The following is a 230,686-nucleotide window of genomic DNA, read 5'->3' on the forward strand; positions in this document are numbered from 1 at the left end:
CAACAAGTGACCGGCCTTGGGACGAGACAGGTACTCGACCCCGACCAACTCGTAGCCCAGCACTTCGACCGCCCCACGGACCAGTTCCGTCAGATGCGCTGGCGCCTTGTGCATAGTCCCCACTCGAGCAATGGCCCGAAAACAAAAAATGGGCCTGCGGCCCATTCCTGAATCTGTCGCGCCGGGCACCTCGGTGCCTGATGCTGTACGATAAAAAAACCCCAAATTACGGGGTTTTTCAGGACGCGGCCCCTGTTCGAACCGCCGCTGCCAAGTCGCAATCGAGCTTCTGGGCAGCGCGCGAAGTTTAACAGAACCCTATTTCCCGTCAAATATTAGAGGTCGGTCGGCCAAGCGGCCCACCCGGTCAGTGATGGGTCCGCGCGTCGCCCCCAGGGGCGGACTCCGCCGACTTGGCGAGTTCGACCAGACGCCGCGCCTGTCGAAACTCGTCCTCCGACATCCCGGCCGCCACGAAGCGGCGCAGAATTTCGGCATCGGCATCACCCTGTTCGACTGCCCGGGTCAGCCAGTAATAGGCCTGCACCGGGTCCGGCTCGACACCACGCCCTTCCGCATAGATCAGTCCGGCAGCGTACTGGGCGTCCACGTCGCCGCGTTCGGCCTCGGCAATCAATCGCGCCGCAACGACCGGATCGTTGCGCAACAGATTGAGTCCGCTCAGATTTGCCATCGCCTTCGTGGATCCTTCAGGGAACGCCGCCGGCACTGCCGGTCCGCTCAATCGAACGTGAGCATCTTCTGCATCTGTGGCGCGAGTTCGTCGGCCATCACCGCGACGTCGCCACCGTACATCTTGCCCATCAGCGCAAGGTTCATCATCGCGACGTAGGTCTTGCCGTCGGACTTCTGGTACACCGCGATGGTGCACGGCATCATCGCGGTCAACATCTTGTACTCATCCTTCTGCAGCAGCTTGACCGCGGCGAACGGCTCGCACATCTTCAGCACACGGTTCGGACCGATATCCACATCGGTGACGTTCATCAGGTTTTTCTGGAAATCGACCCCCCACTTCTTGGGTACCTTCCACAGCAGATCCTTGGCATTCGCCTCGAGCCGCTCGAGCGTCTCTTCGAAACCCAGCGGGCTCGGCACCTCGATCAGCATATGCGGCATCGCCGTGTCAGACGCCGACTGGTCGGCGCCGGCGCTGCCGACCATGCTGATGGCGGCCAGTACGCATACTGCAATCGCGGTTCGAAGTTGCTTCATGGGGCACCTCTCTGTTGAATCGTTGTGGACCGGCCGTGCAACGCGGCCATGAGACTGCCGGCGTGCACATTGCCGTAGAATCCGGCGCTACGCTTATACCACAACCAGGCCACCGCGCACCTTGACGGGCTCCACCGCCAATTCGGCATCGCCTCGCACGGCAGATGACGGCTGTTTCCACTGCGGTCTGCCGCTACCCGCACGGGGCACGCAGACTGCGGACGTGCTGGGTCGACAGCGCAGCTTCTGTTGTCCCGGCTGCCTGGCGGTCGCACGCAGCATCGTGGACGCCGGGCTTGGGGACTACTACCGCCACCGCCGCGAACCGGCTGTCACGGCCGATGTGGTGCCGGACATCGTCAGCAGGCTGCACTTCTACGACCACCCCGATGTGCAGAAATCGTTCGTGCACGACCGCACGGCGTATCGCGAGGCCTCGCTGCTGCTGGAAAACATCCGTTGCGCAGCGTGCCTGTGGCTGAACGAACGGGTACTGCGCGGCCTGGAGGGCGTGCTCGAGGTGGAGATCGATCACGCCAGCCACCATGCGCGCGTGCGTTGGGATCCGGCGCGCATCCGGCTCAGCGAGATCCTCAAGAGCATCCTCGACATCGGCTATATCGCACACCCCTACGACGCCGCGCGCCGCGAGGCATTGCAGGAGCAACAGCACCGCCGCAGTACGGAACGCCTGATCTTCGCCGGCGTCATCGGCATGATGGTGATGAACTTCGCCATCGCCGGCTACGTGATGGGCCTCGGCGACGAAACCGGCGAGCTGTCGATCTGGACGATCATTGGTCGCTGGACCAGCCTGTTCGGCGTGACCACGCTGCTCGCCTACCCGGGCCAGGAATTTTTCATCGGTGCCTGGCGCGATCTGCGCAACCGGCGTCTCGGCATGGATGTACCGATCGTACTGGGACTCGGATTCGCCTATCTGGCCAGTCTGCACGCCACCTGGTCGCAATCCGGCGAGGTCTACTACGACTCGATCGCGATGTTCGTCTTCCTGGTGTTGTTCGCCCGGCGCATCGAGTTGCGCGGTCAGACGCGTGCGGCGGACGCCCTCGACCGGGTCGCCCGGATACTGCCGCGCGTCGCCCGTCGGATCGATCCGGACGGCGAGCACGAGGTATTGATCACCGAACTGGTGCCCGGCGACCGGGTCCGGGTCCGCCCGGGCGAGGTGGTGCCCACCGACAGCCATGTTCGCGAAGGCCGCAGCAGCTTCGACGAGTCGCTGTTGACGGGAGAGTCCCTGCCGGTCATCCGCGAGCCAGGCGACCCCGTCGCCGCCGGCGTCTGCAACGTCGACCAGCCGGTGGTGCTCGAGATCGCGCGCCCCAGCCGTGAATCGACGGTCGCCGAGATTCACCGGCTGCTCGCGCACGGCCTGCGCGACGCACCGCGTTACGCGGTGCTAGCACAGCGCGCGGCGGCCTGGTTCGTCGCCGGCGTGCTGATCATCGCGACCTTGACCGCGACGGCATGGCTGCTGATCGATCCTGCCGCGGCGATGCCCAACACCATTGCCGTGCTGATCGTCACCTGTCCGTGCGCATTGGCCCTGGCCACCCCGGTCGCCGCCGCGATCGGTGTCGGCCGCCTCGCCGACCGCGGTGTCCTGACGGTACGCAGCGATGCACTGGAACACTTCGCCCGTTGCGAGACCGTGGCGTTCGACAAGACCGGGACCCTGACCCTCGGGCGACTCGAAGTCACTCGTGTCGAGCCGTTTGGAGACACCGACGAAACGACCGCCCGACAGATCGCCCAGGCGCTCGAAGCCGATTCCGAACACCCGGTCGGCAGGGCGCTACGCGCCTTGCACGACGGCACGCCGGACAAGAGGGTCGGGGGACTGCGCGTCGTCGTTGGCGAGGGCGTGGAGGGACGGGTCGACGACCAGTTCTGGCGCATCGGTAAACCGCAATTCGCACTGAACGACGACCGCCACCGCGCCGTTGCCGAGGTCATCGAAGAGAAACGTCGCGGCGGTCAGATGGTCGTTGCACTGGCGAACGCAGCAGGCAGCGGTGCGCTGTTCACCCTGGTCGACCGCCCCCGCCCCGGCATCGGGCAGCTCGTCGCGGATCTGCGCGCCCAGGGGGTGCGGCACATCGCGTTGCTGAGCGGAGACAGCCAGGCCAGCACGACCCGGTTCGCCGAACAGTTCTCCTTTGACGAAATCCTCGGTGACTGCACGCCCCTCGACAAGCTCGCATGGATTCACGCGCATCAGGCAGACGGCACACGGGTCGCGATGGTCGGCGACGGCATCAACGATGCCCCGACCCTGGCAGCCGCCGACGTATCGCTTTCATTCGCGCACGCGACAGACCTCGCCCAGGTGCACAGCGGACTGCTGTTGCTGGGCGACGACCCGCGCGCGATCGGCGAGGTACGCCGCTCTGCAACCAGCACCCGCAGCGTCATACGCCAGAACCTCGTTTGGGCCGCGTCCTACAACACGCTCGCGGTACCGGCGGCCGCGCTGGGCCTGATCCCTCCGTGGGGTGCCGCTATCGGCATGTCGTTGAGCTCCCTGGTCGTCGTGTTGAACGCGTTGCGTCTAAGACACTGATCGAGGTGGCACCGTGGCGTCGATCTTTTCGTCGCGAACACCCGCCGCCATACCCGCCGCGCCTCCCTAACCTGCATCAATGTTTATTTATAGCCAATAACTTATACACCATTTCCCACTAGGCAAACGGTGTCTGTGAAGATATCTTTTGTCACGCTCGGCGGGACAATGACAAAAACAAGCGTAAACCGCCTTGATCCGTTAACTCGACCCCTAGCGTGCCGGCCCGGCGACCGGGCGCCTGTTATCCACTCATTTGGAGGCTTACCCATGTCAGAGATGTCGGAAGACGAACAGCGACGCATCCTCGAGTCCCCGCCGCGCGGGACCTGGGCGGTGATCCTGGCGATCGGCATCGCCATGTTGCTCGGCTGGCTGTATTTCTTTTTCGGCCTGTTCATGTCTCACGGGCCGGTAGCCTGACGGAGGGAACTGCAAGATGCATATCGATCCGCTGGAAAAGAAATGGATGTACGTCATCGGGTTCATCACCGTGGTCATGATCGGATCCATGACCTATGCGGCGGTGATGCTGAACCTGCACCCGCCGAGCAATGTCGAGACCATCGATCCGAAGACATTGCATCTTTCGGGTGAGTTCGCTGAAGACAACCTGGGAGTCACCAGGAATGACGACGGCTCGATAACAGTACGGATGATCGCGGCGCGTTACTCCTTTTATCCGCAGATGATCGAGGTACCGGTCAACACCCCGGTCACCTTCCGCATCACCACGCCGGATGTGCTGCACGGGGTCCATGTCCCGTTCACCAACATGAGCACCATGGTCGTACCCGGGTACGTATCCGAACTCACCACCCAGTTTCGGCGCGAGGGTGAGGCACAGTTCCTGTGCAACGAATACTGCGGACTCGGCCACGACTACATGTGGTCGAAACTCAAGGTGGTGGCCAAGGGCTGATCGCGTCTGACTACTCGGGTTGGAGACAAACAAACATGTACGACAAATCCAAATCGGTGGCGCTCGCGAATCTCTGGGTCGCTTTCGCCGCGTTCTTCGTCGCCTGCGTCTTGGGCCTTTACCAGGTCGCCAATCGAAGCGGCCTCTTTCCGGAGATCGAATCTCACGAGTTGTATTTTGCGTCGGTCTCGACGCATGGCGTGTTGATGGGGTTCGTGTTGACCACGTTTTTCATCATGGGCTTCGGTTACTACACCGCGACCAGTACGCTGAAGCGTCCTCTGTGGAACAAGGGACTTGCGTGGCTCGCCTTCCTCGTGTCGCTGGGTGGCACAGTGCTCGCAGCGATCCCGCTGCTGACCGGCAAGGCATCGGTGCTGTACACCTTCTACCCACCACTCAAAGCCGATCCGATGTTCTACATCGGTGCGACGCTGTTGGTGGTCGGCTCCTGGGTCTGGTGCCTGGAGATGATCATGTCGGTCATCGGGTGGAAGCGCGACCATCCCGGCGAAGTCGTGCCACTGGCGATGTATGGAACGACGGCAAATGCGATCATGTGGCTGTGGACCAGTGCCGGCGTCGCCCTCGAGATGCTGTTCCAGCTGATCCCCTGGTCGCTCGGTCTGATGGATACGGTGGACCCCGGCCTGGCACGCACGCTGTTTTCGTGGACGCTGCACGCCATCGTGTATTTCTGGCTGTTTCCGGCCTACATCGCCATGTACACGATACTGCCGAAAATCGCCGGTGGACGTCTTTTCAGTGACGAGATGGGGCGTGTCGCATTCATCATGTTGATGGTGATCAGTGTCCCGATCGGATTCCATCACCTTTACATGGATCCTCAGCAGGCCGCCGGGTTCAAGTTCCTGCACATGCTCGGCACCTTTGCAGTTGCAGTCCCCACGCTGCTGACCGGATTCACGGTACTGGCGTCATTGGAGATCGCCGGCCGGCTGCGTGGCGGAAAAGGCTTGTTCAACTGGATCTTCGCGCTCGACTGGCGGGAGCCGATGGTAGTCGCCGGTATGCTCGCACTGGCGATGCTGATCGCCGGTGGCTGGGGCGGCATGATCAACGCGAGTTACCAGATGAACTCCCTGGTACACAACACCCAATGGGTTACCGGGCATTTCCATCTGATCTTCGCCGGCACCACGGTGATCATGTACCTCGCGGTGGCTTACCACCTGTGGCCGAAGCTGACGGGACGAAAACTCGCCATGCGGGGCCTTGCGGTGATTCAGCTTTGGCTGTGGGGCATCGGCATGATCGTGCTCACCACGCCGTGGCATGCCTTGGGCATCCTGGGCCAGCCACGCCGTATCTCGTCGACTCCCTATGACTCGCCGCTGGTCGCCCAATGGGGACCTCACGAGTTCGCGATGATCGTCGGTGGCGCTATCCTGGTGTTCTCATCCGTCCTGTTCATGATCAACCTGTTGATGTCGCACTTCAGCCGCAAGGTCGAGGACATCAGCGACGACGACTGGGCCGAGGCTGTGCACCCGCCATTGCATGTACCGCGATCGATGAACGGGTTTGCTCTGTGGAACGGCATCGTCGCCGTGTGGATGGTCATCGCCTACGGCTATCCGGTTCTGCAGTTCCTGATACTGGACACGCACGGTTCGCTGCCATGGGGGTACTGAACATGACCAAGAACCAAACTCTGCTGCTGCTCACGGCCTGCCTGATGCCGTTCGCCGGGGCGCAGGCGGCACCCTCTTCGAACGTGGCCTGGACCGTCGAGACACACAAATTGATGCGCAGCGGCGATCCGGCAGTAGGCGCCGAACTCGAAACCGTAGAGACCGAGGACGTCAATGCATGCACCGACTGCCATGGCAAGGGGGGGGCCGAACCGGACCGGGACAAGCACCCGACGCTGGCTGGCCAGGTCGCTGCGTACACCTTCAAACAATTGAAGGACTACAAGGACGGGACGCGCGAGAACCGGCGCATGAACGAGGCCGTCGAGCGCCTCAGCGACGAGCAGCTGGCCGGCCTGGCGGCCTGGTTCGCCGAGCAACCGCTGCCCCAGGTCGAGGTCGATGCGGACGAAACGGTCAGCGAGCAGACCGTGGAACTGGTGTTCCGAGGCGACAAAACCCGGCTTATCCAACCCTGCGCCGCATGCCATGGCCGTCGTGGACAGGGCGCGATTATTGATGTCCCGTCGATTGCAGGTCAGAATGTGAAATATTTCGTCGAGACAATGAAGGACTACGCGAAAGACAAACGCACCAACGATATCTACGGCCGGATGCGGATCATAGCGAAGTCCCTTACGCGAGAAGAAATCGACGAACTGGCGGTTTATTACGCTAGACTAGGCAACGAACAAGGCAGCGGTGGCCAACAACAGGCCAAAGCAGACTGACCAGAAAAACAACCCGGCCCGGCAGTAACCGGGCCGTTTTCCATACCCTTCCATCCAGAAGAGAACCAGGAGGAATTATGGGCTGTAAGAAAAAAGCGCTTGCCGCGCTGATCGGCTCTGTCTTTATGGGCGCCACCACGCTGGTGGTGGCCGACCCGAGCGCCATCATGATGGCGAACACCTGTGCCGGATGCCATGGCACCGAGGGCCAGAGCGTTGGCCCTGCCTCGCCCAACCTGGCGGGCATCTCCGAGAGCTACTTCATCGACTCGATGAAGGGCTTCAAAGAGGGCACCCGTGCTGCGACGATCATGGACCGCATCGCGAAGGGCTACAGCGATGCCCAGATCGAGTCGATGGCGGGTTATTTCGCCGGCCTGCCGGTCTACAAGGCCAAGACCATGTACGACGCCGCCAAGGCCAAGGCCGGTGCGGAAGTCTACGACAAGGGCTGCGCGAAGTGTCATGACGAAAATGGCGCGCTGCCGAGCGACGATGCGGGCATCCTGGCGGGCCAATGGCTGCCGTATCTCCAGTACTCGATGGCGGATTTCCAGGGCGATCACCGCGAAATGCCGAAAAAGATGAAGAAGCAGGTCGAGAAGCTCAGTGACGCTGAGATCGAAGCCGTGCTGAACTATTTCGCAAGCCAGCAGTAATCGGGGGGACGACAACAATGGCACATTTCACTCGTAGAAAGTTTCTCCAGGTTACCGGCGGCGCGGTCGCTGCCAGCTCCCTTGGCTTCCCGGCCATCGTCGGTGCGGCCAGCAAGAAGGTCGTCGTGGTCGGCGGCGGCGTCAGTGGCGCCACCGCTGCCAAGTACATCCGCATGGCCGACTCGTCGGTGGAAGTCACGCTGATCGAGCCGAACACCGAGTACTACACCTGCTTCCTGAGCAACGAGGTGTTGTCCGGCCATCGCAAGATGGAGTCGATCAAGGTCACCTATGACGGTCTGAAGGGTCACGGGATCACTGTCGTTCACGACACCGTCACCGACATCGATGCGGCCGGCAAAATGGTCAAGACCGCCGGCGGCAAGACCTTCGCGTACGACCGCTGCATCGTCGGCCCGGGCATCTCGTTCGGCAACAACATCGAGGGCTACGACGAGGCCGCGATGAAGACCATGCCGCATGCCTGGAAGGCCGGCGAACAGACGGTCATCCTGCGCAAGCAGCTCGAGGCGATGCCGGATGGCGGTGTCGTGGCGATTGCCGCGCCGCCGAACCCGTTCCGCTGTCCTCCGGGGCCGTACGAGCGCGCCTGCCAGATCGCGATGTACCTGCGTGCGCACAAACCCAAGTCCAAGCTGATGATCTTCGACGCCAAAGACAAGTTCTCGAAGATGGGGCTGTTCAAGCAGGCGTTCGAACGTCACCACAAGGGCATCATCGAGTGGGTCGGTGCATCCGAGGGCGGCGCCATTACGCGCGTGGATGCGGCGAGCAACACGATGTTCGCAGGCGACACCGCACACAAGGTGGCCGTGGCCAACGTGATCCCGGCACAGAAGGCCGGCGCGATTGCTATCAAGGCAGGCCTGACCAATGAAAGCGGCTGGTGCCCGATCGACGGTCGTACCTTCGAATCCACGATCCACAAGGGTATCCACGTGGTCGGTGACGCTTCGGTCGCCGCACCGCTGCCGAAGTCGGCCTACGCGGCGAACTCGGAGGCCAAGGTCTGTGCGGCGGCGGTCGTCGACATGCTGAACGGCCGCGAGCCGGGCGAACCGGCGTTGGTCAATACCTGCTACTCGGTGGTCGGTCCGAACGACGCGATCTCGGTCGCCAAGGTCTATGACCTGAAGGACGGCAAACTGAACGGGGTCGAAGGCTCCGGTGGCCTGACGTCGCAGGACAGCAGCCCGGAGATGCGCGCCCGCGAGGTCAACTACGCCTACAGCTGGTTCGAAAACATCAAGAACGACAGCTGGGGCTGAGCCACATCGGCGCAAGACCAGATAAAGGGCCCTTCGGGGCCCTTTTTGCTGACTGGCAGTTTGTGAACGCCCCCGGGGTAGAAGCGGTCCGGCGCCTCCCCCGATGGCGACACCGGGGTCAGCGAACCTTGACCTGCAACATCTCGTCGCCGTTTTCGTCGGTCAGATGCACCGCGCAGGCGATGCAGGGATCGAAGCTATGGATGGTCCGCAGGATCTCGACCGGCTGCTTGGGATCGTACAGTTCGTGGTTGTCCTGCAGCGCCGCTTCATACGCGCCCGCCTGGTTTTGCGCGTCGCGCGGGCCCGCATTCCAGGTTGAAGGCACGACCGCCTGGTAGTTGTCGATCTTCTCGTCCTTGATGACGATGTAATGCGCCAGACCGCCGCGCGGCGCCTCCATGAAGCCGACCCCTTTCGCCTCGCTGGGCCAACTGGAGGGCTCCCAAAGCTTTTCGTTGAAGGTACGGGTGTTGCCCGCCTTGATGTTCGCGATCAGGGTATCCATCCACCCCTGCATCTGATCGGCGATCAGTTTGGTCTCGAGCGTCCTGGCCGCCGTACGGCCAAGGGTCGAGAACAGGGCACGCTTGTCCGCACCCAGGGTGGCGAGTGTCGAGTCGACCAGTTCGCGGGTTGCATCGTGACCCTTCGCGTACAGCACCAACACGCGGGCCAGCGGGCCGACCTCCATGGGCTTGCCCTTCCAGCGCGGCGACTTGAGCCACGAGTAACCGTCTTCGACGTTCAACTGCTTGTATGGCGCTTCGGGTCCACCACGCCCCTGGTAATCGAATTTTGTCTCGCCTTTCCACGGGTGCAGGCCTGCATCCTTGCCGTCCTCGTATTCGTACCAGCTGTGCGAGACGAACTCCTGGATCTCCGCATCCGCGCGCATATCGACCTCGTGCACCTCGCTGAGGTTGCGATCCAGTATCGCACCCGGCGGGATCCACCAACTCATCGGGTCGCGCAGATTGGTGCCCGGCTCGGCGGATGGGAAATCGCCGAACACCAGGAAGTTACCCAATCCTTCACCGCGGAAAAACCAGTCCTTGTAGAACCCGGCGACGGCAATGGTGTCGGGCACATAGACCTGGTCCACAAAGGTGCGCATCCGGTCGATCACCGACTGCACCAGCGCGAGTTTCTCGGCATTGATCGCGGAATCCGACTCGAGGTCGATCGGGTTCGGCGTGCCACCGACGAGGAACATCGGGTGCGGATTCTTACCACCGAAGACGGCGTGCAATTTGACCACGTCGCGCTGCCATTCGAGTGCTTCGAGATAGTGGGCAACCGCCATCAGATTGGCCTCGGCGGGCAGTTTGTAGGCCGGGTGTCCCCAGTAGGCCTTCGCAAAGATCCCCAACTGACCGGCATCGACAAACGCCTTGAGCCGTTTCTGCATATCGGCGAAATAACCCGCGGAAGCCTTGGGCCAGTTCGACAGGCTCTGCGCGAGTTCGGCCGTGGCCTTCGGATCGGCACTCAACGCCGAGACGACATCGACCCAGTCCAGCGCGTGCAGATGATAGAAATGCATCACGTGATCGTGCACGTATTGCGCCGCGATCATCAGGTTGCGGATCAGTTGGGCATTCGCCGGAATCTCGTAGTTCAGCGCATCCTCGACCGCGCGGACTGAGGCAACCCCGTGCACCAGGGTGCACACGCCGCAGATACGCTGCGTGAAGGCCCAGGCATCGCGTGGATCACGCCCGCGCATGATGATTTCTATGCCGCGCACCATGGTGCCGGACGAATAAGCGGACTCGATCTGACCGCCATTCATCTGCGCTTCGATGCGCAGATGCCCTTCGATGCGGGTGATTGGATCGACGACAACGCGTTCAGTCATGTTCATTACCCTTGGTTAATCGGTCGGCAGTAAGATTGGTTTCGTCCAACAACGCCCCTTCGCTCACTGCGTCGGCAATGCTTCGGCGACCATCTCGACCAGCGACTCGATTCCCTTGTCCCAGCCGGAGCGCATCTTGCCGTTGAGGAAATTCAGCCGGCAGCTGCCACAGGCGGTCACGACCGAGTCGGCACCGGTCTTTTCGACCTGCCCTATCTTGATCTGAAAGGCTTTCTGGCGAAGATCGGCGGCACTGTTGATCAGGAACACGCCCGCACCCCCCCCGCAGCACCAATTCAGTTCCTTCCCGGATTCGACTTCCCGGAAATCGACGCCAAGAGCATCCAGCACCCAACGGGGTTCGTCGATCACGCCTGAGTGTCGACCGATCTTGCAGGGGTCGTGGTAGGTAACCTTGCGACTGCGGTCGAGCTTGTTCAGTTTCAACCGCCCGGATTTGATCTCGCGCCCGAGATACTCGGAGATCGACAGCACCTCGAACGGCAGTTTGCTGCCATGTTCATTGGCCGCCTCCCAACGCATCGACGGATAGGCGTGACCACACTCCGGAATCAGCACAGTCCGTGCGCCGCAGGCCTTGGCCGCCCTGATGATGCGTTCCGATGCCTCTTTCTGGACGCGCTCATAACCGGAAAGCAAGCCGAAGTTCGCCGCTTCGTAGCCGTCGGAACGCAAAGTCCACTTCACGCCCAGATGATTCATGATCTTTGTGGTGGCAATCAATCCGTCGGTGAACAGGATGATGTCGATCACGCTGGTCGTGACGAGCACATCCGCCTCGTCCTTGTCGAGTGGTATGTCCAGACCGGACTGCTGCAATTTGGCGATGGCATCGCGCATCTGCTGCGGACCGACGCCGAACAGCGATTCGTTGTTGCCCTGCTCCTGTTCCATGGCCATCAGTTCCGGCGGAATTATGCCGGCATTTGCCATGCCCTGGCGCATCACGTTGACCATCCCCGCGATATGGATCCCCATCGGGCAGACCATCGTGCAACGACCACATTCCGTACAGCTGTCGTATACGAGTTCCTGCCACTTGTGCAGGTCCGCGACCGTAATGTCATCGGTGTACAGCCGGTGCAACCAGCGCAACGGAGACAGTTCCCGACGATACACACGCTTGAGCAAATCGAGCTTGCGAATCGGTATGTATTTGGGATCCTCGGTCGACACAAAGTAGTGGCAGGCCGACGCACAATGCCCGCAATGGATGCAGGCCTCCAGATCGACCGCCATGCGACCATCCAGTTTGCGGATGAACGTCTCCTTGGCGACGCTTACCCGCTCCTGGTCGGTCATCTGGGGCGGCTGGGCGTTGTCACCGAGATGCGGCAGCATCTCGGCGAACTGCTTGAACACCTCCATATTGATGCTCATGCCTTGATCCCCCTGCGCTGCAGTGTTGCACCGACCTGGAAACGCGATGGCACCCACCAGATCGCGTGGAACAGCTTGCCGAACGGCAGCCAGACGAGCAGCAGTTCGACGGTCAGGATATGGATAGCCAGAACGGTCTGATAGGGACCCCCGACGTGCGCGTACGCCATCATCCCGGTAAGCACCGGCAACAGGGTGATCAACCAACTCAGGTAGTCATCGACATTGCTGAGTACCTTCAGCACGGGGTTGGTCATACGTCGCACCAGCTGTGCCACCAACGCCGCCATGGTCACCGCCCCGGCGAACATCACGAAGTCATTGGAGATACCGGGCCACGAGATCCCGAACAAGCTGTCGATGAACAGGATGTGCGGAGTGAACAGAAACACGACGATCGCAAGACCGATGTGCATCACGTAGCCCAGCACCACCGCGTACATGGTCGTGGAATGGAACTCCCGGCGCGGAAGCATGCGCGTGAAGACGGTACGCACGCCTCCCGCCACGGTCGCCTCGGAGCGCGGCGTCGACAGGTCCTTCTCGCGACGAAGCAACAATGCGCCCACCAGTCGCCACAGGCTACCGGCGGCGAAGATGATCAGGGCCCATTGAAGCCCCGGTCCACGTGCGAAATCGAGTAGGGTCATACCTCCTCCTTACGATCGGCCTTGGCCTGACGTGCCCGAGATCCCATCGCCGCCGCGATGCCGACGGCCGCACCGACGCCGGCCGCGAGTGCGATACCCTCGGCGGATCCGTATGTCCCCTTCGACAGGGCATCGTAGAAGCCTCCCCTGTCCCAGAACGCCGGTTCGGAACACCCTATGCAGCCATGTCCGGAGCCTATCGGGAAACTGGTTCCCTCGTTCCATTTCGCGGTCGCGCAGGCGTTGTAGGTCACCGGGCCCTTACAGCCCAGCTTGAACAGACACCAGCCCTTGCGAGCGCCTTCGTCGTCGAACGTCTCGGCAAATTCACCGCGCTCGTAGAACGGCCGTCGATAGCAGCGGTCGTGGATGGACTGACCGTAAAACACCTTCGGCCGATTCAGTGCGTCGAGCTCGGGCAGGCGCCCGAAGGTCAGGTAGTGCGCAAGTACGCCGGTGATCACCGTGGGCATCGGAGGACAACCGGGGACGTTCACGATCGGCTTGTCGCCGATGATCTCGGCGACCGATGCAGCCCCCGTCGGATTGGGGGCCGCCATCGGCAGGCCACCGAACGCGGCGCAGGTCCCGACCGAGACGATCGCCGCTGCACCGGCCGCGACCTCTTTGAGCATCGCCAGGTTGGTGATGCCGGCGATCGTCGAATAGATCCCGTCGTCTTTCAGCGGAATGGAACCGTCGACCACCAGCAGGTACTTACCCTGGTTTTCGTGCATCGCCGCCTCGCGGGCCTGTTCGGCGGCTTCACCGGCGGCGGCCTGCAGGGTGTGATGGTAATCCAGGGAGATGTGGTCGAAGATCAGCCCTTCGATCGTCGGCGCATGGCTGCGCGTCAGCGACTCGGTACAACCGGTACATTCCTGAAACGACAACCAGATCACCGAGGGCCGTCTGGCCTGCTCGAGGGCCGCCGCGATCCGCGGGATCATCATCGGTGGCAGGGCCATCATCGAGGCGGTGGCGGCACAGAATTTCATGAAGCCGCGCCGTGACACGCCGCGTTCGCGCAGGCGCTCGGCAAGCGTCGTTTGCTCACTCATTGGGCATCCTCTCTTGGGGCGTCTGAATCGTTCGGGTGGGCGCGGCGCAATGCGGCCAACGCGTCGCTCAGGTCGTCGCGCGGAGTCTGGAGTATCTCTGGAATCATCGCGATCTCGATGTGCAGGGTCAGGCGCCGCTGTTGCGCATCCTGGTGCTCGACCAGCCAGACACCCGAATACCCGGTTTCCTGGATCAGCGTGGGTCCTAATGCCTCCAACCGGGCGCTGACCTCCCCGGTACCCAATTGTTCGCGCAACTGGCGCTCATCCTGCTCGCTGAAAGGCATCGCGGCCAGATCGATGATCGTCGGTTCGCCGCGCTCGATCAGGTCGGAAAGCGCCTGCTCAACCTGCAGCAGCACGGGACGCAGATTGTCGGTCGCGTATCCGACGTCCGCACCGCCCTCGACCCTAACCGGGATCGAATCCAGACCACCCATGCCAGTCCGCTTTTTCCAATTTGGTCATTCCAATTTAAACGATGAACGCCATCCCGTTATGACCTGGGTCAAACCGTGCGACTTTATTGGGTGAATCTGTCGTCAGCGCCAGCGAAGTGCCAGCGCCAGCGCCATCTGCGCCGCCGGCGCCACCTGCGCGGCGACCACCGGACTCGGCGCGTCACCCCAACCGAGCGACTCGGGTTCGACGCCGATCAGTGCGCGGTGGCGCGGAAAGGTCTCGGTCAGACGGGCGATATCGAACAGGTCCATCAGCCCCACCTCGTGGACGCTGGCGCGGCTGCCGGTCAGGTAGCGATCCATCGCGTCACCCTCGAGGCGGCGAAGCGTGCCGGCCGGCTCGCCGAAACGCGCGGCGTCGACGACGACCAGGTTGTCGTGTTCGGCAATCGCCTCGGCAAGCGTGAAACTCAAGGTGCCGCCATCGAGGTAGGTCACGCCCTGTTCGCTCGCGTGGAACCGCGCTAGGTGCTGCACGACGTGGACACCGAAGCCCTCGTCGGTCAGGAGATTATTCCCGATCCCAAGAATCAGGGTGGTTCGCAATGTCCGCTCTCCGCCGCTTAACCAGACCGCTCAATGCGGTTAAAGTAGCCAATATGTGTCTTGGCATCCCAATGGAAATCATACAGGTCGACGGCTTCACCGCGCATTGCGCGGCCAAAGGTGTCGAACGCGACGTGAGTCTGTTCATGCTGCAGCACGAACCGCTGCAGTCTGGCGACTTCGTCATCGTGCACCTTGGCTACGCGATCCAGAAGGTGTCTGCCGAAGACGCTGCCGCGGCCTGGGAAGTCTACGACGAAATGCTCGCCCTGGACGGTACACCGCCCCGCTGAATCCAGGTCCCGGTAAGGTGCCCGTTCGGGTAGCCACCCTGTGCAAACGCAAAACCATAGCCCAAAGGCGAAAAATGAGCGACGAGCGCCAGTTCCTACCCCTCAACATTGCATTGATGACGGTCTCCGACACCCGCACGGCGGCTGACGACAAATCCGGCGGCATGTTGCACCGCCTGGTCGGCGAAGCGGGCCATAAGGTGCACGAGCAATGTATCGTCGCCGACGACGTGTACCAGATCCGCGCGGCGGTCTCGCGCTGGATCGCGGATGACGCGGTGCAGACGGTGATCACCACCGGCGGCACCGGAATCACCGGGCGCGACGGCACGCCGGAAGCGGTCGCCCCGCTGCTGGACAAGGTGATCGACGGATTCGGAGAGATGTTCCGGGTACTTTCGTACGAGACGATCGGAACCTCGACGTTGCAGTCGCGCGCGCTGGCCGGCGTCGCGAACGGTACATTCGTATTCTGTCTGCCCGGATCCACCGGGGCATGCAAGGACGGATGGACCAAGTTGATCGCACAACAGCTCGACTACCGGACCCGGCCCTGCAATCTGGTCGAACTGATGCCGCGCCTGCTGGAGCGCTGAATGCGTCAGCGACGATAGGCCTTGTCGATCGACTCACACGTCAGCACCCCGTAGATCCGATGGATACCGGGGGCGGTCATGCGCCGCACGAGGAGGACTTCGGCACCACTGTCTTCGAACTGCTTGCGTGCCTCGTGCAGGTTCGCATGCAGTTCGATCACCGCCGCCTGCAAACGGGTGCCCGGTATCTCGGCGAGATCGATCGGATCGGCTTCCGCTGCGGCAGCGCCCGCCGGATCCGCGGCGTCCAGGCGCCGCGCAAGGTCCGCCGCCGGCATCACCACCTGCTGCCCCGGTGCCTGGTCGACGACCAGGAATACCGGCCCGGCACGCAGCGCGTCGCGCGCCTCTTCGACCGACACGACGCCATCGACCCGCAGGAAGGCACGCTCCATCACACTCGCGACGCCAATCCTGCGCAGCGCCTGCGATAGCGGACTCGCCGAGTAGTCCAGACCGCCGGCGCGCAGCATCGTGAGAAACAGGGAGTCTTTGCCAAAGGCCTCGCTGGCAGTGATCCCCGCGACCACCACTGCAAGCATACCGGGCATGATGATCGCCGGGTTGTCGGTCAGTTCGAGCATCGCCGTGAGTGCGGCAAGCGGCGCCTGCAGACTGCCGGACATCATCGCGCCCATCCCCAACAGCGCAAAGAAACCGACCTTGCTCTCCATACCGAATGACCCCAACGCAGCCAGTTCCGCGACCAGCGCACCGAGCATCGCACCGATGAACAGGGTCGGTCCGATCACGCCACCGGGAACGCCCAGCCCGATACACAGCGAGGTGGCAAGGACCTTGCCCACGAGCAACGCGAACAACAGGCCCAGGGCGATCTCGCCATGCAGCGCCAGGTCGACCGAGTCATAGCCAATACCCATCACGCCGGGCAGGAAGAGCGCAACCCCGCCGACCATGCCACCCGCCAGCAGCATCCTCCACTCGATCGCCAAGGATCGGCCACGCGCGGCCACCGACTGCACCGCCTGGATGAATACCGCGGATACCGCACCGGCAGCGACGCCCAGAAACAGCACCAGCAACAACTCGGTCAGCGACTGCATCTGCATCACCGGCACAACGAACGACGCCCGGTCACCAAGCACCATATTGGACAGCGTGGTTGCGCTGACCGCGGCCAGGATCACCGGGATAAAGCTGGCCACGGTGTATTCCATCATCACCACCTCGAGCGCAAATATGACGCCAGCCAGAGGGGTATTGAACGAGGCGGCGATGCCGGCTGCAGTACCGCAGCCGACCAGTGCGCGGATCACATTGTTCGGTAGCTCCAGGCTCTGACCGAGCAGACTGCCCGACGATGCCCCGAGGAAGATGTGCGGCCCCTCGCGTCCCACCGAATGCCCGCCGATGATCGCGAGCGCAGCACCGAAAAACTGCAAGAGAAAGGCACGAACGGTACATCGCCCCTGGTGGTAGGCCATGCGTTCCATGACACGCGCGACACCAAGCACCTGGATGCCCGCTGCGAACCATCGAAACATTGCTGCCAGCAGCAGCGCCGCCACAACCGGAAAGACGATACGTGCCGCCAGCGGCAACGCTTCGTAGTTCTCCGGCCCATCGCCGGGCAACAGCGCGTCCTGAGTACCTTCGACAAACAAGCGGAACAATACGATCACCCCGCCGGCGATCAACCCGGTAAACAGACCCAGCCCTGCCAATGGCAGCAGCGCATCAGGCCGAGCAAGCCGGATGCGGGTCTCGTCCAGGCGTTCACTCCATGCCCTGCGAAATCTGTCTAGATGCGGTCCAATCATGGTCGCCTATTTCGTTGATGGGTCAGCGCAATTCGCCAATTTCCGCACGCGATGGGTGGAAAAGCTGCGAACGAGCGTGATCAGGTCTAGAATCCCACGATATTGCAGACCACCCAAGCCGTTCGTTCACGAACAGTTTGTCACAGGCTGGTCACCGGACATGAAGTCGTCGTAACCTCGTAAGCGGCGAAACGTGCCCTTTAGGACAAAACTGAACAACAACAAGATCACCCATCGATCTTCGGAAAGATCGGAACCCAGGAGGAAGCATTCATGCTCGCAAGACACACTCTCTTCGGTGCCGCACTGGTGGCAACACTCGGACTCGGTAGCACATCGGCTGCTATCGCCAATTCCTTTATCACGATTGGTACGGGCGGCGTGACCGGAGTCTATTACCCGACCGGTGGCGCCATCTGTCGCCTGGTGAACAAAGGGCGAAAGGAACATGGCATCCGTTGCTCCGTGGAATCGACCGGCGGCTCCGTATACAACCTCAACACGATTCGCGCCGGTGAGCTCGATATGGGCGTCGCGCAGTCCGACTGGCAATATCACGCTTACCACGGTACCGACAAGTTCGCCGAACAGGGCCCCAACAAGGACCTGCGTGCCGTGTTCTCGGTGCATGCCGAGCCGTTCACCGTGGTCGCACGCAAGGACTCCGGCATCAAGACGTTCGATGACCTGAAAGGCAAGCGGGTGAACATCGGAAATCCCGGTTCGGGCCAGCGTGGCACCATGGAAGTGGTCATGAACTCGAAGGGCTGGACCAACGATGACTTCACCCTCGTCTCAGAACTGAAGGCGGCAGAGCAATCGCAGGCGCTGTGCGACAACAAGATCGACGCCATGGTCTACGTCGTTGGACATCCGAACGGCTCGATCAAGGAAGCCACCACCTCGTGTGACACCGTGCTGGTACCGGTCGACGGCCCGGTGATCGACAAACTGGTCGCCGACAACCCCTATTACCGCAAAGCGGTGATCCCGGGTGGCATGTACAGCGGCACCGACCAGGACGTACCGACCTTCGGCGTCGGCGCGACCTTCGTCTCGTCCACCAACACCCCGGGCGACACCGTTTATCAAGTGGTCAAAGCGGTATTCGAGAACTTCGATGACTTCCGCAAGCTGCATCCGGCGTTCGCCAACCTCAAGAAGGAAGAGATGGTCAAGGACGGTCTCTCGGCTCCGCTGCACGATGGCGCGGCCAAGTACTACAAGGAAGCCGGCCTGATGTAGGCACCGGTGGCCACCGCCGGCCGGCCCCTGGCGGCCGGCGGTGGCCCTGATCCCCAAGTCCCGGCCGGCGTTTCCCATGGCCGGGGCGCGTTGTGCATACGCGCGTCCGGGTACGCGCCGGGAGGGAGCAGTGACCGAACAAAACAAGAATGCCGAGACCGTCAGCGCCGAGGATCTGGTTGCCCAGGTCGACACCGGTGCACGACACCCTCACGGCATACCCGGCAAAGTCCTGTTCGGTGTCCCGGTGGCGTGGTCGCTGTTCCAGCTGTGGTACGCGTCGCCACTACCGTTTCTGCTGGGCTTCGGGGTTTTCAACAACACCGAGGCACGTTCGATCCATCTGGCGTTCGCGATCTTTCTCGCATTCACCGCCTATCCGGCGTTCAAACGTTCGCCGCGCGACCATATACCGATTCAGGATTGGATTTTCGCGGCGCTCGGCGCATTCAGTGCCGCCTACATTTTTTTGTTCTACTCTGAGCTGGCCAGCCGTTCCGGGGCCCCGACGACCTACGACCTGGTAGTCGCGGTGATCGGCATGCTGCTGCTGCTCGAGGCCACGCGCCGTGCTCTCGGCCCGCCACTGATGATTGTCGCGATCGTCTTTCTCGCGTACACCTTCGGTGGCCCCTACATGCCGGATGTCATCGCGCACAAAGGACAGAGTCTGCACAAGGTGATGTCGCACCAGTGGCTGACCACCGAAGGCGTCTTCGGTATTGCGCTCGGGGTATCGACCAGCTTCGTGTTCCTCTTCGTCCTGTTCGGCGCGTTGCTCGAGCAGGCAGGTGCCGGCAACTACTTCATCAAGGTCGCCTTTGCGCTCCTCGGGCACATGAAGGGCGGTCCGGCGAAAGCCGCCATCGTCGCCTCGGCAACGACCGGCCTGATTTCGGGCTCGTCGATCGCCAACGTGGCAACCACCGGGACCTTCACGATTCCGCTGATGAAACGCGTTGGCTTTCCGGGCACCAAGGCAGGTGCCGTCGAAGTCGCCGGCTCCACCAACGGACAACTGACCCCGCCGGTCATGGGCGCCGCCGCGTTTCTGATGATCGAGTACGTCGGTATCTCGTATCTCGAGGTGATCAAACACGCAATCCTGCCTGCGGTGATCTCGTACATCGCACTGGTTTACATCGTCCATCTCGAGGCGTTGAAGGCCAACATGCAGGGGCTGCCAAAGCGCCACAACACCACGCTGGCGCAAAAGCTGATGACCTTCGCGATGGTCGTCGTCGGCATCTGCGTGATCGGTCTCGGGGTGTACTACGGAATCGGCTGGATCAAGGACGTCGCGGGCGGTGCGGCAATCTACATCGTCGCCGTGCTGATCGGGGTCGCCTACATCGGATTGCTCTGGTACGCGACCCGCTACCCTGAACTGGAGATGGACGATCCGAATGACCCGGTCATCGAGCTTCCGGAGACCGGCCCGACCGTGAAGGCCGGCCTGTATTTCCTGTTGCCGATCGTCGTGCTGATGTGGTGTCTGATCGTCGAGCGTTTCTCGCCTGGCCTGTCGGCATTCTGGGCGACCGTGCTGATGATCTTCATCGTGTTGACCCAGCGACCGTTGCTGGCATTCTTCCGCGGACTGGACAGCGCCGGGCAGTTGCGGCGCGGCTGGACCGAGTGCGTCGACGGCCTCGGCCACGGCGCACGCAACATGATCGGTATCGGTGTCGCTACCGCCGCAGCCGGGATCATCGTCGGCACCATCACGCTGACCGGTATCGGCCAGGTGATGATCGAATTCGTCGAGTTCATCTCCGGCGGCAACCTGATGGCCGCACTGATCTTCACCGCGGCCATCTGCATCGTGCTCGGCATGGGATTGCCGACGACCGCGAACTACATCGTGGTTTCGAGTCTGATGGCGCCGGTGGTCGTTTCACTGGCGGCCAGCAACGGGCTGATCGTGCCCCTGATCGCGGTGCACATGTTCGTGTTCTATTTCGGCATACTCGCGGACGATACCCCACCGGTCGGACTCGCGGCATTCGCGGCCGCGGCGATCGCCAAGAGCGACCCGATCAAGACCGGCATACAGGGTTTCATGTACGACATCCGCACTGCAATTCTGCCGTTCCTGTTCATTTTCAACACCGAACTGTTGCTGATCGGCATCGCGAACTGGTTCGAGTTGATCGTGGTGATTGTCGGGGCCACAGTGGCAATGCTGCTGTTTGCCGCCGCGACGCAGGGCTACTGGCTGGTGCGCAGCCGCCTGTGGGAGTCGCTGGCGCTGCTGCTGGTCGCGTTCACGCTGTTCCGCCCGGGATTCTGGTGGGACGAAATCTTCCCGCCGACCGAATCCGTCGCCGCCACCGAGATCGTGCAGCGTGCCGGCAAGGTCCCGGCAAACGGTAAGCTGGCGATGGAGGTCCAGGGCGAGACACTCGACGGCAAGTTCGTGCAGAAGCTCGTGCTGCTGCCACTCGGGGACGCCGGAGATGGCGAGGAGCGCCTGCGCGCTGCCGGTCTCGAGGTGCGCATCGAAGACGACAAGGTGTTTGCCGACAACATCGTATTCGGCAGCGAAGCCGAACAGGTCGGACTGGATTTCGACTGGCAGATCGTCAGGCTTCAGACGGAGGCCGACCGGCCGCCAAAGCACCTGATGTTCATCCCGGCGTTGGCACTGCTCGCCCTGGTCGCCTGGTTGCAGCGGCGGCGCAGGGAACCGCCCCTGACCGCCCCACAAACCGCCTGATCCGGAGGCAATCAATGTTCAAACAGATCCTCGTCCCGATCGACCTCGAAGAGACCGAATTGAGTGGGCGGGCGATCGCCGTTGCCGAAGACCTTGCCGCCCACTACGGCGCCCAGCTCACGGCGCTCACCGTTATCCCCGACTTCAGCAACGCGATGGTTGCGAGCTACTTTCCGGAAGACGCGATAAAAAAGGCGCACGATGAGATCTGCGGCGAACTGCGCAAATTCGTCGACCAAAGGTTCAAAAATCCAACCAAGGTGTACTGCGCGGTGGGTGAAGGCAGCCCGCGCAAGGTCATCGTTCGCCACGTGAAGGAACATAGCATCGACCTGGTCGTGATGCCGGCACGCAAGACCGACATCAGCAAGATGTTTCTCGGTTCGAACAGTTCGCACGTGGTCGACCACGCGCGTTGCTCGGTGCTCGTGGTGAAAAACTGAGTACCCACGGGGACCCGCCGGCAAGACCCGGACGCAGAGGGGCGCAAGCGGCCCAGGAATACCGCCGGCCGCTCAGCCTGCGTGGACGTCTCCGGATGCCGGCAGCAACTCACCGACACCGGCCACGACCAGCGACAGCACTGCGAAATCGAACACATTCCCCGCTTTGAACTCGCCGATGATCTGCTCGTGACGCTCGAGCATCGCGTGGTTTTCGTACGTCCAGTGTTCCAGGATGCCGCGCGGACTCCGTTCCCGCTTGCGCGAACGCAGCACTTCGGCGGTGAGGTCGCGGTGATGCCGGTTGAGCGCTGCCTGCAGCTTGGTTCGCGCCAGCAGGTGCCAGTGGGTCTGCACCGAAAGCGCGGTGATCTGCCTCGCAATCCACTCCAGTTCCAGGGTGTGGTTCAGCGCTGAATGTACCCAGGCAGCGGCGGCTATGTCCGTCTGGGTGGCATGTGCAACCGCGACAATGTCCAGCGCCGAGGCCATCGGCACCAGGTTAGAGACGCTCTGCGCCAGTTCCCGCGGCACACCGGCGCGCGTCAGGCGGCGAACCCGGCGTTCGAATTCCGCCTTGTCCTGCGCTGCCAGCGGCCTGGGCATGGCATCCCAGAGTTCCGTGGCACCGGCCCGAAACCGCTCGGTCAATGCCTGCATGTCGAGACAGGCCTTGAACGATCTGAGTACCGAGGTCAGCACCTGTTCCAGGAACTCGCCGATGTTCGCGAGCATTTCGATCTGCACCGCGGCCGATACCTGGTTGTCGAGTTCCTCAACCCGGCGCCACAGGCTGTCCGTGTCGAAGATTGCGCAGGCAATCAGGTAGGCGCGTACCACGCCGGCAATATCGGTACCGACCTCTTCTCGCACGCGGAATCCAATCCCGGGACCTACATGATCGACGAGGCTGCCGGCGACCGCGGTCGCGACGATCTCCCGCCGCAGACGATGTTCGGCAATCTCGCCGGCGAACTGCTCACCCAGCCGCTTCGGGAAATAGCCGATCAGGCGGTCTAGCACGAAAGGGTCGTCGGGAATGTCCGATTCGACCACCGCCTCGAAGTAATTCATCTTACTGTAGGCAAGCAACACCGCGATCTCGGGTTTGCTCAGACCCTGACCCAGCGCGAGCCGTTCGGTCAGCGCCTTTTTGTCCGGCAGTCCCTCTAGTTGACGATTGAAACCGCCTTTTTGCTCCAGCAGATCCATGAACCGCGCCTGCTCGTACATGCGCTGTACGCCACCGGCGTTCACGATGCTGATGATCTGCGTCTGTGCATAGTTGTCGGCGAGTACCAGGCCGGCGACCTCGTCGGTCATATCGACCAATAGCTGGTTGCGCTGTTTGCTGGTCAGGTCGCCGTCGGTGACGATCTTGTCGAGCAGGATCTTGATATTGACCTCGTGGTCGGAACAGTCGACGCCCCCGGAATTGTCGATCGCGTCGGTGTAGACCTGTCCGCCCTGCAATGCGAACTCGACCCGGGCGAGCTGCGTGAAGCCAAGATTGCCGCCCTCGCCGACCACCCGGCACCGCAGTTCTGGTGCGTCGACACGTACTGCGTCGTTGGCCTTGTCGCGCGCCTGTTCGTGGCTCTCGGTGGTGGCCTTCACATAGGTACCGATACCACCGTTCCACAGCAGATCGACCGGTGATCTGAGCATCGCCCGGATCAATTCGTTCGGTGGCAGTCGCGTGGCCTTCACGCCGAGCAGCCGCTGTACTTCGGATGTGATCGGCACCGATTTGGCGTCGCGCGCATACACGCCGCCGCCGGCCGAAATGAGGCTGCGATCGTAGTCCGACCATGCCGAGCGCGGAAGCCCGAACAGCCGACTGCGTTCTGCGAACGAAGTCGCCGGATCGGGATCGGGATCGAGAAAGATGTGGAGGTGATTGAACGCGCCGACCAGCCTGATGTGCGGGGAGAGCAGCATGCCGTTGCCGAATACGTCACCCGACATGTCGCCGATACCGATCACACTGAACGGCGTCGCCTGGGTATCGAGACCGAGTTCGCGGAAACTGCGTTTTACCGATTCCCAGGCGCCGCGCGCGGTGATCCCCATCGCCTTGTGGTCGTAACCGGCCGACCCTCCGGAGGCAAACGCGTCACCCAACCAGAATCCGTATTCGGCAGCGACCTGGTTGGCGATATCCGAGAATGTTGCCGTGCCTTTGTCGGCCGCCACCACCAGGTAGGGGTCGTCGCCGTCGCATCGCTTCACGTCCGGTGGCGGGACCAACTCCCGCCCGACCAGGTTGTCCGTCAGGTCGAGCATGCCGCGCAGCAGGGTACGATAGGCCGTGATCCCCTTCTGCATGCGTTGCTCCCGGTCATCCGAGGCGAGCGCGTTCTTGACCACGAAGCCGCCTTTCGAACCGACCGGCACGATCACGGCGTTCTTGACCATCTGGGCCTTCATCAGCCCGAGCACCTCGGTGCGATAGTCCTCCATCCGATCGGACCAGCGCAGACCACCGCGCGCCACCGGACCACCGCGCAAGTGGACCCCCTCCATGTGCGCCGCGAACACGAACACTTCGTACATCGGCATCGGTAGCGGCATGCCGTCGACATGCCGTGGATCGATCTTCAACGAAAGGTAGGGTCTGCCTGCCGCACCATCCCACTGCCGGTAGAAATTGGTGCGCAGGGTCGAGCGGATCAGATTCAGGAAGCTGCGCAGGATGCGGTCCTCGTCGAGGCTGCTCACCTGCTCCAGGAGCGACTCGAACTGTTTGACGGCGGCTTCCTCTTCGCTGGCGGTCGAACCGGCGCCGGGGGAGAAACGCAATTGGAACAACCGAAACAACAACTGCACCACCTGCGGATGCCGGTTCAGGACGGCGACCGAATAGGCCTGGGTGTATGGCACCTTGATCTGATGCTGATAGCGGCTGTATGCGCGAAACAACAGCGCCTCCCTCCAGGAAAGGCCGGCGCGCAACACCAGTCCGTTGAAACCGTCATTGTCGACATCGCCTTCCCACACGCGGTGGAATGTGTCCACGAACAACTTTCGGACATCGTCCGAGACCTCCTCGTTGCCGGTCGCGTTACGGGTGGCAAAATCGTGGATCCAAACCGCACCGGCCGGATGCCGAACGCGGTAGGGACGCTCACCGTAGACACTCAATCCCATGTGTTCGAGGATCGGGATCACCTGCGACAGCGAGAGCGGGTCTTCGAGCGCATAGATGCGCACGTGCAGTTGCTCGACGCTTTCTGTCGCCGGATGGTAGAGATGCAGCTCGATCCTGCCGGTGGCGCGTGCCTGTTCGATTCGTTGGATGTCGCTGACCGCTATGCGCGGATGAAAATCCTCGCGGTAGCCGCCCGGGAACGCCTGTGCGTAGTCGCGCAGATAGCGTGCCGCCAAGGTCTCGTCCACCTGCCCGAACAACGCCGTCCGCAGTCCGTCCTGCCAGGTCGTCGATACCTCAACCACCCGCGTTTCGAGCTCTTCGAGGTCGAACTCGGGCTCGCTGCCGGGCGGTATGCGCACGACAAAGTGGACACGTGCCAGAATCGACTCCGAGAACTGCGTCTCGAACACCACATCGGTCCCTCCGAGCGCCTCGACCAGGATCGACTGGATCGCGATCCGCACCTCGCGGCTGTAGCGCTCGCGCGGCAGATACACCAGGCAGGTATAAAATCGGCCGAACGGCTCGCGCACCATGAACAGACGGGTACGTTGACGTTCCTGCAGGCTGAGGACGCCGAGCGTCGTTTCCAGCAGATCGGATGCGCCTATCTGGAACAGCGTGTCGCGCGGAAAGTTATCCAGGATGTTCGCGATCACCCGACCCGAGTGGCTTTTGGGTGCGACCTGGGCGCCGCTGAACACCCTCTCGACCTTTTGACGCAGGATCGGTATCTGTCGCGGCGGCGTGTTGTAAGCAGCCGACGAGAACAGCCCGATCAGGCAGTGCAGACCGATCACCTCACCCTGAGCATCTCGCCGCTTGATCGCGACACAGTCCATGTACGCCGGACGGTGCACCGTCGAACGTGCGTTGGCCTTGGTGACGATCAACTCCTCGACGGACGCCGACAGGTCGACCGCGAGACCCGATATCCACTGGCCGGCAAGGTCGCGCGCTCCGTCCCCGACGCGCAGCACGCCCAAGCCGGACCCGTCGACGAGCGTCAGGTGCTGCGGCCCCTGGTCATCGGTCGCGTCGAAAGTACAGGCCGCGATGAACAGGAAGTGGTCGTTGATCATCCAGTTGAGGAATGCGCGCGCCTCGTCCAGCTCTTCCGGCGACACGGCGTCTCGTGGCGATTCGAGTTCGCACTGCAACTGCTCCGCAAGGCGACGCATCTTCAGCCAATCGGAGGTCGCCCGGGTGACGTCACCGATGACCTGCGAGACCAGCGTCTGCAGCTCGCCCAACATCTCCTGCGGCTGCCGGTCCAGATGCATCTGGATGACCGCCTCGGCAGTACTCATCTCGTCGGCGGCATTGACGTCGTACACCGCATTGAGATGTCCGCTGCTGTCGCGGCTGACGCCGAACACGGGATGGATGGTGAGATGAATCGTCAGATGCCGCCGGTTCAGCGCCGCCGAAACCGAATCGACCAGAAACGGCATGTCCGGTGCCACGATCTCGACGATCGTGTCGTCACTGCGCCAACCATTTTCTTCCTGGTCGGGGTTGTACACCCTGACGATCGCCTCGTCCGGCCGGCGACGCTGCATCAGGCGCCATTGCGAGATCAGCGCCCCGAGCAGATCCTGAGGGTCGTGCTCCGCGAGGTCACCCGGTGCAATATGGCGAAAGTAGATCTGCAGGAGACGCTCGATCTGTTCCGCCTCGAACGGCTGCGTACCCTCCGGAGGCTGGGTCGCCAGCAACTTGCCCAGTGTGCGTATCAGGCGCCTGCCATCCGCCTTCGCCATATATACCCCGAACCTGTGTAGAGACCTCACTTAAGCGTAGCCAAACCGCGGCTGTCCGACCCCGGGATCTGTGCGCACACACGGCCTCGGGACTCCCGCAATATGGCGCAGCGGGGTTAGGATGGCAGCCTTGACGACCGAGACCGCCATGCTCGAGACCCTCGACAGACTGTTGCCGTCCGACTTCCCGGCATTGCGCCGCGCGCGTCCCGCAGCCACGCTGCAGGTCAATATTGGGTACCGCTGCAATCAGCAGTGCCTGCACTGCCACGTCGCCGCCGGACCGCAGCGCAGCGAATGGATGAGCGAGGAAACCGCAGACCTGGTGGTCGAAAGCCTGCGCAGCGGGCGTTTCCAGATCCTCGATCTGACCGGCGGCGCACCCGAGCTGCACCCGGCATTCCGACGCCTGGTTCGCGAGGCCGCCGATCTCGGGGTGCCGGCGATCGATCGCTGTAATCTGACGATCCTCAGCGAACCCGGCCAAGAGGACCTGGCCGATTTCCTGGCGGCCTATGGGGTTGCGGTAGTCGCGTCGCTGCCCTGCTACCTCGAGCACAACGTCGACCGTCAGCGCGGCAAAGGTGTGTTCGAGCGCAGCATCGATGCCCTGCGGCGCCTCAACGCATTGGGTTACGGCGAACCCGGCGGACCATTGACCCTGGACCTGGTGTACAACCCCCAGGATGCGGTGCTGCCGCCGCCCCAGGCGGCGCTGGAAGACGACTATCGGCGAATCCTCGGGCAGACTTACGGCATAGGGTTCAATCGCCTGCTGGCCCTCGCGAATCTGCCGATCCGGCGTTTCGGCAGCACACTGCTGTCCAATGGCCAGTTCGACGACTACCTTCGACTGCTCAAAGACGCGCACAACGCCGACAACCTCGACCAGGTGATGTGTCGCGACCTGGTCTCGGTCGATTGGCGCGGCTACCTGTACGACTGTGACTTCAACCAGATGCTGGACATCGGCATGCTCGATGGCGGCGGTCGACCATTGCATCTGCGCGACCTGCCCGGTCTCGCACTCGATGGGCGCAGGATCCGGGTCGCCGACCACTGCTATGGCTGTACAGCCGGTCAGGGATCGAGCTGCGGAGGCGCATTGAGCAGTGAGGCATGAACAGGCAACGAGCGACCCCGCGGCTGTCGGTGATCATTCCGGCGCTCGATGAACGACAGACGATCGGTGACGTGTTGGACGATCTGGCCGGTTTGCGTGATGCCGGGCACGAGGTGATTCTGGTGGACGGCGGCAGCTCGGATGCGACCCCACGGATCGCCGCGCCGGGCGTCGACAAGGTTCTGCGTTCTGACCGCGGGCGCGCGCGGCAGATGAATGCCGGCGCACGTGCGGCGAGCGGGGACGTGCTGTGGTTTCTGCATGCCGACTGCCGGATCCCGGCGGGGGCGGCACAGCAGGTCATCGACGGCTGTGCGCGGGGGCCGATCTGGGGACGCTTCGACGTGCGGCTCTCGGGAGCAGCAACGCTGCTGCGCATCGTGGAGACGCTGATGAACCTGCGATCGCGCATCAGCGGCATCGCCACTGGCGACCAGGGGATCTTCGTCAGCCGCGCACTTTTCGACCAGGTCGGCGGCTTTCCGGACATCCCGCTGATGGAAGACATCGCGCTCAGCACCGCGCTGCGACGGGTTCGGCGCCCGGACTGCATCCGCCAGCCCCGCTTGCTTGCCTCCAGTCGTCGTTGGGAGACCCACGGCATCCTGCGCACGATCGTGCTGATGTGGCGCCTGCGGCTCGCCTTCGCCCTCGGCACGCCGGCGACGGCGTTGGCGAGACACTACCGATGACCGCCATGACAGGGCGCAGGCTGTTGATATTCGGTCGTGACCCGAAACCGGGCCGGGTCAAGACCCGGTTGATCCCGGCACTCGGCGCCGAAGGCGCGGCTGCGCTGTACTGGCGGCTGCTGTGCGGCACGCTGAACCATGCGCGGGCGACACGTGCGGATGGTTACGAGCTGTGGCTCGACGAGGCGGAACCACAGGACCGGCTGCGTACGCTGGCGCAGGCCCTCGACGTACAGCTGCGCGTGCAGCCGGCTGGCGATCTCGGCACCCGCATGCACATGGCGCTCTGCGACGCGTTGAGACACGCCGAGACGGTGGTGCTGATCGGTAGCGATTGCGCGGAATGGCCACCCGGCCATATTGAAGCCGCATTTGCTGCGCTGCTTCGCGACGATGTCGTCATAGGACCGGCGGCCGACGGCGGATACCTGCTGATCGGTCTGCGCCAGCCGCAACCGGCCTTGTTCGAGGGTATCCACTGGGGCGACGAGCAGGTACTTGCCGAGACTCGGCGGCGCCTGCGGGGCCAGCGGCTACGCTGGTCCGAACTCACTGTCCTACGGGATCTTGACCGCCCGTCCGATCTGGCACACTTCACCGACCTTGGGGATGAACCCGTTACCGAGCCCGCTGATCCTCCCCTGGCCATTCTCCGAGGCGACACGCTATGCAATGGATCGACCGACAACCGCTGATGCTGTTCGTGGTTGCCGCCCTCACCCTCGGGCTGGCACCGTTCGTACCGGAACCGCATGTCTGGCAGAAACTCACCATGCTCGCGGCAGGTGAGCTGACACGCCCGCTCGATATGTTCGACCTGCTGCTGCACGGCGCGCCCTGGGCACTGCTCGCGCTCAAGCTGTATCGACAATTTGCACAGCGCGGCGCCCCACAGTGACGGCACCGGTACAACTGTGGTTCGTCTACAACGCAGACACAGGCCTGTTCAACACGCTTGCCGATATCGGGCACAAGCTGTTCTCGCCACAGACCTACGAATGTGCCTTGTGTGCGCTGACCCACGGCCTGCTCAGCGAACGCCGCGCATGGCGCAGCTTCGTAGAACAATTGGCGTGTGACTGCCAGTTCCTGCATCGCGACCAGTTCCTGGCCCGCTTTCCCGATGATCGCACGCCCCTACCGGCGGTATTGACGATCGAACAGGGCCAGCCACGCTGTCACGTCAGCGCCGCTCAGATTCGCGCCTGTCGCGACCTCGCCGCGCTGGAACGCCTGATTGGCGATTGCTGCAATAGGCTGAGCAGCCACGGTCGGCCACAGAGTGGCGCCCGGAAGGCCGGGGAATAATCGAATAGTTCACAACAAAAAATAAATACAACATATTGTTTGTTAAATTATTTATTCTTCTGTCCCGACACAGGGGCCGAATGCATCCCGATTGGTATTGAATTGACCTCAAACATCATAAATAAGATACTGATAATAAAAGGATTATGATCTCCACGATGTGCTCATACCGACCGCTCCGCCATGTGGAAGGCGATGTTCCAGAGCGCGGTCGGCGCACGCCGCACGGCAGGCCCCACACCCCCCGCTGTGCGCGCATGCGTGGGCCGCTACACTGCGACACACGACGGCCGTCGCTCCTCACCCTCCGACAACTGAGCACTGCATGAAGGAACCCCGCCGGTGAACACGCCGCAACTCCCCAGCATCGAGCTGGTCCAGGATGCACCACAGCGGCCGGGACCCGGCGTACCCACGAGTCGACGTCGCTGGAAGGTGTTCTTCACCGTCCTGCTGCTCGGCGTCGCGGTCGGCCTGGCGATCGTCTACGGACGTGAACCGGTATATCGCGCCAGCGCCTCGGTACTGACGGTCAAACCCAAGGCCGTCGACTCGCGCAGCGCCGAGGCCGACGTCGAACACGTCGCGATCCAGGGGCGACTACTGCTCGGCGAAGACCTTCTGGGCCGGCTGTCCCGGCATCTGGAGGAGGAGGGCGACGCCGAGATCGCCGAGATCAATCAGCTGCGCAGCATGCTGGCGGTGGTCGCGGTGCCGAACACCAATCTACTCGAGCTGCGTGCCGACGGCAGGGTTCCGGAACAACTGCAGCGCGTCGTGAACCGCTGGGCCGAATCCTACGAAACGTTCCGCGCTGAAGAGATCGAGGCCGCGACCGGCCGCACGACCGCGGAGTTGGAAGACCAGCAGACACAGCTGACGCAGCGAATCGACACGGCACGCGCCGAACTCGCAACCTTCCGCGAGGCCAACGACATCGTCAGCCTCGAACGGGGCGAAAACCGCAGTCTCGCAGCCCTCAAGGGCCTGAACAACTCGCTTGCCAAGGCACGCGAACGCGTGGTCGATGCCCAGGCGCGCCGCGATGCAGTCGACACGGCCATCGCCAACGGCGAAACCGTGATCCCCAACGAGCAGAAGAACGAGATCGCGAAACTGCAGCTGGCGCTGCAGCGTTCGCGCACGCGTCTCAACAAGCTGCATGAACGCTATACCCAGGCGTACATCGACCGTGATCCCCGCCTGAAGGCGTTGCCGGATGAGATCCTCGAGATGGAAGGTGAACTGGCTCACGCGCTCGCGCTGGCCAAGACCACGGTGCGCGACGAGGCGGAACAGGCGGTCACCGCCGCCGAGACCTCCCTGGCGGCGCTGGAGCAGAAGCTCAACGACCAGCAGGCGAGCGTCCAGGACTTCACCGAGAAGTTCCGGGAGTTCAAGACGCTCGAAGAAAATCTGGCGCGCCTCGAAAAGCTGCTCGCGAACAACCGTGAGCGACTGGCGAAGATCCAGGTCGGCAACCTGAAAAAGTATCCCCCAATTCAGATCGTCGAATGGGCACGCATCCCTTCGCGCCCGATCTATCCGAACTACGAGCGTGATCTTGCGATTGCGCTCGGCAGTGCATTTGCGCTGGCCCTGTTCGTCACCTGGCTGGTCGAATATCTCAGCGAACGGCCGCCACCCGCGCAACCGGCACCCTATCTCGGGGTACGGATCTACGGAGGCGAACAGTCGCCGGCGCTGGCCGGGCATACCGTGGATCAGCGTATCGGGTTCGATGCACCCCCGCCTCCGGCCGCCGCCCCGTCCCCGCACCTGCCGGTCCTGCCGCGCGAGTTGGCCGGTGGTGAGGTGAAATCGCTGCTCGCTGTCAGCGACGCCGCCACCGCGGGATATGCCGCACTGCTGCTGTGCGGCGTTTCCCCGTACGAGTTGCCACTGCTGCATTCGGCAAGCTTCGAGCGAGAAGCCGGACAGCTGCACGTGACCGGCGCCAGTCAGCGCACGCTCCCGATCAGCGCCACTGTCTGGCGCTGGTTCGAACCCGTGCTGAGCGAGATGGACGGCACACAGATGATGTTGCCGGTCGCCGAACTCGACCAGCGCCTCGCCCAGGCCGCACGTGCCGCGCAACTCGCCGATCCGGGCAGCATCAACGCGTTGGCGCTGTGGCACAGTTACGTGGTCTATCTCGTGCGTCAGGGGATCGATGTGTCGGCGCTGACACAGCGTGTCGGCAACGTCCCACCGGGCGTGCTCGGTACGCTGCTGCATTACGCACCGCCGGGCGGCAACCGCCCCCTGGGCAATATCGATTTCACCCACCCGGCACTGGTGCTGTAACCGACCGGCGCGGCCGCAGATCGACGTCGCAACGAGCCTGACAGACATCGCCGGTCACGGCAGTACAAGGTACGCCATGCCGCAGACCCGCCCGTGCGCGACATCCGCCTCGCTGGGCCAACGAGTCTGCTATGGTTCAGGACGATATGCGCAGGCCGATCGGGTCCAGGTCCGCAAACGGGTGCCGTGCCGTTCAGGACCCCGGATAACGGCCCCACAGAAACCGCGGCAGCGACCATACCGCTGAAACGACGAATACCATGGCGAAGCCGAAAGCATCCCCTTCCAAGCGATTCGCCGGCCGAAACGGCCTACTGTTGAGCCTGCTGGGCCTGTTGATCGCTGTAGAGGCCTTTACTGTGGTTGTCGTGCTCACGTCACAACGGTATGCAACCGATCAGGCGCTGCGCGATTACACCCACGAACTGCTGCAGAACGTGGTCGACGAGACGCGCGAGAACGCGGTCGGTTATCTGCGCCAGGCCGAGGACAGCGTCTCGCTGGCGGTCGGCGTGTACGAATCCGGCCTGTTGTCGGCGAGTTCCCCGACCCGGCTTGAACGGTATTTCCTCGAGCAACTACGCGTGGTCCCACAGCTCGACGCGATCTACTATGGCGACATCGACGGCAACTTCGTGTTCAGCAAACGCACCGCGGCCGGCGCGTCTCCGGGATTTCTCAGCAAGCTGATCCGGTCCGACGAAACTGGTGATGCACGGGTCACCTTCATCACCCGGGCAGCCGATCTGACCGAGGTCGGGCGGCGCGCGGATCCATCGGACAGCTACGATCCGCGGGCCCGTCCCTGGTACGCCCTGGCCCGCGGTGCGCACACCGCCGTATGGACCGATCCGTACATCTTCTTCACCTCCCAAAGACCCGGACTGACCGTCGCCCGGGCGGTACGCAGTGCCGACGGTCAGTTACTCGGCGTGATGGGGGCCGACATCGAACTGTCCGCGCTTTCCGAGTTCCTCACCACACAGCGCGTCGGCCGCTCAGGCGCAGCGTTCATCGTGCACAGCAACGGCGGTGTCCTCGCCCATCCCAGTGCAACACCGCTGGTACAAAATGACACCGCCAGCAAGCTTCGCCTGAAACACCTCAGCGAACTCGATCCGGCGACGGCCAGCGCGGGCGGCCAGTTGCTGGAGCGTTTTCCGCAACTGGCGACGTTGAACCGCACGCATTTCGACGAGTTCGTGCTCGACGGCGAAAGCTACATGAGCATCTTCGTCCCGCTTCTTTCCCAGGGGGACGCAAACTGGGTGATGGGGGTCTACGCTCCGGAGGACGAGCTGGCCCACACGATCCGCGAGGGACAGCGGAAGAGTATCGTGCTCGGCGTCGCGATGAGCCTGTTGACGATCACCGCCGTCTTGCTGTTCGTACTGATCATCGCGCGTCCGATCAACCTGCTGCAGCAGCAGGCACGCGAGGACCCGTTGACCGGGTTGCTCAACCGGCGCAGCTTCGACGAGATCGCGGTCGAGAAATTCGGTGCCGCCTCGCGCGCCGAACAGCCGTTGTCGGCGATCATGATCGATATCGATTGCTTCAAGCCGATCAACGACCAGCACGGCCACGCGGTCGGTGACGAGGTCTTGCTGGTCGTCGCACGGCGTATCCGGCGCGGACTGTCCGACGAGGACCTGCTGGCGCGCTACGGCGGCGAGGAGTTCGCCGTGCTGTTACCCAGCACCGGTGTCGAGGAAGGCAGCCAGGTAGCCGAACGACTGCGCGAACTGGTCGGCAGCATGCCGATCAAGACCAGCGCCGGGGCGCTCGCGGTCACGATCAGCCTCGGGATCGCCGAACTGGGCGGTGACACGGCCAGCCTGGCGGAACTGCTCGACGCCGCCGACCGTGGGTTGTTGAAAGCCAAACGGCTCGGCCGAGACCGCATCGTCGCAGTCACCGCCTGACAGCGACGGATCGGTTCGGCGACTGCCACCGCCCTTCGCCGTATCAGGCGCGAAAAGCCGCTGTCCGGTTGCGGCCGCCGCGTTTGGCGTCGTACAGCGCGACATCGGACGCACGCAACAGATCGGCCGGCGAGGTGATCGACCGCTGGTCCGACGAGGCGACTCCGAAGCTCACCGTCACCCATTGGCTGACGGGTGAGGCATCGTGTTGCAGATTCAGATCGACGATCTTCTGGCGGATGTGCTCGGCAACGGCGATCGCTCCCTCCAGGCTGGTCTGCGGCAACAGGAAAGCGAACTCCTCACCGCCGATCCGTGCAACCACGTCGCCGGGCCGGGCGAGGCTCTGCGCCATCGCCTGCGCGACGACGGTCAGACAATGGTCGCCTGCCGGGTGTCCGTAGCGATCGTTGAACTGCTTGAAGTGATCGATATCCGCCGTGATCACCGACAGGGACTCGCGATCGCGGCGTGCCCTGCGCCACTCCTCGGCGAGTTTCTCCTCGAACAGCCGTCGGTTCGCAATACCCGTCAAGGTGTCGCGCCGCACCATGCGCTCGAGCGCATGACCCGCTTCGATGGTCGATGTAAGGCGCTGCCGGAGGTCCTCCGCGTCGCGAAACACGCGCCGCACCTGAAACGCCGAGGCAAACATCGCAGCACCGAAGATCACGACCATCAGGCCCATGATGAGGTGGACCCGATCGCCTTCGGCGAGCATCCGCACACCGATCGGTACCACGGCGGGCAGCGCAAAACAGGGGAAGGCCCCGGCAACCCCGGACAACAACGGGATGGCGCCGGCCACCATGCCACCAATCACGAATGCAAGGAACACCTGGTTGGGAAACGATTGCGGATCGAACAACAGGACTCCGGCGCTTCCCCACACGATGCCCATCGCGCATCCGCCCGCCACGAAGTAGCGGCGCCAGATGGGCGGGTCGAAACGTCGTGTGCCCGCCGCGGCACCGAACGCGCTTCGCGATCCGTATCTCAGCGCAACGACGATCACCAGAAGAAGCAACCAGGACAACAGGACCGATGTCGCGACGCCCCCCCACAACACGGCCACCAGGATCACCCCATTGGCCAGATTCACCGCGAGCGAGATCGGCAGCTGTCGGTAGCTCTGCTCCAGCTGCGCATTCAACAAACCACTGATGTTGCCGGGAAGATCAGCCACCGGCGTCAGCGGGTGCGTCCCGCCCCGACAGATTCAGATGCCCAGCCATTCCTATCCGCCCGTCTGTTACCAGTGAATCCGACGGCCAGCGATGCCAGTTCCTCGGCCTTGGCGTTTCGCCGGCGGCCGATGCATTGGCTGCAAGGTCCGCAACCTATCCGGCACAAAATGCACCAGGCAGCGTCCCCTGTCCATCTTCGTCACCCGAGCGACGCAACGATGCACGCCGCAGAACCGATCGACGACGCGGGCTGAACGCCGGAAACCCCGCCCGGCGTGAAAATCCCGATCGGTATCAGAATCTGAAGCGGGCTATGCGTCCCTGCAGGTCGTTCGAAAGCGCCGCCAGCTCATTGGCAGCCTGGGCGTTTTCTTCGGCGCCGTGGAAATTCCGCGTCGAGACCTCGCTGATGTTGTGCAGATTGCGGTTGATCTCCTCGGCGACCGCACTCTGTTCCTCGACCGCGCTGGCGATTTGCATGTTCATCTCGGTGATGCGATCGACCGCAGCGGTGATCGCATCCAGCGACTGTCCCGCGACGGCGGCCTGCTCCACCCCCGCCTTGGCCTGGGTACGCCCGACATCCATCGCCTTGACCGCATCATTGGCACCCGACTGCAGCCGGCTGATCATCTCGTCGATCTCTTGGGTCGACTGCTGGGTACGGCTGGCCAGGGTGCGTACCTCATCGGCGACCACCGCGAAACCGCGTCCCTGCTCGCCAGCGCGTGCCGCTTCGATCGCGGCATTCAGCGCCAGCAGATTGGTCTGTTCGGCGATATTGCGAATGACATCGAGCACGCTGCCGATCTGCTCGCTCTCCTGCTTCAACTTGCCGATCACACCATTCGCCTGTTCGACCTCGGACGCCAGACGGTCGATCGCCTGCACGGTGGTCTGCACGACATTGCGTCCCTCGTTTGCCGCCTCGTCGGCCGCACGTGCGGCATCGGCGGCGCTGCTGGCATTCTGCGCGACATCATGCACCGTGGCATTCATCTCGTTCATCGCCGTGGCGACCTGTTCGGTCTCCTGCTGCTGCGACTCGATGCCCTGTAGCGTCTGCCCTGAGACGCTGGACGATTGATTCGCCGCGACGGTTACGCGCGCGACCGCTTCACTGACGGTCGAGACCGTGACCTTGAAGCTTTCGGCGACCGCATTGAAACTGTCGGCCACGTGACGCAACTCGTCATGGCCGGTGTAGTTTGCGCGTGCACGCAGATCCCCGGCGGCAAGCTGGGTGGCGGCATTGTCCAGCTCGCGTACCGCCGAAGCGATGCCGGTGATCGTGATCCCGGACAGCAGCACGCCGACCACCAGTGCCACACCGAGTATCGTCGCAGCGGTTAACATCGAGCTGCTGTAGCGCGCCTCGGCGTGTTCAAAGGTCACCGCCGCCTCCGCCATCTGGCCGATCAACAGCTTGTCTACCGTACCATCCATGACCCCCATCGCCTGTTTCAGACCGCCCAGTACGACGGCATTGGCGCGCTGAAATTCGCCCACCGCAATCTCGGCGGCGATCGCCTTGACGCTGTTCTCCAGTTCGCCGAGGCCCGCCTCGAACTGTTTCGCCAGCACCTGTTCGTCGGGTTCCAGCTCACTGGTCGCAAATACCTGCCAGTTCTCGTGGATCTTCGCCAGATCCCGGTTGACGTTGTCCAGATGCGCCTGAGTCGGGTGGTCGTGCATCGCGGCGAACGCGGAGCCCGGATCGTGCTGCAGCGTCAGCACCAGCTCGGTATGCACCTCGTTCAACAGGCCGATGATCTTGCCGATGCGTTGTGTATGTGCCATGCCCTGCTTGTACAGGGTCTCGATGCTGTCGTTCGACTGGCTCAGGCTGTTGAGTACGAATCCCGCGCTCACGAACATCAGGATCAGGACGAGACCCACGAGGATGGATAGGCGCATTTTGATTGAAAGGTGACTGAGCAGGTTCATTTCGGTACTCCAACGCGACGACGAAAACCGCTAGCCTTCGGACGGTCGGCGAGACGCGACCATGGCCACGCGGGACGGACACCCGGATGTAACGGCTGGCTAGGGAAATTATTTAGCTTGGCATCTGGGCGCATCGGACGGCGACCGGGGCGACAACGCGGCGTGCCAGACCATGATCACCCGGTCGCGGGGGGCCGGTTCCCGGTCAGGACCTGTCGGCGAGGTCCAGATCGCGAAGAAAACCCAGTACCCGTTCCGTGGTCGCGCGGAAATACCGGCCGCCTTCTACACCGACGTTGAAAAAGCCGTGCCGGGCGCCCTCGTAGACCGCGAGATCGCACCGTCCGCCCTTTGCCTCGATGGCCGCACAGAACGCCCGGGCGCTCGCGACCGGAAGTTCCGGGTCGTCACTGCCGAGCATGACCAACGTCGGCGGCACCCGGTCGTCGATCTGCTGCATCGGCGACAGCTCCTGCCAGAAATCCACGACGAGGTGGTGGTCCGGGCGGCACGGCGCCAGGTCGACCATGGGATTGAACAGCAGGAGCGCGGCCGGACGTGAGGTCGGCTCGTCCACACCGGACTCCGGGGGCAGCGGCACCGGGATGCCCAGGGTCGCGGCCAGATGCCCCCCTGCAGAACCGCCACCGACGGCTATACGTTCCGGATCCACGCCCATCTGAGCCGCATGGCGCCGCAGGTAGGCGAATGCCGCGCGCGCATCCTGGACCGCGGCGCGCGGATCGGTGCCGTGTCGGGAGCTGACACGATACTCGGCGCTGATACAGGTGACGCCGGCGCGGGCCAGCTCTTGGCATTGAGGGAAAAACTGCCGGGGGTGTCCGTGTTGCCATGCACCGCCGTGGAACAGCAGCAGCGCCGGCGCCGGCCGATCCTCGCGCTGTGCCCGTGGATCGAATACGAACAGGTGTAACGCGTGTCCGTCCACCGTTCTGTACACCAAGGACCGGTCCGGATGCGGACCGAACGGGTCCATGCGTTTGACCACCAGTGCCGCGAACGTAAGCAGGACGCCAACCGCCAACCCGACGGCGAACACCAACAGATCACGCGTCATACCGACAGACCGCCGTCATCGGCATGGTGGAGCGACACACCGTCGCATCCGCCTTCACGAGGGCAACAGCCCGATGTCGTCCAGTTGGGGCAACGCCGCCTGCGACACGCCCTGCAATTCGCCGCAGATGCCGAGCATGTTGGTGGTGATGCGTTCGAGCTGTGCCTCGCGCTTCTTCCACAACCGCGCCATCGCGGCCTTCTCCTTCTCCAGATCGTCGCGCATCTGCTGGTAGGCATCGACGACCGCGCGGACCTTCTGCGCAAACTGGGCGCTGGTGACGTAGTTGTACAACGCCTCCATGGATTCCTCCCTGCCGACGGCGATCACCTTCTGGCGCTGAGACTCGATCAACACCGTACGCAACGCCTCTGCAAGCGCCCTGACGAAACCCGGGCGAACCAGCCAGACACCTTCGTACATCGCCATCGGTTCATCGATGCCGGCCGGAAATGCCGTGCTCACCAGCACCGCGAGCTCACCGCCCGCTGCCTGCTGGTCGTCCTTGAGTTTCGCAATCCAGGCATTCGACCAATGCTCGGCGCGTTTGGTCTCCCAGACAATGCGACCGCAGACGGTGCCCGATCTCAGACGCACCGTCTGGATCAGGTCGGCACCGCGCACCCCTTTACGTACCGGCTCAATGCCGTCGAATGGAAAGGTGCTGCCCAGCAGCTCCTCGAGTTCCAGCTCCAGCACCTCACCCTGCAGCTGTTGCGAGCCCTGCTCCAGCTTGCGCTTAAGATCCTCGTTGGCCTTCTGGGCGTCGTCGATTTTCTTGCGCCACTCCGCTTCACGGAGGCGGAACGCCTCGGCGTTGCTCTCCTCGATCCGCTGGCGGGCGGCATCGACCTGACGTTGCACCTCGAGATCCAGCTCCTTCTGGCGCTCTTCGAGCGCGGTCTTCTGCTTGCGCAACGTCAGCTCGACCTCCCGCAGCCGGGCCAGGTTCTCCTCCTTCGCCAGCAGTTCGGCACGCAGCGCCTCGGTCCGCTGTTCGCCTTCGCGCCGCGCATCGTCGACCGCGCGGCGAGCCGCTGCCTCGAGCTGCGCCTTGACTACCGCCTGTGCGGCATCGGCCTGCTTGAGCCGCTCCTGCAGGCCCGCCACCTGATCCTCGAACCGACGCGCCGCATTGCGGTCGGCATCCGCGGCAAGCGTCTCACGCAGTTGACGGCGTTCGGCATCGAGCTGTGTCGCATACTCGTTCTCGTAGCGCTCGATCAGCTGGTGTGCGATCGCATCCTGCAGCACGAACGCCTTCCCACAGTGCGGACAGGTGACGCTGTCGAATGCGTCGACGATGATCTTCTTGGTCATCCTTATTCCTCTGACACCGCCCCCAGGTACCACCCGTGACCAGTCGGTGTCCCTCAGGCACCACCGCTCAACAGCGATTCGCGCGCGCGTTTCCGGCGTTCATGGGCCTCGACGGTAAGCTTGTACGACACGTAGTACTTGTAGATGTTACGTACATAGGTAACGGGCTCCAGACCCAGTTTCTCGGCAGTGACGATCTCAACGTTGTTGAACCATACGTCGGGGTCCAGACCGCGCTCGGCCGCAAGCCGCCGCATCTTTCTCAGGTTCCCGGGTCCGGCGTTGTACGCGGCGAACGCAAACAACGTGCGGTTGTCACCGCTGAACGTGGCATCTTGGAAGTAGCGTGTCATCAGGCGGTGCATGTATTTCGCCCCGGCATGGATGTTGGCCTCGGCCTTCTTGATGTCGCCAACGTCCAGTTCCTTTGCGGTCGCCGGCATGATCTGCATGATGCCGATCGCACCCACCGGGCTACGCTTGGTCTGATCGATGCGCGACTCCTGATAACCCTGTGCCGCAAGCATCAGCGGATCGAAACCGTAGCGTCCGCCGTATTCCCGAAACAGCTCGATGGTTGCCTCGAAGCGCTTCCATTCGGCCTCTCCCGTCGGATCTGCAAGTCGGGCGACGCCGCGTTTCATCTTCTGTATGCGATAGGGCGTCACGCCCTTGCTGACCAGCTTCTTCTCGTGAAATTCGAGAATCTCCGCCTTCAATCGGGGACTGTCCTTGCGCATCGCCCAGCCGATCAGACCCGCATCACGTAGTACGAGCTGCTCGTGAATCTTGATGTCCGGCAGAATCTGCGCCCAGATCTTCGCTTTCCAGTCATCGACGACGATCGCCTGCAGCAGACCGGCATTGAGCATCTCCATCATGTCCTCATCCTCGAGCGCGTCAGGGACCGCCACGATATCGATCGCCGGTTTACCGGCAGCCTGCAGGCGCTCGCTCAACGCGATCAGGCTCGCGTGATAGCTCGAGGAGGGACGCGTATGCACCGTCTTTCCGGCCAGATCGTCGAGCGACTCGATCATGGGTGCGCCCGGGCCGGTCAACAACAGCTCCTTCACCTTGAGTCCGTTTTCCGGAGCCGCGAAGTCCACCATCGCGAGACGTTCCTCGGTCGCAGTCAGATTGCCGATCGCGATATCGCCGAGACCGGCCACCAGATTCGGCAGCAGTTTGTCGCGCGTGGTCGGAATCAACAGCAGGGTGACCGGGCGTCGTGCGAGGTCTTTGCGGTATTTGCGGTTGAGGTACCGTTCGAAGTCGCGTGCGGTCTCCGCGCTGAGCCCGCGTTCGTGGCCGCGTTCGTTGTAGTACAGGCTACGGCTGAATGGCGCCAATACGCGGATCAGGCGGCGCTGCAGCATGTCCTCGAATTGCCCGGTCCATGGCTTGAACGAGGTCGACAGTGCCCGGATATCCGCTTCCGGTTGCCCGGCAGCGCCGGACGTCCCATTGATCGCCCACAGCAATCCCGCAAGCAATATCCAGGTTCTCGCTGACATCGATTTCAAGCTCCCCTCCGGTACCGGCCGCAGCGATCAGCACAGCGCGAGTGCACCGGTTCGCTTCATTGACCGGCACATTCGGTGTCCACCGACGCGCGTGCCTCGCCGAGCAACCGCTGCATCTCCTCCCAGCTCACCCGGCGCGCACTGCCATCGGGCTCGATCACCAGTCGCCTGTTGGGCGGCTGATCCTGTAGCTGTGCCAGGCGTTCTTTGGCCTTTTCGCAGGCAGCGGCACGGCGCCGCTGCCGCTCGATCGCGGCCTTCTGCGTGGCTTTCCGCTCCTGGTGTCCGTCGGTCAGGGTCTCCAATTCACGGTTGGTCTTGCGGACCGCGCTGCGTGCCTTTTCGACCTCGGCGGGAGCGGGTGCGGGTTCGACAGACATGGACTCCGCCTGCCCGTCCGGCGGTGGCGTGTCCGAATAGATGACCCTGCCTTCCGCATTGGTCCACTTGTAGGCCTGCGCCCACACCTGGGCGTCCGGCAGCGAAGGTTCGCCAGCCGCCCGCAGGCCGGCACACGCCGCAATCAATATCGCCAGCAACGTAGCTCGCATCACCCGTTCCGATCTCCCCCGGTTCATTCGGCCGTCGCGGGGCACGACCGGTGCAGCGGAAGCCGGACGATCCCGTGAGGATCAGTTGCGGCTTGCATCGCTGGGAGGCACTTTCCAGGTACCGTCTGCCTGGCGGCAGAAATCGAACTCGCTGTTCGCGGACTGGCCGCCGACGGCATTCTGGATCCGCAGCCGCCGGCACACGCTGCCGTCGCGTTCACTGGTCGACAGGGGCGTCAAGAGCCCTCCGGCACCGCTCGTGGCATTCCCCCAACGCACCGCCTCGCCGTCGCCGGCGTCGTCCAGCGCCCGACGCGCCGCCGAGCGGAACGCCTCGAGGTCACCCTCGCCCATATTCGCAAGCGGCGAATCCTTCATGAAGAAAACATTGCCGGCCGATGCCGACGAAATCGTAGCGATCAACAGGGTGGTGCCGACCGCAACGGTCAGCGCACGAAGTACAGACATAGACGTCCCCCAATTAGGTGCTGCAGATGACCCGTCCATTCTCGTTCGACCACGGCGGTCACAGCGCCGGTTGCCGGACCGGACGGCACCTAGGGTAACAGACCGCCGCACGGATGCATCAGCGGCCGCATTCGGCCTCAAACTGCTGCGACACGGCGTAACGCCGTTGCGGTTTGCCCTTCAGTGCCTCCAACTCGCGAGCCAGCGCCGTACAGCGTTCACCGCGATCGGCCTCGCGTTCGGCCGGTAGCGTGGTCAGATCGCGGCGTTCCGCGTCCTGGGGCTCGAACATGATGGATCGTGCGGGTTCATCGGCCCAGGCCCCGCTTCCGGCGAACAACGACAGCAGACTCCAGCCGATGACCGCCGCGATCCGTGGCCCCCCAGCCACCGAGGACGGCCCGCGACGAGCAGGACCGGCCCCCTTGATCGTACCGCGCGCGACGCTCATCGCGCGGTGTACTTGAACTTCTGTCCACCGACGCTGGCCTCGTACATCAGCCCCCCTTTGGCGACGGTGAACACGGCCATTCCCTTCTTGTACTCACCCCTGGTCGTCGCATCGTGTTGACCGCCACTTGCGCCCGAAGAGCTGCCGGCGGTCGTTGCGGCGGCCTGGGCGCCCGCGGTGATGGCCACTGCGCCGACCTGGGCCCCGAACTCGAATTCACCGGACGTGAACTCGCTAAACGCGCGCTCGTCCTGGAAGAAGATGATCTGACGATAGGCCTGTCCGCCGAGCTGGAATCCCACGGTCAGCTGTGTCATCACGACATCGCCCACGTACTCACCGTGCGCATAGACCCTGCCTTCGCCGCGCGCGGCCCCGATGCCGACCGCGCCCTTGCCGACGTTCGGAAACACCGCATAACCGTAGGCATCGTCGAAGAACGTCTTGCTCTCCAGCGCACCGCGGAAAATCTCAACGGTATCGCCGTACTCATCCGCAAACGCCTGCATCACCGGCAGGACCGACAGCGCCAATACCAAACCGAAACCTCTGCCCAGATTCATGGCCATCCACCCCCTCTCGTGTTTTCGACTGAGCCGTAACCGTCGACTCGCCCGTGCAGCGCATACTACGCCTGTTTTCGGCAGACTACCGCGCCGCAGGGATCCGCCTCGCCGCGCTATCATCCGTACATCGATCTCGGAGGAGGATATGCAAGGTGCGGTCAGCCCGCTTTGCGTGGTGCAGCGACGAAACGGTCCCAGCGCCGGCCGCGTCTGCCGGCAACGCGATACCCGGGCTCCCCGACAGGGTCGATTCCCGGGGCCGTACGACGGACAGGCCCCGACCCTGCGCCTGTGTCGTGTTGCTGCACGGGCTGGCTCGCACCCGTCATTCGATGCATCGCATGCAGGCGGCACTGCGGGCGGCCGGCTTCCACACCGCAAACATCGGTTATCCGTCGCGTAGCCTGCCGATCGAACAGCTCGCGCGACCGGCCGTCGAACGCGGCATTGCGCAGTGTCGGCGCAGTGGTGCAGCGACGATCCATTTCGTGACGCATTCGATGGGTGGCATCGTGCTGCGATACTACCTTGCGCGCACCAAACCGGCCGGACTCGGCCGTGTGGTGATGTTGAGCCCTCCGAATCGCGGCAGCGAGGCAGCCGACGCATTGATGCATTCGCCTTTGCACCGCTGGTACAACGGCCCGGCGGGGCAGCAACTGGGTACCGACGCGCACAGTATCCCGCTGCGACTGCCGCCGGTCGACTATCCGCTGGGCGTGATCACCGGCAATCGCGTCGCGCTGTTCGACCGCTGGCTGGCGCGTGCCATCCCGGGCGTGAACGACGGCAAGGTCGCGGTGGAACGCGCCGGCGCACCGGGGATGAGCGACTTCCTGGTCGTGCCGTGTGCGCATACGTTCATCATGCGCGAACCGACCGTCATTGCACAGACGCTCCATTTTCTCGCCAACGGCGCCTTTGATCACGGCATCTCTGCAGACAGGCGCTGACCGTCTCGACGGTACGCGGCGATTGACAGTGAGGTCCAATGGCGCAGCGCCTGCGCTGTCCGCCCATGCGACGGACAAGTTACATGTCACCGGCAATCTACAGCTGCAACTACGCAACCGGCATTTGTTCAGAACGTTTTGTCGCGAACTTCCGCGGCCGACCAACCAGCCGGGGGATCCACGGTTGCACCTGGAACCCGGCCGCACGCCCGGCAACCGCCGCAACGGTTAGATCCCGATCCGCTACAACGATCACCCGCAACCGGCCGAGCCGCTTTCGCCAGCAACACACCAGTGCAACCAACCCTGCAAACACCGGTCACGGGAGGTCCGCGGTTCGTTCAACGGACACCTGGGATTTCATCGTGAGCCAGCCGGCCTTTTTTGCCGATAGCCATGAACCAGAGGTGTTGCTGCGCGAACGGCTGCTTTGTTTTGTTGATGCCCTCGCGACGAGCGGCTGACACGTCTTGACCTCGATTCCCTCTTCGGCCGTTCCGTGTCCTTGTGTTGTCTGCTTCAGCGCTGTCCGACAAACGCCGCCGAGTCACGTGCTTTTTCCACCCCGGGTTCACGCCGATTGTCACAGAAACCTGATTGGGCTTTCTGGCGAAGTGACAAACGGACGCTTCCCTGCAACGTCGTGCCGTCGCAGATCGTCGCAAGGAGGCAATTGATCGATAAGCCGATCGGCGTGAAGCACCACTACTGCGTCGCGTCGGCATCAGCCAAGGAGGCAAGCTCATGTCTATTCGCCCTGTCATCTTGATCGTCCCGCTGATCAGCCTAGGCCCCGCCCAAGCCGCGCCGCTGGCCACCTACAGCTGTCCGGCCGGTACTGCGGGGCCCCACGCTGCCGGCGTGGTGCTGCCCACCGGTATGAAGTCGGCTACCGGGAATCCTGCGCGCGACCTGCACCGCGTCGTTCTCAGCGACCCGGCCGCGATCTGCAACGATGGATCGCCGGGCGTGTACTACGTGCGTCCCGGGACCACGGACCCGGACAAGTGGCACATCCACCTCATGGGTGGCTTCTCGTGCACCGACGAAGCAAGCTGTGCGGAGCGCTGGTGCGGTGACGCGAGCGGCGGGGCTTCGCTTTCCGAGCTCATGAGCTCGGACTGGACGCCCGATGCGGCCTTCTTCAACGGATTCGCCGATGGTTCGCCACGCTGGGGCGCGGCGAACCCGCTGGACGGCTGGACGCAGGTCGTCGTGTACTACTGCGGTTCGGACATGCACCGCGGTCGCGCAGGGGCGACCACGCTGGGCGGCATGGATCTCGACTTCGCCGGCGGGCATATCCTGGAAGCGACGCTGCGGGACCTGCAGACCGGCACGGTCGCCGTGGACACCGATGGGGACGGTCTCGACGAGAGCGTTCCGGATCTCGATTACGCCACCCACGTCCTGCTCAGTGGTTCGTCGGCGGGTGGAGTCGGTGCGGCCCAGCAGGCGGACCGCATACGGGGGGCGCTGCGAGCCACGAATCCCGAAGTCCCGTTTCGGGTCGTCGTGGATGCGGCCATCATCCCCAAGCTGCAGAACTGGCTGACCCCTGCCGAGGCCGAGACCGTCTGGACCGGGTTCTACAACGATCAGTCCGTGTGGCTGGCCGACACCGACGATTCCTGCCTGGCGGCCAACGCGTCCGATCCCTGGCGCTGCGAAGACGCCGGCTTCGTCGTAAAGACAGCGCTTGCAACGCCGGTTTTCGTGCGCAGCGACCTGCTGGACTTTCTGCTCTTCGACGGTGTCGACGCGGTTGTCCAGGACGCGGGGTATGCCGCCATCACCGAAGCGGACTACGCCAGCTACATGGCCGATCGTCTCGACGAGATCGCGACGACGGTTGTCTCGTCGAACGGCGTCGCCGCTGGAGCTTATGGCCCCATGTGTCGCCGGCACGTCGGTATCACCCGCGAAGACGCCGCGCTGTTTCAGCTCATGGAGGATCCCGGCGTGCAGCTGACGTTCGTGGACGCCGTGTACGATTGGATGATCGGAACGGGCCTGAACTACAGTCAGCTGGTGGACGACTACGCTGTCGCAGAGGCCGACACGCTGTCGCCATCGTTCCTGTGGCTCGACAGCTGCCCCTATTGATCACGCATGGCACGATAGAACGCTCTGTCGACATGGACCGCCGATTCACGTTGTCGAGCCTGGCGCGCCTTTGCAAACGTTATGGCGTAGCCGGCCACGCGGTCATGTCATGCCGAACGATGTTGCGGGTGCCGGGACCAAGACCGCCGATACCCGGCCTCAAGCGCCTTGCGGGTACAGTGGTGGCAGGACATCCGTGTCGGGGGCGACACCGGCGTCGGGCAGGCCGTGCGCGAGCAGCGGCCCCATGACCTGCCAGGCTGCAGCGCCGTCCCAGGCCGAAGACGCATCCGCGTACAGCTGCGCATCGACCTGCGCACAGACCGCCTCGGCATCACCGCCGAGGCGCCGCGCGATCAGATCCAGGCGTCGCGGCGGGTCGTCCGGCCAACGCACAGCCGCCCAGTCGATCAGTGCACGACGCGCCGCGGCGACGTCATTGCCGCGGAAGGCCTGCTCGATGCGTGCCAGCGCCGCGCGCCGCTCGCCCCGCGATGGGGTCTTGGTGGTCTCCGGCGTCACTGTCTCGTCACGCGTGCCGGCGGGCGTGACGTGTTGTCGGGCGCGCCACCAGAGCGCGGCGGTCGCCAGCCAGGCGAGTGCCAACAGTGCCGCGACCCACGGCCAGTATCCGGGGGCCGAATCGGCAGAGCGCGCTGCACCGGCGGCATCGGGGATCGTTGCGGCGGCCCGGGCTTCGGGCACCGCCTGCGTGGACGGTGGCGGACGCTGTGCCGCCGCGCCGGCCGCCGCCGGTAACACCTCGATCGCGCGTGCCGGCAGTTCGGCGACGTGCTGTTCGCCTGCCCCGGTGTCCCACCAGGCGACGCGGACGGCGGGCAGGGTCAGCGCACCACTGTGCGACGGGACCAACGCCGCACGTATCACCTTCTGTGCGACCAGGGTGTTTCCATCGACCCGCGCCTGGGCCTGCGGTTTGTCGGGGTACACCTTGATACCACTGCCGGCGTCGAGCGCGAGGTCAGGCAACTGCGCGGCACTCAGCCCTTGCGCAGTGATCGCGACGGTGCGTGTGACCGGCTCGCCGACACGGAACACCGGCGGATTCTCCGACCAGGTCTCGTTCAGCGTCAGCGATTCCGCAGGCAGCCAAGGCGATGCCGATCCGGCCGGTTGCGCCAGTACGTCGATCTTCAGCTGACGTGCACGCAGCCGGATCGGTCGCGTCTGAGTGAAGGCGCCATTGAGGCTCGGCAGGCCACTGCGGCCAAACAGGCGGTCGAAATCCGCAAACGGGTCGCGCCCCCGGAACGTCTGTCCGGGCCCACCGCCGCGCGGGTTCTGTTCCGGCACCTCGGCGCTGAGTACCGGGCCGTCGATCTGCAAGGTACCGCTGCGCTGCGGAAACACGGCGTAACGACGCTCGCTGACCCGGTACTGCTGGCCGTCGCGCTGCGTGGTGTACTCGGTTTCGGGTCCAAGCGGCTCGACCAGCGCGTCGGTGGCCTGCGGATCCGAGATATGCGCCTGGCGCAACGGGACGCGCGACAACAGGCGGGCGGTGTAGATCACCTTCTGCTGCACATAGGGCTGCTGCGGCTCGACCTCGACCTCCATGAACACCGGCGCCGCCGGTCCCGCCTTCGCCGCGTCGGCAGCCGGCAGCACGTCCAGCGACAAAGGCCCAGTGCTCGCACTGTCGACCCGGATCGCCGGGATCGTCAGCTTGCCGGTGCGTTTCGGTGCAAGTACGTACTGCCAGCTGCGGCTGCTCGAACTGCGCCCGTTGATCATGCTCATATGCATGCTCTGGCTCTGGTTCAGGACATCGAAATCCTGCGTCACCGGCGACAGGTCGGGGGTCCCGTTGCTGCCACCCGGCACGCTGATGATCAGGGTGACCGTCTCGCCCTCGCCGATCCGCGTCCGGTCGAGACGGGCCTCCGGCCCGGCCGCCCAGACCTGCACGGTGGCCAGCAGCAGCCCGAACAGAACCAGATGCCGTATGTGGATCGCGTGTTTCATACTTACCTCAGGGTAGTCGACCACTGCGACGCAGGTGCTGCAGCAGGAAACGCTGACGCAGCAGGCCCGCCGGATCGTCGTCGACGCGGCGCAACATCTGTTCGATCGCCTGGCGGTCTTCCGGATCGACGTGCGGCACCTCCGCGCCCGGCATCCCCTGCGCGGCCAGCTGTTGCCGGTCACGGAGCAGGTCGGACAGGCCCGGCGCCTGTGGCGTGCGCGGCCCGCCCGTCGCCGCGGTATTCGCGCCCTGTGGCGTTGCTGCCGGGTTCGGCGCCTCTCCCTGGTCGTCCCGCTGCGGCGGCTCGTCGCGTTCGCCACCGCCAGCGCCGTTCTGCTGCGCCAGATCGCCCGTCCGTTCGGAGGGGTCGTCGCGCCCGGCGCCCGGCTCAGCCGTCTCTGTTGCCGGATCGGACGGCTCCTCGTCGGGGGTCGCCGCGTGCTGATCGCCCGAGGCGCCCGGTGTCTTCGGGTCCGGCGTCTGCCGCTCGCCGGCTGTCGACGCCTCAGCCTGCCGATCGCTGCGCGGTTCGACCTCCCCCTCGCCGCCAACGTCTTGCCGCGCGGCGTCCGCCGCCGATGCGGTGCTGTGCTGCCGCGCATCAGTCTGCTGATCCTGTTGCGCGGATTGCGCACGCTGCGGTCCGTTGCGCTGTCCGTCATCCGACGTATCGCCATCTGCCGATGCCGTTTCGGGGCCCTGGCCATCGTCCTGCGTGGCCCCCGCCTGGCCGCCGGTATCTGCGCCCGCATCGCCGGCCTGACGGTCATCGGCCTGGTCACCTGCGGCCGCACTCTGGTCGCGCTGGCCCGCGGGACTCGTCTGGTCCTGCTGCGAGGACGCATCGGCCTGCTGCGAACCCTGTTCGGCACCGGCCGTATCACCCTGGGTCGCGTCGTCCTCCCCGGTGGTTTCGCCGGGTTGGCCGGCGTCGGCCGACCGCGGGTTCTGTGCGGAATCGCGCTCGCGCTGTGCGCGACGCTGGTCGAGCAGGCGCTGCACCAGGTCTCGATTGTGGCGGGCATCGGCGTCGTCCGGTCGCGCCGTGAGTGCCGTGTCATAGGCGGCCAGCGCCTCGTCGAGGCGGTCCAGGCGCGCCAGCGCATTGCCCCGGTTGTACGCAACCTCCGGCCCATCGAGCCCCTCGAGCGCAGACAACGCTGCCGCGTAGTCGCCCGCCCTGTAGTGCGCCGCAGCCCGCCAGTCGGGGCGCTCGAACCGGCCTGCCGCCTGCTCGGGCCTGCCGTCTTCCAACAACGCTGCCGCACGTTGATCGGGGCGCTGCCACAGCCCGTCCCAGGTCGCCGCGCTGGCGTCCGGCGGCGGCAGCAACAGCAGGGTCAGCGACAGCGCGCCGAACCAGCCACGGCGAAACCCGAGCGCGGCAAGCGGCAGCAACAACAGCAACAGCCAAGGCCCCTCTTCACGCCAACGGTCGGCGCTCTGGCGTGCGTCGCCGGCCTCGCCGGGCAACACCGGTGCATCCGGCGCCAGCGCCAGGATGTCGCCGTCATCGGCCGTGATACCGATGTAACGGCCACCCCCGGCGCCGGCCAGTTCGCGCAGCGCATCGTCGTCGAGGCGCGCCATGCGGATCGCGCCCTTGTCGTCCTTGAGCAGCGCGCCGTCCGGACCGGCCACCGGCCCGCCCTTGGTGGTCCCTATGCCGAGCACCGAGACGCGATAGCCATCCCCGCGCAGGCGGCGCGCAGCGTCGATCGCCGCACCCGGGCTGTCCAGGCTGCCGGTCAACAACAGCACCTGCCCGTCCGGCGCCTCGGCCTGACGCAACAGGTCGCCGGCCTGGGCCAGCGCAAGATCCTCGCGTCGCGCACCACCGACCGGCAGCAGGCTGGTCTCGAGATGCGGTACCTGCGCCGCGATCGTCTCGGCATCGCCGGTCAGGGGTGCAACAACGAAGGGTTCGGCACCATAGGCGAGCAACGCGGTCTGGCCGTCGCGCGCTGCGCGCAGCAGGTCGAGGACCTTGTAGCGCGCACGCGCGAGGCGCGACGGCGCCAGGTCCGTCGCGTTCATCGACGCCGACAGGTCGAGCACGATGACGCGGTACTGGCGCGCCGCAAACAGGGGTTCCGGCAGGCGCTGCCAGGTCGGGCCGGCCAACGCGAGCACCGCGAGCACCCAACCGATCGCGAGTAGCAGCAGCGGCAGCCGGCGCGCATCACCGCCGAGATCGCTCAGCATGCGCGGCAACAGATGCGCATCGACCACCTTGCGCCATGCATCCGCCCCTCCGCTGCCGAGGCGCAACTGCCAGAGCACCCACGCGAGCGGCAGCAATGCCAGCAGCCACAGCGGGCGCAGGAAGTGGAAATCAGACAGCATCTTTGCCCACCCGCGCGGTGTCGGAGACCACGAGCCGCCGCGGCAGCGTTCCCAACGCGAGAACCACGCTGAGCAGGAGTGCGCCACCCGCGGGCCACATGTACAGGGCGTGCAGCGGTCTCAGGCTGAGACTGTCGCGGACACTGGGTTCGAGGCGATCGAGTTCGTCGTAGACGCGCTCCAGCTGGACGGTATCGGTGGCCTCGAAATAGCGGCCACCGGTCTCCGCGGCGATCGCCTTCAGGGTCGCCGGGTCGAGGTCGCGCCCCTGCTGGCTGAGCAGGCCGAACGGGGTACGCACGCCGACCGGGCCGCCACCGATACCGATCGTGTAGATGCGTACGCCGGCGCGTGCCGCGACCCTTGCCGCGTCGAGCGGCGCGATGTTACCGACCGTGTTCGCGCCGTCCGTCAGCAGGATCAACACGCGGTTGTCCTGCGCCTGTTCCTTCAGCCGCTTCACCGCAACCGCGATCGCATCGCCGATCGCCGTGTCGCGGCCGGCCAGGCCGATCACCGCCTCGTTCAACATGTTCCGAACCGTCTCACGGTCGTAGGTCAGCGGCGTCTGCAGGTAGGCCCGGGTTCCGAACAGAACCAGTCCCAGACGATCCCCGTCCCGGCGCTCTATGAAACGTCCGGCCACCGCCTTGACCACGTCGAGACGATTGACCGGGCGGTCGTTCAGCCGATAGTCGTCCTGCTCCATCGACCCGGAGACATCGACCGCGAGCATCAGATCGCGACCGGCGACCGGCAGGCGCAGCGGTTCGCCGAGCCACTGCGGCTGTGCTGCGGCGACCACCAGTAACAGCCATGCCAGCCAGGCAGCCGTGCGGCGCCGGCCGCTGTGCGGCGTGCCTGCATCGGTGCCTGCCGCGGGCAGGTCGCGCAGAAACGGCAGGCGCAGTGCCTCGCCGGTGTGCGCGGGTGCGGGCGGCAGCAGGCGCCTCACGAGCCACGGCAGCGGCAAGGCGAGGAATACCCAGGGCCACACGAAATGGATCATCGACAGCCTCCGCGATTGTGTCGGATCCAGTCCCTGACCAATGTCGCGAGCTCATCCGGCCGCCCATCGGCCGCCGCGCGATACGGGGCGTCCGCAAGCAGCCGGCCCGGGCCGTCGCGGAAACGGCCGGCACCGCCGTGCGCATCGAGAAACGTCAGCCAGGCGTCACCCGTCAACGCCGCGACCGGCTGGCCCGGGAACGCGACGCGTGCATAACGCCGCAGCAGCCGCGAAAGGCCGCGCAGGTACGCGATCCCATCGGCGCCGGGATCGGTACGCCGATGCAACCGCTCCAGTTCGCGCAATGCCGCGCGCGCCGCGGCGGTACAACGGCGACGACGCTGCCACCACCACAGTGTCGCCACGCACGCGATCAGCAGCACGCCGAGCAACACCCACCAACCCGGCGCGGGCGGCCACCAGGCGACCGGGTCCGGCAGATGGTAATCGCGCAGGCCCGCCAAAGGATCGCCGGACAGTGGTATCTGCTGCGCGGGGCCGTTCACCGGATCCCTCCGCTGCGCAGCAGACGCGGACGCAGGCCGTGGCGCAACGCGTCGCCCACCGGTTGATCCGTGCGCAGTGCGACACGGTGTGCCTGGTAATGCCGGCACAGGGTTTCGAGGTGGCCGACCTGCGCATCGAAACGCGCGGTCCAGGCGGCGCGCAACGCCGCGCTGCCGGTATCCAGTACCCTACCGGTATCGCCGTCGGTCACCGGATAGCGCGCCGCTGGCGGCGGTGCCTCGTCGAGCGGATCAAAGACGTGCACGAACACCAGCTCGCTGCCGGCCGCGAGCCTCGCGATCCACGCATCGTCACCGGCTCCGAACGCGGCAAAGTCACTGATCAGGAACACCAGACTGCCCGGCCGCACCAATTGCACCAGATGGGTCGCAGCAGCGGTGAGCGCGCCGTCCGGCGTGCCGGTGCCAAGTTCGCCGCCGGGCGCACCCTCGCCCCCCGCTTCGGAGAACTCGGTCAGCGCGTGCAGCAGCGGCAACAGCCCGCGGGTACGCGCGGCCGGCCGGTATTCGACATAGCGTCCGTCGTCGAACACCAGGCCACCGACCCGGTCACCCTTGTCGGCGGCGGCCCAGGCGAGCAGTGCCGCCGCATGCGCCGCGACGACCGATTTGAATGCGACCCGGCTGGCAAAACGCATTGCCGGGCGCTGGTCGACGAACAGCCAGACCGGTCGCTCTCGCTCCTCACGAAACAATTTGACATGTGCGGTGCTGGAACGCGCCGTGACCCGCCAGTCCATGTTGCGCGGGTCGTCGCCCGGCTGATAGACGCGTGACTCGTCGTACTCCATCCCACGCCCGCGGAACCGCGAGAGATGGCCGCCGCTGCGGGTCGCCAGCACCTTGCCGCGCGGCGCAATCTGCAACTGGCGCGCCTCCTGCCGCAATGCGATCAGCGTCTCGAGATCGATACGCGTGCCTGTCGGCCCGCCGCCTGATGCGTCTGTCGGGTTCAGCAACGACACGCCTCCGTCAGGGTACGGCCACCCTGCCCAGCAGCGTCTCGACGAACCCCTGGGCGGTGCGGCCCTCGGCCTCCGCCTGGTATGAGAGCAGTACCCGATGGCGCAGCACGTCCGGGGCGACCGCCTGGATATCCTCCGGCGATACATAGTCGCGTCCATCCAGCCAGGCACGTGCGCGTGCGCAGCGATCGAGCGCCAGGGTCGCGCGCGGACTTGCGCCATAACGCAGCCACCCGGCGAGGTCGCGACCATAGGGTGCCGGATCGCGGGTGGCGAGCACCAGGTGCACCAGGTAGTCCTCGACGTCCGGCGACATGAACAGTTCGAGGATCGCACGGCGCGCGGCAAACACACTGTGCTGGCTGACCTTGTGACTGCCCGGCGGCCGCTCGCTGGCCCGTGCCTCATCGCGGTTCAGGCTCAGGATCGCCTTTTCGGTCGCAAGGTCGGGATAGTCGACACGCACGTGCATCAGAAAGCGGTCGAGCTGTGCCTCGGGCAGCGGGTAGGTGCCTTCCTGCTCGATCGGGTTCTGAGTCGCCATGACCAGGAACAGCTCGGGCAGATGGAAGGTCTCACGTCCCACGGTGACCTGTCGCTCGCCCATTGCCTCGAGCAACGCGGACTGCACCTTCGCCGGTGCGCGGTTGACCTCATCGGCGAGCACGAAATTGTGGAACACCGGACCTTTGTCGAAATGGAAGCTGCCGTCCTGCGGCCGATAGATCTCGGTCCCGGTGAGATCCGCCGGCAGCAGGTCGGGCGTGAACTGGATACGGTGAAAATCGCCTTCGAGGCCCGACGCCAATGCCTTGACCGCCTTCGTCTTGGCCAGGCCGGGGGCCCCTTCGACCAGCAGGTGACCGTCCGCGAGCAATGCCATCAGCAACCGTTCCACGAGTTCGGACTGGCCGAGAATCTGCTGCTCCACGTGCGTTCGCAGCTGGTCGAACTCGCTGCGAAGCGCATCGACTTCGCCCTCGGTCTGCTCCTTCACCCGCACGTCAGTACTGCCCATCCTGCATCATCCTCGTCGCGATATCTGATCGTCTTGGTTGTCACGTCAGACCGCCATCATGCAGGGAACGTTCCGTCGAGGACACCGCTTTTTCGCGACAGTGTTTCGGCGGCAGTCGCCGATGGCTCAAGCCGGCCGGTGCCTCGCGCCAGGCACGGTAGCCTTGCTGGCCATCAGTCCACTGCACCGGTCTCGCCCGCGAGATAGGCCTGATCGAGTTGCGGCAACGGCCGTTTTTCGAACGCCGCCTCGAACGCGGCGAGGCGCTTGTAGATCGACTGCAACTCGACGATCGTGGTCCAGGAGTTGACCAGGTACTGGAACGACGACGACACCTGGCCGAATGCCGTGAGGATCTGCTGCAGGATGCCAAACGTGATCTTGCCAGCGGCGATCGTCGGCACCAGGATCAGATACACGAAGATATTGTCTGCCTGCAGATAGCTGTAGCGCACGATGTTGAAATAGAAATAATGGAAGTACAGCCGGAAGTAATTGCGCCGGACGTTGCCGAACAACTCGCGCAAGGTCGGCGGCTGGGCCCGGCCGGCATCATCCTCGCCATACACCAACTCCTTGCGGTAGGCCGCCTCGACCCGCTGGTTGCGAAAATAGAGTCCCGGCAACTTGATCCCTGCAACCGCCAACAGCAAAGTGCCGAACACCGACCAGATCAGTGCCGCGGTGAACAGCGGTGCGGCGATGTTGCCGACCACCGGCAGCTCGGAAACATAAGAGGACAAAGAGAACAACACCGGAAGAAACGCAAACAACGTCATCACCGCGTCGACAATCTTCACCCCCAGGGTCTCGACGATGTCGGCGAAACGCATGGTGTCTTCCTGGATGCGTTGCGATGCACCCTCGATGCGCCGCACCTCGGCCCAGCGCCCAACGTAGTAGTCGTTCATCGCGGTACGCCAACGAAACACGTAGTGACTGACAAAAAAGCTGGTCACGACGATCACGAATATCGCCACGAACGCGATCCCGGCGAAGTCCCCCAGCAGACCGTAGAGCTCACCGACCGAAACACTCGCATCGCCCGACAGCGCCTGCTGAACGGCATCGAAGAAAGGACGTCGCCACTCGTTGATCGCAACCGAGACCTGCACCGAGAAATAGGTCGAGAACAGGATCAGCGACGAGCCCAGCACCGACCACAATTGCCAGCGGTGGGGGTAGAGACGGAACCAGAACATCGCGAACAGCGCGGTCGCAGCGCCGTAGTAGATATAAAACCACATGAACTGCGACGTCAGAAAATACCCGACGCCGATGACGGGGGGAGCATCCGGTTCGGCCGGCGGAAAGCCGAGCAAGGCGCCCAGACTGTCGCCCGCGAGGTACCAGACCAGCGAGGCCAGCGCGCTCCACACGACCGCCATGGTGAAAAACAACCGCGGACGCGGAAAAAACGAAGCAAACACCGATGCTCTCCCAGGAAAAACAAGACACTGCGCATGGCGCGCGGCTGGAAACGGCCAACGCGGGCCGCCGCAACGGCCGCTGATCCGCTCGCAGGGCCCCTGCGCTTGCGGCGTCCAGCGTGCTCAGCCGGCGCATAGCCTACTCCCTTTCGGACAATAAGCCGACCGGTCGCGCTGGCCGGCCACACCCTGCGCGGTGCCTGCTGGCGCTATAATGTAGGGGCCGCAAGCCGCCGCCTCCCCAATGAAGACGTTTCACATCCTCGGCATCGTCGGGTTCCTGTGCATGATGTTCAGCCTATCGGTCATACCGCCGATCCTGGTTGCATTGTGGTTTGATGACGGCGAGGCAGTACATTTCGCGCTGTCGTTCGTGATGATCCACGCCATCGGACTCGCCCTGTGGCTGCCGACGCGCCGCTCACTCGGCGATTTCGGCCGGCGCGAAGGATTCATCATCGTCACACTGTTCTGGCTGGTCTTGAGCCTCTTGTCGGCGATCCCGTTTGTGATCGGACCCCATTTGAGCTTCGTCGATGCGTTCTTTGAAGCCGTATCGGGCTTCACGACCACCGGGGCCACCGTCGTGATCGGCCTCGACCAGATGCCGCCCTCCATTCTCTACTACCGCGGCCAGCTACAGTGGCTCGGTGGCATGGGGCTGGTGGTGCTCGCCGTCGCGGTCATGCCGATGCTCGGTATCGGCGGCATGCAGTTGTATCGGGCCGAGGCACCAGGGCCGATGAAGGAGGAAAAGCTCAAGCCGCGCCTGACGCAGGTGGCGCGCGCCTTGTGGCTGCTGTACGTCGGACTGACGGCGGCCTGTATTTTCTTTTACTGGATCGCCGGGATGAGCGTGTTCGATGCCGTCGTGCACGGCTTTGCAACTGTCTCCACAGGCGGTTTCTCCAGCCACGACGCCAGTCTCGGCTACTTCGACAGCCCGGCGATCGATGCCATCGCGATCGTCTTCATGCTCGCCGGCGGGATCAATTTCGCGCTGCACTACCGTGCGCTCGCGGATCGTTCGCCAAGCCCCTACTGGCGCGACGTCGAGGCACGCAGCTTCCTGATCCTGATCGTCGTCGCGCTGCTGGTGATCGCAGGCATGCTGTGGCACCTGCAGGCCTACGAGCACCCGATGGACGCGTTGCTCGACTCGATGTTCGAGGTGGTATCGGTGATTACCAGCACGGGCTTCGGTACCGCGGATTTCTCGGTCTGGCCGAGTTTCCTGCCGCTGCTGCTGATCTTCATGAGCTTCGTCGGCGGCTGTGGCGGTTCGACCGCCGGCGGCATCAAGGTTTCACGCGTGCTGTTGCTGCTGAAACAGGGCGGCCAGGAGATCCACTACCTGATCCATCCGCACGCCGTACGCCCCTTGCGCATAGGTACCCAGGTGTTGGCGCCGCGCGTAAGCCAGGCGATCTGGGGATTCTTTTCGGCCTACGTCGTGGTGTTCGCACTGCTGACGCTGATGATGATGGCGGCCGGGCTGGATCAGGTCAGCGCGTTCTCAGCGGTGGCGACCTGCATCAACAACCTCGGCCCTGGACTCGGCGAGGTGGCGACGACCTTTGCCGGCGTCAGCGACGCCGGCAAACTGATCGGTATTCTGGCGATGCTCTTCGGACGACTGGAGATTTTCACCGTACTGGTGATATTGACCCCGGCCTTCTGGCGCGACTGAGCATCGGCGCCGGGTTCAGAATTCCTCCCACTCCTCTTCGTCGTCCACCGGGGGCGCCTTGGCACGCTGCGGCTTTGGCGACGGAGCCGGCTTGCCCTTCGCTTTCGCTGGCGCAGGCGGCCTGGCGGCTGCGACCTTGGCTGTCTGCCGGGACGCCGGGGCCGACGACTTGTCCGCTGCCGACCGCGACGATGCGACGACGGTCTTGGCGGGTGCCAGCGGGGCGCGAGACATCGGGGGCGTGCCGGAGATCTTGAAGAATCCGACCAACTGTTCCATCTCCCTGGCTTTGTCGCTCATCGACGCCGATGCCGCGGACGTCTCCTCGGCCAGCGCCGCGTTCTGCTGGGTCACCTCGTCCATCGCAGTGACCGCCTGGTTGACCTGGTCGATACCGGAGGACTGTTCCGCAGACGCAGCAGCGATCTCCGCGATGATGTCACCCACCTTTTTCACCCCGGTGACGATCTCTCCGAGCATGGCACCGGACTGGTTCACCAGTTCGCTACCGGCTTTTACCTTGCCGACCGAGTCCTGGATCAGCTCCTTGATTTGTTTCGCTGCCGTCGCCGACCTGCCGGCGAGATTGCGGACCTCGGTTGCGACCACGGCAAAGCCACGCCCCTGTTCACCGGCACGCGCCGCCTCCACCGAGGCGTTCAGCGCGAGCAGGTTGGTCTGGAACGCGATCTCGTCGATCACCCCGATGATCTCGGCGATCTTGCCGCTCGCGGTGTCGATCTCACCCATCGCCGACACTGCATGACTCACCACCTCACCACCGCGCGTCGCCAACTGGCTCGCGCTGCCAGCCAGTTGGTTGGCCTGCTGCGCGTTATCGGCATTGTTGCGCACCGTCGAGGTGAGCTGCTCCATCGAAGCAGCCGTCTCCTCGAGCGCCGCCGCCTGCTGCTCGGTACGCGATGACAGATTGTTGTTGCCGGACGAGATCTCGCCCGCCCCGGTGTTGATCGCGTCTGTCGCCTCGCGCAATTCGTGCACGATCTTTTCGATGTTGCGCACGGTCGTGTTGACATCTTCCTTGACCTTGCCAAACGCACCCGAATAATCGCGCTCGATCGGCCGGGTCAGGTCGCCGTCGGCCATTGCACCCATCGTATCCGCGATGTCGCCGAACACATTCTCGATCACCTCGACCAGCTCGTTGATGCCGCTGGCGAGTTTGAGGAAAAAGCCCTGTTTGTCCTCCAGCGAGACGCGTGTCGCGAGATCACCGTCGCGCGCCGCGGCCACGATACCGTCGATCTCACGTTCGACCGCGACCTCGGCGGTGCGGTTGGCCCATTCGACCACGGTGCCGAGGCGATCGCCCTGCTCATCCAGCACAGGATTGGCGACCACGCGTAGGGTCAGACCCGCCACCTCCATCTCGCTGCTCACGGTCGACGTCATACCATCGAGCAGGCGACGCTGATGCGACGGGTCTTTGTGGAACTGGTCCATGTTGCTGCCCAGCAGCCGGGTGCTGTCGAACCCGGGCAACACCTCGCGCAGTTCCGTCTGGGCGTCGCCGAACATCTTTTGCAACGCCTTGTTCAGATAGATGATGTTGTAGTCCGCGTCCGCCACCATCACCGAACTGGTGACGTTGTCCAGGGCCGTGCGAATGCGCAGGTTTTCACTCGCATGCCGGCGCTCGACCTCGAGCCGTTTGGCCTCTTCATCGGCGGCGCGCATTTCGGCGGTCAGATCTGCCCACTCGACCGCGATGCCGAGACGTTGCCCCTTGGCGTCGACCACCGGATTGGCGATGATGCGGAAGGTACGTGGCCCGACGGTCACTTGCGATTCGTAGGTATCCGTCAGCTTGTCGAGCAAACGACGCTGATGCTGTGGCTTCACATGGAATACGTCGATGTTGCGCCCGATCAGATTGTTGGCGTCGAATCCAGGCAACATTTCATGTAGGTCGGCTTCCGCGTCGCGGAACATCGCCTGTACGGCATCGTTCGCGTAGATGATGTTGTAGTCGCCGTCGGCGACCATCACGTTCGTACTGACGCAGTCCAGCGCGGTCTTCAGACGCGTGGCCTCTTCCTTCTGACGGGACGTGTCGTCGATCAGATTGCCGAACTTCTCTATCGCGGTATTGAAATGGTTGGCCAGGGCACCGATCTCGTCGTTCGACTCGAGGCTCAGACGCTGTGACCAGTCGGCCCGGCCCTCGGCCACTGCGCGCATCGTGTTGACCAGCTGATTGAGGGGTTGTGAGACGATACGCGAGAACAAGGCGCCGATGATCAACAGGCCCAGCACCATCAGCGCGGAATTGATGCCGATGTTCATCAACAGGTCGCGGTTGACCGCGGCATCGAAGGCTTCCAGCGAATAGTCGACGCGCACCACGCCCAGGACCTCGCCCTCTGGTGCGACGTGGCAGCCGATACAATCCGTCCCGCGGAAGTCCTTGCTGGCCGGCAACGGCAGCAGCACCTTGAGAACCCGTCCGTTTTCGCCCGCTTCGATCAACTCGATACGTTCGCCAGCCAGCGCCCGGCGGTCTAGGTCGTCGCGGACCTGGGCGTTTTCGTCGCCCGGGCCGTACAGCTTGGTTACCGCGGGACCACGGATGATGCGCGCATCGAGCACGGCCTCGCGTGCCAGTACCTTCTTGCGCGGAATATCGCGATTGGCCATGCCGCCGGTGAGCATCAGCGTATTGATGTTGTCGAAGTAGGATTCGGCGAGATCGGTAGTCTGGTGTTCGACCAGCTGATTGACCAGGGTACGTTGGCTGTAGGCCAGGTAACCGGCGGTACACACCAACATCACGGCGAACAAGACGCCTAGCATCCGATAGATTTTTCCCCGGACGGTTGCAACACCGCCCAGACCCGGAATCTGCAATCTCATAAAGGTACCCTGCTGTAGCTGGCGCGACCACGACACGCGTCGCTGATATGCATCGGCAGATCCCGGCCAATTTTGAGGCGACAGATCCCATGCCGACGGCCGGTCCTGGAACATCCCCCCTGCGTGCTAGGGCGCACCCCGGGTCGACACCGGCGCCAGGTGCGGCGTCGCACGCGGCACGGCGGGGTTTGGATGCAGAGGCGGACGGGCTGTTGCACCCGGCGCGGGTGTGGATACAGCAGGGCGAACGGCAATCCCCTTTCCGGACCGGGACGCTGAGCCGCATGCGCTCGGCGAAGGCCGTCGTACCCGGAGGCCGGTGGAGATCTCGGGCGCGCCTAGTGTCGCGAGAGCGACGACAGATGCCGGAGCGATTCCCTGGCATCGTCGCGCAGGCGCGCGAGCAACACACCTTCGTCGGCCGACCAATCCTGCGATTGCGCTTCATCCAGCAGTGACAGCCATTGCTGCTCCGCTTCGAACACACGTGCGACAGGCAGCTCGACATCGCCCAGCCACCCGACCACGCGGTCCATGACAGCCTGCAGCTGATTGGCCTCCTGGTCTGCCGCGGTCGGTTGATCATCGCGCTGGCGCGTACAGTGCGCCAACCTGTCGAGCAGTGGTGCCCTGGCTTCGCAGATCACCGACAGGATGTCACTGAGCCGTGCATCCATGTCGGCGTCGATCAGGCTCCGGTATCTCAACAGCAGGCCCGACCCGCTGGCATGCAACTCGGCCAAAGTCGCCTGTTCGGTGTCTCGCAGAGTGACCATGTGTTTCCCTCGTCCGTTGCGTTTCGGCTGGCGGGGTTCAATCCGATGCCCGGGCAGGGACGATGACGCGCAGCACCCGGTGCTCGATCGTGAAGCGCGCCGGAACCTCGCCCGCCTGCTCGCCATCGGCGGTGATCCTGCGGGGCGCACAATCATCGACCTCGCAGTGCGGTCCGCGCATGCGCACCAGCGCATCATCGCTCGGAGTGGTGGCGAGCATCTGCGCCTTGATCCATACCCAGATCAGACGCCAGACCGGTTTGGGCCGGATCGCGATCACATCGATTGCGCCATCGTCCTGCGCCACATCGAATACCCGCTGGCCACCCCCGAACGACACACCGTTTGCGACAACGATCTCCAGCCAGCGTCCCCGGTGCGTTACGCCGCCGCAGCGGATGGTCGCCTTGAAGCCGCGGCGACGTTGCAGCTTGTCCAAGACCGCGCTCGGATAACTGAGTCGTCCCCAACCCCGTCTCTTGCGCGTCTCCGCCCGGCGTCCGACCTCCGACCCGAACCCCACATGCGCGACGTTCAAAAAATGGCGGTCGTTCACGGCGGCCAGATCCAGGGTCCGCGCCACGCCGCGTACGATCGTTTCACAGGCGGCATCTGGGTCGAGCGGAATATCGAGACCTCGCGCGAGATCGTTTCCAGTACCTGCGGGCAGTACGCCAAGGCGACAACCGCTGCGCGCGCAGTCTCGTGCCACCAGATTCACGGTCCCGTCGCCACCGGCGACGATCACCCGGTCGTCGGCCGACAGGCGAGCGATCTGCCCGAGATCATCCAACGGTCTCGGCGCCTCCGCGAGGCCCGCCGCGGCGAGCCGCTTCAGCCATTCCTGTCGACCGCGCGACGTGCCCGATCGATCATTGGTCAGCAGCCAGTCCATCGTGCATCACTTTGCGTCAGTAGCCGCTTAGAAGGGGTTCAGGCTCGCCTCGCGGGTGAAGTCCATATAGCCGACGTTGACACCCTGCCGCCATCCCGCCCCGAGGCGGATCGGCGCGATGACCGTATCCTCGACCTGCAGGTAGTTCATACCCACGCCACCGACGAAGAACAGGCTGCCCTCGATGCCCGGATACCGTTGGAACAGGGACTCCGGGCTTGCCAACCGGTAGATCAGGACGAACACCTTGGAAGCGTTCGCGCCGGCATCGAACCCGATCGACGGCCCCTGCCAGTACACCTTGCGAGAGTAGCCACCGGCCGTCTGCAGCTGCCCTTTGCCGTAACGCACACCGACACCCAATGCCGCTGATATCTCATCTCCGGCGATATAGGCATCCGGTTCACCATGGTCGGCAAACGCCTTTTCCACGACGTCCGCGAGTCCTTCCGCTCCTTCACCGAAGAAGTCTTCGACCTTTTGCAGTATCTCGTTCTTCGAATACGTCTGGTGTTCCGGCTTCTGCTCGGCCATCACCACGCCGGCGAACAAGATCAGCGCCAGGTACAGACCATACTTCACGGCTTTCATGGATTCGTCCTCGGTACAAAATGGATTGGAGCGGCAAACGCCCGGGGCGACTGCGCGTCTTCCAGCATCATAGGCGCGGGCGTCGGCCCATGACGAACAAAACAAGCGCGACGATCAGTCCGACAACAAACAGGATCCAGGCGATCTGTGTAGCGGTTCCGGCGACTCCACTGAAGCCCAGTGCCCCCGCGACAATGGCGACTATCAAGAATGTCAGTGCCCATCCAAGCATCGTTGATCTCCGTTGCGCCGGTGACCGTTACCGGCAAGGTATGCGGTGCAAGGTGCGGGCCAATGACAGCACCGCGAAGGTGTCCCGCGAAAACGTGCCGGTCGTCACACAGCGAAGCCGGTTTCCACCCGAACCGGTAACGGTGCGGCGGTTTTCGACAACCCACGTCGCCGAAATGCGCCTCCCCGGACCGCGCCCCGACCACTCCCTGTCGTAATGGCACGCGCACACACCAACGCTGGGCATGGGTCAGCTGTCGGGTTTGCCGGAAGCAAGGGCCGACGGAAGTCCGTACCGACGCGACGCCGATGCTATCGCCAGCAGCGTCACGCCATTGAGCAGCAGTTCGACCGCTAGAATGGTCCCGATGACCCACAAAGACGTCGTCGGCCAACCGTACAGGATCACCCCGGCCAGCAGCAGATCGATGACGCCGCCGGCCAGTGCCAGACGCCACCGCCAGCGAAACCGTCGGCATTGCCACGCGTAACCCAACCGTGCCGCCCCCAGGGCAATGAGAAACGCCGTCATCACGATCGTCAGGCTGAGCGTCCCGGCAATCGGGTCCCACACCAGCAGTGCACCTACGGCGAGGTATGCGATACCGACAAAGGCGTGCACCATCCCGCCGGCCCAGCGCCTCCCTCGGGTGGTCATGGCATGCCAGACCTGGACGCCACCGGCCAGTATCGCCAGTACGCCGAATGCCATGACGCTCACCAGTGTCAGTCGCACCGCATAGGTCACACCGACCAGGCCGGCGACGATCATGCCGACGCCCATTGCCGCCATCCACCGCCAATCGACCGGCAATTCGGAGAGTCCCAGCGGCGCGCTTCGGCGCGCTGCTACCTGCTCGCTTCCCGTATGCTGCAGTGTCGGTTGCGTGTCGATCATTCGATACCTCCTCGCCCGGTTACGATCGTTTCACAAGACATCGTCGGGCACAGGGTCGCGTGCCCTTCCGCCGATCCCTACCAGACAGCGCCGGCCCGGTTTTGGATCGGTGCATCTGTCGCACAGGACATGCCAGACAACGGGCAGCCCGGTGGTATGGCCCAAGACCGCGGCGACCCCGGGGCAGGATGCGTACGGCCGCGCGGCGACCAGCGCATATCCGCCGAATTCGGTGCATATCGACCACAAGAGCCACAGCGCTGCGCGGTCTTGTCCACGGCGCGTAGCCGGGCATCGGCGCATACCGCGTTCGGCAACCCTCGAGACGCCGGTTGGTACGCCCCTGAGCAGGCACAGAGGGGTGGCGCGCATATTGCTGACCCACCTTTCAGACGTCGTGCGGCGTGAGCCGGAACGATGTCGACGCGCATGAAAGTGCGATTTCTGGTCAAAGGATGCGGTACGTCCGATCACGGACTGCAGGCGGGTACCTGTGGCCGTCCTTTGCACCACTGCCAGCGCGCCGGGCCGCCGCACGGCCGTCGTCGAAACTCGAAAAGGCGTGAAACTGGGCGCTTCACGAAGGGTGAGCCATGAACGAAAACCGGACGTTCGACCTCTTTAAGACCTTCCGCACCATGGGGATCCTGGTCGCTACCACGCTGGCGTTGCTGCTGGCACTCGCTGTCGGACTCGCAATCGAAGGCGAAAGACGGCTGCGCCCGCTGCAGACCGACACCGAGGCGCTTTCCGAAGCCGAGTCCCAACTGCTCAGCCTGGTAAACGGCAATCAGGCGACGGGTGTGCCTCCGCCGATGCGCTCCACGGACGACGAACTGCTGGATGCGATCGAAACGCTGTCGCAGCGGATTCAGGTCAATCTGCAGGACCTGGAGACCGCACAGGACACCTTCCTCTCGCTGACCCATACCGCGGCGGGTGGGATCGCTTTGCTCGCGCTGCTGCTCGGCATCATGACGCTGCTGTTCCAGCGCCGTATCCTGCGCCCACTGCACGCACTGTCGGCCCTGCTGCGGCGACTCGCGGTACGCGACTACTCACCGCAGTCGCTGCTGGAGATCGACCGTATGCTGCATCCGGTATTCGACAGCTACAACACACTGGTCAATCGCCTGGCACGCCTGGAGCAGGCACACGAACAGCGACACGATGAGATGGAGCGACGCGTGGAGCTCGCGGTGGGCGCGCTGGTCGCGCAACGTGCCGAACTCGGGCGTGCCGAACGTTTCGCCGCGATCGGCGAAATGGCGGCGATGCTGGCACACGAGATTCGCAACCCGCTCGCATCGATCCGCGCCGCCTGCGGCTCGCTGTTGGAAGAGGCCGACGAGCCGGACACCCGCGAACGGCTCGACCTGGTGATCCAGGAGGTGGACCGGCTGATCGGCATCGTCGGCCAGCAGCTGGACCAGGCGCGCCACAAGCCGGAGCCCGTCGAGCATACCGACGTGGCCGGTTTGATCGAAGACACGGCAAAGCTGGTCGCGTACCAGTTGCCGGACAACGTCGCACTGGACGTCAAGGTAACGCGACCGCTGGAAACGATACTGCCGCCCCAGGGGCTGCGGCGAGCGTTGCTCAATCTGATCCTGAACGCCAAGCAGGCGATGGCGCCCGCGGGCGGGGCCATCCACGTCGAGGCACGCGAACGTCAGCATAACATCGTCGTCCGCGTAACCGACGATGGCCCGGGCTTTCCCGAGGCACTGCTCGAGCACGGCGTCCGTCACTTCTTTTCGACCCGCGGCGAAGGCACCGGTCTGGGGCTGTCGATGGTCAAGCGATTCGTCGAACAGCTCTCCGGTCGCCTGCACATCGAGAACCACGGCGGTGGCCAGGTGTCGCTCTACATTCCGATTCGCCAGGGCGCGTCAGCGAGCGAGGGCGGTTCGGCGTTGAGTCCCGGCGGATCTTCGATCACTCCGGTATGACGCCACGTCGCGCGCTCGGCAGCACACGTGGCGCGCAGCCGTATCGACGATCCGCCAACCGGCCACTGCCGCAGGACATATGGCCTGGACCGGCCCGCACCATCATCGCGCCACCGGACCCCGGTCGATCACGAAGCACGCAAGATCCTCTGCGACCGATACAGGGCCGGAGAACCTCTGTCCAATGATGTCCCGGCTCTGTTCCAGGTGCCGCAGGCTGCGTGCCATCAGGTGGGACAGCACCAGATGTCCGACCCGCGCCTCGGCCGCCATGCGGCCGATCGCCTGCGGTGTCAGGTGCAATGCGCGCGCGACCTCGCCGGCCGACGCCGGAATCGCATGATCGACGACCAGGAGGTTCGCACCCTTCGCCAGCTCGACGAACTGCGGGTTGTCATCGTTCTGATCACCGGTGAGCGCAATCGACCAGGCGCCAGCCTCGATCAAGACACCCAGCGCCGGGACCACACCATGCCGCACTCCGATCACCCGTACCTTGAGGTTGGGTTCGTCGATCACCGTCTGCGCGATGCGGCTCCTGTGGTCCACTTCGACCACCGGCGTCTCAAACAGCTGATCGCTGCCGTCGAGGAAACCTGCCAGGTAGCGAAACACTCCGGACCCGGGTGCAAAGAGTCCGTGCATGAACGCCCCAACGCCCGGCCAGCCCGGCGCGCCGTCCGGACCTATCACCGGTAGCGGTCGTGTGCGATCCGAGAAATAGCCCCCCTTCAGCAAGGCGGGCAGGTCGGTCGCGTGGTCGGTATGGAGATGGGTGAGCAGGATCGCCTCGAGGTCTTCGATGTTGGCACCGGATTCGCCGAACCTCAGGAAGGTTCCACCGCCGGCGTCGACCAGCAGGCGTGCATGGCCGTCGATCCACAACAGATAGCCACTCGACGCCCGGGCGTCGTCCGCGATCGGACCGCCTGAGCCGAGCACCTGCAACGCCAGGCGGCCCTCACACTGCGCGAACGCGGGGCCACACAGCACCAGCAAGGCACCACACAGCACAACACGCGCCGCATCGATCACCCGGCGGTTTGCAGGCCACGATCGCCTTACCCTGATCAAGCCGTTCGGTTCCATCAGCCTCCCCTCGTTTCCACGGTCATAGCGCCCCTGTCCGCCGCGTACCACGCTGGCCCGCACGTCTGGACCCTGCCGGTGATGCAGCCCGGGCCACTGCAGGACCCAGGGCGCCGCAAGCGGGGATCGGCGACGCCTGATTGCCATCCAAATGCCCACGACCCTGTGATCAGCGGTCGTGTTCCAATGCCCCGTCCTGCAGCCGCCCGGCACCCGCCTTCATGCGCAGGCCGACGTAACCGGCCAGCGCCGCGACCGCCGAGGCCAGCAGGATCGCAAGCTTGGCGGTTGCGAGGGATTCCCCCGCACCGCCAAGCGCGAGGTTGGCGATGAACGTCGACATCGTGAAACCGACCCCGGCAAGCAGACCAATCCCCAGCAGGCGCACATTGTCCAGGCCCGGTGGACGACGCGCACCGAGCAGACGCTCGCCCAACCATACACCGAGCAGGATGCCGGCCGGCTTGCCGATGACCAGGCCCAGTGTCACACCGACGGCCACCGGGTCCGTCAATGCCGCCCTCAAGGCGTCCGGGGAGAGTGCGATGCCGGCGTTGATGAACACGAACAACGGCAGCACGATCAGCGCGACCGGCAATTCCAGGCTGTCCTCCCAGCGCCTCAGCGGTGTAGTGCTGTCCTGTGCGAGCCGCTCCACCTTGGTGATCTGGCGGTGGGTGTGCGCCTCGCCCAGCACCTGTTCTGGTCCGGCGTCCGAGGGTACCTCGGAGACCGCACTGCGAACGCGTCGCTTGAGCGCCGTCGCACGCAGGCGCGGCCTTGCCGGCACGCTCATCGCAATCACGACGCCGGCGATACTCGCGTGCACCCCGGATTGAACGATCGCCCACCACACCAGGGTTCCGCCAAGCAGATAGGGCAAGGGGTGGCGCAGGCCCGCCCGATTGATGACCAACAGTACCGACAGTGCCAGCGCGGCAACGATCAACCAGCCAGGCAGTAGCTGTTGCGTGTAGAACAGCGCGATCACGGCTATCGCGCCGATGTCGTCGATGATCGCAAGACCGATCAGGAACGCCACGATGGGTTTCGGCACGCGTCCACCGAGTGCCGCCAACACCCCGATCGCAAGTGCGGTGTCGGTCGCCATCGGTATGCCCCACCCATGCATCTGGCCACCGTCGATCGTCGCATTGACAATCAGGTAGATCGCCGCCGGCATCACCATCCCGCCCAACGCCGCACCAAGCAGCAGACGAACCCGTTGTCCGTCCTTCAGTTCACCGGCCAACAGTTCGCGTTTCACCTCCAGGCCGATCAACAGGAAGAACAGCGCAATCAGGCCGTCGTTCACGAGATGCAAGAGCGACCAGACAACGGCGTCGTCATCCACGATCAGCCCGACACGCAGATGCCGGAAATGCGCATACTGATCAGCGGACAGGTTGGCCATCGACAACGCCGCAACGAGTGCGATCACCAATAGCCCGCTGGCCGTTGTCTGCGCGCTGACGAATGCGGCAAAGGGTTCGCGGAGCTTGTCGACCTGGCGTTCGAGTTCGGGGCGTATCTTCATCAAGGTGACCGTCGGCACAATCGCACTGCGCATCTCGGCTGCAAGGGCGATGCCAGTCCCGCCGTCGTCCGGCCGGGTCGGGTGCGATGTGCCGTTACCAGACCCGTTGCGCATCGGTCCATTTCCGCCAATGCGGCCGATATCGGCCACCTCACCGCGCGATCGGGCCGGATTTGTGCGCAACCAGGCGGGCCAGGGGCAAGGTACGGTCCTTGCTTCGTTACCTGCCGACGACCGCCATGTGGCGCGGGCCTCGAACGGGTATGGGCCCGGATGGTTTTCGGAGCGACCCCAGACGTATGGCTGACACACTGCTCATCATCGAAGACGAGAAGCTGCTCGGCAAAGAGATGCGGAGGCGTTTCGTCAAGCAGGGATGGGACGTCACCCTTGTGGAAGATCTCGCGGGCGCACGCCGCGAGCTGATCGACGAAGAACTCGAACCGCTGATCGTACTGGCCGACATGAATCTCCCTGATGGCAACAGCCTGGATCTCCTGAAGGAAACCCGTGCCGGCACGTCACAGATCGGTGAATGGATCCTGATGACCGCCTACGGCACCATCCCGGACTCGGTGCGCGCACTGCAGCTGGGTGCCCACGACTTCCTCGAGAAGCCGGTGGACGACGCACGCCTGGACATGGCCGTACGGCGCACGGCGCGCAGCGCGCGGGCGCACCGGCGCCTGTCTTCCGAGGCTGCCAGCCAGGTCGCGCGTCACGGCCCGGCGCGCTTCATCGGGCGCAGCGACCGCGCGGAAGAGACCCGGCACATGCTCGACCAGATAGCCCAGGCCGATTTCAGTGCGCTGGTGCTGCGTGGAGAGACCGGCACCGGCAAGGGCCTGGCTGCAAAGATCCTGCACTACAACGGTCCGCGTGCCGAGGGCCCGATCGTCGAGGTCAACTGCGCCGCCCTGCCCGGCGAATTGCTCGAGTCCGAACTGTTCGGCCACGAAGCCGGCGCGTTCACAGGGGCGAAGGGACGCCGCGCGGGGCTGTTCGAACAGGCGGACGGCGGCACCTTGTTTCTCGACGAGATCGGCGAGATGCCGATGAACCTGCAGGCGAAACTGCTCAAGGCGGTCGAGGACCGCACGGTCCGGCGTGTCGGTGGTAGCCGCGAGATCCGGATCGACGTGCGGATCATCGCGGCGACCAACCGTGACCTGGAGCAGGAGGTCGTCGAGAACCGCTTCCGCAGCGATCTCTTCCATCGCCTGAGCGTCTTTCAGGTCGTGCTCCCGAGCCTCGCCGAACGCCCGGAAGATATCGAAGACCTGGTACAGAGTTTCATCACCGAGTTCAACGATCGCACCAACCGGCGTATCCGCCAGGTTCCGGACGAGGTATGGCGCGAGCTGAAGGCGCACCAGTGGCCTGGCAATGTACGCGAGCTGCGCAACGTCATCGAACGCTGCGTATTGCTGTCGCGCGGTTCGACGTTGGAGCGACGCTGGTTGCAGCTCGGTTCGGCCACGAACGGCGGACCGCAGGTCGAAGGTGACCGGATCAGCTTTCCGCTCGACGGCAGCATCAGCCTGGATGAGATCGAACGGCGGATGATCGAGGCGGCGTTGCAACGCACGCGCGGCAACGTCACACGCGCTGCGGCGGTGCTGGGGATAAGCCGTCAGACCATGCGTTATCGAATCGAGAAACACGCCATCGACACCAGGGTATCCGGCTTGGCCTGACCCGCAGGGTACTGCGCGTTCTGCGACGAGCACAGGACAGACCCCGGGTCATCGTCCAGACAGGCCGACGGGACCAACGCTATGAACAGTCGATTCGCCTACCTTCGCGAGCGTTTGAGGACCAGCCTGTGGCCCATCCCCGCGGCCCTGTGCCTGGCCGGCGGCGTCACCGCGGTATTGATGTTGTGGCTGGACACGCGGTTTCAGATAACGGTCGACGACAGTCCCTGGTCGGCACTGGGAAACGACACCGTGCAACGTGTGATCGCCGTCATCGCCGGCTCGATCATCGGCGTCGGCGGCGTCGCTTTTTCGATCACCATGGTCGCGCTCACGCTGACGTCCGGCCAGTATGGGCCGAAGATACTGCGCAATTTTCTCGAAGACCGTACCAGCAAGGTGACCCTGGGGCTGTTCCTCGGCAGCTACGCCTATTCGCTCATCACTCTGAGCGGTTTCACCCTGGTCGAAACTCCGCGCTTTTCCCTGCTGGGCGCACTCGCGAGCGCGTTTGCCGCCCTGTTCGCATTCGTTCAGTTCATGCACCGCACGGCAACCGACCTGCAGGCCGACCAGATCGTGCAACGGATAGGCCGCCAGCTGCACCACACGCTGAGCGACATGGCCGACGTCAAGCACGGGCCGCGGCGCAGCGACGACACAGCGCATTGGCGGCGGGCCACGCGCGGCTGCAGGCGGTTCGAGTTGGCCGCCACACAGCATGGCTATGTCCAGGCCATCGATTACCAGGGGCTGAGCCGTCTGTGCGCCAAACATGACTGCACGCTGATGGTGCGCGCGCGCGCCGGCGACTTCCTGATCGGCGGCCTCGGCGCCTTCAGTGTCTATGCGGCGAACCAACGAGAAATCGAGGGCATCCTGCAAGAGACGAGGCGCCATGTCGTGGTCGGCCCCGTGCGTACGCCGGTACAGGACGCGGAACATGCGATCAGCCAACTCAGCCAGTTGGCGGCACGGGCCCTCTCCCCGGGGATCAATGACCCGGGCACCGCGATCACCTGTATCGACTGGTTCACCCGGGCCCTGGCGGAGATCGTGGACCGCGACCTGCCCGGATGTATCGTATCGGATGACGAAGGCAACCCGCGGTTGCTGATTCGAACCCCGCGCTTCGCCGGACTGGCAAAGGCCATCTACGCGCCGATGCGACAACTGGCGGATGCCAACATAGCCGTGTGCATACGCCTGCTCGAGTCACTGTGCAGCCTCGCTGAACTAACCCGTCGCCCCGAGCGCCTCGCTGTACTTCAGCAGCATGGCGACCTGATTCTGGATTCGCTGCAGGACGAGGTCAGGCAGTCGTTCGACGCCCGGGACATTCAGCAGCGTTATCGTCGGCTACGTGCACGCACCTCGTGCTGACCTGAGCACAACGCACCTGCATCCGGGCGGCCTTACAGCGACGCCTGTATTCTCTGCGCGACCGATACGCCGGCGTCTCAGTTCGCGATCTCGCCGAGCGGATCATTCGGCGATTCAGGGGCTTCGACGAGCCCGAACTCGCGCAGCCGGGAAAAGAACTCGTCGCATTCGATGTAGTGGCTGCCGTCGCAGGAAAAGTTCATACCGATCAGACCGTTTATGCGGTTGATGGACGCACTTCGGAGGTAGATCTGTTCATCCGATACGCGCAATCTTTTGAACTCCGAGAGGATCAGGTCCATGCGTTGCAGTTCGATGCGCGGTTGACGCGCCTCGTAGGACAGGGACGGAAGACTTTCGAGAAATCCTGGATTGAACACCTCTTCCTTCACGTACACCTTGTAGCTGAACGGATCGTCATAGAACCAGCAGGTCAGCTGGGACGAGGAATAGTGCGCCTTGACATGGAACGCACCCTTGCTGCCGAACAGAGTGCAGACGATCTGGTGCAGCTGGTCGATGCGTTCATCGAACAGGCTGACCTGGCGTGACTGTTGGAACAGAAACGCACGGACCGACGGGTCTCCCTTGATCTGCAACCAATGCTTGGGCATGTCACACACTCCATTCAACGATCGCCGTGCGGTTCATCCGTTGGCTCGTTGTCGTTGATGGCTATCTTAGTCTGCACATGCTGATCGCAACCGCGCTCACTGCAAGGTTACGGTGGTCGATCCATGGCGTCCGTCGCAGTGACAGTGCGACCCTCACCTGGCTGCAGTCTCCAGGTTGATTGTCCGGCCACCCGCACTCAGGGAACACAGCGGGCGCTCCGCGTTCTCGGCGTTGTCGCGCCACTCCCATGGCGGCAACGGCTGGTCCCCCGCCCACAGGCCCTGATGTTCGAGCCTGGCGACCGCTTGCGCAAAGGCATAACGACTCGGCCTCTCTCGCACCGTATCCCAGGCCCAGCCGAGCTGGACCATGTTCTGGTTCACCTCGCGTCCGTCCACGTAGAGCCGGACCAGACGATTTCCGCCAGCATCGACGCCTTCCCATTCGTAGGTCACGTCGCCGCGCAACATCTTTCGCAGAACACGGCGCGCGGCCTGGCCGCCCGGCTGGCAGAGTTCGGGGGCATCGATGTCGGCGAGCCGCGCCGGCTCGCCGTTCAGCAGCACCTGGTCGCCGTCGATCACCTGCAACGAGGCGGAATGGCCGGTGGCCGACACGAACAGCAGTGCAGAGAAAAGGGTCGCCCCGATCCGGGCGCGGGAGAGCCCGCTCGTGACGGAGAATGATGTCAGTATGCGCAGCATCGTCTGATCTCTCGTCGGTGTGCGGAGTCGGCCGCTTTGCCGATCCGCTTTTCAATAGAAGAGGCGGCCGAACAACGTAAGGGTTCAGTCGCGAATTCAGAACCCGGTCACACAACGCGCAGCGGACCACTGAATCGGCGAATCGGGTTCGGCAAACGGCGGATGAATAGGGCCGCGATTCGGATCGTCACCCACATCGGCGAACCCGCCGGCGGGTCCCACTGCGTCATCGCACCCCTGGCATCGAATCCTGTGTCGAGTGGTCAGCCACCAAGGGTGCTCAAGACCGCCTGCGTCGCTTTGCCGACCGGTGGCTTCGATACGTCCCTGCCGACCAGCATCTCGCCGACACGCGCCGAGGCCCCGTCGTAGAAGCCCACCTCGGAATCCGCACCGGGCGGCGGGTTGCTCAGGGTGCCGAACAGCGCGTCCCACAGTGGCAGATCCGAGTAGTTGAACCCATGGGTACCGCGCCCGTGGTGGATCCGATGGCTCTCCGGACGCTGGATCAGGAATCCGAGCCAGCGAGGTGTCGCGATGTCAGCGTGTTGAAATACCGCATTGAACGCGAGAAAAGCCGCCGCCGCACCGGCCGCCGACGGTGACAACCCCAGCAGCGCATACAGCACGAACACCGCAATCGAGGTGAACAGTGCAAGGTCCAGCGGATGACCGAAATAGGCGCCAAAGGCATCGATTCTCTCGGCGCTGTGGTGCATCTGGTGTCCGACGAAGCGCCACAGCCGATCCGAACGATGCACTGCACGGTGGTACCAGTAGTGCAGCAACTCATACACCAGTACCCCGATGACGGCGCCCTCGAAGGTTCCGAGCCCGCTGCCGTCGATCAAGCGCAATTCGCCGATCAGGGCGCTCGCCAGATCGCCGATCTGGCCGACGAACAGAAACATCGCGACACTCACGGTGCCGGCACGCCACCGCCAGCCGGCGATCTCGCGCTGAGCACTGCGCCGCAGCACCCTGTCGAGCACCAGAAACACAGGCAGCATCGACAAAGTGAACAGTTCAATTGCATCCATCATACGTTCAGGTCTCCGTGGTCTATCCAACAGGCTCGGTGCGTCGACGGTGTCGCCGCGGCTGTGGTCCTACGCGGTAGGGCGACGGGATGGTTCGACCAGCCCTCTTTGCGCAGTTACGCAACAGGCTGGAGAAGAGGATTCAACGACTCGCGCACGATGGGCGCGACGCGCGAGATCAGCGAAAGCCCTGTCCCCCACCGCACTCGGCGGCGGTACCGGACAGGGCCTGCGCACGATCGCAGGATGGTTGGACGCTTTGGCCCGGGGGCCGATTCGCGAACGACCCCGAATGCGTTTGAGCCAGGCAGGTTTCGCCCAACCCCCTCAACGGGACCTGCGCGTCGAAAACCACGCCAACGCGCGGTCAAAAACCTGAGACGTTCGCATGCAGGCGCGGCTATCTGCCGCCCGCCACCTCGAGGAAGCTGCCGGTGGTATACGAAGCGTCATCGGAAAGCAGCCAGAGGATCGCTGTCGCCACCTCCTCCGGAAATCCCCCACGCTGCATCGGCAATGACGTCTTGATGCGGTCGACACGTCGCGGTTCGCCGCCGCTGGCGTGCATGTCCGTGTAGATGAAGCCGGGCCGTACCGCGTTGACCCGGATACCCTCCGTTGCGACCTCGTTCGCCAACCCCCGGGTCAGGGTATCGACGGCACCCTTGGAGGCCGCATAGTCGACATACTCACCGGCCGATCCGAGACGTGCCGCCGCCGAAGAAACGTTTACGATGGCGCCACCATCGCCACCGTGGCGTGTGGACATCCGCCGCACCGCTTCGCGGGCGCACAGGAAGGCACCGGTCACATTGGTCGCGAAGATTCGCGCAATGCGCGCCGCATCGATGTCCTCGACGCGACTCTGCCGCGCCAACACCCCTGCGTTGTTGACCAACGCGGTGAGCGTCCCCAATCGATCATCGACAGTCTCGAACAGTGCCACCACGTCCGATTCGACGGAAACGTCGGCCCTGATTGCGACGGCCGTACCACCGCCGGACCGGATCTCGTCGACCACTGCCTCCGCGGCCTCGCGGTCCGCACGATAGTTGACCGCTACCGCATAGCGGCGTGTTGCAGCCAGTCGTGCGGTAGCGGCGCCTATGCCGCGGCTGGCACCGGTGATCAGGATGACGGGTTTCATGAGTGGTGCTTCCTCGGCGATGGGCAATGCTCGATTGTACGGCGCACCACCCTGCCCCGCCCTCGACGTGACGAGAGCCCTACCGGGCCAGCGTCGCAAGAACCCCCGGCGCTTCCGTGCGCCGCGGCGGCCGCGAGCCGCGACCGCACGTCTCAATAGCCGCCGACATACCGACCCGCGCCGCTCGCTGTCTGGACGCCTTCGCGTTGCTCTCCGGCGATGTGCCACACGCCGCCAATGCCGTCACCACTGCGGTCGCCCGGCTTGGAGTCTCCGGCAAAGTAGTAGAGCGGCCGGCCCCGGTAAGTCGCCTGGCGGATGCCGTCTTCACGACCGACGGCTGCCGATTCGCGATCACCGAGGGCACCGGCGATCACTGGCGGCCATTGTGCTGCACAAGGTCCGTAGCAGGCACTGACTCCGCTGTCCGGGCGATCCTTGTCGAAGATGTAGGTGGTCCTGCCATCGCGATCGGTGAGGCCGGCTGGTGACCCGCCGCGGGTGTACGACGACTGGCAGGCCGCCAGGGCGACGGACACGGCGGCAATTGTGACGGCGTGGCTGAAACGTATGCGGTCGAACATGACATGTTCCTCTCTGGTATTGAAATCCGGGTCCAGCGGTTGCAGATCGATGCCAACCGGGGACTGCACACCCCGGCACATCGCCCAACAGCTGGGTTCAATCCCAGTTACGCATTGCGAGGCCCACGGAGATTCAGTTTTTTGTGACAGGATGCCGGCCGGCGTAAACCCTCCCTTCTGCGGCGCCCGCACCCGAGCCGGATTGGGCACAAGCACCGGGGCATACAGCTTGTGGATACCGAGACTGCCTGCACGGCGACCTCGGCGGGAAGGTTTCGGACGGGGTCGCGCACCGCCGCGCCGGCACGCCCTTTGCGCAGACCTCGACTAGACTGTTTGACGAGAAGTCCGCCCCGGCTGCCGCATGACGCGTCTCGACCGACAGCAACAGAGCAACGACCTGGCAATGTTGATCGGGCGCTGCGCGCTGCGCGACCAGAACGCCTGCCTCGAGCTTTACGATGCCACCTCGGCGAAACTCTTCGGTGTGATCCTTCGTATATTGAAACGGGAACACTGGGCCGAGGAGGTCTTGCAGGATGTGTATCTCAAGGCATGGCATGCTGCGGACAGCTACAACGCGGCGCGGGGGCAGCCGATGACCTGGCTGATCAACATCGCGCGCAATCGCGCAATCGACTTTCTGCGTGGCGCCGAGCATGCGGCGGCACAGCGCAGCGATGATCTGGACGACGAGTTGCCTTCGGCGCTGGATCCGGTGCGCTCGGCCGAGACCGACGCCGAGCTGCGTCGACTGACGGATTGCCTGGGCCTGCTCAAGGAGCCGCAGCGTGAATGCATCCTGATGGTCTACCACCAGGGATACACTCCGACCGAGGTGTCGCACCGCAGAAGCCATCCGATCGGCACCGTCAAGACCTGGATCAGGCGCGGACTCGCACAGTTGCGGGACTGCATGCGCCGATGAGATACGACGACCCGACCCTGCGACGACAACTGGCGGGCGCCTACGCGCTGGGCACGCTGCGCGGTACGGCGCGCAGGCGTTGGGAACGCCTAATGCAGCAGGACCGCGAACTGCGCCGGCTGGTCGTCGAGTTTCAGGAAGACCTGGTGCCGCTGGCACTCGCGGCACCCGAGGTCCGGCCGCCCGCCCGGGTGCGCAGCCGGCTGGCGGCCGCCGTAGCCCCACCCACTCGTCAGTCCGCCGAACCCGGCTGGTGGCAACGCCTGGGGTTCTGGCGTGGCCTGGCTGGCGTCAACGCAGCGCTGGCCGTCGCGCTGATCGCGTTCATCGGGGTCGGCGTGTTGCGGCAGGCACCGCCTGTCGCATCCGAACTCGTCTATGTCGGGGTGCTGTCCGATGTGAGCGACCAACCCAAGGTCGCGGTCCTCGCCTACAACCGTCCGTTCCGGCTGGAGATCACGGCGAAGGATGCGCTCAGCGCACCGCCGGGCGCCGAGCTGCGTCTGTGGATACGCGAACGCGACACCGACCGCGCGGTGTTTCTGCGCGCGATACCCGCCGGAGAAAAGGTGTTCGCCCTCGACGACGAGCGGTGGAAACTGTTGCGCGATGCCAAGGCGTTGTTGATCACCCGCGGCACAATCGGCACGCCTACCGCGGTGCCGGGCGGCGAGATTCTCTATCAGGGCGTGTGTGTCAATCTGAAGAAATGGTCGAATGCGCGTGCCGGCGGCTGATGGCGTTGACGGCGCCTCGTATCACAGCTACGCTCGGGCGATGCTCACATCGAATTCGGCACAACACTGCTCCGTACCCGACGGTCGTCTCTGGCGCCTGCGTCGACGTACCTTTGTTTGTTGCTGCCGTATCCACCTGACCTAGCAGACCCCCGGCAGCCGCGAATCCCGCCGCGACTGCCCGCCTGATCATTGCTCGCTGCCGGAACCGTGGTTGCCATCGACCGAGGCGACCCATGCACGCGACCACACAACAACCGGATACTGCGATCAGCGGCGGACTGCTGGTCGTACTCGGTGCCGTCGGATTCTCCGTCAAGCCCGTGTTGATCAAACTGGCGTACGCCGACAGCACACCGGTCGACGCGATCACCCTGATGACGCTGCGCATGCTGATCGCGCTGCCGCTGTTCCTCGCGGCCGCCTTCTGGCGCGACAGGGCACCGACACAGCGCAATGGACCTGGTGACTGGATGGCCCTCACGCTGCTCGGGGTGATGGGTTATTACCTCGCGAGTCTGCTCGATTTCACCGGGCTGCAATACATTTCCGCGGGCCTCGAACGCCTGATACTGTTCCTGTATCCGACCTTCGTGGTGCTGTTCAGCGCCCTGCTGTACCGGCGTCCGATCGGCAGTGCGCAGCGCCTCGCGCTGCTCTTGAGTTACCTCGGCATCGTGCTGGTATACGGCAACGATCCACTCGCGGGTTCGCCGGACATAAACCTCGGCGCGGCCCTGGTCCTCACCAGCGGTATCGTATTCGCATTGTACCTGACCGGCAGCGGGCACCTGATACCACGCTTCGGTTCACGTCGGTTTACCGCCTATTCGATGTCGATCGCGGCTGTCGCGACGGTGCTGCATTTCGCGGCGTCCCACCCGCTGCAACAACTATGGGTGTCTGCCGACGTGTTCGGTCTGGCGTTGGCGCTGGCCGTGTTCTCGACCGTGCTGCCGGCGTTTCTCGTCAACGCGGGTATTCGCCGAATCGGGGCCGATCACGCGTCGATCATCACCTCGGTCGGACCGGTCATGACGCTCGCCCTGGCCTATCTCGTGCTCGACGAGTCGCTCGGTCCCGTGCAGGTCGCCGGGGCGCTGCTGGTGTTGCTCGGCGTGATGCGGGTCGGTCTGGGCAAGGCTGCACACCGCCCCGCTCCCAACCATCGGGAGGAGTCGCAATGACCACACGATTCGATGCCGTCATGCCGATCGCCAGGCGCCGCGAGACGGTATTCGTCTCCGGCCAGGGCTCCTGGCTCATCGACGAGCAAGGACGGCGCTACCTCGACTTCGTTCAGGGCTGGGCGGTCAACGCGTTGGGCCACGGTCATCCGGCGATTGTCGAAGCGCTGCAGACCCAGGCCTCGCTGCTGATCAATCCCAGTCCGGCGTTCTACAACCGGCCGATGCTGGAACTCGCGAACCGTCTCGCAGACAGCAGTGCGTTCGACCAGGTGTTCTTTGCCAACAGCGGCGCGGAGGCGAATGAAGGGGCGATCAAGCTCGCGCGCAAGTGGGGATCGCTACACCGCAACGGTGCATACGGAATCATCACATTCGAAAATGGCTTTCACGGCCGCACGCTGGCGACCATGGCGGCCTCCGGCAAACCGGGGTGGCAGGCGTTGTTCGAACCCAAGGTCCCCGGTTTCACCAAGGTTCCGTACAACGACCTCGACGCGGTCGCCGCTGCGGCCGACTCGCACACCGTCGCGGTGATGCTCGAACCGATCCAGGGCGAGGCCGGGGTCATCCCGGCGGATAGCACATTCGTCCAGGGGCTGCGTCAGCTGACCCGCGAACGCGAGATGCTGCTGATCTTCGACGAGATACAGACCGGCATGGGCCGTACTGGATCACTGTTCGCCTACCAGGCACTCGGTGTCGAACCCGACATCATGACCCTCGGCAAGGGCATCGGCGGCGGAGTGCCCCTGGCCGCTTTGCTGACCACCGACGCCGTCAGCTGTTTCGCGCCGGGAGACCAGGGCGGCACCTACAACGGCAATCCGTTGATGTGCGCGGTCGGTCTCGCGGTGCTGGACTGGCTGTTGCAGCCGGGTTTCCTCGATCGGGTCCGCGCGCGCGGTGACTATCTGGCACGGGGTCTGATCGATCTCGCACGGCGCCATTCCCTCGGTCCGGTGCGCGGCCGCGGGCTCCTGCTCGCCCTCGACACCGCCGAGCGGGACGCCCCGGCGATCGCCACGCGTGCCCATGATCTGGGGCTGCTGATCAACGCGCCGCGCCAAAATGCGTTGCGATTCATGCCGGCGCTGAACCTGTCCGAAGCCGAGATCGACGAGATGCTGTCGCGGCTCGACCGCGCTGTGGCGATGGAGGACTAGACGCGTGCATTGACGGTGTCGACCAAGCGGCGCCCACGCCATCGCCCAAAGTTGTTGCAGCCGACCCTGCACAATTAGGTTGCCTCGTCGCGATTGCTCAGCATACTTAACGACGATACCGACAGTTCCCGGACAGCCAACTGTCCTTCGCCGCCCAGGAGGCCGAATCGATGAACCTGAACGAAGCCCTGACCCGTCTGTTGCGCGCAACGCTCGGCTCGCTGGCCGTACTCGCCCTGTCCGGTGCCGCGCAGGCCCTGGAAGACAAGCTGGTCGTCGTGACGTCGTTCCCGGAGGACCTCACCAGCGTGTTTCAGGCGGCATTCGAACGCAGCAATCCGGGAACCCAGGTCGAGGTACTGAACAAGAAGACCTCGGCCGGCGTGAAATACATCCAGGAAACCTCTGCCAACCCGACTGCCGACCTGTTCTGGGTATCCGCGCCGGACGCATTCGGGGTGCTCAAGGGTCAGGGCCTGCTGCAGCAGTACCAGCCGAAGTCGGAGGGCATACCCGACATGATCGGTTCATTTCCGATCAACGACCCGGACGGCTATTTCTTCGGTTTTGCCGCATCCGGTTACGGCATCATGTACAACACGCGCTACCTGAAGGCGAAGAAACTGCCGGTCGCCAAGGAATGGGATGATCTCAAGCAGGCGGTCTACTTCGGACATGTTGGGATGTCCGCACCGTCGCGTTCCGGAACCACGCACCTGACGGTCGAAGCCATACTGCAAGGCGAGGGCTGGGACAAGGGATGGGCGACGCTCAAGGAACTGGCCGGTAATTTCAAGACCATCACCGAGCGCAGCTTCGGTGTCCCTGATGGCGTCAACAGCGGCGACTTCGGGATTGGCATCGTGATCGACTTCTTTGCCTATTCGTCCAAGGCATCGGGTTTCCCGGTGGACTTCGTCTACCCGACCATCACTGCGCTGGTGCCCGCCAATGTCGGCATGGTCAAAGGTGCGCCGCACCCGGAGGCGGCGGCTGCGTTCATCGATTTCCTGTTGTCCGATGAAGGCCAGGAGTTGCTGTTCGATGCCAAGATCCAGCGCCTGCCCGTCAAGCCCGCGATCTATTCCAAGGCGCCGGCCGGGCTGCCGAACCCGTTCGAAGACAAGTCGATCGGTGCCGCGGTCAAGTTCGACTCGGACCTGTCGGAAGGACGTTACAACGTCGTGAACTCGCTGTTCGACCAGTTGGTGACCTTCCGCCTCGAGGAGCTGCAGACCGCGGTGCGCGCGGTCCAGGAGGCCGAAAAAGCGCTCGCCGGCAGATCGAATCCCCAGGCCGGGGCGCTGATCGCCGAGGCACGATCCTTGATCGCTGCAGTACCGGTCACGGAGACCGAGGCCGGCGACCGGGCATTCGCGTCGATCTTCTCGAAGAAGCGCAAGAAGGCCACCGACGAGGTTCCACAACGCCAGGCCGAGGTCGAGCAGGAGTGGGACAGCTTTGCGCGCACCAACTACGCCAAGGCAACGGAACTGGCCGAACAGGCAGCGAAGATCGCGCGCTGATTCGATCTGTTGATGCCGGTCCGGCCCTCGCCGGGCCGGCGCCATTCCAGGTTTACAGCCGATAACATGTCATCCGCCAGTCGTCAGCGATGGGGTCCCACCGGCGTCGCCTTGGCGCTCGCGCTTTTTCTCGTCGCGTTTCTGATCGTACCCGTGCTCAAGGTGATCCTGGTCGCTTTCCAGGATCCGCACACGGGCAGTTTCACGCTGGTCAACTTCCAGGACTTTTTCAATACGTCGCTGTTCCGCGAATCGTTCTGGAACTCGCTGTATGTGGCCGGCATGTCGGTGATGCTCGCGAGCATGATCGCCATACCGCTGGCCTACTTCACGACCCGCTTCAACTTCGGCGGCGCATTGCTGATACAGACACTCGGGGTGATCCCGCTGATCATGCCGCCTTTTGTCGGCGCGGTGGCGATGCAACTGCTGTTCGGCAGCAATGGCAGCGTGAACCTGCTGCTCGACGAATACTTCGGTTTCACGATTCCGTTCATGGAGGGACTGAACGGCGTGATCCTGGTCGAGAGCATTCATTATTTTCCATTCATCCTCACCAACCTCGCAGCCAGCCTCGCCAACATCGATCGATCGCTGGAAGAATCGGCACAGAATCTCGGCAGCAGCGGCGTGCGGCTGTTCCGGAGGATCGTCTTTCCGCTGGCGATGCCCGGCTATGTCGCCGGCGCCTCGCTGGTCTTTCTGAAGGTGTTCGACGATCTCGGCACACCGCTGTTGTTGAACGTCAACAAGATGCTCGCACCGCAGGCCTACCTGCGGATCAGCTCGATCGGCATCACCGACCCGATGGGCTACGTGATCTCGGTGATTCTGGTGCTTTTCTCGGTGTTCTCCCTGTGGGCGTCGTTCCAGGCGTTCCGTGGGCGCGACTACGCCTCGGTGCAGAAAGGCGGTGGCGGCCTGCTCAGGCGCGACCTGCGCCGCTGGGAGAAGTTCGGTGCCTATGCAGTGATCCTGCTGATCCTGTCGTTGGTGTTGGCACCGCATATCGGCCTGTTGCTGCTTTCCTTCGGAACCGTATGGTCGTTTGCGGTATTGCCCGACGGATTCACCATCGAACACTACCTGCGGGTGTTCGAGACATCGTCGGAATACGTCACCAACACACTGTTGTACGCCGGCCTCGCGGCGACAATCGATGTCGTGTTGGGGACGGCGATCGCCTACATCGTATGGCGCACAGGCATCCCCGGCCGTCGCTGGCTGGACTATGCGGCGACTGCGGCACTGGCGGTGCCCGGCGTGGTGCTCGGCATCGGCTACCTGCGCACCTTCTACGGTTGGCAGGTACCCTTCGGCGATCAGCCGCTCGCATCCTGGTGGGTGATCCTGGTGATTGCGCTGTCCATCCGCCGCCTACCGTACGCGCTGCGCGCCTGCGTCGCGGCGCTGCAGCAGGTCAGTATCACGCTCGAGGAGGCCGCTGAAAACCTCGGCGCGACCACCTCGCGCACGGTGTGGCGCATCGTCGTGCCCTTGATGTCGGGAGGCATCCTGGCGGGCTTCGTCACCAGCTTCGCCACCGCGGCGGTAGAGCTGTCCGCGACCCTCATGCTGGTCGGACAACAGTCGGATGCGCCATTGTCTTACGGCATCTATGTGTTCATGCAGTCTGCTGCCGGGCGCGGCCCCGGTGCGGCACTCGGTATCATTGCGGTCGTGATCGTCGGTTTGGGCACCTACCTGTCGCATCGCATCATCGAACGTGGTCGGCGGCTACGCACCAGCGACCGCGTCATTGCCGAGACCGGGATCAATCTGGAGTGAACATCGACATGGCGGATGCGAAAAGCGTCACAGTAAGTTTCCACAACGTCGCCTTGGCGTTCGGTGACCATGTGGTGTTGCGCGACATAGACCTCGACATCGAGGCAGGAGAGTTTTTCGCGTTTCTCGGTCCCTCCGGTTCGGGCAAATCCACCCTGCTGCGCCTGCTCGCGGGGTTCGGTCCGACGCCGCAGGGGCAGGTGTTGATCGACGGCGAAGACGTCACTCGTCTGCCGCCATGGAAACGCCGGGTCGGCATGGTGTTTCAGAACTACGCGCTGTGGCCGCACATGACGGTGCGCCGCAATGTCGCATTCGGTCTGGAAGAGCGCAGGTTGCCATCCGCCGAAGTGCGCGAACGCGTCGACGCGGCGCTCGACGTGGTCGGCTTGCGCGAATATGCCGAGCGACGGCCGTCGCAGCTTTCCGGCGGGCAACAGCAGCGCGTTGCGCTCGCCCGCACTATCGTTGTCGAGCCGCGCGTGCTGCTACTGGATGAACCGCTGTCCAACCTGGACGCCAACCTGCGCATCCGCATGCGCGGTGAAATCCGGGAACTGCAGCAGCGGCTCGGCATCACGACGATCTTCGTCACCCATGACCAGGAAGAGGCAAATACGGTCGCCGATCGCATGGCGGTTCTCAACGACGGCATCCTGCAGCAGGTCGGCTCGCCGATGGCGCTGTACGACAATCCTGCTAACCGCTTCGTCGCCCGTTTCCTCGGCACCGCCAACCTGCTCGACGGCGACATCACCCGAGGAGCATCCGGTGCGGCACTGCGCATCGCTGCCGGGTTCGAGATCCCTATCGGACAGTTGGCAACCGATGCCGCGCGCGCCACCGCGATGTTTCGACCGCAGAATCTCGCGCCCCTCAGCGGCCCCCCGGTGGCGGATTCGAAACGGGTCCACTTCCCTGCCCGGGTGCGCCAACGTGAATTTCTCGGCAATCTGATCCGCTACGAGATCGAGGTCCACGGCCAGGCACTGGTCTTCGACGACATACACCAGCAGGGGACGCCGACCTATGAGGTCGACCAGATCATAGAGATGACGCTCGACCCTGCGCGGGTGCGCGTGCTGACCGGATAGCCCGTGTCGGACGGTGGTGGTCGGCGAGAGTCCCGGCCGTCTCGACCGTGTCAGGCGGCGGTGCGTTGCGCCAGACCGTCGATATCGAGGTGCAGGCCGAGGTCGAACAACGCGTCGATCTCGCGCGCCGGCGACGGTCGTGCAAAATAGTATCCCTGCATCAGGTCGCATCCCATGGCCCGCAATCGCCGACATTGTTCGCCGGTCTCGACGCCCTCTGCGATGACCGCAATACCGAGATCATCGGCAAGGCCAATCAGGGCATTGCACAGTTTCATGCCGGCGCCGTTCTCGCTGTCGTCCTGTACGAACTGCTTGTCGATCTTGTAGGCGTCGAAACGATAGTGCTGCAGATAGGTCAGGGAACTGTAGCCGGTGCCGAAGTCGTCCGCACTCAGGCGAAAGCCCAACTCCCCCAGGGCATGCAGATTCCGACGCACCTGGGCCTGTTCGCGGATCAGCGCGGTCTCGGTCACCTCCAGGCACAACTGCGATGCGGCAATCCCGGCACGCCGCACGATGGCAGTGATCTTTTCAACCACGTCATGGTCGACCAACTGGCGTGCCGACAGGTTGACCGACACGGACAAGGGGTTGCGTGCCGTGCCGAATTGGTTGTTCCATGCGCGGACCTGCGTGCACGCCTGCTCGATGACCCATTCGCCGATGGCCTGGATGACCCCGATCTCTTCGGCGACCGGGATGAACAGATCCGGGGGGATCGATCCCTTGAGTGGATGGTGCCACCTCAGTAGCGCCTCGAAGCTCGCGATGCGCTGCTCGCCGAGGTGCACCACCGGTTGATAGTGGACCTCGAACTCCCGGTTCTGCAGCGCCTGGCGCAACATCGATTCCAGCTCCGTCGCCTGACGCACATCCTCCTGCATGTCGGTATTGAACACCTCGATCCGCCGACCGCTGCCTCGTTTGGCACGGAACATGGCGATATCGGCATGGCGAATCATCGTCTCCGGCGCGTCATACGTTCCGTCGCTCAACGCGATCCCCACGCTCGCTCCGATCTGTACGGTGCGTTCCGCGACCATGAATGGGGCGTTCAGTTCTTCCAGGATGCGCTCGGCGATTGCCACCGCCTCGCCGGCGTCCGCGATCTGGTTGAGCAACACGATGTACTCGTCGCCGCCCAGTCGAGCCACCGTGTCCAGCGGACGAACCGCCCGCGAAAGCACACCGCCGACCTGGATCAACAGCTCGTCCCCGACCGCGTGCCCATAGGTGTCGTTGATCTGCTTGAAGCGATCGAGGTCGATGAAACACAGACCGAACAGGCGTTGCGGATCACGTTTCGAGATGCGGATTGCCTGGCGGATACGATCTTCGAACAGTGCACGCGTAGGCAGTGCGGTGAGGTCGTCGTACAGCGCAGCCTGCTCGAGCTGGCTGAGCAGTGTCACCCGTTCGCGGCGCTTGCGCACCGCCTGGATGGCGGCCAACCACAGGCCCAGGACACCTAGCATCCAGATCCCGAGATGCGTGGCCGACATCGCCCGGCTGCTCTGCTCGGCGGCGTGGAGATAAGGCGCAAGCGGCACCGAGACGCTGATCCCGCCACGCAGGTCGCCTGTCTTGTAGCCGAGCACGGCGTGGCACTTTTCGCATCCGGGCGTCATGTACATCGGCTTCATCAGCCGTAGATAGCGTTGTTCGCCAATCGAGGTCTCTTCGACAACCTCGTCGGTCTTGCCCTCGGAGAACGCCTCAAGTACGTCCTTTTCCCAGGTGTCCGGTGCATTGACCGGGTTGAGATACCGCAGCCCGGTGATCTTCCCCTTGATACCGTAGGTCTGCTCGAACTCTTCGGTCATCTGCCGCATCATGTAGGCGGGATTCAACAGCGTGAGCCGCTTGCCGTCGGTGGTCATAACGTCGCGGTCGGGAAGGTGCGCCAGATAGGGGCTCGGCGGCGTGGTGTCGGTGGGCGGCACGTAGACGCCGCCGTGTCGGGTCGCCCATTCGCGGAATGCCATGTCCTTGTTCCACAACGAACGCGCCTCACTGGTCGCGAGTGCGACCTTCTCGCGGTACAGGTAGCTCTGGTTCCAATGATTGGAATAGGCGACCAACGAGGTCCACCCCGCCAGCAACAGGACCAGCGTCAGCCCGAGGTGCCCCGAGAGGTAACTCTGCTTGCGTTCGTCAAACGATGTTTCGTCGGATCGTTGCGCCATGCCGCCGTTCCAGGTCCAGCGACGCATGCGTCGCCCACTGGTGCGTTAGCGACCCGACAGGCGCACAATTGAATACACGGATGGCCGTCCGAAACGGATCGGCAGCCAATTCGGAAGCGCGATCCCAGCGCACTCCGGCGCAGGATCCAGGTGGCGCGGGCATCGCCAGCGGAACAGGTGGTTCCGATAGGCGAGCAGGCATGATCCAGACGCGTGAACAGGGGATCGAGACCATGCTGGCGGAGATCGACGCCGAGGCGCGAATAACCCGCCGGATGACCGGCAGGCCGGGAATCGACGCGCGCATCATGGACGTGATGGCGAAGGTACCCCGCGATGCCTTCGTGCCCGAGGCGCTACGTGCCGCGGCGTTCGACAACGGGCCCCTGCCGATCGGACATGGCCAGACCATCTCGCAACCGTTCATCGTCGCACTGATGACCGACCTGTTGGCCCCGCGCCCGACCCACCGGGTACTCGAGATCGGCACCGGTACCGGCTATCAGACCGCGGTGTTGTCGCTGTTGTGCGACAGTGTCTACAGCGTCGATCGGATCGCCGCGCTCAGTGAGACCGCCGCGGCGCGGCTCGAGCGACTGGGTTTCCACAATGTGCACATCCGCACCGGCGACGGTCACGCCGGTTGGCCGGAGTTCGCGCCTTACGACCGGGTCATCGTCACCGCCGCCGCTACCCATATCCCGGCGGCGCTGGTCGACCAAATGCGCCCCGGCGGGCGGCTGGTGATCCCGGTGGGGCCGCCGCACGGTCCGCAGTCGCTGCTGTTGGTCAACAAGGATGCCGCGGGACAAAGCGAGGTGCGGGACGTCCTTGGCGTCGCATTCGTCCCGCTGGTTGCCGACGACGAGCGCCGCTGAGCGGGGTCAGGCCCCCACGGCCGCCTGCTCGACCAGCTCCCAGGTATTGCCGTCGGGATCGCGGCAGAACAACGCACGCCGCCCCGACCGGCTGAGGGTGTATCCCACCCCTGCCCGTTCCAGGCGCCGGATAAACTCGTCGAGGTCGCCGACCACGACCGCGGTGTGCCGATCACGGCCACCGTGCGCCGGACGGCCGTCGACCGGGTCGGGATTAGGCAGCTCGAGCAGGTGCAGCTGACGGTCGCCGAGCCGCAACCAGGCACCGGGAAACCCCAGGTCGGGCCTGCCCGGGTCGGGCTCGAGGCCCAGCACGCCGGTATAGAACCGTAGCGCGCGCCCGGTGTCCGCGACGATCAGACTGACGTGGTGCAACCCCAGTACCCTGCTCATGTCGACGGATCCTCCTGCCGTATCGCGATCAACGCCGCGCTGAGTATCAGACCGCCGCCCAGCCACTCGGCAAGCACCATGGTCTCGCCGGCGAGCCACCAGGAACTCGCGGCACTGACGACCAGCTCGAACAGCATGATCACCGCGGACCGCTGGACCGGCATGCTGGACACACCATAGACCACGAGCAGGGTCGACAACAGAAAGCCGCCGATACCGAGCGCGGCGCTGCCCCACCAGGCGCTCGCCGAAACCGCCGGCATGACCGGAGACTGCAGCCATATGTAACCCAGTGACACCACGACGACCCCCACCCAGGCCAGCTGGGTCTTTGCGCGCACGCCCAGCCCGGCCAGTCGCCGGGTCATCACGTTGTTCACCGCAAACGCCAGGCCGGCGCTTGCCGCCAGCAGATCGGCGCGATTCAACGGCACCTGCCCGACCGCCGGGTCCCACAACATCACCAGGGCACCGCCGATCCCAAGGGAGAGCATCAGCCAGGTCAACCCGGTCAGATGTTCGGCAAGCAACCAGCGGCCCAGCAACACGGTCCAGATCGGGGACAGGTAGAACAGCAGCACCACGCGCACCACCTCGCCCTCGAGAACCGCCAGCACGAACGCAAGGTTGGTCCAACCGGCGCCCAGCATCAGCCACAGCACGTCGCCCGACTGGCCGCGCGCCACGCGCCAGTCGATGCGGGCGAACGCCGCAAACAACAGCGCCGCCGAGCCGTAGCCGACCAGCGTCAGCCAGGCGCCGTGCATGCCGGCGTCCTCGAGGATCCGGGTCGGATACCAGACCACCCCCCAGAAGGTCGCCCCGTACAGCAGCCCCAAAGTCGGCCCGTAGCGGGCCAGCACAGCATTCATCAGACCGATCGCCTATAATCGGCCGCCCGGAAATACGCTGTCGCGCGCATGAACCCCGACCTGGCCAAACTCCAACCCTACCCGTTCGAGAAGCTCAAGGCGCTCATGGCGGGTGCCACGCCGCCCGACATGCCGCACATCGCGCTGTCGATCGGCGAGCCGAAGCATGCCACACCGCCATTGATCGCGGCAGCGCTGCAGCGGCACCTGCAGGACGGGCTGTCGACCTATCCGCTGACCAAGGGGATGCCGGCGCTGCGCCAGGCGATCGCCGGATGGCTGGAGCGGCGTTTCGCGCTCCCCGGGGGCTCACTCGACCCGGAAGACCAGGTATTGCCGGTCAGCGGTACGCGCGAGGCACTGTTCGCGTTCGCCCAGGCGGTCATCGATCGCGGCCGGCCGGCGCTGGTCGTCTGCCCGAACCCGTTCTACCAGATCTACGAGGGCGCCGCGTTGCTCGCCGGTGCGACACCGTATTTCGTCCCCTGCCAGCGCGACACCGGCTATCTGCCCGATTTCGACGCGGTCAGCAGCGAGACCTGGGACGCCTGTCAGCTGCTGTACCTCTGCTCCCCGGGCAATCCAACCGGCGCCGTGGCCCCGCAGGCAACGCTGCAGCACCTGATCACCTTGGCCGAGCGACACGATTTCATCATCGCGGCGGACGAATGCTACGCCGAGATCTATTTCGACGAGCGTGATCCCCCGGCCGGGTTGTTGCAGGCGGCCGCGGCGATGGGCCAAAACGACTTCCGACGCTGTGTCGTGTTTCACAGCCTGTCGAAACGTTCCAATGCGCCCGGCCTGCGGTCCGGGTTTGTCGCCGGCGACGCGCGCATCCTCGAAGACTTCCTGCGCTATCGTACCTACCACGGATGCGCGCTGCCGGCGCAGCACCAGTATGCGAGCATCGCGGCGTGGCAGGACGAACAGCACGTGCGCGACAACCGCCGCCTGTACCGCGAAAAATTCGCCGCGGTACTCGAGATACTCGACGGCTGCCTCGACGTGGACCCGCCACAGGCCGGTTTCTACCTGTGGCCACGCACGCCGATCGCCGACGACGCGTTCGCCCGCGGTCTGTACGAGCAGTTCAACGTCACGGTACTTCCGGGCCGCTATCTGTCGCGCGAGGTCGATGGCCTGAACCCGGGCGCCGGCCATGTACGCATGGCGCTGGTCGCCGGTCCGGAGGAAACCCTAGAGGCCGCGCACCGCATTCGCGAATTCGTCAACCGTCTGTAGATTGCAACATCCAGGAGCCAGTCATGAGCGAAATCCAGTCCATCATCGTCGACGCTTTCGAGAAGCGCGCCGAGATCACGCCGCGTAATGTCAGCACGCCGGTGCACGACGCAGTGATGGTGGCCATCGAACAATTGGACCGTGGCGAGATCCGGGTTGCCGAAAAACGCGACGGTCAGTGGCTCGTGAACGACTGGGTCAAGAAGGCCGTACTGTTGTCGTTCCGCATCAATGACAACGAGTTCATCAAAGGCGGCTTCACGAACTATTACGACAAGGTGCCGTCGAAGTATGCCGACTTCAACTCGCGCGAATTCCGCGACACCGGCGTACGCGTGGTACCCCCGGCGACCGCGCGCAAGGGCTCCTACATCGCGCCCAGCTGCGTACTGATGCCCTCGTATATCAACATCGGCGCCTACGTCGACTCCGGCACCATGGTCGACACCTGGGCGACCGTTGGATCGTGCGCCCAGATCGGCAAGAACGTGCACCTGTCGGGTGGCGTGGGCATCGGCGGCGTTTTGGAACCCCTGCAGGCGGCTCCGACCATCATCGAGGACAATTGTTTCATCGGCGCGCGCTCGGAAGTTGTCGAGGGCGTAATCGTCGAAGAGGGTTCGGTGATCTCGATGGGCGTGTACATCGGCCAGTCGACACGCATCTACGACCGTGAGAACGACGAGATCATCTACGGCCGGGTGCCGGCGGGCTCGGTCGTCGTATCCGGCAACCTGCCCTCCAAGGACGGAAAGTACAGCCTGTACTGCGCGGTAATCGTCAAACGTGTCGACGAAAAGACCCGCGCAAAAGTCGGCATCAACGAGCTGTTACGCGATATCTGAGTGCCGCCGCCATGTATACGCTGTACGGGATTCCGAACTGCGACACGATGAAAAAGGCGCGTGCCTGGCTCGCCGAGCACGACATCGACTACGAGTTCCACGACTACAAAAAGGTTGGAATCGACGAGCGGATGTTGCGCCGTTGGGTGAAGGAACTCGGCTGGCAGGCGCTGCTGAACACACGCGGCATGATGTGGCGCAAGGTGCCCCAGGCGGTCCGTGACAACATCGACGAGGCCTCGGCGATCAGCCTCATGCTGGAGACGCCGTCGATCATCAAGCGTCCGGTGCTCGACACCGGCAAGGTAAGGCATGTCGGTTTCAGGCCCGAGCAGTATGCCGAGATCTTTGATCAATAGGCAGCGAGGCCGCCAAGTACCATGTCTGACACACTGGACCTCGCGCTCGACCTGATCGGCCGTCCCTCGGTAACCCCCGAGGATGCCGGCTGCCAGCCGCTGATGATGCAACGCCTGGCTGCGGCGGGATTCCGCAACGAACCCCTGCGGTTCGCCGAGGTCGACAATCTCTGGGCGCGGCGCGGCGACCGGGCGCCACTGTTCTGCTTCGCCGGGCATACCGACGTGGTACCTACCGGACCACGCGAACGCTGGCAGTCCGACCCGTTCGATCCGACGATCCGCGAAGGTATCTTGTACGGACGCGGCTCCGCCGACATGAAGGGTTCGCTCGCCGCGATGCTCACTGCGACCGAACGTTTCGTTGCACGGCATCCGGATCACCGTGGCTCGATCGCGTTCCTGGTCACCAGCGATGAAGAAGGCCCGTCGGTCAACGGCACGGTCAAGGTGGTCGAGGTACTGGAACGTCGCGGCGAGAAGATCGACTGGTGCCTGGTCGGCGAACCCTCGTCGAATACCCGGCTCGGCGACACCGTGAAGAACGGGCGCCGCGGTTCGCTTGGCGGCGTACTCAGGGTACACGGCAAACAGGGACACGTTGCCTACCCTCATCTCGCCCGTAATCCGGTGCACGCTGCGGCACCGGCCTTGGCCGAATTGGCGGGCACCGAGTGGGACCGTGGCAACGCGTTCTTTCCGCAGACGACCTTCCAGATTTCCAACATCCATGCCGGCACCGGTGCCAGCAATGTAATCCCGGGCGAATGCGAGGTGATGTTCAACTTCCGCTATTCGACGGAAACCACTCACGAGGCACTGCGCGAACGCGTACAGGCCATCCTCGATCGTCACCGGCTCGATTACACCATCGAATGGACATTGTCCGGCCTGCCGTTCCTGACGCCGCGCGGCGAGCTGGTCGGTGCCGCACGGCAGGCGATCAACGAGATCACCGGACTCGACACCGAGCTGTCGACCGCCGGCGGTACCTCGGATGGCCGCTTCATTGCCCCGACCGGCGCCCAGGTACTGGAACTCGGCCCGCTGAACGCGACCATTCATCAGATCGACGAGTGCGTCGCCGTCGACGACCTCGATCGCCTGTCGTCGATCTACGAGCGAATCCTCGAACTGCTGTTGGCCTGAATGGCGATTGTGCTAGGCGCCGCGCGTCACGTCGACCGCGACGCGTGCGCTGTGTTCACCGCCGCCGAAGATCACGCCCTTGAGCGGCGTGACGTCCGCGTAGTCACGTCCCCACGCGGTAACGATGTGTTGGTCCATCGGGATCTGATTGTTGGTCGGGTCGAAGTCCAACCAGCCGACCTCGGGATCGAATACCGAGAACCAGGCGTGCGATGCATCGCTGCCGGTGAGCTTTTCCTGACCCGGCGGCGGGATGGTCTCGATGTAGCCCGATACATAGCGCGCCGGGAGATTCTTGGCGCGCAGGCAGGCAATCGCCAGATGCGCGAAATCCTGGCACACGCCGCTGCGCTGGGCGAACATCTCGTCGAGCGGCGTTGCCACCGACGTCGCGCCCGGTTCGTACTTGAAGTCTTCGTGGATCCGCTGCATGAGTTCCGAGACCGCTTCCACCAGGTTGCGTCCGGGGCTGAACGATTTTGCCGCGTACTTGCGTAGTTCCGGGAGCACACGAACCATCGGTGACTCCAGGACGTACTGGCGTGCGTCCAGCAGCGCGCCCTCGGATGCACCACGCAGACGTGCCACGACCCGCTGCCAGCTCAAGGTCGAGGCCCCGTGACCCATGCGCACCCCGGTATCGATCTCCAGATCGGTGGTCGCGGTCACTCGCAGCAGTGCGTGTGGTCTTTCCAAGGCGAAATAGGTGACGTGGTTACCGAAGAAATCGATGCGTTCGGCGACCACCGCGGGTTTCGGGTCGATCTCGAGACGGTATGCAAGGACCCGTTGACGCCCGATGTCGCGCGGCTGCAGATGTGTCTCGTTGTGTGCCAGCGACACCGGTTCCGCATACGCGTACTCGGTGGTGTGAGTGACACGATACTTCATGCGCGTGCATCCCATCCGCTGCCGATCATCTGCTGCGATCCTCCGACCTCGGCAAAGAAATCGCGTGCCAGGCTCACGCCGACCTCGCGCAGGAGTCGCTCGAAATCGCCGAGCAGCGCTTCCAGCGCCGTACGCCGGCCTTCACCCTGCTGGGCCAGCGCGGTCGCGTCGGCCAGCCGCAGTCGACCGAGCGAATCACTGATCGACCGCACCTGTCCGGCGAGTCGGTGCACCCCTTCTTCGTGCGGCAGCAATTCGACATGGCCCTGCAGGGTACGCAGCTGGTAGGCCAGCGAACGTGGATTGCTCTCATCGAGCAGCAGCAGCGCCAGGACGGGTTCGCAGCGCGCATCGTCGTGGTATCCACGACGGTAGGCCATGGCGCTTTCGGTGCTGGCAAGCACCGCCTCGAGCAGTACCGATTCCGGCGCCGGATCGAGCGGCTCGACCGCGACCGCGCGCAGCAGCGTGCCGAGCAGCAGACCGCGTTCCAGGCGGCGGCCAATGTCGAGGAACAGCCAGGCCTGGCTGCGCAGCATGCTCTCGTGCGCGAACCCCGCCAGGGCCACCAGGGAGGTGATCAGATCATCGAGTTCGTCATCGATGTCGCCGAGTACTTCGCGGCTGTGGTGGCGCAGCCGCTGCAGCCGGTTGCGGATATCGTTGATCACCCGCCAGGTGTCGGCCGAGATCCTGTCGCGTACCGCGTACGCAGCCGCCAGCAGCGCGCGTAGATTGAATGCCAGGCCACCGACCCTGTCAGCGTCGAGGATCAACGCGAGCAACTCGGGTACCGGTTGCGCACGCAGTTCTTCGGCCTGCTCCCCGACGAACCCCGGATAACTCACCGTCACCCGGGTCAGCGTCTGCAGCATCACCGTCAGACACTCTGCGTCGACCGGGTCACGGTATTCGACGGTGTTGCGGTACAGGTGCAGCACGGTGCGCAACAGCCGCGCACTCTGTTCGGCACGTTCGGCGTAACGCGCGAACCAGAACAGGTTGTCGGCGGTCCCGCCCGGCAGATCGCCATGCAGATTGGCCGCGGTCAGCCGCGGCACGACACGCGACAGCAGGCTCGCCTGTTTTTCCGGTTCGCTGGCCAGTATCCAGGTGTCTTTTGACAGGCCACCGGCCTGGTTCGAGACCACCACGCTGTCCTGTGCCGCGGAGACACGTGTCAGGCCACCGGGCATCACCGCATAGCCGTCCTCACGCGCGACGAGGAAAGTCCGCAACACCGCATGTCGCGCCTCCAGCCGGCCGTCGGACAAGGTCGGGACCAGCGAGAAATCGAGCTGCTCCTGCCCGACGTAGCGTGCCGGCCGTTCGCGGATGCGTGCCGCCAACCGCGCACGCGCCTTGCGCGTCAGGTCGCCCCCGAATACCGGCCTGGCGCCGGCCGCGCGATAGATCGGCTTGATCACCAGGTTCTCGAGATTGGCCAATACGTAATCGCGTTCACGCGGCTGCCCGCACCACCAGGACGCGGCGCTCGGCAGTTTCAGTTCCTGTCCCAGGAAGTGTTTCGCAATCGCCGGCAGAAAGGCGTTCAGCGCCGGGTTCTCCAGCAGGCTGGCACCGAGCGGATTGGCCACCGCGACATTGCCGCTGCGCACCGCCTGCACCAATCCCGGCAGACCGAGGCGAGAATCCGGGCGTAACTCGAGCGGATCGCAGAAATGGTCATCGACCCGCCGCAGGATGACGTCGACGCGCTCCAGGGTGCGCAGGGTACGCAGCCAGACCCGCCCGCCCTGCACCGTCAGGTCGTCGCCCTGGGCCAGCGTGTAACCCAGGTAACTCGCCAGGTAGGAGTGCTCGAAATAGGTCTCGTTGAGCGGCCCTGGTGTCAACACGACAATCCGCGGATCCTCGCCCGGGCGCGGACTCAGCGCCGCCAGTGCGTTGCGCAGATTCTGGAAGAACAGCGCCAGGCGGTGTACCTGCGAATCGCGGAACAGGCTCGGCAATACGCGCGACATGGTCAGCCGGTTGACCAGGGCATAGCCGGCCCCCGACGGCGCCTGGGTACGATCGCTGAGCGCCCACATGCGCCCATCCGGTCCACGCACCAGATCGACCGCATACAGCGTCAGCGGATGTTCGTTGTCGACCGGCAGTGGGTAACACGAACGCAGGAAGCCGCCATGCGCGTACACCAGCTCGGGCGGCAGAATCCCCCGCCGGATGAGATCCTGCGGCCCGTACAGATCCTTGAAGACCAGGTTCATCAACTCGGCGCGCTGCGTCAGGCCACGTTCGATGTCGGCCCACTCGGCACTCGACACCGGCATCGGCAGCGGATCCAGCATCCAGGTGCGCTCGCGCGCGCCGAGATCGCCATGCACCGTGTAGGTGACGCCGCTCTCGCTCAGTTGGCGATGTGCCTCGCTGCGCCGTTCCTGCAGCGCAGGGAGGCCGAGGCCGCCCAGTGCGTCCACGAGGTACTGCCAGTGCGGGCGGACGCCACCATCCGGGGCGAGCATCTCGTCGAAACTCTCCGGATGGGAGTGATAGCCGCTCAGCAGCCCGTTGCCAACGCTGTCCTGCACGCCGCTCAGTCCGGAAAGCTCAGATCAAGCAGGTAGGGCCGGCTGGCATCGGCCCTCGGTGTCGCAGGCTGTGCGGTCCGCCTGCCGCTGCCACCGGCCTCGAAACGACCGCGGCCACCCCACTCGGGCAGCACCACCGGTACCGGGACAGGTGCGGGCGCGGCATCCCCTGGCAGGTACGGATGGGCCAGACTCGGCACCCCCGGTACACCCCAGCCGGTCGGTGCCGACGGATAGTAGGTGAAACCGCCCACCACGGCCCCGGTCCAGGTGTCGATCAGATCGAACACCAACGCGGCGACCGCCGGTACCGTCGGGTGCAGCGTGGCCGGTGGGTTGGAACTCTTGAAACGGACGCCGGCGACGTACTGGCCAACGGTACCGGTCGTCTGCAGCGGTACCGCGTCGCCGTTGCATTCGAGCACGTAACGACCCGGCGTGAGCCCGGTCGCCGTCACCTGGACACGATCCGCCGCGTTGTCGATGAAGCGCGCCATGCCGGCTGCGCTCGCCTCTTCAGCGAGCAGGATCCAGGGTTCGTGCGCCTGGTGCAGTTCGAGTGCGAGATCGCCGAAACGCACCGTTCCAAGGTGAGGCAGACGCCGTTCGACCAACGGGGCGAACCATTCCGATTCCAGTACATGACCGACCTCTGCGAGATCGGCCAACACGCTCCGGAAGTCTTCCCAGAGTTGCTGCGGCAACAGAAAACGGTCGTGCAGTGCCTCGCCCCAGGGCGCCAGTGCGCCGCGCTCGGGATACCGCAGGAAACGCACGATCAGCGCCCGCAGCAGTACACCGAGCAGGGTCGTGAGTTCAGGCGCAGGCGGCATCTCAAAACCGCCCAGGGTCACGCGTCCGAGGCGTCGCGCCGGCCGTACCGGGTCGTACAGTTCGTCGACGCGGATCGCGGCACGGCGCATGTCACCGGCCGGATCGGTCAGCAGGTGACGCAGCACACGGTCGGCCAGCCAGGGCGCATCGGTGTCGCCGTCCGGCAGGCGTTCGAGCGCCAATGACAGTTCATACAAGGCCTCGTCGCGTCCATCGTCGACCCGCGGCGCGAGTCCCGACGGACCGATCGAACGCCCGGCGAACAGGTACGACAGACTCGGGTGCCGATGCCAATAGCTGATCAGTGAACGCAACAGCGGCGGCGAGTTGAGAAACGGGCTGTCGGCCGGCTGCAGACCGCCCAGCGTGACCGGCATACCGACCCCGAGTGCCTGTGGGCTGCCGTCCGGCGACAGGTGCTCGGCACGCAGTCCACAACCGTCCGCCACCAGGAAGGCCGCCTTCACCGACGTGGCCAGTTCGGCGGCATCGCTGCACGGCGGCAGCTGCACGCGCAGTGCGCCGCTGTCCGGCTCGACCAGGATGCGACGCAGCCGATGATCCTCGGGCGGTGGATAACCTTCGAGCACCAGGCCAATGTCCATGACTTCGGCTGCGGCCTCGACCGCGGCGACCAGTTCCAGAAAGTGTTCCAGGTGGCTCAGCGGGGGCAGGAAACAATGCAGCCGCCCGTTGCGGATCTCGACGCATACCGCGGTGCGCGGTCCGCCTGGCTCGTCGCCATCCGCCGCCGGCTGTGGCGCATCACCCTCGATCACCCGACTCAGACGCGCGTTGACCTCGCCGTACGTTTCCGCGAGCAACGGCCGATCGTCGAACTGGCAGCGATCGACGTCGCGCTGCGCCTGCACCGCGAGCGGAAGGCCTTCGAGTGGCAGACGGTAGCCGATTGGCGAATCACCCGGCAGCAGGTAGACCGCGCCGCGCCGCATCGGCCAGGCGCCGCTCGACCATCCGCCGTGCTTGTCGTCCCAGCGCAGCGGCAGCACGTAGCCGCGCAGTTCGCCGGTACCGCGGGACAACTGCTGGGCCAGGGCGCGGCGCCGCTGCGGGTCGCGCAGTTCCGCGTCATCCGGGACCTTGTCGACCACCGCCGGTGCCTGCCAGCGGCGATACAGGCCGTCTTCATACGCCGGGATCAGGCGCTCCGCCGGTACCCCGAGCGCGGTCGCGAGGTGCTGCGCGAAACGTTCGGCATGCACCGAGCCCAACTCGCCACTGCGACGCCCGCTACCGAATCGTGCCGGTTGACGGCAGATCGGGACACCGTCGCTGCGCGCCCAGCAACCGAGACGCCAGCGCGGAAAGCCTTCGCCGGCGAACCACTCGCCCTGCCCGATCTGCAGCAGACCGCCTGGTGCGAGGCGTTCGCGCAGGCGCAGCAGCAGTTCCTCGCCGACCCGGCGTTTGTCATCGCCAAACGCCGCGTTCCGCCACTCCGGCAATTCCGGAGCCCGCGCCGAGGTGAACGCGAGACTGCATTGCACGGCCAGACCCACCCCGTCATCCCGCAGCGCGCTGTCGACGTCCGCGGCCACCGCAAGCAGGTCGCGCCACTGGGTCGGGCTGAGCGGCCACACCTCCTGCTCGGCGGCCAGCACACGGACCTCGACCCGCTCGCTCACCTGTTCGTCGCAGGCCTCGTGGTAACCGACCACCGGCAGGGCGCGCAGCGGATCGGGGGCCGCGGCCAAGGGCAGGTAACCTTCGTCGGCGAACAGGCCGCCGGCGGGATCCAGGCCGATCCAACCGGCCCCCGGCAGAAACACCTCGCACCAGGCATGCAGACTCGCGCTCGGCGACTTACCCAGGAACATCCTGTAGCCGCTGACGAAGCGCGCCGCGACCCCCAGGGTACGAAACGCCAGTACCGCCAGCCACGCGACCTCCCAGGGAGAGCCCCCGCCGCGCTCGAGCACCGCCTCGGGGTCTACCGGTCCCGGCGACGCACTGTGGTTGGCGGGCAGGCTGGCGTGCAGCCGATGGTTGATCTGCGTAAGGAAGGTGACGATATAGCCCGGCTGCACATCCAGCCCCGCAACCCAGTCCGCGAAACGCGGGCCGCCGGGCGGCAGCGCGAGATAAGGCCCGAGTTCCTTGCGCAGCTGGGCGGCATAACTGAACGGAAAATCCGCGGCATACGGCTCGACCAGGAAATCGAACGGGTTCACCGGCTCGAGATCGGCGACCACTTCGAGATCCAGCGTGAGCCACGGCACCGGCTCGGGCAGGTCGAGCCGCGCAAGATGGTTCTCGAACGGATCGCGTACCCAGTTGATGAAGTGGGGCGCCCCTTCCACGCCCAGCGAATAGGCACTGAGCCGTTGATGGGTCAGCGGTGCCGGCCGCATCCGCAACCAGTGGGTTGACAGTCGCACCGGGCGCGTGAAGCGCCGCTCGATCCGATGGCGCAATGCGATACGCAGGCTCATATCGGTCTCCGGCGCAGGTCAAGGGTACAGGGATAGGCCGGATTCGGTCGCTCCTGCGACGGCTCACGTACGTCGCGCGCACCGCTGCTCAGCCGCCCGTCGTGCAGGCGACGAATCCACGCGGGCGGCACCGGATCACCGGGTGAATGACCCCATGCCCAGAAACGCGTGATACGCCGCGCCTCTGCCTCGTAGGCGTTGACCGGAAAGGTGTCGTAGGCCCGGCCGCCAGGATGCGCGACGTGATAGACGCAGCCACCAATCGTACGCCCGAGGTCCCGCTCCACCAGATCGAACACCAGGGGGGCATGCACCTCGACGGTCGGATGCATGCCGAATGCCGCATCCCACGCCTTGTAACGTACGCCCGCGACGAACTCGCCTGGCGTCCCGGTTGCCTGCAGCGGCACCCGTCGGCCGTTGCAGGTGACCAGGTGGCGCGCCGGATCGAGACCACGACAGACGATCTGCAGGCGCTCGACGGCTGAATCGACGACCCGCGCCTGGCGCTGCGTGGCCGTCTCTTCCTCAAGCACCTGCCAAGGTTCCAGGGCCATACGCAGTTCGATCTCGACGCCGTCGTACTCGACCCGCCCGTAGACCGGAAAGCGGAATTCCAGAAAAGCCGCGTACCAGGCGAGGTCGAACGCATAGCCGGCGTCGTTCAGGTCGTCGATCACCGCGGCGAAATCGCTCCACACGTAATGGGGCAGCATGAATCGATCGTCCAACGCGGTGCCCCAAGGCACCAGTGCGTGACGATAGGGCTGGCGCCAGAAACGCGCCACCAGGGCACGCAACAACAGCATCTGCGCCAGACTCATGCGCGCATGTGGCGGCATCTCGAACGCACGAAACTCGAGCAGACCCTGGCGGCCACTGGCCGAGTCGGCCGACGCCAGTTTGTCGATACAGAACTCCGCACGGTGGGTGTTGCCCGTAACATCGGCGAGAAAGCTGCGCAAGGCACGGTCGACGACGGCAGGTGTCGACCCACGTTCGATCTCACCGAGGCTGCGTTCGAACTCGCGCAGCGGTCGCGAGCCCCGCTCGTCGGCGCGCGGCGCCTGCGAGGTGAAACCGATGAACAGCCCGGAGAACAGGTACGACAGTGCCGGGTGATGCTGCCAATAGGTCAACAGCGACCGCAACAGGTCCGGACGACGCAGAAACGGGCTGTCGATCGCGGCCGCCGCGCCGAGGGTCACATGGTTGCCGCCACCGGTGCCGGTGTGCCGTCCGTCCAGCATGAACTTCTCGGTACCGAGCCGTGCCTGACGTGCCTCCTCGTACAGGGTCACGGTGTTGTGTTCGAGTTCATCCCAGGTTGCCGCCGGGTGGATGTTGACCTCGATCACCCCCGGGTCGGGGGTCACCTTGAGGAAGTTCAGGCGGGCATCGCGCGGCGGTTCGTAGCCCTCGATCACCACCGGCAGGTCCAGCTCGGCGGCGGTATCCTCGACCGCCACGAGCAATGTCGCATAGTGCTCCAGGTACTCGCATGGCGGCAGGAAGGCGTGCAGACGACCGTCGCGGGGTTGCAGACAGAGGGCGGTGTGCGGCACACCTCCCCACGACCGCCAGCGGCGACGCACCACTTCGGGTCGCGCGTCGGCCGCCATCGGAGGCGGGGTTTCGGCCGGGGCCGCACCGGGGCCGCCGGGGTACCAGGGCGACGGCGCTATGACCTCCTCGTGCTCGACCTCGCCGACCCACGGCAGTTCCGCGACCGGCAGCCGCAGCCCCATCGGCGAGCCGCCCGGCATCAGCTGCAGACGCCCGTTCGGAAACTCCCAGGCACCACTGCGCCAGCCGCTCTGCTGCCAGTCCCAGAGCAGCGGCAGCGCGAAACCGACCGGCCGCTCGAGGCCGTGTGCCAACGCGAGGCTCAGGTCGTCGCGGAACTGCGGTGCCCAGGGGATCGCAACACTGTCCAGCTCGACCGGCTGGCGGGCCTCACGCCACAGGTAGTAGATCCAGTTTTCGTAGCCGGCGACCAGGTGCGCGCTGCGCACTCCGAGCCGCGCCGTCAGCCGTTCGCCGAACTGTCGGGCCTTTTCTATGGTGACACCATAGTGCCGACGTTCATCGGCCAGCAGCCCGACGTCGCGCCACAGCGGCACGCCATCGGTGCGCCAGAAACAACCCAATGCCCAGCGTGGCAACGGTTCCCCCGGATACCACTTGCCCTGGCCATAGTGCAGCAGGCCGTCGCGGGCGAACGCATCGCCGAGCCGTCGGAGCAGCACGCCGGCGCGTTCACGCTTGTGCCGGCCCAGCGCCTCGGTATTCCACTCGGCACCCTGCATGTCGTCGATAGAGACGAAGGTCGGCTCACCACCCATCGTGAGGCGTACATCGAGGGCCCGCAGTTGCCCGTCGACCTCGCGACCCAGGCCGCGGATCGCCTGCCATTGCTCCTCGGTGTAGGGCTTGGTGACGCGCGGATCCTCATGGACGCGGGTGACCTGGTTCAGATAGTCGAAACTGACCTCGCATTTGTCGGTAAACCCGGTGATCGCCGCCGCACTGACCGGGTCGGGCGTGCACGCCAGCGGGATATGCCCTTCGCCGGCAAACAGTCCCGAGGTCGGATCGAGACCGAGCCAGCCGGCACCGGGGACGTAGACCTCGGCCCAGGCATGCAGGTCGGTGAAGTCCTGCTCCGGACCCGAAGGGCCATCGAGTGCCTTCACATCCGCGGTCAGCTGCACCAGATAGCCTGAGACGAAACGCGCCGCGAGACCCAGATGGCGCAGGATCTGGACCAGGAGCCAACCGGTGTCACGGCACGATCCCAGCGCCTTGTCCAACGTCTCCTCGCAGGTCTGGATGCCTGGGTCGAGGCGGATCGTGTAGTCGATCGCATGCTGCAGCTGCTGGTTGAGATTGACCAGAAAGTCCTGGATGCGACACGTGCTGCGATCGACGCCGGCCACCCAGCGCAGGAGGCGTGGACCGTTTTCGCTGAGCTCGAAATACGGCTCGAGCTCCTTGCGCAGCAAGGCGTCGTAGCGAAACGGATAGTCTTCGGCGTATTTCTCGACAAAGAAGTCGAACGGATTGATCACCGTCATGTCGGCGACCAATCGTACGTGTACGCCGAACAGTTCGGCCTTCTCCGGGAAAACCGCGCGTGCGACGAAGTTGCCGAAGGGGTCCTGCTGCCAGTACAGGCGATGCTCGGCCGGCTCGATCGTCAGTTGATAGTCGTGGATCGGCGTGCGCGCATGCGGAGCCGGACGCAGCCGGATCAGGTGAGGCGACAGGGAGACCGGCCGGTCGAAGTGATAAGTGGTTTTATGGTCAATGGCGACACGGATGGCCATGCAATTCCCCTGTAACTGCCAACGGCATCGGCGGGTGGCTCGATCATATCGCAGGATGGGGTCGACCGGCGTTACGCCTGGTGCGCGGTCTCGAGATTGAACCAGGTGGTGCTGATCTGGTCGTGAAGCACGTTCAGTTCAGCCTGGATCTGGTCGATCAGGGCGTGCATCGAGTCCAGATCGAGCATATCCAGGCGTACATCGTGCACCTGCTGCTGCAGGTCGGCGAGGAGATTCAGCGGGCCTTCGGCGCGCGGCAGTCGATGGAAAAAGCTCTCGACCCGTGCCAGCGTGAACCCGAGCGCGCGTGGGAAGTGGAGATCCTGCAGCAGATACCGCAGCACGTCGGTACCCACCACGCGACTGCGCACATGCTGACGATACATCTGGAACGCGGACAGGGATTTTAACACGTTCACCCACAACAGGCTGTCGTAGGGTGCCGGTGCCTCGATACGCGGCATCAACAAGGTCACTGCGCTGTCGACGATCCGCGTGGTCATGTCGCCCCGCTCGAGATTGCGCCCAAGCCGGACGAAATTGCAGGGCTGATCGTGGCTCATGGTGCCCGTCAGAAGCCCGGTGATCTGCTGGCACCGGATCACGACCTGCTTGAGAAAGGTGAACCTGTGCTTGCGCAGCACCCCGTTGGCGGCATGCTCGCGGCAGTACAGGTACAACTCGTTGGTGTGATCCCACGCCTCGGTAGGCAGGACGTCGCGCGTGGTGCGCACGTTCTCGCGTGCCGCGTTCAGCCCACTGATGATCGAACCGGGATTGAACTCGTCGGCGAGCAGAAACTTGACGGTGTTACGCTCGTCGTAGTTCTGGTAATGGCCTTCGAAGATCGCATTCGACCCGTTGATACCGACCAGTTGTTGCCATCCGGGATCGACACCCTTCGGCAGGTCGAGGATCTGGTTGGTGTAGGCGCTGACCAGGCGCGCGGTACTCTCGACGCGTTCGAGGTAGCGCCCCATCCAATACAGCCGTTCCGCGACGCGCGACAGCATCAGGTGCCCTCCGCCTGCAGTATCCAGGTATCCTTGCTGCCGCCGCCCTGCGAGGAATTGACCACGGTCGAACCCTTGCGCAGAGCGACCCGGGTGAGACCGCCGGGTGTCACGTAGACACCAGACGCCTGCAGTGTAAACGGCCGCAGATCGACGTGTCGCGGCTCAACGTGATCATCGACCAGCGTAGGTACCGTGGACAGTGGGATCAGCGGCTGGGCAATGTAGTTTCGCGGATCGTCACGAATCAGGCCGGCGAACTCGCGGCGTTCCTTCTTGGTCGCCTTCGGGCCGATCAACATCCCATAGCCACCCGACTCGTTGGCCGGTTTGACGACCAGCTTGTCGAGGTTGTCGAGGACGTAGGCGCGCTGTTCATCGTACAGGCAGACATAGGTCTCGACGTTGGGAATGATCGCATCCTGGTCGAGGTAGTAACGGATGATCTGCGGCACGAAGGCATACACCACCTTGTCGTCCGCCACGCCGGCGCCCGGTGCATTGGCGATGCCGACATTGCCCTTGCGCCAGGCGCGCATCAATCCCGGAACGCCGAGCGCGGAGTCGGGATTGAAGACCTCCGGGTCGAGAAACAGGTCGTCCACGCGTCGGTAGATCACATCCACCCGCTGCAGGCCGTCGATCGTGCGCATGTAGACGCAGTCGTCGTCGGCGACCACCAGGTCCGCGCCTTCCACCAGCTCCGCACCCATCTGCTGCGCCAGGAACGCGTGCTCGAAATACGCCGAGTTGTAGATCCCCGGTGTCAACACGACGACCTCGGGAAAGTCCAGCGGACGCGGCGAGATCGCGGCCAGCATATCGAACAGCTGCGCGGGGTAGTCAGCGACCGGCAGTATGCTCGCGTCCTCGAACAACTCGCCGAACACGCGCTTGGTCAGGACACGGTTTTCCAGCATGTACGAGACACCGGACGGTACACGCAGGTTGTCTTCGAGCACGTGGAAACGGCCTCGCTCGTCGCGGATCAGGTCCGAGCCGCAGATGTGTGCCCAGACACCGTGCGGTGGTTTCACACCCCGCACCTCGTGCCGGAAGTTCTTGGAATGCGCCAACAGCTCGGCCGGAAAGACCCCGTCTTTCACGATCTTCTGCTCACCGTACAGGTCGTCGATGAACAGATTGAGCGCGCGCACGCGCTGTTCGAGGCCGGCGGACACGCGCGCCCATTCCTTACCCGGGATGACGCGCGGAATGATGTCGAACGGCCAAGCACGGTCGATGTTGGTGCCTTCGCTGTAGACCGTGAAGGTGATCCCCATGTCGACGATCGCGGCGTCCGCCGACTGCTGGCGCGCCTTGACCTCTTCGGTGCTGAGTGATTTCAGAAAAGCGGCCAGGTGCCGGGCGACCGTGCGCGGATGTCCGGGCGTACTGATCATCTCGTCGAAAAAAACGCCCGCGTCGTATGTCTTCCAGTCGATCGTCATCGGCCCGGCTGCCGTCGGTTGTTCGTATACCTGATCAGCATGAGCAACCGGCGTGCCATAACGACTTGCACGGCCGCCGGGTGGGCCCGCCTGTCGGCTGCAACGCCACGCCGGTGCCGCCACACAACCATCTGGGCCGCGCCGAGATCGATGTATTTATTGAGAAATATGGTTGAAATACGCCGCCGGCCCGAACCCATGAACCTATCCCGCGTGGGCCTGCCGCTGAGCCCTGTACTACCGTGGGGACCTAGCGCGACGCACCAGCAAAACGCAGCGCCGAAGACGAAAGGATCATTTTGGTGCGTGCGTCAGCCGCCCGACGAACGCCGCAGCTGCAGGCCCAGCGACAACTGGTTGCGCAACGCGCGCACCAATCGCAGGGCGCCGGGTTCCAGACGCAGGCCATTGGCCTGCTCGTGCTCGGCGATGATGCAGCCGACCGGGCGCTCGTGCACCAACAGCGGCAGGAACAACAGGGCGCCACTGGGACTGATCGCGCTGTACCAAGCCGGGATCCCGTGCCCTGCACCACCGACCGCAAGATCGGCAATATGCACATCGGTCTTCTGCTTCAGCGCGACGTGGAACACATCCCGCTCGTAGGCCTCGCCGAAACGCAAGGCGTTCAGGTAGCCCTCGATATCACCACCGAAGCCCAGCCGACCGACATATTGCCGTCGCGAGACATCGCGCAGACAAAGCGCGACCCTGCGTAGGCCGAATGCCCGGTACAAGGTCTCGAGCATCACTTGCGCGACCTGATTCAGGCCAGCACCCTCGGACAGCATCGCGGTCGCCTCCTGCAAGCCCTCGACCAGGATAGGTTCCGGCTCAACCACGCGGTCCGCCTGGGTGGACTGATCTTCGGGCAGCGCGACGTCGGCGAAATCCTCGTCGACTGCGTCGGCCGCCTGTTCTGGCGGCTTCAGGCCGGCGAGCGCGCGGATCGCACCCGGCGCACGCTCCGGAGTCGCGAGGCTCTCGGCGAGCATCCGGTACTCACTGCGCGCCTCACTGACCGCGTCGTCGAAACTGGCCGCCTCGAGTTTGACGCACTTTTGATAGCGCGACAGTACGGCATCCATCAACGGATCGCCCGACCGGTCGCCAACCGCCAGTCGTTCCGTCACCTCGCTCGCGAACCCGGCCAGGCGACACAACAGCTCGTCGTCGTTTTTCGCCTTGCTGAGCTGGCCGGGCGGCATGCGCTTCATGCTGTTGGTGATCAGGTCGGGGAAGTTCCAGTGACGACCGACCGCCATGCCGAGCTGCTCGAAACTGACACCGAGCACCTCGTGCTGGGCGCGTAGCGGTGCGACCTCGCCGTCGGCCACCATCTCCTGAATCGCGGCATCCTCTTCGGCGAGATAGAAGGCCACCAGCAACTCACCGAGATTGTGAAACATCGCCGCCAGGAAGGCCTCTTCACCCTGCGGAAGGCCGACATCGCTCGCTGCCTCGCGGGCCAGGAGGGCGCCGAACATGCTCTTGCCGATCAATGCCTTGACTCGGTCCGCGTTGCTTGCCTCGGACAGGTGCTCGAACAACATAAGCGAGGCCGCCAAGGCCCGGATCGGTTCGATGCCGAGCACGACGATCGCGCGCGAGATGGTGCCGACCTTGCCGGCGAACCCGGCGTAGAAGGCCGAATTGACCACTTTCAGCACCTTGTTGGTCAGCGCATAGTCGCGCACGATCACGGACGCCAGCTGCTCGATGGATTTGTTGCTCGACGCCGACAAACCGTTCAGGGTACGGATGGTCTCCGACAGTGCGGGGAAATCCTGGTTGCGTTGCATGCGGCGCAACAGGAACTCGACCGCACCGCCGGCGCTTTCGCTCAGCGTGTGCTCGGCTTCAGGGGGCATGGCTCATGGGGCGTGGATCGCATGCCCGCTGTAGCGGCAGCACCACAAAAAACTTTTCCTTCCCGCACGCGCCGCCGCGCCGGGTGGAGGCCATCAGCCACGCAGCCGCGGCGACATGAGCGCGGCCCCTGCACCCACCGCCCAGAACCCCAGTTTGCCAAGCACCAGCAGCAGCAGGATCACCGCCACCCAGGCGACATAATGTGCCAGCCCCTCGCCACCACTCGGCAGGTAGAGTGCGATCTTGGTCGTCTCGAAGAAATACCGCGCGAAATACGCTATCCGGTCCGGCTCTCGCAGCAACGACCAGGCGAAATAGATCGCACCGCCGAGCGCCCACAGGCCGAAACCGATCAACACGATACCCAGGCCCGACGCCACTGCGGCAAGCACGCTGCGGACGGGGTTGACGGCGGAATCTCGCTCCGGATCCATACAATGAAGCTCCGTGTTTTACAGGCGGCCGAAGGTGCCGGTGTGCGGCACGGTGACGAACCGCTTATTCCTTGAGTTTGACCTTGAGCTGGCCTTCTTCGACGCGGATGTCTTCGACACCATCCGCAAACCCCTTCCAGAAGCCCTGTTCGTCGCCGAACTCCCGGATCAGGTCGATGTTCTTCAGACCGCCCAGCCAGGAATTGGGAATCGGAATGCCCATGATACTGACGCCCTTGAGGACCACCACGGGCTTGGCGTCCCGATAGGCCATCTCGACACCCGCCGCGAGGCGCAGCGTCTTGCCGCCCAGCAGCGGAAAATCGGGATCCACCGGGACCAGCAGGCGCGCACTCACCAGATCGTCCGCGAGATCGACCGCGAGGCGGCGCGCAAGGTCCGGATTGTTCGCGACCATCGCATTCAACTCGCGCTCGCTGAAACTCACTTCGTGCTTCGCGCCGACCTCGGAATACCGCTCTGGCCGCAACCATTCCTGGTCGGTCTCCTTATCCGCCGGGGCCTGCTGAGGCCCGGGGTCGTAGCCCAGCGCCCGCAGTTTGGATTGCAGCGTGCGCTGTTCCTTGACGCTCAGTTCAACCGGCTTAAAGTCCTTTGCATAGATGTAGGTACGTACCACCCAGTAGGTCACCGCACCCGTCACAAGGATCGTCAGCAGGACAATCCACAGCACATGACTAGCGCGCAGCCCACGTCGCCGCGGCGGGTCTTCGAGTTGCAGGTGCGTGTCCGCGCTCATAACGCCATCCAGGTAGTCGATTGGATTTCCGATGTGGCTTTGTACACCAGAAGCCGATCGGCGGTCGACCGCGCCGACCGCCTTCGGCCTTCGTTCGGCTCAGCGCAGATTGCGCCCGGCGACCGGACGGCGCGACCTGCCTTTCTGGTAACGGGTTGCATCCTTGATGCGCTGCTTGGCGCGTTCCATCGCCTGCTGTTGGGACCCGAGCTGCTCCGCTTCGGTACGCGGTTCGCGTCGAGTATAGACGCCGTCGGACCCCATCTCCCAACCGTTGCGGTAGTCGTTCAGCTGACTGTCGAGCATCCAGCGCAGTTCCGCACGCAACGCCTCGCCGGTCACCGGCGTCACCACCTCGACGCGTGACTCCAGGTTGCGTTTCATGCAATCCGCCGAGCCGATAAAGTACTCCTCGTCACCACCGTTCTGGAAGTAATAGATCCGGGTGTGTTCGAGGAACCGGCCGACGATGCTGATGACACGCGCATTCTCAGACAATCCACTGACGCCCGGACGGAATCGGCAGGTGTCGCGCACGATCAGGTCGACGTGAACGCCGTCACGGCTGGCCTCGTACAGGGCACGCGTGATATCGACGTCTTCCAGCGCATTCATCTTGAACTGGATACGACCTGGTTTTTCTGCCGAGTGCAGTCGGCGTTCGCGTGCGATGCGGGCCAGCAACGCTGCCTTCAACACCTTCGGGGCCGGCAACAGCTTGCGATAGTAACGCTCCGGGGTGTAACCGGTCGTGAGGTAATTGAACAGTTCGGTGGCGTCCCGTCCGAGGTCCTGGTCATTGGTGAGTATTCCCAGGTCGGAATACAGGCGCGCCGTGCCGGCGTGGTAGTTGCCGGTCCCTATATGCAGATAGCGCTTCAAGCCGTTGTAGTCGTTTCGCACGACCAGCACGATCTTTGAGTGCGTCTTCAGACCCACGACGCCATAGGTCACGTGGATGCCCGCCTCTTCCATGCGCGCCGCCCAGCGGATGTTCGCCGCCTCGTCAAAGCGCGCCTTCAGCTCCACCACCACCGCGACCTGCTTTCCATTGCGCGCCGCGCGCACCAGGTGATCAATCACCTTTGTATCGCTCGAGGTGCGATACAGGGTCATCTTGATCGCGCGCACCTTCGGGTCCAGCGCCGATTCCTTGAGGAATCGCTCGACCGAGGTGCCGAACGATTCGTACGGATGCTGCAGGAGAAACGGACCGTGCTCGCGAATCAGGTGAAAGATGTTGATGCCTTCGGTCAGCGACGGGTGGTCGATGGGCTGGAAAGGATCGTCGTGGAGTTCAGGGATACCGATGCCGACCAGTTGAAACAAGTCGCGCATGGCGAGCATGTCCCCCCCTGCATTGAAGACGTCCTCGTTCTCGTTCAGGCCGAGTTCCGCGGCCAGCATCCCGCGGCTGGTCTCGTCCATGTCGCCCTGGACCTGCAGGCGAACGATCGGCGCGAAACGCCGGTCACGCAACTCCGATTCGATCATCGACAACAGATCGTCGGCATGCTCCTCGTTCCGCTCGGTGTTCGCATTACGCGTGACCCGGAACATGTAGACGCTGACGATATCCATCTCCGGAAGCAGCATGTCCAGGTTCGCCCGCAGCACCTGCTCGACCGGAACATAGTGATTGCGGTCCGGCAGTTGCACGAAACGCGGCAGATTGTCACCGACCGGCACCTTGATGCGCGCCAGCGAGGTACGCCCCTCCTGGTTAGGGAAGCGGACCTGCACCAGCAGGTTCAGCGACAGGTTCGAGATGAACGGAAACGGGTGCGCCGGATCGATCGACTGCGGAGTAATCAGCGGAAAGATATTGTCGTGGAAGTGGGCGCGCAGAAAATCGGCGTCGTCGCGGTCGAGGGCTTCGTATCCGAGAATCTCTATGCCCCGCTCGCTCAGTTCGCCGCGCAGCTTCTGAAACACCTCGCGCTGCAGATTTTCCTGTTCGCGCACCGCCTCGTAACATTCGCTGATCTGTTCCTTCGGCGTGCGCCCGTCGACGGTCTTCTTGACCATGCCAGCGCCCAGCTGCTGCTTGAGGCCGCCGATGCGCTTCATGAAAAACTCGTCGAGGTTGGAGCCGACGATCGCGAGGAACTTGACGCGCTCCAGCAGGGGATTGCGCGCATCCTCCGCCTCGTGCAATACCCTTCGGTTGAAAGCCAGCCAGGTAAGCTCGCGGTTCAGATACAGCGACGGGTCATCGAGGTCGACCGGCTCCGCTTCGGGCGCCTGGGTCTTTTCGCCGGTTTCTTGAGACAACATCTGCTTTTCCATTTCCAGTTTGAAGGGCAACGAACCGCTGCGCAGCGCGCGCCAGCACGGTCGCTGGCGGCAGTGGACGGCGGCCCGCCCCTGCCATTGGCCGGGTGTCGACTCAGCGCGACGGCCAGCGGCGCTCAGCCGAATGCACTAGAAAGTATGGACGATTTACCGGACCGGTTGAATGACGATCGATGTGTCGCGCGGCGCGCGCGCATCATGCGTAGCCGTCAAATCCCAGCAGATCGTGCAGCGCGCTGCGCTCCCCGACCTCGGCCACCTGGGCGTACGAAGCCAGTGCGCGATTCGCACGCAGCGAGTAGTTGGGCTGTTGCTTGGCGACCAATTCGTGGCGAGCGGCCAGCCGCTCGCGCTCCTCGGGATCGAGCAGCGGCGCCGTCGGTGTCTGCCGGCGCGACGCATCCTCGGCGGCATCCGGCGCCGGTCGGGTCGCGCGCACGGGCGTCACGACCGCCCGTTCCTGCTGAACCGGCAGATCGTGAAGACGCGGCAATGCGGGCGTGATGTTCAACTTCTATCGTTCGGCACTTGCTGGTGCAACTCTCCAGTATAGACAGTTACCAGCCCTTTAGTTCCCGTCGGCACCCCGTCAATTCGACGACGACCGCGGATTTAGCTTTCTAAGTGCTTGATATTACACCACGGAATCTTGGCGCTCAACCGGGTGGCCAGTGCATCATGCGCCCGCCGAGAAGATGCAGGTGGATATGAAACACCGTCTGTCCGCCGGCCTCGTTGCAGTTCATCACCGTGCGATAGCCGGCCTCGGCATAGCCCTCGGCGGCAGCTATCTCGCGCGCCGCGCGGTACAGACGACCGACGGTCGCCTCATCGTCCGCACCGACATCGTTGAGGGTGGCGATGTGGCGCCGCGGAATCACCAGCACGTGGCTCGGTGCCTGGGGGTTGAGGTCGCGGAACGCGACCACGGCGTCGTCTTCGAACACCTTGTCGGCCGGAATGTCGCCGGCCGCGATCTTGCAGAAAATACAATCGTTCATGGACCGTCAGGACGCCTCGCTGGTGATCGGTTTCATTGTTCTGCCGGCAGTCGCCGGCGGCCTGCAAATGCATGCGCCAGCGTGCCACCGTCGACGTATTCGAGTTCACCGCCGAGCGGTACGCCGTGCGCGATCCGCGAGGTCGCCACACCACGCGCCGCCGCCAGCTCACTGATGTAATGCGCGGTCGCCTCGCCCTCGACGGTGGTGGTCGTCGCGAGGATCAACTCGGTCGGCTTCAGCGCATCGAGACGCTGTTTCAACTGCTCGATCCCGAGTTCCGCCGGGCCGATGCCGTCCAACGGTGACAGACGTCCACCGAGCACGAAGTACCGGCCACCGAAACCGGTCGCCTGTTCGAGCGCGATCACGTCCGCCGGGCTTTCGACCACGCACAGCACGCTGTCGTCACGCGTCGGGCTGCGACACAGGGCGCAGACCTCGTCTTCAGTCAGGGTGCGGCACAACCGGCACTGCCCGATCGACTGCACCGCTTCGGCCAGCAACGCGGCCAACCGTGCACCGCCGGCCCGGTCACGCTGCAACAGGTGCAGGGCCATCCGCTGCGCCGACTTGGGCCCTACGCCGGGCAGGCAGCGCAGCGCCTCGATCAGCTGGTTGAGCAGCGATTTGTCCGCCATTGTCCCGGATCGCGTTGTGTGCGACTCAGAAAGGAAGCTTCATGCCGGGCGGCAGGTTCAGTCCCGCGGTGACGCCGGCCATACGCTCTTTGGTGTGCGCATCGATACGGTGCGCGGCATCGTTGCACGCCGCGGCGACCAGGTCTTCGAGCATCTCCTTGTCATCACCCATCAGGCTGTCGTCTATCTCCACCCGACGCACCTCGTGGCGGCCGTTCATCGTCACTTTGACCATACCCCCACCGGACTCGCCGGTGACCTCGGCATTGGCCAGCTCCTGCTGTGCCTTCTGCAGGTCTTCCTGCATCTTCTGCGCCTGGCGCATCAGGTTTCCCATCGGACCCTTCATCGTCTGTGTCCTCTCCCGTGATTAATCAATGCGGCGGATCGAATCCGGAATGATCTCCGCGTCGAACTGGTCCTGCATCGCCAGCACCAGCGGGTCCTCCGCGATCTCCGCCTCGGTCTCGGCCTGGCGCTCGCAGCGCTCGCGCGCCTCACGCTGCGCCGGTGTCTCGCTCTCCGCAGTCGCGGCAATCAGCTTCAACGTGACCGGGGTGCCCAATGTGGCGCTGACCGCCTCCTGAAGACGGCGTTCGGCAAGGCTGCCGATCAGGCTGCTACAGGCCGGATCGAGACGCAGCGCGAGCTGGCGTCCGTCCCAGCCGTCGAATACGCAATTGTTCGCGAGTTGTGCCGCCATTCCATTGAGACCGAGGCGTTGGATGAAGCCGTGCCAGTCGCCCAGCTCTCCGATGGAGACCTCCGCAGCCTGACTCGGCGGCGCCCGCGGCGCCTCCCGTTCGGGCGACGAGGCGCCGCCCGCGGGGGGCGATGGCGGCGTGCGAGATGCGCGGGGCTGTGGCGCAGGCGATGCCTGCGACCGCTCGACGACCGGGTCGCCACTGTCCGGGCGGAACGCCAGCATACGCAGCAGCACCATCTCGAACCCGGCGCGGGCATCCGGTGCCAGTGGCAGGTCACGCTGACCCAGCAGAGCGATCTGATAGTACAGCTGGACATCTTCGGCCGGGATCTGCGCGGCAAGCTCCTGCAGCCGCTCGACCTCACCCCAGGCGGGTTGCGCCGCAGACGGCACCTGTTGCAACACCGCAATCCGATGCAACACGGTCAGCAAGGCACCCAGCAGTCCGGCGAAATCCGGCGCGTGTTCTGCCAGCGCCGCGACTTCGTGCATCACGGCGGCCGCGTCGCCGCGCTCGACCGCAGCAACGATCTCGGGCAGGCGTTCGCTGGCCACCACGCCCAACATTGCCTTGACCTCGTCGGTGTTGACCGCACCGCCACCGAATGCGATCGCCTGGTCGAGCAGGCTCAGACCATCGCGCATACTGCCATCGGCCGCGCGTGCCAGCACCGCCAGCGCCGCCGGCTCGTAGGCGATCTGTTCGGCGTCGAGGATATGCCGGAACTGCCCCTCTATCTGCTCTACCGGCAGGCGCTTCAGGTTGAACTGCAGACAGCGCGACAGCACCGTGACCGGTACCTTCTGCGGGTCGGTGGTGGCGAGCAGAAACTTTACGTGGGGCGGCGGCTCCTCGAGCGTCTTCAGCAGCGCGTTGAAGCTGTGGCCGGAGAACATGTGGACCTCGTCGATCAGGTACACCTTGTAGCGCCCGCGCACCGGTGCATACGGCACGTTCTCCAGGAGTTCACGGGTATCGTCGACGCCGGTCTTGGACGCGGCATCGACCTCCAGCAGGTCGACGAAGCGGCCCTCGTCGACCTCGCGGCAGATGCTGCATTCGCCGCAGGGCGTCGCGCTGACCCCGGCTTCACAGTTCAGCGATTTGGACAGGATACGCGCTAGCGTGGTCTTGCCCACCCCGCGCGTTCCGGTAAACAGGTACGCATGATGCAACTGCCCGCGCTGAAGCGCGTTGCTCAGTGCGCGCACGACGTGCTCCTGGCCGACCATCTCGGCGAAGTTGCGCGGGCGCCATTTACGGGCAAGTACCTGATAAGACATCGGGACAACGATATGCGGCGGAAGCGTCCGGCCAGTCTAGCGTATCGCCGCACGGCGCGTCAGGGAGTGGGCAAAGCGGGCGGCGATCGAGGGCGGCGGTCCCGCCAGCGATTCCCGGCGCACAAGTCAACTGCTGCGGCTGCTCCCTTCCGGGCCTGACCGGGTTCACAGTCTATTGTCGCGGGAGACCAACGGGACCACCACTGAGCGCGGAATTATGCCTGATTCACGCGACCCTTGTCAGCGGCAGCTACAACCCCGCGCAATGCGTGCGATCGAAACCCCGTCGGCGCTTAAAATCCACCGCGTTCCCCTGGTCCAGTCTCCGCTGAGAGTCGCCATGCGCCATATCAAGAAAGCCCTGTCCTACTCGATCGCCGGCGGCATCGGCGTCGGCGTGGTCGCCGCGCTGCAAGGCTGTAGCGAGCAGTCGCCCGCGACACCCGGCCTGGGCGGCTTCGACGCGCCACTGCCCGGCGGCATCGAACAGCCGTATTTCCTCGTCATCGAACAGACCGGCAGCCAACCGGAGACCTACCGGCTGGTCGAAAAGCACCCCACCAGCGGGCCGACCCGGGCGATCCTGCGCACCCCCGACGGCCAGGAGCGTTTCCTGTCCGAACAGGAACTGCAGCAGATCGCCGCCGAAGAGGCGGCGCGCGTCGAGGCCGGCACCTCACGGCTCACACAGCCCGCCGAGGTCTCGGCCGGCGGCCTGTCGCTCGGCGAGACCCTGGTCGCCGCCGCCGCGGGATCGCTGATCGGCGGCATGCTGGCAAACCGCCTGGCGGCCAACAGTCACTTCCAGCGTACCCAGCAGACCTACGGTGGCGGCCGCCCCACGGCGACCATCTCCCAACCTGCGCGCACCCAGACCGCCGCCCGTTCGCAGCCGCGCAGCGGCTTCTTCGGCAGCAGCAGCGGACGCTCGACGAGCGGCGGATTCGGCTCCTTCGGTGGCTGAACGATGATCACGACCCGAGCGATCCGACCGCTCGACACCACGCTGCTCGACGAGATCGGCATGACCTGGCACACCGACCGCGACGGCAGCCGCTATATCGACGAACAGCTGGTAGAGGTCAGCGAGCAGGAGGCCGAGGCCTACTATGAGGCCGCCAACACCCTGTACGCGATGTTCGTCGAAGCCGCGCAGCGGGTGATCGATGAGCAGCGTTACCTCGAACTCGGCATTCCTTCGAACCTGGTCGGCCTGATCGAGGAAAGCTGGGCGCGCGACGACCTGCATCTGTACGGGCGTTTCGATCTCGCCGGCGGTCTCGACGGCCTGCCGATCAAGCTGATCGAGTTCAATGCCGACACACCGACCAGCCTGTTCGAGACCTCTATCGTGCAATGGGCGCTGCTGAAGGCGAACGGCATGGACGAGACGCGCCAGTTCAACAACCTGCACGAAATGCTGCAGGAGCACTTCCGCCGCCTGGTGACGCTGGATCACCCCCCCGATACGTTTCCCGCGCGATATCGCGGCGAAAAACTGCTGCTGTCGAGTATCGGCGGTCAGGCAGAGGACGAGCGCACGGTGCGTTATCTGCAGCAGGTCGCCCACGAGGCAGGGTTCTACACCGATTTCTGCTACCTGCACGAGGCAGGCTTCAGCGCCGAGGACGGTGTGTTCAATCGCGACGGGCAACTGGCGGACTTCTGGTTCAAGCTGTATCCGTGGGAGGACATCGCCGCCGAGGAACTGGAACTCACCCGCCTGCTGGCGAAGGCCTCGACTCGAGGACGCACGCGGATCCTGAATCCGGCCTACGCACTGTTGTTCCAGAGCAAGGGCATGCTCCCGCTGCTCCACGAGATGTATCCGGAGTCTCCCTACCTGCTGCAGGCCCGATTCGAGCCGCTAGGCGCGGTCGAACAGGTGCGCAAGAAGCTGTTCGGCCGCGAGGGCGCGAACATGTCGATACTGACCGCCGACGGCATCATCGCCTGTGAGTCGCCGGGGCCCTACGCACACCACAAGGACATCTATCAGGCACGCGCGCAGTTCGCACAGGATGCCGCGGGGCACAACTACCAGGCCGGGGTGTTCCACGTGTCCGAGGCGTGCGGCCTCGGCTTTCGTCGCGGCGGTGACATACTCGACGACCTGAGCAAGTTCGTCGGTCACATGATCGTCTGAGCCCGCGATGTCGATGGCGCACCGGCTCAGCAGCGGTAGCGACAGACGTTCATGCTGAGGTAGGTCGCGTAGGCCTCGCCGCTGGCCAGCCAGTGCCCGACCCGATCGGCGACCGCCGCGGCCGGCGTCCCGGACGGCAGCTCGCAGTAGGCGCCATAGCGGTGCCGCGCATCACCGGACGTCTCGGCGAGCACCACCCCGTCATCGACAAACAGCGTACGCGGCGGCAATGAGCCCGGCCGCGCGGCGAATGCCTCGGCGCCGTACTCGGCGATCAGTGCTTCGACTTGGCGATTGAATCCGCGCTGGGTCAGCGGGCGGGTGCGGTAGAAGTCCGCAAGGAGTGGCCCGGCGTGCGCCCGTATCCAGTCGAACGGCGCGGCAACGGCCTCATCCGGCAGTTCGGCGACGACCAGGTCCGGTTCTCGGCCCGATCCCCATTCGAGACGCGCATCGTCGATCAACCGCAGCGGCCGCCACCCGACGGCCCGCCAGTCGGACGCCTCGAGCCGGTCGACCAGTGTTATGAAACCTGCGGCATCCATGATTCACGTCCTGCCGGGACAACGGCATGCAGCCTGTTGGTCCCGCGCAGACGTCGCTTGCGACACACGGCACCACAACCACAGTCTACCGCGCATTCGCGCCGATTGCGTGTTCGAAGTGACCGAGGTCCGAAGCCCGCGGGGCCCGCGCAACGGGTCTTCGACGGCGCATCGGCGACGGCCGGCCCGCGCTGCCCTTACAACTGGACGCGCGCCCCGATCGCCGCTAGTTTGGCACCCGTCTGTCGCATTGTCCCGGGCGGGGTGCGGCGCCCTCATTGCCGGAGAACGGTTTGACGAATCGCAGCATCGTTTTGTTGACGCTGGCCAGTGCGCTGCTCGCCAGTTGCGCCGTGTGGCAACGAAGTGAAATCGACCGTGTGTTCGGCCCCCCGGTGCCACGCGACCAGGCGACCGCGAAGCTCTCCGCCGCGGATCAGCGACGCTGGCGCAACGCAGCGCCGCTGATGGCGAACCGCTGCGTCGTCTGTCATGCCTGTTACGACGCCCCCTGCCAGGTGAACCTCAGCGCGCCGACGGGTGTCGCGCGCGGTGCCAGCAAGGAGATCGTTTACGATGGGGCGCGCCTGCTCGCGACCCAACCCACCCGCCTGCTCGATGATGCACGAACCACCGCCGGATGGCGGGAGAAGGGATTCTTCCCGATCCTCAATGAACGGCGGCCGACAGCGGGCGCCAATCTGCAGGCCGGCGTGATGGCCCGCATGCTGGCACTGAAGCATGCGAATACCCAACGCGACGCCTTGCCAGAACCCGACCTGGATGCAGCCTACCAATGCCCGACGATCGGGGCATTCGATGGTTTTGCCAAGGCATCGCCCGAGCGCGGCATGCCATTCGGCCTGCCGCCGCTACCCGAGGCCGAGTACGACACCCTGATGGATTGGCTGGCCGCTGGTGCCCCGATGGCGCCGCCGGCCGCAACGCCCGCGGAGGTGACACAGCATGTGCGCGACTGGGAGCATTTCCTGAACGGTGACAGCGACAAACAGCAACTTGTCAGCCGCTATCTCTATGAGCACCTGTTTCTCGCCAGCCTGTACTTCGACGAACAGGTCGATCCCGGCGAACGTCCGCGCCACTGGTTCCGCCTCGTCCGCTCCCGAACCCCGCCAGGTGCACGCATCGATCCGGTTGTGACCCTCCGCCCCTACGACGACCCGGGTGTGACGCGGGTCTTCTATCGCCTGCAGCCGGTAACGATGACGACGGTCGCCAAGACGCACATGCCCTATGCGCTGAACGCCGCCAGGATGACGAAGTGGCGCCAGTGGTTCATCGATGCGCCCTACACGCTCGCCCGATTGCCGGCCTATACGCCCGAGGTCGCCGCCAATCCGTTCGTCGCCTTTCAGGCGATCCCGGTCAAGTCGCGCTATCGATTCCTGCTCGACGAGGCGCAGTTCACGATCATGGGCTTCATCAAGGGGCCCGTGTGCCGCGGCCAGGTCGCGCTGAATGTCATCGATGACCGCTTCTGGGTGTTCTTCGTCGACCCGGACAGCCACCTGATCGAAGCCGAGGGGCAATTTCTCGCCAGCGAGACCATGAACCTGCGCCTGCCCGCAGAAGAGGAAAGCAACGCCGCGGGACTGATCAACTGGCTCAAATACGAAGCACTGCAGAAACGCTATCTGCAGTCCAAGGCGCAGTGGTTGGAGGACGAGTTGGACGGTGCGCGCCCGGTCGACACACGACTGGTCTGGGACGGCGATGGCACGAACCCGAATGCGGCGCTCACGATATTCCGTCACTTCGACAGCGCCACGGTGTTGCGCGGCCTGGTCGGCAGCGACCCTGACAGCGCATGGATCATTGGATACACGCTGCTCGAGCGCATCCACTACCTGCTGGTGGCCGGTTTCGATGTCTACGGCAACGTCGGTCACCAGCTCAACACCCGACTGTACATGGACTTTCTGCGCATGGAGGGCGAGGCGAATTTTCTCGGCCTGTTGCCGGAGGCCGTGCGCGTCCGCGAACGCAACCGCTGGTACCGCACGAAGAACAGCGGGGAACGCGACTACATCTTCGGCGAACACTTCAACCCACGGGTGTCCAGTACGATCGACTACCGCAGCGATAATCCGAAACAGGAGTTGTTCGCGCTGCTGCAACGTCGCCTGGCGACCGCACTGGCCGATGATGCACTGATCGCGTCCGATGACCCGCATGCATCTGGACTCGCGGCGCTGGGCGCGGTTCGCGGACTGCCGGCCTCGTTGATGCCCGAGGCCTCACTGCTCGGTATACGAGACGGCAATGACGTGCAGCTGTATTCGCTGCTGGTCAACCGCAGTTACAGCAGCGTATCCCACCTTCTGGCCGAGTCGTATTGGCGTATCCCCGAAGAGGACACGCTCACGGTCGCGCGCGGTGCGGCGCTGGCATATGTCAATGCGGTGTTCCTGGTCGATCGGGACGCAGTGGGCGACTTTGCCAGGGCCGTCGGTGAACTGCGTTCGGTGGACGACTACGCGACGTTGGTGGGCCGCTTCGGCGTGAGCCGCGACCACCCCGCCTTCTGGCAGACCAGCGATGCGATGCATGCCGCGTGGCGCGCTCTCGACCCGGTCGCATCTGCGCTGTTCGACTACAACAGACTGCAACGCCCCTGAGGCTAGCGGGTGCCAGCCCGCAGGTTTGTTGATGCAGACAGGCACGACGCGGTGCAGGCGGCGCGCGCGGTCCGGGCCACCCGGGTCAACTATCGAACGAATTGCCGCTGTCGACGGCCCGGCTATCTACTACGCTGTTAACGAGGTAATCCGCAACCCCACGCAGCATGCAAGATGTTCGTTTTCTTCCGCGGCAGGCATTCGATGTACTGCTCGAGGCACTCAGGCAAGCCGGGTACCGTGTGGTCGGACCGACGGTCGAAAATGGTGCAGTCCAGTACCGCGACCTCGCTGGCGCAGCGCAACTCCCGGCCGGCTGGACCGATGACCAGGCACCCGGTCACTATCGCCTGACGCGTGTCGAATCGGCGCGCTGCTTTGCATGGGCCACCGGTCCGCAGGCGCTGAAACCGTACCTCTTTGGTGCACGCGAGGTGCTCTGGGAAGTATCCCGCGATGCACAGGGAGCGCTGTCATTCGCGGCCCCTCCAGCCGAGCAGCAGCCACTCGCGGTGATCGGTGCGCGCGCCTGCGACATCGCCGCACTGAGCCTCCAGGATCGCCACTTTCTGGAAACCATCCACGACCCCTACTACGCCGCACGGCGGGAAGGCCTGTTCATCGTCGCGGTGCATTGCGCCTATCCCGCCGACACCTGCTTTTGTGCCTCGACCGGCGACGGGCCGCGCGCCGAACGGGGATTCGATCTCGCGCTGAGCGAACTCGACGATGGCTACCTGATCGAAACCGGCAGCGATCGCGGGCAGGCGATAGCCGCCAAGCTGCCGTTGCACGACGCGTCAGCCGACCAGCGGACGCTCGCCGAACACGAGACGGACGAGGCCGCACGCCGCCAGTTCCGCCGGCTGCCGGCCCGCAACCTGCGCGACGGTCTGCTCAAACGTCTCGATCATCCGCGTTGGGACGACGTTGCGGCGCGCTGCCTGGCGTGCGGCAACTGCACCAGCGTCTGCCCGACCTGTTTCTGTCATGCCGAACAGGACGCACCGGTGCTGGACGGCACGTCGAGCCACCACCTGCGCGAGTGGGACTCGTGCTTCAGCCTGGACCACAGCTACCTGCATGGATTCGTCGTGCGGTCGACGACGCAACACCGGTATCGGCAATGGCTGACCCACAAACTGGGTAGCTGGCATGACCAATACGGGCGCAGCGGCTGCGTCGGTTGCGGCCGCTGCATCACCTGGTGCCCGGTCGGTATCGACCTGACGGCGGAGATCGCCGCGATCTGCACGACGCCATCGGGAGACCTCGCGTGAACTGTTATCTTCCTCGTGAGGCCGAAGTGGTGGGGCGTACCGACGAGTCACCAAACACCTTCAGCCTGCAGTTGCGCCTGACCGACGGGCAGCCTTACAGCTCTGCGCCCGGTCAGTTCAACATGCTGTACCTGTATGGCGCCGGCGAGGTGCCGATCTCGATCGTCGGCGACGGCAATGGCGTGTTGACCCACACGATCCGTGCGCTGGGACGCGTCACCAGGGGGTTGCAGCACCTGAGGATCGGCGATCGCATCGGTCTGCGCGGACCCTACGGGCGCGGCTGGCCGATGCGAGAGGCGCAGGGGCGCGATGTGATCGTGGTGACCGGCGGCCTGGGCTGCGCGCCGTCGGTGTCGATCATCCAATACATCCTGGAGCGCCGTACGCAATACGGTCGCCTGAGCATCCTGCAGGGCGTCAAGCACACCGACGATCTGATCTGGCGGGGCCAATACGAGACCTGGTCGCAGCTCCCGAACGTGCGGGTGTTGCTCGCCGCCGACGTCGCCTCACCGGGTTGGAAGGGCCACGTAGGGTTGGTAACCGCCCTGTTCGACCAGGTCAACATCTCCGCCGAAACTTGCGCGATGCTGTGCGGCCCGGAGCCCATGATGCGGGCTGCGGCCAATGGACTGCATGCGCGCGGTGTCGCCGTCGATCACATCCACCTCAGCATGGAACGCAATATGCAGTGCGCTGTCGGCCATTGCGGCCACTGCCAATTCGGTGGCCAGTTCGTCTGCCGCGATGGTCCGGTTTTCGCGTGGCCTGCAGTCCGCGAACTACTCGGCACACGGGGATTCTGAAGATGTCCAAACCGAGCATTGCGGTCCACAAGTTCTCGTCGTGCGACGGCTGCCAGCTGGCGTTCCTGAATGCCGGCGAGGACCTTTTGCGACTCGCCGAACTGGTCGAGATCCGGCACTTCCTGGAGGCCGGCGTGGCCAACGAGTACGCGCAGGTCGATATCGCGTTCGTCGAGGGCAGCATCTCGACGTCCGAGGAGCTCACCCGCATTCAGCGGGTGCGCGCAGCCAGCAGTTATCTGGTGACCCTGGGTGCCTGCGCCACCGCCGGCGGCCTGCAGGCCCTGCGCAATCTCGATCAATCCAACGAGCCGTGGAAGCACGCGGTGTATGCGCAGCCCGCTTATATCCATACGCTCGACCAGGCCGAACCGGTCGGCGCGCACGTCAAGGTGGACCTCGAACTGTGGGGATGTCCGGTGAACGGCGCCCAGGTTCTCGGCGCCGTGCGCCAGCTGCTGTTTGGGATCGCGCCCCTCGAACAACGCGACAAGGTCTGCATGGAGTGCAAACGCCAGCAGACCGTATGCGTGATGGTCACCGAGGGCAGACCGTGCATGGGTCCGGTGACGCGAACCGGCTGTGGCGCATTGTGCCCGCGTTTCGGGCGCGATTGCTATGCCTGTTTCGGGCCCGCCGAGTCGCCCAACACCGAGGCGTTGAGTCGGCGCCTCGAAGGCCTGGGGCTGCCACCGGCGGACATCGCGCGTCGCTTTCTGTTCATCAACAGCCAGGCACCGGCATTCAACACCGCCGGGCTGCGGCACTATCGCCCCGGATTCGCCGATGACTGAACGCAAGGTCTCGATTCACGTCCCCGCCCTGACCCGCGTCGAGGGCGAAGGTTCGCTGCGCCTGCGGATCGAGCAGGGCCGGATCGAGGAGCTGGCGTTGGACATCTTCGAGCCACCGCGTTACTTCGAAAAGTTTCTCGAGGGCCGGCGCCATCACGAGGTGCTCGATATCGTCGCAAGGATCTGCGGGATCTGCCCGATCGCGTACCAGATGAGCGCCGTCCAGGCGCTCGAGGCGGCCTTCGACATCCGGCCGAGCGCCTGGGTGCGTGACATGCGCCGTCTGTTCTACTGCGGTGAATGGCTGCAGAGCCATTCGTTGCACATCCACCTACTGGCGGCACCTGATTTCCTCGGCTACGACAGCGTGGTCGGCATGGCAGGTGATCACGGCGATGTGGTCCGCCGCGGACTGAAGCTGCAGGGACTCGGCAACGACCTGATCCGCCTGCTCGGCGGTCGTTCGGTACACCCGGTAGGCGCCTGTGTCGGCGGCTTCTTCCGCGCGCCTGATCGCGCCGCGGTGGAGGGTCTGCTCGAGCGCCTGCATGCCGCGCGGCCACTGGCAGAGGCGCTGGTGATGTGGGCGGCCGAGTTGCCGGTCCCGGACGACCAACAGGCGTTCGTCAATGTAGCGCTGCGCCATCCCACAGACTACCCACTCACCGAGGGGCGCATCGTCTCCGACCAGGGACTCGACATCGCCGCCGACGAATACGCGCAACACTTCGCCGAGGAACACCGGCCACAGTCGACCGCGCTGTTTTCGCTGCTGCGCGGCGAGGCCTACCTGGTCGGTCCGCTGGCGCGCCTGAACCTCAATCTCGACCGCCTGCCGGACGACAGCCGGCGACTGCTGGGACTCAGCGGCATACAACTGCCGAGTGGCAACATGTTTCACAGCCTTTTCGCGCGCGCACTGGAGATCCACATCGCGCTCGGCGAAGCGACCCGCCTGCTGGAGCAGTATCGTGCCCCGGAATCGCCCCACCTGGATGTCGAACCGCGCGCGGGCGACGGATACGGCGCCACAGAGGCGCCGCGTGGCCTGCTGTGGCATCACTATTCACTCGACGAGCACGGCGTCGTTCGCAGCGCGCGCATCGTGCCACCGACCAGTCAGAATCAAGCACGCATTGAGGCCGACCTGCACCGCAGCCTACAGCATTTCGGCCTCGATCAGCCGAGCGACGCCTTGCGCCTGCGCGCCGAGACGGTGATCCGCAACTACGATCCCTGCATCTCCTGCGCCACTCACTTCCTGCGTCTCGATCTGCACCGCGCATGATCCGCGTGATCGGGATCGGCTCGCCGTTCGGTGACGATCGGGTCGGGTGGCAGGTCGTGGATGGGCTCGCCGGTCGGGTGCCCGCGACCGTCGACCTGGTGACCCTGGATCGCCCCGGCGCCGCACTGATCAACTGGATGGAACATGTCGACCATCTGCTGCTGATCGATGCAATCGTCTCGGAGGCCGTTCCGCCGGGACGGATCGTCCGCATCGACCGGTTCGACACCCTCTCACCCCCACCCGGCTTCACCAGTCACGTACTGGACCTCGCGCAGACGATCGAGCTGGCCGATGCACTCGGTGTCCGGCCGCGCAACGTCGAACTTTATGGCATCTCGATCGCGCAGCTGGGCACGACGCTCCCAATGCCCGATGCAGTCGACAAGGTAGCGCGGCAGCTGACCGAAGCACTTGCGGAACGACTGACGCGACAGAACCAGGCGGCCGCACCAGACTGAGCACCGAACTTGCCGTAGATTATGATTCTGCGCCGCGGCGCGAAGTAATATTGGCGCCGCGACGACCCGCGTTCGCACTCCCGGCGTAGTGTGGGAGTTTCGAAAAATAATGATGAGGAACCAGGATGCTTAAGAAAACCATGTTCGCCGCCACCCTGATGGCGGCGACCGCTCAGCCGTGGGCGGCCGATTTGGCCAATGGCCAGGAGATCAACAAGAGTTGTGCGCTGTGCCACGGTGCACACGGCCAGGGGGCCTCCGGCAAGCTCTCGCCGCGCATCGCCGGATTGCCGCGCGACTACATCATCAAGGCGATGAAAGACTATGTTGCCGGGAACCGCGTCTACCCGCTGATGGTGCGCACCGCACAGCTGGACAAGTTCACCGAACGCGATTTCGAAGACGTCGCGGCCTATCTGGCGTCTCTCGATCTCAGCTCCGATGCGACGTTCAACATCCGTTCAATGGTGGGTGACGCGGACGCCGGCGAAGAGATCTACAGCAGTGACTGCAAAAACTGCCACAACCGGGACGGCTACGGCAAACCGAGCAAGGAGGCGCCGCCACTCGCCGGGCAACATCCGGAGTACCTCTATACGTCGATGCGTGGCTTCAAGGAACGCCACCGCATTCACGCCAACGACAAGGAAGACGATACGTTCGAAGACTACGCCGACAACGACTTCATCAATCTGGCCGCCTACCTGTCGACCCTTGATGACACCAAGATCCTCGAAGGTTACACCTTCAACGCACCACAGTACCGCACCCGCCTGGCACGAACGCCGAGCGACCTGAGCGACAGCATCCAGATCACCGAGATTGCACAGACCGTGGTACGCATGGCACTCGATGACGGCGTCACCGTCGAGCAGGCAGAAGCGGCCATGCTCGCCAAGGCGGAAGAGATCGAACTGAAGAAGGTCGCCCAGCAGAAGGTTTCGCAATTCCTCGCCAAGCAGGACGTGCAGATGCCGCACCTGTCGATCTACCAGTTCTGCAACCCGCTGGATGCGCGATTGATGGTGATCGCCGACCCGGTGTTCTCCAGCTACATGCCGTGCCGCATCTCGATGGTCGAAGACGCCAACGGCAAGCTATGGCTGATGATGCTGAACCTCGACATGCTCATCAACAGCAGGCTGCTGCCACAGGAAGTCGTCGAGACCGCAATCAAGGTGAACCAGCAGATGCTGGACGTGATGACGGCCGGGGCTTCCGGAAAATCTTGATGACTGCGGGCTGCGCCGCCACGCGTTAAACAACCGGGACCCGCCGCTGCGGGTCCTCGGTTGCGGTGGTCAGCGCTCCAGTTCGCGCCCGTTCACCAGCCCCATCAGACGCTGAAATGCGCTGAGCTGGGGCCTTTTCGGCGGTTCGACCGGTGGTTCCGGCTCCGGGATTTCGGCCGCCATGCGTGCCAGTTCGGCCTCGCGCAGCCGTGCCTGTTCGAGTTCCTCGACGGTGTGCGCGATCTCGTCGCGCAGCGCCAGCGTGGCGCGGTCGTCGGCATCGACCCGCAAAGCACGTTCCACGTACAGATTCGCCTTGTCGAAATCCTGCTCGGCGAGTGCATCGCGGGCCAGGTTGCCATAGCGATCCACGATACGCTCCACCCCTTTGCGTGCCGCCGCATTGTCCGCATCGATATCCAACACCCGCTGGAAATAGGCGTGGGCACTGTGCTCGGGGGGCAACAAAAGCCGATTCTGCGCCAGCGCCCTTTTTCCGAGCGCGAGATAGCGATCGACCTCTTCAGTGGGGGACGGCAGCACCGGCTGCGCACCCGGTACCGGCGGACCTGCGACCTGCGAACCCCGGGGCGAAGCGTCAAGCATCGCGACCGGTAAACTCGCAACCTGCATGTCGTTCACTGCGTCGACCTCCACGTCGGCACCGTCGGCCGGCTGCTGTTCCGCAACCGACGCCTGTCCGTCAGACTCCACCACCCGCGCGGCCGCAACGTCCGGATTCGCAGATGACCGCTCGTCGCTCGGCGCCGGCATCGTCCTCACATAGCCCGCGAACGGTGGTCGCTGCTCGAACACCATCGCGATACGCGAAAACGCGTCGTCTTCAGCCGAAGCCGCGTCCGCGCGGGAGATGTCGCCCGGACCCGTGTCGGACGAGCGCGCAGCATCCGCCGTTCCAGCGCCACCGGTCATACCAGCCCCCTCCGGCCTGTCCGGCTGCAAGGTCTGGCCATCGGCAGCGATCGTTGCAGTGTGCCGCGCAAGTGTCCATAACGCGAGTGTCGTCCTGCTCTGTGAGACGCCACTGATGAGATCGTTGGCGACTGCAGGTGCCAGGCGATTCAACAGCGTATCGGTGACATGCCGATCGACTCCCACCGCCGCTGCATGTTCACCGGCGCCCACTGCATCGTCCGCGCGCAGATCACCATCCATTGCCTGCAGAAAACCCGTCGCCTCGCCGAGCACCAATCGACCGTCGGGCAACTCCCCCGCGTCGGAGAACACCGGTTCGGGTGGCGGGCTCTGAACCACGATCGGCTCACTCGGCGTGGCAACCGACGCATCGTCACCGAACCAGAGATACGCGGAAAACGCTGCGATAGCCAACGCCGCTAGTCCACCCAGCTGCGCGCGATGCATGCCGATCTGTGCCGCGGCCTTGTGCCAGGACGACCGCTCTTGTCCTTCATCCGCAAGCCACGAGCGCCCATCGGCGACCCAGGCACGCGAACCTCGCAACAGCCTGTGGTAAAGATGTCGGGCGGCGCGCATCGAATGCATGGCACCGGCGGCCACACCCCTCACCGCCTGTCGCACCGGGCCGCTCACACTGCGCAACAAGCGGCGCACCCGGCGCCAGGGCCGCCGACTCTGCCGGCCGCTGCGGAGGTAGAAGTAGTCACCGCCGCCGAACGCCGAGGTGCGGCGCACCATCTGTACCGAGGACGACGGTGGCACGCCCTGCCGGTGCGCAGACTCCGCTTGCATGCCCGGCTCTTCGAGGCTCAGTTCCTCGAATCCGCGCGGCTGCCCGCCGAATTCCGTACCCTCGGAATCCGCAGGTGGGACCAGCGCCAGTTCGTACACCGAATCGAAGGCACCGCTCGAACCGCTGCGCTCCATCGTCGCCGGCGACTCGTGCGGCGCCAGGGATTCCTCGCGCAGATCGCGCACCACCGCACGTACATCGCGATCGCTGAGCGCGTGCTTTTCCTCGCTGCTACCGTGCAGCAGCAATCGGCTGCAGATCTTGTTCACGTGCCGCGGCAGCCCTCTGCTCTCTTCGAAGATCGCCTTGACCGCCGGACCGTTGATCGACGGATCCCCACGCCAACGCGCGAGCGCCAGACGGTATTCCATATAGGCCTTGGTCTCTTCGAGATCCATCGGCGATAGCTGACACCTGGCAATCACCCGGTGCTGGAACTGTTCCATCCCGGGGGCGCTGAGCACGCCCTCGAGTTCGTCCTGGCCAAGCACCACCAGTTGCATCACCGCCCTCGAACGCGACTGCAGGTCGGTCAGCAGGCGCACGGCTTCCAGCGACTGGTGCGACAGCGTTTGTGCCTCGTCGATCACGACCAGCGCGCGGCGACTCGAATGCTCGAGTTCGATCAGGTAGCGCTCGATGCGAAACGCCAGCATCGCGCGATCCAGCCCTTCGGCGGCCAGGCCGAGCGAATAGGCGAGCTTGCGGAGCAGGTCGGTCGCGTTCAGATCGTTCGCGACCAGATGGGCGCTGACCGTCTTGGCAGGATTGATCTCGTTCAGCAGGCGCTCTGCCAAGGTGGTCTTGCCCGATCCCGGCGGACCCGTCACGACCACGATGCCCTCGCCGCGCTTGAGCGCGTAGCGCAGATAGGCCCAGGCCTTGGCGCAGCTGCGGTGGGGATAACAGACACTTGGATCAGGCAGCAATCGAAAAGGATCGCTGCTCAGCTTGTAATACGCCTCGTACATCGCTCCCCCGGCCACGCTACCCTGCGCTTCGCGGTATCGCCGGGAACTTACTTCGCAGAATGCAAAACACCCGGCTAATACCTGTTTGCTAATGAATTCTAGTCGAATTCATTCTCCCAAACCCGAGTGGAATCCCGCGTCTCTCCGCGGTCAATAGCGGATCGGCGAAGCGCGAACTGGTTCACGTTTCCCGGGGATGGGAAGGTGTCTTGTGATCAGCGGATTGGGGTGAAAGCGTGCGCGACGGAAGGCAGATTGCACCGGCGTGACGTTATTCCGACGCCACCTCGGCGACGAATCGGGCGGCCTCCTCCCGGGTGTAAAAGATGCCGTCACGCATGAAACCGGCGATGACACTCGTGGAGATACGGCACACGCACCCATCGGCACCGCGCTGCGTCACCCACTGCTCCGGCAGCCCTTCAAGCACGTGGACCGGGGCCGGTATACCGTTTGCGAACCTCGAGATGACCGTCTCACCCGTGGCTTCGTTTCGATAGGCGGGGGCAAAACCGGCTGCGCGGTTGTTCGCGCTGACCCCACCGGTCCCCTGATAGAGCGCGTTCTGGAGCTGCAGATCGCAGTCGCACAGCCCTCGCGCCGTACGCAGCGCGCGTGCGTCTTCCGAGATCCCGTGTGCCATCGCGCGGCCCGCTGACCAACCCTTCATGACAACCTCCCAAACACCTGCAAACCGGCGGTCGTTGCCTCTGCCCAACAGCAAAGCATTTCACATGCCAGCTTTGACCGTCGGGCTCGGCGGTAGTTGCGGGCGACCTGGAAAACCTTTCTTTGTCCAATGGCTTGGGGCACAGTCTTCGACCCGACTCGGTGTTCGCTTCCCATGCGACCCGGGTTGGATTACCGTGGCAGCGTAAAGTTTTCATGACAGCCGCCTGGGCAAATGACCCGCCCGTGGCGACATCCGGCCACATTGCCCGGCAAGGTGACACCTGTTGAAACCGCCTTCCCAACGCGGACGCGGGGCCGCCGACAACCCACGCAACCGCTACTTCGTGCAGTATTTGGCACCGTTCGACGATGGCTGGGCGCAGGAAGAGGCCGTGCCGCTGCGCACCGACGTCGCGATCGACAGGCCCCGCCGTGCGATCAGCTACAACGCCTCGCCGGACATTCCGTTCGACCGGTCCATCAATCCCTACCGGGGCTGCGAACATGGCTGCGTGTACTGCTACGCACGGCCGACCCACGCCTATCTGGACCTGTCGCCGGGGCTCGATTTCGAATCGCGCCTGTTCGCCCGGCCAGACATCGTCGCACTGCTGCGCGAAGAGCTGGCCGCCCCCGGGTACCGGCCCGCGCCGCTCGCGCTCGGCGCGGTGACCGACGCCTATCAACCGATCGAGCGCGCCCACCGGCTCACGCGCACGATTCTCGAGACCCTGCTCGAGACCCGTCATCCGGTCATCCTGGTGACCAAGTCGGCGATGATCGAACGCGACATCGATCTGCTGGTCGAACTCGCGGCCCGGCAACTGGTCGAGGTGGCCGTCTCACTTACCACGCTCGATCGATCTCTGGCGCGCATCCTCGAACCGCGTGCGGCCGCCCCGCAACGCCGCCTGCAGGTCGTCGAGACACTGAGCGCCGCGGGCATTCCGGTGCGTGCGATGCTCGCGCCCCTGATCCCCGTCCTCAACGAACCCGAGATCGAGGCGATACTGCGCGCGGCCCGGGAGGCCGGAGCGAACGCAGCCGACTACGTTCTGCTGCGTCTGCCGCGTGAGGTGGCCCCGCTGTTCCGCGACTGGCTGCACCGCCATCGACCGCAGGCCGCCGAGCGCGTGATGCGCCACGTGCAGGAAACCCGTGGCGGACGTGACAACGACGCCCGATTCGGTGACCGGATGCGAGGCCGCGGCGTGTACGCCGACCTGATCGCCCAACGCTTTCGCGTGGCCTCACGCCGACTCGATTTCGGTGCCGGTGCATCGCTGCGCTGCGACCTGTTTCGCGCACCGGCGAAAGACGGCCAGTTGGCGTTGTTCTGACGCGTCGCGCAGGCCGATTCATGCACCTGTCCGGGCTCCGTCCATGAGAGACCTGCTGGTCGCGCACCGCGGCGAACCGCTGCACTGGCCCGAGAACTCCCTGGAGGGTTACCGTGCCGTGCTGGGCGCCGGCGCGCTTTTCCTGGAGACCGACGTGCAGATCAGCGGCGATGGGATTCCGCTGCTCAGCCACGATGCCTCGGTGTTTGCCGCGACCGGCCGCGACCTGGTGGTCACCGAGACCCCGGCGGCCCGATTGCTCGAACTGCCCGCAGGCTACGCGGACCGTTTTGGACAACGCTTCAACGATCAGCGGATCACCCGACTCGCGGCGCTGGTCGAACTGCTCGCCGCGTGGCCCGCTGCACACGCCTTTGTCGAGATCAAACGAGACAGCGTGCTGGCATTCGGCATCGAGCGCGTCGCACGCATCGTGGTCGACGAGCTCGCGCCGATCAGCGGCCGCTGCACGGTGATTTCGTTCGACTACCCGCTGTTGGAGCACATCCAGGCCGTACACCGACTGTCGGTGGGATGGGTGTTGTCGGCATGGCACGCGACTGAACGCGGACAGGCCGAGGCGCTGGCACCGGGGTTCCTGTTCGTCGATCGCAGGCGCCTGCCGTCACCGCCCGAGTCCCTTTGGCCAGGCCCCTGGCGATGGGTGGCCTACACCGCGAATACCCACACCGAGATCGGTCGCCTGCGCGCACGCGGTTTTGACCTGATAGAGACCGATGACATCCGCGAGCTGCTGCGTTAGGCGGCCGTGCCCGCCATGGCGTCTTCACGACGGATCGATCCTGCCACTGACTTTGGGCGCCATGCATCCCCTGACCTTCATCGCGGGAGCTAGAAAACGCCGACCGAGACCCGCAGAGGGCCCCGAACTGCCGCAAAAAAGGCATGGTTTTCCTTTTATGAACAGTGTGTTGCAGCCGTGTGCGCTTTACCCTCGGTGGACTTGTCTGTTATGTTCAATCGCCTGTTTAGGCATTCACTCCGGCCGGCCGACGCCGGAATGGGGATCGGCGCCGCGAGCGCGTCGCCTCTGACTCGAATAAGAATTCTGGCTGCAGCCGTCCGGCTGCACCCGACCGACCCAGGAGGTTCGCGTGAACCCGACATCAGCATTGTGGCAAGCCGATATCGCCGTTGGCGAAGCGCCTGACGACGCCCGCCCTTTCAAGGTATACACCCAGCGCGACCTCGACAGGATCGCGCCGCTGGGCGCGCTGCCCGACCAGGTTCGCTTCGAGATGCGGGTGGTTTCCTCCGTGCTGCCGTTCAGGGTCAACAGCTATGTCATCGACGAACTCATCGACTGGTCGAACGTGCCGGATGACCCGATCTTCCAGCTGACCTTCCCGCAGCGCGGCATGCTCAAGCCCGAGGCGTTCGACCGCATGGCCACGGCACTGCGGGACGGCGTGCCGCGCGACCGCCAGCAGGCCCTGGCCCAGGAGCTGCGCGCAGAGCTCAATCCGCATCCGGCAGGCCAGCTGCAACTCAACGTGCCGCACGACGGTGCAGGCCAACGCATCGAGGGCCTGCAACACAAGTACCGACAGACGGTGCTGTTCTTCCCCAGCCAGGGACAGACCTGCCACAGCTACTGCACCTTCTGCTTCCGCTGGGCGCAGTTCATCGGTGACAAGGCCCTGCGCATGGCCACGACCGAGGCGACGCGCCTGCACAACTACCTGGAGACCCACCCCGAGGTCACCGATCTACTGATCACCGGCGGCGACCCGATGGTCATGAAGACCAAGCACCTGGCGGCCTATCTGGAGCCGCTGCTCGAGCCACGGTTCGAGCACGTGCAGACGGTCCGAATCGGGACCAAGGCGCTGACCTTCTGGCCACACCGCTTCGTCAGCGACAACGACGCCGACGACCTCGTAAGGATGCTCGGGCGCCTGGTCGACGCCGGGAAGCACGTCGCAATCATGGCGCACTACAACCATGCGCACGAGATGGATACCGCGATCGCCCGGGAGGCGATCCGTCGCCTGCGCGACACCGGTGCCGAGATTCGCAGCCAGGGGCCGTTGCTCGCGCACATCAACGACAGCGCGACCGACTGGGCAGCGACCTGGAACACCCAGGTGCGCCTCGGCATAGTGCCCTATTACATGTTCGTCGAGCGCGACACCGGCGCGCGCCACTATTTCGAGGTACCGCTGGCGAAGGCCTGGCGGATCTACCGCGACGCGTTGCAGCACGTCTCCGGACTCGGCCGTACCGCGCGGGGCCCCAGCATGAGTGCCGGCCCCGGCAAGGTCGAGATCCAGGGCATCACCGAAATCCACGGTGAAAAGGTGTTCGTGCTGCGCTTCCTGCAGGGTCGCAACCCCGACTGGGTACAGCGCCCGTTCTTCGCCCACTACGACGAACAGGCGACCTGGCTGGACCAGCTGCGGCCGGCGTTCGGCGAGCGCGAGTTCTTCTTCGAGGCGGAATACCGGGCGATGCAACAGACGGCGTCGAACTGACCGGCACAGGGTACGGCCGCGCGGAGTACCCGACAGCACCGCGTGGGATACTGAAAACGCCACCCGAGTCGTGGCGGGTGCCACCTCGCAACGCAGGTACGGTGCCCGACCCGCGACCGGTCCCGATGCCATTCAGTCGCAATCGCTGTCGGCATACTCCTCGCCATCTTCGGCGGTATGCCGGACACCGACAAACATCATGCTTTGGATGCGCCCGTATTGCTCGTCGAGCGCGCGATCCACTGCAGTCTCGTGCACCCCGTCGTAGATGTACACGCGGCCCCGCCGCTCCTGTTGCTGTTGCGCCTTCGACGGCTCGAACAGGAGCCTTTCCTGCCAATCCCTTGCCGCAGCCGGCTGGCCACTCAACGCGTTCACAGACAACATGGTCAGGCAGATCACATGATGGGTTGTCGATCGAATGTTCATGGGCGTTCTCCTCAATGACGTCCGGGACCCGTTGCCCGGCGCGGCCGCCGCGAGTGGCTGCAGTGAGTTTTCTAGCTACGCTGATAGAGAAAGTCCGGACCGAAGTGCGACCGGAAAACGAACAAAAGGCGACGAAGTTTTAATCTTTACAAACAAAGACTTATAAAATTTCGACGGACCTGCACCGGAGGTTTTGCAGGCCCCGAGGGACATTCGGAGCCGTACCCGATGACGATCCAAGACCCCACCCAGCTCCAGGTCGGCGACTGGCAGATCTCACCCGACGAGGGCGCGATCAGCCGCGGCACCGACCGTCGCCACCTGGAACCCCTGGCGATGCAGGTGCTGGTCTATCTCGCCTCAAAGCCCGGGCAGGTCGTATCGCGCGCGGAGCTCGAGGAGCAGGTCTGGCATGGCACCCTGGTCGGCTATGACGCGGTGACCAGTACCGTCATCAAGCTACGCAAGGCGCTCGACGACGATGCACGCGCTCCGGCCTACATCGCCACGGTACCGAAACGGGGCTACCAGCTGATCGCGCGGGTAGCACGCGTCGAACCGGACCAGCGAGTGGAAGCAACCCCTTCCCCGGCCTCGAAGCCGGTGCGTGACCGCGCCGACCGCACGAAGGTCGCATTGCTGGTCGCCGTGCTCGCGGCCGTGGCACTGCTCGTCTGGCTGATCCTCGCGCGGCTGGTGCCACCATCGGAGCACGCCGCGACCGCACCGGTCGTTTCGGACCCACCGTCGATCGTCGTGCTGCCATTCGAAAACCTCAGTGATGACCCCGCCCAGGAGCGTTTTGCCGACGGCATGACCGAAGACCTGATCACCGATCTTTCCGGCATTGCCGGTGTCAGGGTCATCGCAAGCAACACCTCGTTCTCCTACAAGGGTCAACGGGTCGCCCCTCAACAGGTCCGCGCGGATCTTCGAGTGGACTACATCCTCGACGGCAGCGTGCGACGGCGCGGCGACGAACTCCGCGTCAATGCCCACCTGGTCGACGCCGCGACGGCCTTCCAGGTCTGGGCGCGCCGCTACGATCGGCCGACCCAGGAGACCTTTCACGTCCAGGACGAACTCACCCGACATATCGTCGAGACCCTCGCGGTGCAGATCAGTCCACAGGAACAACAGCGGCTGGCCCGTCAGCCGACCAGCAACCTCGCCGCCTACGACCATTTCCAGGAGGGCCAGCGCCTGTCCAAGATCAACACGCCGGAAACAAATCTGGAGGCGTAGGCGGCCTACCGACGCGCGATCGAGACCGACCCGAGCTACGGGCGTGCCTACGGTGCCCTGGCCTACACGATGGCGTACAACTATCGGCGTGGGTGGAGCGACGCACCCGTACAGACGATCGACCGCGCGCTGGAACTGGCGCGCAAAGGGGTGCAGCTCGACAGTTCGATCCCGCAGACGTTCTGGTCGCTGAGCTATGTCCACCTGATGCGCAAGTCGTTCGAACAAGCCGAAAAGACCGTACAGAAGGCGCTCGAGATCGCGCCCAACTACGCCGACGGCTACGGTCTGCTCGCGCTGATCAAGAACGGCCTGGGTGACGCACCCGCGGCAATCGCCAACATTCGCAAGGGCATGCAGCTGAACCCTTACTACACCTGGGACTACCCGTATAACCTGGGTCGCGCCTATTACATCCTTGGCGACTATCCGAAGGCGATCGAATATCTCGAGGCGGCCAAGGCACGCAACCCCAACGTGATGCCTATCCGCCTGACCCTGGCAGCCGCGTATGTCGGCGCCGACCGCCTGGGCGACGCGGAATGGGAGGTCGAGGAGATGCAGTCGATCAGTCCCGGGGAAACGCTGTCGCAGATCGCGAAGACGCATCCGGCGAGCGATCAACACCAGCTACGGCGTCTGCTCGATGATCTGCGCGCGGCCGGACTGCCGGAATGACCGGAACCGATGCCGCGAAGCCGGCTGCCAGTGGACCTCAGGCAAGCGGCCGCTGCGCGACAAACTGGGCACGGTTGCGGAAGCCGCGGTGCGCATCGCCGAGTACGCCTTCATCGCGGTAGAACCGCACGATCAGACCGCGGAACAACGCCAGCAGCTCGTTCGTCGCGAGCCGGAAGCCCGGCGTACCGGGTCCGCTGTCGTCGACCCGTTCCAGCGACCAGGTCTGATAGAAAAGTACACCGCCGGGCTTGAGCGCGGCGGCGATCGAGGGACACAGGGCGCGCTCGAGAAAACTGCCGACGCAGATCACATCGAAACTTGCGGGCTCGGGCGGCCTCGCCATCACGTCGCGGACCTCGGCACGCAGCGGCAGCGCGCCGGCACGATCCCGTAGCCGCTCGATCGCGACCGGCGAGAGATCCCAGGCGTGCGTGCGCAGTCCCCGGCCGGCGAGCAGCAGCGCGTTCGCACCGAGGCCACAGGCCAGATCGAGCGCGTCGCCGCACGTCGGCAACAGATGCAGATTGTCGGCCAGCACCTCGCTGGCCTGGATATCACCGGTCAACGCCGCGGCGTAACGCCCGTCCCATTTGGCACGCAGCTCTTCGATCTCGCTCATGCCGCATAGCATAACCCGATGCACACCGGTCAGGCCGGCGACAAACTGGTGCGCGACGGACTTCAGCCGGCCAGGGCCCGGCGCTGCTCGTGCGTCGCGCCATCGTGCGCGAGGATCTCGTACACCTCGCGTAGCGCATCGTCATCGCCGACATTGCCGGGAAAGATCACCACCGGCAGGTCCGCAAACCGCGGATGTTCATGCGGACACATCACCACCGAACAACCGGCGCGTATCTGTCCGACCACGCGCGCGGTGCGCAACGCCAGGCCGCTGCTCAGGGTGTCGTTCGATGTAATCCCGCCCTTGCTGATCAGGAATCCGATCTCGCGCGGCAGATTGCGTACCAGGCGCATCAGGAAGCGCGAAACCACTTCCCCGAAGGCCAGGCGCTCGGCGACCGTGGCAAAGCGGCGCTCGCCGCGACTGGTGTACAACACGATTCCCTGTCCACCCTGATGCGCCTCGAACATCTGCTGGACCAGCTCGGCGAACAGGCCCTCTTCGTCGCGCACCAGCCAGTCGAGATCGACGTGCAACGCCGCGATCGTCGGGTCGTCGAGCAGGCGTTGCAGCTGCCGCGAGGACTTGTCGACATGCGAACCCACCAGGACCGCACCGGCCCGGCCGTTGCGCACCAGTCGGGCCATGTCGGTGGCCGCCACCGGCTGCGGTGGCAGGGCCGCCAACGCCGTCAACAGGCTCGCGGCACTGCGAAACAGAAAGCGTTTGCCATCCGCGGCCGCGTCCAGCACCTGGCGCGCAAAATGGTCGAGGTCGGTCTGCCGCTCGCCATCCACGACGCAGCAGGTATTGCCCGTGAGCGCACGCAGACGTCCGGCAATGTCGCCACGCACGTCATCCAGGCTGAAACGCTGCACCTTGTCGGCCGGGATTCGTCCGCCTGTCTTCTCGGCGACATAATCCGGCAGAAAGGCGGTGCTGAAACCAAACACCGAATCGCGTGCGAACTCTGTCTCATGCACCGGCACCGGTTCACCATCGACGACCAGGTAGTGCGTACCGTCGCGCGTGATCCGCCCCCCCTCGAAAAAAGCGGGGACCAGAAAGTGCGCGTCAAAAGGCCCCAGTTCCTCGGCGATCACATCGGTCTCGACCGGGTAGTGCCCACGCAGCGTCGAATCGGACCGGCTGACGATCACCGGCTGGATCCGGATGCCGTGGCGCGCCTGGTCGTCGAGCGCGACCCGCAGGTTGACGCAGATCTCGCGCGTGACCTTAGCGGCCTGGTCCGCCTGCATACCGCGGGTGTTGCTGAGTACGAAGAACAGCGGTGCCTCGTCGCGCAGTGCCTCGCCGAGCGTTTCGGGGTCCCACCGGGTGAGCAGCAGGCAACTGTGTACCGTCTGCGACCCGGTGGGGTCATCGTCGATCACGACGATCTTCGTCACCTGTTGCTTGGCCATCGTCGCCTCCTCAGCCGCTCGACGCATCGGTGCCGGCCAGTCGTTCGACACGCGCGGTGAGCCGCTCTGCGGTAATGCCGTTGTACGCCATGATCTCGGCCGGGCTCGCGGTGGTCTCACCACGTTGCCAACCGAGCAGATCGCGCGCAGATGCCCTGCTGCGCAGCATGACGGGCTCGAGGGAGATCGTGCCGCCACCGCTGACACCGATCAACACATCGGCGCCGAACAAGGCGTCGAATTCCGCATCACCCATGAACCGGTCATCGGCCTGAGCCGCGTGCTGCCAGGCAACGTCACCCGACCGGAACAGGCGACGTGGGTTCACGACACTGACGATGCGAACACGGTAACCCTCGGATTCGAGCCGATCCTTGGCCTCGAAGACCGGCAGCAGGATCATGTCGCCGGTCACCGCGAACACCACGCTGCCACGCTCTCCGCCCTGCGACTCATAGATCGAGACGGCCCCCCGCTCGATCGCCTGCTCGGCCTGCTGCGTGGTCGTGTACACCGGCAGCGCCGATTTCGATGCGACGATACTGATGGACTTGTTGAATTGCGCGTTCGCCCATGCATACGCCGCCTGGATCATGTTCGCATCTGCCGGATACAGCAGATACACGTTGCCGTTGCGCATCTGACCGCCGATGTAGTTTTCGATCTCGGGACGCTGGTGAGTCCAGCCGTTGCGCCCCTGTTCCAGGGCACCGGCGGTGAACATCGACACCACGGCCGGCGTCTTGCGGCGCAGTTCGGCCATCGCCTGGCCGACGGTCTGGACGATCGGCCAACCGTTGATCGCGAAGCTCTCGTAGGACAACCACAGCGAACGACCGCCGAACAGCGCCAGGCCGGCCGCAAAACCGGCACAGGCATCCTCGTTGAGCGGTTCGTAGACCTGTCCGCCGGGCGTCTGGTTGTACTGGGGATCGGACGTCGGATGCCTGATCTGCAGGGCCTCGTTGATCGGCTTCATGTTCGAAGCCTCGTTGCCGTCCGCATTGGTTACGACAAACATCGGGTCGCGCCGACCCAACGCCGCGACCATATGCGCCATCGCGGTCGCCGGCACCGCTTTCTCGCCGGGTTGGAACGCCTGGGTCGGCAGTTCACCGATGTCCGAAGGCGCACGTTCGAACTCGGTGACGACCGTGTGCCCGGCCGGCCCACCGCCGGCGCGCTGCATGTTCGCACGCACCAATGCCCAGGCCTCGGGGGCCAATGCGCCGCGACGCAGCGCGGCGGCAATGGGACCCTTCTCCGCGTGGTCGCCCGGGTACAGGTTGTGCGACTTGGCGCCGTGGGCATGCACACCGGCCCCTTTGAGCTGTTTGACTATCAGCACGCTCAAGGTGCCGTTCATCGCCGCATCGGCGGCCCGCTTGGCGCCCTCGAGCAGCGCACGGGTAAATGCGGCGCGTGCACCGCTGCTGAACAGCGTGCTGTCGACGTAGGCCCCTTCCTGCCCCGCGTCGTCGAAGTCCTTGGCATCCACCAGCACGACGTTTTCGAAGTCGTGCGCCTGCCAGTAGGCGATCATCTGCGCGTTGCTCATCAGCGAGACCATCGAGTGATGTTCCTGGCTGAAGCCGTTCCAGACCAGCACCGGCAGGAAGTTGGTGACCTGCGGGTAACTGGTGTGGAAGTGTTTCATCGCCGACAGGATGTAGGGCTCGCCGAGTCCACCGTCACCGATGGTGCACGGGAACAGCTTGTCGCGATGCAGATAGGCACCGGCCATCGCGAAGTGCTGACCCTGGCCCAGGGGCCCCGCCGGTGCGAGCAGGCCCGGGATGGCGCCCGACAGGTGGCCGAGCAGCCCGTCGCGCTCTCGGAAGCGCTGCTGCAGGTCGTTCATCGAGTGGATACCCATCGCCTCGAGCGATCCGTCGAGGAACATCGCGCTGTAGAAACCGGGCGCATGGTGACCGACCTCGGTCACGATGTTGGTATGGCCGAGCATCACCAGTGCCGCGTAGGCATCTGCACTGCTTGCGAAGCCCCCCGGGTGTCCGGATTCCTTGGAAGCGCACAGCTGCAGGGTTGCGTAACGCAACGCATCGGCGACCAGTTGCGTCTGGAACACCGCATCGGCGTCGACGGCGGTGATCGAAGACTGGCCTTCAGCGACTGCCGGCTGTTGACCGAGCCGCTCGAAATCCTTCGGCAGGTCATTGAAGTGCAGTATCCCGTCGCAGAATGCGGGGGTGGTTTCGAACATCTCGTGTGCCGCTGTGCTCATGGGTCGGGCTCCTGTTGCGTTTGATTCGGGCCGCAAGGCCCTGTGCCGTGGACACTAGTTCCGCCGTCAGTTTTTCACAATGATGTTGTGTTGCCGTATTGTGGAATTTTGTCCCTGAGACCGTCACCAATTCCGCAAATACTTGAGATTTATGGGAATATCGGGTAGATATAAAACAGAAAAAGATTTTCGCATTGTGAAAACACGTGCTAGAGTCACCCTAGACCCTGGTGTTGCCCGGGCAACACCGTATTGGGGCAACAATAGATTTCACGATTCGGGAACGTCGCTCATGAATAGAGCCAAAGAAGGACATTCGGCAATACAGGTGATCGATCGCGCGGCGACCCTGCTCGATGCCATCGCGCGTTACAGCGAACCGGTGAGTCTCAAGGTGCTCGGTGCCGAGACCGGACTGCATGCCTCGACTGCACACCGCATCCTGAGTTCGTTGATCGACAACCGGTTCGTCGAACGCGATGCGGCCGGCCGCTATCGGCTCGGCATGCGGCTGCTTCAGCTCGGCGTCCGCCTGCACAGCAACATCGATCTGCGCGCGGTCGCACTACCGGTCATGGAGGCACTGCGGGACAAGCTCGGCGAATCCGTCAACCTCACGCTGCGCGAGGGCGACACCGTCGTGTACATCGAGAAGGCCACGCCGAACCGGATGATGCATGTACAGCAGCTGGTCGGCAGCCGCGCGCCGCTGCACGTCACAGCCGTCGGCAAGCTGATGCTCGGCGCGGCGGGCGACGAGGCGATCCGTGGATATGCGCAGCGGACCAATCTGCCCGCCTACACCCGCAACACCATCACCACACTGCCGCGACTTGCCGAGGAGTGCCACGAGGCGGTCCGCCGCGGCTTCGCGCTGGACAACGAGGAAGCTGAGATAGATGTGGGGTGCATCGGCGTTCTGCTGTACGACAGCACCGGCAATGTCGCTGCCGGATTGTCGGTGTCGGCGCCGATCGAGCGCCGTCGCATGTCTTGGGTCGATGACGTCAGTGCGGCAGGCAAAGCGATCTCGGCGAAGCTCGGTTACCATGACTGAAGGGAGGCCGACGACCGGGACAGACCGATGAACGCACAGCGTATCTGGCTGCTGGGCGGGCTGTTGGGATTTGCGTCGATCCTGTTGCTGGTCCCGGACACGACGCTGCAGTCACCAGCCAGACAGGTCGCCGCGGTCGCCGTGTTGATGGCATTGTTGTGGATCGGCGAGGCAATCCCGATACCCGCAACCGCATTGCTGCCGATCGTGCTGTTCCCGCTCCTTGGCGTGCTGCCGGTCGAATCGGTCACTGCCAGCTATGCGAACCATCTGGTGTTCCTGTTCCTCGGGGGCTTTTGGCTGGCCGCCGCGGTCGAACGTTGCCAGTTGCACCGACGCATCGCGCTGCACGTATTGCAGGCGATGGGCACGCGGCCGGACCGGATCGTGCTCGGCTTCATGACGGCCACCGCCTTCCTGTCGATGTGGCTCAGCAACACCGCGACGACGATGATGATGCTGCCGATCGCCAGCGCGGTCGCAGCGCGCATTGGCGGTGATACACAATCGCAATTCGGCCGTTCCTTGATGCTCGGCGTCGCCTATTCGGCGTCGATCGGTGGTGTCGCCACTTTGATCGGTACGCCGCCGAACGCGGTGCTGGCGGGCGTTCTCGAGAGCACGCTCGGCATCAAGATCAGTTTCTGGCAGTGGATGCAGTTTGGGCTGCCGCTCGCGCTGGTGATGCTGATGTTGTGCTGGGCTTATCTGACACGCCTGAATGCACCGCTGCATAGGGCCGGCGGCACCGCGGGCGGTGCCGCGATCGTGGGCGAACTGGCCGCGCTCGGACCGATCGCCAGCGCGGAACGACGCGTGCTGACGGTGTTCGGCGGCGTCGCCTTTCTATGGATCTTCAAAGGCGCCTTGCCCGCGGCATGGCTGAATGAACTGAGCGACTCCGGCATCGCGCTGGCCGGGGCGATCGCGCTGTTCGTACTACCTGCCGGGCGCGGCCAGGGCGCCCTGCTCGACTGGTCGAGCGCTGCGCGCATCCCATGGGACGTGCTGATCCTGTTCGGCGGCGGTTTTGCGCTCGCGCAGGGATTTCAGACCTCCGGATTGAGCGCATGGATCGGCCTTCAGCTTGGCGCGATGCACGCCGTACCCTGGTATCTGATGGTCGCAGCCGTCGCGCTGGTCACCATCCTGCTTACCGAGGTGACCTCGAACACCGCGACCGCGGGCATGTTGCTGCCGATCGTCGCCGCGCTCGCAACGGCCGCGGGTCACAATCCGCTGTTGCCGATGACCGCGGCTGCACTGGCGGCATCGTTTGCATTCATGTTACCTGTCGCGACACCACCCAACGCCATCGTATACGCCAGCCGCCAGGTCAGCATTGCGCAGATGGCACGGGCCGGCATCTGGCTGAACCTGGCCGGGGTCGTCAGCATTACGCTGTTCGTCGCACTGCTGCTGCCCTGGATATGGGGGGTCACCCCCTGAACATCGGCATCCTCGCCGGCCACCTCCTACTTGCCGCGCCAATGGATGCTGTACAGATCGTGCCGACGATCGCGCAGGTTCTGCACCGTACCGCTGTTACGCGCCATGTGCAGGGTGTCGGGCCGCAGGTCGGCGAACGCCACCATCTCGACGTTCGGTGTCGTGTCGGCCGCGACACCATCGCGCGCGAACGGAAAATCGCACGGCGTGAGAATGCAGCTCTGTGCATACTGTATATCCATGTTGGCGACACCCGGCAGGTTCCCGACGTTCCCCGACATCACGACGTAGAACTGGTTCTCCACCGCCCGCGCCTGGCAACAATACCGCACCCGCAGGTACGACTGGCGCTCGTCGGTACAGAACGGCACGAACAGGATCTGTGCCCCCTGGTCGGCGAGATGACGCGCCAACTCGGGAAATTCCGAGTCATAGCAGATCAGCACACCGATGGGCCCGCAATCCGTGTCGATCGCGTTCAGTGAGCTGCCGCCCTCGATGTTCCACCAGTAGACCTCGTTCGGTGTCGGATGGATCTTCGGCTGCTCGTGGATCGCACCGTCGCGCAGAAACACATAGGCCACGTTTTCCACCCGACCGCTCGGCATCAGCGTCGGATGAGAACCACCGATGATGTTGATGTTGAAGCGGATCGCCATGTCCCGCAGCGCTTCCTTGAAGTGCGGCGTATGCCGGCTGAGCGCCTCGATGGAGGCCGCCGGACTGAGCTCCTGATCTTCGATCGACAACAGCTGCAGCGGGAACATCTCCGGAAAGACGACGAAATCACCCTTGTAATCCGCGACCACGTCGACGAAATACTCGATGAACGACAGGAATTCGTCGAACGATCTCACCCGGCGCTGCAGGTACTGCACCGTGCCGACCCGGATCGAATCCGGCAGGCGTCCGCCGTAGCGTTTCTCGCGGCCCTTCGCGGTTTCCTGGTCGACCTTGGGGTTGTGCCATACCAGGTGTACCGCGTAGCCAAGCGATTGTCGGTCCACGTCGAGATAGTGCGGTAGCAGGCCAATGAACTCGAAACCGTTGCGCAGTTGAAACGACAGGACCGGGTCACGTTGTTTTTTCTGTATCACCTCGTCCACGTACGCCTGCGCGCTGCCGAACTTCTTGATCCGTTTGTGCAGCGTCGGTAGGCGCCCGCCGAATACGATGCCCTTCAGGCCCAAGGACTGGCACAACGCCTTGCGTTGGTTGTACAACCGCTGGCCGATGCGGTAGCCACGATAGTCGGGATCGACACAGACCTCCATGCCATACAGCCAATCGCCGCGCGGATCGTGCCGCGACGCGTAACCGTTGCCGGTGATCTCGGTCCAGGTATGGGCCTTCAGCGCGAGCTGTTCGCCGACCCGAAACGTCGCGCAGTACCCAACCACCTTGTCGTCGACGACCGCGACGAATTGGCCGTCGGCGAAGTTGTTCAATTGACCGGTGAGCGCTCCTTCGGAATAACCGTACATCCCGGTGCCCGCATACACCCGCGTGGTGAGGTCCACGATCGCCGGTATGTCCCGAATGGATGCATTGCGCACGTGCAGACGGCTGCGCGGGTTTTCCAGCTCGGTTGGCAGATGGCCTTCGGTCATTGGCTCCTCCAGGGCAATGGAATGCGGGTTCGACAATAGCGTCAGGGACAGTCTACCCGTCCGCCGCGGTCACCTGCGACTGCTGCGTACCTGCGAGCGGCTCGAACGCCGCCCCTTGTCTTCGCAACGCTGCACGCCGGCGCCGACAACCGACGCGACGCAACTGTTGGTCTACTATCGCCTGTATGCCAGACAACACGGGGACTAGGGATCGCACCTCCGGCCGCCCGGGACATCCAGCCACGCAGATCGAGGGAGCGACAATGCCACCGCAAAGACCGCGGCGCTTCGGTGAATGGGTCCAGACCGCCGCGAACATCGGCTCCTTGGCCGTCGCGATCGTTGCGTTGGCCATCGCCTTCAATGCCGAAAAGCGCAACGCCGAGCGCTTCCACGCTCAATTGGAACAGAGCAGCCAGATCGCCAGGGCGAACATCCGGCCCCTGCTGAGCATCGCGTCGTCGGGATTCGTCGGGGTCAAACTTGTCGTCCTGAAGAACGATGGCCTGGGAACCGCTATGGTCAAACGCATACGATTCACCCGGGACAACGACAGCGTACTCAATCTGGCCGATCTTTTCCGGTTCGATCGGCCGGTCGTGTGGGACAATTTCTATGTTTTCGCCGATGGCGATTTCTTTCTGCCCGCCGGGGAACAGGTGACATTGGTCAATCTGACCAGCCAGGGACTGCGGCAACAGGGCTTCGAGCAGGCGGAGATCGCCGACCTGATGTCCGATTTCGACCGGCAGATGCGCGGCATTCATATCGTCATCGACTACGAGGACCTGCTCGGCAACCCGCAGCAGACATTGACGGCGGTCTGGTGATCCGGTCGGCACATCACGGAAGCGGCGACCGCGTCACGCTACTCGCGGGTCCTGGCGCCCAGCCCCCCGCCCTCAGCTTTACCGTCCTGTTGCCGACTGATAAGGCTCTAGTGCCCACAGCCCGATGACCCGAGTCTGCCCATGCCCACCTTTTTGCAGATCCTGCTACTTAGCGTACTCGCGTTCCTGCTGTTCCGTGTCTATCGCAAGTATCGGGTCGCCAGGCGTAGACGCCTGATCGACAGCTACCAGTTTCCCGCGCGCATCTCGACCAAGCTCAGCGACATGTATCCCCATCTGTCTGAGCCCCAGGTTGCCCTGGTGATCGATGGCCTGCGCGAGTACTTCCATATCTGCAACATCGCCGGTCGACGCATGGTCGCGATGCCTTCACAGGCCGTCGACGTCGCCTGGCACGAGTTCATCCTCTTCACCCGCCACTACAAGCAGTTCTGCGAAAAGGCCCTGGGTCGCTTCCTTCACCATACGCCGGCCGAGGCCATGTCATCGCCGACGATCGCCCAGCAGGGCATCAAGCGGGCGTGGCGCATCGCCTGTCGTCGCGAGCAGATCAAACCGGACGCACCCAACCGATTGCCGTTGCTGTTCGCGCTGGATGCCGACCTCGCGATCCCCGACGGATTCCGCTACGCCCTTGACTGCCGGAGATCCGGCGATGCCGCCTACTGTGCCGGCCATATCGGTTGCGGGGGCGGGTGCGGCAGCTGTGCGGGCGGCTGCGGCGGTGATGCCAGCGGCTGCGGAAGCGGCTGTGGTGGCGGCTGCGGCGGAGACTGACCCCAGTCGGGCAGCGCCTGCGTGAATAAGTCACACCCTGTTCGCGTACTCGGCAACATCGCTGATCCCGCGACTTCTCCATGATGGCATTCGACAGGACGGCGCGCGCCCCCTGTCGAATGAACCAATCAACACAAGGGAGAACGACTATGTTCATGAAACACACCTTCGCAGCTGCTTTCGCCGCCCTGGTCCTGACGGGTACCGCATTCGCGGAATCCAACGTGATCGGCAGCGTCGACACCGATGTGAGGGTAAACCGCGCTTCGCAGACCCAGTCCGGTCTGCTCAACAAGCAGGAAGCGACCTTCGGTTCGGTCAGCGACTCCAACGTGATCGGCGCCGTTGAGACCAATGCCCGTATCAACAACGCCTCGCAGCGGCAGTCCGGCCTGTTGAACAAGCAGGAGCTTCATGCCGGTTCGGTGAAGGACTCGAACGTGATCGGTTCGGTTGAGACCAACGCACGCGTCAACTCGATCAGCCAGAGCCAGAGTGGCCTGCTGAACAAACAGACCGCAAACGTTGGTGCAGTCAAAGACTCGAACGTGATCGGGGCCGTCACCACCAATGCATCCGTCAACCGTGCTTCGCAGAGCCAGTCCGGCCTGTTGAACAACCAGAAGATGAGCGCAGGCTCAGTCGACTGACCGATTGACGATGAAGGAGGAAAGGGGCCGCGGCCAGTGAAGGTCGCGGCCCCAGTGCGACTGAAGACAGGAACCCGGGATGGGAGCAGTCAACGATCCGGCTGCCCGACCGCCTGGACCAGATACCTGAGGTGCATGGTCATCATCTCACGCAGGTCGTGAAGTTCCCCGAGCCTGGCGAGCGATTCATCGTGACGCCCCTCTGAATAGGCACCCAACAGCTGTTCGGCCACCTGGTGCACGCGATTGTGCAACGTGCGAATCTCTTCGTACTCCGATCGTGCACCGTAGCGTTCTTCGCCCTCTCCGCGGAACCACTTGCCGAAGTGGCATTCATCGGCGCCGACCGGGAGCTCTGCTCTTCCATTGCCGGTAACCAGCTCATCGAATTCATTCACCCAGGCACGGTGCTCCACCAGGGCGAACACGAGCGGCAGATCGGCCGTCTGAATCGGATGCTGCCGCCGCCAACCGGGAGGCGGTTGCCAGCTGTCGACCCACTGCACGAAGTCATCGGCGGACATCGGCCGCCCAATGAAGAATCCTTGCGCAAGTTCGCAACCCAGTTGCAGCAGCAGTTCACCATGCTCGGCGGTTTCCACGCCCTCGGCTATCGCCTCGCGCCTGAATGCGGCCGCCAATCCCATGATGCCCTCGAGTATCGCCAGGTCGTCTCGATCGTCGAGCATGTCGCGGACGAAACTCCGGTCGATCTTCAGCTGTCCGGCGGGCAGGCTCTTCAAATAGCTCAGAGACGAGTAGCCCGTGCCGAAATCGTCCAGCGCAAACACGACGCCCAGCTGCTTTCCCTGCTGAATGATGCTGGAAACATGCGCGAGATCCATCAATGCCGTCGTTTCGAGTATCTCGATCGTCAGATCGGCCGGGTCCACGGCAGGATGTGTCTGCAGCATGCGGCGCAAACGGTCGATGAAGTCCGTCTGCTGCAGGTGGCATCCGCTGACGTTGACGCTGACTGGAACGTGCAGGCCCATTGCCTTCCAGGACTCCACCTGTGTCAAGGCCGTTTCCAGCACCCATTCGCCGAGCGTCGCGGCCAACAGGTGGTTCTCTACCAGCGGCAGGAAATCCGCCGGCTGGCGCATCCCACCCGATCCCTGCGGCCAGCGAATCAGCGCCTCTGCGCCAACCACCTCGCCTGTGCGCATGTTGACCTTCGGCTGGTAGTGCAGGACGAACTCTCGGGACTGCAGGGCCGCCCGGATCTGGCCGAGCCTTTCGACCTGCCCGCGGACGTTGCGGTCCTGTTCGGCATCGAACAGGTGGAAACGGTTCTTGCCGTCCAGCTTGGCCTGGTACATCGCCTGGTCCGCCTGACGCAGCAACTGGTCGGGATCCACAGGATCCGGCTGGGGATAAAAGGTGACCCCCAGGCTGGCGGATATCTCATGGACCTGGTCGTCCACGCGCAATGGCCGTGTCGCAGCCGCCAGAAGGCGCGGCAACAGATCGGCGCAGGCGCCCGGATCGGGCAGCCCTACCAACACCACGACGAACTCGTCGCCGCCCAATCGCGCAACCGTATCCTCCTCGCGCAGGGCATTCTGCAGGCGCCCCGCAATCTCGATCAGAAGACGATCGCCGACATCATGTCCAAAGCCGTCATTCACCTCCTTGAACCCGTCGAGGTCGAGGTAGACGACGGCGACCGTCGTCGCATGTCGTCGCGCCTGCGCGATCGCCTGATGCAGGCGGTCACTCAACAGCGCCCGATTCGGCAGGTTGGTGAGTGAATCGTGGTAGGCGATATGCTCCAGGCGCTCCTTGTAGGCCTTCTGTTCGGTGACATCGGTCAGCAGCGCGACGTAGTTCTGGATATCTCCGTTATCGCCTCGTACGGAGCTGATCGAAAGCAGCTCCGCAAACAGCGTGCCGTCCTTGTGCCGATTCCAGAGTTCGCCCAGCCAGAACCCCCGCTCGTGAAGGGATCGCCACATGGTCTCGTAGAAATCACGGCCCTGCCTTCCGGAACTGAGGAAACGCGGGTTCCTGCCGAGCGCCTCGTCCCTGGTATACCCGGTGATCCTCGTGAACGCGTCATTGACATCGATGATGTTGGCATGGCGGTCGGTGATGACGATGCCCTCCTGGGCCGAGGTGAATACCGTCGCCGCGAGACGCAGCTTCTCGTCGGAACGCTTGCGTTCGGTGACGTCGGTGCATCCACCCACCCATGCGAACGGTGGCCCAGCGTCGTCGACCAGCGGCGAGGAACGGTCCAGCCAGTGACGGTAGCTACCGTCGCCCGAGCGTATCCGGTATTCGTGCTCGAAGGTTTCCGACGAATGACGCCGCCGTTCCCAGGCGTGCCTCGCCCCCTCGTGGTCATCCGGGTGGATCATCGACATCCAGTCGGCGACGCCCACCGGGACCTCCGCGATCGGTCCACCGGGCGCCCGCGACCCCCGATCCAACCACTCGATCTGGTCACTCCCGGGATCCCATCGGTAGATGCGGTCGTAGACGATTTCGCCGGCCGCACGCAGACGCTCTTCGCTGGCCTGCAGCGCCCGTTCGGCCTGCTTGCGCGCCGTGCTGTCGTGAATGATCGACAACAACAGCGTACGCGGGCCATCCCGGACAGGCGTCGCGAACACCTCCACATCCCGCAGTTCACCGTCCGAACGGCGATGTTGGAACTCGAACGCATTCGCCTCTTTGCGGACTGCACGCATCCGGGCTGCCCTGGTGTGCGCCGGGTCCGCGGTATTTATGTCGCTGATGCGCAATCGGGAGAGCCGCTCCACCGGGTAACCGTAGAACCTGGCTGCTGCCGGGTTGGCCGCGATAATCTGCCCGGACTCGGGTTCGACGAGCAACATGACCAGGGTGTTGTCGTCGAAGAATCCCTGGAAAGGCGTTCCTTCCTCGCCCAGCATGACACGCATCTCCTGGTCGCTATCGCGTCATTGCACGACCGCGCCCGAAGCACCGACGACAAATCTTATGTCGCCACACAACGCGGACCGTCGGCCCCTCGTACCGTCATTGCCTCGGCATGCACGGCGATCAGGGACGAGCTGTACATAAAGACTGGTGCACATACGAGATCCTATTACGGCCGGGCGGCGGTTTTGTTTACGCGCCCGACTGATTCTCGAGTGATCCGGTCCGGGTGGTTCGGCCTGCCCGGCCGCCGGGAACCGGTCATTTCTCTACGCCGGATACCGGGGGTAAACTCCAGAAATGCAAAGCGGCGACCAACAGGCTGGGCTCGCCCGGCAGCTGCTCGCCGGGGTCTTTCACGGTGTGCTTTCAACGCATTCGGTTGAACATCCCGGCTATCCTTTCGGCTCGGTCGTTCCCTATGCACTCGGCCGCGACGGCTTACCACTGCTGTTGCTTAGCCACCTTTCACAGCACACGAAGAATGTCGACACCGATCGGCGGTGCAGCCTGACGATCCTGCAGACCGGCGACGGCGACGTGCAGGAACTGGCGCGTCTGAATGCGATCGGCGAAACGCTGCCGCTACCAGCGGTCGAGGATGGCGAACGTTACTTCGCCTACTACCCGCATGCACGTCCCTATCTGGACGATCTGGGATTCCGTTTCTATCGGTTTCAGCCGCTGCGCTTCCACTGGAACGGCGGCTTCGCGACCGCTCGCTGGTACGCGAACGAAAGGCTGGTACGTACAAACCCGCTGGATGCGAAGACCGAGGCCCGCATCGTCGCGCACATGAACAGCGACCATGTCGACGCATTGCGCGCGTACCTCGCGCACAGCGGTATCGATGACACCGGTGTCGTCGCGATGGTGGGCATCGATGCCGAGGGGATGGATCTGCGCGTCGCAGGGCAGTTGAAGCGCATCCCGCTGCTGCGGCCCATCGCCGATGCGGATGAGGCACGCAGGGTGCTGGTCGAGATGGCCGGTTGACTAGACGGCCGCCGGCGCTGAAACGTTGCGCACCGCACGCAACGGAATCGCCACGCTCACCGCGGTACCCTCGCCCGGCACGCTGTCGATACCGATCCTCCAGCCATGCACCTCGACAATCTCCTTGACCAGCGACATGCCCAGTCCTGAGCCCGCCCGCCCACGCGAACTGTCGGCCCGGTAGAACGGCTCGAACACCGCGGCAACCTCCTGTTGGGTCATGCCTATTCCCTGGTCCGCCACCGAAATCACCACGTCGTCACCGGCCACCTGCACCCGCGTCACGACCACGCCTTCGTCGGGCGAGAACTTGAAAGCGTTGTCCAGCAGGTTCGCGATCAGTTGCTTGAACTTCACGGCATCGACCGGTACCGAAGGCAGCGTCTCGGGCAGATGGACCTCCAGATGCTTGTGTCGTTCGCCCTGCAGGTAAGGCGCGAGGGCATCGCCGAGCAAGGGCAACAGGGGCTGCTGGCGGATGTCGAACGCCCTGCCGGCCTGCGTCTCAATCTGCGCCAGGCTGAGCAGGTCATCGAGCATGTCAGCAAGGTGCGCGGCTTCGCCGTGGATCAGCTGTAACGCCTCTCGCCGTTCTTTGTCGTCATCCGCCCGCCCGAGCATAGCTCCGGCGGCGACGAGGATTCGCCCCAGCGGGCTGCGAAGCTCGTTCGCAGCCGTGGTCAGGAACTCGTTCTTCACCGCATCCAGCTCGCGTTCGGTCGTGACGTCGCGAAAGTACATCACATGCGCCGTTCCATTGCCCTCGGCATCCTGCAACTTGCGCTCGCGGCACGACAATACCCGGGGTCGCGGCAGGCTCGTGCGAATCAGGCGAAATCCCTCGCTGTCATCGATATCGGTGATCTCACAGTGCACGCGCATCACGGGAAAAAAGCGGTGCCGGGGCGTTCCGGCCGCCTGCTCCGAAGTCATCCCGGTCATCTGAGTGAAGGCCTTGTTGACGAACGCGACCGCACCATCGGCATCGAAATACACGAAACCGTCCGGGCTGAGATCGAATACCGTGTCCAGCTGGCGACGGCGCTCGTGCACCTGTTGCTGAGCGACGACGCGCTCGGTGACGTCGCGATGGTCCCAGAGATGCGCATATTGAACACCGTCGGCAAGCAGCGGTAGATAGTCGGTCTCGATCAGGCGACCATCCACGAGTTCGAACACGCGATCGTGTACCGGCTTACCCGCATCGACGATGGCCTGCAGGGCCATACCGATCTGGCGGGGGTCGGCATATGCCGTTGCGATCTGCCGAAGCAGGTCTGCGTAGTCGCGCCCGACCAGTTCGCCGAACTGTTCAGGAACTTTGAACAATGCGCGGAACCGCTGGTTGACATGTACGACGACGCCTCGCATGTCGGTCATCAGAATGGCGCTGTGAAGATTGTCGAGCAGTGTCGTCAGCTGATTGGAGTTCACCTCGAGGTCGTTCCGCTGGCGCTCATTTTCGGCCATCAGGCCTGCCAGGCTGGAAGACATGCGGTTGAATGCCTGAACCGACTGGGCAATCTCATCGCGCCCCCGTGTCGGTATCTGAAACCCGAAGCGGCCTTCGCCGACCGCACGCGTGCCTGCGGTCAGCGAACGCAACTGCGAGGTGAGCAGCGAGCCCAACACCAGCGAAAACACCGCGGTCAACAACATCTCGGAGAACGCAATCCCGCTGAAGGTGCGCTTGGCACGGCTCAGTTCCCGCTGCAGGTGCTCGATCTCCAGGCCGATCTCGACGCTGCCATAGACCTCACCGCCGATCTCGATGGGTGCCGAGGTGTCGAAGACACCATCGTCCACGTCGGCGAATCGCAAATCGGCAGTGAACGCACGTTGCATTGCTGCCGCGTTACCCTGCTGCGCGAGCGTCTGCTGTCGGTCGCGCACCCGGGCATACACAAGACCCGGATTCTTCAGGACCTCGTTTACGAAACTCTCGAGCGAAGCCAGGTCCGATCCAAGGACCGCATCGGCTGCGGTGGTCGCGAACAGGGTCGCGGTGGTCTGGGCCCGCTGTCGCAACTGCTCCTCGCCCATGTGGCGCAGTTCGGACAGGCTGCTGAACACCAGTACCGCAAGCAGCACGGCCTCGATCAGTGCGATCCCCAGTACTGTCTTCAGTCGGAACGACATGGATGCGGTTAGCGCCTGTCTTCCGACAGTACGCCGATGCGCAGCGCACGCACATCGTCCCAATCCGCATCCGTGGCGGCCTGGAGCCCGTCGAATTTGATCGCAGCCAGCAGTGCCCTGCCTTCAGCGCTCTCGTTCATCTGTACCATCGCCGTTTGCACCTTCAGAAAGGTTTCTTCGTCGAGTGACGGGTGTGCAGCGATGGCGTGAGGCGTATAACCCTTGGTATGCCAAAGGATGCGCAGCTGCTCGCGCACCTCGGGAGCGACATTCTCGAAGGTGCGTTGGATGCCGCCGCCGGCCGGGAACAATCCCTTCGCGACACCACGGTAAACGGAGTCGTGCGAAGAGACATATCGTGCCGTGAACGGAACCCCCTGCTGGCGCAGTTCCGCCTGGGGCAACAACGTGGCGGCGAAAGCGGCCGGTGCCGGAAACGCCAGCTCGGTACCCGCAAGTCCGGCCAGGTCGCGAACCGTGTCGTCGCGACGCACCACGATGATCCCTTTTATTCGAGCTCCCGCCTGACGGGCCATCGCGCGATAACCGGGCGCCCGGTTGAAAACCGTGAAATGGTAGGGGTTCATGTACGCCAGGTCGTACTCGCCGGCGCGCACGCGGCGTTCGAACTCCGGGATATTCGGTGCCGTCTTGAAAACGAGCTCGAAACCCGTCTTGCCGCTCAGGTATCCGAGGACCGGTCCCCACAGCATCGCCAGCTTGCTCGCCGCCTGCTGCGGCACGATGCCAAATGTCAGCGTGCGCCCCGCCGCGTCTGCCCTGGCGCCACCGAGCGCCAGCAGCCATGCCGTTCCCAGCGCGATGATCCACCGCTTCATGTCGTCTCCCCTATCGGTTTTCCGGTAATCGGTTGCGACAGGCCACTCCTTTAATGCAACCGCCCGACAGGTTCAGACTGCAACAGAGCTGCCGCTAACTTCGGATGGGCCGCAGGCATGCGCAATTACCCACGCCGGCCCCGGATACGACCACGGCGAAGGCGGCAATGAAAGGCATTGTTTTCAGCGAATTTGTCGAGATGGTGGAGGAAAAATTCTCGGTTCAGGTCGCCGATGCGATGATCCTCGACACCGCCCCCGCATCGGGTGGGGCCTACACCGCGGTCGGCACCTACGACCACCGCGAACTGCTCGCGATGGTGGAACACCTCAGCCTGGCCACCGGCATCGCCACGAGCGAACTGGTCAGAACACTCGGTAGCCACCTCGCGCAGCGTTTCGATGTCCTGTACCCGCAGTTCTTCGCCAATATCGACGGCGTGTTCGAGTTTCTCGAGACCATCGAAGAACACGTGCACGTCGAGGTGCGGAAACTCTATCCGGAGGCGGAGCTGCCAACGTTCGAGACCCGACGCGACGGACAGGCTTCGATGTCCATGACCTACCGGTCGAGTCGCCCTTTCGCCGACCTCGCCGAGGGACTGATCGAAGGTTGTGCCACCCGGTTCGGCGAAAAGGTGGAGATCGCGCGTACCGATCACGACACCAATGGCCGTTACGTCACAACCTTCGAGTTGACACGCTGTCCAAGATGAACGACGGATTGGCGATTCTGCAGCGGCGCTTCGAGCGCGAACGCCGAGCCCGGAAACAGGCCGAGCAACTGCTCGAGGAAAAGAGTCTCGCCCTCTACCGGTCCAATGAACAGCTGCAGATCCTGACACGTGAACAGGCCGCCAGCCTGGAGGTGCTACGCAGCACCGCCAACGCGCTGCTCGCCAGCGTCGGCTTGCAGACTGCGGACTACGAGCACAACGACATGGCGGACCTCACGCGTGTGGTCAGCGAGATCGTGCAGGACCGCGAACGCCTGAGACGTGACATCGAACGGCAGATGTTCGCAATCAACCAGCATGCCATCGTGAGCATCGCGGACGCGGACGGAAGCATCGTGTACGCGAACGAACTGCTGTGCGAGATCAGCGGCTACGAGCGAGAGGAGCTGATCGGCCAGAACCATCGTCTCGTCAACTCGGGCGTCCAGGCACCCACCTTCTTCTCGGATCTGTGGCACACGATCAGCCACGGACAGGTGTGGCACGGAGAGATCTGCAACCGCGCCAAGCACGGCAGCCTGTACTGGGTCTCGGCAACGATAGTCCCATTCGTCGACGAAGCCGGCCATCCCGAGCAGTACGTATCGATCAGTACCGACATCACCTTGCAGAAACATATGCAAGAGGAGGTCCGCGACAGTCGATTGTTCCTGCAGAGCCTAACGGAATCTCTGGGCGAGGGCGTATACGCACTGGACCAGCACGGATACTGCAGCTTTCTCAACCGCGAAGCGGCGCACCTGCTCGGTTGGTCGTTGGTGGAACTGTCGATGACGCCATTTCACGAAGCCGTACAGCTGACCGACGCGGTCGGCAACGCCCTGTATGGCACCGACGATATCGTGGCGGAGCTGCTTCGCGACAAACGGGAGTACCGCTCCGAGTATGACACTTTCACCGCAAAGGATGGCCGCCTGTTCCCGGTCACGATCACGATAGTTCCGCTGATCCAGGACGACGAGGCGAACGGCGTCGTAGCGATCTTCAAGGACATCACCGACCGAAGGCAGACGGAAGACCGGCTGCGTGAAGCAACGCGCCGCGCGGAAGAGGCTAGCCGTGCGAAATCGGAATTCCTCGCCAACATGAGCCACGAGATACGTACGCCGATGAACGCGATCATCGGAATGTCACATCTGGCACTGCAGACCGAACTCACCGGGCGACAACGCAACTACATCGAGAAGGTACACCGCTCGGCGGACTCGCTACTCGGCCTGATCAACGACATCCTCGATCTTTCCAAGATCGAAGCGGGCAAACTGGACATCGAGTCAGTGCCGTTTCGCCTGCAGACGCTGTTCGACGATCTTGCCAATACGCTGGGATTCAAGGCCGAAGAGAAAGGTCTCCAACTGTTGTTCGACGTTGGTTACGACGTGCCCCAGACGATCGTTGGCGATCAACTACGCATCAATCAGGTATTGATGAATCTCTGCAACAACGCGATCAAGTTTACGCATGCCGGCGAGGTGGTGGTGGCTGTCAACGTCGGGCGTCGGAGTGCTGGCCAGGTCACGTTGGTCTTTGCTGTACGCGACACCGGAATCGGCATTACGGCGGAGCAACAGGAAAAGCTTTTTCAGTCGTTCTCTCAAGCCGATGCGACGACCACGCGTCGGTTCGGCGGAACCGGCCTCGGGCTTGCAATCAGCAAGCGCCTGGTCGAGATGATGGGTGGGGAGATTTCAGCCCAAAGCGTTACCGGCAAGGGAAGCACCTTCAGCGTCGAACTGACATTCGACACGGTTCCCGGGAATGCCGGCCCCGAGGTATACGATGTGCAAAGGATCAAGCTGCAGGACATGCGATGTCTTCTGATCGACGACAGCTCCAGCGCGCGAGTGATCTTCTCGTCGATGCTGGAGAACCTCGGCGTGCATGTCGATGCAGTGAAAGACGCCTTCGCGGCAAACGCCCGCCTGTCCACCGCAACACGAAGTGGCAGATACGACTTCCTGCTGGTCGATTGGAAGATACCCGGCGTCGACGGCATCGAGTTCCTACGCGGCCAGCAGTCGGTAATGGGCGCAGACATGCCCCCCGTGATCATGACCACGTCCTATGGCCGAGAGGAACTCGAGGAAGCACTCGCCACAGCCGGTCTGGATGTCGCCGCAGTGGCGCCAAAACCGGTCACGCCGGGCGACCTGAGGGAGGCGGTCTGCCGTGCCGTCGGGCGCAATCCCGCTGCCGAGCCCCCGGACCTCCCGCACACTCCGCGGAGCGGTCTGGACACCGCGACCGAACGCCTGCGCGGCGCACGGATCCTGCTGGTCGAAGACAACGAATTCAACCAGGAGCTCGCACAAACCCTGCTGACAAACGAACAGATCGAGGTCGTGGTCGCCGCGAACGGCCAGGAGGCGCTCGATATCCTCGAAGAGCAGGCCTTCGACGGCGTGCTGATGGACCTGCAGATGCCGATCATGGACGGATACACGGCGACCCGGGCGATTCGACAGCAGGCGCGTTTCTCCAAACTCCCGATCATCGCGATGACTGCAAACGTACTCAAACAAGACCTTACCGAAGCGACCGCAGCCGGAATGAATGACCACATTGCCAAACCGATCAACGTGCATGACATGTTCGTGATCATGGCGAAATGGATCCACCCGCAGACGCAATCCGGCTCGGCAAGCCGCGCTGCCGACGAAAACACCGGAGGCCACGGCGATGCACTGGATGGCCTGACCGGCCTGGATGTCCGATCCGGCCTGATACGTCTTGGCGGGAATCGTGAGATCTATCTGCGCCTGTTGCACAAATTCGTGGAGAACCAGTCTGGCGCGGTGCGCGATGCCGTCGCCGCAGTTGCGGCCGGCAACGATGGCGAGGCGTTACGCGTGTTGCACACGCTGAAGGGTGCCGCGGGGACCATCGGTGCCACCCGGTTGCAACAACTCGCGGCCGATGCCGAAGGTCGGATGCGCGCTGATCCACCGTATGCACCCGCCGAACACGACACCCTGCAGCACGAACTCGAACTGGTGGTCGAGCAACTTCGTGGCCTGCCCGTGTCCCTTGCCCAGAAAGTTCCCTCACCGGCCTACTCGGCTGTCGAGACAAAACAACTGATCGACCGGCTGCTACAGCAGCTCGCCGCATTCGACACCGCAGCCGAAGGGACTTTCGAGCGCCTGATGCAGATTGCCGGCGACCAGCTGTCGCACACCAAGCTGGTCCAGGTGCAGAACGCGATCCGCCGCTATGACTACGAAACGGCACACGCGTCGGCACGGGAACTGGCGGTGTCCGCATGAACCAGACGATGGACGCAAACACCGGTGAAGCACGGCGAAAGATACTGGCCATCGACGACTCGCCAGAAGTGCTGGACACGATACACGCGGCATTGCAGGGGGAGTTCCAGCTGCTGGCGACGATCAGCGCCCACCAGGGCGTCGAAATTGCCCGCCGCCAGCACCCGGACCTGATCCTGCTGGATGTGGTCATGGACCACGATGACGGTTTCGCCGTATGCCAACAGCTCAAGAACGATTCGGCGACGCGCGACATCCCCGTGATCTTTGTAACCAGCCTCGACAGCTCCGGCGACGAGCTGCGGGGATTTGCCGCCGGCGCGGTGGACTTCGTCTCCAAACCGATCGTACCGGTCACGCTGCGCGCCCGTGTTCGTTCGCATATCGAACTATCGGTGGCACGCAAAGCACTGCACACGGCAAACGACCAGATGGCCCAGGAACGCAAACTGATTGCCGAGATCGTGCTGAGCATGCTCAACGACGATCAGTTCCATGCCGAGAACATAACCTGGTCGAGCCACTCCTGCGACACCGCCGGCGGAGACCTGGTGCTGTCGGCACTCAGACCGAACGGTGACCAGCACATCCTGCTGGGTGATTTCACCGGGCACGGGTTGTCCGCGGCAGTCGGCACACCGCTGGTGGCACATCTGTTCTATTCGCTGACAGCGGCCGATCAGCCGTTCGAGGACATCCTGGTAGAGATCAACAACGTGCTGGTGCGTCGCCTGCCACTGCGCTGCTTCATGGCCTCGGCGGCCGTGCGCATCACCTCACCCGCGTCGGCGGCCGAGGTATGGAGCTTCGGCAACCCGGATCTGTTGCACCGTGATTCCGCGGGACACTGGTCACAGCTGTCTTCCTGGGAGTTGCCGATGGGCATCCAGTCGACGGCACAGCGGTACGAGGCGAGGCAGCTGTCGCTGGACGCCCGCGAGACCCTCTACCTGCTGACCGACGGACCCATCGAGGCGGTCTGCAAGGACGACAGCATGTTCGGCATCGCCCGGGTTCGCGAGGCCCTGGAGCGGCACGCCCAACGCGTCGAGGCGGTGATCGACGAGATCGTGTCGCAGGCAGCGGATCCCCATCGGCTGGATGACCTGACGATACTGAAGATCGACGGTTTTGGTGGGCCTGATGGCGGATAACGGCGAGACACAAGACCTGCTGCACAGGCAGGACATCCTGGTAGTCGACGATACGCCACAGAATATCGATGTACTGAAGGCGATCCTGAGCGACGCCTACAGCGTGCGTGCAGCGACCACCGGCGCGCTTGCGATGCGTATCGTGCAACAACGACCGCCCGACCTGATTCTGCTCGACGTCATGATGCCGGAGATGGACGGCTATGAGGTCTGTCGCCAACTCCGCTCCGACCCATCGACCTGTGACATTCCCGTGATTTTCGTCACAGCGAAGGCCGATGCGGAAGACGAACAAACCGGATTCGACGCCGGTGCGGTCGACTATATTTCGAAGCCGGTCAATCCGGCGCTGGTCCGGGCCCGGGTTCGCAATCACCTCACACTTGCCGATCAGAAGCGCGCCTGCCAGCGTACCGTTCTGGAACGTACGCGCGAGCTGGAGCAGGTGCAGAAGGCGGCGATCTTCATGCTCGGCGACGCCGGACACTACAACGACAACGACACCGGCACGCACATCTGGCGCATGGCCGCCTACTGCGCGGCACTGGCGCGCGCAACGCAATGGTCGGTCGAACAGGCGCAACTGCTCGAACTTGCCGCCCCGATGCACGACACCGGGAAAATCGGCATCCCCGACAGCATACTCAAAGCGCCGCGCAAGCTGACCGAGAATGAATGGGAGATCATGAAGACCCACACGCTGATCGGTCACAAGATACTGAGCCGCAGTCAGACCGAATTGTTCCAGACGGCGGCCACGATCGCCCTGTCACACCATGAGCGATGGGACGGTAGTGGCTATCCGCATGGCCGGCGCGGCACGCAGATCGCCGAGAGCGCACGTATCGTCGCCATCGCCGACGTGTTCGACGCATTGACGATGGAGCGACCCTACAAGACCCCCTGGACGATCGACGATGCCTTGGGATACCTGGTCGAACACGCCGGCACGCAATTCGACCCGCACCTCGTCGAGCGTTTCATCGCAATCCGACAGGAGATTCTCGCGATCAAGGAGCGCTGGGACACCGAGCAGGCGGCAGACGTCCCCTGATCGCCGGCCAGCCCGACGCAAGCACTTCGGCCCGGATTCAAGGTGCCGGAATACCGGCCAAGCTGTACCAATCGGAAGGCTTGAGCCGTCCGACCAGACGGAACCCGCCGCGCCCATCGGCCTCGAATACCACCGTTTCGGCCTCGTCGGGATAGACCGGCGTCGCCTCGCGAGCAACGTTGCCGTGCGCGACGACCAAGGTATTGCCACCGGCAACCGGCGACGTAGAGAGCAATTGCCGCGCGGTCGCGATCACCGCGGCGCGTCCTCCGAAATAGCGGGCGACACGCAGATTGATCACCGCGTCGGAGACCTCCACCTCGCCCATTCCGAGCAACCCGGCGGTCTCGCGGGTGCGGCAATAGGGACTGGCGACAACCCGGGCGACCGGAATTTCGAGCGCACGCATCGCCTCGCCGACCCTACGTGCCGTGGCCCTTCCCGTCGCAGAAAGAGGGCGCATGCGCTGCGCATCGCACGAGGTCCAATCACCCTCGCCGGTCACCCGGTCCTGCACCGACCAATCGGTCGCCGCGTGTCGCATGTACAGGCTGTATCCACCGCTGCGCAGCGCGCCGATCAGCGCCTGTCCCTGCAGTTCGACCGGCCGCTCGTTCGCCATTGCCCCGGCGCAAAGCCACAGCAGACCGATCCCCGCCAGCAGGCGGTGCGGCCTGTGTCCGGGCGACCCCATCGCCCGGCCTATTGCAGTTGCTCGCGCAAAAACGCGACGAACCGGTTCCATGATTTCCGGTCGGCCTGCTCGCGGTAACGCTCGCCGCCGAACACAGTGAAGGCATGCGGTGCACCGCTGTAGGAGATCATCTCGTGTCCGACACCGGCCTGTTCCAGCTGTTTACCGAGTGCGGCGAAATCATCCAGGCTGATCGCCGTGTCGGCGGAACCGTGCAGTACCAGGATCTCGCCATGCACCTTCGAGTAGTCCTGGCCCTCGGGCGTACCCAGGCCACCGTGGAAGGTCACGAACCCCCGCATGTCGGCACCGGCGCGCGCCAGTTCCAGCACGGCCGCACCGCCGAAGCAATAGCCCATCGCCACCGCGCGATCGACGTTCGCACCCTGCGCGGCAGCGGCCGCAATTGCACCGTCCATCAGCGCGCGCATCTTCTCCCGGTCCTTGTACAGTTCACCGGTGTGCTGGCGCCGGTCTTCCACCTTGGTCGGGCGTACGCCGGCACCGAACAGGTCGGCGGCAAAGACCTGATAACCGAGCTCCGCGAGCATCTGCGCGCGCTTGATCTCGTAACCGGTGAGGCCGTCCCAGTCATGCAGCAACAACACGAAGGGGGCCTCGGCCGACGGCGATACGTAATAGCCTTCGTAGGGTTGGCCGTTGACCTCGTAGGTAACCGCGGCACCTTCGATTGCCGTGGCCACAGGTGCCATCAACGACAGTCCGACGACGAGAATCATTGTGCCGAACATGCAGACCTCCGGAACCTGTGATCGCGAGACTTTGGGCGCAGGAGAAGTATAGAAAACCTCCTCGCGAAAGGCGGGGTGGTTTCCATGGTGTGATCACGGTTAACCTCTGCGCCACGGCCGCGCCATCCCGGCGCACCGCATCCAAGGGAGTCAACAATGGCCGAACTGCCGATGCACTACGAGACAAATTATGCCTGGCGGGGTGAGGAATCGTCGGGCCTGCTGTCGATCGAGGGGCGACCCGACCTGCTCACCGGCACCCCCCACGATGTCTCCCACTACTGCCCGGAGCACCTGTTGGTCGCGACGGCGGAGATCTGCCTGGCCAACTATGTACTGTTGATCGCCCGCCTGTCGAAACTCGAGGTACGCGCCTATCGGTCCAGGGCCGAGGGCGAACTGGAACGCGAAGAGAAGGCCGGCTACCACTTCAAACGAATTCTGATCCGGCCGGAGATCCTCGTGGACAGCGGTAGCGAGGCGCTCGCCCAACGGGTCGTCGAGAAGGCACACCGCAGCTGCCTCGTCGCACGCTCGCTACGCTGCCCGGTCGATATCGAGCCGCAGATTTCCACCTGATGCAGCGGCGTCGCAGACCATAGTCCGGCCGCGTGATGTGAGACGCATGCTTGGCGGATTGACGATCGCGCTGCTGTCATTGCTCGTACTCAACGGCGTGATGTATCTGTTGCAGCCACAGATGACGTTCTTCCCGTCACCGGTACTCGAAGCGACGCCTGCCGACTGGGGCATGGTGTACGAAGACGTCGTGTTTCAGACCGAAGACGGCGCAAGCCTGCATGGCTGGTTCCTGCCGGGTCCCGCGTCCGGCCCTACGCTACTTTTCCTGCACGGCAATGCGGGAAACATCTCGCACCGTCGCGAGTCGCTCGAGATCTTCGCAGGACTCGGAATGGCGGTACTGATCTTCGACTATCGCGGTTACGGGCGCAGCACGGGACTACCGGGCGAATCCGGTCTGTACCGGGACGCCGCCGCCGCGTGGGACTACCTGACCAGACAACGTGGGATCGACAGTGCCGATATCGTGGTCTTCGGCCGATCGCTCGGCGGGGCGGTCGCCGCGCACCTGGCCTCCCAGGTGCATCCGCGTGCGGTGATCCTCGAATCCACTTTCAGCTCGGCACGCGATTATGCGCACACCATGTTCCCGGTGCTGTCGCGCATCGTGTGGCTGCGTCACTCCTTCGACGCAGCCCATGCCATCGCGCAATCGCGCGCGCCGCTCCTGGTGCTGCACAGTCCAGAGGACGAGGTCATACCCTTCGCACTCGGCCAACGGCTGTTCGACGCGGCGCCCGAACCGAAACGTTTCGTTGCACTGCGCGGCGGCCACAACGACGGCTTCCTGTTCAGTCAACCCCGATATGCACAGGTCCTGCAGACCTTTCTGCGCGATCTGCATGCGGCAAAACGCTGACCGCGTTCGCATCGGACACCGCCGATCGGCTATTCTCAAGCGACCGACGGCCGCGCCGCACGATGGCCGATGTCGTGCCACAGCCAGGGAGGCGGCAGCATCGTGGAGAACCGAGAGTGAACGTCACACACAAGTGCCCCATCGGGCTGATCCTGCTGCTGGCGGTCGTGTTGGGAGGCTGCGCCACACCACCGCGTTGGCCCGCGATCAGCGAATCGCCGACAGCACAGTACACGGCAGGGCGCTGGGTCTGGATCGATCTGCTGACCCGCGACGTCGACACGGCGCAGCGTTTCTACAGCAGCGTATTCGGCTGGACGTTCGAACCTCACCAGGGCGCGCGCGACCGTTACCTGTTGGCCCGCGATGACGGCCGCCCTGTCGCCGGCATCGTTGCAGACCCGCGCGGCAACGAGTCGGCACGTAAGGCGCGCTGGCTCGGCCTGTTGTCGGTTGCCGACGTGGCGGCAGCCACGCAAGACGCGACCGAGCACGGAGGCGCGATCCGTCTTGGCCCGCGTGATCTCAAAGGCCGCGGCGAGGTCGCCGTGCTGGCCGACCCGGAAGGCGCCGTGTTCGCCATCATTCGCACCGACGGCGGGGACCCACCGGATCGTTTCCCCGAGATCGGCAACCTGTTGTGGATGGAACTGTGGGCTGCCGATGGCAAACGTATGGCGACGTTCTACGAATCGCTGGCCGGATATCACATCCAACACGCCGAGGCTTCGGGTGATTTCGACGAATGGCACCTGGTCGCCGCAGATTACCCACGTGCCGGCATCGTGCAGGTCAAGGGCAACGACCGCGCCTCCGCCTGGCTGCCGTATATCCGGGTCGCCGACCTGTCCGCAGCGCTCGCCAGAGCAGAGGCCGCCGGCGCGCAGGTACTGGTCGCGCCGGCAAAGGACATCCGTGCGGGACGCATCGCGGTGATCATAGATCCGGTGGGCGCTGCGCTCGGCCTTGCCGAATGGCCGGAATCCGGTGTGGGGGGTGGCCAATGAAGCTTTGCACGCACACCGGACGCAACGTCTTGGTGGGCCTGGCAGCGGCCGGCCTGCTGCTCGGCGGCTGCAGCGGTGGCCGCACGTCGACGCACGTCGGGATCAGCTACAGCACGGGCTATTACTGGCCGTACGATCATTGGCACGATGACGACATATTCATCGTTCCACCGCCTCCCCGCCCGGACCGGCCCGATCGGCCGCGACCGGTTCATCCGATTGCGCCGGCGCCGGTGCACCCCACCCCGCTGCCCGCACGTCCCATTCCGCGCCCCGCGCCGCGACCGATGCCGCGAGGTCGACTGCGTTGAACGAACGGCATCAAGCGCGTGCGATGCGGTTGCCGGATGTCGATGGCGGCCGCCGGGCGACGTGCACCGACGACGCATCCTGAACGGCGCGGCAGATGAGCGGTACGGGGTTCGATTATCAAGGTTTCGAAGAGGCGCGGGCCCGCTTGCGCCGTCGACGTCGGCGCATCCTGCTGCCGATCGGCGTGGTGGCGATCATGCTGCTCGCATTGGTCGGAACCGCGGTACTCGACTACCGGATGATGCGCGAAGACGCGCTGGCATTGTCGCAGGGTGTGATCATCAACCTGCAGAGTCGTATCGAGACCGAAGTGGAGGCATACCTGCTGCCCATCTCCGGGATCATTCGCCTGACCCGGGACCTGCTCGGTGACCAGCCGGCTGGTGAGGACAGGCAGGCCCGCGGTGTGGCGATCGGCGTTGGCGCACTGCGTAACGCGCCGCAGCTCAGCGCGCTGTTCGCCGGCGACCGGCAGGGTGCCTTCCTGATGGTTCGACGTCTCGACAACGGCCAGGCCGCCACCTTCGAGACCAAGCTGATCCCGGCGGCCGAGACCGGGACGGAACGGAAGATCGAGTACGTGACCCTAGACGCCGCGGGCAAGGCGCTTGCGCGTCGTCTCGCACCCTGGGACAACTACGATCCCCGCGAGCGGCCCTGGTACAGCGGTGCGCAGGCGACCGGCGATCTGTTCTGGACCGATGTGTATCCGTTTTTCAGCAGTCACGCCGCAGGGATTACCGCATCGCTGCCGGTTACCGCTGCCGACGGCGGCGTCAAGTCGGTGATCGGTGCCGACGTGACCCTGCAGAGCCTGAGCCTTTTTCTGCAATCCCTGACGATCGGCAAGACAGGTATCGCCCTGATCGCCGACGACCAGGGTACCGTGATCGCCCATCCGCGCGCCGAACTGATCCGCGAGGGCGCCGACGGTGGACTGCGCCTCACCAGGATCGACGATCTCCGCAATCCGGTCGTGACGCGTGCGTTCGATCATTTCCGCGTCGAGGGTCACGGACGCCGCGAGTTCGACCTCGACGGCCGCCGTTACATCAGTTCCACCTGGTCGCTGGAACCCTTGCTGCACCGCGCGTGGACAATCCTGATCGTCGTGCCCGAAGACGACTTTGTCGGCTTCGTCGTCGACAACGTTCGGCAGACTTTGTTGCTCGGGCTCAGCGTCATCACGCTCGCCGCATTGCTGGCCGGTCTGCTGATCCGCCAGGGTCTGCGCGCCGACCGCGACGCCCTGCACGTGCTCGAGCAGCAGGCCCTGCTGGACGCGCGTGCCAGCGCGATCGACACCCTGGCGGGGCCGCCCGGATCGGCCCATAGGCCGTTCAGCGAGGCAATCTGCCGCGCCGCGGACGTGCACCGCGTCAGCATATGGCACTGGAGCGCAAAGACCGAGGCACTCGAGTGCGTGGATTGCTACGATCGCGATGCGGAAGGCCACACCCGCGGGACACGCCTGCTGAGACGCGACCATCCGGCGTTGTTCGAGGCGCTGCAGGCGCGCACGGAGGTGGTCGCCCCGGACGCCGGTGACGATGCCCGCCTCGCATCGCTCGATGTGCCCTACCTGTCGCCACTCGGATGCCGCGCGCTGCTCGGTCTACCGATCGCGCACGGTTCGCGGGTGCGCGGTGCGCTGTGGCTCGAGGACCAGGCGCCGCGCGAGACATGGCCGGAGCAGACCGTGCGATTCGCCAGGGCCGCCGCCAGCCTGCTCGCATTGCGGGTGGCATCGGCGACGACACCGGCGGCAGGCGCCGACGACCGCGCCGTATCGCCTACCTCCCAGCCGGTGGGCGTACAGCAGGCGCCGCGCACCCCGATACCGTTCCCGCTGCAAGACATCGACACCAGCCTGGGCCAGCGGCGGGCCGCGGCATTCGCTGCACGTCTGTCGGATCACGCCGGGGACGTCGGTGCGCGCCTGATCGACGCCCTCCCGGTAATGACCCTGCGGCTGACGGACGCCACCGTGCTCGCGGCCCCGGCCGAGGCACAAGCCGAGGAGCCGATCGTCAGCGTCGTCGTGCGCGGCCTGCAAGAGGCCGCGGCGCAGCACCGGGTCGCTTACCTGAAGTTCTTCAGTGATCAAGTCGTCGCCTCTGTCGATCCGAACGAAGATTCGGCCGTCGGCCTGGACCACGTCGTCGCCTTTGCGCTGGACGCCAAGACCCTTTGCGAGAACGCATTCGCCGGCCATCGCGTCCCACTGGCTTTCCGCATCGGCATCGATATCGGTCCGGCGATCGGCAGTGTGATCAGCCAGTCGCCGGCGACATTCGCGTTCTGGGGCGAGGCCGTGCAGACCGCGGGGCACCTGGCAGACAGCGGCCTTCCGGGTGCGATCCATGTCAGTGAGACGGTCTATCAGGCACTGCGTGACCACTATCTGTTTCAGCTACGCGGCCATCACTACCTCGAAGGGCTCGGCGAGTTCACGACCTACCTGCTGGGTGGCCGCCTGTGAATCTCGAACACTCCGCTAGGCGTCGCAACAGCGTGGCACCGCGAGTGCTACGTATCCTGCACAACGTCGTGCGTCGCCTGATGCACCGCGGCGAGCGTGGCCTGTTCCTGATCGGTGAGCTGGTCAGCGTTTTTGGGCGTGGCTTCGTCGCGAGTCGCTGGCGGCGCACGATGCGTGAGGAGTTCGCCGGCTACCTGTACGAGGTGGGGCTACGCGCTGTCCCCGCGGTGGTCGTGATCGCGCTGCTGGTCGCGATCGGCCTGGTGCTCCAGATCCTCTATTGGCTCGGTTACGCGGGTCAGCAGGGACGCATCGGAGAGTTCCTGGTACTCGCACTGGTGCGCCAGATCGCACCGCTGTTCACCGCCTTGGTCGTGATCGGGCGCAGCGGCGCCGCACTGGTGGACGAGGTCGGCCAACTCGCAGTCAGCGGCCATCTCCGCCTGCTCGAATCCTGCGGCATCGATCCGGTCGATCTGCTGGTGATTCCGCGCTGCTTCGCGACCGCATTGGCGACCCTGCTGCTGACGCTGGTGTTCCTGCACACCGCGCTCTGGTCCGGGTACGTAGCCGCATCGGTCGCCGGGGTGACCAAGCTCGGCGCCGGCGAGTTCATCGGTGACGTGTTCGGCACGATGTCGCTCGCCGATCACGCGGTATTGTTCACCAAGCCGTTGCTGACCGGTTTCGCGGTGGCGTATATCTCGATCCGGCTCGGCATGCGCGCCAACCGGCGCCTGCACGGTATCCGTAAGGCATTGCCTCAGGCATTCATGCTCTCGCTGCTCGCAACCTTCCTGATCAACACGCTGCTCTCGAGCGCCTTCTGAGCCCTGTCCAGATGATGTCCGACGCCCCCACCGACAGCGATGGCCCGATTCTCGATACACACCGGCTGCGGATCGCGGCCGACACCGGCCTGTCGGCGCTCGAATTCGATCTGCAGGTGCTGGCCGGCGAGTTGCACCTGTTGTATCTGCGCGACCGCCGCACCGCCACGACGGTTGCTGACGCCCTGCTCGGTATCGGTAGTGCCGGCGGTACGGTCCGCTATCTTGGTCAGGCATGGCACGACCTCGATCACGATGCATCGCTGCGCCTGCGGCGCGGCATCGGTCGCGTGCGCGGTGATGGCAACTGGAACGAGACAAGACCGGTGATCGACAGCGTCCTGCTACCGGCCAGACACAACGGGGTCGTCGAGGACCGGGTGCTGCGCGAACAGGCCGGCAAGCTGGCACAACGTTTTGGCCTGCCCGGCCTGCCCACCGAGTTGCCGGCACGTTGTCTGGTGTCTGACCTCGAACGCGCTGCGTGCGTGCGGGCCTTTCTCGGCCGCCCCGTGCTGGTTATTCTCGAACACCCGATGCAGTTTGAGGACTCGGCCATGCTGGCGCCGTTGATCGAAGCGATTCAGCAGGTCCGCCGCCGCGGCGGTGCGGTGCTATGGTTCACCGAACACCGCCAGCTCGCCGCCGATCGCGGTATCCCCGCGGACCGGCGTCATCACGTGGTCGGTTCGCAACTGCATCCGCTGGGAGGACGGCCTTGAACTGCGCATTGTGCTCAACGGGCGTATACGTCCGAATTCGGCACGGGGATTGACCGGTGGCGGACCGCTCGAAACGCTTCAGTCGCGTGATGCTGGGTGCCTTCGTGGTGATTGGCGCTGCACTGTTCGTGTTTGCATTGCTGCAGGCCAACGCGGTACGGGAATGGCTCAACCCGAGCAAACAGTTGCGACTGGTACTGCCGGACGCCGGCCTGTTCGGACTGCGTGAAGGCGCCGACATCGAGATCCTCGGCACGCAGGCGGGTAAGGTCACGCAGATCGTGATCGATCCCAACGAGAAGATACATGCGGAGGCGAAGATCGACCCGGACATGGCGGCGTTCGTCAGGCGCGACTCCAAGGCGATCATCCGCAAGACCTTCGGAGTCGCCGGAGACGCCTACCTCGACATCACCCGTGGTTACGGTGAGGAGATGGACTGGGAATACGCGGTGCTGCGTGCCGAGCAGGACCGCGCGCCGACCGACAGCATCGGTGAGATGCTCGAGGACGTGCGTAGCCGGGTGATGCCCATCCTTGCACAGACCGAACGTGCGATCACCGCCCTCGCCGATCTGACCGAGAGCCTCGCCAATCCCGACGGCCACCTACAGGGTATGTTGACCGACGTTCGCGCACTGACCGCACGCATCGAACGGGGCGACGGCTCGCTCGGTCGCCTGCTGTCGAGTGACCGTACCGCGCAGGACTTCGACGCCCTGCTGAGCAGCGCCAACCAGACCATGGCCGCCTTCGGTCCGATCCTTGCCGAGATCCAGACCACGGCGAACCAGATCGCGGCCCTGTCGAGCTCCATCAACGCCCAGTCCAAGGACCTGCCGGCGATCAACCGCAGGGTCAACTCGATCCTGGCCTCGCTTGACGACGTACTCGTCGACCTCCGCCAGACATCGCCACAACTGCCGAAGATCACGAAGGATGTCAGCGTGGCCACCGCCAACGTGCCGGTGTTGCTCGGCATGACCCAACAAACGCTGGTCGAACTGAACGCACTGCTGCGTCAGCTCCGCAACAACTGGTTGCTCGGTGGTGGTGGCGATGCGGCACCAGGGGACGGTCGACTGCCGGCCGGTGCGGTGCGCCCATGAGGTGGCGGTACATGCACTGGCGATTCGCGGTACCGCTGGCCGCGATCCTGACCTGGGGCTGCGCCGGCAAGCCGCCGGCGGCCACGCCACCGCCCGACGAACGCCAGTCGATCAGTCGCGCGGCCCAGCTCGCGTTTGCGCAGGACCAGTACGGCCAGGCCGCAACGCTTTACCAGGCGGCGCTGGAACTCGCGCTGGCCGCCGACGACGCCCGCTCGATCATCGACACCCGCTTCAACCTCGCGCTGACCGAGACCTATCTGGGTCGGTATACGGCGGCGCTGGATCAGGTCGACCGCGCGGACGCCGAACGCGCCCGACGAGGCCTCGGCGCCGATCCGGAGCTGCAGCTGTTGCGCGCGACGATCCATTACCGAGCCGGTGACGACCGCGCCGCGGCGTCGGTTCTGTCCGGCCTGCTGCAGGTCCCCGGACTGTCGCCGGACACGAGTGCACGCGCACATTTTGTCGCCGGGTTGATCGCCGCGGGTCGCGCCGATCCGGTGGCACTTGCCGATCATCTCGCGGCCATACCGGAGGGCGCGGCGCCGGCCGTGGCAGCCGACCGGCTGGAACTCAGCGCACGACTCGCCGCGTTGCGCGGCGACGCGGCTCAGGCACTCGACCAGTTCGACCAGCTGGTGGAGCAGCGGGCGCTGCAACGCGACTACCGCGGGATGACGCGTGCGCTGGCCGGCGCCGGCGACATCGCCGAGACCTCCGGACAGTCCGCGCGGGCCGGCGCCTACCTGCTGCGCGCCGGGCGAAGCGCGGCCCAACGTGCGGCACCCGAGGCCCGCGCCTGGCTGGAGCGTGCCCGCGACCTCGCCCGGCGCAGCGGCGATCAGGCCCTGTTGCGTGACGCCGAGACAAGCCTGGGGGCACTCGGTTCGACGGCCGACTGACCGTTCCTGTGGCCGCAACGTTTTGCGGCGACACATCACATGTCTGCGACACATACCCTTCCACAGCAACGGCGTTTGCGCGATAGTGCCCAGCGTGTCGCCACCTCGCCCGCTGGTGGGGAATCAATAACAAGTGTTACTGGGGAGAAACTATCATGGCGCAGGATCCGCGCACGTCGACTCATCGCTGGCGTTTCCATCGGCTCGGGGGATTCGACCAGGTCATCATCAACTCGGCAGACGATCTCCGGCACCTGTCGGAACTCGATCAGAAACTGTGGGCTGCGCTGAGCTGTCCGACCACCGGCGTCGAATTCGACGAGCGTACGCTGGCAATGCTCGACAGCGACGGCGATGGACGGATACGCGTACCCGAGGTGCTCGCTGCGACGCGCTGGGTGTGCAGCGTGCTGAAGGATCCGGCAGAGGTGTTCAACGAGTCCGACGCGCTGCCACTGGACGCCATCGACGACAGCAACGACGAGGGCCGCCAGCTACTGGCTTCGGCGAAGCGCGTGCTGCAAAACCTCGGCAAGGCCGACACCACGGCGATCACTGCAGAAGAGACAGCGGATACCGCGAAGATCTTTGCCGAGACACGCTTCAATGGCGACGGTGTGGTGCCACCGGCATCGGCCGCCGACGAGGCGATCGCCAAGGCGATCGAGGACATCATCGCGAGCGTCGGCTCGGAGACGGATCGCAGCGGCGCCGAAGGGATCTCCGAACAGCTGCTGGAGACCTTTTCCACCGAAGCGCAGGCGTTCCTCGAGTGGTGGGGCGAAGCCGAGGCGGACGCCGACAACGTACGCCCCCTCGGTGATGCGACCGAACCGGCCGCGGCGGTGTTCGGTACGGTCAAGGCAAAGATCGACGACTATTTCACGCGTGCCCGGCTGGTCGCCTATGACCAGCAGGCGGCGGGTTTCCTCAATCCGGGCGAGGCCGATTACAGCGCGCTGAAACTGACCACGCTGTCCGCTGCCGACGAAGCCTTGGCGGCCTTCCCGGTCGCACGTGCCGATGCCGACCAGCCGCTGTCGCTGACCGAGCACGTAAACCCCGGCTGGGCGGCGGCGCTGGATGCGTTCCACAAACAGGTCGTGGTGCCGCTGCTCGGCAAGAGCGATACGCTGAGCCGTGAACAATGGGAAGACATCACCGCGCGCTTCGCGGCGCATTCGGCGTGGCAGGCACGTCACCGTGGCGATGCGGTCGCCGGACTCGGTGCGGCGCGCGTGAAGGAACTGATGGACACCGGTGTACAGGCGGCGATCACCGACCTGATCGCCGAAGACAAGAAACTCGCGGACGAGGCCGAGGCGATCAGCTCGGTCGACCGCCTGGTGCACTACTATCGCCACCTCGATACATTGCTGCACAACTTTGTGTCGCTGCGCGATTTCTACACACCGGATATGTCGGCGATCTTTCAGGCGGGTACCCTGTACCTCGACGGTCGCAGCTGCGAGTTGTGTGTTTTCGTAAAGGACATCGCCGCGCACAGCGCACTCGCGACCCTGAGTCAGACCTATCTCGCGTATTGCGAGTGCCGTCGGCGTGGCGGCGAGGACAAGATCACGATCGCCGCGGCGTTCACTGGCGGCGACGCCGACAACCTGATGGTCGGGCGCAATGGCGTGTTCTACGACCGGGACGGCAACGACTGGGACGCGACCATCGTCAAGCTGATCGAACACCCGATCAGTATCTCCCAGGCGTTCTGGTCACCCTACAAGCGCATCGGCAACATGATCTCGCAACAGATCGAGAAGTTTGCCGGCGCGCAGGACAAGGCAGTCGAGGCCAGCGCCGCCAAGGGTGTCGGCGACCTGTCGGCGTCGGCGCAGTCCGGCAAGGCGCCACCGACACCGTTCGACATCGGCAAGTTCGCCGGGATCTTCGCCGCGATAGGGCTCGCGGTCGGCGCGATCGGCACCGCGCTCGCCTCGGTACTGACCGGCTTTCTCGGCCTGACGCTGTGGCAGATGCCGTTGGCGATCGCCGGTCTGCTGCTGTTGATCTCCGGCCCCGCGATGTTGATCGCCTACATGAAGCTGCGCCGCCGCAATCTGGCGCCGATCCTCGACGCGAATGGCTGGGCGGTCAATACGCTGGCGCGGATCAACATCCCGTTTGGAACCTCGCTGACCGGTACCGCCGAACTGCCGCAGGGCGCGCAACGCTCGATGCGCGATCCCTATGCGGAGAAGAAGCGGCCATGGAAGACCTACCTGTTCCTGCTGGTGTTGTTTGCGATCGTCGGCGGCCTGTGGCAGAAAGGCTATATCCACCAGTGGTGGGCGAAGATGCAGCACAAGGGGGAGACCACCGAACAGCAGGCTGCACCGACCGACAAGGACGCGACAAAAGACGCAGCACCGGCAGCGGATACCGCACCGGCCAAGCCGGCATCCTGAGGCAGGGTCTTCGCCACTCGCAGGGGCACACGGCCGCGCAACGCGGCCGCGTGCCCAGCTGGGTGGATTCCGACAAAACCCGTGCGCTATGCTGCGCGGTCTATTCAGCCAATACCGAGACGGGACCTATCTGACATGGCAGCAGGATTCACTGCGACCAGCTTCCTCGGGCGCCTGATCGCCGCCCTGGCACTGGTCTTCGCAACCTACAATCCGAGTGGCTACTCGTACTATCACTGGGCACGAGAGCGCCTTGAGCAACTCGATCCGCTAGTCGCGCTGGCCGGCATCGTGCTGTTGATCGGTTGGGTGATGTTCGTCCGCGCCACGCTGCGCTCGCTGGGTCTGCTCGGACTGCTGCTCGCCGGCGGTTTCTTCGGCACCCTGGTGTGGCTGGCGATCGACCGCGGTTGGCTGGCGGCCGACAATGTCACTGCGCTGACCTATGTCGTCCTCGTGCTGCTCTCGGCGGTGCTCGCGACCGGGATGTCGTGGTCACACATCCGCCGTCGATTGAGTGGACAGCTCGACGTCGACGACGTCGAAGAGGAACACTGATCGCAGCGTACGCGGCCTGGGCGCACCGCACACGGCGGAACATTGGTCCGCCAGGCACACCGATGGCGAACCGGCATCACTGCGAAAACATTTCGTAGACGTCACGGCCCGGCGTGACCGGGCGCTTGCTCTGGCGATCGACCGGCGCCCATAGCGACAGCGCCCTCGCCAGCAGCTTGCCGTCGGCCTTGCGGATCACCTCGGTGTGGCGCTCAAAAAGGCGCCGACCGGCCTTGCCCACCCAGGTCCGCACCCGGACCGTGTCTCCCTCGAGTGCCGGCCGCTTGTACTCGATCTCGTGTTTCGCGACCACCCACAGCAGCGCATCCCGCTGCGCATCCGTGGCACTTGCATACCAATGCGCAGTGGCCGCCTGCTGTACCCAGCGCAGGTACACGACGTTGTTGACGTGCCCCATCAGGTCGATGTCTGCGGCATCGACCGTCACCTCGATCTCGTAGGTTCCGAGTGATGACACCGTGTTCACTGCGAGATCTCCATTGGCTCGCTACATGCGTCGACCACGACACATGACCGACAGGCCCCTCAAGATCCCCGTCGCTCCGACGAACGTCCGCCACCACGGGTGCGCCAGTATCGTCTGACGAACGCCACGATCGCGATCGCTCCGATCAGGCTCCACAGCGCGAACTGCTGTTCCGTGGAACCCATGCCCCGTCCCACGCCCGCGCCGATACCGTAGAGATCGCTCGGCGCCGTCACAGCTCGGTAGCCGAAGTAGATGCTCACGACGAACAGGGCCCCGGCACCGAACAACATCACCGCCGTCAACAACAGTTTTCTCTTGATCATTCATCACCCCGCCGCCGTTTTCGGCTCGTGACCACCGTCGACCCCGCTGGTCGCCGACGGCTTTCATCGCTGGTCCAGCGCCGCGAGTATCAGGCGTGGGTTGTACCCGCGAATCACCTGGTCACGAACGACGATCAACGGCACACCGCTGCCGCGCAGTGCCTCGTACTGGCGCCTGCCTTCTGCAGAGCGTTCGATATCGTACTCGAAATACGCAATGCGCTTTTCACGGAACAGAGCGCGTGCCTTCGCGCAATAGCCGCACCATTGCGCACCGTACATGATCACGTCCGCCTGGCCAGCGGTGCCAGCCTCGGGTGCCGGCTGAAACAGCATGGTGATCTTTTCCCAGTGTTGAACGGCCGCCAGAACGACGACCAGAAACAAAACTCTGCGCATCGCGATTTCAGACCCACGGCCTCGGTAGTCTTCCTGCTCTGTGGCTTCGGCCGATTGTCATGGATCTTGCGCCGGGCTGCGAAGATCGTCGCCGGCGTCCGGTCACAGACCCGGCAACGGCAGTCCCAGTCGGGTCATACATTGATTGAGCTTGCCCAGATACGCTGGATTCTCCTCTTCGTCGTCCGGCGGCACGAGCAGATTGCAGCACAATGCCGCAACACTGCCATCCGCGGACGTACGCACCGTCACGGGTTCAGCCACATAGGCGTCCAGGCCTGCGCCCCAGTACAGGCTGTTAAGCTCCTCATGGGTCAAGGCGTAGACGATCCCATGCGCCTCGCCGTGCGGCACCCGCAACAGCGTCGCCATCCTGCCAATACGCAATCGATAACCCGGCAACACGCCAGTGCGGGGGTTGCGTGGCGTCACGCCCCTGGACTGCAGCAGCTCCGGGTCCATGTAGAGCCCGTAAAAGAAAACGTCCACCAAGCGGTCCGCGGAGTTGTCCATCGGCTTCCTCCCTGTTCATCAAACATAGCGCGATACGCGCTGCAGAGGCCTTGCGACAGCGGGTGCTGTTGTGCCGGCTTAGGGCCCGTCTCGTCTGCGTGGCGCAGGACGCATCTTGTCCGGCAGCGCGTCGAATTCCGGCAGTGTGTCCGGCTGGGTGAACCAGACTGCACGCGATGCACAGAAGATGTTTTGCATCGGTCGCACGACCGGATCTCCTTCGAGTGTCCCTGCCGGAACGACCACGACCTTGCCGGTCTGCGCCAACCACGGCAGGGATGAGCCGCAATGACCACAAAAGGCCGTCGCGAAGTGCTTGGCTTCGGCCAGCTCGAATCGCCTGACGAGGTGCTCTCCGTGCGACCAACTGAAATCGTCCGGCGCGACCAGCAGATTCGCTGCGAATGCACTACCGGTGAACTTGCGGCATCGCGAGCAATGACAGTACTGGAAGATCCCCAGGTTTCCGCGGATCTCGTAGGCGACCTGCCCGCACAGACAGCGCCCGCTTATCGGGTAGTCAGACATGCTTCCGCCTCACGCTGCCGGTATCGACGCGAGTCTACCGGCGACCTCTCGTCGACCCATCGATGACATTCAATCCGTCGGAAACCGCGTTGTGCGCACCACGGTGCACACCTGCAGCGCATACTCGGCATAGAAGGATTCGCAGCCTTTGACCTTGGCCTTCGCGTGTTCGGCGTGCAACGACCATGCTTGTTGGGCCGCGTCCGACTCGAATTCCACGATCGTCACGCGCTCACCGTCCTCCGCGGTGAACACCTTGTGCGACAGGTACCCCGGCATCGTCTTCACCAGCGCGTTCATGCGTCCGGCCCACGTGGTGTATTCGTCGATGGCCTCGGGTCTCAGCCGGGACCGGAACACTGTGACGATCATCGAGACGCTCTCTTGCCAGCGGTGGTTGAATAGTCGTCGTGCGCTGTGCCTGTATGGGGCGGCACGGCAGCTGCCGCGACCGACCGACGCTCCCGATTATTTTTTGGCCTCTTGCGCCTGCAGCGCATGATAGCGCTTGCATGCCGTTTCTTTCTCGATGCGGCGCGCATCGGTACGGTCCGCCGCGTATTGGGCGACCGCGAGATTGCATTGTTCGCGCGCCTCGTCGACCTTGGTCCGCTGCGCGGACCAGCTGATCTCCGCCGAGGACGACTGGTAGCTCAACGCGGCATGACAGTACATGTCTTTGAGCTTTGGATAGCCCGCATAATCGCTGGGGTGCTCCTGGAGGTAGGTGCAGGTTTCGTTGAACAGCGACTGCGCCGCGACCGTGCACCTGGAGAATACGACCGCGTAGGATCGCAGGCCGTCACACACCGATGGGTACTGGACCTGCCAGTCCTGGTAGGAATAAGGCACGCGGATGCCTTGATGTTCGACGACGACGGACTGGGTGCCTGCGCCGTCGGCGGCCAGATCCTGCATTGCGCGGTCCGACACCAGATCGATATAACTCGCGAACACCGCCGTGACTGGATCCATGCTCGTCTCCTCTTCATCGTTGCCAACGCCAACGTCGAGTCGTGCCGGGTCGGGGCTCCATCTGCGCTGCAACGCAATCCGCACGCACAGGGCCGTGCAGCATGCCGGGCGTCCCTTTCCTTCCTTCCCGACGCTGACTCAAGACCCCGTGGACAGCGAAACGAGGTAACCCATCAGCGGCGTATTCAAGGTCAAGTATATGTGTACCGTACCCGAAGCCGTAGCCTGCCGCGATACGTCGGTCGACAAAGAACGCGGGTTTAATGAAGGCCATTCGCCCTGTCGGCCTGGGTCACTCCCGCGTAGCCCCAGTCTTCACCCGGCACTTCGTGAATCACGATATAGCTGGCCTCGGCGAGTCCGCCCAGTGTATCGGCCAGCAATGCGTGCAGTCGGCGCAACAAAGTCGCCTTTTCATTCCCACTGTTGGTGCCGGCGGTGATCTTGACATCCACGTAAGCGGTCACGCCGTCGCATGGACGTCCGGCGATACTCCAAAGCACTGCGTCGGCGCCGCCGATACGAACGGCGGTCACGTCCGCCCGTTTGTGCGCCACCTCGGCCATCGCCTCGGTGATGCCACGGGCCAGTAACGCGGCCTGGCGTTCGGTCGGTCTGGGTTGAAGCTGGACGGATATGTAAGGCACAGCGGTTCTCCTTGACGACGATGACGTTGAGGTTAAGCTGGCCGAGAACATTTTATAAATGAATTATTTGGATTTATTTAATCGTAAAAATGAATATATTGCGCGACCTTGAACTCGAACTGCTGCGTACCTTCGTCGCCGTCGTGGATGGGGGTGGTTTCACCCGGGCCGCCGAACGGATGCACCGTACCCAGTCGACCGTCAGCCAGCAGTTGCGGCGCCTGGAGGAGCGGCTGGCGACACGGTTGCTGGCGCGCAATACACGCCACGTGACCCTTACCGAACGGGGTGAGCTGCTGCTCGGCTATGCGCGGCGACTGCTCGCACTCAACGACGAAGCCCTGGCCGCGCTGGACGAGACCCGGCTCGAGGGACGCGTGCGCCTCGGCTCGGCGCAAGAGGTGGCCGACGGCGGCCTTGCCGAGATACTCGCCCATTTCACGCGTCTGCATCCGGGGGTCACGCTGGAGGTCCGCGTGGATGCGAATCTCCGCCTGCTCGATCTGATCCACCGTGGCGAACTGGATCTGGCGGTGTCGTTCCTCGACCCGGGACAGACATTGCCCGGAGATGTCCGATGCGAGGTGATAGACCGCCTGCGGCGCGTCTGGGTGGCCTCGCCGAACCTGCGGTTGGACGACACGCAACCGCTGCCGTTGGTGGTGCCAAACGGCCCCTGCGTCTTCCGCAACGCAATGCTGCACGCACTCGATGCAATCGACCGCCGCTGGCGCATCGCGCTGTCGACGCCAAGTCTTTCCGGCATGCGCGCCGCGCTCCGCGCCGGACTCGGCATCGGCGCACGCGCCGAACGCTGGCTGGAGCCGGATCTGAGGATCTTGGAGCATGCGTTGCCACCGTTGCCGGACGTCGAGCTGGTGCTGTTGTCGACCCGTGCGATCGACGAACAGATGCTTGAGCGACTGCGCATGACCCTGACGGAAGAACTGATTCCGCGGGGGCGGCACGACCGATCCACGCGCCACCGCGGGCCAGCGTCCGCCGCCACCCGACCCTAGTTGCGCCAATCGGCGCACCGGTTTCCGCGCCCGCTTCGGCCGACACGATCTATTGAGGAGAGACAAGCCGGTGAACATCCATCTGGTAACGACCGACGAGGCGATTCGCGCGTGTTTTCCTGTCATGCGCGAGCTGCGTCCACATCTGGATGTCGGCGGATTCGTTGCACAGGTCCGCGACATGTCGACCTCCGGCTACCGCCTGGCCGCGCTGCTCAGCGGTACCCAACCGGTCGCCGTGGCGGGCTTTCGGATCGCCGAGAACCTGGCATGGGGGCGCCATCTCTATGTGGACGACCTGGTGACCGCGGCCGCGCAGCGGTCACAGGGCCACGGCGCCGCGCTGCTGCGGTGGCTGCGTGAACACGCACGCAAACACCAATGTCGGCAACTCCACCTGGACTCCGGCATGCAACGCGTCGATGCACACCGGTTCTATGCGCGTGAAGGCATGACAAAGGCCGGCTATCACTTCGTCCAGCAGCTCGAATAGTCGGCGCGCTCCGGTGCGCGAGCGTCCGGCCGCGCAACACCGCGTCAATCGTCTGCGCCGACCGGCTCTGCGTGCGCGCCGATCGCCGGTGCCGGTTCGATGCCGGGCGCTCCATGCCGGTCCTTGGCCATCAGCATGTACAGAGACGGCACGACGAACAGCGTGAAGACCGTGCCGATCGCCATGCCACCGACCAGCACCAGACCGATCGAGTTGCGCGCCGCAGCGCCGGCGCCAGTCACCAGCACCAGTGGGAAATGCCCGGCGATGGTCGCGACACTGGTCATCAATACCGGGCGCAGGCGGATCATCGCGGCCTGGTGTATCGCAGTCAGTTTGTCCGCACCCTGCTCCTGCAGCTTGTTTGCGAACTCCACGATCAGGATCGCGTTCTTGGCAATCAGCCCGACCAGGGTCACGAGCCCCACCTCGGCGTAGATGTTCATGGTCGTGGTCCAACCGTTGGTCCAGTACGTCATGTTGGGGTCCGGCATCTTCAGCACGGTGAAGATCAAGGCACCGAACATCGCCAGCGGCACCGAACCGGCCAGGATCACCAGGGGATCGCGGAACGAATTGAACTGCACGGCCAACACCAGGAAGATCATCAGCACGGCCAGGAAGAACGCTGGCAGGAACTTGTTGCCCTCGGTTCGCAGCTGGCGCGACTCGCCGGTGTAGTCGACGCTATAGCCGGGGGGCAGCACCTCCTGCGCCGTCCGTTCGAGAAAGGTCAGGGCATCGTCCAGCGTGCGGGTACTCATGCCGGACAGCTTCACCGCGTTCAGCTGCTGAAACCGATTCAGGGAGCGTGCGACGACCGAATGCTCGATGTCGGCGACCGACGACAGCGGCACCATCTCACCGTCCGGTGCGGCCACATGGATCTCGCCGAGTTGCTCGCTGTTCAGGCGGTCGCTGCGTTGCACCAGCGGAATGACCTTGTAGCTGCGACCGTCCATGTTGAATCGGTTGACGAAGTTGCCGCCGGTCGCGACCGCGAGGTCGGCACCCACCTGCGACAGGTGCAGCCCCAGCGATGCCAGCTTGTCGCGATCGAACACCAGGGTCGCCTGGGGCTGATCGAACTTCAGGTCGATATCCGGCGGGAACGCGAACAGCCCGCTCGCCGTGGCCTTCTGCTGGATCGCCTGTGCGAACTCGAGCAGACGTTCGGCATCGGCGGTCGAGGTGATCAGGAATTCCACCGGGAAGTTGCTGCCGCCGGGCAGTGCCGGCGGTGTCGTGATGAATACCTGGATCCCCGGGATGCGCGAGACCTTGGCCTGCACCTCCGGTACCATCGCGGTGACCGTCCGGTTGCGCGCCTCCCAGGGTTTCACGACGACGCCGCTGAAACCGTCCGCGCCCAGGGTGGCACCCACTGACGGCGGAAACAGCAGCTGGAAGGTCAGCGCCGCCTCGGGCACATCGAGCATGATCTGCTCGGCAGCCTCCGCATAAACGGCATTCTGATCGGTGGTCGCGTTGGCCGCGGTATTGATGATGCCGAACAGCACGCTCTGATCCTCAGTCGGCGCCAGCTCCTTCGGCGAGAACGAGAACATCGGAATCGTCAGCAGGCTGATCACCACCCAGACCAGGTAGACCGCCGGTCTGGCCCTGAGCGTCCCGCCCAGTACCCGGCCGTAGGCGTCGCGCAGGCGATCGAACCGGTGATTGAGCCAGCCAGTCAGACCGCGTTCCTCGTCCTGCGCGCTGCGCAACAGCTTGGCGGCCATCGTCGGCGACAGGGTCAACGCAACCACGCCGGAGATCGCGACCGCACCGGCCAGTGTGAACGCAAACTCGCGGAACAGCGCACCCGTCAGACCGCCCTGCAATCCGATCGGCACATAGACCGCAACCAGCGTCAGGGTCATCGCCACGATGGGCGCAACCAGTTCCCGCGCCCCGAGCAATGCGGCCTCGCGTGGGCTGCGCCCCTCGCGCAGATGCCGCTCGACGTTTTCGACGACCACGATGGCATCATCGACGACCAGGCCGACCGACAGCACGATTGCGAGCAGCGTGAGCAGGTTGAGCGTGAATCCGAACGTCTGCATCAGGAAGATGCCCCCGATCAGCGACACCGGGATCGCCATCACCGGGACGAGCACGGAACGTACCGAACCGAGAAACAGGAAGATCACCGCAACCACGATCATCAAGGTATCGGCCAGTGTACCCGTGACCTCGCGGATCGCGTTCGCGACGTACTCGGACGCATCATAGCCGATGCTCGCGTCGAGGCCGGCCGGCATGTCGTGCTTGAGCTTGTCGAGCTCGGTGCGCACACCGCCTATCACGTCGATGATGTTCGCATTCGGCTGCGGGAAGACCCCGGCAAACACCGCAGTCTGGCCCGAATAGCGCACCAGGGTGTCGTAGTCCTCGGCACCGAGTTCGACATCGGCGATGTCCTGCAGGCGCACTATGGTGTCGTCCTTCTGGTAGATGACCAGGCGACGGAAATCCTCGGCGTTGTGCATATCGGTGTTGGCCGCCAGGTAGGTCCGCACCAGTGCCCCCTTGGTGCTGCCGATCGCGGCCAGGTAATTGTTCGCGACCAGCGCAGCGTTGACCTGCGCCGGGCTGACGTTCAGCGCCGCCATGCGGTCGGGCTTGAGCCAGATCCGCATCGCGAAGATGCGCGCTCCGAAGATCTCGATCCTTTGCACGCCGGTGACCGCGGCCAGGCGTGGCTGGACCACGCGGATCAGGTAATCGGTGATCTGCTCCGGCGACAGGATGTCGGAAGAGAAACTCAGATAGGCGGCCGCGAACTCCGAGTCGGCGGACTGCACGCTGATCGCCGGCACCTCGGCCTCGGCCGGTAGCTCGTTGCGTACCTGATCGACCTTCGACGAGATATCGGCCAATGCCTTGGTCGAGTCGTAGTTGAGTTTGAGCCGCGCAGTGATGATCGAGATACCCTGCAGACTCTTCGACTCGACGTAGTCGATACCCTCGGCCGCGCCGATCGCACGCTCCAGCGGCGTGGTGATGAAGCCGCGTACCAGCTCCGCACTGGCGCCCACGTAGACCGTCGAGATCTGCACCGAGGCGTTTTCGCTGAGTGGATACTGGCGTACGCTCAAGGTGTGCCAGGCATTCAGACCCGCGATCAGGATCAGCAGGTTGACGACAACCGCCAGCACCGGGCGCCGAATGAACAGATCGGTGAAACCTTTCATGCCGGCCTGCCTCAGGAATCCCGCGGACTCGGATCGAGCTTGGGCTTGGGCGCCAGGGTGTTATCGATGACCACCTTGGCACCGCTGCGCAGCTTGAACACGCCGCTGGTCACGACGGTCTCGCCGGGCTTGAGGCCGTCGATCACGTCGACGTAGTCACCGCGTGCCCGCCCGAGGCGCACGAACTGCTGGCGCAGTATCCGCTCGGTCTCACCCGAGGCGTCCTTGTGCTGCGACTCGACCACGAACACCGAGTCGCCGTAGGGCGCGTACAACACCGCGGTAGCCGGCACCGGCAGAACCGCCTGGGTATCGGGCAACACCACCTCGACGTTGACGAACATGCCGGCACGCAGCTGTTCTCCGGGATTGTCGACCAGCGCACGCGCGCGTACGTTGCGCGTTGTCGCCGCAACTTCCGGACTGACCGCGAGGACCCGGCCTTCAAAGGTTTCGCCGGGTGCGACATCGGCCGTGGCGCGCACCTGCATCCCGGGCCGCAGTCGCGCGATCTGCCGTTGCGGAACGGAAAAGTCCACATGCACCGGATCGAGGGTCTGCAGCGCGACGATCGGATCACCTTCGCGCAGGATCTGTCCCAGATTCACGAGGCGTAGACCAAGGCGACCGGCGAAGGGGGCGCGCACCGTCTTCTTGTCGATCAATGCACGGATCACGCCGACCTGGGCCAGCGTCTCCTTGACCTGCGCCTCGGCACGATCGACGGCGTCCTCCGACGCCAGTTCACGCTTGCCCAGCTTGCGCACCCGTGCGAGGTCGGTCCTGGCCAGTGCCGCCGCAGCGTTGGCCGAGGCCAGCTGTGCCTCTTCGCTCGCGGTATCCATCTTCAGCAGCGTATCGCCCGCCGCGACCGTCGCCCCGGATTCGAACGCGATCTCCGTGACCCGGCCGCCGACTTCGGCGCTGACGTTCACGCCCTGCACCGCGGACACGGTCGCAGTCGCCGAGATCACCTGCTCCCACTGCGCGGCGGAGACCGCTGTCGCCGTCACGGTCTCGGCCGGCAACTGCATGCCCTCGGCGGCCTCGCTCATCGCGTCGAACTGACCGAGCTTGGTGTAGACGATGGCGCCCACCACGGCCGCCAGGCCGATCACCGTCAAAAAAATCTTTTTCAGCATCATGGGTCCAGCCACAGGGGTCGGCAACACGTCACATCCACGCGGATCGCGACAAAATACGGCGGCCTCATTGTAACCGGCGATTCTTACCGAAATGCGAGCTGTTGCTCACCGAAGACGGCCGTCGTCGCAGTTCCCGCAGTTGCCACGCCGACGCGGTGGCACACCCCTACCGTCCACGTGAAGCGAACGGCTGCGCTGGGATGTCTTTTTTGGCAAGCCCACACATTTTGCCCGGCAACCCGCACGGCCGGAACACCGGTGCTTCGATTCATCCGTCCCAATACTCGCACGAACCGGTCGTCGCTCTGCCGCCGGACCCGGCGCTCGGTGCGTCGTCACCGCGCTGATCACCGGTGCATCCGAGGCAGCACATCCATGCTGAATCGAATGAAAACCGGGTCGAAAGGCACCGGTACGGGTCCGGGGCGGGACGGACGCGACACAGAACTCACGTCGATGCCGATGCCTGCCTGTCCAGCTGTGAAACCGCAGGCCGCAGCGACGGCATTGTTCGGGCCGGTGTCGAGGCGTGCGACGATGGCAATACCGCCGACGGTGGCGCTCGCAGCGCGAGCTGCACCGAGGGGGAGGAAGCACGCCGACGACGGATGGTCAGTTCCCGGGGTCGATCCATCCGATACGGCAAACGGCAGCCCTTGTACATCACGTCAACGACGTCTTTCGCCGGGTTTGAGTCGGTCGTCAGAACGGTGCCGCTGTATCGAACCCCTACACCGGCCCTTGCTTGTCTGCGGTATCGTTCCCAGGGGCGTTCCGATCCGGCATACTGCGGGGCAGTGTCCTTTGGCTGGGTACGTGCATGGACCAGTTCATAGATTTCGATCAGATTGGTGCACGACTGGGCACACTGCGGGACGCACTGACTGTCCGCGTCAGCGATCCCCTTTTCTGGCTGCAGTTCGGCGTGATCGCTGCAGTGTTCGTGCTGGCGCGCTGGCTGCTCACACCGATGCTGAAGCGCGGCCTGGTTCGGCTAGCCGATTCCTGCACCCGGGTACCCAGCTTCCGGCGTCCCTTGGTAGCCCTGGCTGACGTTGCCAACCCGATCGCGTGGCTGATACTGCAGTGGATCGCGATTGCAGTGTTTCGGGCCTGGAGTCTTCCGGGCGGTGCTTTGACCATCATCGCCAGCCTGTTGACCGCCTGGCTCCTGATTCGTCTCGTTACCATGCTGGTGGCCAACGAAGCACTGGCACGCGTGATCGCAATCTCCGCCTGGACCATTGCGGCTTTGAATATCTTTGGATTGCTCGACGACGTATCGGCATTGCTCGATGGTTGGGCGATCAATCTCGGCGGCGTACGTGTCTCGCCACTGACTATCGTCAAGGCTGGAATTGCCCTGTGGTTGTCGCTCTGGATGGCGAATGGCCTGGCAACGCTGGTCGAACGCAGGCTTGAGCGCACGCAGGCCGTCGCACCGACGATGCGGGTGCTCGGCGCCAAACTGACGCGAATCGGGCTGATCACCGCGGCCTTCCTGGTCGCACTGTCCGCCGTCGGAATCGACCTCACCGCCCTCGCGGTATTCGGCGGCGCCCTCGGCGTCGGCCTCGGTTTCGGCCTGCAGAAGATCTTTTCGAATCTGGTCAGCGGCGTGATCCTGCTGATGGATCGTTCGATCAAGCCCGGCGATGTCATCTCCGTCGGCACCACCTTCGGTTGGATCAACCACCTTGGCGCGCGTTACGCCTCGGTGATCACACGTGACGGTATCGAGCACCTGATTCCCAACGAAGAGCTGATTACGCAGCGCGTCGAGAACTGGTCGTACAGCAACAATCTGGTACGGCTCAGGATCCCGATTGGGATCGCCTACCATTGCGACCCACGCGAGGCCATCGCGCTGTGCATCGAAGCGGCCGAAATGGTGCCTCGGGTACAGCTCAAACCTGAACCACGTTGCCAATTGGTCGGATTCGGCGACAGTTCGCTGAACCTCGAACTGCGAATCTGGATCGACGACCCACCGAACGGCCGCGGCAACGTGATCAGCGAGGTGTTGCTCGGGGTTTGGGACCGCTTCCACGAACATGGCATCGAGATTCCTTACCCGCAACGCGATCTGCATCTGCGCTCAGTGCTTGGAGAACAACAACTGCAGGCCATCGCCGAGGTATTGCGCGGCGAAGCACCCTCCACCGGTGGCGCCGCATGATACGTTTTGTTTTGTGCGCTGCTGGCGACGTCGAGACGGGTGGTCGCGATCTGCTGCCCCGCTGGCAGAGTCAACCAGACACTTGGTTATGGGTCGACTTGCAGGATGAACCCGCAGATAATGAACGCAGCCTGCTCGTCGGTGAACTCGGACTGGATGCACTTGCGGTGGCCCAGGCACAGCGTCCGCGCCATCCGCCCGGCTTCGAGGCATTCACCGACTATCTGTACCTGCTCACCAAGCCACTCACCGCGGATTCCGACGACCTCGAGTTCACTACGCTGCAGTTGGCGACATTCGCCGGACCCCGCCTTCTGGTAACGCGGCACAGCAAGCATTCACGTTTCATCGAACGCCTCTATCAGCGGCTGCTCGATGAAGGTTGTGCAGATACGTCGCCAATGAGCATCGTCGCGACCATCGCACGCCGGGTGTGCGAGCGCTACGGCAACGTGCTGCTCGATCTCGAGCGACGGCTCGATGAGATCGAGGACCAGTTGTTTGACACCCGGTCGGATCGTCTCATGCAGGAACTGGTGGGTTACAACACCGCGCTGCGCAAGATGCGCCGGATTATCGCTTACCACACCAACGCTTTTGCCGCGCTACGCGATTACTTCGCGGCGACAGACCTGTCACTATTGCACGATGAGTTCACCGATATTCACAGCGTCATGGAGCGCTTTCACAGCCTTGCCGAACTGTACCAGAGCGTGATCAGCGATCTGATCGACGGCTACATCAGCCTGAATGCGCACAACCTCAACCAGATCATGAAAGTACTGACGATCGTCACCGTGATCTTCGTACCTTTGACACTGCTCGTCGGCGTCTACGGTATGAACTTCGAGAACATGCCGGAACTCAAGTCCGCCCACGGATATTTCGTACTGCTCGGCATCATGTCGGTCATTGCATTCGGTTTGCTGCTGCTGTTCAAGCGTATCCGCTGGCTGTAGACGGTTCGGCGTGTTCCCGTCGATTGTTTTGCCATCGGACATACCCCCCAGATCGCAACCCCCTATGCAGATGGCGCGGCACAGATCCGCGCAGCGACCCAACTCCAGCAGGTCCCCGTCGGTTGCAGCACTGTGCAGCCGCCGCGATGTTTCCCAGTACCCCTGATCGGGAGAACGCGCGGTGGTGGGAGCTGCTGATTCGGGCGGTGCCGGACAAGTATGCATCGCAGGCGATCAGATGAGGTAAGCAAAACCACCGGAGAGCGCATCGGCACCCATGTCGCACAACCTCGTCGCTTCGCGTTCTAGACCGACGAGATCCCGTTTCACCATCCTGGGGCGGTCCGAATCGGTGCGAATTCACGGTTACCATTAGAGGTGACCATTTCGCCAGCATGCCGCAAGGAGACACGATGGCACTTTTCACCAAGCACTATCACCCACCCGGCACGACGCCGGGCTCATTGCAGGCACACCCAAAACGGGTCGACCACCCGTGTCGCTTTCGCCTGGTTCGCTACGACAAGGACGCCATCAGTGTCGTGGAGCACGGCGACCTCGCTGCGATCGAGGGCAGCCCTGCGGGCCATGCCGAGCTGACCTGGCTGCACGTGCAGGGACATCCGTCCGCTGAACAGTTGACGAGAATCCGAGACCTCTACCGATTGCATCCGCTCGCAATTGAAGACATCCACAACACCGGCCAGCGCCCAAAAGTGGAGGAATACGACGGGCAAATATTCGTGATACTGAGCATTCCCCACTTTGCCAACGGTAAGGTATCCGTGCATCAGGCGAGTTTCTTCCTCGGCGACGACCATGTGTTGAGCTTCTGCGACAGTCTGCGCGACCCCTTCGACCCGGTGCTGAAACGCATGCAGCAGAGTGTCGGCAAACTGCGCGGCCGTGGCAGCGACTACCTGCTGTATGCGCTGCTCGATGCCGCCATCGACCAGGGCTTTCCGGTGCTGGAGGCATTCGGCACCGAACTCGAAGACATCGAGGAAAAGATCGTTGGTCAACCCGGTCGCGAAACACTGGTACGGCTGCATGCGATGAAACGCGAGCTCATCCTGTTGCGGCGGATGCTGTGGCCGCAGCGCGAAGTCCTCAATGTACTCATGGACCAGGAGAGCCAGCTGATTCGCGACGAAACACAGATCTACCTGCGTGACTGTTACGACCACACGATCCAGATCATGGATCTGTTGGAAACCTATCGCGACATGAGCGTGAGCCTGGTCGACATCTATCTATCGAGTGTCAGCAACCGTTTGAACGAGATCATGCGCGTGCTCACGGTCATCGCAACGATCTTCATCCCGCTGACCTTTGTCGTGGGTGTCTACGGCATGAATTTCGGCAGCAATACCAAGAGCCCATGGGCGATGCCGGAACTGCAGTGGTATTACGGTTATCCGCTTGTGTGGTTGGTGATGATCGTGATCGCGGCGGGCATGCTGCTGTTCTTTCGGCGCAGGCACTGGCTGTGACCGCCGGCAATCTGCGACGGCGACTCAGTGGTTGCAATCCGACCGGAACGGCCTCGTCTGCGCGGGCTGTCGGAGCGCAACCCGCAATGCGCATGGATCGCTCTTGAGGACGGGGGTTCGTCGCGTCGAGCGGGACAGCAGCCGCGATCGCATCGCTTGCCCTGTCGATTGCCAGTCGCAGTACGCTGACCGGCCTCGACCGCGGTCATTGGATTCAGCACGCCGTGATCACAGCCGCACCGGCGCCACTAGCCGCGCGGCGGCACGTCCGTCCGTCGCGACCGCTTCCTCAATAGGCCATGCAGTGCCCAACCCAGTACCCCCAACACCGCAACCGCCGCCAAGACCTCCAACTCATAGCGTTTGATGTCCCCCAGTAGCCAGTCTGCCGCATGCCCGAGCGAATAACCCAGGCCGCCGATCACGCCTGCCCACAGGGCGGCACCGACGACGTTGAACAGGGCAAACTGCACGAACGGCACACGGGTCATACCGAGCACGAACGGCGTCAGATTGCGCAGTCCATACAGGAAGCGGAAACCGAGAATGACCGGTATGCGGTGCCGCTCCAGGACGTCTTTTACGCGCGCCGCGCGCCTGTCCCAGGCAGGACGTCGCTGCAGGAGAGCCCGGCCTCGCCAACGACCAAGCAGGAACGCCAACTGGTCGCCAATCAGGGATCCAGTGAACCCGCAAACGATCACCCAGGGCAGATCGAGGTAGCCCAGCTTCGCAGCGACACCCCCCAGGATGAGGATGGTCTCTCCTTCCAGGAAGGTGCCGGCCAGGATGGCCAGGTAGCCGTAGGCGTCAATCAGGTGTTCAAGCGACATGTCTGTCGATCCAACTCCAGTTCCCTACATTGGCTGTGGGACCGAAGGGTTACTTCAGCCATCCGTGGTTTCCGCCCTTCGGGCGAGGGCCACAGAACGGCGCTGTTCAGGCTCGTTCCAGGCGAACTGGCCTCATGAAACCTTCCTGCATCTGATAAAGCAAGAGACATCGCGGAGGCTTTTTGTTTGTTGGCGGAGAGGGAGGGATTGACTCGGCGCGTCCCTGCGCCTCGCCCTTCGGGCCGCGCAAGCGCGGTCAAGAATGCTTCCTGCATTCTTAATCGAACCAAAGGGCTCTCATCAAAACCTCCGCACCCCTGATAAACAAAAAGGCCCCGCGCGGGGGCCTTTTCGTTTATTGGCGGAGAGGGAGGGATTCGAACCCTCGGTACGCTATTAACGTACACACACTTTCCAGGCGTGCTCTTTCGACCGCTCAGACACCTCTCCCGGGGACGCATTCATGGCTTACGCGGGACCGGATGGCCCGAGCCACGAACACAAGGCGCGAAAGATTAAACCACTCCCCCGCCGGGCGCAACCGCACCCGGCCGGCGCGGTGCATCAGAGGTGATGGCTGACGTGGGCGCGCGGGGCGTGTTCCATCAGTTGACGAAATACCTCGCCGTCCATGTGCACCAGGTGTTCGTGATCGCCCGACTCGAAGTACACGTCAGGCTGATGCATCAGTGACGGGTCGATGACCACGTCGACCCCGTAGGCCTCGCCGATCGCCGGGATCGCACCGCGTTCGCAGTCCGAGAACGTGGCCTCGATCTCATCCTCGGGCAGCATCTCGAGGCTGCGTGCCAGCATCTGGTTCAAACGGTCGAGTTCCAACCGATGCGTGGCGGGGATGACCGCAAGAAGGTAACTGTGATCGTCGCCAAGCAGTACCGGCTTGGCCACCTGGTCGCCCGGCACATGCGCGGATTCTGCAGCACGCATCGCCGAGTCGGTATGGGGATGCTCGACAATATCGTAAGCAACGCCACGGCTCTCCAGGAATTCCTGGAGTGTCGTTGCAATGGCCATTGTTTCTCCCTCCAAAAGGTCTGCGCCGTCCCCGGCTTTCGTCCTGCAACCGCGCACCGTCCGCGATCGCACGCAGCGCGCCCACCATGACCGGTACAGGTTCGGCGGGATTTGCCTGCAAATTCAAGTATAGTCAGCGATCTCGCAATACAAGGTGCCTCGCGCAGCATGAGTAAAGCCACCAAACGTCGAAAGAAATCCGTTCTCCTTCAGGCCGACACCGCCGACCGTCACCAGCTTTACGAACTCTCCGTGCAGTGCGCGGAGGCCGAAATCGACTTCGTCGACGCCACCTTCAAACGCCTGCGCGGCCGCAAGGCCGTGCTGCTGCGCGAAGATTTCTGCGGCACTGCCAACGTCTGCTGCGAATGGGTAAAACGCGGTCGCAAGCGACACGCCATCGGCGTAGACCTGGACCCGGAGGTACTGGACTGGGGACGGGAACACAATATTGCGCGGCTCAAGGAACACCAGCGTGAACGCATCACCTTGATGCAGCAGAACGTCCTCGAGGTGCAGACCGAATCCCCGGACATCATCTCGGCGATGAATTTCAGCTACTGGCTGCTACAGGATCGGGCGACGCTCAAACGCTACTTCCAAAGCGTGCACGCGGCGCTGAAAGACGACGGGATCTTCTTCCTCGACGCCTACGGTGGTTACGACAGTCATCGCGAGATCGAGGAACAGCGTGAGATCGACGACGGTGGAGACGGCTTCACCTATATCTGGGAACAGGGCGAATTCGATCCGATCACCCACCGCCTGGTCTGCCATATCCATTTCGCGTTTCCGGACGGCTCGGAGATGCGCAATGCGTTCAGTTATGAATGGCGGCTGTGGACGCTGCCGGAGGTCCGCGACCTGCTGGCCGAAAGTGGCTTCGGCCGGGTCACGGTCTACTGGCAGGGATGGGACAAGCACGGCGAACCGGACGGTGATTTCAAACCCGCGACACGCGCCGATGCCGATGCCGGCTGGATCTGCTACCTCACCGCCGAGAAGTAACGACCGGCGGCCGACCGCTGCCTATTTGAACAGTCCCTTGAGCACGTCGCCGACCTTGTCCTTGACCTTATCCTCGGCCTTCTTCTGCAGCTCGGCCTGCTTCTCGGCAATCTGAGACTTGGCCTTGGCACTGAGCGCTGCCTGCAGATCGGGTTTGTAGCTGGGGTTTGCGATCGGCCCCTTGATGCGCACCGGGATCGGAACACCAGCGAGTTCGTCACGGGCCTTGCCGCCCTGCCCCTCGAGCGTATTGACCAGCTCGGTAGTCACACTGTAGTCGACGCTGTCTTTCGGCAGATTGACCTCGCCCTTGCCGGCAATGCGCAGCAACGGCGACTTGGCCTGCAGATCGTCGTTGCGGATCACCCCGTTGGTCATCTTCAGCGAGCCGCCGAGTTCGCTGAAATCCGTCTGCCCGGGCGTACCGACGTCGAGCTTGCCTCCGCCGAGGTTCAGTGCAGCGCTGGCCTCGCGGATGATCTGCGCGATGTTCGCGCCCTTCCAGGCACCGTCTCGGAACGCGAAGCGCGAGGTGCCGTTCAGGGTCTGACGCACCTCGGACTCGCTGAGACCCACCACGCTGATATCCGCGTGCACCTCGCCGCGTCCGACCAGGCGGTTCTCACCGGCAACATCGCCCAGCAGCTGACCGATCTGTATCCCGGTGAGCGCTTCCTTGACCTGCACCTTCGGCTTTGCACCGCTCGCATCCAGCGTTACCGCACCGTTGAAGTTTCCCTCGTACAGCTGCGCGGTCATCGGTTCGACCTTCAGCACGCCCTTGCTCGAGACGATCTTGCTGGTCACGTTGGTCATCCGCGCCTTGGCGACGGTCAACTTGCCGATCTTGAACTCGCCGACGAAGTCGAGCGTGCGCAGCGCGGCGAAGGGGTCCCCGGTGGCCGTCGCGGACGCTGTCTCGGCACCCGGCTGTACGGGCTCAGCGGCCGGCGTGTCGCTGGCGACGGCCGGTGGCATATACCGGTCGAGGTCGATCTGGTCGAGGTCCAGGCGCGTGCGGACCACAGGACCGTCACCCGGCAACAGGTGCAGATGGCCACTCAGGCTGGAGTCGTCGAGCCGCACCGCCAGCGGATCGAGCTTGAGCGCACCGTCGGCATAGCTGAAATCGAGCTCGCCGCTGGCACGGGTGAGAACCGCGGGGTCTGTAGTCTCGATCGGACTCGCGAACATCGACGCGAGCGTCTTGAGGTTGGTCTCGGCGATCGTCAGGCGCCCCTTCGCCGCCGGGTTGGTCTGCAGCGCGCTCAGCGCGATTTCTCCCTTGGCCGCCATTGCCGGACCGGTCACTGAGAGGTTGTCGAGTCGCAGCGTGTCGGCCTTGGTGTCAGCGACGAGGTCGGTCTTCAGTTCCAGCTGGGCACCGTCCGCGGGCAGCCCCTCGCCGCTCGCATCCAGGGCCAGGGACAGTCCATCGACCCGGAACACCTTGAGCGCCTGATCACTGGAGACGCGCGCATCCAGCCCGACCTTCAGCGTCATTGCCGGTGTGACGCTGGTGAACGTCATGCCGGCCTCGACCGGTACCGTCGCCCCGGGGGCGAGCGCGCCGGTCACCAAGCGCACACCGTCGAGAACGTAGCTCTGGCCGGCCTGCCGATCCTGCCAGGCGATGCGTGCATCTTCGATCTGGATACCCTGCAGATGCACCGTGAGCGGCGTGGACTCGCCCTCGGACGGAGTCGGCTCGACCGGTTTTTCGGCCTCGTCGGCCGCACCCGCCGCGAGGTCGTCCCAGTTCGTCCGTCCCTTGGCGTCTTTCTCCAGATTGAGGCGCAGGCCCTTGATCACCAGCGTGTCGATCTCGACCTGCCGGCTGAGCAGCGGCATCAGTTTCACTTTCACGCCGAGCTGGTCGATTTCGGCAAACGACGAGGCCTCGAAGCCCGGCGCGTTGCCGAGCCGGACGCCACCGGTCTCGATCCCCAACCACGGGAACACCGAGAGGTCCAGGTCCTGCTCGATCACGAGATCGCGCCCGAGTTTGTCCTTGGCGGCTTGCACGATCTGCGGCTTGTAATCGTTTGGATCGATCACCATCGGCAGGATCACCGCTGCCGCAACAAGCAACAGCAGCACCACTACGATCGTGCCGATCAACCATTTCAACAGCGAACCCATAACCTTTTCCCGTTTCCTTTTCTATTACGAACAGATTAGCGCAGTGCCAACGGAGCGAAAGCTTCGACGCTGGCCTAAGATAGCAAGCCGGGACGACGAATGCATGACGCGGTCGGTCGTTACCGCGCGTTCGATGGTATGACTGTGAAGTGGTTGCGCCCGCCGGCGCACCGCGTGCTAGGACAGATCACGCGCTCTGGCGGTGGCCGTGCAGGCGCACGATCAATTCCGCCTCGTTTTGACTGAGGTCGAGTTCGTCGACCAGCCGGCTGACGCCCGCCCCCTGCTGGACCAGGCGGATAGCGTGGCCGTAGGGCTGGTCGTCGACCTGCTGGATCTCGTAGGTCTCCTGGCGCTCGGCGAGTTGTCGCTCGCGCGCTTCGAGGTGCTGGATACGTCGGTCGGTACCGACCGCTCCGGCGGTCAGGCCGCTGATGCTCTGGCGTACCAGTTCGAGTTCGCCGGTCAACGTATCGATCCGCGCCCGCGCGACCTGCAGCCGCCGGGTGAACAACCACAACAGAGCGCCACCGGCAATGATCGGCAGCAGCGCTGCGGCACACACGAGGACAAGAACGCTTTCAGACATATTCGTCCACCCGGTGCGGTTGATCGTCGTCCGGTCGGCGCTCGCGGTCGCTGCGATCCCGTTTGGGCGCGCCGCGGTCCGGCCGCCGGCGTTGCTGCTGGCCGGTACCGCGCGACGCGTTGGGTGGCAGGACCACCGCGACGCCATTGGGCCGTTTGATCTCTTCAGCCATCGCCGCGCATCAGAACATGGCCATCTCTGACCACTCTTCCTCGCTCAGCAGCTTGTTGAGGTCGACGACGATCAGCAAATCCTCGTCGCGACTTGCGACCCCCTGGATATAGCGCGAACTCTCCTCGTTGCCGATGTTTGGTGCGGCATCGATCGCCGACTGGCGCAGCTCCACCACCTCGGCGACGCTGTCGACCAGGATCCCGACCACCTGCTGCTCGGATTCGATGATCACGATCCGGCTTGCGTCGTCGCGCTCTGTGGTCGGCAATCCGAAGCGGGTACGGGTATCCACCACCGTGACCACGTTGCCACGCAGGTTGATGATGCCGAGTACGAACGGCGGCGCACCCGGCACCGGGGCAATCTCGCTGACCCGCAGCACTTCCTGTACCTGCATCACGTTGATGCCGTAGGTTTCGTCCTTGAGACGAAAGGTCACCAACTGGATGACCGGATCACCCGCCAAACTCTCGGCTGCGCTGTTACTCATCGTCGTCACTCCGTTTGCGCCCTTGGAGATCTGTCAAAAAAACGTCTCCAATGCGTACCTGGTTTCACTTGTTGCACTATCCGTGCCTGATTGCCTCGCTTATCACATCCGCGTCCAGCAAGGCACACAGCGACCCGCTGAGCACACCGGCCAGCCACGTCGCCCGCGATGCCCCCCGCCGCCAGCGCACCGCCCCGGTGTCGACCAGCAGCGTGTCCTCGAGGTGTTCGCACACCACGCCGACCCGGCCGTCACCGATCACCAACAGATAGCGCGGCGCCTTGCAGGATTCGCCGATCCCCAGCAGCGGACCGAGATCGGCCACCGTCACGGTCGTGCCCTGGCGGTGCGTCAGACCGAGCAGCCAAACCGGACCTCCCGGCAGGCGGTGCAGCCGCGGCGGCAGCCTGCTGACGCCGCGCATCAGCAGCAGCGGCATCGCCAGCTGCAGCCCACCGATACCGAACAACAGTACCTTGAAGCGCTGTGCCGCCCAGCTATGCCGGACACCCCCCTGCAACGGCATCTCCTCCGTTAACGGCAGGTCGGCCGGATCGTTAAATGGAGCAACGCCCGAGGGCGCACCCGGGTGTCTTGCGGTCGGAGGGTTTGCGCCGGACCCATCGCCCGGCACCAGGTCGCCGAGCAAGGCGTCGAACAATCCGTGCAGGGCCCTGTCGTGGTCGGCCAGCGCGTTGCGCGTCCTATCCAAAGGTGCGCTCACATCGCCCCGTTTGCGGCCGCGGGCGCGGGCTGTTGGACGAGCTCCTCGAGCAGTCGCGCATAGGCCTCGACACCCCGCCCACGTGGATCGAATATCGCGGGCGGAAGGCCGACCCGGCTCGCTTCGCGGAACTTGGTGTCGATCGGGATCACACCGTCCCAGAGATGCTCCGCGTGCTCTCGCCGCAGCACGTCCAGGCTGTCGTGCGATGCCCGGGTACGCGGATCGAAGAAGGTCGGGACCACCATCAGGCGCAGTGGCGTCGGGCGCGCCTTGGTGACCATCTTCAGCGTGTTCTGCAGACGCTCCAGCCCCTTGATCGCAAGAAACTCGGTCTGCACCGGTACGATCAACAGTTCACATGCGGCGAGTGCGTTGATCAGCAGCACGCCGAGGACGGGCGGGCAGTCGATCAGGATGTAGTCGAAACCTTCGCGCAGCTGTGCAACCGCACGCTGCAGCACCAGGCCCATGCCTTCCAGACGCCCGGATTGGCGGTCCAGGGTGGCCAGTGCGACCGCGGCCGGGATCATGCTGAGACCTTCGGTTCCGGTCGGCAACACCAGCGAGAAGGGATCGAGGCTACGACGTTCCGCGACCGCCTCGAACAGGCTGTAGCTGCTGTGTTCGACGTTATCGGGATCGAGACGAAAATAGCTGGTCAGCGAGCCGTGCGGATCGATGTCGATGACCAGGGTGCGAAATCCCCACGCGGCGAGCAGGCCGCCGAGCGCCACGGCCGTGGTGGTCTTGCCGACTCCACCCTTCTGGTTGGCGATCGCCCACACCTTCATCGTGTTTCCACCCCGGGCCCCTCGGCCCACGGGATCTCGGCGTCCGGTGCCGGCTCGTCGGTGCGTTGATCGGCCAACACCACGACGGTCACCCGCCGGTTCGCCGCCCGGCCCTCGACGGTCGTGTTTTCGGCCAGCGGCCGATACTCGCCGAGACCCACCGCCGACATGCGCTGCGGGTCGACGCCGGCACGCGCAAGGAAATGCACGACGCTCGCGGCGCGCGCCGCCGACAGTTCCCAGTTCGACGGGAACGCCGCGGTCGAGATCGGCACATTGTCGGTATGCCCTTCGACCAGGAGCCGGCTCGGGATACGCCCCAATGTCTGCGCCATCTCGCGCAACACCGGCAGCACCTGATGCGACAGCTGGGCATTGCCGGAACCGAACAGCATGCGATCCTTCATCTCGACCTCGATGCGATCTCCAACCCGGGTGATACGCACCAGCCCCTGGTCGAGGTATTCCTGCAACGAGATGGTCAATTCGTCTGCGGCACGTCGCGCGCCGCCGTCCACTTGGAAGCGCTCGCGGATATCGGCGGCCTGGTCGGCGGGTGCACCCTTGTCGATCTCTTCGCTGCCGTCACGGCCACCCGCCACCGGCTCGGCCTGGCGCGGCGCCAGAGGCCCCTCTTTCTGCGCCAGCGGGTCGCGCGGTCTTTCACCGATCTGGATCGGTTTATCGCTGCGCGCCTCGACACTGAACACCGAATTCAACGTCTCCGACAAGACCCGGTACTTGCCCTCGTTGACCGACGACACTGCATACATCACGACAAAAAAGGCAAACAACAGGGTGATGAAATCGGCATACGAGACGAGCCAGCGCTCGAGATTCTCGTGTTCCTCTTCGTGACGACGCCGTCTGGCCATAGCGCACCTCAGTTGAGAAAGCCCTGCAGGCGCGTCTCGATCTGACGCGGATTCTCGCCTTCGGAGATCGCCACCAGCCCTTCGATCACCAACTCCCGGTAGTGACTCTCCTGCATCACATAGGCCTTCATCTTGCCGGCCATCGGCAGCAGAAACAGGTTCGCGAGCCCAACGCCATAGATCGTCGCGACGAAGGCGGTCGCGATGCCGCTACCGAGCTTGGACGGGTCGGCAAGATTCTGCATCACGTGAATCAGCCCCATCACCGCGCCGATGATGCCGATCGTCGGCGAGTATCCGCCCATCGCCTCGAGCACCTTGCTGGCCTGCAGGTCGAAACGCTCACGGCTGTCGAGTTCCACCTCCAGCGAGTGGCGGATCTCGTCCGGTTCGTTGCCATCGACCAGCAGTTGCATGCCTTTGCGTACGAACAGGTCGGGTTCTTCGAGCGACGCACGCTCCAGTCCAAGCAGGCCGTCCTTGCGCGCCACCTTGCTCCACTCGACCAGCTTGGTGATCGTCTTTTCGATCTCGCGTTGCGGAGGCAGAAACACCGAACCCAGCATGCGCATGCTGCGCAGGAATACCGGCAACGGCGTCTGCAACAGGACCGCACCGATGCTCCCACCCAGCACGATGACCATTGCCGGACCGTTGGCAAGGGTGTCGAGGTGGCCGCCTTCGAGCCAGTTGCCTCCGAGGATCGCCGCAAACGCGACCGCGACGCCGATGAAACTCAGCAGGTCCATTCAGTGCAGTCCCGCCAGTGCCGGACCGATATCGTCCAGCGCCAGCACGCGATCGGTGTAGCCCGCCTTGGCGACCGAGTACGGCATGCCGTACACGACCGAGGACTGCTGGTCCTGACTCCAGACGATGGCGCCGCGGGCCTTCAGACGACCCGCACCGGCGGTGCCGTCCGAACCCATGCCGGTCAATACGACCGCTTGTACGGCGCCGCCCAATGCCTCCGCTGCGGATTCGAACAGTATGTCGACGCTCGGCTTGTACAGATGTTCGCCCCCAGGCCGCACGCGTACGCGAAGGTGCCCGCCGTGCAACTCGACGCTGCTCTGCAGCCCACCGGGCGCAATCAACGCCAGCCCCGGCGACAGTTCGTCCCCGTCATTGGCGTGTCGGACCTTGATCGCGCAGGTCGCATCGAGCCGCTCGGCAAATGCCGCCGTGAACTCGGCCGGCATGTGCACGGCGACCACCAAGGGATAGGGATAGTTTGCCGGCAGTGCCGCAAGCACACGCTGCACGGCCACCGGACCGCCTGTCGACGCACCGATCGCGACCAGTCGCAAGGCATCGCGCCGGCGTTCGCGGCGGCCGGGTACCGCCGGCTTCTGCGGTACGCCGCGCCCATGCGGTTGACGCTCGCGCTGGTGACGGGCGATGTCGATCACGCGCTCGGCGAGACTCTCCACACCGCCACGTGCCGACTCGCCGGCACCCCCGGTATGTTTGGTAAGAAAATCGACCGCACCGGCCTCGAGCGCATCCAGCGTCGAGCGTGCGCCTTCCCGGGTCAGTGCCGAGACCATCAGGATGTCGGTGGGATGTTCGCGCATGATGTGGCGGACGGCCGAAATACCGTCCATCAAAGGCATCGCGACATCCATGGTGATGACATCGGGCCGCAAGGTTCCGGCCATTGTGACCGCCTCCTGGCCGTTCGCCGCCTCACCGGCAATCACGATCTCGCCACTGCGCTCCAGCTGTTCCCGAATGCGTTTTCGGAAAAACGCGGAGTCGTCTACGATCAGGACCCGGACCTTTTCCTCCATCTATCACCCGGGACCGCGCCGTTTCCGTCCCGCCTCCGCGTGGCTGACCATCAGTAGCGGCGCGCGTATTTGCGCATCAAACCGGGGACGTCGAGGATCAGTGCGATCTTGCCGTCGCCGGTGATCGTTGCGCCGGCCATGCCTTGCAGGCCCTGCAGCAGCGCACCCAGCGGTTTGATGACCACCTCCTCCTGGCCAATCAGGAAGTCGACTACCAGACCGACCTGCACGCCGCCGACGTTCACGACGACGACGTGGCCATGGTGGTCGCCGGTACCGCCACCCGGCATGGAACCCGTGACCAACCATTGGCTCAGGTAGAACAGTGGCAATGCACGGTCGCGCACGCGGATCGTCAGCTGACCGTCGACAGTGTTGGTCCGCGACAGATCGAGGTTGAAGATCTCAACCACGCTGGCGAGCGGCAACGCAAACGGCTGAGAGCCGAGAATCACCATCAACGTCGGCAGAATCGCCAGCGTCAACGGTAGTTTTACGATGATCTTGCTGCCCTTGCCCTTTTCAGAGTCGATCGACACCGACCCGTTCATCTGCGCGATGCGGGTCTTGACGACATCCATGCCGACACCGCGCCCCGACACGTCGGAGATCTCGGTCTTGGTGGAGAAGCCCGGTTGGAAGATCAGGTTGTAGCAGTCCTTGTCATCGAGACGCGCGGCGGCATCTTCATCCATCATGCCCTTCTCGACCGCCTTGCGGCGCAGCACGTCGGCATCCATGCCCTTGCCGTCGTCTTCGATCGACAACAGGATGTGATCGCCTTCCTGCGCGGCCGACAAAACCACGGAACCCCGCCGGGGCTTGCCGACACGCTCACGGTCTTCGGGTGACTCGATGCCATGGTCGACCGCATTGCGTACCAGGTGCACCAACGGATCGGCGAGCGCTTCGACCAGGTTCTTGTCGAGGTCCGTCTCCTCGCCATGCAGCACGAGGTCGACCTCTTTCTTGAGGTTGCGGGCCAGGTCGCGCACGACGCGCGGGAAGCGGCCGAACACCTTCTTGACCGGCTGCATGCGGGTCTTCATCACCGACAGCTGCAGGTCCGCCGTCACCACGTCCAGATTGCCGACCGCGTTTGCCAGTTCCTCATCGGCCATGGTCGCCTTCAGGGTGGCCAGCCGGTTACGCACCAGCACCAGCTCTCCGACCATGTTCATGATGTCATCCAGGCGCTGCGTGTCGACGCGCACCGTGGTCTCGGCCTGGGTCGCCTTGGCGGCCGTGCCTGGGGCCGACGGCTCGGCGGTCTTCGCAGACGCCTTTGCGGCAGCCTCCACGGTCGGGCTTTCCTTGGCAGGTGCGGCGGCAGGCTGTGGTTTCTCCTTCGCCGACGAACTCACAGTAGCCGCTTTCGCGGCCGGTGCCGCGGGCGCAGGCTCCGCCGTGGTCTGCTTTGGCTTGCTTTTCGCTTGCGCCTTGGATTTGGCTTTCGCAGGCGTCTTCTTGGCGGATTTGCCGGTCGCCTTGGCCGACGCACCGCCGAACTTGCCCTTGCCATGCAGCTCGTCGAGTAGCGCCTCGAACTCGTCCTCGGTGATCTCGTCGCCGCCGGCAGCGCGTGCACCGGCAGCCTGCTCGGGCGGCACTCCACCGTGCTTGCCCTTGCCGTGCAGCTCGTCGAGCAGTGCCTCGAATTCGTCGTCGGTAATGTCGTCTCCGGTCTGCGGCGCGACCGCCGCCTTCGACGCCGTACTGAACTTGCCCTCGCCGTGCAGTTCGTCGAGCAGCGCCTCGAACTCCTCCTCGGTGATATCGTCACCGCCCGGCGCCGCGGTAAGTACCGATTCGGTCTCGTCGGACTGTTCCTGGTCGACTTCCGCCTGGTCGTCGTCGGCCGCCTCGAGCTCGGCGGTCTCTTCGACCTCGCCCGCCTCTGCACTGCCGTCGTCCGGTTGCGCCAACACCGCGAGCTGTGCGAGCAGCTCGGGGTCCGCTGGCTCCGGCATCTCTGCATCGCGAATCGAGTTCATCATCTGGTTGACGACATCGAGCGCCTGCAGGATGGCGTCCATCAGGTCCGGCGTGACGCTGCGCTGCCCCTGGCGAAGCACGTTGAACACGTCCTCCGACAGATGACAGGTTTCCACCAGCGGCGCGATCGCGAGGAAGCCCGCGCCGCCCTTTACCGTATGAAAGCCGCGGAAGATCGCATTCAGCAGGTCCGTGTCATCGGGGCGCTGTTCCAGATCCACCAGCTGTTCGCCGAGCAATTCGACGATCTCGGACGCCTCAACAAGAAAATCCTGGAGAATTTCGTCATCTGCATCGAGACTCATGGTTTAGAACCCCAGACTGGAAAGCAGGTCGTCAACGTCATCCTGACCGCTCACGACATCACCTTTGTCAACGCCGGGCACCATCGGCCCGTGCGCCTCTATGTCCTTGCCCTTCTCGGCAGGCGGCGGTGAAGATTTCGGTCGAACACCGGACAGCCGCACCAACTCGACCAGCTTGTTCTCGACGTCGTCCACCAATGTAATGACCTTGCGAATCACCTGGCCCGTGATGTCCTGGTATCCCTGGGCCATCAAGACCTCCGACAACTTGCCGTGCAGTGCCTCCGAGTTGTCCTGTGTCACCTTGAGAAAATGGGACAGTTCGTTGCTCAGTTCACGAAAGTCGTTGACCGACAGTTGCCGCGAATTGAAGCGCGCCCACTGGTCGGCAAGATGCCGGGCGTCCGTGCGCAAGGTGTCCGCCAGCGGCAGACTGTCTTCAACCGCACCGAGCGTGGTATTGGCAGCCTGCTCGGTGGTGGCGATGACGTAGCGCAGCCGTTCTGCGGCATCGGGCATGTCGGTCTGCGCAATATCAGCTAGTCGCGCATCCTTCACGAAGCCGTTGATTGAGTCGTGCAGCTCGCGGGTCAGGCGTCCGATCTCCTGGAACAGCATACTGTCGCGAAAACCCGCCAGTTCCGCGATCACCGATACCGCGCCCTCCTGATTGCCGGACTCCAGGTGGTCGACCAACGATTTCGCCAGCCGCAGCTGGTCGACACCCCCGTCTGCACTCTCTGCGATTGCGGTACCCATTTCTGCATTCATGCCGCAACGCGCTCGAAAATCTTGCTGATTTTTTCTTCCAGCGTGCCAGCGGTGAATGGTTTCACCACGTAGCCGTTCACTCCCGCCTGGGCGGCCTCGACGATCTGGTCGCGCTTGGATTCCGCCGTCACCATCAGGACCGGCAACCCCTTCAGTTTGTCATCGGCGCGTACCGCTTTGAGCAGATCGATCCCCTGCATACCGGGCATGTTCCAGTCCGTGATCAGGAAATCGAAGCTACCGCTCTGCAACATCGGCAACGCAGTCAGCCCATCGTCCGCTTCCTGTGTATTGGTGAATCCGAGATCCCGCAGCAGGTTCTTGATGATCCGGCGCATCGTGGAAAAGTCATCCACGATCAGGATCTTCATGTTCTTGTTCAAAGCTACCTCCGAACGTGAGACGTAGGGCCCCTACCGAGCCCTGGTTCAACTTAGGTCATCCCGGATATCGGCAACTCGTCGAGAAACCGAAGAGGTTTTTTTCGGAATCGGCGGACCTCAGATCTCTTCGCCGGAGAGCCACTCAGACAACCGCGAACGCAGGCGCAACGCCGCCTGGCTGTGAATCTGGCAGACGCGCGACTCGCTGACGCCAAGCACCTGGCCGATCTCGCGCAGGTTGAGTTCTTCGTCGTAGTACAGTGCGATCACCAGGCGCTCGCGTTCCGGCAGGCTGGCGATCGCGTCCCCCAGCGCCTCGCGGAAATGCGACTTCTCCAACCCACGTGCCGGACCGTCTTCGAGGGTGTTTTTGGGACGTGCCATCGACCCCTCGCATGGCACGACCTCGCCGACCTCGCACAGCTCCTCGTAGCTGAAGATGCGTGCCCCGGAGGCATCCTGCAGGACCTGGTGGTAGTCCTCGATCGACATCCCGAGCGACTCGGCGACCTCGACGTCGCGCGCATCACGCCCCTCGGCGTTTTCGATCTCGCGCATCGCGTCGGCCACCATGCGCGCCTTGCGGTGCACCGAACGTGGCGTCCAGTCGGAGCGCCGGATCTCGTCGAGCATCGCGCCGCGGATGCGGATGCCGGCATAGGTCTCGAAGCTCGCGCCCTGGCTGGGATCGTAGTTGCGACTGGCCTCGATCAGGCCGATCATGCCGGCCTGGATCAGGTCTTCTGCCTGCACCGATGGCGGCAGGCGGTTCATCAAATGGTATGCAATGCGCTTGACCAGCGGCGCATGGCGCGTCACCAGGTCGTCGAACCCCTGCTGCTGTACAGCACCGTAAGTCGCAAGATTGCTCACAGCACGATCTCCCCATAATCACTGGAATACTTGATCAGGCGCTCCACGAAGAACTGCACCTGCCCATTGGCGCCGCCTGGCTGCGGCCATGTCTCGATTTTTTTTGCCAGGTTGCGAAACACCTGTGCCACACGGCTGCGTGGGAACGCCTGCACCACCGGACGCTGAGACTTGACCGCCTTGCGCAGGCTGTCGTCGTAGGGCACGGCTCCCATGAAGCCGAGGGTCACGTCGAGGTAGCGGTCGGTGACCCGGCACATCTTGTTGTACAGCTCACGCCCCTCCTGGGCGCTGCGCACCATGTTCGCCAACACGCGGAAGCGCTGGTGACCATAGTCGCGGTTCAACAACTTGATGATTGCGTACGCATCGGTGATCGATGCGGGCTCGTCGCACACCACGACAACAATCTCGTGCGACGCACGCGAAAAGCTCAGCACCGTGTCGGAGATCCCGGCAGCGGTGTCGACGATCAGCAGATCCGTGTCGGTCGCGACCTCACTGAACGCACGAATCAACCCGGTATGCTCGGCGGGGCTGAGTTCCGCCAGCGCCTTGACCCCCGAAGCTCCGGGGATCACCTTCATACCGGCGGGCCCCTCGACGACTACCTCGTTGAGCTGGCGTTCGCCGCGCATCACATGTGACAGGTCGTAGTGCGGGTGCAGGCCGAGTACCACATCGATGTTGGCCAAGCCGAGATCGGCGTCCAGCAACATGACGCGCTGGCCCATCTCGGCGGCCGCTACGCCCAGGTTGACCGACACATTGGTCTTGCCCACACCGCCCTTGCCGCCGGTGACCGCGATCGCGCGTACCGGGTGCGGTTGGGTCATGCGGCGCAAGCCGGCGGCCTGGTCGGGACGGGTTTCAGGCGTGGGCATGGATATTGGTTCCCCCAAGGGCAAGAGCCAGGTAACCGGGATCGAGCGCAGCCGGATTCTCGGCGAGCAGTTCCGCTGCACGTGTCACCAGCGGATGCGCCCGGGCGGGTTGCAGGTCCTCCGGAACCCGCTGACCGTCGGTTACGAACGCGGTCGAGAGGCCGGCCTGGACGAGCGCCGAAAGGACTCCGCCGAGGCTCGCCGCTTCGTCGAGCTTGGTCAGCACACAGGCATCGGGCTTAAACTCGGCGAACAGGCGCAACGCCCGATGCACCGCGGCTGCCTCGGTGGTCGCCGACAACGTCAACAAGGTGGTGAGTGCACTGCCCGCTGCCGCCAGCGTCTCGCGCTGATCGACGATACGTTCGTGTGCGGCGGCCATGCCGGCCGTGTCGATCAGTACCAGGCGGCGATCGCCCAGCATGTTGAGCGCGGTGTCCATCTCCTCGCGACTGGTCGCGGTGCGAACCGGGACGTTGAGGATGCGTGCGTACGTCTGCAGCTGGTCACGCGCACCGATACGAAAGCTGTCGGTGGTGATCAATGCGACATTGCGATGGCCATGGCGCAGCGCGAACCGTGCGGCGATCTTGGCGATCGTCGTCGTCTTGCCCACCCCGGTCGGACCGACCAGCGCCACCACACCACCGTGTTCGATGGGATCCGCTTCGCATACCCGGATCTCGGCAGCGAGCAGGTACAGCGCCTTGTGCCAGGCCTGGGCCGGGTCCTCGATGTTGCGTACGCGTTCGGCCAGGCTGCGCGCCAACTCGGCGCCGAGGCCGAGTGCCATCAACTGGCCGAGCAGCTGCTGCGAATGCGGCGAACGCTGACCCAGGTCGTACCAGCTCAGCCCGCTGAGTTCGGCCTGCATCCAGCGCCGCAGGTTGTGCATCTCCCGACGCAGGTCTTCCAGCGACTCCTGATGGTGCGGCGCATGCGCGGGTGCGACCGGCTCCTCGGACTGCCGGGGAATCCGGTGATCGACGGTGTCCGGCTGGACGTCGTCGGCCAGGTCCACTGCCGCGGTCAGTTCGACACCGCCCTCGATGGTCTTGTTGGACAGGATCACGGCGTCCTCGCCGAGCGCCTCGCGCACCATGCGCAGTGCCTGGCGCATGTCCTGGGCTACAAAACGCTTGATCTTCATCTCGAGCGGTCCTCGTCAATCGGCCGGGCCCGCTTGCGGTGCTCAGCCCTCTGTCGCGTTCCGGCCGATCGTGCTTACCACCTTGATCTGCCGGTTGTCGGGTATCTCGTTGTAGGAGAGGACGCGCATCCCCGGGACACTGTGCCGTGCGAACTTGGCCATCCAGGGGCGAATCGCCGCGGCCACCAGCAACACCGTGTCCTGACCGCTGATCTCTTGCTGCCGTGCCGTCTCCTGCAGGGCCCGCTGCAACTGCTCGAGCATCCCCGGTTCGACGCCGGCACCGTCCTCTCCCGCGCTTGCCAAGGTCTGTTGCAAGAGCCGTTCCAACCCGGGCTCGAGTACGACGACAGGAATTTCTCCAATAGAACCAATTACTTGCTGAACGATTGAGCGCGCGAGGGCAACCCTGACAGAAGCCGTCAGAGTGCCGGCATCTTGACTCTTGGTCGCCTGTTCCGCCAGGGTTTCGGCAATCGTCCGCATATCGCGGATCGGTACGCCTTCCTGCAGAAGGTTCTGCAGCACCCGCAACACGACCGCCAGCGGCAGCAGTTTCGGCACCAGGTCCTCGACCAGCTTCGGGGCGGCCTGCGCCAGGTTTTCGAGCAGCTGCTGGACCTCGTCGTGGCCGAGCAGCTCGTGCGCGTGGGATTGCAGCAGCTCGCTGAGGTGGGTGGCGACCACGGTACTCGCATCGACCACGGTGTAACCCATGGTCTGCGCCTGGTCGCGTTGCGTGCCGTCGATCCACACCGCATCGAGTCCGAATGCCGGATCCTTGGTCGGCGTACCGCGCAGCTCGCCGAACACCTTGCCCGGATTGATCGCCAGTTCGCGATCGACGAACACCTCGGATTCGCCGACCGGCACGCCGTTCAGAATGATGCGGTAGGCGTTCGGCGACAGGTCCAGGTTGTCGCGGATATGCACCGACTGCACCAGGAAGCCGAGCTCCTGGGACAGCTTCTTGCGCACACCCTTGATACGGTTCATCAACTGACCGCCCTGGTCGCGGTCGACCAGCGGAATCAGCCGGTAACCCACCTCCAGGCCGATCACGTCGACCGGGTGCACGTCCTGCCAGGTCAGCTCGCGCAGCTCGCTGCCGACCTCTGACGTGGCGACCACCGGTGCCGCGGCCTCGGGCTGCCCGCTCTCCGGTTGCTGGTTGCGCTTGACGACCGTGTAGGCAAGGCCGCCGACGGCGCCTCCGAGCAACAGGAACACCAGGTTCGGCATACCCGGGATCATGCCGAGCATGACCAGCAGGATCGCGGTGATCGCCAGGGCGCGCGGGTTGTTCAACAGCTGGGTCGACACCTGGCTACCAAGGTCTTCGGCGCTCGACACGCGGGTCACGATGATCGCCGCAGAGGTGGACAGCAGCAGCGACGGCAGCTGGGCGACAAGACCGTCACCGATCGTCAGCAATGCGTAGTTGCGCATCGCAGTCGCCAGGTCGAGGTCGTGCTGGCCCATGCCGATCGCCAGACCGCCGATGATATTGATCACCAGGATCAGGATGCCGGCGACCGCATCACCACGCACGAACTTCGACGAACCGTCCATCGCACCGTAAAAATCGGCCTCGCGGGCGATCTCGTCGCGCCTCCGGCGCGCCTCGTCCTGATCGATCAGTCCGGAGTTGAGATCGGCGTCTATCGCCATCTGCTTACCCGGCATCGCGTCCAGGGTGAACCGCGCCGAGACCTCCGACACGCGCCCCGCACCCTTGGTCACGACCACGAAATTGATGATCACCAGGATCATGAAGACCACCAGGCCGACGGCGTAGTTGCCACCGACCACGAACTCGCCGAAGGCTTCGATCACCTTGCCGGCGGCGTCGCCACCGTTGTGCCCTTCCAGCAGCACAACCCGGGTCGAGGCGACGTTCAGCGCCAGGCGCAGCAGTGTCGCCACCAACAGCATCGATGGAAACATCGCAAAGTCCAGAGGACGCAGCGCATATACCGTGACCAGCAGCACGACCAGCGACAGAGCAATGTTGAACGTGAAAAAGAGGTCGAGCAGGAACGCCGGCAGCGGCAACACGATCATCGCCAGCAGCATCAATATGATGATCGGCGCACCGAGGCCACGGGCACCGGCCTGCCTGATATTGTTGAGTACCGCTTCCATCTGGATGTTCCCCGCCTGTTGTCTGGCGTCAGTGGCGCCGGTTAGCCATCACGCCGGTAGTCATCCGGCACCGGGTAGTCCTGCGGCGGCGTCGGGATGTCGCCACCCATTTCACGGTATGCCCGCAGCTGGAACACATAGGCCAGCAGCTGGGCGACCGCGAGGAACAGCGCCGCCGGGATCGGGTGGTTGATTTCGGTGTTGAAATAGATCGCACGTGCCAGCACCGGCGCCTCGACCAGCGGCACCTGGTGTCGTGCGCCGATCTCGCGGATGTTGGCCGCGATCAGTCCCTTGCCCTTCGCCACGACGACCGGCGCCTTCATCCGGTCTGAGTCATAACGCAGCGCCACCGAATAATGCGTGGGGTTGGTGACGATCACGTCGGCCTTCGGCACCTCCTGCATCATGCGCCGCGCGGCCATCTCGAACTGCACCTTGCGAATTCGCGACCGGACCTCGGGACGACCCTCGGTATCCTTGAGTTCGTCGCGCACCTCCTGCTGGGTCATCTTCAGGCCCTTGGTGTGCTGCCACAGCTGGAACGGCACGTCGATCAACGCCAGCAGGATCAATGTCGACGACAGCAGCAAAGCCGACCAACCGACAATCGAGAGGCCACTTCTGAGCGCCTCCTCGACATTGAGACTGCCCAGGACGACCACCTTGTCGGCCTGCAGGTACAACACGGCGAGGGTCGCCGAACCGATCAGCGCGAACTTGGCAATCGCCTTCACGAGTTCCATCAGCCCGCGCGTCGAAACCAGTCGCTTGAGCCCCTTTATGGCATTGAGCTTTCCAAACTTGGGTTTCATCGCCTCGGCACTGACGTTGAAACCGCCGAGCGCGATCGACGACAGGATTGCAACCACGATCATGACGGCGAACAAGGGTGAGAGCATCAGCAACGCATCCTGAATCGCCGCCACGAAATGTCTGGTTGCCGCATTGGGGTCGAAGATGTCGGTGCGATCGAGTACGAACTGCTGCTCAAACAGGCGGTGAAACCCCTTCGCGAAATGCGGACCGAGCAGGATCACGGTGCCGACACCGAACATTGTTATCGCCGTCGTGTTCAGCTCCCGCGAACGCGGTACCTGTCCCTTTCTGCGCGCCTCCTGCCGTCGCTTGGCTGTCGGGGCATGGGATTTTTCCTGGCCGTCCTGATTCTCTGCCATGACGGCTTACCTCGGCGACAGCACATCGGCAGAGTGCGTGAACGCCTCGCCGACAAGATTGCCGAAGTTCACCATCACCTGTGGCAAGGTGAACCAGATCAGCAGGAAACCGAGTGTCAGAGTGATCGGGAAGCCGACGGCGAAGATGTTCAGCTGCGGTGCGGCACGCGTGATCACACCCATTCCGATGTTGACCAGCAGCAACGAGATCACCACTGGAAGCGCCATCAGCAACCCTGCGGCGAACATGCGTGAACCCCAGGCAAGCAGGTCCCAGATGCCGGCCCTGCCGAATCCGTCCACGGCCACCGGCAGTACCGCAAAGCTGTCGGCGATCGCGCCGATCAACACCAGGTGACCGTTCATCCACAGGAACGCCAGCATCGCGAGGATCAGCCAGAACTGCGCGACCACCGGCACCTGAACGCCGTTGGCGGGATCCATCATGCTGGCGAAACCGAGCCCCATGCTGAACGCCATCACCTGACCGCCGATGATCAGGGCATTGAAGGCCATCTGCAGCAGCAGGCCGAGCGCGGCTCCGATTGCGATCTGCTGCCCGGCGATCAACAGCGCCTCGGGACTGAACATGTCGATCACCGGGGTGGCCGGCAGCAGCGGCTGCACCAGCAGTGTGATCATCAGCGCGAGCACCATGCGAAACCTGACCGGGACCTGGCGGACACTGAAGATCGGTGCAGCTGTCAACATCGCGGCGATACGCAGCAGTGGCCAGAAAAAATCGGCCAGCCATTGACTCATCTGCGCATCGGTGAACTGCATGGCGGTTTTCAGCCGATCAGGTAGGGGATGTTCTCGACCAGCTGTCGCATGAAACCGGTGATCTGACGCAACATCCATGGTCCGGCGGTCATCAATACGACAGCGATCGTCATCAGCTTGGGCACGAACGTCAGGGTCATTTCGTTGATCTGCGTCGCCGCCTGGAACATCGCGATGATCAGACCGACGACGAGCGAGCTGAGCAGGATCGGTGCCGCCAGCAGTATCGTGATCTCCATCGCCTGCCGGCCAAGGCCAACTACGGTATCTGCGTCCATGTGTGGCTCCTCAAACGTAAAAACTGGTGGCGAGTGTGCCGAGCACCAGAGCCCAGCCATCGACCAGAACGAACAGCATGATCTTGAACGGCAGCGAGACGATCAGCGGCGAGAGCATCATCATGCCCATCGACATCAGGACACTTGCGACGACCAGATCGATCACCAGAAACGGTATGAACAGCAGGAAGCCGATCTGAAACGCCGTCTTCAACTCGCTGGTTGCGAACGCCGGCATCAACAGAGTGAACGGAACCTCCTGCTCGGCGTGGAACTCTTCGTGGCCGGAGATCCGCGCGAACAACGCCAGGTCGTCGTCACGCGTCTGCGCCATCATGAACTCGCGCACCGGCACCTGGGCCGCGTCGATCGCCGCCTGCGCGGTGATCTGGTCCTCAAGGTATGGACGCAATGCGGTGCTATACACCTCGTTCAGAACCGGGCTCATGATGAAGAACGTCAGGAACAGCGCAAGGCCGATCAGAATCGTATTCGACGGGGTCTGCGCGGTACCCATCGCCTGACGCAGTATCGACAACACGATCACGATCCGGGTGAACGACGTCATCAGGATCAGGCCGGCCGGCAGCATGCTGAGTGCCGTCATCAGCAACAGCACCTGGATCGACAGGGTGTACGTCTGTCCGCCGTCGGTGCCGGGTGTCACCGTCAGCGCATCGATGCCCGGAGCGGCATGGATTCCCTGCGCGAACAACAGGATCATCAAGCAGACCAGGCGTTTCATTGTGCGACCTCCGGGTGGTCCACCTGGGGCGATTGCGCCGCCTGGCGCAGATGGGCGTCGAAGGTCGCCTCGTCGGGCTCCGTGTCGCCGAGCAGCAACAACGTCTGCACCCGACCGGGCGCGACGCCGACCAGCAGTCGACGGCCTTCGACCGACAACAACACGGCCTTTTCACGCGCACCCAGCGAGACGCCGCCCAGGACCTGGACGTGTCCCTTGGCGATTCCGGGCGTATGCACGAACCGCTTCACCAGCCATGCAAGTGCCAGCATGACGGCCAGGACCACCACCAGCCCGAGCCCGGTGTCGATCAGGTTGGCGCTGCTGAGCGGCGTTTCGGCAAGGCGCGAAGAGACCTCGCCCGGTGCCGCCCCGCTAGCCTGTGCGAATGAAGCGAGGGGCACGGCGATCAGGAGTAGGTAGTGCATGATCCTTACCGGAAAACTGGACCTGGACTGTGTGACGCGAACAAGCTGTTCATCGGGCTTACGCGCTCAGCTTCTTGACCCGGTCGGACGGGCTCACGATGTCGGTCAGTCGGATACCGAACTTCTCGTTGACCACGACCACCTCGCCCTGAGCGATCAAGGTACCGTTGACCAGGACATCCATGGGCTCACCCGCCAGACGGTCGAGTTCGACGACCGATCCCTGGTTGAGCTGCAACAGGTTGCGGATATTGATCCGCGCACGACCGATCTCCATCGAGATGGTGATGGGAACATCGAGAATCGCGTCGATTTTCACGTCACCGGCGCCGAGACCCGGCGCATCGGGTTGCAGCTGCTGAAAGTGTGCAGCCTCGGCCATGGTGTCGCCCGGCCCCTGCTCTTCCAGCGCCGCCGCCCATTCGTCGGCCAGGGCCTCGTCTGCGCTTTTCTGATCATCGGTCATCGCTTAACCCGCCTCGTCATGCCTGTTTGCCCGGCACCAGGCCGGTTTCCTTGCCCTGTTTCGGGGCCAGGATGAGTTCGTGCAGCTGGCGACTGCCGCTGCGTTGAATCCAGTCGGAAATCTTGATTGCGTAGCTGTTGTTGTGGACGCCCACGCGACCCCGGAAGATCGGCAGGTTTTCCGCGCATACCTCGACCTCGTCTTTGACATCCAGAGGTATGATGTCGCCCACCTTCAGCCCGGCCACGTCGCGCAACGGCAAGGTCGCTTCACCGAACACGCTGCTGATCTCGACGCTGGCACCCAGGACCTCTTCACGCATCGCCAGTTCCCAGCGCTCGTCACGCTCGCCGCGGTCGCTCTGCACACCGGCGTCGAGCAGGTCGCGAATCGGTTCCAGCATCGCGTATGGCAGACAGATGTAGAAATCGCCGCCACCCGATTCGAGATCGACGTTGAAAGTGGTCACGACGACAACCTCGGACGGCGAGACGATGTTCGCGAACTGCGGGTTGACTTCCGAGTTCATGTACTCGAATTCGATGTCCAGCACCGGCTGCCATGCGAGCCTCAGATCGCCGTAGGCGATGCCCAGCAACATCTGGATCACGCGCACCTCGGTCGGTGTGAAGTCGCGACCCTCGATCTTCGTGTGGAACCGCCCGGTGCCACCGAAGAAACTGTCGACCACACTGAACACCAGTTTGGGGTCCAGCACGAACAGCGACTTGCCGCGCAACGGGGTCACCTTGGTGATGTTCAGGCTCGTCGGTACGAACAGGCTGTGCACGAACTCCGAGAACTTCAGCATCTGCACGCCGGACACCGAGATATCCGCACTGCGCCGCAGCATGTTGAACAGACTGGTACGGAAGTAACGCGCGAAACGCTCGTTGATCATCTCGAGCGTCGGCAGGCGGCCACGGACGATCCGGTCCTGGCTGGCGAAGTCATAGTTGCGCGCGACCGCCGGATCGACCGCCTCGTCGGTGCCGGTCTCGACGTCGCCGCTGTCGACGCCGTGCAGCAGCGCGTCGATTTCGTCTTGAGAGAGTAGATCCGACCCGGACATGGTTATTGCATCACCAGTTGAGTGAAATAGACGCCCTTGATCGTGCCGGGCTCACCGAGTTCCTTGAGCTTCTCACCGAGCAACTCCCCTATCGCATCCCGCAGCCGCTGCTTGCCCTCCAGGGTCATCAGGTCGGCGGCCTGCTGGTCCTCCAGAAGATTGAGCATGTGATGGCGCAGCATCGGATCGTTGACCTCAAGTGTCTGCAGCACGCTGGGGGTCCGCGTCATGACCTCGATCGCGATCTGCAGCATGCCGACGGGGCCGCCCGGCGGCAGGCTGACCACGAACTCCGGGTCGAACTTGTGGTACATCGGCTCACCTTCCTCGACCGCGACCACCGGGGCTTCGCCCTGCTCGCCTTCGGCGCTCTCGGGCTCGTCGCCACCGACCAGGAAAAACGCCGCGCCGCCAGCACCGAGCACCAGCAACACGACGACCGCGAGGATGACGATCAGCTTTTTCTTGCCGCCAGCGGCTGGCTGGTCTCCGGTGATGTCTTTCTCGTCGGCCATGGACGCCCTGCTCCTGAGTTGGCTCGGTCGCCGCATTGGCGACTCTGCAGCAGGGGTCTGCAAAGGCTATGCCAGAGACAATGGGATTTTTTATGTTTTTATTTCAGTTACTTAGAATCCGGCACGGCACCACCGTCAGGGATTTGACGACGTTGCAGAGATCGCACAGGCAAAAAACCGGCGGACGACGGGGGGCCGAACAGCCGCTTTCAGCGGCGCAGTACCGCCAGCCAACGCCAGAAATTCAGCAGACTGGCGAGCGATGCGGCGACATAGGTCCAGGCGGCCGCGCGCAGGATACGACGTGCCGCAGGGACCTGGGCCGGCTCCAGATAGCCGGCTTCCAGCACCGGCAGCGCCTTGCGGAAACTCGCGTCGATCTCGACCGGCAGGGTGACCAGTTGCACCAGCACACCGAAACCCATGATCAGGAAGCCACCGAGCAGGGACAGCAGCGCCGGTGACGGCGCGCGCGACAAGACCCCGAGCATCGGCGCGGCGAACACCAGCAATGAACCGATCTGCGCCGCGCCGACCGCGGTTCTCGCCAGATGGGTGCGCAGTCGAAAAAGCCGCTCTCCGCCGGCGTGTTGCAACGCGTGCCCGCATTCATGCGCGGCGACCGTGATCGCGGTCAGTGTCCGCCCATCGAACTTGTCGGCGGTCAGGCGGACGCAGCGCGCGTTCGGGTCGTAGTGATCGCCCTGTTCGGTCTTTTCGACCTGCACCTCGTGAAGCCCGAGCCGCTCCAGCAGATGCCGCGCGAACTCGCCGCCGGTACCCGGGAAGTTCGCCTCTGGCGACCGGTTGTAACGCGCCAGTACGCGCTGCACCCAGACCTGGGGCAGGAAGACAACCGCCAACAGTACGAGCAGACCAATCAGGTAAAGCATTCAACCCCCAGTCAACGCGGCCGCCTCCCGCTCGCCTTCCGCGACCCGCACGCGTGACAGCAGCCAGCCGCCGAGCACGAACAGCAACAACACGCTGAGGATCGCGCTACGCGCGCTGCCGCTCAACAACGCGACCCAGCCGACCAGCAAAGGCCCGACCACCGCGGCAAACTTGCCCATCATGTTGTACAGACCGAACAGTGCGGCCGCATGTTCCGCCGGGATCAGGCGCGCGAACAGTGCACGGCTCATCGACTGGATACCGCCCTGCACCAGCCCGATGGTCGCAGCCAGGCCGTAGAACTCCCAGGGCGCGGTCATCCTCCAGGCCCAGAACACCACGATCACGTAGACCACCAACGCCAGCCAGATCGCGCCTTGCGCGCCGATGCGGTCACCAATCCGGCCAAACAGCAGCGCTGCCGGAAACCCGACGAACTGGGTGATCAGCAGCGCCGTCAGCAGACCGTCCGCGGCGAAGCCGAGCGACAGGCCGTAATCGACCGCCATACGTACGATGGTGTCGACACCGTCGATGTAGCACCAGTAGGCGAGCAGGAAGGTGAATGCCATGCGCAGGCGGCGCAACAGCCGCCAGGTCGCATAGAGGGTCTGCAGGGTCTCGCGTACCCCGCGCGCCAGGCTCGCCCCCGGCTGGCGCGGCACCTCGTGAACGAACAGAAGCACCGGTAGCGAAAACAGCGCCCACCACAGCGCGACACCGAGAAACGCGACCCGCACCGCGGCGGCCTTGTCGGGCAGGCCGAACCATTCGGGATACAGGACCATCAACACGTCGACCGCGAACAACAGGCCGCCACCGAGGTATCCGAGCGCATAGCCGAGTGCCGAGACGCGTTCCAGCTCGTCATGTGTGGCCACGTCCAGCAACATCGCATCGTAGGTGACATTGCCGCCGGCAAAACCGACCACGCCGAGCACGTACATGCCGGCCGCGACCAGCCAGTAACCTTCGGCAACCAGAAACAGGCCGCCACTCATCAACACGCCCAGTGCGGCCAGCGTCAGCAGAATGCCCTTCTTGCGGCCGCTGCGATCGGCGATCACACCGAGCAGGGGCGCGAGCAACACCACGAGCAGCGAGGCGACCGCATTGGCCATACCCAACACCCAGGTGCTTTCGGTGGCCGGCATCCCGCCCGCCCAGTACGACTTGAAGAACACCGGAAAGAATCCAGCCATCACCGTGGTGGCGAACGCCGAGTTGGCCCAGTCATACAAGGCCCAGGACCACTGGGCGCGACGCCGCGGCACCTCGGCTCCGGCCATCAGCTCTTGATCCCCACGCCGCGCGCCAGCAGCCACATCGCGAACGCGCCGAGCACCACGATGAAACCGATGATGATCGCGAATGCCTGCCACATCGCAATGTCACTGACCCCGAGCAACCCGTAGCGAAAGGCATTCACCATGTACAGCACCGGGTTCGCCAGCGACACCGACTGCCAGAACGGCGGCAGCAGGCTGATCGAATAGAAGACGCCGCCAAGGTAGGTCAGAGGGGTGAGCACGAAGGTGGGTACGATCGAGATGTCGTCGAAACTGTTCGCGTAGACCGCATTGATGAATCCTGCGGTGGAGAACAACACCGACGTGAGCACGAACACCGCGAAGGTCACGACATAGCTGTGGATATCGAGGTCGGTGAAGAACAGCGACACCAAGGTGACCACCACGCCGACCACGACGCCACGCGCGACCCCGCCGGCGACATATCCGGCAAGGATGATGAAATTCGGCAGAGGCGCAATCAGCAACTCCTCGACGTTGTGCTGGAACTTGCTGCTGTAGAAGCTCGACACCACGTTCGCATAACTGTTCGAGATCACCGACATCAGGATCAATCCGGGAACGATGAAATCGATATAGCGGAAACCGTCCATGTCACCGATCTGCGCACCGATCAGCTTGCCGAAGATCACGAAATAGAGTGCCATCGTGATGGCCGGCGGCAGCACGGTCTGCACCCAGATGCGCACGAAGCGCAGGATCTCTTTGGTAACGATGGTCTTGAAAGCGACCCAATAAACCGCCGTGCGCATCAGCCGTGCTCCCCCCTGCCGCTGGCCGCGCCCTTGACCATGTCGATGAACAGTTGCTCGAGGCGGTTCTGCTTGTTGCGCAGACTGACCACCTCGATGCCGCGCGCATGCAATTCGGCGAACAGCGGAGAGAGGCCGGCGTCACGCCCGACCACGACCTCCAGCGTGCTGCCATCGAGCATGTGCACGGAAAACCCCGGGATCTCGTCGATTGCGTCGATCTCATCTCGCAGGTCGAGCACGAAACTCTGGGTGTGCAGACGGCGCAGCAGTTCCGCCATGCGCGCGCGCTCCGCGATCACCCCATTGTTGATGATCGCGATGTGCCGACACAGGCTCTCGGCCTCTTCGAGGTAGTGGGTGGTCAGAATGATGGTCGTGCCGTCGGCGTTGATCTGACGCAGAAAGTCCCACATCGAACGACGGATCTCGATATCGACACCCGCTGTGGGTTCGTCGAGGATCAGCAGGCGCGGGCGATGCACCAGTGCGCGGGCGATCATCAGCCGGCGTTTCATTCCGCCAGACAACTCGCGCGCCTGGACATCGCGCTTCGCCCACAGATCGAGCTGTTTCAGTGACGCCTCGGCTCGCACATAGGCTTCGCGTCGCGGTATCCCGTAATAGCCGGCCTGGTTGACCACGATCTCGACCACCGGCTCGAACTGATTGAAGTTGAACTCCTGGGGTACCAGCCCGATGCACGCCTTGACCGCCGAAGGGTCGCGGTCGAGGTCGTGACCGAACACGGTCACCGACCCGGACGTCTTGTTCACCAGCGAACTGACGATGCCGATTGCGGTGGATTTACCCGCACCATTCGGGCCGAGCAGCGCAAAAAAATCGCCTTCGTCGACCTCGAGGTCGATGCCGCGCAGGGCCTGATGGCCGTTGCGATAGGTCTTGTGCAGATTGTGGATCGCCAGCGCCTTCATCGTCGGACTCGGGAGAGTGGAACGGGCATTGTAGATCACGCATCACGTCCAAGCCCCGCCGGCCATACCCGCACCTGCCTGCGACGGACGGATCACCCCGCTAACGATCGGCTTGCTGCGGTCGCTATGGGTCCAGGGACGGCGCGACGCCGAACATTCGAAAGCGAGTCAGGGATGGGTGCCGAGTACCAGTGCTACTACTGCCACGCGGTCTTTCCGGCCGAAGGTGCCGTCGACGGCTTCAGCCGTGGTTATCCGACAGGATTCCTGTGCCCCAGCTGTGGGCGAAACATCCGCGACAACCTGTTCGGTGCACGCCAGCGGCTCGACCGCTGCCAACGGAAATGGCTGGCATGGGGCGCGGCGCTGTACATCCCGGTGCTGGTCGCATCGCTGTTCGACACCGCGTTGTCGATCGGCGGACATAGGGTGCCACTCGACACCCTCGCGCTGGCCGTGTACATCGCGACGGTACTGCTGATCCTGTGGTGGGTGCCGTGCACCCGCAAGGCGGGGGTGTTCCTGACCGAGCCGGTGGACGAACCCTGACCGGCCGCCGATCCAGAAATCCGAGGGGAGTACGCCGATGAGTGTCGCCTATTACATCGTTCTCGAGGACGAGGTGCCCGGCCTTGACCCCTTCGTCAACGGCAAGGCGATCGCCCATGCCGGGGAGAAGGCGCTGGCGGCCCTGTGCCGGTCACTGGGCGTGCGCCCGCTGACCGATTTCGTCAGCGAGGACCCGGACGAACTGGCCGATCTCCTCGACGACGACGGATTCGACATGCCGGGCGACTGGCCCCAGGTCGAGTGGTTCGACGCAGACCAGGGTCTGGCGACGGTCCGCGCATTGCAGCGGCACCTGGTGGCCAATCCCGATGCGCTGCACGACGCCGAGGCCATCGTCGGAGAACTCGTGGAATACGCCCTGGTGCTGGAACACGCCCGCGACGCCGAGGTGCGCTGGCGTCTTGCGCTGGATTTTTGACACGGAGGTGGCCGCCTGCGGCCGACGGAACATCAGTCATGAGTATGAAGATCACGGTCAGGTTGGAACGCGCCGACTGGGAACGGTTCCAGAAACACGTGCAGAAAGAGATACGTCGGTCGGCTGAACGGCCCTTTGCCTGGCATATCGGCAACATCCTGCTGTGGACGGTGCTCGCCGTCGTGGGTTTGACCGTGCTGGACCGGATGGGCGGTCTTCACTGGCCCACCGCGGTTTTCGTCGGGTCGGTGTTCCTGGTCATCGCGGTACAGGTCGTGTACGACGTGCAGCGCATCGCCAGGCGGTTTGCGCCGTCCGACGAGGGTCCCTTCGTGGGTGAACACCGCTTCGAGATCTCGGAACAGGGGATCGAATCGGAAGCGGCGACCTATCACGCGACGCATGCCTGGTCCGTGGTGAAACGCATCGAGCGCGTCGACGGCGTGACCATGGTGTTCCTCGATACGGCATTCGCTTTCTTGTTCCCCGAGGACAGACTCGACGATCCCGATGCCTTCTTCAGCTATCTGAACGCCTGCCATTCCACCGGCTGACGGCATCTCACCCGCCTGACGGGCCGCCGGGTGGCAACCGGTGGCCGCTCAAGCCGACCGTCGGTCAGTCGATACCCCAGGTACAGGCAATTGGCCAGTTCAGACCTCGCGCTTCGTCGTCGGTGGGCGCGGGTACCGGTGTGCGCAAATGCTTGGGGCACGCGGCAACAGCACGGGAGAAGACCGATGACTTACTGGACCTGGGACCCGTCGCTGTCGGTCGGTGTCGACGTGATCGATGGCCAACACCGCCGCATCGTCGACTACATCAACGAACTCGACCTGGCCCGGAAAGACGATGACCGGGCCCGCATCGGCGAAATCCTGTCGAACCTGGTGGACTACACGCGGACGCATTTCGCTTTCGAAGAGGACCTGATGGCCCGATCCGGCTATCCCCTGTCCGAATCGCACAAACAGGTCCACAGGTCGTACGTCGCGCATATCGACAAGTTCGTGGAACAGCACCGGGCCGGCAAGGACGTCACGCGGCGCCTGATGTCGGAACTGCAGATCTGGCTCACCAACCACATCCGCAATGCCGACACCGACTACGCGCCCTACGCTCAGAAGTCGCTGAACAGGAACAAGGGCTGGATCGGCAATGCGCTGAGCCGACTGTTTGACTGATTTGCGGGCCGCCACGGGACGCGCCTATCCCCGGCATCGCTACCCATCCCGGCATGGGCCTGGCGTTCGCCGCCAATCGGGGCGATCATCTCGCCTACTCTGGATTTCCGCTCCGACACGCCGTGAACACCGAACGATTCGACCTCCGCGCACCCGCAGGCATGTGCCAACCGACGCCAGGCGCGGGCCCCCGCTCCCCCTGGTCTGGGTGCCGTCGATGACACGCACGCGGGTGCTCATCGTCGCGGTACTGCTGCTGGCTGCCGGCGCGTACTTTTTCTATACGCAGGTACTGACGCTCGCCTATCCGGTCAGACTGCCACCCGAGATTCGCACTGCGTTGCTCGCCCGGCTCGACGCCGAGGACGTCTGGTACCGCGAGGAAGACACCGAGACACTGCGTTTCCTGCGCTCCGACGCGCAGCGCATCCAGGACCTTGGCGATGCGGTCACCCAGGAAATCCTGCCGGACGGACGCTCATTCGCACCCGTACCGGGGCAGTTGCCCGGCGTCGAGGCACGCCTGCGGGAGAAAGGCATCCTGTACCGCACGACGGCGATCGGTGGCAGCGTCTGGATCATCCTCGATCCCCAGTACAGCGGACGCGTGGAGGAGGTATTGTTGGACAACCGCTGACTGAACCCGGTCGCAGACTAAACCTGGCGCCAAGTCTGCCGCTGCTACTCCGTGAGCGGACACCAAGATCCGTGGGCAATCATCCAGGCGTAAAATTAGAAAATTAGTCCAGGCTTATGTGTTATATCCTGCTTTTGAGCACCACATCGGATAGAGATCTCGCCCAATTCAACAGCGAACTGGTGCGCTTCACCCGGGTGCTGCCGAAGATCGCCGATGCGCAACTGCTGCGCCACGCGCACCGCTGGTACGTCGCCTCGAAGGCGGGTTGCAGCTGCACCTTCCGCCACTTGCACAGCCGCGACCTCGGTTTCGGCCGGCCGGTCGACTGGTATCCGGAGGAACCCGACGAGATCGACGCCACCATCGAACTGGTCGCGGTGATCCGCAGCCTGCTCGACGAGGGCGAGGCCGTCGATTGTGTCGACACCTGGCAGCACCACGAGGATCTGCCGATCTCCGAGGCACGCCTGGAGATCGATCTCAGCAGCATTTCCGACGACGAGTTCCGACTGTTCGAGAATCACCACTTCCTGTTCCAGGCGGGCAGTTGATGATCGCAACGCCGACCACCGGCACGTGCTCGGCCGGTCGGACGTCGCGGCGGCCGGCGACACAATCCCCTACCGCGCACGGATCGTGAAGCCGCGCATGCCGAGCATCTCGCGGAAGCCTCGACCATGAGCGAAACAACTTCTCGAGTGCCACCGGCCGCGCAACAGGCAGCCAGGCGCGGCAATCTGATCGAAGCCATTCGGCTGACCCGCGAGCAGACTGGCCTGGGCCTGATGGAGGCCAAGCAGGCGGTCGATGCCTGGCTCGCAGGCACCACGAGAGCACCGCTCGAGACGGGCGATGTCGCGATTCCGTTGCAGGCCGCGCTCGCACTGCGTCACGGCAGGCTGATCGACGCGATCCGGCACACGCGCGAGGCCACCGGTCTCGGCCTCAAGGATGCAAAGGAGGCGGTGGAGCGCCACCTGGCCAAGGAGCCGTCGCTGCAGGCCGAATTTCGCGCCGCCACGACCGCGACCTGGCGACGCATCGCAGGCCGCGCATTGCTGTTGCTGGGTCTTACCGCGCTCGCCGCAATGGCGTATGTTGCGCTGATCGGCAACGGCGTCTAAGCAGACGGATCTCCGGCACTCTCGGAACCTCATGGGCAAGACGATTACCGCGGTACTTCTGTCAGCACTGGTATTGCCGGGTGCCGGACACCTCTATCTGCGCCGTTTCCTGGCCGGCGGGCTGCTCGCGGGCGTCGCACTGGCCGCGTTGTATGTGTTGCTGGCGGGCGCAACCGAAGTCGCTCTGCAGGTCGGAGAACAGATCGTGCAGGGCCAGGCACAACCCGATCTTGCGACGCTGACCCAACAGATCAACGACCTGAGCCGCAACGATCGCGCACCGCACCTCGGCCTCGCGACCACGGTTCTGACGGTCACCTGGCTGATCGGCATCGTCGACAGCTACCGTATCGCGAGACAACCACCGCGCAATTGACCCGGCGCAGTCGATGCCCGGTACGATGCGCTTATCCTTGCACCCATGCGTGATTTGCGCTGCCCAGCCACTGACGCCTGATTAGGGATTCGAATCCATGAGCTATGTTACCGAAGACATCCGCAATATCGCCCTGGTCGGACATGCGGCCTCTGGCAAGACCACGCTCGCAGAGGCGTTGCTCGCAGCGGCCGGCCGGATTCCGCAGGCCGGCGATGTCGCCAAAGGCAATACCGTCTGCGATTTCGATCCGCTCGAGCACGACGCCGGCCATTCCGTGGACGCCGCCCTGGTCTCATTCAGCTGGTCCGGATGTCAGATAAACCTGCTCGACACACCGGGCTCGCCGGACTATCTCGGTCGATCGATCGCGGTCCTGCCGGCGGTCGAGACGGCCGCGGTGGTGGTCAACGCACGTGCCGGCATCGAGGCACAGACCAGCCGTATGCTGCGCCGTGCCGCGGAACGCAACCTGTGCCGACTGATCATCGTCAATCGCATCGACGCCGATGACACCGATCTGCCCGGGCTGCTGCAGGAACTGCAGGACCTGTTCGGCAAGGAGTGCCTGCCGCTGAACCTGCCGGCCGACAACGCGAACCGGGTGGTCGACTGCTTCTTCAATCCCGCCGGCGACAGCGACTTCTCGAGCGTCGCTGCCGCGCACCAGGCGCTGGTCGATCAGGTCGTCGAAGTCAACGAGGCGCTGATGACCCTGTATCTCGAACAGGGAGAGGAACTGGCGCCCGAGCAACTGCACGAGCCGTTCGAGCAGGCGCTACGCGAGGGTCACCTGATCCCGGTGTGTTTCGTCTCGGCGCGGACCGGTGCGGGAGTCCCGGAACTGCTCGACGTAATCGCCAAGCTGGCACCGAATCCGACCGAGGGCAATCCACCGCAGTGCATGATCGGCGAGGGAGAGGCGGCCCGGCCCTACGAGGTCGTCCCGGATCCGAGCCGTCATGTCGTCGCACATGTATTCAAGGTGTTGTTCGATCCCTTCGTCGGCAAGCTGGCGCTCTTCCGCGTGCACCAGGGCACCGTGACCAAGGACAGTCAGCTGTACATCGGCGACGGCCGCAAACCGTTCAAGGTCGGCCACCTGTTCACACTGTTCGGCAAGGAGCATCCGGAGGTCGACAGCGGTATTCCGGGTGACATCCGCGCGGTCGGCAAGGTCGACGAGATCCACCGCGACGCGATCCTGCACGACTCGCATGACGAGGACTACCTGCATCTGCAGCCATCGCGTTACCCGTTGCCGGTCGCCGGACTGGCGATTCGCGCCAGCCGTACCCAGGACGAACAGCGCGTCGCCGAGGCGCTGCACCGGCTGCTCGAGGAAGACCCATGCCTGGCCGTCGAGGCCGATCAAACGACCCGCGAGACCGTGCTGCGCGGCCTTTCCGAGCTGCACTTGCGCACCGCGCTCGACCAGTTGCAGGCGCGCAGTCGGATAGAACTCGTGACGAGCAAGCCGCGGGTCGCGTATCGGGAGACGATCAGCCGCGCCACGACGGCGCAGTACCGGCACAAGAAACAGACCGGAGGCGCCGGCCAGTTCGGCGAGGTCACGCTGCGGGTCGAACCCCTGCCGCGCGGGGCCGGGTTCGAGTTCACGTCGACCGTCGTGGGCGGCGCCATCCCGGGCAGCCTGATCCCGGCGGTCGAGAAAGGCGTGCGCGAGGCGCTGGCGAGTGGCGCGGTGTCCGGTCACCCGCTGGTCGATCTGCGGGTTGTCGTGACCGATGGCAAACACCATCCAGTCGACTCCAAGGAAGTCGCGTTCGCGACTGCCGGCCGCAAGGCACTGCTCGCGGCCGTACGCGACGCGCGTCCGGTGGTGATGGAACCGATCGTCGACCTCGAGATACAGGTACCGCAGGACGCCATGGGCAACGTCACCGGGGATCTCGCCAGTCACCGCGGGCGGGTGTTGGGTACGCATGCCCTGCCACATGGCCGGATCGTCGTGATCGCGCAGGCGCCGCTCGCCGAACTCGACGACTACCCGGAGCGCCTGAAGGCGATGAGCGGCGGCAGTGCGTCCTTCACGCTCGAGCTCGCCGCGTACGAGGCGGTCCCGGATGCACTGCAGCGTGAGCTGTGCGCGGCGTACCGGCCAAGGGCCGACGACGACTGAACACGACGGCGCGCCTGACGCGCGATCCGTGTCGCGGCCACGCCCGGGCTCTACAACGACTGTCCACCGCGGTGCTAGTCTTGTGTGATCGGGCCCGTCGATCGCCCGCGACATGGAAAACACCTATGGCGACCTCCAGGGTACGGCTGTTGCAACAGATGGCGATCTTCGGCGGCTTGTCGGAATCGGTGATCACGCACCTGTTGGACGGCGCCGAGGTCCGCGAGGTACCCGCCGGCAGCTGCATCTTCAGCGAGGGTGATATCGACAACTCGATCTACGTGATCGAGCACGGCACGGTCTCGGTGTTCCGACACTGGGAGGGACGCGACTACCTGCTGCGCAAGCTCGGTGCCGGTGACTGCTTCGGCGAGATGGCGTTGATGGACTGCAAGCCGCGCAGTGCGAGTGTCTATGCCGACGAGCCGTGCGGTCTGATCCGTATCGCGAGTGCGCAGCTCGGTGAACTGTATGCCGTCGATGTGGAGCAATACGTACTGATCCACATGAATCTCGGTCGCGAGGTCTGCCGCCGCCTCAGCGAGGCCGACAAGCGCCTGTTCGCCTACGAGTATGTCGGCAAGCCGGCACGCCGACCGCATTGATTTCGGCAGTCCGCCGGCGCCCGTCGCGCACGCCCCACTCAAAAAGCGAACATCGCAACGCTGCGGTCGATGAACCAGAAAGCGGCGACACCGCCGACCAGGTACACGGCGATACCCTCGCTGCCACGTGGCCAGCGCAGGTGCAGACGCTGCATCGCGCGCAATACGGACAGCACCAGTAGCACGAACGCCAGCTGACCGAATTCGACGCCGAGATTGAAAAACAGCAGGGCCATCGGTATCTCGCCGGCGGGCAGGCCGAGTGCCGTCAGTGCCGCCGCGAACCCCAGACCATGCAGCAGGCCGAACGCGAACGCGATCAGCCATGGATAGCGCGCTGCGAAACCACCCTCTCCGCGGCGCGTCTTGACCGCCTCGACCGCGACGAACACGATACTGAGCGCGATCAACGCCTCGACCGGTTGCGGCGGAACACCGATCCAACCGAGTGTCGCCGCCGCCAGGGTCAGGCTGTGCGCCACCGTGAACGCGGTGATCGTCTTCACCAGCATCCAGACACCGCGCACGATCCACAGCAGGCCGAGCACGAACAGCAGGTGATCGACACCGAGCAATATGTGCTTGATGCCCATGCCGGTGTAGGTCTTCACCTGGTCCGTCAGCGAAGGGCTCCCACTGACCGTGAAACGCGTGTTGTCGGGCGCCAGGCGTGTTGTCTGGCTGTCGCCGTCCAGACGCTGAACGCGCGCCAGTACATCGGTGCGGGTCGCCTCCAGGCCGTCGATCACGACCTGCCTGCCCGCCAGCCCGCCTTGACAGTCTGCGCGCCAGCGTTCGACGTAGGCATTGCCGACGAACCGCGTCGCCGGTTCATCAGCGCGGCAATTGTCGGGCAGTCGGACATACAACGCGAGGCGCCGGTCACCCCGCGCCGGCACCTTCCACAGTATGTCGAAGTGGCGCTGATCGAGTTCGCGCAGCTCCAGGAAACCCGGGCGCACCTCGTGTGCAAGCGTCGGGCCCGCGCACAGCGCCAGTAGCAACCACGCGACGAGACGATCACGATACGGCATCAGGGACGCACCGCCACGGGCATCGATTCGGGGGCCGGTGCCGGACCCGCGGACGCAGCCGGCGGCAGGCGGATCTCCACCGCATAACGCTCGCGCAACTGCTGATAGAAAAGCGCGTCCGCCTGGCGACGACGCTCGCCTTCCCACTCGCGTTCAACCTCGCTGCGCGCTTCGTCTAGCGGCGGCAACCGCGCGGCCTGCCTGGCCGACACCCGAACCAGGTGCTCGCCAAAGGCCGACCGGACGGGTCCGGACCAGGTGCCCTCGGTCAGAGGCTCGAGCGCGGCGGCGAACTCAGTACCGAAATGGTTGGCGATCTCCGCGGCACTGGCTGTATGCAGCATCGATGGCAACAGCGTCGGATCGCCCATTGCCTGCGGATCAGCCGGTGGCTGCCCCGCCCGCAGGCGGCCGAGGACCTCGGCGACCCGTTGCGACAGGTCGCCGTCGGTGCGGCGCGGGTCGAAGTACACCTGCTCGAAACTGTAGCGAGCCGGACGCAGGAAGCGCTCGGGATGGGTGCGCAGATAGTCCGCGAGTTCCGCATCGGTCGCCTGCTGCGCGGTCAGATCGGCATTCAGGAATTCCATCTTCTGGCGCATACGCCGGCGGATCACCAGGTCATCCTTGTCCAGGCCCAGTGCCAGCGCCTCACGATAGAGGATCTCCTCGTTGACGAAATCCTCGGCCAGGCCACTCAGCTCGTCGCGGGTCGGCGGCCGCAGCCAGGTGCGTTCGAACTGCTGCGCGAGGCGTAGCAGCTGTGCTTCGTCGACGACGATGCGATCACGTGTCGGTGGCGGGGCGTCACCGAACCAGCCGTAGAGCAGAAACAGCGTCGCGCCGATCGCCAGGAAATGCAGCAACGGCTCCCGCAGCGCGGATCTCAAGATTCCGTCATTCACCGTTTCTTACCATCATGAGGGCAGCCACAGGTACAGCGACGCGCACCATCGATCGGTGCATACAGGTCCGAGCGATGACTTGGTGGCACACCAACCCGTCAGAACTTCAACATCGCCTTCAGGAAGATCGTGTCGCCCTGGAGACGGTTCCGGGTACTGGTCTCGTGCAACCACTTCAGCTCGGCGAGCAGTTCGTTGCCGTTCAGCTTGCGGATGTATGAGATCGCCGGGCCGACGCCGACGGTCTTGGCCTTGAAGTCGCCGAAGGTCGCCCCGGACCCACTGTCGCCGGTGACCTGCTTGTAGTAGTAACCGGTCAGGCCGACACCGGCCAACCCACCCGCGAAAGGAAAATGCTGGGCCAGGGTCCCGTCGAGATGCAGCTGCTTGCCCGACCGGTAATGGGTGTCCGGATTCTCCTCGTTGATCGTCAGGCCGGCGAACAGCGATGCCTCGCGGCCATTCTTCTGGCCGAGATACATCAGCGCGACCGTCGGCTCGACCGACCAGAAGTTCTTCCCGGTGTTGGCGAGCCGGCCCACCTCGTAGTCGCCGGTCGGCGCATACAGCGTCAATCGGGCGTTGATGTTCAGATCCGGATTGACGGCGTAGTTGAACATCAGCGGCATCAGGATGATGTCGCCGAGGCCCTGCTCCTGGTCGCTGCGACGGACCGTCCCGGCGCGCGCGGTCACGTCCGCGGACACCTCGATGTCGACCAGCGGGACGGTCGCGCTCATCGCATAGCTCCATTTGTCGCCGATCGCGCCCCACTCCGGCCGCCAGAACATGGTGAACCCGACTGCGGTCGATCTCGCCTCGGCGCCTGCCGCAGTCATCCCGGCGATCGGCAGCGCCCGGTCGACACCGACGTCGCCGTTGTAGTGGACCACGTTCACACGCGCAATCAGCGTCTCGCTTGGCGCGACGCCGTCCATGAACGACGCGAACGAGCCCGGCAGGTAATGGCCCGAACCGCCCTCCTCGGCGAACGCACCGGTGGACCCGGCAAGCAGCCCGGCGACGCAGCCGATCCACCAGGTGGACAGGATTGCCGAACGCAAAGGCGCCGCTATACGCGATGACTTCAGTCTCTTCATGGGTCCAATACGCAACCGTTCAAAGTGGGAACAAGTACTTCGCGGTGAGATCGACGTTCCACGCCAGTCGAGCGTGATCGTCCGCAAACCGGACACCACCGGGGCAACGACGTCACCGAGCAGGCCGACACCGAAGGGCAACGTCAGCCGTCCTGGCCGTGCACGACGATGGCGCTCAGATGTGTTCACCCATCGCTCCCTGGACGCTGATCCCCGCCGTCCCGACCGACGAGGTCCCGGCGGCGTGGAACGGCCTTTCGGTCCGGCGAGTCACCTTCACTGCGCAGGTGCGTACCAGATCGGCGAGCCCCAGGCGCGTTCCTGGATGGTCGCCGGCACGTCGTCGAGCAGCGGGAGATTGTTCCGAACCGCGTCGTAGGTGCTCCAGCGCGGTGTCGGGATCTCGATCGCGCGGGCGTAGTAGAACGCGCCCTCGGCCGGGTCGAAGTCGTGGTCAGTCCAACTGCCCAGCAGCGTCGGTGCCCCGATATCGTTGGTGAATCGCGCGGTCTTCAGATCGACGGTGTTGCCGATCGCGGGCAGCTTGCCGGTGGCCGAATCGATCCGACGATCACCGGCCCAGACCACGTCGACGATCTTCTCGTTGATCGCGCCGTGGATGTCGACCGAGCCCTTGATGATCTGGATGCGGTCGAGGTTGGCACCCAGGGGGTCTTTTTCTGCATAGACCGTAAACGTGGGCGGCATCGAGTTCGGCGCGAGGTCACCGCCCATTTGGGTGCCGAGCAGGTAGCCTTCCTCGACCATCGCCACTGGATCCTTCGGGTCGCTCAGACCGACGCCACCGAACATGCGCAGCTTGATGCGCGGGCCCGAGGTGGCGAAGGTCTCGCGGCGCTTCATCGCGTCGAAGATCGCCTCGCGGGTGTTCGCGGTCGCCCACACCGCGCCCAGGGAGCCGATCGACAGGTCCTTGCCATCGATCCAACCCAACACGTCACCGCTGCGACGGCGCTCGACCGAGCCGTCTTCCGGGCCGTGTGCACCGACGAAGCCGTCTTCGGCCACGGCCGACATCAGGCCGTTATGATTGTCGGTACCACCCATGAAGCCGTACTTGAACGGGTTGACACCGAGCTCGGCCTCCATCGCGATGCCCCGCTCCAGGCCGGCGCGCACGAAATCGTACTTGTGGAACTTGCGTCCGGAGTTCTTCTGGATGGAGTCGGCATTCTCGAAACCGGCGAACTCGTCGGCGGCCCAGAACTTGCGATGCACCTCGGAATTGCCCTTCACCTGCATCATCTCGATCAGCGGTTCGAAATGCTGGCGCATCTGCGCATAGTCGAGATCGACCGGGTTCCCGAAACTGTCGGTGTCGGGGAACATGCGGCCTTTCGATGCATTCGAATTGTGCGGGATCGCCAGCAGGTGGCGCCCTTCGGCCTCCTGTTCGGCCATCCATTTCCACAGGTTCTCTTCCTGGTTGATCTCGATGTAGCCCGGCACCGTCTTCGGCACGTTGCTGTCGCGGAACAGTACGTTGCGATGCAGGTTGGCACCGTTGGGTGCCGCCGACCACTCGAAGCCGACGATCGCGGTGAACTTGCCAGGTTCGTTCGCCTCGTTGGCCGCTTTGACAATCACGTCCCAGGCACTCCGTGTCGTTGTCTGACCGGCATAGAACGGAGGATGCTGCGGCGTCGATGACCGGTTCGACGAGATCACGTACTTGAAGAACCATTGCTGGCGCTGTTCTATGTCCGTCAGGCCGCGGAGTGTCTTCAGGTCTTCGTTGTCATGGCCGGGGGCATCGGCATACATGGTCGAGTACATCTCGCCGATGTACTCCGCATGGTCGGTGACCGCCGCGAAGTCCAGCGGGCGCTTATGTTGCGCGATGCTGCCGTCGGGCAACTTGACCGCCTCACCTTTCGCATACCGGAGGCTGTCCGCCGGCATCAACCGGGTGCCGCCGATGTATGCATCGAGCGAGAACGCCGTGTGCATGTGCGTCTCGCCGAAGTAGGCATTGCGCAGGGCATCGTGCGCAGGCTTGCCGTCGCCGGCGTCGGCCGACTGCACCGCGGCCGTCGCCGTGAGCGAGACGATCGCAAGGCCGACGACTTTCCCTGTCACTGAACACTTACCCATGATCTGACTCCTCGTTTGCTGATGTCGTGCCCACATCCGTAGTCGCGTCGCGTCACGACCGGCCGTGCTGGATCGAATCACATCCTGTCGATCTGTTCATCGAGGCAAAGTTGGGCGGAAGTTTATCCCAATGCTCACATACGGACTCGCGCCCAGGTCGATCTCGGGCTCGTGCCACTCGCCCTCGGTGACCCGCAGGCCGCGCAACCCGCCGACCCCGGCCTCGGCCATCAGCCAGAGGTTGCCGTGGATCCGGCGCTCGGCCGACAGGCCCAGGTCCCAGCTGTCGAGCGTGAACGAGACCCGCTCGTTGCCCGACCTCAACGACCACGAGGCCCCGGACGGCGCGGCGCCGAAACGGAACAGGGTGTCCCTGTCCGGCGCATACAGGATCGCCGGCCACGGCAGGATCGCGCTCAGCGTCCATTGGTCGCTCAGCTCCCAGGCAGCGCCGAGATATGGCAGGTAGGTATCCTCGCCGTGACCGACGTCGAAGTAGGCACCGAATACCCACCATAGTTGATCGGTCTGGGCTAAGCGCGCGAACGCGCCGCCGAGGGTCTCCCAACTCCAGGGTGCGTCGCCGAGATTCGCACGGTGCCCCAGCGGCATCACGAATGCCGCGGCCTGCCAGCGATCGTCGACCTGGCGCAGCCAACCGACCGGCACGCCGACCGAGAGCACCTCGAACGACTGGAACGCATCGTTGCGCGCATCGAAATGCGACCAGCCCAGCCACTCGCCGACAAACACCACGTCGCGCGGACCGAGCAGGAAGGGTGCCACCGCACCCTGCGATACGGTCGTCTGGTCGAACGACAGCGACTTCGCGTCCGGGCGCCGGATCTCCGAATCGTTGTAGAAGCTCACGTCGAGGTACGCGAGCGGTTGAAACGGGACCTTGGAACTGGACCGCGCAAAGACGATCTCACTCTCGGCGAAGCCGCGGATCCAGTCTTCGAGCACGCCGGCAGTGGCCAACGGTGGGTACAGCGCGTGCAGACAAACGACCGCCATCAACCGGCGGACACCCCGTGACAACAGCACTTTCCCGATCATCGAGCGACCCTGCAAGCGCGCCCCCTCAGGCAATTCTATCCGCTGACGATAGGGCGCCGTATCCGCAACGTCGCCGCTGGCAACGCGGCCGGCCGTTTCACCGGATGTCTGTCGGGCCCGGCCCATGAATCCAGACAGCGCGGCGGACCTGACCCGGCGCCATCCCGCCGCCAGCGCAGGACTACATGGCCGGCGAATACCAGATCGGCGACGTGTAGGCGCGCTCCTGGGCCTTGAGCGGTATCTCGCTGGGCAGATCGAGCTTGAACTTCACGCGGTCATAGGCGGTCCAGCGCGGCGTCGGGATCTCGATCACCCGCGCATAGTAGAACGCCTTCAGGCCAAGATCGAAGTCCGGGTCGGTCCACACCGCGCCCAGTTCCGGCGCGCCGATGGTGTTGGTCCAGCTTGGGATCGACAGGTCAACGGTATCGCCGACCGGCGGCAGCTTGCCGTTCGCCCCTGGGCGGCGATCGCCCGACCACGCAACGTCGTAGACCTTTTCCTGTGGCTCGCCTGCGGCATCGAGCCAGCCCTTGATGATCTGCACCCGGTCGAGGTTCGCGCCCAAGGGATCGCGCAGTGCGTACACGAGGAAGCTGGGCGCCTTTCCGGCCGGCGCGGCCTGCAGGTCGCTGCCCATCGGCACACCCTTGGTATAACCGATCAGCGCCAGGTCGCGGCGCAGAGCATCGTCCTGGCTGAACTCGAATCCACCGAAAAAGCGCACGCGGATGCGCGGTCCGGTGGTCGCGTAGGCCTCACGTCGCGCCATGGCATCGAAGATCGCCTCACGCGTATTCTCGTTCGCCCACACCGCGGTGAGTCCGGAGGTGATGTACTGCCAGCTGTACAACCTGGCACCGTTGTCCTCGTTCTGTTTGGAGAGATGGTTGGCGCGGTGCGGATTCGGTTCGTACTGCGTGAACTTGCCGAAGTAGTTGTCGTTGTCAGGCGTGGTCATACCGACGTGATTGTCGCTGGCGCCCACGAGCCCGAACTTGAACGGATTGACACCGAGTTGCTTTTCCAACAGCAGGCCACGCTGCAGCCCGGAGCGGACGTACTCTCCCGGCAGCATCTCCGGCGTCTTCTTGACGCTCAGGTCGAGGTTGCCCATATCCCAGGTCTCGAAGTCGGCGAACTCGTCCTCCGGAGACAACAGCGGGTGCGCCTCGCCATCCCCTTTGACCTGCGTGGCCTCATAAAGGCGCTCCCATTTCTGGCGCGCCTCGGCGTAGGCGCGGTCCAGCGCCTTGCCGCCGTCGAAGTCGTCCTGCAGCGCAAACATCATCCCGTTCGACAAGTTGCCGTTGTGCGGGATCGCGAGCACACGACCGCCGGTCTTTGCTTCGTAGTTCGCCATCCACTTCCACAGATCGCGCGGATCCGGGCTGCCGATCGGTGGCGTGGTCGTATAGGGTTCGATCTGGCCGGTACGCGCAGGGCCGTCGCGGAAGATCACGTTGCGGTGCAGGTTGTTGCCCTTGACCAGGGAGGTCCACTCGAACGCGATGAACGTCGTGAAACGGTGCGGTTCATTGAATTCCTCGGCGGCCTGGATCAGCTCGTCCCAGACGCGGCGGTAGGCGGGGTTGCCCGGCTGGTAGTTCATCACCGCCGGGACCTTGCCCTGGGAGAACATCCCGGTCAGCTTGAAGGCCGCGTCCGCGGCCGCCTGGCCGCCCTTGTTGAACGCCTCGTGGAATTCCCTGCCGACCGGGTCGGCCAGGATCTCCGGTGTCCCGTTGATGATGTCGGTGATCGCCCCCATGCCGTCGGTATGATCGGTGATCATGTAGAAATCGAGCGGCTGGCGCAGCTTGACCGGCTGACCGGTATTGGAGGTGATCTGTTCACCGCGCGCGAGGCGGTAGGCGTCACGCGGGCCCAGCGTCGTGCCACCGCCGGCCGCGTCGGCCGAGATGCGGGTATGGACATGGGTATCGCCGAAAAAGGCGTCCGTGGGGAAGGCCCGGTCGGCATAGGGCGAGTACGGCCGGCCCCTCAGTGCCTCGGCGCTGATCCCTGCATCATCCATTGCGATCGCCGGCGCGCCTCCCAACAGCAACAGCGCAGCCACCCCGAGGGAACTCGATCGAACCATGCCTCTCTCCTCCTGTTGCGTGGCAACGCGCACGAACCAGGTCATCCATACCGCGCGGCCGCACCTGCCGCTGCAACGACGCCGCCGGCCCGGCGAGCGACTTTCCCTGCCCTGCCGCCGCGTCGCGTGCACGCGAACCAGTCTCTCGGGATTGCTGCAAGCCGCGCGCGTATTCTGTGCCGCCTCCACGGCCGGCACAAGGGCGACGCGAGCGACACTGCACAGCTTGAGTTTGAGACATATCACTGTCGTCTGCGGTCATCGCGGAAGACGAACAGACGCTTTAGGCGTTCGCCGGTTGCATCGACTTTCCCGCAAGTCCGGAATTGCACCAAGTCCGGTTTGCCATTCGCCAACATTCACGGGCAGCCCCCCAGGTAGCCCCAGGGGGCTGCCGGCACTCTAGGGTGACGCCGGTGCCGCTGCGAAGGTCACGAAGGCATTGGCCTGCCACGCCAGCGAACCGCTGTTGTCATTGGCCACGCGTCCATTGAAGCTGTGGCGAATTGCCGCATCGCGCACCCACAGATCGAGGACATAGCAGCAATCCTGGAACGATTTACCAAGATCCAGCATGTCGATGTCTCGCAGATGCACAGTCGTCAGATCGGGGGTGGTCCCGGTGTCATCGGTGTTCTTGATCGGCGGTGTGCCGTCATCCGGATCGTAGTAGTTGTGCGGGCCATAACCAACACTCGTTGGTGGCAGACCGCCTTTGAGCACCAGTCGATAGTTCCAATAGTACTGGTCGGAAAACTGACCATAAACCTGAAACTCGGTCTCCCCTTTCGGGGCTTCTCCACAGGCGGGTACGGGTAACAAACCGTCCTTCGTGAGCACCTGCAGCCCATCGGGATAACCGGCGATCACCGGCAGTGTGTTGTCGAGTTGCAGGTGATGCTCCAACGGCTCCCGATTCAGTGCTCCGCCCATATCTTCCCATTCCAGCCACAATACGTAATGGCCGTCCTTATCCGGTGGCGACCATCCAAGGCCGAGGGCATTGTTGGTATCCCAGACCGCGAGACGCAATCCCGAATTGGCACAACCAGTGAGGGTTCCATCCTTTGCCCCCAGGTAGGAGGCCGCATCCATCCAGCCGTCGGCATCGGTACCCAGGGAACCGGTCGCCTGGCAGGCCATCAACCACGGATTCCATTCGTATAGTGTCCAGTTCGTCCTGACCCCCGGAGAAACGCCTGTACCCGGAAAGCCATCTCCGGCGGGTCGGTAGGCAATCCGGAAACGCTTCACACCACTGTCTGGCAAAAATCCATCGACGGGTACGAACTGGCCACACGGCCTTCTTGGCAGTGAACCGGGCGGTGATGCTGCCGAATCGGCCCGATAGAGCCCAGTTCCCGGGCCGTTGATCGGGGCCAATCCGCCATTGAAGTCGACGACGGCCCGGTCGCCGCACAGCGTCTGAACATTCGGA

The 230,686-nt window shown here is 64.1% G+C and carries 206 protein-coding genes, 1 tRNA gene and 1 other RNA gene (2 of these 208 cut by a window edge); 88 read left to right on the forward strand and 120 right to left on the reverse strand.

Annotation, left to right across the window (positions count from 1 at the left end; translation table 11 throughout):
* The 3 genes from rimP to H6955_02400 all read right to left on the reverse strand — a co-directional run.
* Positions 1 to 114: the 5' portion of a ribosome maturation factor RimP gene (rimP, locus tag H6955_02390; GenBank protein MCP5312375.1), read on the reverse strand. The gene continues 345 nt to the left of window position 1, outside the view; the window shows 114 of its 459 coding nt (coding positions 1-114); the start codon lies at positions 112 to 114; its stop codon lies beyond the left edge, outside the window.
* A 253-nt stretch (positions 115 to 367) separates the two neighbouring features.
* Positions 368 to 694, reverse strand: a complete 327-nt coding sequence (locus H6955_02395) for an SEL1-like repeat protein (protein MCP5312376.1) — start codon at positions 692 to 694, stop codon at positions 368 to 370.
* Positions 695 to 741: 47 nt separating this feature from the next.
* On the reverse strand, positions 742 to 1,236 hold the full coding sequence (locus tag H6955_02400) for a DUF302 domain-containing protein (GenBank protein MCP5312377.1): 495 nt from the start codon (positions 1,234 to 1,236) through the stop codon (positions 742 to 744).
* Positions 1,237 to 1,357: 121 nt separating this feature from the next.
* Between H6955_02400 and cadA the strand changes: the two genes are divergently transcribed.
* The 7 genes from cadA (at position 1,358) to H6955_02435 (ending at position 9,079) form a co-directional block, all read left to right on the forward strand.
* The gene (gene cadA, locus H6955_02405; GenBank protein ID MCP5312378.1) at positions 1,358 to 3,823 is read left to right on the forward strand and encodes a cadmium-translocating P-type ATPase; all 2,466 of its coding nucleotides are present in this window, start codon (positions 1,358 to 1,360) and stop codon (positions 3,821 to 3,823) included.
* A gap of 270 nt (positions 3,824 to 4,093) precedes the next feature.
* Positions 4,094 to 4,246, forward strand: coding sequence for a hypothetical protein (locus H6955_02410; GenBank protein MCP5312379.1), 153 nt, complete (start codon positions 4,094 to 4,096; stop codon positions 4,244 to 4,246).
* A gap of 16 nt (positions 4,247 to 4,262) precedes the next feature.
* Positions 4,263 to 4,745 carry a cytochrome c oxidase subunit II gene (locus tag H6955_02415; protein ID MCP5312380.1) on the forward strand — a complete coding sequence of 161 codons (483 nt, stop codon included), beginning with the start codon at positions 4,263 to 4,265 and terminating at the stop codon, positions 4,743 to 4,745.
* 35 nt (positions 4,746 to 4,780) lie between these two features.
* A complete protein-coding gene (locus H6955_02420; protein MCP5312381.1) occupies positions 4,781 to 6,400 on the forward strand; it encodes a b(o/a)3-type cytochrome-c oxidase subunit 1 in 1,620 nt (539 codons plus the stop codon).
* 2 nt (positions 6,401 to 6,402) lie between these two features.
* Complete coding sequence (locus tag H6955_02425) at positions 6,403 to 7,131, forward strand: cytochrome c4 (protein ID MCP5312382.1); 729 nt, start codon at positions 6,403 to 6,405, stop codon at positions 7,129 to 7,131.
* Positions 7,132 to 7,208: 77 nt separating this feature from the next.
* Complete coding sequence (locus H6955_02430) at positions 7,209 to 7,790, forward strand: c-type cytochrome (GenBank protein MCP5312383.1); 582 nt, start codon at positions 7,209 to 7,211, stop codon at positions 7,788 to 7,790.
* Between the two features lie 17 nt (positions 7,791 to 7,807).
* On the forward strand, positions 7,808 to 9,079 hold the full coding sequence (locus tag H6955_02435) for an FAD-dependent oxidoreductase (protein ID MCP5312384.1): 1,272 nt from the start codon (positions 7,808 to 7,810) through the stop codon (positions 9,077 to 9,079).
* Positions 9,080 to 9,197: 118 nt separating this feature from the next.
* Here H6955_02435 and H6955_02440 read toward each other — a convergent pair whose 3' ends face one another.
* The 6 genes from H6955_02440 to H6955_02465 form a co-directional block, all read right to left on the reverse strand.
* Positions 9,198 to 10,940, reverse strand: a complete 1,743-nt coding sequence (locus H6955_02440; GenBank protein MCP5312385.1) for a nickel-dependent hydrogenase large subunit — start codon at positions 10,938 to 10,940, stop codon at positions 9,198 to 9,200.
* Between the two features lie 63 nt (positions 10,941 to 11,003).
* Positions 11,004 to 12,341, reverse strand: a complete 1,338-nt coding sequence (locus tag H6955_02445) for a (Fe-S)-binding protein (GenBank protein ID MCP5312386.1) — start codon at positions 12,339 to 12,341, stop codon at positions 11,004 to 11,006.
* The gene (locus H6955_02450; protein ID MCP5312387.1) at positions 12,338 to 12,991 is read right to left on the reverse strand and encodes a nitrate reductase; all 654 of its coding nucleotides are present in this window, start codon (positions 12,989 to 12,991) and stop codon (positions 12,338 to 12,340) included. Before H6955_02450 ends, H6955_02445 begins: the two co-directional genes overlap by 4 nt.
* Positions 12,988 to 14,052 carry a hydrogenase small subunit gene (locus H6955_02455; protein ID MCP5312388.1) on the reverse strand — a complete coding sequence of 355 codons (1,065 nt, stop codon included), beginning with the start codon at positions 14,050 to 14,052 and terminating at the stop codon, positions 12,988 to 12,990. Before H6955_02455 ends, H6955_02450 begins: the two co-directional genes overlap by 4 nt.
* On the reverse strand, positions 14,049 to 14,492 hold the full coding sequence (locus H6955_02460; GenBank protein ID MCP5312389.1) for a hydrogenase expression/formation protein: 444 nt from the start codon (positions 14,490 to 14,492) through the stop codon (positions 14,049 to 14,051). Before H6955_02460 ends, H6955_02455 begins: the two co-directional genes overlap by 4 nt.
* Positions 14,493 to 14,594: 102 nt before the next feature.
* Positions 14,595 to 15,059, reverse strand: a complete 465-nt coding sequence (locus H6955_02465) for a HyaD/HybD family hydrogenase maturation endopeptidase (protein MCP5312390.1) — start codon at positions 15,057 to 15,059, stop codon at positions 14,595 to 14,597.
* A 53-nt stretch (positions 15,060 to 15,112) separates the two neighbouring features.
* Between H6955_02465 and H6955_02470 the strand changes: the two genes are divergently transcribed.
* On the forward strand, positions 15,113 to 15,352 hold the full coding sequence (locus H6955_02470) for a HypC/HybG/HupF family hydrogenase formation chaperone (protein MCP5312391.1): 240 nt from the start codon (positions 15,113 to 15,115) through the stop codon (positions 15,350 to 15,352).
* A 74-nt stretch (positions 15,353 to 15,426) separates the two neighbouring features.
* On the forward strand, positions 15,427 to 15,948 hold the full coding sequence (gene moaB, locus H6955_02475) for a molybdenum cofactor biosynthesis protein B (GenBank protein ID MCP5312392.1): 522 nt from the start codon (positions 15,427 to 15,429) through the stop codon (positions 15,946 to 15,948).
* Between the two features lie 5 nt (positions 15,949 to 15,953).
* On the opposite strand, the gene H6955_02480 is transcribed toward moaB, so the two are convergent.
* Complete coding sequence (locus H6955_02480) at positions 15,954 to 17,729, reverse strand: chloride channel protein (GenBank protein MCP5312393.1); 1,776 nt, start codon at positions 17,727 to 17,729, stop codon at positions 15,954 to 15,956.
* Positions 17,730 to 18,002: 273 nt separating this feature from the next.
* On the opposite strand from H6955_02480, the gene H6955_02485 reads away from it, so the two are divergent.
* The 3 genes from H6955_02485 to H6955_02495 all read left to right on the forward strand — a co-directional run bounded on the left by H6955_02485 (position 18,003) and on the right by H6955_02495 (position 22,136).
* Positions 18,003 to 18,974, forward strand: coding sequence for a TAXI family TRAP transporter solute-binding subunit (locus tag H6955_02485; GenBank protein MCP5312394.1), 972 nt, complete (start codon positions 18,003 to 18,005; stop codon positions 18,972 to 18,974).
* Between the two features lie 76 nt (positions 18,975 to 19,050).
* On the forward strand, positions 19,051 to 21,693 hold the full coding sequence (locus H6955_02490) for a TRAP transporter permease (protein ID MCP5312395.1): 2,643 nt from the start codon (positions 19,051 to 19,053) through the stop codon (positions 21,691 to 21,693).
* Between the two features lie 14 nt (positions 21,694 to 21,707).
* Entirely contained in the window at positions 21,708 to 22,136 is a 429-nt protein-coding gene (locus H6955_02495) for a universal stress protein (protein ID MCP5312396.1), read from the forward strand.
* A 72-nt stretch (positions 22,137 to 22,208) separates the two neighbouring features.
* Here H6955_02495 and H6955_02500 read toward each other — a convergent pair whose 3' ends face one another.
* The gene (locus tag H6955_02500) at positions 22,209 to 27,053 is read right to left on the reverse strand and encodes an NAD-glutamate dehydrogenase (protein MCP5312397.1); all 4,845 of its coding nucleotides are present in this window, start codon (positions 27,051 to 27,053) and stop codon (positions 22,209 to 22,211) included.
* Positions 27,054 to 27,201: 148 nt separating this feature from the next.
* Here H6955_02500 and arsS point away from each other — a divergent pair, with 148 nt between their 5' ends.
* The 7 genes from arsS (at position 27,202) to H6955_02535 (ending at position 34,408) form a co-directional block, all read left to right on the forward strand.
* Complete coding sequence (gene arsS / locus H6955_02505; protein MCP5312398.1) at positions 27,202 to 28,176, forward strand: arsenosugar biosynthesis radical SAM protein ArsS; 975 nt, start codon at positions 27,202 to 27,204, stop codon at positions 28,174 to 28,176.
* Positions 28,173 to 28,868: a TIGR04283 family arsenosugar biosynthesis glycosyltransferase gene (locus H6955_02510; GenBank protein ID MCP5312399.1), complete on the forward strand. Its 696-nt coding sequence runs from the start codon at positions 28,173 to 28,175 to the stop codon at positions 28,866 to 28,868. The genes arsS and H6955_02510 overlap by 4 nt, the downstream gene beginning before the upstream one ends.
* Positions 28,865 to 29,563: a TIGR04282 family arsenosugar biosynthesis glycosyltransferase gene (locus tag H6955_02515; protein ID MCP5312400.1), complete on the forward strand. Its 699-nt coding sequence runs from the start codon at positions 28,865 to 28,867 to the stop codon at positions 29,561 to 29,563. Before H6955_02510 ends, H6955_02515 begins: the two co-directional genes overlap by 4 nt.
* Entirely contained in the window at positions 29,536 to 29,766 is a 231-nt protein-coding gene (locus H6955_02520) for an RND transporter (protein MCP5312401.1), read from the forward strand. Before H6955_02515 ends, H6955_02520 begins: the two co-directional genes overlap by 28 nt.
* Positions 29,763 to 30,176, forward strand: coding sequence for a hypothetical protein (locus tag H6955_02525; protein MCP5312402.1), 414 nt, complete (start codon positions 29,763 to 29,765; stop codon positions 30,174 to 30,176). The genes H6955_02520 and H6955_02525 overlap by 4 nt, the downstream gene beginning before the upstream one ends.
* A 342-nt stretch (positions 30,177 to 30,518) precedes the next feature.
* Positions 30,519 to 32,483 (forward strand): hypothetical protein, encoded by a 1,965-nt coding sequence (locus tag H6955_02530; protein MCP5312403.1) that lies wholly within the window; start codon positions 30,519 to 30,521, stop codon positions 32,481 to 32,483.
* A gap of 260 nt (positions 32,484 to 32,743) precedes the next feature.
* Positions 32,744 to 34,408 (forward strand): diguanylate cyclase, encoded by a 1,665-nt coding sequence (locus H6955_02535; protein ID MCP5312404.1) that lies wholly within the window; start codon positions 32,744 to 32,746, stop codon positions 34,406 to 34,408.
* Between the two features lie 43 nt (positions 34,409 to 34,451).
* Here the strand turns inward: H6955_02535 and H6955_02540 are convergent, their stop codons facing one another.
* From H6955_02540 to H6955_02580, 9 genes are all read right to left on the reverse strand, one after another.
* Positions 34,452 to 35,327 carry a GGDEF domain-containing protein gene (locus tag H6955_02540; protein ID MCP5312405.1) on the reverse strand — a complete coding sequence of 292 codons (876 nt, stop codon included), beginning with the start codon at positions 35,325 to 35,327 and terminating at the stop codon, positions 34,452 to 34,454.
* A 562-nt stretch (positions 35,328 to 35,889) separates the two neighbouring features.
* Positions 35,890 to 37,542, reverse strand: coding sequence for a methyl-accepting chemotaxis protein (locus tag H6955_02545; GenBank protein ID MCP5312406.1), 1,653 nt, complete (start codon positions 37,540 to 37,542; stop codon positions 35,890 to 35,892).
* Between the two features lie 205 nt (positions 37,543 to 37,747).
* The gene (locus tag H6955_02550; protein ID MCP5312407.1) at positions 37,748 to 38,620 is read right to left on the reverse strand and encodes an alpha/beta hydrolase fold domain-containing protein; all 873 of its coding nucleotides are present in this window, start codon (positions 38,618 to 38,620) and stop codon (positions 37,748 to 37,750) included.
* 54 nt (positions 38,621 to 38,674) lie between these two features.
* Positions 38,675 to 39,940, reverse strand: a complete 1,266-nt coding sequence (locus H6955_02555) for a DUF2130 domain-containing protein (protein ID MCP5312408.1) — start codon at positions 39,938 to 39,940, stop codon at positions 38,675 to 38,677.
* A 53-nt stretch (positions 39,941 to 39,993) separates the two neighbouring features.
* Positions 39,994 to 41,457, reverse strand: coding sequence for a transglycosylase SLT domain-containing protein (locus tag H6955_02560; GenBank protein ID MCP5312409.1), 1,464 nt, complete (start codon positions 41,455 to 41,457; stop codon positions 39,994 to 39,996).
* Between the two features lie 65 nt (positions 41,458 to 41,522).
* Entirely contained in the window at positions 41,523 to 42,017 is a 495-nt protein-coding gene (locus H6955_02565; protein ID MCP5312410.1) for a DUF4124 domain-containing protein, read from the reverse strand.
* 81 nt (positions 42,018 to 42,098) lie between these two features.
* Positions 42,099 to 42,485, reverse strand: coding sequence for a hypothetical protein (locus H6955_02570; GenBank protein MCP5312411.1), 387 nt, complete (start codon positions 42,483 to 42,485; stop codon positions 42,099 to 42,101).
* A gap of 118 nt (positions 42,486 to 42,603) precedes the next feature.
* On the reverse strand, positions 42,604 to 42,936 hold the full coding sequence (locus H6955_02575; protein ID MCP5312412.1) for a hypothetical protein: 333 nt from the start codon (positions 42,934 to 42,936) through the stop codon (positions 42,604 to 42,606).
* Positions 42,933 to 43,499, reverse strand: a complete 567-nt coding sequence (locus H6955_02580) for a lipid-binding SYLF domain-containing protein (GenBank protein MCP5312413.1) — start codon at positions 43,497 to 43,499, stop codon at positions 42,933 to 42,935. The genes H6955_02575 and H6955_02580 overlap by 4 nt, the downstream gene beginning before the upstream one ends.
* Before the next feature lie 335 nt (positions 43,500 to 43,834).
* Between H6955_02580 and H6955_02585 the strand changes: the two genes are divergently transcribed.
* The 3 genes from H6955_02585 (at position 43,835) to H6955_02595 (ending at position 46,561) form a co-directional block, all read left to right on the forward strand.
* The gene (locus H6955_02585) at positions 43,835 to 44,455 is read left to right on the forward strand and encodes an alpha/beta hydrolase (protein MCP5312414.1); all 621 of its coding nucleotides are present in this window, start codon (positions 43,835 to 43,837) and stop codon (positions 44,453 to 44,455) included.
* Between the two features lie 83 nt (positions 44,456 to 44,538).
* Positions 44,539 to 44,919 (forward strand): hypothetical protein, encoded by a 381-nt coding sequence (locus tag H6955_02590; protein MCP5312415.1) that lies wholly within the window; start codon positions 44,539 to 44,541, stop codon positions 44,917 to 44,919.
* 280 nt (positions 44,920 to 45,199) lie between these two features.
* Positions 45,200 to 46,561: a hypothetical protein gene (locus H6955_02595; GenBank protein ID MCP5312416.1), complete on the forward strand. Its 1,362-nt coding sequence runs from the start codon at positions 45,200 to 45,202 to the stop codon at positions 46,559 to 46,561.
* A gap of 159 nt (positions 46,562 to 46,720) precedes the next feature.
* Here the strand turns inward: H6955_02595 and H6955_02600 are convergent, their stop codons facing one another.
* From H6955_02600 to sbmA, 7 genes are all read right to left on the reverse strand, one after another.
* Positions 46,721 to 48,547: a protein BatD gene (locus H6955_02600; GenBank protein MCP5312417.1), complete on the reverse strand. Its 1,827-nt coding sequence runs from the start codon at positions 48,545 to 48,547 to the stop codon at positions 46,721 to 46,723.
* Positions 48,548 to 48,554: 7 nt separating this feature from the next.
* Complete coding sequence (locus tag H6955_02605; protein ID MCP5312418.1) at positions 48,555 to 50,894, reverse strand: VWA domain-containing protein; 2,340 nt, start codon at positions 50,892 to 50,894, stop codon at positions 48,555 to 48,557.
* Positions 50,884 to 51,903: a VWA domain-containing protein gene (locus H6955_02610; GenBank protein ID MCP5312419.1), complete on the reverse strand. Its 1,020-nt coding sequence runs from the start codon at positions 51,901 to 51,903 to the stop codon at positions 50,884 to 50,886. The genes H6955_02605 and H6955_02610 overlap by 11 nt, the downstream gene beginning before the upstream one ends.
* The gene (locus H6955_02615) at positions 51,900 to 52,382 is read right to left on the reverse strand and encodes a DUF4381 domain-containing protein (GenBank protein ID MCP5312420.1); all 483 of its coding nucleotides are present in this window, start codon (positions 52,380 to 52,382) and stop codon (positions 51,900 to 51,902) included. The genes H6955_02610 and H6955_02615 overlap by 4 nt, the downstream gene beginning before the upstream one ends.
* Positions 52,383 to 52,405: 23 nt before the next feature.
* Entirely contained in the window at positions 52,406 to 53,386 is a 981-nt protein-coding gene (locus H6955_02620) for a DUF58 domain-containing protein (protein ID MCP5312421.1), read from the reverse strand.
* 16 nt (positions 53,387 to 53,402) lie between these two features.
* Positions 53,403 to 54,413: a MoxR family ATPase gene (locus H6955_02625; protein MCP5312422.1), complete on the reverse strand. Its 1,011-nt coding sequence runs from the start codon at positions 54,411 to 54,413 to the stop codon at positions 53,403 to 53,405.
* Positions 54,414 to 54,586: 173 nt separating this feature from the next.
* Positions 54,587 to 55,843: a peptide antibiotic transporter SbmA gene (gene sbmA, locus H6955_02630; GenBank protein MCP5312423.1), complete on the reverse strand. Its 1,257-nt coding sequence runs from the start codon at positions 55,841 to 55,843 to the stop codon at positions 54,587 to 54,589.
* A 244-nt stretch (positions 55,844 to 56,087) separates the two neighbouring features.
* Between sbmA and H6955_02635 the strand changes: the two genes are divergently transcribed.
* Positions 56,088 to 57,533 (forward strand): potassium transporter, encoded by a 1,446-nt coding sequence (locus tag H6955_02635; protein ID MCP5312424.1) that lies wholly within the window; start codon positions 56,088 to 56,090, stop codon positions 57,531 to 57,533.
* Between the two features lie 15 nt (positions 57,534 to 57,548).
* Here the strand turns inward: H6955_02635 and H6955_02640 are convergent, their stop codons facing one another.
* From H6955_02640 to H6955_02665, 6 genes are all read right to left on the reverse strand, one after another.
* Positions 57,549 to 60,347 carry a PAS domain-containing protein gene (locus H6955_02640; protein ID MCP5312425.1) on the reverse strand — a complete coding sequence of 933 codons (2,799 nt, stop codon included), beginning with the start codon at positions 60,345 to 60,347 and terminating at the stop codon, positions 57,549 to 57,551.
* 398 nt (positions 60,348 to 60,745) lie between these two features.
* Positions 60,746 to 61,183, reverse strand: a complete 438-nt coding sequence (locus H6955_02645) for a hypothetical protein (GenBank protein MCP5312426.1) — start codon at positions 61,181 to 61,183, stop codon at positions 60,746 to 60,748.
* Between the two features lie 37 nt (positions 61,184 to 61,220).
* The gene (locus H6955_02650) at positions 61,221 to 62,078 is read right to left on the reverse strand and encodes a YegS/Rv2252/BmrU family lipid kinase (protein MCP5312427.1); all 858 of its coding nucleotides are present in this window, start codon (positions 62,076 to 62,078) and stop codon (positions 61,221 to 61,223) included.
* Between the two features lie 27 nt (positions 62,079 to 62,105).
* Positions 62,106 to 62,669 carry a DUF1134 domain-containing protein gene (locus tag H6955_02655; GenBank protein MCP5312428.1) on the reverse strand — a complete coding sequence of 188 codons (564 nt, stop codon included), beginning with the start codon at positions 62,667 to 62,669 and terminating at the stop codon, positions 62,106 to 62,108.
* Positions 62,670 to 62,736: 67 nt separating this feature from the next.
* Positions 62,737 to 62,901 (reverse strand): DUF1328 domain-containing protein, encoded by a 165-nt coding sequence (locus H6955_02660; protein ID MCP5312429.1) that lies wholly within the window; start codon positions 62,899 to 62,901, stop codon positions 62,737 to 62,739.
* A gap of 249 nt (positions 62,902 to 63,150) precedes the next feature.
* A complete protein-coding gene (locus H6955_02665) occupies positions 63,151 to 63,798 on the reverse strand; it encodes an HdeD family acid-resistance protein (protein MCP5312430.1) in 648 nt (215 codons plus the stop codon).
* 593 nt (positions 63,799 to 64,391) lie between these two features.
* Between H6955_02665 and H6955_02670 the strand changes: the two genes are divergently transcribed.
* Complete coding sequence (locus tag H6955_02670) at positions 64,392 to 65,750, forward strand: two-component sensor histidine kinase (protein ID MCP5312431.1); 1,359 nt, start codon at positions 64,392 to 64,394, stop codon at positions 65,748 to 65,750.
* Positions 65,751 to 65,852: 102 nt separating this feature from the next.
* Here H6955_02670 and H6955_02675 read toward each other — a convergent pair whose 3' ends face one another.
* The gene (locus H6955_02675) at positions 65,853 to 66,839 is read right to left on the reverse strand and encodes an MBL fold metallo-hydrolase (protein ID MCP5312432.1); all 987 of its coding nucleotides are present in this window, start codon (positions 66,837 to 66,839) and stop codon (positions 65,853 to 65,855) included.
* Between the two features lie 169 nt (positions 66,840 to 67,008).
* A complete protein-coding gene (nhaA, locus tag H6955_02680; protein MCP5312433.1) occupies positions 67,009 to 68,490 on the reverse strand; it encodes a Na+/H+ antiporter NhaA in 1,482 nt (493 codons plus the stop codon).
* 185 nt (positions 68,491 to 68,675) lie between these two features.
* Between nhaA and H6955_02685 the strand changes: the two genes are divergently transcribed.
* Together H6955_02685 and H6955_02690 are read left to right on the forward strand one after the other, a co-directional pair.
* On the forward strand, positions 68,676 to 70,073 hold the full coding sequence (locus H6955_02685; protein ID MCP5312434.1) for a sigma-54-dependent Fis family transcriptional regulator: 1,398 nt from the start codon (positions 68,676 to 68,678) through the stop codon (positions 70,071 to 70,073).
* An 81-nt stretch (positions 70,074 to 70,154) separates the two neighbouring features.
* Positions 70,155 to 71,456 (forward strand): DUF2254 domain-containing protein, encoded by a 1,302-nt coding sequence (locus H6955_02690; protein MCP5312435.1) that lies wholly within the window; start codon positions 70,155 to 70,157, stop codon positions 71,454 to 71,456.
* A 77-nt stretch (positions 71,457 to 71,533) separates the two neighbouring features.
* Here the strand turns inward: H6955_02690 and H6955_02695 are convergent, their stop codons facing one another.
* The 5 genes from H6955_02695 to H6955_02715 all read right to left on the reverse strand — a co-directional run bounded on the left by H6955_02695 (position 71,534) and on the right by H6955_02715 (position 75,546).
* The gene (locus H6955_02695; GenBank protein ID MCP5312436.1) at positions 71,534 to 72,070 is read right to left on the reverse strand and encodes a hypothetical protein; all 537 of its coding nucleotides are present in this window, start codon (positions 72,068 to 72,070) and stop codon (positions 71,534 to 71,536) included.
* 153 nt (positions 72,071 to 72,223) lie between these two features.
* Positions 72,224 to 72,775 carry a thermonuclease family protein gene (locus H6955_02700; protein ID MCP5312437.1) on the reverse strand — a complete coding sequence of 184 codons (552 nt, stop codon included), beginning with the start codon at positions 72,773 to 72,775 and terminating at the stop codon, positions 72,224 to 72,226.
* Positions 72,776 to 73,038: 263 nt separating this feature from the next.
* Positions 73,039 to 73,818 (reverse strand): sterol desaturase family protein, encoded by a 780-nt coding sequence (locus H6955_02705; protein ID MCP5312438.1) that lies wholly within the window; start codon positions 73,816 to 73,818, stop codon positions 73,039 to 73,041.
* Positions 73,819 to 74,215: 397 nt separating this feature from the next.
* Entirely contained in the window at positions 74,216 to 74,962 is a 747-nt protein-coding gene (locus tag H6955_02710; protein MCP5312439.1) for an SDR family oxidoreductase, read from the reverse strand.
* Between the two features lie 152 nt (positions 74,963 to 75,114).
* Positions 75,115 to 75,546 carry a hypothetical protein gene (locus H6955_02715; GenBank protein ID MCP5312440.1) on the reverse strand — a complete coding sequence of 144 codons (432 nt, stop codon included), beginning with the start codon at positions 75,544 to 75,546 and terminating at the stop codon, positions 75,115 to 75,117.
* 364 nt (positions 75,547 to 75,910) lie between these two features.
* Between H6955_02715 and H6955_02720 the strand changes: the two genes are divergently transcribed.
* The 7 genes from H6955_02720 (at position 75,911) to H6955_02750 (ending at position 83,972) form a co-directional block, all read left to right on the forward strand.
* Entirely contained in the window at positions 75,911 to 76,474 is a 564-nt protein-coding gene (locus H6955_02720; protein ID MCP5312441.1) for a sigma-70 family RNA polymerase sigma factor, read from the forward strand.
* A complete protein-coding gene (locus H6955_02725; GenBank protein ID MCP5312442.1) occupies positions 76,471 to 77,211 on the forward strand; it encodes a hypothetical protein in 741 nt (246 codons plus the stop codon). Before H6955_02720 ends, H6955_02725 begins: the two co-directional genes overlap by 4 nt.
* A 236-nt stretch (positions 77,212 to 77,447) precedes the next feature.
* Positions 77,448 to 78,398: an EamA family transporter gene (locus H6955_02730; GenBank protein ID MCP5312443.1), complete on the forward strand. Its 951-nt coding sequence runs from the start codon at positions 77,448 to 77,450 to the stop codon at positions 78,396 to 78,398.
* The gene (locus tag H6955_02735; protein MCP5312444.1) at positions 78,395 to 79,564 is read left to right on the forward strand and encodes an acetylornithine transaminase; all 1,170 of its coding nucleotides are present in this window, start codon (positions 78,395 to 78,397) and stop codon (positions 79,562 to 79,564) included. Before H6955_02730 ends, H6955_02735 begins: the two co-directional genes overlap by 4 nt.
* A 170-nt stretch (positions 79,565 to 79,734) precedes the next feature.
* Positions 79,735 to 81,090, forward strand: coding sequence for an extracellular solute-binding protein (locus H6955_02740; protein MCP5312445.1), 1,356 nt, complete (start codon positions 79,735 to 79,737; stop codon positions 81,088 to 81,090).
* Positions 81,091 to 81,156: 66 nt separating this feature from the next.
* Positions 81,157 to 82,878: an iron ABC transporter permease gene (locus tag H6955_02745; protein ID MCP5312446.1), complete on the forward strand. Its 1,722-nt coding sequence runs from the start codon at positions 81,157 to 81,159 to the stop codon at positions 82,876 to 82,878.
* An 8-nt stretch (positions 82,879 to 82,886) separates the two neighbouring features.
* Complete coding sequence (locus tag H6955_02750; GenBank protein MCP5312447.1) at positions 82,887 to 83,972, forward strand: ABC transporter ATP-binding protein; 1,086 nt, start codon at positions 82,887 to 82,889, stop codon at positions 83,970 to 83,972.
* 50 nt (positions 83,973 to 84,022) lie between these two features.
* Here H6955_02750 and H6955_02755 read toward each other — a convergent pair whose 3' ends face one another.
* Positions 84,023 to 86,161 (reverse strand): EAL domain-containing protein, encoded by a 2,139-nt coding sequence (locus H6955_02755; protein ID MCP5312448.1) that lies wholly within the window; start codon positions 86,159 to 86,161, stop codon positions 84,023 to 84,025.
* A 200-nt stretch (positions 86,162 to 86,361) separates the two neighbouring features.
* Between H6955_02755 and H6955_02760 the strand changes: the two genes are divergently transcribed.
* A complete protein-coding gene (locus H6955_02760) occupies positions 86,362 to 87,039 on the forward strand; it encodes a protein-L-isoaspartate(D-aspartate) O-methyltransferase (GenBank protein MCP5312449.1) in 678 nt (225 codons plus the stop codon).
* Positions 87,040 to 87,045: 6 nt separating this feature from the next.
* On the opposite strand, the gene H6955_02765 is transcribed toward H6955_02760, so the two are convergent.
* Together H6955_02765 and H6955_02770 are read right to left on the reverse strand one after the other, a co-directional pair.
* Positions 87,046 to 87,432 (reverse strand): VOC family protein, encoded by a 387-nt coding sequence (locus H6955_02765; GenBank protein ID MCP5312450.1) that lies wholly within the window; start codon positions 87,430 to 87,432, stop codon positions 87,046 to 87,048.
* Positions 87,429 to 88,304, reverse strand: coding sequence for a DMT family transporter (locus H6955_02770; protein MCP5312451.1), 876 nt, complete (start codon positions 88,302 to 88,304; stop codon positions 87,429 to 87,431). The genes H6955_02765 and H6955_02770 overlap by 4 nt, the downstream gene beginning before the upstream one ends.
* Before the next feature lie 48 nt (positions 88,305 to 88,352).
* On the opposite strand from H6955_02770, the gene dapC reads away from it, so the two are divergent.
* The 4 genes from dapC to dapE are packed head-to-tail and all read left to right on the forward strand — an operon-like array spanning position 88,353 to position 91,902.
* On the forward strand, positions 88,353 to 89,549 hold the full coding sequence (gene dapC, locus H6955_02775) for a succinyldiaminopimelate transaminase (protein MCP5312452.1): 1,197 nt from the start codon (positions 88,353 to 88,355) through the stop codon (positions 89,547 to 89,549).
* 23 nt (positions 89,550 to 89,572) lie between these two features.
* Positions 89,573 to 90,394, forward strand: coding sequence for a 2,3,4,5-tetrahydropyridine-2,6-dicarboxylate N-succinyltransferase (dapD, locus tag H6955_02780; protein ID MCP5312453.1), 822 nt, complete (start codon positions 89,573 to 89,575; stop codon positions 90,392 to 90,394).
* A gap of 11 nt (positions 90,395 to 90,405) precedes the next feature.
* A complete protein-coding gene (locus tag H6955_02785; protein MCP5312454.1) occupies positions 90,406 to 90,753 on the forward strand; it encodes an ArsC family reductase in 348 nt (115 codons plus the stop codon).
* A 21-nt stretch (positions 90,754 to 90,774) separates the two neighbouring features.
* On the forward strand, positions 90,775 to 91,902 hold the full coding sequence (dapE, locus tag H6955_02790; GenBank protein MCP5312455.1) for a succinyl-diaminopimelate desuccinylase: 1,128 nt from the start codon (positions 90,775 to 90,777) through the stop codon (positions 91,900 to 91,902).
* A 12-nt stretch (positions 91,903 to 91,914) separates the two neighbouring features.
* Here the strand turns inward: dapE and H6955_02795 are convergent, their stop codons facing one another.
* The 16 genes from H6955_02795 to ffs all read right to left on the reverse strand — a co-directional run bounded on the left by H6955_02795 (position 91,915) and on the right by ffs (position 113,615).
* A complete protein-coding gene (locus H6955_02795; GenBank protein MCP5312456.1) occupies positions 91,915 to 92,793 on the reverse strand; it encodes a transglutaminase family protein in 879 nt (292 codons plus the stop codon).
* Complete coding sequence (locus tag H6955_02800) at positions 92,790 to 95,282, reverse strand: circularly permuted type 2 ATP-grasp protein (protein MCP5312457.1); 2,493 nt, start codon at positions 95,280 to 95,282, stop codon at positions 92,790 to 92,792. The genes H6955_02795 and H6955_02800 overlap by 4 nt, the downstream gene beginning before the upstream one ends.
* Before the next feature lie 71 nt (positions 95,283 to 95,353).
* On the reverse strand, positions 95,354 to 98,635 hold the full coding sequence (locus H6955_02805; protein ID MCP5312458.1) for a transglutaminase family protein: 3,282 nt from the start codon (positions 98,633 to 98,635) through the stop codon (positions 95,354 to 95,356).
* Positions 98,632 to 101,964: a transglutaminase family protein gene (locus tag H6955_02810; GenBank protein MCP5312459.1), complete on the reverse strand. Its 3,333-nt coding sequence runs from the start codon at positions 101,962 to 101,964 to the stop codon at positions 98,632 to 98,634. Before H6955_02810 ends, H6955_02805 begins: the two co-directional genes overlap by 4 nt.
* A 71-nt stretch (positions 101,965 to 102,035) precedes the next feature.
* Entirely contained in the window at positions 102,036 to 102,977 is a 942-nt protein-coding gene (locus tag H6955_02815) for an alpha-E domain-containing protein (protein MCP5312460.1), read from the reverse strand.
* Entirely contained in the window at positions 102,977 to 104,428 is a 1,452-nt protein-coding gene (locus H6955_02820; protein ID MCP5312461.1) for a circularly permuted type 2 ATP-grasp protein, read from the reverse strand. The genes H6955_02815 and H6955_02820 overlap by 1 nt, the downstream gene beginning before the upstream one ends.
* 311 nt (positions 104,429 to 104,739) lie before the next feature.
* Positions 104,740 to 106,299: an HDOD domain-containing protein gene (locus H6955_02825; GenBank protein ID MCP5312462.1), complete on the reverse strand. Its 1,560-nt coding sequence runs from the start codon at positions 106,297 to 106,299 to the stop codon at positions 104,740 to 104,742.
* A gap of 93 nt (positions 106,300 to 106,392) precedes the next feature.
* Positions 106,393 to 106,734, reverse strand: coding sequence for a hypothetical protein (locus H6955_02830; protein MCP5312463.1), 342 nt, complete (start codon positions 106,732 to 106,734; stop codon positions 106,393 to 106,395).
* Positions 106,735 to 106,798: 64 nt separating this feature from the next.
* Entirely contained in the window at positions 106,799 to 107,494 is a 696-nt protein-coding gene (locus H6955_02835) for an arginine N-succinyltransferase (protein MCP5312464.1), read from the reverse strand.
* A 99-nt stretch (positions 107,495 to 107,593) separates the two neighbouring features.
* Positions 107,594 to 109,783, reverse strand: coding sequence for a polyphosphate kinase 1 (ppk1, locus tag H6955_02840; GenBank protein MCP5312465.1), 2,190 nt, complete (start codon positions 109,781 to 109,783; stop codon positions 107,594 to 107,596).
* 202 nt (positions 109,784 to 109,985) lie between these two features.
* A complete protein-coding gene (locus H6955_02845; GenBank protein ID MCP5312466.1) occupies positions 109,986 to 110,300 on the reverse strand; it encodes a hypothetical protein in 315 nt (104 codons plus the stop codon).
* A gap of 145 nt (positions 110,301 to 110,445) precedes the next feature.
* Entirely contained in the window at positions 110,446 to 110,790 is a 345-nt protein-coding gene (locus tag H6955_02850; GenBank protein ID MCP5312467.1) for a histidine triad nucleotide-binding protein, read from the reverse strand.
* A 32-nt stretch (positions 110,791 to 110,822) separates the two neighbouring features.
* On the reverse strand, positions 110,823 to 111,431 hold the full coding sequence (gene recR / locus H6955_02855; protein MCP5312468.1) for a recombination protein RecR: 609 nt from the start codon (positions 111,429 to 111,431) through the stop codon (positions 110,823 to 110,825).
* A 25-nt stretch (positions 111,432 to 111,456) separates the two neighbouring features.
* Positions 111,457 to 111,780, reverse strand: coding sequence for a YbaB/EbfC family nucleoid-associated protein (locus tag H6955_02860; protein MCP5312469.1), 324 nt, complete (start codon positions 111,778 to 111,780; stop codon positions 111,457 to 111,459).
* A gap of 21 nt (positions 111,781 to 111,801) precedes the next feature.
* The gene (dnaX, locus tag H6955_02865) at positions 111,802 to 113,421 is read right to left on the reverse strand and encodes a DNA polymerase III subunit gamma/tau (protein ID MCP5312470.1); all 1,620 of its coding nucleotides are present in this window, start codon (positions 113,419 to 113,421) and stop codon (positions 111,802 to 111,804) included.
* A gap of 99 nt (positions 113,422 to 113,520) precedes the next feature.
* Positions 113,521 to 113,615, reverse strand: an RNA gene (ffs, locus tag H6955_02870) — signal recognition particle sRNA small type.
* A 287-nt stretch (positions 113,616 to 113,902) separates the two neighbouring features.
* On the opposite strand from ffs, the gene H6955_02875 reads away from it, so the two are divergent.
* A complete protein-coding gene (locus H6955_02875) occupies positions 113,903 to 114,385 on the forward strand; it encodes a hypothetical protein (GenBank protein ID MCP5312471.1) in 483 nt (160 codons plus the stop codon).
* A gap of 3 nt (positions 114,386 to 114,388) precedes the next feature.
* Positions 114,389 to 115,567, forward strand: a complete 1,179-nt coding sequence (locus tag H6955_02880) for a glutathionylspermidine synthase family protein (protein ID MCP5312472.1) — start codon at positions 114,389 to 114,391, stop codon at positions 115,565 to 115,567.
* A 26-nt stretch (positions 115,568 to 115,593) separates the two neighbouring features.
* On the opposite strand, the gene H6955_02885 is transcribed toward H6955_02880, so the two are convergent.
* Entirely contained in the window at positions 115,594 to 116,112 is a 519-nt protein-coding gene (locus tag H6955_02885; protein ID MCP5312473.1) for a hypothetical protein, read from the reverse strand.
* A 293-nt stretch (positions 116,113 to 116,405) separates the two neighbouring features.
* Here H6955_02885 and H6955_02890 point away from each other — a divergent pair, with 293 nt between their 5' ends.
* The 7 genes from H6955_02890 to H6955_02920 all read left to right on the forward strand — a co-directional run bounded on the left by H6955_02890 (position 116,406) and on the right by H6955_02920 (position 124,615).
* Positions 116,406 to 118,751, forward strand: coding sequence for a fatty acid cis/trans isomerase (locus H6955_02890; GenBank protein MCP5312474.1), 2,346 nt, complete (start codon positions 116,406 to 116,408; stop codon positions 118,749 to 118,751).
* A gap of 167 nt (positions 118,752 to 118,918) precedes the next feature.
* Positions 118,919 to 120,031, forward strand: coding sequence for a 4Fe-4S dicluster domain-containing protein (locus H6955_02895; protein ID MCP5312475.1), 1,113 nt, complete (start codon positions 118,919 to 118,921; stop codon positions 120,029 to 120,031).
* Positions 120,028 to 120,840 carry an FAD/NAD(P)-binding protein gene (locus tag H6955_02900; GenBank protein ID MCP5312476.1) on the forward strand — a complete coding sequence of 271 codons (813 nt, stop codon included), beginning with the start codon at positions 120,028 to 120,030 and terminating at the stop codon, positions 120,838 to 120,840. Before H6955_02895 ends, H6955_02900 begins: the two co-directional genes overlap by 4 nt.
* Before the next feature lie 2 nt (positions 120,841 to 120,842).
* On the forward strand, positions 120,843 to 121,634 hold the full coding sequence (locus H6955_02905) for a sulfhydrogenase subunit delta (GenBank protein MCP5312477.1): 792 nt from the start codon (positions 120,843 to 120,845) through the stop codon (positions 121,632 to 121,634).
* The gene (locus H6955_02910) at positions 121,627 to 122,922 is read left to right on the forward strand and encodes a Ni/Fe hydrogenase subunit alpha (GenBank protein ID MCP5312478.1); all 1,296 of its coding nucleotides are present in this window, start codon (positions 121,627 to 121,629) and stop codon (positions 122,920 to 122,922) included. Before H6955_02905 ends, H6955_02910 begins: the two co-directional genes overlap by 8 nt.
* Positions 122,919 to 123,383 carry a hydrogenase maturation protease gene (locus tag H6955_02915; protein MCP5312479.1) on the forward strand — a complete coding sequence of 155 codons (465 nt, stop codon included), beginning with the start codon at positions 122,919 to 122,921 and terminating at the stop codon, positions 123,381 to 123,383. The genes H6955_02910 and H6955_02915 overlap by 4 nt, the downstream gene beginning before the upstream one ends.
* Before the next feature lie 125 nt (positions 123,384 to 123,508).
* A complete protein-coding gene (locus H6955_02920) occupies positions 123,509 to 124,615 on the forward strand; it encodes a c-type cytochrome (GenBank protein MCP5312480.1) in 1,107 nt (368 codons plus the stop codon).
* A gap of 69 nt (positions 124,616 to 124,684) precedes the next feature.
* Here the strand turns inward: H6955_02920 and H6955_02925 are convergent, their stop codons facing one another.
* Both H6955_02925 and H6955_02930 read right to left on the reverse strand, forming a co-directional pair.
* Positions 124,685 to 127,333, reverse strand: coding sequence for an AAA family ATPase (locus H6955_02925; protein MCP5312481.1), 2,649 nt, complete (start codon positions 127,331 to 127,333; stop codon positions 124,685 to 124,687).
* A 256-nt stretch (positions 127,334 to 127,589) separates the two neighbouring features.
* Positions 127,590 to 127,910: a hypothetical protein gene (locus H6955_02930; protein MCP5312482.1), complete on the reverse strand. Its 321-nt coding sequence runs from the start codon at positions 127,908 to 127,910 to the stop codon at positions 127,590 to 127,592.
* 361 nt (positions 127,911 to 128,271) lie between these two features.
* On the opposite strand from H6955_02930, the gene H6955_02935 reads away from it, so the two are divergent.
* The 3 genes from H6955_02935 to H6955_02945 all read left to right on the forward strand — a co-directional run bounded on the left by H6955_02935 (position 128,272) and on the right by H6955_02945 (position 131,825).
* Complete coding sequence (locus H6955_02935) at positions 128,272 to 129,330, forward strand: PA0069 family radical SAM protein (GenBank protein MCP5312483.1); 1,059 nt, start codon at positions 128,272 to 128,274, stop codon at positions 129,328 to 129,330.
* A gap of 43 nt (positions 129,331 to 129,373) precedes the next feature.
* Positions 129,374 to 130,093 carry a hypothetical protein gene (locus tag H6955_02940; GenBank protein ID MCP5312484.1) on the forward strand — a complete coding sequence of 240 codons (720 nt, stop codon included), beginning with the start codon at positions 129,374 to 129,376 and terminating at the stop codon, positions 130,091 to 130,093.
* Positions 130,094 to 130,463: 370 nt separating this feature from the next.
* Entirely contained in the window at positions 130,464 to 131,825 is a 1,362-nt protein-coding gene (locus tag H6955_02945) for a lysine 2,3-aminomutase (protein ID MCP5312485.1), read from the forward strand.
* 132 nt (positions 131,826 to 131,957) lie between these two features.
* Here the strand turns inward: H6955_02945 and H6955_02950 are convergent, their stop codons facing one another.
* Positions 131,958 to 132,254, reverse strand: coding sequence for a hypothetical protein (locus H6955_02950; GenBank protein ID MCP5312486.1), 297 nt, complete (start codon positions 132,252 to 132,254; stop codon positions 131,958 to 131,960).
* A gap of 228 nt (positions 132,255 to 132,482) precedes the next feature.
* Here H6955_02950 and H6955_02955 point away from each other — a divergent pair, with 228 nt between their 5' ends.
* Complete coding sequence (locus H6955_02955; protein MCP5312487.1) at positions 132,483 to 133,499, forward strand: winged helix-turn-helix domain-containing protein; 1,017 nt, start codon at positions 132,483 to 132,485, stop codon at positions 133,497 to 133,499.
* A 69-nt stretch (positions 133,500 to 133,568) separates the two neighbouring features.
* Positions 133,569 to 134,177 carry a tetratricopeptide repeat protein gene (locus tag H6955_02960; GenBank protein MCP5312488.1) on the forward strand — a complete coding sequence of 203 codons (609 nt, stop codon included), beginning with the start codon at positions 133,569 to 133,571 and terminating at the stop codon, positions 134,175 to 134,177.
* Between the two features lie 37 nt (positions 134,178 to 134,214).
* Here the strand turns inward: H6955_02960 and H6955_02965 are convergent, their stop codons facing one another.
* The 3 genes from H6955_02965 to H6955_02975 all read right to left on the reverse strand — a co-directional run bounded on the left by H6955_02965 (position 134,215) and on the right by H6955_02975 (position 138,471).
* The gene (locus H6955_02965; protein ID MCP5312489.1) at positions 134,215 to 134,799 is read right to left on the reverse strand and encodes a methyltransferase domain-containing protein; all 585 of its coding nucleotides are present in this window, start codon (positions 134,797 to 134,799) and stop codon (positions 134,215 to 134,217) included.
* Positions 134,800 to 134,861: 62 nt separating this feature from the next.
* Positions 134,862 to 136,226 carry a four-carbon acid sugar kinase family protein gene (locus H6955_02970; protein ID MCP5312490.1) on the reverse strand — a complete coding sequence of 455 codons (1,365 nt, stop codon included), beginning with the start codon at positions 136,224 to 136,226 and terminating at the stop codon, positions 134,862 to 134,864.
* A 10-nt stretch (positions 136,227 to 136,236) separates the two neighbouring features.
* On the reverse strand, positions 136,237 to 138,471 hold the full coding sequence (locus H6955_02975; protein ID MCP5312491.1) for a phosphoketolase: 2,235 nt from the start codon (positions 138,469 to 138,471) through the stop codon (positions 136,237 to 136,239).
* Between the two features lie 292 nt (positions 138,472 to 138,763).
* On the opposite strand from H6955_02975, the gene H6955_02980 reads away from it, so the two are divergent.
* Both H6955_02980 and H6955_02985 read left to right on the forward strand, forming a co-directional pair.
* Positions 138,764 to 139,528: an IclR family transcriptional regulator gene (locus H6955_02980; GenBank protein MCP5312492.1), complete on the forward strand. Its 765-nt coding sequence runs from the start codon at positions 138,764 to 138,766 to the stop codon at positions 139,526 to 139,528.
* A 27-nt stretch (positions 139,529 to 139,555) separates the two neighbouring features.
* On the forward strand, positions 139,556 to 140,977 hold the full coding sequence (locus H6955_02985; GenBank protein ID MCP5312493.1) for an SLC13/DASS family transporter: 1,422 nt from the start codon (positions 139,556 to 139,558) through the stop codon (positions 140,975 to 140,977).
* Between the two features lie 26 nt (positions 140,978 to 141,003).
* Here the strand turns inward: H6955_02985 and H6955_02990 are convergent, their stop codons facing one another.
* Positions 141,004 to 142,587, reverse strand: a complete 1,584-nt coding sequence (locus H6955_02990; GenBank protein MCP5312494.1) for a GNAT family N-acetyltransferase — start codon at positions 142,585 to 142,587, stop codon at positions 141,004 to 141,006.
* Between the two features lie 263 nt (positions 142,588 to 142,850).
* On the opposite strand from H6955_02990, the gene H6955_02995 reads away from it, so the two are divergent.
* The 3 genes from H6955_02995 (at position 142,851) to H6955_03005 (ending at position 144,865) form a co-directional block, all read left to right on the forward strand.
* Complete coding sequence (locus H6955_02995; protein MCP5312495.1) at positions 142,851 to 143,417, forward strand: hypothetical protein; 567 nt, start codon at positions 142,851 to 142,853, stop codon at positions 143,415 to 143,417.
* 141 nt (positions 143,418 to 143,558) lie between these two features.
* Positions 143,559 to 144,215, forward strand: coding sequence for a hypothetical protein (locus tag H6955_03000; protein MCP5312496.1), 657 nt, complete (start codon positions 143,559 to 143,561; stop codon positions 144,213 to 144,215).
* 149 nt (positions 144,216 to 144,364) lie between these two features.
* Positions 144,365 to 144,865 (forward strand): hypothetical protein, encoded by a 501-nt coding sequence (locus H6955_03005; GenBank protein MCP5312497.1) that lies wholly within the window; start codon positions 144,365 to 144,367, stop codon positions 144,863 to 144,865.
* 89 nt (positions 144,866 to 144,954) lie between these two features.
* Here the strand turns inward: H6955_03005 and H6955_03010 are convergent, their stop codons facing one another.
* Positions 144,955 to 147,765 carry an EAL domain-containing protein gene (locus H6955_03010; GenBank protein ID MCP5312498.1) on the reverse strand — a complete coding sequence of 937 codons (2,811 nt, stop codon included), beginning with the start codon at positions 147,763 to 147,765 and terminating at the stop codon, positions 144,955 to 144,957.
* A 307-nt stretch (positions 147,766 to 148,072) separates the two neighbouring features.
* On the opposite strand from H6955_03010, the gene H6955_03015 reads away from it, so the two are divergent.
* Positions 148,073 to 148,768 (forward strand): DUF2470 domain-containing protein, encoded by a 696-nt coding sequence (locus H6955_03015; protein MCP5312499.1) that lies wholly within the window; start codon positions 148,073 to 148,075, stop codon positions 148,766 to 148,768.
* On the opposite strand, the gene H6955_03020 is transcribed toward H6955_03015, so the two are convergent.
* Together H6955_03020 and H6955_03025 are read right to left on the reverse strand one after the other, a co-directional pair.
* Entirely contained in the window at positions 148,769 to 150,907 is a 2,139-nt protein-coding gene (locus tag H6955_03020; protein ID MCP5312500.1) for a PAS domain-containing protein, read from the reverse strand.
* Between the two features lie 8 nt (positions 150,908 to 150,915).
* Complete coding sequence (locus tag H6955_03025; GenBank protein ID MCP5312501.1) at positions 150,916 to 151,746, reverse strand: phosphate/phosphite/phosphonate ABC transporter substrate-binding protein; 831 nt, start codon at positions 151,744 to 151,746, stop codon at positions 150,916 to 150,918.
* Positions 151,747 to 151,913: 167 nt separating this feature from the next.
* On the opposite strand from H6955_03025, the gene H6955_03030 reads away from it, so the two are divergent.
* Genes H6955_03030 through H6955_03045 form a run of 4 tightly spaced genes read left to right on the forward strand, consistent with a single transcriptional unit; the run spans position 151,914 to position 157,957 of the window.
* Positions 151,914 to 152,462 (forward strand): heme NO-binding domain-containing protein, encoded by a 549-nt coding sequence (locus H6955_03030; protein ID MCP5312502.1) that lies wholly within the window; start codon positions 151,914 to 151,916, stop codon positions 152,460 to 152,462.
* The gene (locus H6955_03035) at positions 152,459 to 155,749 is read left to right on the forward strand and encodes a response regulator (GenBank protein MCP5312503.1); all 3,291 of its coding nucleotides are present in this window, start codon (positions 152,459 to 152,461) and stop codon (positions 155,747 to 155,749) included. The genes H6955_03030 and H6955_03035 overlap by 4 nt, the downstream gene beginning before the upstream one ends.
* Positions 155,746 to 156,903, forward strand: coding sequence for a fused response regulator/phosphatase (locus tag H6955_03040; GenBank protein ID MCP5312504.1), 1,158 nt, complete (start codon positions 155,746 to 155,748; stop codon positions 156,901 to 156,903). The genes H6955_03035 and H6955_03040 overlap by 4 nt, the downstream gene beginning before the upstream one ends.
* Before the next feature lie 19 nt (positions 156,904 to 156,922).
* Positions 156,923 to 157,957 (forward strand): response regulator, encoded by a 1,035-nt coding sequence (locus tag H6955_03045; protein ID MCP5312505.1) that lies wholly within the window; start codon positions 156,923 to 156,925, stop codon positions 157,955 to 157,957.
* A 37-nt stretch (positions 157,958 to 157,994) separates the two neighbouring features.
* Here the strand turns inward: H6955_03045 and H6955_03050 are convergent, their stop codons facing one another.
* Together H6955_03050 and H6955_03055 are read right to left on the reverse strand one after the other, a co-directional pair.
* Complete coding sequence (locus H6955_03050) at positions 157,995 to 158,651, reverse strand: histidine phosphatase family protein (GenBank protein ID MCP5312506.1); 657 nt, start codon at positions 158,649 to 158,651, stop codon at positions 157,995 to 157,997.
* A gap of 8 nt (positions 158,652 to 158,659) precedes the next feature.
* On the reverse strand, positions 158,660 to 159,403 hold the full coding sequence (locus H6955_03055; protein MCP5312507.1) for a dienelactone hydrolase family protein: 744 nt from the start codon (positions 159,401 to 159,403) through the stop codon (positions 158,660 to 158,662).
* Positions 159,404 to 159,559: 156 nt separating this feature from the next.
* Here H6955_03055 and H6955_03060 point away from each other — a divergent pair, with 156 nt between their 5' ends.
* From H6955_03060 to H6955_03105, 10 genes are all read left to right on the forward strand, one after another.
* Positions 159,560 to 159,982 (forward strand): OsmC family protein, encoded by a 423-nt coding sequence (locus tag H6955_03060; protein MCP5312508.1) that lies wholly within the window; start codon positions 159,560 to 159,562, stop codon positions 159,980 to 159,982.
* A gap of 46 nt (positions 159,983 to 160,028) precedes the next feature.
* Positions 160,029 to 160,844 (forward strand): alpha/beta hydrolase, encoded by an 816-nt coding sequence (locus H6955_03065; protein MCP5312509.1) that lies wholly within the window; start codon positions 160,029 to 160,031, stop codon positions 160,842 to 160,844.
* A 116-nt stretch (positions 160,845 to 160,960) separates the two neighbouring features.
* Positions 160,961 to 161,851 (forward strand): VOC family protein, encoded by an 891-nt coding sequence (locus H6955_03070; GenBank protein MCP5312510.1) that lies wholly within the window; start codon positions 160,961 to 160,963, stop codon positions 161,849 to 161,851.
* 406 nt (positions 161,852 to 162,257) lie between these two features.
* Positions 162,258 to 164,645, forward strand: coding sequence for a GAF domain-containing protein (locus H6955_03075; GenBank protein MCP5312511.1), 2,388 nt, complete (start codon positions 162,258 to 162,260; stop codon positions 164,643 to 164,645).
* Positions 164,646 to 164,677: 32 nt separating this feature from the next.
* Positions 164,678 to 165,475, forward strand: coding sequence for an ABC transporter permease (locus tag H6955_03080; GenBank protein ID MCP5312512.1), 798 nt, complete (start codon positions 164,678 to 164,680; stop codon positions 165,473 to 165,475).
* 11 nt (positions 165,476 to 165,486) lie between these two features.
* The gene (locus H6955_03085) at positions 165,487 to 166,197 is read left to right on the forward strand and encodes a hypothetical protein (protein MCP5312513.1); all 711 of its coding nucleotides are present in this window, start codon (positions 165,487 to 165,489) and stop codon (positions 166,195 to 166,197) included.
* A gap of 56 nt (positions 166,198 to 166,253) precedes the next feature.
* Positions 166,254 to 167,306, forward strand: a complete 1,053-nt coding sequence (locus H6955_03090) for an MCE family protein (GenBank protein MCP5312514.1) — start codon at positions 166,254 to 166,256, stop codon at positions 167,304 to 167,306.
* A gap of 11 nt (positions 167,307 to 167,317) precedes the next feature.
* Entirely contained in the window at positions 167,318 to 168,211 is an 894-nt protein-coding gene (locus H6955_03095; GenBank protein MCP5312515.1) for a hypothetical protein, read from the forward strand.
* Between the two features lie 155 nt (positions 168,212 to 168,366).
* Complete coding sequence (locus H6955_03100; protein ID MCP5312516.1) at positions 168,367 to 170,631, forward strand: hypothetical protein; 2,265 nt, start codon at positions 168,367 to 168,369, stop codon at positions 170,629 to 170,631.
* A gap of 135 nt (positions 170,632 to 170,766) precedes the next feature.
* On the forward strand, positions 170,767 to 171,189 hold the full coding sequence (locus H6955_03105) for a hypothetical protein (protein MCP5312517.1): 423 nt from the start codon (positions 170,767 to 170,769) through the stop codon (positions 171,187 to 171,189).
* 76 nt (positions 171,190 to 171,265) lie between these two features.
* Here the strand turns inward: H6955_03105 and H6955_03110 are convergent, their stop codons facing one another.
* The 8 genes from H6955_03110 to H6955_03145 form a co-directional block, all read right to left on the reverse strand.
* Positions 171,266 to 171,667, reverse strand: a complete 402-nt coding sequence (locus H6955_03110; GenBank protein ID MCP5312518.1) for an acyl-CoA thioesterase — start codon at positions 171,665 to 171,667, stop codon at positions 171,266 to 171,268.
* A gap of 68 nt (positions 171,668 to 171,735) precedes the next feature.
* A complete protein-coding gene (locus H6955_03115; protein MCP5312519.1) occupies positions 171,736 to 172,002 on the reverse strand; it encodes a hypothetical protein in 267 nt (88 codons plus the stop codon).
* A 63-nt stretch (positions 172,003 to 172,065) separates the two neighbouring features.
* Positions 172,066 to 172,401, reverse strand: coding sequence for a glutaredoxin family protein (locus H6955_03120; GenBank protein ID MCP5312520.1), 336 nt, complete (start codon positions 172,399 to 172,401; stop codon positions 172,066 to 172,068).
* Positions 172,402 to 172,503: 102 nt separating this feature from the next.
* Entirely contained in the window at positions 172,504 to 172,914 is a 411-nt protein-coding gene (locus H6955_03125; protein MCP5312521.1) for a gamma-glutamylcyclotransferase, read from the reverse strand.
* A 78-nt stretch (positions 172,915 to 172,992) separates the two neighbouring features.
* Entirely contained in the window at positions 172,993 to 173,442 is a 450-nt protein-coding gene (locus H6955_03130) for a GFA family protein (protein MCP5312522.1), read from the reverse strand.
* A 69-nt stretch (positions 173,443 to 173,511) separates the two neighbouring features.
* Positions 173,512 to 173,814 carry an antibiotic biosynthesis monooxygenase gene (locus H6955_03135; protein ID MCP5312523.1) on the reverse strand — a complete coding sequence of 101 codons (303 nt, stop codon included), beginning with the start codon at positions 173,812 to 173,814 and terminating at the stop codon, positions 173,512 to 173,514.
* A 96-nt stretch (positions 173,815 to 173,910) separates the two neighbouring features.
* Complete coding sequence (locus tag H6955_03140; protein ID MCP5312524.1) at positions 173,911 to 174,417, reverse strand: hypothetical protein; 507 nt, start codon at positions 174,415 to 174,417, stop codon at positions 173,911 to 173,913.
* A 260-nt stretch (positions 174,418 to 174,677) separates the two neighbouring features.
* Entirely contained in the window at positions 174,678 to 175,115 is a 438-nt protein-coding gene (locus H6955_03145; GenBank protein MCP5312525.1) for a tautomerase family protein, read from the reverse strand.
* A gap of 38 nt (positions 175,116 to 175,153) precedes the next feature.
* Here H6955_03145 and H6955_03150 point away from each other — a divergent pair, with 38 nt between their 5' ends.
* Together H6955_03150 and H6955_03155 are read left to right on the forward strand one after the other, a co-directional pair.
* Positions 175,154 to 176,083 (forward strand): LysR family transcriptional regulator, encoded by a 930-nt coding sequence (locus H6955_03150; protein MCP5312526.1) that lies wholly within the window; start codon positions 175,154 to 175,156, stop codon positions 176,081 to 176,083.
* Positions 176,084 to 176,207: 124 nt separating this feature from the next.
* On the forward strand, positions 176,208 to 176,576 hold the full coding sequence (locus H6955_03155) for a GNAT family N-acetyltransferase (GenBank protein MCP5312527.1): 369 nt from the start codon (positions 176,208 to 176,210) through the stop codon (positions 176,574 to 176,576).
* A gap of 44 nt (positions 176,577 to 176,620) precedes the next feature.
* On the opposite strand, the gene H6955_03160 is transcribed toward H6955_03155, so the two are convergent.
* Both H6955_03160 and H6955_03165 read right to left on the reverse strand, forming a co-directional pair.
* Entirely contained in the window at positions 176,621 to 179,773 is a 3,153-nt protein-coding gene (locus H6955_03160; GenBank protein MCP5312528.1) for an efflux RND transporter permease subunit, read from the reverse strand.
* A gap of 11 nt (positions 179,774 to 179,784) precedes the next feature.
* On the reverse strand, positions 179,785 to 180,915 hold the full coding sequence (locus H6955_03165; protein ID MCP5312529.1) for an efflux RND transporter periplasmic adaptor subunit: 1,131 nt from the start codon (positions 180,913 to 180,915) through the stop codon (positions 179,785 to 179,787).
* Positions 180,916 to 181,738: 823 nt separating this feature from the next.
* Here H6955_03165 and H6955_03170 point away from each other — a divergent pair.
* From H6955_03170 to corA, 3 genes are all read left to right on the forward strand, one after another.
* Positions 181,739 to 183,097: a mechanosensitive ion channel gene (locus tag H6955_03170; GenBank protein ID MCP5312530.1), complete on the forward strand. Its 1,359-nt coding sequence runs from the start codon at positions 181,739 to 181,741 to the stop codon at positions 183,095 to 183,097.
* Positions 183,098 to 183,195: 98 nt separating this feature from the next.
* The gene (locus H6955_03175; protein ID MCP5312531.1) at positions 183,196 to 184,056 is read left to right on the forward strand and encodes a magnesium transporter CorA family protein; all 861 of its coding nucleotides are present in this window, start codon (positions 183,196 to 183,198) and stop codon (positions 184,054 to 184,056) included.
* Positions 184,057 to 184,469: 413 nt separating this feature from the next.
* Positions 184,470 to 185,549 (forward strand): magnesium/cobalt transporter CorA, encoded by a 1,080-nt coding sequence (gene corA / locus H6955_03180; GenBank protein ID MCP5312532.1) that lies wholly within the window; start codon positions 184,470 to 184,472, stop codon positions 185,547 to 185,549.
* Between the two features lie 248 nt (positions 185,550 to 185,797).
* On the opposite strand, the gene H6955_03185 is transcribed toward corA, so the two are convergent.
* From H6955_03185 to H6955_03195, 3 genes are all read right to left on the reverse strand, one after another.
* A complete protein-coding gene (locus H6955_03185; protein ID MCP5312533.1) occupies positions 185,798 to 186,382 on the reverse strand; it encodes a DedA family protein in 585 nt (194 codons plus the stop codon).
* A 359-nt stretch (positions 186,383 to 186,741) separates the two neighbouring features.
* A tRNA-Ser gene (locus H6955_03190) sits at positions 186,742 to 186,832 on the reverse strand.
* Positions 186,833 to 186,946: 114 nt separating this feature from the next.
* Positions 186,947 to 187,417 (reverse strand): YbaK/EbsC family protein, encoded by a 471-nt coding sequence (locus H6955_03195; GenBank protein ID MCP5312534.1) that lies wholly within the window; start codon positions 187,415 to 187,417, stop codon positions 186,947 to 186,949.
* A 168-nt stretch (positions 187,418 to 187,585) separates the two neighbouring features.
* Between H6955_03195 and H6955_03200 the strand changes: the two genes are divergently transcribed.
* Positions 187,586 to 188,425, forward strand: coding sequence for a class I SAM-dependent methyltransferase (locus H6955_03200; protein MCP5312535.1), 840 nt, complete (start codon positions 187,586 to 187,588; stop codon positions 188,423 to 188,425).
* A gap of 21 nt (positions 188,426 to 188,446) precedes the next feature.
* Here H6955_03200 and H6955_03205 read toward each other — a convergent pair whose 3' ends face one another.
* From H6955_03205 to H6955_03340, 28 genes are all read right to left on the reverse strand, one after another.
* Positions 188,447 to 190,567, reverse strand: a complete 2,121-nt coding sequence (locus H6955_03205; protein MCP5312536.1) for an AsmA family protein — start codon at positions 190,565 to 190,567, stop codon at positions 188,447 to 188,449.
* A gap of 187 nt (positions 190,568 to 190,754) precedes the next feature.
* Positions 190,755 to 191,156 carry a DUF2802 domain-containing protein gene (locus tag H6955_03210; GenBank protein ID MCP5312537.1) on the reverse strand — a complete coding sequence of 134 codons (402 nt, stop codon included), beginning with the start codon at positions 191,154 to 191,156 and terminating at the stop codon, positions 190,755 to 190,757.
* Complete coding sequence (locus H6955_03215; GenBank protein ID MCP5312538.1) at positions 191,149 to 191,328, reverse strand: hypothetical protein; 180 nt, start codon at positions 191,326 to 191,328, stop codon at positions 191,149 to 191,151. Before H6955_03215 ends, H6955_03210 begins: the two co-directional genes overlap by 8 nt.
* Before the next feature lie 9 nt (positions 191,329 to 191,337).
* On the reverse strand, positions 191,338 to 191,820 hold the full coding sequence (locus tag H6955_03220; GenBank protein MCP5312539.1) for a chemotaxis protein CheW: 483 nt from the start codon (positions 191,818 to 191,820) through the stop codon (positions 191,338 to 191,340).
* A gap of 76 nt (positions 191,821 to 191,896) precedes the next feature.
* A complete protein-coding gene (locus H6955_03225; GenBank protein MCP5312540.1) occupies positions 191,897 to 192,544 on the reverse strand; it encodes a chemotaxis protein CheW in 648 nt (215 codons plus the stop codon).
* Positions 192,541 to 193,338: a ParA family protein gene (locus tag H6955_03230; protein MCP5312541.1), complete on the reverse strand. Its 798-nt coding sequence runs from the start codon at positions 193,336 to 193,338 to the stop codon at positions 192,541 to 192,543. Before H6955_03230 ends, H6955_03225 begins: the two co-directional genes overlap by 4 nt.
* Entirely contained in the window at positions 193,335 to 194,213 is an 879-nt protein-coding gene (motD, locus tag H6955_03235; GenBank protein ID MCP5312542.1) for a flagellar motor protein MotD, read from the reverse strand. Before motD ends, H6955_03230 begins: the two co-directional genes overlap by 4 nt.
* Before the next feature lie 8 nt (positions 194,214 to 194,221).
* Positions 194,222 to 194,962: a flagellar motor protein gene (locus H6955_03240; protein ID MCP5312543.1), complete on the reverse strand. Its 741-nt coding sequence runs from the start codon at positions 194,960 to 194,962 to the stop codon at positions 194,222 to 194,224.
* On the reverse strand, positions 194,963 to 196,006 hold the full coding sequence (locus tag H6955_03245; protein MCP5312544.1) for a chemotaxis response regulator protein-glutamate methylesterase: 1,044 nt from the start codon (positions 196,004 to 196,006) through the stop codon (positions 194,963 to 194,965).
* 50 nt (positions 196,007 to 196,056) lie between these two features.
* The gene (locus tag H6955_03250) at positions 196,057 to 198,306 is read right to left on the reverse strand and encodes a chemotaxis protein CheA (GenBank protein ID MCP5312545.1); all 2,250 of its coding nucleotides are present in this window, start codon (positions 198,304 to 198,306) and stop codon (positions 196,057 to 196,059) included.
* 3 nt (positions 198,307 to 198,309) lie between these two features.
* The gene (locus H6955_03255; GenBank protein MCP5312546.1) at positions 198,310 to 199,065 is read right to left on the reverse strand and encodes a protein phosphatase CheZ; all 756 of its coding nucleotides are present in this window, start codon (positions 199,063 to 199,065) and stop codon (positions 198,310 to 198,312) included.
* A gap of 8 nt (positions 199,066 to 199,073) precedes the next feature.
* Positions 199,074 to 199,460 (reverse strand): chemotaxis response regulator CheY, encoded by a 387-nt coding sequence (gene cheY, locus H6955_03260; protein ID MCP5312547.1) that lies wholly within the window; start codon positions 199,458 to 199,460, stop codon positions 199,074 to 199,076.
* 117 nt (positions 199,461 to 199,577) lie between these two features.
* Positions 199,578 to 200,333, reverse strand: coding sequence for an RNA polymerase sigma factor FliA (locus tag H6955_03265; protein ID MCP5312548.1), 756 nt, complete (start codon positions 200,331 to 200,333; stop codon positions 199,578 to 199,580).
* Positions 200,330 to 201,217 carry a MinD/ParA family protein gene (locus H6955_03270; GenBank protein MCP5312549.1) on the reverse strand — a complete coding sequence of 296 codons (888 nt, stop codon included), beginning with the start codon at positions 201,215 to 201,217 and terminating at the stop codon, positions 200,330 to 200,332. Before H6955_03270 ends, H6955_03265 begins: the two co-directional genes overlap by 4 nt.
* Entirely contained in the window at positions 201,204 to 202,367 is a 1,164-nt protein-coding gene (gene flhF / locus H6955_03275) for a flagellar biosynthesis protein FlhF (protein MCP5312550.1), read from the reverse strand. The genes H6955_03270 and flhF overlap by 14 nt, the downstream gene beginning before the upstream one ends.
* 42 nt (positions 202,368 to 202,409) lie before the next feature.
* Positions 202,410 to 204,512: a flagellar biosynthesis protein FlhA gene (gene flhA / locus H6955_03280; protein ID MCP5312551.1), complete on the reverse strand. Its 2,103-nt coding sequence runs from the start codon at positions 204,510 to 204,512 to the stop codon at positions 202,410 to 202,412.
* Positions 204,513 to 204,553: 41 nt separating this feature from the next.
* Positions 204,554 to 205,690, reverse strand: a complete 1,137-nt coding sequence (gene flhB / locus H6955_03285) for a flagellar biosynthesis protein FlhB (protein ID MCP5312552.1) — start codon at positions 205,688 to 205,690, stop codon at positions 204,554 to 204,556.
* A 6-nt stretch (positions 205,691 to 205,696) separates the two neighbouring features.
* Complete coding sequence (gene fliR / locus H6955_03290; protein MCP5312553.1) at positions 205,697 to 206,473, reverse strand: flagellar biosynthetic protein FliR; 777 nt, start codon at positions 206,471 to 206,473, stop codon at positions 205,697 to 205,699.
* An 8-nt stretch (positions 206,474 to 206,481) separates the two neighbouring features.
* Positions 206,482 to 206,751, reverse strand: coding sequence for a flagellar biosynthesis protein FliQ (gene fliQ, locus H6955_03295; protein ID MCP5312554.1), 270 nt, complete (start codon positions 206,749 to 206,751; stop codon positions 206,482 to 206,484).
* Positions 206,752 to 206,761: 10 nt separating this feature from the next.
* Positions 206,762 to 207,496: a flagellar type III secretion system pore protein FliP gene (gene fliP, locus H6955_03300; protein ID MCP5312555.1), complete on the reverse strand. Its 735-nt coding sequence runs from the start codon at positions 207,494 to 207,496 to the stop codon at positions 206,762 to 206,764.
* The gene (locus H6955_03305) at positions 207,493 to 207,924 is read right to left on the reverse strand and encodes a flagellar biosynthetic protein FliO (GenBank protein MCP5312556.1); all 432 of its coding nucleotides are present in this window, start codon (positions 207,922 to 207,924) and stop codon (positions 207,493 to 207,495) included. The genes fliP and H6955_03305 overlap by 4 nt, the downstream gene beginning before the upstream one ends.
* A gap of 58 nt (positions 207,925 to 207,982) precedes the next feature.
* On the reverse strand, positions 207,983 to 208,390 hold the full coding sequence (fliN, locus tag H6955_03310) for a flagellar motor switch protein FliN (GenBank protein MCP5312557.1): 408 nt from the start codon (positions 208,388 to 208,390) through the stop codon (positions 207,983 to 207,985).
* A gap of 16 nt (positions 208,391 to 208,406) precedes the next feature.
* Positions 208,407 to 209,462 carry a flagellar motor switch protein FliM gene (gene fliM, locus H6955_03315; GenBank protein ID MCP5312558.1) on the reverse strand — a complete coding sequence of 352 codons (1,056 nt, stop codon included), beginning with the start codon at positions 209,460 to 209,462 and terminating at the stop codon, positions 208,407 to 208,409.
* Between the two features lie 2 nt (positions 209,463 to 209,464).
* Positions 209,465 to 209,977 carry a flagellar basal body-associated FliL family protein gene (locus tag H6955_03320; protein MCP5312559.1) on the reverse strand — a complete coding sequence of 171 codons (513 nt, stop codon included), beginning with the start codon at positions 209,975 to 209,977 and terminating at the stop codon, positions 209,465 to 209,467.
* A gap of 209 nt (positions 209,978 to 210,186) precedes the next feature.
* Positions 210,187 to 210,870: a zinc metallopeptidase gene (locus H6955_03325; protein MCP5312560.1), complete on the reverse strand. Its 684-nt coding sequence runs from the start codon at positions 210,868 to 210,870 to the stop codon at positions 210,187 to 210,189.
* A complete protein-coding gene (locus H6955_03330) occupies positions 210,871 to 212,160 on the reverse strand; it encodes an MFS transporter (protein ID MCP5312561.1) in 1,290 nt (429 codons plus the stop codon).
* Positions 212,160 to 212,933 carry an ABC transporter permease gene (locus H6955_03335; protein ID MCP5312562.1) on the reverse strand — a complete coding sequence of 258 codons (774 nt, stop codon included), beginning with the start codon at positions 212,931 to 212,933 and terminating at the stop codon, positions 212,160 to 212,162. The genes H6955_03330 and H6955_03335 overlap by 1 nt, the downstream gene beginning before the upstream one ends.
* A complete protein-coding gene (locus tag H6955_03340) occupies positions 212,933 to 213,868 on the reverse strand; it encodes an ABC transporter ATP-binding protein (GenBank protein MCP5312563.1) in 936 nt (311 codons plus the stop codon). Before H6955_03340 ends, H6955_03335 begins: the two co-directional genes overlap by 1 nt.
* A gap of 174 nt (positions 213,869 to 214,042) precedes the next feature.
* Between H6955_03340 and H6955_03345 the strand changes: the two genes are divergently transcribed.
* The 10 genes from H6955_03345 to H6955_03390 all read left to right on the forward strand — a co-directional run bounded on the left by H6955_03345 (position 214,043) and on the right by H6955_03390 (position 220,928).
* Positions 214,043 to 214,417 carry a hypothetical protein gene (locus H6955_03345; protein MCP5312564.1) on the forward strand — a complete coding sequence of 125 codons (375 nt, stop codon included), beginning with the start codon at positions 214,043 to 214,045 and terminating at the stop codon, positions 214,415 to 214,417.
* 37 nt (positions 214,418 to 214,454) lie between these two features.
* Positions 214,455 to 214,856, forward strand: a complete 402-nt coding sequence (locus H6955_03350) for a hypothetical protein (GenBank protein ID MCP5312565.1) — start codon at positions 214,455 to 214,457, stop codon at positions 214,854 to 214,856.
* Between the two features lie 38 nt (positions 214,857 to 214,894).
* Positions 214,895 to 215,410: a hypothetical protein gene (locus H6955_03355; GenBank protein ID MCP5312566.1), complete on the forward strand. Its 516-nt coding sequence runs from the start codon at positions 214,895 to 214,897 to the stop codon at positions 215,408 to 215,410.
* A gap of 186 nt (positions 215,411 to 215,596) precedes the next feature.
* Positions 215,597 to 216,040 carry a bacteriohemerythrin gene (locus H6955_03360; GenBank protein ID MCP5312567.1) on the forward strand — a complete coding sequence of 148 codons (444 nt, stop codon included), beginning with the start codon at positions 215,597 to 215,599 and terminating at the stop codon, positions 216,038 to 216,040.
* Positions 216,041 to 216,257: 217 nt separating this feature from the next.
* Complete coding sequence (locus tag H6955_03365; protein ID MCP5312568.1) at positions 216,258 to 216,677, forward strand: hypothetical protein; 420 nt, start codon at positions 216,258 to 216,260, stop codon at positions 216,675 to 216,677.
* 116 nt (positions 216,678 to 216,793) lie between these two features.
* Positions 216,794 to 217,231 carry a hypothetical protein gene (locus tag H6955_03370; GenBank protein MCP5312569.1) on the forward strand — a complete coding sequence of 146 codons (438 nt, stop codon included), beginning with the start codon at positions 216,794 to 216,796 and terminating at the stop codon, positions 217,229 to 217,231.
* A 126-nt stretch (positions 217,232 to 217,357) separates the two neighbouring features.
* On the forward strand, positions 217,358 to 217,804 hold the full coding sequence (locus tag H6955_03375; protein MCP5312570.1) for a hypothetical protein: 447 nt from the start codon (positions 217,358 to 217,360) through the stop codon (positions 217,802 to 217,804).
* 31 nt (positions 217,805 to 217,835) lie between these two features.
* Positions 217,836 to 218,180: a hypothetical protein gene (locus H6955_03380; protein ID MCP5312571.1), complete on the forward strand. Its 345-nt coding sequence runs from the start codon at positions 217,836 to 217,838 to the stop codon at positions 218,178 to 218,180.
* A gap of 97 nt (positions 218,181 to 218,277) precedes the next feature.
* The gene (locus tag H6955_03385) at positions 218,278 to 220,323 is read left to right on the forward strand and encodes an elongation factor G (protein MCP5312572.1); all 2,046 of its coding nucleotides are present in this window, start codon (positions 218,278 to 218,280) and stop codon (positions 220,321 to 220,323) included.
* Between the two features lie 125 nt (positions 220,324 to 220,448).
* Positions 220,449 to 220,928 (forward strand): cyclic nucleotide-binding domain-containing protein, encoded by a 480-nt coding sequence (locus H6955_03390; GenBank protein MCP5312573.1) that lies wholly within the window; start codon positions 220,449 to 220,451, stop codon positions 220,926 to 220,928.
* A 38-nt stretch (positions 220,929 to 220,966) separates the two neighbouring features.
* Here the strand turns inward: H6955_03390 and H6955_03395 are convergent, their stop codons facing one another.
* The 7 genes from H6955_03395 to H6955_03425 form a co-directional block, all read right to left on the reverse strand.
* Positions 220,967 to 221,962: a HupE/UreJ family protein gene (locus tag H6955_03395; protein ID MCP5312574.1), complete on the reverse strand. Its 996-nt coding sequence runs from the start codon at positions 221,960 to 221,962 to the stop codon at positions 220,967 to 220,969.
* Positions 221,962 to 222,867, reverse strand: coding sequence for a peptidyl-prolyl cis-trans isomerase (locus tag H6955_03400; protein ID MCP5312575.1), 906 nt, complete (start codon positions 222,865 to 222,867; stop codon positions 221,962 to 221,964). Before H6955_03400 ends, H6955_03395 begins: the two co-directional genes overlap by 1 nt.
* Before the next feature lie 98 nt (positions 222,868 to 222,965).
* Positions 222,966 to 223,967 carry a transporter gene (locus H6955_03405; protein MCP5312576.1) on the reverse strand — a complete coding sequence of 334 codons (1,002 nt, stop codon included), beginning with the start codon at positions 223,965 to 223,967 and terminating at the stop codon, positions 222,966 to 222,968.
* Between the two features lie 276 nt (positions 223,968 to 224,243).
* On the reverse strand, positions 224,244 to 226,082 hold the full coding sequence (locus H6955_03410; protein MCP5312577.1) for a DUF3604 domain-containing protein: 1,839 nt from the start codon (positions 226,080 to 226,082) through the stop codon (positions 224,244 to 224,246).
* 96 nt (positions 226,083 to 226,178) lie between these two features.
* Complete coding sequence (locus H6955_03415) at positions 226,179 to 227,141, reverse strand: hypothetical protein (GenBank protein MCP5312578.1); 963 nt, start codon at positions 227,139 to 227,141, stop codon at positions 226,179 to 226,181.
* A 181-nt stretch (positions 227,142 to 227,322) separates the two neighbouring features.
* Positions 227,323 to 229,248, reverse strand: coding sequence for a DUF3604 domain-containing protein (locus H6955_03420; protein MCP5312579.1), 1,926 nt, complete (start codon positions 229,246 to 229,248; stop codon positions 227,323 to 227,325).
* 402 nt (positions 229,249 to 229,650) lie between these two features.
* On the reverse strand, positions 229,651 to 230,686 hold the 3' portion of the coding sequence (locus tag H6955_03425) for a hypothetical protein (protein ID MCP5312580.1). The gene runs 965 nt beyond the window's last position; only the last 1,036 of its 2,001 coding nucleotides appear in the window; its start codon lies beyond the right edge, outside the window — the gene reads right to left on this strand; it ends in the stop codon at positions 229,651 to 229,653.

The sequence above is a fragment of the Chromatiaceae bacterium genome (assembly GCA_024235395.1).
Taxonomy (GTDB): Bacteria; Pseudomonadota; Gammaproteobacteria; order Chromatiales; family Chromatiaceae; genus Thiosocius.

What these genes read in the sequence shown, in the direction of transcription:
- H6955_02395 (MCP5312376.1), bottom strand. Translation starts at nt 694, where the DNA reads ATGGCAAATCTGAGCGGACTCAATCTGTTGCGCAACGATCCGGTCGTT.
- H6955_02400 (MCP5312377.1), bottom strand. Translation starts at nt 1,236, where the DNA reads ATGAAGCAACTTCGAACCGCGATTGCAGTATGCGTACTGGCCGCCATC.
- H6955_02410 (MCP5312379.1), top strand. Translation starts at nt 4,094, where the DNA reads ATGTCAGAGATGTCGGAAGACGAACAGCGACGCATCCTCGAGTCCCCG.
- H6955_02415 (MCP5312380.1), top strand. Translation starts at nt 4,263, where the DNA reads ATGCATATCGATCCGCTGGAAAAGAAATGGATGTACGTCATCGGGTTC.
- H6955_02420 (MCP5312381.1), top strand. Translation starts at nt 4,781, where the DNA reads ATGTACGACAAATCCAAATCGGTGGCGCTCGCGAATCTCTGGGTCGCT.
- H6955_02425 (MCP5312382.1), top strand. Translation starts at nt 6,403, where the DNA reads ATGACCAAGAACCAAACTCTGCTGCTGCTCACGGCCTGCCTGATGCCG.
- H6955_02430 (MCP5312383.1), top strand. Translation starts at nt 7,209, where the DNA reads ATGGGCTGTAAGAAAAAAGCGCTTGCCGCGCTGATCGGCTCTGTCTTT.
- H6955_02435 (MCP5312384.1), top strand. Translation starts at nt 7,808, where the DNA reads ATGGCACATTTCACTCGTAGAAAGTTTCTCCAGGTTACCGGCGGCGCG.
- H6955_02440 (MCP5312385.1), bottom strand. Translation starts at nt 10,940, where the DNA reads ATGACTGAACGCGTTGTCGTCGATCCAATCACCCGCATCGAAGGGCAT.
- H6955_02445 (MCP5312386.1), bottom strand. Translation starts at nt 12,341, where the DNA reads ATGAGCATCAATATGGAGGTGTTCAAGCAGTTCGCCGAGATGCTGCCG.
- H6955_02450 (MCP5312387.1), bottom strand. Translation starts at nt 12,991, where the DNA reads ATGACCCTACTCGATTTCGCACGTGGACCGGGGCTTCAATGGGCCCTG.
- H6955_02455 (MCP5312388.1), bottom strand. Translation starts at nt 14,052, where the DNA reads ATGAGTGAGCAAACGACGCTTGCCGAGCGCCTGCGCGAACGCGGCGTG.
- H6955_02460 (MCP5312389.1), bottom strand. Translation starts at nt 14,492, where the DNA reads ATGGGTGGTCTGGATTCGATCCCGGTTAGGGTCGAGGGCGGTGCGGAC.
- H6955_02470 (MCP5312391.1), top strand. Translation starts at nt 15,113, where the DNA reads ATGTGTCTTGGCATCCCAATGGAAATCATACAGGTCGACGGCTTCACC.
- moaB (MCP5312392.1), top strand. Translation starts at nt 15,427, where the DNA reads ATGAGCGACGAGCGCCAGTTCCTACCCCTCAACATTGCATTGATGACG.
- H6955_02480 (MCP5312393.1), bottom strand. Translation starts at nt 17,729, where the DNA reads ATGATTGGACCGCATCTAGACAGATTTCGCAGGGCATGGAGTGAACGC.
- H6955_02485 (MCP5312394.1), top strand. Translation starts at nt 18,003, where the DNA reads ATGCTCGCAAGACACACTCTCTTCGGTGCCGCACTGGTGGCAACACTC.
- H6955_02490 (MCP5312395.1), top strand. Translation starts at nt 19,051, where the DNA reads ATGGCCGGGGCGCGTTGTGCATACGCGCGTCCGGGTACGCGCCGGGAG.
- H6955_02495 (MCP5312396.1), top strand. Translation starts at nt 21,708, where the DNA reads ATGTTCAAACAGATCCTCGTCCCGATCGACCTCGAAGAGACCGAATTG.
- H6955_02500 (MCP5312397.1), bottom strand. Translation starts at nt 27,053, where the DNA reads ATGGCGAAGGCGGATGGCAGGCGCCTGATACGCACACTGGGCAAGTTG.
- arsS (MCP5312398.1), top strand. Translation starts at nt 27,202, where the DNA reads ATGCTCGAGACCCTCGACAGACTGTTGCCGTCCGACTTCCCGGCATTG.
- H6955_02510 (MCP5312399.1), top strand. Translation starts at nt 28,173, where the DNA reads ATGAACAGGCAACGAGCGACCCCGCGGCTGTCGGTGATCATTCCGGCG.
- H6955_02515 (MCP5312400.1), top strand. Translation starts at nt 28,865, where the DNA reads ATGACCGCCATGACAGGGCGCAGGCTGTTGATATTCGGTCGTGACCCG.
- H6955_02520 (MCP5312401.1), top strand. Translation starts at nt 29,536, where the DNA reads ATGCAATGGATCGACCGACAACCGCTGATGCTGTTCGTGGTTGCCGCC.
- H6955_02535 (MCP5312404.1), top strand. Translation starts at nt 32,744, where the DNA reads ATGGCGAAGCCGAAAGCATCCCCTTCCAAGCGATTCGCCGGCCGAAAC.
- H6955_02545 (MCP5312406.1), bottom strand. Translation starts at nt 37,542, where the DNA reads ATGAACCTGCTCAGTCACCTTTCAATCAAAATGCGCCTATCCATCCTC.
- H6955_02550 (MCP5312407.1), bottom strand. Translation starts at nt 38,620, where the DNA reads ATGACGCGTGATCTGTTGGTGTTCGCCGTCGGGTTGGCGGTTGGCGTC.
- H6955_02555 (MCP5312408.1), bottom strand. Translation starts at nt 39,940, where the DNA reads ATGACCAAGAAGATCATCGTCGACGCATTCGACAGCGTCACCTGTCCG.
- H6955_02560 (MCP5312409.1), bottom strand. Translation starts at nt 41,457, where the DNA reads ATGTCAGCGAGAACCTGGATATTGCTTGCGGGATTGCTGTGGGCGATC.
- H6955_02565 (MCP5312410.1), bottom strand. Translation starts at nt 42,017, where the DNA reads ATGCGAGCTACGTTGCTGGCGATATTGATTGCGGCGTGTGCCGGCCTG.
- H6955_02570 (MCP5312411.1), bottom strand. Translation starts at nt 42,485, where the DNA reads ATGTCTGTACTTCGTGCGCTGACCGTTGCGGTCGGCACCACCCTGTTG.
- H6955_02575 (MCP5312412.1), bottom strand. Translation starts at nt 42,936, where the DNA reads ATGAGCGTCGCGCGCGGTACGATCAAGGGGGCCGGTCCTGCTCGTCGC.
- H6955_02580 (MCP5312413.1), bottom strand. Translation starts at nt 43,499, where the DNA reads ATGAATCTGGGCAGAGGTTTCGGTTTGGTATTGGCGCTGTCGGTCCTG.
- H6955_02585 (MCP5312414.1), top strand. Translation starts at nt 43,835, where the DNA reads ATGCATCGCATGCAGGCGGCACTGCGGGCGGCCGGCTTCCACACCGCA.
- H6955_02590 (MCP5312415.1), top strand. Translation starts at nt 44,539, where the DNA reads ATGTCACCGGCAATCTACAGCTGCAACTACGCAACCGGCATTTGTTCA.
- H6955_02595 (MCP5312416.1), top strand. Translation starts at nt 45,200, where the DNA reads ATGTCTATTCGCCCTGTCATCTTGATCGTCCCGCTGATCAGCCTAGGC.
- H6955_02600 (MCP5312417.1), bottom strand. Translation starts at nt 48,547, where the DNA reads ATGAAACACGCGATCCACATACGGCATCTGGTTCTGTTCGGGCTGCTG.
- H6955_02605 (MCP5312418.1), bottom strand. Translation starts at nt 50,894, where the DNA reads ATGCTGTCTGATTTCCACTTCCTGCGCCCGCTGTGGCTGCTGGCATTG.
- H6955_02610 (MCP5312419.1), bottom strand. Translation starts at nt 51,903, where the DNA reads ATGATCCATTTCGTGTGGCCCTGGGTATTCCTCGCCTTGCCGCTGCCG.
- H6955_02625 (MCP5312422.1), bottom strand. Translation starts at nt 54,413, where the DNA reads ATGGGCAGTACTGACGTGCGGGTGAAGGAGCAGACCGAGGGCGAAGTC.
- H6955_02635 (MCP5312424.1), top strand. Translation starts at nt 56,088, where the DNA reads ATGAAGACGTTTCACATCCTCGGCATCGTCGGGTTCCTGTGCATGATG.
- H6955_02640 (MCP5312425.1), bottom strand. Translation starts at nt 60,347, where the DNA reads ATGCTAGGCGTCTTGTTCGCCGTGATGTTGGTGTGTACCGCCGGTTAC.
- H6955_02645 (MCP5312426.1), bottom strand. Translation starts at nt 61,183, where the DNA reads ATGGTCACTCTGCGAGACACCGAACAGGCGACTTTGGCCGAGTTGCAT.
- H6955_02650 (MCP5312427.1), bottom strand. Translation starts at nt 62,078, where the DNA reads ATGGACTGGCTGCTGACCAATGATCGATCGGGCACGTCGCGCGGTCGA.
- H6955_02655 (MCP5312428.1), bottom strand. Translation starts at nt 62,669, where the DNA reads ATGAAAGCCGTGAAGTATGGTCTGTACCTGGCGCTGATCTTGTTCGCC.
- H6955_02660 (MCP5312429.1), bottom strand. Translation starts at nt 62,901, where the DNA reads ATGCTTGGATGGGCACTGACATTCTTGATAGTCGCCATTGTCGCGGGG.
- H6955_02665 (MCP5312430.1), bottom strand. Translation starts at nt 63,798, where the DNA reads ATGATCGACACGCAACCGACACTGCAGCATACGGGAAGCGAGCAGGTA.
- H6955_02670 (MCP5312431.1), top strand. Translation starts at nt 64,392, where the DNA reads ATGAACGAAAACCGGACGTTCGACCTCTTTAAGACCTTCCGCACCATG.
- H6955_02675 (MCP5312432.1), bottom strand. Translation starts at nt 66,839, where the DNA reads ATGGAACCGAACGGCTTGATCAGGGTAAGGCGATCGTGGCCTGCAAAC.
- nhaA (MCP5312433.1), bottom strand. Translation starts at nt 68,490, where the DNA reads ATGCGCAACGGGTCTGGTAACGGCACATCGCACCCGACCCGGCCGGAC.
- H6955_02685 (MCP5312434.1), top strand. Translation starts at nt 68,676, where the DNA reads ATGGCTGACACACTGCTCATCATCGAAGACGAGAAGCTGCTCGGCAAA.
- H6955_02690 (MCP5312435.1), top strand. Translation starts at nt 70,155, where the DNA reads ATGAACAGTCGATTCGCCTACCTTCGCGAGCGTTTGAGGACCAGCCTG.
- H6955_02695 (MCP5312436.1), bottom strand. Translation starts at nt 72,070, where the DNA reads ATGCCCAAGCATTGGTTGCAGATCAAGGGAGACCCGTCGGTCCGTGCG.
- H6955_02700 (MCP5312437.1), bottom strand. Translation starts at nt 72,775, where the DNA reads ATGCTGCGCATACTGACATCATTCTCCGTCACGAGCGGGCTCTCCCGC.
- H6955_02705 (MCP5312438.1), bottom strand. Translation starts at nt 73,818, where the DNA reads ATGATGGATGCAATTGAACTGTTCACTTTGTCGATGCTGCCTGTGTTT.
- H6955_02710 (MCP5312439.1), bottom strand. Translation starts at nt 74,962, where the DNA reads ATGAAACCCGTCATCCTGATCACCGGTGCCAGCCGCGGCATAGGCGCC.
- H6955_02715 (MCP5312440.1), bottom strand. Translation starts at nt 75,546, where the DNA reads ATGTTCGACCGCATACGTTTCAGCCACGCCGTCACAATTGCCGCCGTG.
- H6955_02720 (MCP5312441.1), top strand. Translation starts at nt 75,911, where the DNA reads ATGACGCGTCTCGACCGACAGCAACAGAGCAACGACCTGGCAATGTTG.
- H6955_02725 (MCP5312442.1), top strand. Translation starts at nt 76,471, where the DNA reads ATGAGATACGACGACCCGACCCTGCGACGACAACTGGCGGGCGCCTAC.
- H6955_02730 (MCP5312443.1), top strand. Translation starts at nt 77,448, where the DNA reads ATGCACGCGACCACACAACAACCGGATACTGCGATCAGCGGCGGACTG.
- H6955_02735 (MCP5312444.1), top strand. Translation starts at nt 78,395, where the DNA reads ATGACCACACGATTCGATGCCGTCATGCCGATCGCCAGGCGCCGCGAG.
- H6955_02740 (MCP5312445.1), top strand. Translation starts at nt 79,735, where the DNA reads ATGAACCTGAACGAAGCCCTGACCCGTCTGTTGCGCGCAACGCTCGGC.
- H6955_02745 (MCP5312446.1), top strand. Translation starts at nt 81,157, where the DNA reads ATGTCATCCGCCAGTCGTCAGCGATGGGGTCCCACCGGCGTCGCCTTG.
- H6955_02750 (MCP5312447.1), top strand. Translation starts at nt 82,887, where the DNA reads ATGGCGGATGCGAAAAGCGTCACAGTAAGTTTCCACAACGTCGCCTTG.
- H6955_02755 (MCP5312448.1), bottom strand. Translation starts at nt 86,161, where the DNA reads ATGGCGCAACGATCCGACGAAACATCGTTTGACGAACGCAAGCAGAGT.
- H6955_02760 (MCP5312449.1), top strand. Translation starts at nt 86,362, where the DNA reads ATGATCCAGACGCGTGAACAGGGGATCGAGACCATGCTGGCGGAGATC.
- H6955_02765 (MCP5312450.1), bottom strand. Translation starts at nt 87,432, where the DNA reads ATGAGCAGGGTACTGGGGTTGCACCACGTCAGTCTGATCGTCGCGGAC.
- H6955_02770 (MCP5312451.1), bottom strand. Translation starts at nt 88,304, where the DNA reads ATGAATGCTGTGCTGGCCCGCTACGGGCCGACTTTGGGGCTGCTGTAC.
- dapC (MCP5312452.1), top strand. Translation starts at nt 88,353, where the DNA reads ATGAACCCCGACCTGGCCAAACTCCAACCCTACCCGTTCGAGAAGCTC.
- dapD (MCP5312453.1), top strand. Translation starts at nt 89,573, where the DNA reads ATGAGCGAAATCCAGTCCATCATCGTCGACGCTTTCGAGAAGCGCGCC.
- H6955_02785 (MCP5312454.1), top strand. Translation starts at nt 90,406, where the DNA reads ATGTATACGCTGTACGGGATTCCGAACTGCGACACGATGAAAAAGGCG.
- dapE (MCP5312455.1), top strand. Translation starts at nt 90,775, where the DNA reads ATGTCTGACACACTGGACCTCGCGCTCGACCTGATCGGCCGTCCCTCG.
- H6955_02795 (MCP5312456.1), bottom strand. Translation starts at nt 92,793, where the DNA reads ATGAAGTATCGTGTCACTCACACCACCGAGTACGCGTATGCGGAACCG.
- H6955_02800 (MCP5312457.1), bottom strand. Translation starts at nt 95,282, where the DNA reads ATGCTCGCCCCGGATGGTGGCGTCCGCCCGCACTGGCAGTACCTCGTG.
- H6955_02805 (MCP5312458.1), bottom strand. Translation starts at nt 98,635, where the DNA reads ATGAGCCTGCGTATCGCATTGCGCCATCGGATCGAGCGGCGCTTCACG.
- H6955_02810 (MCP5312459.1), bottom strand. Translation starts at nt 101,964, where the DNA reads ATGGCCATCCGTGTCGCCATTGACCATAAAACCACTTATCACTTCGAC.
- H6955_02815 (MCP5312460.1), bottom strand. Translation starts at nt 102,977, where the DNA reads ATGCTGTCGCGCGTCGCGGAACGGCTGTATTGGATGGGGCGCTACCTC.
- H6955_02820 (MCP5312461.1), bottom strand. Translation starts at nt 104,428, where the DNA reads ATGACGATCGACTGGAAGACATACGACGCGGGCGTTTTTTTCGACGAG.
- H6955_02825 (MCP5312462.1), bottom strand. Translation starts at nt 106,299, where the DNA reads ATGCCCCCTGAAGCCGAGCACACGCTGAGCGAAAGCGCCGGCGGTGCG.
- H6955_02830 (MCP5312463.1), bottom strand. Translation starts at nt 106,734, where the DNA reads ATGGATCCGGAGCGAGATTCCGCCGTCAACCCCGTCCGCAGCGTGCTT.
- H6955_02835 (MCP5312464.1), bottom strand. Translation starts at nt 107,494, where the DNA reads ATGAGCGCGGACACGCACCTGCAACTCGAAGACCCGCCGCGGCGACGT.
- ppk1 (MCP5312465.1), bottom strand. Translation starts at nt 109,783, where the DNA reads ATGGAAAAGCAGATGTTGTCTCAAGAAACCGGCGAAAAGACCCAGGCG.
- H6955_02850 (MCP5312467.1), bottom strand. Translation starts at nt 110,790, where the DNA reads ATGAACGATTGTATTTTCTGCAAGATCGCGGCCGGCGACATTCCGGCC.
- recR (MCP5312468.1), bottom strand. Translation starts at nt 111,431, where the DNA reads ATGGCGGACAAATCGCTGCTCAACCAGCTGATCGAGGCGCTGCGCTGC.
- H6955_02860 (MCP5312469.1), bottom strand. Translation starts at nt 111,780, where the DNA reads ATGAAGGGTCCGATGGGAAACCTGATGCGCCAGGCGCAGAAGATGCAG.
- dnaX (MCP5312470.1), bottom strand. Translation starts at nt 113,421, where the DNA reads ATGTCTTATCAGGTACTTGCCCGTAAATGGCGCCCGCGCAACTTCGCC.
- H6955_02880 (MCP5312472.1), top strand. Translation starts at nt 114,389, where the DNA reads ATGATCACGACCCGAGCGATCCGACCGCTCGACACCACGCTGCTCGAC.
- H6955_02885 (MCP5312473.1), bottom strand. Translation starts at nt 116,112, where the DNA reads ATGGATGCCGCAGGTTTCATAACACTGGTCGACCGGCTCGAGGCGTCC.
- H6955_02895 (MCP5312475.1), top strand. Translation starts at nt 118,919, where the DNA reads ATGCAAGATGTTCGTTTTCTTCCGCGGCAGGCATTCGATGTACTGCTC.
- H6955_02905 (MCP5312477.1), top strand. Translation starts at nt 120,843, where the DNA reads ATGTCCAAACCGAGCATTGCGGTCCACAAGTTCTCGTCGTGCGACGGC.
- H6955_02910 (MCP5312478.1), top strand. Translation starts at nt 121,627, where the DNA reads ATGACTGAACGCAAGGTCTCGATTCACGTCCCCGCCCTGACCCGCGTC.
- H6955_02915 (MCP5312479.1), top strand. Translation starts at nt 122,919, where the DNA reads ATGATCCGCGTGATCGGGATCGGCTCGCCGTTCGGTGACGATCGGGTC.
- H6955_02920 (MCP5312480.1), top strand. Translation starts at nt 123,509, where the DNA reads ATGCTTAAGAAAACCATGTTCGCCGCCACCCTGATGGCGGCGACCGCT.
- H6955_02940 (MCP5312484.1), top strand. Translation starts at nt 129,374, where the DNA reads ATGAGAGACCTGCTGGTCGCGCACCGCGGCGAACCGCTGCACTGGCCC.
- H6955_02950 (MCP5312486.1), bottom strand. Translation starts at nt 132,254, where the DNA reads ATGAACATTCGATCGACAACCCATCATGTGATCTGCCTGACCATGTTG.
- H6955_02955 (MCP5312487.1), top strand. Translation starts at nt 132,483, where the DNA reads ATGACGATCCAAGACCCCACCCAGCTCCAGGTCGGCGACTGGCAGATC.
- H6955_02960 (MCP5312488.1), top strand. Translation starts at nt 133,569, where the DNA reads ATGGCGTACAACTATCGGCGTGGGTGGAGCGACGCACCCGTACAGACG.
- H6955_02965 (MCP5312489.1), bottom strand. Translation starts at nt 134,799, where the DNA reads ATGAGCGAGATCGAAGAGCTGCGTGCCAAATGGGACGGGCGTTACGCC.
- H6955_02970 (MCP5312490.1), bottom strand. Translation starts at nt 136,226, where the DNA reads ATGGCCAAGCAACAGGTGACGAAGATCGTCGTGATCGACGATGACCCC.
- H6955_02975 (MCP5312491.1), bottom strand. Translation starts at nt 138,471, where the DNA reads ATGAGCACAGCGGCACACGAGATGTTCGAAACCACCCCCGCATTCTGC.
- H6955_02980 (MCP5312492.1), top strand. Translation starts at nt 138,764, where the DNA reads ATGAATAGAGCCAAAGAAGGACATTCGGCAATACAGGTGATCGATCGC.
- H6955_02985 (MCP5312493.1), top strand. Translation starts at nt 139,556, where the DNA reads ATGAACGCACAGCGTATCTGGCTGCTGGGCGGGCTGTTGGGATTTGCG.
- H6955_02990 (MCP5312494.1), bottom strand. Translation starts at nt 142,587, where the DNA reads ATGACCGAAGGCCATCTGCCAACCGAGCTGGAAAACCCGCGCAGCCGT.
- H6955_02995 (MCP5312495.1), top strand. Translation starts at nt 142,851, where the DNA reads ATGCCACCGCAAAGACCGCGGCGCTTCGGTGAATGGGTCCAGACCGCC.
- H6955_03000 (MCP5312496.1), top strand. Translation starts at nt 143,559, where the DNA reads ATGCCCACCTTTTTGCAGATCCTGCTACTTAGCGTACTCGCGTTCCTG.
- H6955_03005 (MCP5312497.1), top strand. Translation starts at nt 144,365, where the DNA reads ATGTTCATGAAACACACCTTCGCAGCTGCTTTCGCCGCCCTGGTCCTG.
- H6955_03010 (MCP5312498.1), bottom strand. Translation starts at nt 147,765, where the DNA reads ATGCTGGGCGAGGAAGGAACGCCTTTCCAGGGATTCTTCGACGACAAC.
- H6955_03015 (MCP5312499.1), top strand. Translation starts at nt 148,073, where the DNA reads ATGCAAAGCGGCGACCAACAGGCTGGGCTCGCCCGGCAGCTGCTCGCC.
- H6955_03020 (MCP5312500.1), bottom strand. Translation starts at nt 150,907, where the DNA reads ATGTCGTTCCGACTGAAGACAGTACTGGGGATCGCACTGATCGAGGCC.
- H6955_03025 (MCP5312501.1), bottom strand. Translation starts at nt 151,746, where the DNA reads ATGAAGCGGTGGATCATCGCGCTGGGAACGGCATGGCTGCTGGCGCTC.
- H6955_03030 (MCP5312502.1), top strand. Translation starts at nt 151,914, where the DNA reads ATGAAAGGCATTGTTTTCAGCGAATTTGTCGAGATGGTGGAGGAAAAA.
- H6955_03035 (MCP5312503.1), top strand. Translation starts at nt 152,459, where the DNA reads ATGAACGACGGATTGGCGATTCTGCAGCGGCGCTTCGAGCGCGAACGC.
- H6955_03040 (MCP5312504.1), top strand. Translation starts at nt 155,746, where the DNA reads ATGAACCAGACGATGGACGCAAACACCGGTGAAGCACGGCGAAAGATA.
- H6955_03050 (MCP5312506.1), bottom strand. Translation starts at nt 158,651, where the DNA reads ATGGGGTCGCCCGGACACAGGCCGCACCGCCTGCTGGCGGGGATCGGT.
- H6955_03055 (MCP5312507.1), bottom strand. Translation starts at nt 159,403, where the DNA reads ATGTTCGGCACAATGATTCTCGTCGTCGGACTGTCGTTGATGGCACCT.
- H6955_03060 (MCP5312508.1), top strand. Translation starts at nt 159,560, where the DNA reads ATGGCCGAACTGCCGATGCACTACGAGACAAATTATGCCTGGCGGGGT.
- H6955_03065 (MCP5312509.1), top strand. Translation starts at nt 160,029, where the DNA reads ATGCTTGGCGGATTGACGATCGCGCTGCTGTCATTGCTCGTACTCAAC.
- H6955_03075 (MCP5312511.1), top strand. Translation starts at nt 162,258, where the DNA reads ATGAGCGGTACGGGGTTCGATTATCAAGGTTTCGAAGAGGCGCGGGCC.
- H6955_03085 (MCP5312513.1), top strand. Translation starts at nt 165,487, where the DNA reads ATGATGTCCGACGCCCCCACCGACAGCGATGGCCCGATTCTCGATACA.
- H6955_03095 (MCP5312515.1), top strand. Translation starts at nt 167,318, where the DNA reads ATGCACTGGCGATTCGCGGTACCGCTGGCCGCGATCCTGACCTGGGGC.
- H6955_03100 (MCP5312516.1), top strand. Translation starts at nt 168,367, where the DNA reads ATGGCGCAGGATCCGCGCACGTCGACTCATCGCTGGCGTTTCCATCGG.
- H6955_03105 (MCP5312517.1), top strand. Translation starts at nt 170,767, where the DNA reads ATGGCAGCAGGATTCACTGCGACCAGCTTCCTCGGGCGCCTGATCGCC.
- H6955_03115 (MCP5312519.1), bottom strand. Translation starts at nt 172,002, where the DNA reads ATGATCAAGAGAAAACTGTTGTTGACGGCGGTGATGTTGTTCGGTGCC.
- H6955_03120 (MCP5312520.1), bottom strand. Translation starts at nt 172,401, where the DNA reads ATGCGCAGAGTTTTGTTTCTGGTCGTCGTTCTGGCGGCCGTTCAACAC.
- H6955_03125 (MCP5312521.1), bottom strand. Translation starts at nt 172,914, where the DNA reads ATGGACAACTCCGCGGACCGCTTGGTGGACGTTTTCTTTTACGGGCTC.
- H6955_03130 (MCP5312522.1), bottom strand. Translation starts at nt 173,442, where the DNA reads ATGTCTGACTACCCGATAAGCGGGCGCTGTCTGTGCGGGCAGGTCGCC.
- H6955_03135 (MCP5312523.1), bottom strand. Translation starts at nt 173,814, where the DNA reads ATGATCGTCACAGTGTTCCGGTCCCGGCTGAGACCCGAGGCCATCGAC.
- H6955_03140 (MCP5312524.1), bottom strand. Translation starts at nt 174,417, where the DNA reads ATGGATCCAGTCACGGCGGTGTTCGCGAGTTATATCGATCTGGTGTCG.
- H6955_03145 (MCP5312525.1), bottom strand. Translation starts at nt 175,115, where the DNA reads ATGTTCTCGGCCAGCTTAACCTCAACGTCATCGTCGTCAAGGAGAACC.
- H6955_03150 (MCP5312526.1), top strand. Translation starts at nt 175,154, where the DNA reads ATGAATATATTGCGCGACCTTGAACTCGAACTGCTGCGTACCTTCGTC.
- H6955_03155 (MCP5312527.1), top strand. Translation starts at nt 176,208, where the DNA reads ATGCGCGAGCTGCGTCCACATCTGGATGTCGGCGGATTCGTTGCACAG.
- H6955_03160 (MCP5312528.1), bottom strand. Translation starts at nt 179,773, where the DNA reads ATGAAAGGTTTCACCGATCTGTTCATTCGGCGCCCGGTGCTGGCGGTT.
- H6955_03165 (MCP5312529.1), bottom strand. Translation starts at nt 180,915, where the DNA reads ATGCTGAAAAAGATTTTTTTGACGGTGATCGGCCTGGCGGCCGTGGTG.
- H6955_03170 (MCP5312530.1), top strand. Translation starts at nt 181,739, where the DNA reads ATGGACCAGTTCATAGATTTCGATCAGATTGGTGCACGACTGGGCACA.
- corA (MCP5312532.1), top strand. Translation starts at nt 184,470, where the DNA reads ATGGCACTTTTCACCAAGCACTATCACCCACCCGGCACGACGCCGGGC.
- H6955_03185 (MCP5312533.1), bottom strand. Translation starts at nt 186,382, where the DNA reads ATGTCGCTTGAACACCTGATTGACGCCTACGGCTACCTGGCCATCCTG.
- H6955_03195 (MCP5312534.1), bottom strand. Translation starts at nt 187,417, where the DNA reads ATGGCCATTGCAACGACACTCCAGGAATTCCTGGAGAGCCGTGGCGTT.
- H6955_03200 (MCP5312535.1), top strand. Translation starts at nt 187,586, where the DNA reads ATGAGTAAAGCCACCAAACGTCGAAAGAAATCCGTTCTCCTTCAGGCC.
- H6955_03205 (MCP5312536.1), bottom strand. Translation starts at nt 190,567, where the DNA reads ATGGGTTCGCTGTTGAAATGGTTGATCGGCACGATCGTAGTGGTGCTG.
- H6955_03210 (MCP5312537.1), bottom strand. Translation starts at nt 191,156, where the DNA reads ATGTCTGAAAGCGTTCTTGTCCTCGTGTGTGCCGCAGCGCTGCTGCCG.
- H6955_03215 (MCP5312538.1), bottom strand. Translation starts at nt 191,328, where the DNA reads ATGGCTGAAGAGATCAAACGGCCCAATGGCGTCGCGGTGGTCCTGCCA.
- H6955_03220 (MCP5312539.1), bottom strand. Translation starts at nt 191,820, where the DNA reads ATGAGTAACAGCGCAGCCGAGAGTTTGGCGGGTGATCCGGTCATCCAG.
- H6955_03230 (MCP5312541.1), bottom strand. Translation starts at nt 193,338, where the DNA reads ATGAAGGTGTGGGCGATCGCCAACCAGAAGGGTGGAGTCGGCAAGACC.
- motD (MCP5312542.1), bottom strand. Translation starts at nt 194,213, where the DNA reads ATGGCCAGACGGCGTCGTCACGAAGAGGAACACGAGAATCTCGAGCGC.
- H6955_03240 (MCP5312543.1), bottom strand. Translation starts at nt 194,962, where the DNA reads ATGGACCTGCTGAGTTTCATCGGCGTCGCGGTCGCGTTTGCGGCGATC.
- H6955_03245 (MCP5312544.1), bottom strand. Translation starts at nt 196,006, where the DNA reads ATGGAGGAAAAGGTCCGGGTCCTGATCGTAGACGACTCCGCGTTTTTC.
- H6955_03250 (MCP5312545.1), bottom strand. Translation starts at nt 198,306, where the DNA reads ATGAGTCTCGATGCAGATGACGAAATTCTCCAGGATTTTCTTGTTGAG.
- H6955_03255 (MCP5312546.1), bottom strand. Translation starts at nt 199,065, where the DNA reads ATGGGTACCGCAATCGCAGAGAGTGCAGACGGGGGTGTCGACCAGCTG.
- H6955_03270 (MCP5312549.1), bottom strand. Translation starts at nt 201,217, where the DNA reads ATGCCCACGCCTGAAACCCGTCCCGACCAGGCCGCCGGCTTGCGCCGC.
- flhF (MCP5312550.1), bottom strand. Translation starts at nt 202,367, where the DNA reads ATGAAGATCAAGCGTTTTGTAGCCCAGGACATGCGCCAGGCACTGCGC.
- flhA (MCP5312551.1), bottom strand. Translation starts at nt 204,512, where the DNA reads ATGGAAGCGGTACTCAACAATATCAGGCAGGCCGGTGCCCGTGGCCTC.
- flhB (MCP5312552.1), bottom strand. Translation starts at nt 205,690, where the DNA reads ATGGCAGAGAATCAGGACGGCCAGGAAAAATCCCATGCCCCGACAGCC.
- fliR (MCP5312553.1), bottom strand. Translation starts at nt 206,473, where the DNA reads ATGCAGTTCACCGATGCGCAGATGAGTCAATGGCTGGCCGATTTTTTC.
- fliQ (MCP5312554.1), bottom strand. Translation starts at nt 206,751, where the DNA reads ATGGACGCAGATACCGTAGTTGGCCTTGGCCGGCAGGCGATGGAGATC.
- fliP (MCP5312555.1), bottom strand. Translation starts at nt 207,496, where the DNA reads ATGAAACGCCTGGTCTGCTTGATGATCCTGTTGTTCGCGCAGGGAATC.
- H6955_03305 (MCP5312556.1), bottom strand. Translation starts at nt 207,924, where the DNA reads ATGCACTACCTACTCCTGATCGCCGTGCCCCTCGCTTCATTCGCACAG.
- fliN (MCP5312557.1), bottom strand. Translation starts at nt 208,390, where the DNA reads ATGACCGATGATCAGAAAAGCGCAGACGAGGCCCTGGCCGACGAATGG.
- fliM (MCP5312558.1), bottom strand. Translation starts at nt 209,462, where the DNA reads ATGTCCGGGTCGGATCTACTCTCTCAAGACGAAATCGACGCGCTGCTG.
- H6955_03320 (MCP5312559.1), bottom strand. Translation starts at nt 209,977, where the DNA reads ATGGCCGACGAGAAAGACATCACCGGAGACCAGCCAGCCGCTGGCGGC.
- H6955_03325 (MCP5312560.1), bottom strand. Translation starts at nt 210,870, where the DNA reads ATGCTTTACCTGATTGGTCTGCTCGTACTGTTGGCGGTTGTCTTCCTG.
- H6955_03330 (MCP5312561.1), bottom strand. Translation starts at nt 212,160, where the DNA reads ATGGCCGGAGCCGAGGTGCCGCGGCGTCGCGCCCAGTGGTCCTGGGCC.
- H6955_03335 (MCP5312562.1), bottom strand. Translation starts at nt 212,933, where the DNA reads ATGCGCACGGCGGTTTATTGGGTCGCTTTCAAGACCATCGTTACCAAA.
- H6955_03340 (MCP5312563.1), bottom strand. Translation starts at nt 213,868, where the DNA reads ATGAAGGCGCTGGCGATCCACAATCTGCACAAGACCTATCGCAACGGC.
- H6955_03345 (MCP5312564.1), top strand. Translation starts at nt 214,043, where the DNA reads ATGGGTGCCGAGTACCAGTGCTACTACTGCCACGCGGTCTTTCCGGCC.
- H6955_03350 (MCP5312565.1), top strand. Translation starts at nt 214,455, where the DNA reads ATGAGTGTCGCCTATTACATCGTTCTCGAGGACGAGGTGCCCGGCCTT.
- H6955_03355 (MCP5312566.1), top strand. Translation starts at nt 214,895, where the DNA reads ATGAGTATGAAGATCACGGTCAGGTTGGAACGCGCCGACTGGGAACGG.
- H6955_03360 (MCP5312567.1), top strand. Translation starts at nt 215,597, where the DNA reads ATGACTTACTGGACCTGGGACCCGTCGCTGTCGGTCGGTGTCGACGTG.
- H6955_03365 (MCP5312568.1), top strand. Translation starts at nt 216,258, where the DNA reads ATGACACGCACGCGGGTGCTCATCGTCGCGGTACTGCTGCTGGCTGCC.
- H6955_03370 (MCP5312569.1), top strand. Translation starts at nt 216,794, where the DNA reads ATGTGTTATATCCTGCTTTTGAGCACCACATCGGATAGAGATCTCGCC.
- H6955_03375 (MCP5312570.1), top strand. Translation starts at nt 217,358, where the DNA reads ATGAGCGAAACAACTTCTCGAGTGCCACCGGCCGCGCAACAGGCAGCC.
- H6955_03380 (MCP5312571.1), top strand. Translation starts at nt 217,836, where the DNA reads ATGGGCAAGACGATTACCGCGGTACTTCTGTCAGCACTGGTATTGCCG.
- H6955_03385 (MCP5312572.1), top strand. Translation starts at nt 218,278, where the DNA reads ATGAGCTATGTTACCGAAGACATCCGCAATATCGCCCTGGTCGGACAT.
- H6955_03390 (MCP5312573.1), top strand. Translation starts at nt 220,449, where the DNA reads ATGGCGACCTCCAGGGTACGGCTGTTGCAACAGATGGCGATCTTCGGC.
- H6955_03395 (MCP5312574.1), bottom strand. Translation starts at nt 221,962, where the DNA reads ATGCCGTATCGTGATCGTCTCGTCGCGTGGTTGCTACTGGCGCTGTGC.
- H6955_03405 (MCP5312576.1), bottom strand. Translation starts at nt 223,967, where the DNA reads ATGAAGAGACTGAAGTCATCGCGTATAGCGGCGCCTTTGCGTTCGGCA.
- H6955_03410 (MCP5312577.1), bottom strand. Translation starts at nt 226,082, where the DNA reads ATGGGTAAGTGTTCAGTGACAGGGAAAGTCGTCGGCCTTGCGATCGTC.
- H6955_03415 (MCP5312578.1), bottom strand. Translation starts at nt 227,141, where the DNA reads ATGATCGGGAAAGTGCTGTTGTCACGGGGTGTCCGCCGGTTGATGGCG.
- H6955_03420 (MCP5312579.1), bottom strand. Translation starts at nt 229,248, where the DNA reads ATGGTTCGATCGAGTTCCCTCGGGGTGGCTGCGCTGTTGCTGTTGGGA.